Genomic DNA, 230686 nt, shown 5'->3' with positions numbered 1-230686 from the left:
TTTTAATTGTATACAGCAATTATTTGGTGCTTCTGAGCCTATCGACTTATTAACAATCACCGAAAAGTTAAAGCAACTTGGTGAATTGGAATTGGCCGGTGGTGTTGTTTATTTATCATCACTGACCCAACGTATTGGTTCTGTGGCGCACATTGAGGCCCACGCCCGTATCATTATTCAAAAATACATTCAACGTCAGGTTATTAAAATGAGTAACAACTTGTTAAAGAACTCATTTGACGAAACCAAAGACGTTTTTGAATTGTTAGGAAATGCCCAAGAAGAGTTGTTTGCCATTACGCAAAACAACATGAAAAAAGGGTATCACACCATGCAGACTTCTATGATGGAAGCCATGGCAGAAATTGAAAGAGCTACTAAAATTCAGGATGGTGTATCTGGTATACCTACTGGATTTAAAGATTTGGATAAAATCACTGCAGGTTGGCAGCGTTCGGATATGATTGTAATTGCTGCTCGTCCTGCGATGGGGAAAACGGCCTTCGTACTTTCCATGGCCAGAAACACTGCTGTAGATTACAACCAAGGTGTAGCGGTATTCTCGCTGGAGATGTCTAACGTACAGTTGGTAAAACGTTTGATTTCATCTGAAACACGTATCCCGGCAGAAAAATTAAGAAAAGGTAACTTGGCCGATCATGAGATGCAACAGTTGCACTCACGTATAACACGATTGACCAATGCCCCAATTTTCATCGATGATACACCAGGTATCTCTATTTTCGAATTGAGAGCCAAGTGTAGACGATTGAAAGATAAATACGACATCAACATGGTAATCATCGATTACTTGCAGTTGATGACTGCGGGATCTAACAACAAAGGTGTTGGATCTCGTGAACAGGAGATATCTCAAATCTCTCGTTCGATTAAAGAAATTGCACGTGAATTGAACATCCCGGTAATTGCACTTTCACAGCTTTCGCGTTCGGTAGAACAAAGGGGTGGTGATAAGCGACCTGTACTTTCTGACCTTAGGGAATCTGGAGCGATTGAGCAGGATGCCGATATCGTTTCCTTTATCTATCGTCCGGAATACTACGGAATTACAGAGGATGATTACGGTCCGACACAAGGTGTAGGTGATATTATCATTGCAAAACACCGTAACGGTGCTACAGATACTGTTCGTTTGAAGTTTATTGGAAAATACGCTCGTTTCGAAAACAGAGATGCTGCATTTGATGAACATGAAGAGGTTATGCCAAGCGCTATGAATCCTTCTGCAGGTTTTGAAGACCAGCCGAATACCATGACGGTTCGTAGTAAAATGGATGAAATAGAAGACGATTTTAACTTTTCGAGCAATGACTTCGACGATACTCCGTTTTAATTCATAATTTAGGAGAAATCACAAGGTCAAAGCCATGCAAAAAATCTTATTCTTTCTTTTTCTAGTTCTTGGTTTACAAGCCAAAGCAACGCAGATTATCGTCCCAATGGATGCAGGACAAAGCAATCATTTGAAAGCTTACGGTGCCGCTTTTTATGTGTTGGAAAATGAAGTAGTGATTGAATGGTTATTGAACTACAGAGGAGGTGCTTTTCTCATGCCTCATCTAAGCACGATAGAAGACATGCTCATCATCCGTGGCGTGAGTTATGAGATCTTGGCAGATGGTCAAGTTGAATCCATAAAAAGAGAAATTTCCAATCCTGAAGTCAACCAAGAAGTTGTACAATTAGAAAAAGCGCCAAAGATTGCCGTTTACACGCCTGGAGGAAAACAACCTTGGGATGATGCGGTTACACTTGTGATGGAATACGCGGAAATTCCTTATGACAAGGTTTACGACAGTACAGTAATAGCCGGTGGATTGGTCGAATACGATTGGCTGCATTTACACCATGAAGATTTTACAGGACAATACGGAAAATTCTATGCTAGTTTTAAAAACGCTCCTTGGTACAGACAGCAAGTTGCAGAATTAGAACAAAGTGCCAGAAAATTGGGCTTCGATAAAGTTTCTGATATGAAATTAGCCGTTGCCCAAAACATCAAAAGCTTTGTGTTTGGTGGTGGATTTTTATTTACCATGTGCAGTGGAACAGATAGTTATGATATTGCCTTAGCTGCGCATGAAACGGATATTTGTGAAGACATGTATGACGGTGATCCAGCTGATCCAAACTGTCAAGAAAAACTCGACTACAGCAACTCCTTCGCCTTTGAAAATTACCAGTTGGAGCAAAACCCTTTGGTCTATGAATACAGTGAAATTGATGGTACAACAGACCATAGAACGGTAAATGAAAAAAATGACTATTTCACGCTTTTTGATTTCTCGGCTAAATGGGATGTAGTTCCTACCATGTTGACTCAATGTCACACAGATATTATCCCTGGTTTTTATGGTCAAACTACTGATTTCAGAAAAGAATACATCAAGTCTAATGTGACGATAATGGGAGAGTCTCAAAACCTTGGAACCGTGCGTTACATACATGGAGAACACGGAATGGGTACTTGGACATTTTACGGTGGGCACGACCCAGAAGATTACCAACACAGAGTTGGAGATCCTCCCACGGATTTAAATCTACACCCTAATTCACCTGGTTATAGATTAATCTTAAACAATATTCTTTTCCCTGCGGCGAAAAAGAAAAAACGAAAAACATAATGATACAGTTACTTCGTAACAAAGCCTTGACAGGAATCCTCCTTTTTCTAACAGCTACAGGCCTTTTGTTTTATTACAGAGAAGAACTTTCAGAACGCTTTATTTCTAGAATTGTAGGCTACAACTTTGAGTACTACCTCTCTCCTTTCATGCCTTTGATTTTATTGTTATTAATTGCTGTCAACTTAGGATTGATCGTTGCATTAATGAAGAATGAAAACCTTGAAACTATCGAAAAAGTAAAGGTGGCAGGCAAACATTTGTTAACCTTTTTTGTCTTTGGAATCATAGGTTGGGGAATTCATTTCTATTCCATTATTGACCTCTTGAAAAGTCAAGGTTCTATGGCTGTTTTAGAAGGAAACATATTGCTTTATCACATTTCAGACATCGCCTTAGTTCTAGGTTTTGGACTTGGAGCAGTACTCTACATGCGCAAAGCTATTCATCACGGAAAAATTGATTTTTAGTCATGAAGCTAAAACGCATAAACGCATTGCCTAAGGGGAAAGAAATACAACTTCCTGCAAGTAAAAGTATAGCCAATAGAGCATTAATTATCCAAGCTTTGAGTAAGGAAGATATTGTGATTTCTAATCTTTCTAACGCCAGAGACACGCAAACCATGTTGCAGTTGTTGCAAGATGAGGGACAAGTGAAAGATGTAAAAGATGCGGGTACAACCATGCGTTTTCTCACTGCTTTTTACGCTTTGCAAAATGACAGCTTCATCCTACAAGGAACAGAGCGCATGCATCAACGTCCTATTGGAATTTTAGTTGATGCCTTACGTAGCTTAGGAGCCCAAATAAATTACTTAGGTGAGGAAGCTTATCCTCCTCTAGAAATTCACCCTTTTCAACCGATTAATGCTTGTCAAGAATTGGTGATAGACAGCAGTATAAGCAGTCAGTACATCTCTGCTTTGTTGATGGTAGCCCCCCTTTTACCCAATGGTTTATTTTTCAAACTCCAGGGTAAAACTGCTTCAAAACCTTATATCAATATGACCTTGGAATTGATGCAGCAATTCGGCATTACTCTGCGTCATTATGAAAATAAGATTCGTGTAAATCCAGGAAGGTATTCAGGAGGAGAATTAAAGGTTGAAAACGATTGGTCGGCAGCCAGCTACTGGTACAGCTTTTTAATTTTATCTGATTTAGAAGAACTTTACTTACCCGGACTTCAAGAAAACTCCTTACAAGGAGATGCTGTGATTGCCGCTATTGCAACCGTTTTTGGAATAGAAACGAGTTTTGATGTTAAAGGTGCTATCCTAAAGAAAGAAGCGAAAGAATTTCCTACGGAACTGAAGTTAAACGTTCAAAACTGTCCGGACTTAGCCCAAACTTTGGCTGTTTTATGCGGTGTAACAGGCGTAGAATTACATTTAGATGGCATACACAGTTTACGCATCAAGGAAACGGATAGAGTAAAAGCTTTACAATCTGAATTGGCGCGTTTAGACATAGCAGTGGAAGATTTGGGTGAAAGCATTAAGGTGCATGGAAAAACACTTCAAACACTTCCTAAAAACTTGAGCATAGCCACCTATGAAGACCATAGAATGGCGATGTCTTTTGCTCCCTTGGTTCATTTAGGAGAATTAGAAATACAGAACCAGGAAGTGGTGGCCAAATCCTACCCTAATTTCTGGGAGGAACTTCAAAAAATGATTTAAATTCAGTACTTTAACCTCATCAAACCGTGCTTTATGCAAAAACTAGCATTTTTACTTATCGTTGGCGCTTCTTTTTTTATGAGTTGCAAGAAAACTGTATTTCTCACACCTACCCGAGATATCACAGACACTGTTAAAGTAAATACAGATTACGTCTACAATTTTATGGTCAACAGCGCCGAAGATGAAGTGGAAATGATTACTGCTCCTTTGCACGCCGATACCAGCGAGTTCTTTTCTGATTCAACAGAACTCTACCCTTATTCTTATTTCTATTCTACAGAATTCAATTACACAGGCGAAGACTATATAGAGTTCAACATCAAACGCCAATCTTCTGCTGATAATTTTGATTTACCAAAAGAAGAGAGAGTGAGGATTACTTTGATTATAGAGTAGAATTCTTCACGAATCAACCACCAACTTTACCATTAGCCACTCCGTTGTTATCAACAACAGGTAATAGTAACTCCTCCTAAATGAATTTAAAGCACCTAATACTATTCTTTATCTTTTCCACAGCTAGTTTATGGACAATAGCTCAAAACCTAGTTCCGAACCCTAGTTTTGAGAATACGGTTTCACTACCTTGTGTTGGAGGTGTAGCTGTAAATCAATTTAATAGCTATTTTCAAGATTGGAATTTACCTACTCTGGCAACTTCAGATTTCTTTAGCCTTAATGTACCAAATACTTGTTCTATTTATTGCTTAAACTCACCATGGAATCATTTACCAAAATCAGGTAATAATATGGTAGGCGCATATTGTTCGAGTATTTACAATGATTCTAATTCGAGAGAATATATACAAACTCAATTGCTGCAAACTCTAACACCTGGTCAGCATTATTATGCAGAGTTTCATGTTTCCTTAGCTGCAAAAAGTAGATTTGCATCAAATAATCTTGGAATGTATTTTTCTGATACACTTATTAACTCGTTTCAATCTGATGTATTAAATTTTACTCCTCAAATTATTGAACAAAAAATTATTGCGGATTCGGTAAACTGGGTTAAAATTTCAGGAACTTTCACAGCGTCAAGTCCCTCTCAATATATAATCCTTGGTTGTTTTAGTAACGGTCAAAACACTTCATTAACACCTACAAATCATAACGACATTGTATTCAACGAATATTCTTATTATTTCTTTGATGACATCTTAGTTAAAGAAACTTGTTTAACACATTCATCTGACACTACTATTTGTCAGAATACCTCTGCTACCCTGACCGTAAACTCTAATAGCTTTATTGGATGGGCAGAAAGTACAAATCCAAGTACAATACTCTCGACTAATAACAATTTTACGGTAAGTCCTCAACAATCTACGAACTATCTTATCTATTCCCAATGTGATACTTTTGATGTTTGGGTTTATGTACAAGAACCTTTCTCGCTTAACCTTGGGAATGATTCCACCTTATGTCCAGACGAAACTTTAACACTTTCATCGCAATACAAAGGCGACTCCTATTTATGGTCTAATGGATCAACTGACTCAACCATTACTGTAAATAGCCCTGGTTTTTACACTCTTGAAATCACGAAAAACGGTTGCTCTAGCTCAGACAATATAATGATAGACTACTTCCCCGAACAAATCTTTTCATTCGATCATGACACTGCAATCTTTTGCCCAGGTGACACCTTGAATTTCTCCTTTAATCTTTCCAATGCAAATTACCTATGGTCGGATAATTCTACTTCAAATTCCACAACCATTACTCAAACCCAAAACCTTAGTTTAGCGGTAGAGCAAAATGGGTGTACGTATGAAGACAGCATTTTGATCTACACACCTCCAGCTCCTCAAATCAATTTAGGAACAGACACCACCTTATGTGATGATGCATCCCTTGCTTTACATGCGTATCACCCCTACTCAACTTATCTATGGCAGGATGGATCTACACAAGCTGAACTTATCGTAAATGAACCAGGAACTTATTGGGTAAGTGTTGAAAATTGTTTTGAAACAAGCGATACCCTATTAATTGAAACAGAAAATTGTGATTGCGTACTTTTTCTACCCAATACTTTTACACCCAACCAAAATGGTGTAAATGATGAAATATCACCTGTAACTAGTTGTCCATTAGATCAATTCGAATTCATCATCTACAACAGGTGGGGAAAGGTGGTTTTCCATTCTAATGACATCCAAGACTTCTGGAATGGGACGGTTAAAAACCAACTTACCAATACCGCTTGTTTTAGCTATAGATTACAGTATTCTTTTGCTGATGATGCTTTTGTGCATACTAAGTTTGGACATATTAATATGTTGTATTAACAAAAAAGGACCGTCTCAACAGACAGTCCTTCTTTTAAATATTATCGTTCTCTTAGCAACAAGAAGCTGCTGCACTATCCTCTCCTCCAACACTGAAAGGCATAGCTCCTCCGCATCCTTCAAAGATACCGTAGTGCGTACTCCAATCTCCGTAGAATTCGAAATCCTCTTTAAAACGGGTATCGTGTAACATCTTGTAAGTATTTCCACAAACGGGCATTACTTTACCTGCCGGAAAATTGTGGTGATCATCTAAATCAAAAGAAGCTTTTTCTTCAGCTATCGTTCCTTTGTATTTAACGGCCTGACCATAATCTTCACAATCAGATTCTAAACCATCAATTTTAAACAGACGGTAGGTCACACTAAAGCAATTGATGTCGCCCAACTTCTCTTCTAGTTCAGGATTCTCAACAGTTATCACTTTGTTTTCCACTGCTCTAGGATCAGTAAAACCTACCCTTTTAGCGATGTTTAAGAAATCATTCCAATACAAAGCCCCAGAAATACATTCTCCCCAAAGTACTGGGTCTTTTTGCAATTCAACGGGGAATCTTCTATCGGCATAAACATCAGAAAAATACATTTCACCGCCTGATTTCAACAAAGCAAAGGCATCACGTAAAACTTTTTCTTTGTTCTCTGCTAAGTTTATCACACAGTTAGAGATGATTAAATCAAAACTACCTGGCTCTAAATCCAATTCGTCTAATGCTTCTATATTCCCTTTCAAAAAACGAACATTTGAAGTCGCATATCCAAATTGCTCTCTATGATATTCTATGTGCTTGTTGGCCACGGCTAACTGTTCGTCTGTCATATCCACACCAACTACTTCACCATGTTCTCCTACCAATTTTGCGGCGATGTAACAATCTCTACCAGACCCTGAACCTAGGTCCAAAATTTTAAGTCCTTCCACTTTAGAAGGAATGGTTAAACCACAACCATAATATTTGGCTTGTACCTCATCATGAACCTCTCTTAAAGCCTCCATGATGTGTTTGGGTGGAGCTGTTAAAGTGCAACACGCATTGGTTTTTAAATCTTCTGATTTCTCGAGTTCCTTCCCGTAATATTCTTGTACTGAAGTATGTATTTCACTCATATTTGTCGTCTATGATTAATGTCTATTTTACATAGGTACGTTAACACATTTCCTATGGATTTAGTTTCGTCGTATAAAACTAAAATTTCTTACAGATTGATTGTGTAACAAATGGACATAAAAAAAGCGAACAACATTAATTGTCCGCTTTTCTCTTATAATTTGTTGCGTTTAGTTGGCCATTTCTGACATAAACTTAATACGCATAAGTCTTAATTCTTCTTCGCTGTAATCCCCATCAAACTCTTCGTAAGCTTCTTTAAGGTCATCTGTTTCAGCGTCTGAGAAATATTCGTAAATCTCTTCTTGCTCTCCATCATCCAACATATCATCTATGTAGTAGTTGATGTTCACACGCGTACCTGATTGTACGATCATTTCAATTTCATCCAATACTTCATTTAAGCTTTTCCCTTGAGAAGAACCTATATCTTCAAGAGGTAATTTTCTATCGATGTTTTGAATCAAACGTACTTTCATTCCACTTTTATTCACCAATTGCTTCACAACCAGATCTTGCGGTCTTTCGATATCGTTCTCTTCAACGTATTGTTTAATCAATGCTAAGAAAGGTGCCCCGTAACGTTTTGCCTTTCCTTGTCCAACTCCTTGAATATTGGTTAGTTCTTCTACCGTAATTGGGTATTGGAAACTCATATCCTTAAGTGAAGACTCTTGGAAAATCACAAAGGGAGGAATTCCTTTTTCTTTAGAGATTTGCTTACGTAAATCTAACATAGATTGGTACAACACCTCATCAAATGCTCCTTTTGCATTGTTGTTGATGTTCACCTCGTCGGAAGCACTACTAAAGTCATTCTCCTTAATCAACATGAAATGCTTAGGCTCTTTGATGAAATCATGACCTTCTTCCGTCATTTTTATCACCCCGTAAGATTCAATATCTTTCGCCACTAATTTAGCTACTAAACATTGGCGCATTACAGCATTCCAAAACGCCTCATCTCTTTCCTTACCTTTTCCGTAGAGCGGCAATTTATCGTGTTTATAAGTGCTAATTTCAGCCGTATCTTTTCCAGCTAAGAAAGCACAAATGTGTTTGGCCTTCTGCATTTCCTTCAATTCTACTACGGCTTGTAACAAGAGCTGAACATACTCTTTACCCTCCATGGTTTCTTTCGGGTGCTTACAGTTATCACACATGCTGTTACAGTTCTTCTCATCGAACTCTTCTCCGAAATAGTGTAACAAATATTTTCTTCTACAAATAGAAGACTCAGCATAAGAAACAATCTCAAACAATAATTGTCTACCAATTTCTTGTTCCGCAACTGGTTTTCCTTGTAAGAATTTCTCTAATTTCTCTATATCCTTGTAAGAATAGAAAGTCAACAACTCTCCTTCTCCACCATCTCTACCGGCTCTACCTGTTTCTTGGTAATAGCTTTCCAACGATTTAGGAATATCATGGTGAATCACAAAACGCACATCCGGTTTATCGATTCCCATTCCAAAGGCAATGGTTGCAACAATCACATCTACTTCTTCCATCAAGAAAGCATCTTGATGCTTGGCTCTTGTAGAAGCATCCATACCTGCGTGGTAGGCCAAAGCATTGATACCATTTACGCGCAAAACTTCAGCCAGTTGCTCAACTTTTTTACGACTTAAACAGTAAATAATACCAGATTTACCTTGCTTAGAACGGATGTATTTGATAATCTCTTTTTCGACCTCTTTCTTAGGTCTAACCTCGTAGTAAAGGTTATCTCTATTGAATGAATCTTTGAACACGGTTGCATCCAACATGTTCAAATTCTTTTGAATATCGTGTTGAACTTTAGGTGTTGCCGTAGCCGTTAATGCGATGATAGGAACGTTAGAAATTTGCTCAAAAATCTCTCTTAGTCTTCTGTACTCTGGTCTAAAGTCATGCCCCCATTCAGAAATACAGTGGGCCTCATCAATGGCAAAAAAGGAAATGTTCACTTGATTGAAGAAATCAACATTTTCTTTTTTCGTTAATGATTCTGGAGCAACGTACAAAAGTTTGGTTTTCCCATCCCTAATGTCTTGCTTCACTTTGTTGGCTTCAGTTTTCGATAAAGAACTGTTTAAGACATGTGCAACACTATCATCCTCGCTCACATTTCTAATCGCATCTACTTGGTTCTTCATCAGGGCAATCAAAGGAGAAACCACGATAGATACACCCTCTGATAATAAGGCCGGCAATTGGTAGCACATAGATTTCCCACCACCTGTTGGCATTATTACGAAGGTATTTTGTCCTTCTAAGATGTTTCTAATGATTTTTTCTTGGTCACCGCGGAATTTATCGTACCCAAAATACTTGCGTAGAGCACCCGTTAAATCACTCACATTCATATATCCAAATTAATTAAGTCTAAGATACAAAAACCGACACGAAAAAAACAAACTTTTTTCGCGCACAACTAAAAGATTAACAACTAACGACTTAGCCGTAAATTTTCAGCGGTTTTCTCTTTAATTTAATACTGGTATTTTATACTGCATCTTCAGCAACAACTTCCTTCACTTCAGGTAAATGTTGCTTCAATAAATTTTCAATTCCACCTTTTAAAGTAGCTGTTGAAGATGGACATCCGGCGCAAGAACCTTTCAATAAAACAGTAACTATACCGTCTTCAAAGTTTCTGAATTCTATCGCTCCACCATCTCCTTCTACTGCCGGACGAACGTATTCATCTAACAAAGCAACAATAGCGTCATCGTATTCTGAAGGTGCGTAAGTTTTGGTTGGGTTTTCTTTTTCCACAGGCTTCGCCTTCGGTTGTGGCATCATAATTAACACCTCTTTCCCATCTTGTAAGTACTCTCTGATGAATTCACGCAATTCCATTACAACAAAATCCCAAGACAAGGCTTCGTTCTTGGTAATTGTAATGAAGTTACTGGCCATAAAAACACCTGTTACAAACGGAAAGTTAAAAAGCTCCTCGGCTAAAGGAGAGTATCCTTTTGCTTCTGCTTGACTAGTAAATTCAACCGATTCGCCCGTAATCAATAAATATTTATTCGCAACAAATTTCATTGTGCTTGGGTTAGGTGTCATTTCAGCGTAAACAGTAATTGGAACTTTTTGAGTCATGTTAATTTATCTTTACCTGCAAAAGTAGTAATCCATTTGTAAAGCACACAGTAAAAAATGACTTTTGAAATACAAGAATGACAATAATTACCATTTGTAGAAATCCAATTTGTAGCTATCTTTGTTAACACATGCAAAAGTTTAAAAACATAGCACTTATCGCTTTCGTAAGCTTTCTATTTTTAGGAGTTTGTGGAATCTCGATTTCCGAGCATTTATGTACGGTTACTGAGAAGGTTTGTGACATGCATGAGGATCACGAGCAAGCAGTAATGGTAAAACATGATTGCTGTGAGGTTCCCAACAAAACCAATGAAGGAGATTGCTGTAAGGAAGAAACCAAAGTTTTCCAAACGGCCTTGAATCACTACCACGATGTATTGGTGAAATTATCCGTACCTTATTTGGTAACCCTTCCAACGATTGACAATTACCTTGCATCTAATACAGAAGCGCGAGAAATTGTTCAATATTACCCCAATCCTCCCCCCTTAGCACGCGGTCATCAAAGAGCCCGTTTGCAAGTTTACATCTTATGATTTTTGTGCGATAACTCTAGTAGTATTGAATTATCACACAAAATCAAATCATGAAAAATTTAATTTTAAGCATATTATTGAGCCTTTTTACCTTTGGCACATTTGCTCAAGTAAAAGGTACTGTGTACGGTTCCACAGAAAACAAAAAAGAACCCCTGTTTGGTGTTAAGGTATTTTTTAAAGACAGTGAAATAGGTACCATTACAGATGAAAAAGGTGCCTTTACCTTAGATTATTTACCCACACTTCCAGACACGCTCATCTTTAGAGCTCAAGGATACTATCCGGATACATTAGTCATTACTAAAAAAGACAGATTCTTAAGTGTAAATGTTACGCTATACTCTTCGAGTTATTTACCCGAAGTTGTAATTTCTTACCAACGAGAAAATTCTACAATAGAGCGACTCAATCCTTTATTTACAGAAACTCTTTCTTCAGGAGAACTAAGAAAAGCGGCATGTTGTAACCTATCAGAATCTTTTGAAACCAATGCCAGTGTAGATGTAAACCTTACAGACGCTGTTTCAGGAGCCAAGAAGATTCAAATGATGGGATTGGCTGGTACCTATACACAAATACAATTCGAGAATATACCCATGTTAAAGAACTTAGGTTCTGCCTACGGATTGAATATGATTCCAGGTACATGGATTAACTCTATTCAAATCACAAAAGGATCTGGAACGGTTGTAAATGGGTACGAGTCTATGGCGGGGTTAATTAACCTTGAGTTCTACCAACCCGGTGTGAACATGGATAAATTCTACTTCAACGCCTACACAAATATTCAGGGTAGAAATGAAGTGAATTTCCACAATAGCATAAAGCTTTCAGACAAATGGTCTACAGGTATATTTGGTCATGCTTCTCTAGGAAGTGTTGAATTGGATAGAAACAAAGACGGTTTTAAAGACATACCACTGAGTGAAAACTTCACGGTTATGAACCGCTGGAATTACGAAGGTGAAAACTTCGAAAGTAAATTTGGAGTTAGAGCTTCGGTAACGAGTAAAACTGGTGGACAAATTGGTTTCAAACGCAACAACAACCCGAATAATTTATACGGAGTTTCTATCGACAACCAACACGCTGAAGCTTTTGCTAAGACAGGGTTTTACTTCAAGAAAAGTGTGAATTCATCTTTGGGAATTGTTTACCAAGCAAAGTATCACGGTTTACAAGCGCAGTTTGGAACAAGAAGTGTTGATGCTGAGGAGAGACGTGGTTACGTAAATGCCATTTTCAACACCATACTTGGTAACACTTCAAACACCTTAAAAACAGGTTTAAGTTTTGTGTATGATGATTTACGTCAAACCCACTATAATTTGGGAATGCAAGATGATCAAACCACATTAAACAGAACAGAAGTTGTTCCGGGTGCTTTTGCAGAATATACCAAGAAAACTATCCGTCACGACCTAGTTTTAGGAGCGAGGGGAGATTACCACAATTTATTCGGTTTCCAATTCTCGCCACGTGCTCACTACAAATTTAAGGTTACAGAGAAAGTTGATTTAAGGTTAACAGCAGGTAGAGGATTTAGAGTTCCTAACTACGTTGTAGACAACCTTTCATTAATGGCAAACAACAAACCTTGGATTTTGAATGAGAGTTTAAAACCAGAAGTTTCTTGGAACTTTGGAGGAAGTTTAGTGTACGAATTAAGACTCTTTAAGCGTGCAGCAAGATGGTCGGTAGATGCCTACCACACCCTTTTCACCAACCAAGTAATCGTAGATAGAGACCAAGATGCACAAACCATTTACTTCAGAAACTTGGAGGGGCAATCTTACTCGAATGCTATCCAAACCGATTTCAGCTTCAAACCTCTTAAGAATTTGGAAGTTAAAATGGCTTACAAATACTTAGATGTGAAAGCTACCTTTGGAGGAAGTCTACAAGAAAAAATCATGGTTCCAACCCACAGAGGATTTATCAACTTTGGCTACATCACTAGAAACAAACGTTGGGAATATGATTTAACCGCTTCAGTTTTTGGAACGAAACGTCTTCCAAGATTAGCTTTGAATGATGCAGGAACTGTTTTTACAGCAGACGAAAGAAGTAAAGCTTATGGCATGGTAAATGCACAAATTACACATGTATACAAAAGATGGGATTTTTACTTAGGTGGAGAGAATTTATTGAACTACACACAAAAAAATCCTATTATTGATGCACAAAACCCATTTAGCTCAACTTTTGATGCCACAAGAATTTGGGCACCAGTTATCGGTATAAATGTTTATGCCGGAGTTAGATTTAGTATAGAACATAAAAAATAATAAACTATGAAATTTTTAATCGCATTAATGGCTATAGTAGCTTTAACATTTAACACAAACGCTAACACAGAAGATGGAGGTAAAAAAGAAGCCCGCATCCAAACCAATGCTCAGTGTGGAGAATGTAAAGAAAGAATAGAAAACAAATTGAATTATACCAAAGGAATCAAATTCGCTGAGATGGACTTAACAACAAAAATTGTTACAGTTAGCTACAACGAAAAGAAAATTACTTTGGATGAAATTAAAAAAGTGATTTCTGAAATAGGATACAGTGCAGATGATGTGGAACCTGTGAAAACAGCACAAGAAGCACTTCCTAAATGTTGCCAACCGGGTGGACATTAATCAATAAAAATGATTACAAAAGGTAGCTGACCATCAGCTACCTTTTTTTGTTTTCTTAAATTCGCTCTAGCATGAGAAATCAAATCTTTAGTGTGGGTGATATACTTCCGGGTATTTTTTGGTTAATAATCCTAGCGATTATTAGTCACTACATTAAATTCTACAGAGCAAAGAAAGAACACGAACATCAATACTACCTGCTCAACTTCTACTTCAAAATCTTTTTCGTGATTGCTTTTAGTGGGGTCTATGCCATCATGTACAATGGCGGTGATACTTTTGCCTACTACCAAGGTTCTGAAGTACTCAACAATCTATTTTTTGACAATCCTTTGAATTATTTAGATGAAATAAGCAAAGGAAAAGAAATTTACTACGGTAATTTCAATGCACAAACGGGCTATCCTCCAGGATGGATTTATAGGGAAAATGAAAGTTATTTCGTTTCTAAAATCATCTCTATTTTGATGTTTATTAGCTTCCGTAGCTATTGGGCCATGAGTTTTATTTTGGCCTTCATCATGGCCAATGTGAATTACAAACTATACGTTTACGTGGCCGAACTTAAATTTATGCCCGGTAAACTGGCAGCCTTTGCTCTTCTTTTTATACCCTCCGTCTCCTTTTGGTGCACAGGGATTTCAAAAGATACTGTGGTATTAATTGCCATATTGATGGGAATAGTAGCCGCGTTTAAACTGGTCCATAAAAAAGCGAGCATTTTCGGATTTGAAGGTCTTTTCCTCCTCCTCTCCTTTTACTTATTACTCGAAATAAGATCTTTCCTACTCTTGGCCATGCTCATCCCCTTGTTCTTTGCCGTTTCTACGCATTGGATCAATCAATTGGGAGAAAAACCAGTGTTAAAAATGAGTTTGCGTCTATTCATCTTGTTGATAGGATTAGGAGGGGTAAGCGTCTACATATTCAACAGTTCTAATTTTGGTGATTTAGCCCCAGAGAAAATTTTACAGGAGGCCGCAACCATACAACGTGATTTTGCACAAAACTCCACTTACGGTTCAGACAGGTACCAATTAAACATCAATGATTACAGTCTATTTGGAATGCTTAAAGTAGCACCTGAGGCCATCGTTGCTGGAATTTACAGACCCTTTGTGTGGGACAGCAGAAACGTTGCACTCGTTATTAACATACTCGAAGGAATACTCCTTCTTATACTCACTCTACAGTTCTTTTTCAAAAGGGAGTTAAAAGCTAGAATTCAATTTATTCGCAGCAATGAAATTTTGGTCTTCTCCTTTTTCTTTGTCCTCATCATGGCTTTTATGACGGGCTTTAGTTCGAGTCTTTATGGAGTATTAGTAAGGTTGAGAGCACCACTTTTACCCTTTGCTTTTTTACTTTTGCTGGCAGGAATTTATGGATACTACAAAAACGATAAAAATGGAATTGATCTTCTCAACGCAGAATCAGAATAAAGCCAATGAAATTCAAAAATTGGTACCGGAAGGAATTACAATTAAAACTTTAAAGGACATCAATTGCGCAGATGATATTCCTGAAACGCAAGACACCTTACAAGGTAATGCTTTGCAAAAAGCACGCTATGTGCACGAAAAATTTGGTGTTAACTGTTTTGCAGACGATACAGGTTTGGAAATTGAAGCCTTGAACATGGAGCCTGGAGTTTACTCCGCTCGCTATGCTGGTCCAGAAAGATCGGATGACAACAACATGCAAAAAGTATTGGACTTGTTAGCCGATAAAAGCAATAGAAACGCACGTTTTAGAACCGCTGTTGCATTGATCATCAATGGTGAAGAACACCTTTTTGAAGGCATCGTTAACGGAGAAATTCGTACAGCAAAATCAGGAGACCAAGGTTTTGGCTACGACCCTATCTTTGAACCTGAAAACGCAGGAAAGACCTTTGCTGAAATGTCTACCGAAGAGAAAAACAGCATGAGTCACAGAGCCCGCGCCTTTGCTAAAATGACAGATTTCTTGGCTAAATATCAAAGCAAATAGCCGCCATCATTTGCATTCCAACTTCTAATGCATGGGGATCTATATCGAATTTTGAGGTATGCACCCCATGTATTATTCCTTTTTCCTCATTGCGCACTCCTAAACGGTAAAAAGATGTAGGTACCTCTTGCGAGTAAAACGCAAAATCCTCTGAGGTCATGCGCAAGGGCAAATCTTCCACATTTGCATCGCCCAATAATTTTCTAGCTTTCACTTTTAATTCTTCCGTAAGGCCTTCATCATTCTTTAAGAAAGGATAACCGTGAGAAATAAACACGTCAGCTGTTGCACCATGGGTTTGTGCTATATTTTCTATCTGAAATTTAATCATCTCCAAAGCCTTTGCTCTCCATGTTTCATCCATGGTTCTAAAGGTTCCTTTGATTTTTACTTCAGCAGGAATGATGTTGGTAGCACCCATTGCTTCGAAATGACCAAAAGTCAACACACAAGGCATAGTAGGATCACAACTACGCGAAACAATTTTTTGCAAGGAAGTAACGATTTCTGCACCTACTAAAATACTATCTACAGTCTTATGGGGTTGCGCTCCATGCCCACCTTGCCCACTTATAGTTACATGTATCTCATCACTCGAAGCCATGTACAAACCACCTCTAAAACCTAGTTTGCCCACTTCCATTTCTGGAAAAACATGGAGTCCGTACATGCGTTCCACCTTAGGATTATCTAATACTCCCGCCTTGATCATCAAGCTTGCTCCTCCAGGGTTTTGTTCTTCACCGGGTTGAAAAACCAACTTTATGGGTTGTTTCAATTCATTTCTTAGGGATTGAATAATCTTAGCAGCTCCCAATAAAATTGAAGTATGTACATCATGACCACATGCATGCATCACCCCTTCGTTCTTCGAACAATAGCTCACCTCATTCTTTTCAAAAATCGGCAAAGCATCTAAGTCTGCCCTTAAAGCGATACACGCTTCCTCACCTGTATGATGATCCGCTTTGATTAACCCAACAACCCCCGTATCTGCTACACCTTTTGTATGTGCTATGCCAAACTTGGTCAATTGTTCTGAAACAAAAGCCATGGTTTCATGCTCTTGGTAAGACAATTCTGGATGTTGGTGCAAGTGTTCTCTTATTGCTTTTACTTCTGCAAAAAACTCACTTGCTCGGGCTTGTATTTTATCCTTAAGACTCATTGCTATACATGTTAAATGCGGAAAATTCAATTCTCATGAACTTGAAAACTTCCTTAGCGACTCCATTTAAAATTGTAGTACAGGATATATTTTGTTATTTCCCGTCAATTCATACGAAGCAATACGAATTTAAGAATATCTATTTGTTGAAGTGTATTAACTTTGCCCGAATTAAAAAAAGGAGACCGAGTTTGATAAATTTCAACAGCTATGATCGGTCAGAGTTATTTTTAAAACAGCGTTTATGAAAGTTCAAAAGTTCACCTTTAACCCTTTTCAAGAAAACACCTTTGTGGTGTATGACAACAACAATAAAGGAGTTGTGATAGACCCGGGAATGTACTTCAAAGAAGAGGAAGAACTCTTTAAAAACTTCATCGCTGAAGAAGGTATAGAACTGCTTGCTATTTTAAATACGCATGCGCATTTAGATCATGTTGCGGGAAATAGCTTTGTGAAAAACACCTACAACATTCCACTTTATTTGCACCCAAAAGATCTTCCTACTTTACAAATGTCGGAAAGAAGTGCCGCTGTATACGGCTTAGATGCTTTTACACCTTCTCCCCTTCCTGATATGGAAATTGAAGAAAATACTACCCTTAGTTTTGGTGAATTAGACTTTGAAGTATTGTTCACGCCCGGACACGCACCTGGCCATGTAGTTTTCTACAATGCAGCCAACAAAATTGTATTCAACGGTGATGTTTTATTCCAAGGAAGTTTTGGAAGAACAGACTTACCGGGTGGAGATATGGCAACCTTAAAAAAGAGTATTACAGAGGTGATGTTCAATTTACCGGGAGACACCATAGTTTGTACGGGTCATGGAGGTGAAACCAAGATAGAAATTGAAAAACAAAACAACCCTATTTTAAATTATTAAGTTCTTACTTTTGCACTATGGAAGAAGGAAATGAAATGTCGTTTTTAGAACACCTCGAGGAATTACGTTGGCGCTTGGTACGTTCAGTAATTGCTATTGTGGTGTTGGCCATTGGCTTATTTGTTTGCCTAGAATGGATCATGGATAACATCTTTTTATCTATGAACTCTGAAAACTTCATTAGTTATAGAGTGATGTGTGAATACGTAAATCTTTGTGTAGAGGTAACTCCCGTTAAAGCACAAGGTTTGAAAATGACCTCACAATTTAGCTATGCTTTATTGATTTCCTTTTTAGGAGGATTCATCATTGCTTTCCCTTATGTATTCTACCAACTGTGGAGCTTTGTTAAACCCGGTTTACGTCAAAATGAAAGAAAAACATTCTCTGGAATTGTTTTTTACGTGAGCCTTTTGTTCTTCTTCGGAGTGTTATTTGGTTACTTCGTAGTAGCTCCTATGTGTGTGCAATTCTTTGGAGAATTCAGAATAAGTCCAGACATAGAAACCAACCCAGGAATAGATTCTTATGTGAGTTTAATTACTTCTACGGTATTCTATACAGGACTTTTATTCTTATTACCCGTAGTTATCTTCTTACTTTCGAAGATAGGAATTGTTACTCCTGCCTTCTTGAAAAAATACAGAAAGCATGCTATTGTTGGAGTTTTGGTTTTGAGTGCCATCATCACTCCTCCAGATTTCATATCTCAAATTATTGTTTCTATTCCCATCCTAATTCTTTATGAGATAGGTATTATCCTCTCTAAAAGAGTAGAGAAAGAACAATTAATCAAGCAATCCTAAAGAATAATAAAGCAGTACAACTTTTGGTGAATTATTAACAGGCGCCTTATTCAATTTTTGGTTGAAAGCATTAACTTTAGACCTATAAATGAAAGCGCTAATTATCCTCATTAATTGTTGTATAGCCCTCTTCACTTTTTCGCAAACCACCAAAGTTAAAGGAAGGGTTTTCGATGGTGACACGAAAGAGGCTATTCCACTGGCAAAAGTATTTTTCCAGGATACCAAAACAGGTACAACTACTGATTTTGATGGAAACTTTTCCATCGAGAGTTACTATGTATCCGATTCTTTAATCATACGAGCATCGGGTTATCAAACCTATTCACTCTATATAGATACAGACATCAAGGACGAGCAGGTTTTCGAAATCGCTTTATCTCCTCTAATTTTAGAGATGGAGGAAGTCAACATTCTGCCTCCAGATGAATCACCCTCTACTTTACTTCACAAAAAAATTGTTCGCAACAAAAAGATCAACAACAAAGAGAAATTAGAGGCTTATGAGTTTGAATCTTACAATAAAATTCAACTCGATTTAAACAACTTAAGCGAAGAGTTTGAGCAAAGAAAAGTAGTCCAAAAACTCGATGTTTTAGCAGATTACCTAGACAGTGATACCACGGGAATGATACTGCCCATGATCATGTCAGAATCCTTCTCTAACTTTTATTACCGCACCAATCCCAACCGTAAAAAGGAGGTCATGATCGCCTCGAGAGTTACGGGGGTTGACAATTTAGAATTGAGTCAGTTTACCGGTGAAATGTACCAAGACATAAATGTGTATGACAATTACATCACCATTTTTGATAAATCTTTCATTAGTCCCATAGCCGGTTTTGCCCGCAGCTTTTACTATTTCGTTTTAGAAGACAGTGCTACCATAGAGGGTAACTGGTGCTACAAGATGAGTTTCAGGCCTAAAACCAGAGGAGATTTAAGCTTTGTGGGAGAAATGTGGGTGCATGATACTACTTACGCTGTAAAATCATGGAAAGCGACTGTTGCTGAAAAGGCCAACATTAACTTCATAAAAGACTTCTACATAGAGCAGGAATTTGACCAAGTAGAAAAAGAAGTTTGGATGCTTACCCGAGATAAATTGGTGATAGATTTTAACGTCGCGAAAAAATCTCAAGTGGTAGGATTTTATGGAAGGAAACTAACTACGCGTAAGAAGTTTGTCATCAATCAACCACACGAACTTGATTTTTACAAATCCAACGATAATGTTGAAGTAGCCGAAGACGCTACCCAGAAATCAGAAGAATTCTGGCAAGAGAACAGGCATGAGCCGTTAAGTGCAACTGAAGAAGGTATTCAAGAAATGGTAGATTCTCTCAACAACACCCGTTTCTTTAATGCCGTAAAAAACACCACCTACATGTTAACCACAGGTTATTATCCTTGGGGGAAAATTGAGCTAGGGAATTACCAAAGTTTAATCGGTTACAACCCTGTAGAAGGCATCAGAAACCAACTACAATTAAGAACATCAAACGACTTTAGTAAACGTATAGAGTTTAGTGGAAATTTAGCCTATGGATTTAGAGACGAGCGCTTCAAATACGGTGGAAAAGTAAGGTATAACATCACCCCTAAAAAACGTGGGATACTCTCGCTGTATTACAATTACGACATAGAACAAATTGGTTTAGCACCCAGTGCCGCAGATGTTGGTGCTACCTTCGGTGCCTTGTTGCGTACAGCACCTTTGGACAAGCTTACCTTTGTGGAACGCGCTGGACTTAAGTTAGAGAAAGACGTTAAGAAAGATCTTATTTTAACCTTTGGTACAGAATGGAAGGAATTTACTCCACTTGGGAATGCCATTTACCAAAGAAATACACCTTCTGGAATAGAAACCATTAATAGACTTCAAACCACTGAATTTACCGTAAAAGTAAGGTATGGTAAAAACGAAGAGTTCCTTTCGGGTTCTTTTGACAGAACTTCTATGGGATCTAAATGGCCCATATTCTCTTTTCAAACTGTGGTTGGGGTAAAAGGAATTTTAGGCGCTGATTACAACTATCAAAAATTCGAAGGACAAATACTTCATACCCCTAAAATAGGATTGCTTGGTAAATTGAATTACAACATTTACGCAGGTATTATTGAAGGAAATGCGGCTTATCCTTTCTTAAAAGTACACGAAGGGAGTCAATCTTTATGGTTGCAGACAGAAGCTTACAATAAAATGGATTTCTTCGAGTTTATCTCCGATAAGTATGTGGGCATGCATTTAGAGCACCATTGGGATGGATTTATCTTGGATAGAGTTCCATTAATCAACACCTTTAAATGGCGATTGGTTACCAGTGCCAGAGGTGTTTACGGAAGCATTAGTGATAGGCACATTAAAGAAATGATCCTACCTCCAAATACAAAGATGTTTGGCAACATTCCTTACGTAGAAACGGGAATAGGTATAGAAAACATACTTAAGTTTGGTAGAATTGATGCCATATGGAGATTAACCCACCTTACAGATGGAAGGTCGCCCTTTACGATAAGAGCAAAATTTGTTTTCAGTTTTTAAACGAGAAAATTAAATTTGTGAGGAAGAGCAATACGCAACAAATAGCTGATGAAGTTAAGAACTGAGGAGATCAAAAAAAGCTACAAAGGAAGAAAGGTAGTGAAAGGGGTAAGTATAGAAGTAAACCAAGGAGAAATTGTTGGTTTATTGGGCCCTAACGGTGCGGGAAAAACAACTTCATTTTACATGATTGTAGGATTGGTGAAACCCGATGAAGGTAAGGTATACTTAGACACTGAAGAAATCACCAAAATGCCCATGTACAAGAGATCTCAACTAGGTATAGGATACTTGCCACAAGAAGTTTCTGTTTTTAGAAAATTGAGTGTGGAAGACAACATCATGGCTATTTTAGAAATGACGGATTTGAACAAAGCTGAGCGCCATGAAAAACTAGAACAATTAATTTCTGAATTCAGTTTAGGTCACGTTAGAAAAAACCTAGGCTCTCGCTTATCAGGAGGTGAAAAACGAAGAACTGAAATTGCTAGAGCTTTGGCTACAGACCCTAAGTTCGTTTTATTGGATGAACCTTTTGCAGGTGTTGACCCCATAGCTGTAGAAGATATACAAAGCATAGTTGCCGACTTAAAAAATAGAAATATTGGTATTTTGATTACCGATCACAACGTACAGGAAACGCTTTCCATTACAGATAGAGCCTACTTACTTTTCGAAGGACAAATATTAAAATCTGGAACAGCTGAAGAATTAGCTGAAGATGAAAAGGTTAGAAAAGTGTATCTTGGTCAAAACTTTGAATTAAGAAAAAAGGTTTAAAATGAAATCACTACTTCGCTTCATACCACTACTGCTCTTGCTTCTAACGGCATGTTCTAAAACTTGCGATTTACCGGCAAACGAAAATACTGGACTCATTGTACAGGATGTGCTCATCAATTCTACCTATCTAAAATCGCATTTAGACGATGGAGAAGGAATAATTATCAGAACCCAAGACATGAATGAGGAATACGGTACTTGTACAGTTAGTTTTGACGGAGGTGATACCTTTGAAGCCATCAATTTTGATCAGTATTCTTTGATTGGGACACGCACCAGTACCTTGTGTTCTACCACTTTTTTAAGAGATGTACAGCGCGATGATGTAGGAAAATTTGTGAACTATTCCATCACCATTAATGAATGTGAAGAAGGCTGTGATTTCTACGTTAATACAATGAACTGGGCTTTGATACCCGCTGTAGATAACTCGTACGAAATAGAGGTATTTCTCTTTTAAAAAATTCTACAGCTAAAGATGGCTGTATCATCTACATAATCCTTCTTGCCTCTCCACTCATCCAATTTAGAAAACAAAAGATTATTCAAATCTTCCATGTTCAAAGGATAGTAATTACGAATGAGTTTTTTCAACCTTTCCATTTCAAAAAACTCTCCCTCTTCATTCTCAAGTTCTACTACCCCATCTGTATATAACACCAGTGTTGAATTGCTTGTAATTTCCACCTCATCTTGTTCTAAGAAAGGAATTTCCTCAAGCATTCCCAGTCCTATACAACCCTTATCTAAAGATCGCGACACCTTCCCATTAGTGATAAAAGGATGATTATGCCCAGCGTTGATATAGGTAAACTTGCGTGTCTTGGAGTTATAACGACCAATGAAGAAAGTAATAAACTTCTCTCCCTTAGCTCCCTGCATCACCTTTTCATTTAAGGCATGTATGAGGTATTTCAAATCTAATTTACCCAGTGAAATAAGTGTTCTTAAGGTAGCTTGGAAACTTGCCATAAGCATGGCTGCACCTATTCCTTTTCCAGATACATCGCCTATACATACTATGAATTCATCATCGGAAATACGTATAAAATCGTAGTAATCTCCTCCTACTTCATGGCGTGATTTATAGGTCGCTGCCAAGTCTATGCGCTTATCAGAAGGCAAGTGAGAAGGAAACAACAAACGCTGCATCTCTCTGGCTACTTCCAAATCTTTACGTATGCGTTCTTGCTTTAACTCTTCCTTGGCCAAACGCTTGTTTTCTATGGCTACGGCAATGATATTGGTCAAGGTTTGAATAAAAGACAAGTTCGCAAGTGTAGAACTCGGTTTTAAGGTATGGTCTTCGAAACCGGCTATGAGCAGAAAAGCCAAAGCATGCTCTCCCTGTATAATGGGCACAATGAAATCAAAATCATTCAATACCCTTATGTGGCTGGATTCTATAACCGTGATTTCTTTGAAGCGCAAAAGATCTTCTTCTACGTTCACATCCTTTACTCTTCCTTTGTATCCTTCCTTTATTAAACACTTCCAATGTTCATCCTTATGAAACATCACAAAGCGTTGAAAGCCGAGTTGTTCTTTGAGGATAAAGGTGTAGATGCTCACCAAGTTTTCAACCGACATATTATCGTTGATACTCTTGGTTATTTCCAACAGGGAGTTGAGCTTAATATCTTTCAATAAAAGCTCATCCTCTAAACGATGGAATATGGCATCTTCTATCATAAATTTTCTATGATTTCAGGCAAACGTCTAACCGCAGCCATTTCTCTGTAGGCCACCCTCAATTCTTGACAAGGAGAACCAAAGTAAGACTTACCACCTTCTAAACTTTTAGAAATACCAGATTGGGCCATGATAATCGCTCCTTCACCTACCGTAACATCACTGGTACAACCCACTTGTCCCCAAATGGTAACCCTATCTTCTATGTTCACACATCCTGCAATTCCAACATTAGCAGCGAATAAACAGTGTTTACCTATTTCTGTGTCATGACCAATGTGCACTTGATTATCAAGCTTAGAACCTTCTCCAATGATGGTTAAAGAAGTTACTCCGGCATCTATAGTACACATAGCTCCCAACTCCACATTATCTTGTAACCAAACCCCACCACACGTGTGCATTCTATCGTATTCTACACCTTTCTTCTTGTAATAAAAAGCAGAATGTCCAACCACAGAATTCGGACCTACAATTACATGCTTATCTATGCGCGTATTGTCCATAATTACCGCCCCAGGATAAATAATAGAACCTTCGCCTATTTGCACATTTTTACCCACAAAAACATTGGGATAAAGAACCACACTCTCATGGATATCACTTCCTGAAGAAATTTCTCCTGTTTGAGCTTGAAAGGGTCTAAAATGTTTGGTCAAACGGTTAAAATCATCAAAAGGAGCATCAGACACTAACAATGCTTTTCCTTCTGGGAAATCAACTTCCTGATCTATCAAAATAGTGGTTGCCGCACTGTTTAGAGCTTTTTTATAATACTTCGGGTGATCCACAAAAACGATATCTCCCTCCACAACCCTGTGAATTTCGTTCAGTCCCTCCACCACGTGATTAGGATCTCCTATGAATTTACAATCTAGTATTGCTGCGATTTCTTGTAGGCTGTATTGGCGTTCTAATTTCATAACCCGAGTTTGCTCCAAAATGGAATTTCAAGTATAAAGTTAAGTCCTATTAAAGGCCATTTATCAACAATACAAAAAGGTTTTACGCTGCTATTTGTTAATATCTACAATTGAACCTTTTTGAAAGCCTGTTGTACAGTTTGCAAACTCAAAAACATGAAAACAAAAATTATTATCATTAGCAGTTTGCTCTCCTTCTTTTCGGTGGGACAAACCGCACGAATTAACCTAGAAAAACATCATTTAACCCAACGCGACATTCGCTCCTCTCAAGACCACAACTTTGGCATACCCGTGGATTACAAGCCCATTAGTAGTTACGACACACTAGAGTATTGGGGCGAAGGTTGCATTCTTGCGCACAAAAGGTTTAACATAAACCAAGCAGATGTAGACACCCTGTGCAACTTGGAGTTTGTAAAAAATTATGAAGCAACAACAGATGAAATTAATCAGCGTATGTTTGGCGGACATGTCATGATTAACTTCGACACCTACGAGAAAGAAAGAAAATCGAAATCCATGAAAACAAAGAAAAGTGGAATTCCATGGTACTACAGCCTATTCTTGCTCGCCTTCCTTCCTTTTATCCAAATTAAAAAGCATGAAGCTTAAACTATTCGTAGGACTTTTTTTATTCCTCAATTTTATAGTTCTTCCCTTCCCTTATTGGACTTTCAATTTACGGGAAGGGTTGTTTTATCCCGTAATTGCTCCCTTGCTTCAATTCCTAGCAAACAGCTTCAACATAGCATACAACCCACAATTTCTATCGGATGGAAAGTTGCAATACCTATCTCTAAGTTTAGTTTTTGTATTCAGCATTATCATAGGTTTACTTCTCCTAAAATCAAAGCTACACAAAGAGAAAATCATTGGCTTTCTCTACAAAGCAAACCTACTTGTGCTCTCCTTTTTCATGATTAAATATGGCTTAGACAAAATCATAGGAGGACAATTTGACATTGTAGAAGGCAACTTGCTGCACAAAGAATTGAAAGACTTTTCCAAAGATCTATTATTGTGGTCTACCCTTCAAAGTTCTGCTTTATTCAATCACGTTACAGGTGCAATTGAACTACTCGGTGGATTATTTTTATTGAATAAAGATCTACGCAAACTGGGCATCCTACTATCTCTACTTTCCATGAGTTTTGTGGTCTTACTCAACTTCAGTTTCGACATTAATGTAAAATTACTCTCACTCTATTTGCTCGCTCAAAGTATTTATGCTCTGAGTCCTTATTTCAATCACCTTAAAAAAGTATTGCTCCCCACCGCAGAAATTGTCTTCATCTACAAAGAAGAAGCACCCCATCAACTCAACAAATGGTTGGTTTCCTTTTTTATGATTTTTGTGATATCAGAAGGTGCGGTTCAACACTTTGTAAATGATAACACCCCAAAATCATGGGCGAAAAGCTATGTTATAAAAGGAGATAAAAATCACTTCATTCACCTCCATTCAGATGCATTTTTAATTGAAGAAAAAGATGGTGATTTCACCAGCAGGTCTTTTCATATATTAAGCATAGATGCCTCGTATATAAATTTTAGAACAGAAGAAACATATCACAAGATTCTTAAAAGAGATCAAAATAGTTTTTGGATAAAAGAGGATGATACACTAAAACTTGAAAAAATTGATTTTAGTTCGTCTCCTTATTTGCAGGATGATTTTCATTGGTTTACTGAGGAGAGTCTGGGAGTTAAGTAGTTTGATGGTTAAAAAAATAAGTGATAAGAGAAAAGTGACAAGTCAAAAGTAAAAGTGCCGAGAAATAAAAATCAAACTCAGAATCAATCTGTCGGCCTTCGAGACTTCCCCTGCGTCGAACCTCAGTCCTCAAATTTTTCAAATCTTTGAATCTTTGAATTCTTAAATCTTTGAATCAAAAAAGGCCATCCCTTGCGAGACAGCCTTTTCAAATTTATGTTCTAGCTAAAGTTTAGTACTTCAACAATTTTGTTAATTCTACCCCTACTTTTTCAGCGTTTGGTAATAAAGTCGCTTCTAAAGTTGAGTTCAATGGAATCGCTGGTGTATCGATAGATCCACAAAGTCCAACCGGTGCATCCAAGTGTTCGAAACACTCTCTTTGGATTCTTCCTGCTAAACCTAAGGTGAAACTCGCTTCTACAGATTCTTCTGTAACCAACATCATCTTGTTGTGACGTTTTGCTGCAGCGTAAATTGTATCCATATCTAACGGACTCAAGGTTCTCAAGTCGATAATCTCTACTCTACCTTCGTATTGCTTCGCAGCTTCTAAAGTCCAGTAAACACCTCTACCGTAAGTAACTACCGCACAAGATTCTCCATTGGCAATAGCTTCTTCTGTAGCTTCCGTAACGATACGCGCTTTTCCGAAAGGAATTACGTAATCTTCATCTGGCTCTATAGACATTGCACCTTCTGTTCCAGGAATCTTAGACCAGTACAATCCTTTGTGCTCTAACAATACCACTGGATTTGGATCGTAGAAAGCAGCTTTCATCAATCCTTTTAAATCGGCTCCTGTAGAAGGGTAAGCGATTTTAATACCACGGATGTTTGTTAATACAGACTCCACACTTGAAGAGTGGTAAGGTCCACCAGAACCGTAAGCACCAATAGGTACTCTAATGATAGAGCTTACAGGCCATTTTCCACCACTTAAGTAGCAAGATCTAGAAAGCTCTGTAAACAACTGGTTTAAACCTGGCCAAATGTAATCGGCAAACTGTACCTCAACGATAGGCTTTAAACCTACAGCCGACATACCTACTGTTGAACCAATAATGAAAGCCTCTTGGATAGGTGTATTGAATACTCTATCGTCTCCAAAAGTTTGGGCCAAAGTAGCTGCTTCTCTAAACACACCACCTAAACGTCCCCCAACATCTTGTCCGTATAATAAACTCTCAGGGTGTTTCTCCATTAATTCTCTAACGGCAAACAAAGCACTATCTACCATGATAGTTTTCTTTTTCCCTTTCGGTTCTCTTTCTCCTTTTTCTTCTGTAATTGGCGTTGGCGCAAAGTAATGATCTGTAACGGATTCTGGTGATGGATCTTCTGCCATGGCAGCTTTTTCGTACACCTCATCTACCAATGCTCTAACATCAGCCTCAGTATTGATAATATCTGCTTCGCTTAAACCTGCTTCTCTTGCCAATTCTTTGATCTTTGGATATGGATCACGCGTTGCAGCTTCTTCTAAATCATCTCTGTACCATTCTTTACGTACACCAGAAGTGTGGTGACCTAATAATGGAACCTTCGCGTGAATGATAAATGGTCTTCTTTCCTTACGGATGATAGCAATTACCTCTTCTACTGTTTGGTAACACTCCTCGAAGTCTGTACCATCAATTGTTCTAACCTCTATACCTTTGAAACCTTTGGCATAGTGCGTAATATCTTGTGCTCTTGTTTCTTTAGAATTTGCAGAAATATCCCACTCGTTATCTTGTACCAAGTATATGATGGGGAACTGCTTTAATGCCGCCATTTGGAAAGCTTCAGAAACTTCACCTTCTGTACAAGAAGCATCTCCTAAAGAACAAACTACTACAGGATTTTCTCCGTTGTAGTCTTCTGCCAAGCCTTGCTTTTCTTTGTATTGAACCCCCATTGCAACCCCTGTCATAGGAATGGCTTGCATACCTGTTGCAGAAGATTGGTGAGGAATTTTAGGCATATCATCTCTATTTAAAGATGGATGCGAGTAATAAGTTCTACCTCCAGAAAATGGCTCATCTTTCTTAGCGAAAATGTGTAACATTAATTCGTAAGGTGTGATACCAATTCCTAAAAGAATACTGTCGTCTCTGTAATATGGAGCTACCCAGTCTTGAGGTTTTAGCTGCATACCCATCGCTAATTGTATAGCTTCATGACCACGAGATGTAGCGTGAACGTATTTAGATGTAACCTCTTTATTTGCTTCGTATTTCTCTGCTAATGTTTTAGCAGTACACATCAATTCAAACCCTTTTGCAATGTTTTCTTTTGATGTTTTTATCTTTTTCTTTGAAGTTTTTGTTGACTTTGTTTGTGCCATTTGAATAATTCTTCTTTGAGGTCGCTAAAATACTAATTTCAGCCGAGCTAAGCGGTCCTTTTAAAGATAGAATCTCATTTAACTAGATGCCTTTTCCCCAACCTATCTGAAGCTTAAGGTGAAGAGCATTGCCCAATAAAGCTTGTTTTTTATCGATTTTGTAGTCAAAGACTCTATCGTCTGAATTGTAAGCATTGAGGGCGAACATATAATTCACCTCGAAGTTAAACTGTAGATAAGCTCCTCGGATAAAGCTGGGGTGATAATAACGCGTTAAACTTAAAGCAGGTCCCAAATAACTGGTACTTTGAAGTTCTGGAACTGTGTAGATATCTCCAGTATTGTTGTACTCTTCAAATTTAAACACTCCTGTGCGTATACCTCCTCGCAATCCGAAATGCAAATCATTTTCAGAGAATTGCACCAAACGATATCCCAAGGTATATTCAAAAGCGGGAGCAAAGGCACCTCTCAGAACTTTATCAGGTTTTTTAACCATTACAAAATTCATCAAACCTCCCACGCGCAGCTTTTTAAAATCAAGGGTTAAGCTTACACCTATGTTGCTACACAAACTCTTCTTGTTGTTCTGATTGATATATACGCTCGACTCCAAACCAAAACATCCTTTGCGCTCCATCACACCTTGCGTATTACCGACCAAAGCGAGCAAAGAAAAAGTGAGTAGTAGCGCAAGTGATTTCATACTAAAGTTTTACAAATTTCCTTTGAATCAATTCTTTCTCACTTTGAACCAACTTAAGGATGTACATTCCTTTAGCCAGATCTGCCACCTTAAGTTCTTGTTGTAAATCTTGCGGGTTAACTTCCACAACTTGTAACAACTTACCTTCTAAACTATAGATGTTAAAAGAAGCATCTTCTAGAGTTGCACCCAGTTTTACCGTTAAGTTTTCAGCTGTAGGATTAGGATAAATCTGCAAAAAGTCCTTCACGGGATTGTTTACACTATTGGTATAATTTACATTGACTCTAAAATCATCGAAATAGAACCCATCTCCTGTTGTAAAATTGTCTGATCTTAAAATGAATCTCAACATAATTTGCTGACCGAAATAATCGGAAAGATCTATGTATTCCTCAACCCATTCACTTTGAGTTCCATCATACAAGGGCAAACCTATGGGTTGAATCGATCCATTATCAGCTCCAGGTACTGTATACAAACCACATTGTCCTAGCCAAGTTAAACCGAAATCTGTACTCACTTGGAATTGAACATAATCATAGGCCTTTTCTATGTCCCACTTCGCAAAGAAACTTACACTCGCCAACTCAACATCTGTTAAATCTATGGTATCGTTTAAGACCAACTCATTGAAAACATTATCCGAGTAATTATCGTTTGGTGAATCTGTCATGGAATAATTAGCAGAAACAAACGCTTCTTGCGTAGCCCCCCAGATACCTAACCAATTACTATTTTGAATGGAGGAAATGTTATCTTGAAAAACAGTATTCTGGACGCCATAAAACTTTTGTTTTCTAATTTTCTTAACGTAGCCTCCAAAATCCAGATGATATTCATATACAATTAGATCTCCAAGCTGTAAATTGGCATCCAATTGATAACTTATTGTTCCTTGTTCAGGGGTGTTGAATGCTATATCATGACTATTCCCATTGCCCACACTTTGGATACCTTGTATAGGATGAATAGTGACGTCTATTGCTCCATTTTCTAACCCTAGACGCTGAAATTCATAAGAAAAATCACCCGTTGTTGCCGATATAAACAGTGGGGTTTGATCTTCAATAGTTCCATATTTGTGGGTTAAAAGTCCTGTAGTCAAATTCGGATGCAACATTTCCTTACACATCCCTTCAATTGCACTTACGGGTGGCCAAAATCCATTTCCTATTTCAGGTGTAATGGCATAAACACCATGGTCTTTGTACATATAATCATCAGAATCTCCTGAGGCCGGGTAAAGTCCAGAACTCTTCATGGCCTGATACCCATTAAACTCAGCCATATGATGGGTGTAGTTGTGAAAGTAATCGTGATCTACTGCTAACTCCGCCACGGTTGCACCTACAGGATACAACAACAAATCTCCATGTGTATGTGCATTAGAAGCAAACAATATGTTATGGTTTTCTATGAACCATTTTACGATTTGTGTTTCGTTCTCCGAAAAAGCTCCTGTACCTGGATAAACATCAGAGTTTTGGTTGGACAAATCAACTCCTGTTGTTCCCCACTGATAAGAGTAGTTTCTATTTAAATCTACTCCCTTGTTAAACGTCCCTACATTACGCCTATTCTTTCTATGCATTCCTCCACCAAAAGGATTGGTTGTTTCATTATAAACATATCCATCAGGATTAATCATAGGTATGAAATACAATTCTGTATTGTCCAATAAATAAGTAACGGCAGGATCACTACCATAATTTTCTAACAAATACCACATGAAGTAAATATTCTGAATTAAAGACCCCGGTTCTCGGGCATGGTGAATGGAAGTATATAAAACTTCAGGTTCAGCTTCATCCAGATTAGGGTTATCTGAGATCTTCACTAGATAAAGCGGTCTACCCTCGAGGGTGGTATCTACCGGACTTGCGGCTATGGCTGCCTTTTGAGAAATTAAATTCGGATAAGCAGCATACATTTCATCGAGCTCTGTAAGAAACTCATTGTAGGTATAGTACCCCGCATAGGTTCCGTTATGAAAATTCGTTGGGTTTGTAAGTGTATCTAAAACAGAAAGGGCACATCCTGTATTTTTCACCAAAGGGGAAGTACTATTTTGAACGTAGTACTCTACAACATCCTCAATTAAAATATCTACTTGAAAGCCTGCGTTTTGAACTGCGCTTATTTGTTGGGTTGAGAAATCTCCTATTATAAAGGTGTTCTTTTTGTACTGAACATCATCCAGTGCTAAGCCTAACGCATTCAATTCTTGTAACTGATCTGTAGTAGACCATATTTTTACTCGCGAATATTCTTGAGCAATCGAAAAAAAACAAAGAAATGATAAGCAGACAAGTAATAACAACCTCATAATGTAGTATTTAGAATTAAAAATAAGGATTTATAATGATAAATCAACTTATTGATTTCTTATACTACATACGTCTAAAATTAAGAAGGGTGGTTTTAGATTTAAAATTTAGTTGATTCCAACATCTTTAAAATATCTTCCTCAACGAATTCAAGTACAGGTTTTATAGAATCATAAGCGGGTACAGCATTAAACATTACATAACCACTCATAAAAATATCTGTAGAATCAGTTAAATAAAACTGTATAGGTTTAGCCACATCTCCACCTAAGAAAAAATAGGTTCCGTAGACCCCGTGCTCAGGATAAAGCAAGGTAGTATCTTCAATAAAAGAAGCTTTTATTTTGTGCTCATCAACCTTAGAAAGAGAATAGTCGATATAGCGATACAATTCCGTTTCCATTGGAATGTAGCTTAAAAACAAGGTTCCGTTAAAGCCTTTGAAGTTTATATCTCTGTTACAAGGGTTTCTTTCATCCTTTTTTTCTACCACTTCAAAATAAGAAGGAATGGTAAAACTAAACCCGCAAGTATCTTGGTAATTATCGTAAACCCTTTCCGGGAAATTCAATTTAAAATAAGTAGAAGGTTTGGGTATGTAATTTTCATCATCACACCCCATTAAAAGTATACTTAAAACAATGAATACACTACTTACTTTCCACATCATTCAATACAATTACTTTAACCATTTTCACCCTACGCTTATCTGAAGACTCTACCACAAATTTGTAGTGGTTAAAAATGATGTATTCGTTATTCTTTAAAATCTTTCCGGCTTGTTCTATAATGAAACCTGCAATAGAATCAGACTCACCCTTGGCTTCTTCGAAGTTCTTACCATCTATATCCAAGACTTTGTACAAATCTACTAAAGGAGTTTTTCCTTCAAAGACATAGGTGCTATCATCTACTTTGGTGTACACTAAATCATCGTCGTCAAACTCATCGGTTATATCACCTACGATTTCCTCCAAAACATCTTCCAAGGTTACAATTCCAGAAGCACCGCCGTATTCATCAACTACAACAGCCATGTGCATTTTCATATCTTGGAATTCTTTCAGAAGGTCGTCTATCTTTTTATTCTCCGGAACAAAGAAAGGCGTTCTTAAAAGAGACTGCCAGTTAAAATCTTCCGCCTCATTTAAATGCGGCAATAAATCCTTAATGTAAACGATTCCTATTACGTCATCGAAATTCTCTTTATAGACAGGTATTCTAGAAAAACCAGCATCTAAAATCACATCCATCAATTCTTTGTAACTCGCATTTTCTTCAATGGCCGTTACATCCAATCGCGAACGCATGATTTGACGAACATCTGTATTTCCAAATTTTACTATTCCTTCTAAAATTCTGTGATCATCCTCAGTATCATTTTCCTCACGGGTTAACTCCAAGGCGTTTTCCAAATCATCAGTAGACACATCCAAAGATCTTTTCTTTGCTGCCTTATTGATGAAATCTGTACCGCGCACTAAACCTAACTTCATCCAAGAAATTGGAGGAATTCTACCTATAGAATAGATAGGTTTAGACATGAATAAAGAAAGTTTCAAAGGATTTCTATTGGCGTAGACCTTTGGTATAACTTCACCTATTAATAAGATGATAAAGGTAATACCAGCAACCTCTATTAAGGTTCGCACCCAAGGAATACCATAATCTTCTGGGTAAATTTGTCCGAATACGTAGCTCGACAAAATAACGATACCCACATTAATAAAGTTATTTGCAATCAATATGGTTGCCAACAACTCTTTGGGATCATTAATTAAAGCAATTGTAGTTTCTGCGGACTTACTCTTGCCTGTTTTCAGTTCTTCTTTTTCGGTTGGACCTAAAGAGAAAAAGGCCACTTCCGATCCTGAGACCATGGCCGATAAAAGCAATAAAACAGCAAGGATAACAAAACTTATCCCAAGCTCAATATCAACGTTTAATATCGCAAGAAAACAACTGGCGGGTTCAATATCCATAGATTCTAGAATGGTAAATCGTCGTCCTGATCGTCAATTAAATCATTAGCCAACCTTTCTGTTGGTTGTTGTGGTGTACCTGCGTTATTATAAGGTGCAGGTGAAGGAGCGTTTTGTTGCATAGATTGTGCTTCTGCTCTAGAAGTCAACATGGTCATATTATCAGCAACTATCTCTGTAGCGTAACGCGTTTGGTTATTTTCATCTTGCCAGTTTCTAGTTCTAAGTTTACCCTCTATGTATACCTTATTTCCTTTTTTCAAGTACTTTTCAGCAACATCGGCCAAACCTCTCCAAACTACTACATTGTGCCACTCTGTATTATCTCTTCTTTCTCCTGTATTTCTATCTGTATAAGATTCAGAAGTTGCGATAGAGAACCTACACAATTTCACATTATTATCTAACATTCTTACTTCGGGATCTCTTCCTAGATTCCCTATCAAAATAACTTTATTTACGCTTCCAGCCATAATAACAAATGTAAAACAAAGATAGTATAAAGTAAATAGCAGGAGGCAAAAATATAACAGCCCCTATCTCTATACACTTTAGACCTTCTCCATCATCTCTTCTAAAAACCTATCTATCACTCTAGGTATGGCGTGGTCTTCTAAATGATCTACCTGTATATATTTTTCCAAAACGGCTTCATCTGCCTTTGCCTTCCAAAACTTAACGTGTAGTTTTTGGTGACTCAATATGTGTTTAGTTTCATAAAGCGGTGAACCTAAAATCTCAAAACCTTCCTTCTTTGCCAAAACACTTATATCCTCTTCTTCTTTTTGCGACTCAATTAAAGGAAACTCAAACATATTTCGCCATATCCCTTTATCATCTCTTTGCTGGAGGTAATACCCATTAGCATCAACTACTATATAATGTAAAAATCTATCCTGTACTTTTACTTTTTTAGCCTTGATGGGAAGCTCCAATTGCGAACCCTCTTTTAAAGCACTACAAGAATTTTGTAAAGGACAGGTTTCACAGCTTGGATTTTTTGGTGTACAAACGATGGCTCCCATTTCCATCATGGCCTGATTAAAATCAGCGATTTCATCTGTTAGCATTAATTCATCCGCATAGGCTTGAAATTGCTTTTTACCTTGAGTAGTATCTATAGGCGTATCATCATTAAAATAGCGCGATAATAACCTATACACATTTCCATCTACAACAGGATGGGGTAAATGAAAGGCGAAGGAGGCAATGGCCGCAGCTGTATAATCACCTACTCCCTTTAAACTTTTGATGCTTTTATAGTCGCGAGGAAAAACTCCACCAAAATCTTCCACTACTTGTTTGGCGGCAAAATGTAAATTTCTTGCTCTACTATAATAGCCCAAGCCCTGCCAAAGTTTCAAAACTTCCTGTTCGGAAGCATTCGCCAAATCTTCTACCTGCGGAAATTCCTTAACAAATCGTTCATAGTAACTCAAACCTTGTGCTACTCGGGTTTGTTGCAGTATAATTTCTGAAAGCCAAATACGGTAAGGCTCTTGCGTTGAACGCCAAGGTAATACACGTTTATTTTCTTTGTACCAATCGATAATTTGACGACCGAAATCTGACATAGATTAATTTTTTTTTAATTTTTTTTGAGAAAAAGCAAAGGTAAACCATTAAAGCTAATTACTTTTGCGCCTGAAAATCACATTGTTGTTATAAATAATAAAAATTACAAAAATGACTAAAGCAGACATTATTGCTGAAATTTCTGAGGAAACAGGATTAGAGAGAGTTGAAGCACAAAAGGCAGTAGAGGCTTTTATGGCATCTATCAAATCGTCTTTAACTAAGGGAGAGAACGTATATTTAAGAGGTTTCGGTAGCTTTGTTGTGAAAGAAAGAGCTGAGAAAACGGGTAGAAACATTTCTAAGAACACAACAATCATAATTCCTGCGCACAACATACCTTCATTTAAGCCTGCAAAGACTTTCGTTGAAGAAGTAAAAACTAAAGTTGCTGTAAAATAATCCCTTATTCGGATATTTTACTAAATATTTTATACCTTTGCACTCCCGTTTGGAAGAACGGGAGTTTTTTCGCCCCGTGCGGAAGATGATTTTTTAATAAGAATACTAACATTTAATACATAGAGTTATGCCAAGTGGTAAGAAAAGAAAAAGACATAAGATGTCTACTCACAAGAGAAAGAAAAGACTTAGAAAAAACCGTCACAAGAAGAAAAAATAATCTTCTGACATTTTAGAGTTATTAGCAAATTGACTTAGTGATTTCGTATCGCTAAGTCATTTGTATTTATTCACATTTTAAAACGGCTTCCGTGAATTACGAATTAGTAATCGACTCCAGACCAAATGGAGTTTGGATTGCTTTGTTAAAGGATGGAAAGCTGATTGAGTTGCATGAAGAACAAGGGCAAACTGAATTTTCTGTAGGTGATATCTACCTGGGGAAAGTTAGAAAGGTTGTTCCGAGTTTGAATGCCTGTTTTGTTGATGTTGGGTACGAAAAAGATGCGTTTTTGCACTATTTAGACCTGGGTCCACAATTTAGATCACTCGATAAGTTTACACGACAAACCTTGCAAAGCAAGCAGAACGTGGCCGACCTTCTTTATTTTAAGTCAGAAGAAGACATTCCTAAAGACGGGAAGATTACAGACATAGTTTCTTCTACTCAACCTATATTGGTACAAGTAGCAAAAGAGCCTATTTCAAGTAAAGGACCGCGTCTTAGCGCCGAGGTAACTTTGGCGGGAAGATTTTTGGTTTTAGTACCCTTTTCTGAAAAAGTGAGCATCTCACAAAAGATCAAAGATCACAAAGAACGCGATCGATTGAGAGACATAATGCGCGATATTAAACCGAAAAATTTCGGGGTTATTATCAGAACTGTAGCAGAAAATAAAAAGGTCGAGCAACTAGATAATGACTTAAAAAATCTCTTAGAGAAGTGGAAAATAATGCACCAGAATTTGCAACAATCCACACCACCCAAACGCGTTTTAGGTGAAATTGGAAAAGCATCTGGTTTATTAAGAGACCTTCTCAACAGTAGTTTTACAAACATACATGTAAACGACGAACAGCTTCTTGAAGAAATGAGCGATTACATAGAAAGTATAGCTCCTGGAAGAGAGAAAATTTTAAAGCATTACAACGGAAAATTAGAAATTTTCGAAAAGTTTGGCATTAACCGCCAAATTAAAGCTTTGTTTGGTAAGAAGGTTCCATTACCTAGTGGTGGATACTTAATTATTGAACACACAGAAGCTATGCACGTTGTTGACGTGAATAGTGGTAACAGAAAGGGCGCAGACAATCAGGAAAGCAATGCTTTAGCTACCAACATTGAGGCGGCTGAAGAATTAGCAAGAGTATTGCAATTGCGTGACATGGGTGGTATCGTAGCTGTTGATTTTATAGACATGCACGAGAAGGAAAACAACAGAGCGTTGTACGAGAAAATGAAGGAATTCATGAAACCGGACCGCGCAAAACACAACATCCTTCCTCCATCGCGTTTTGGGGTTATTGAGATAACAAGACAACGCACAAGACCGGAAACTGACATCAATACCAATGAAACTTGTCCGGCATGTAACGGTACAGGAGAGGTTACAGCAAGTATACTCTTCACCGAAGAAATTGAAACGAATTTGGATTTCTTAATCCAAGACAAAAAAGAAACTGATATTACGTTATTAGTTCACCCTTATATAGAAGCTTACTTCAAGCGTGGACTAATCAGTAAGCAATTGAAATGGTTCTTCAAATATAAAAAGTGGATTCCTGTAAGAGGAATTACAGCCAACCATTTTATGCAGTACTCTTTTGTCAACAAAAAAAATGAGGAAATTGCACTCTGACATGAAGTCGGAGTGCAAATACTCGCTTTTAGAGGCTAAGCAAAAAATCGAAGCCTACTGCGCCTATCAAGACCGCTGCCATTCTGAGGTTGAAAACAAATTATTTTCTTGGGGATTAGATGAGGAAGACAGAAATGTGCTCATCGCTGACTTAATAAGCAATCGTTTTTTAGACGAAGAACGTTTTGCCGAAAGTTTTGTTTCAGGTAAATTCAACATCAAAAAATGGGGGCGCAACAAAATCAAGCAACACCTTAAACAAAAACGCGTTTCTGAATATACCATAAAAAAAGGAATGGCCATCATAGAACCCGAAGTTTACTTTTCTACACTTGTTCAATTAGCTGAACGCAAAAAAGCCAGCCTCAAAAGCTCTGAAAATCAATGGCAACAACGCGCAAAAGTGATGCGTTACCTGCACAGTAAGGGCTACGAGCAAAACTTAATTTACGAAGTAATCAACGACCTTTTCTCAGGAGAAGAAAATTAATTCCTTGCCTCCACCTCTCCTCCCTATTTACCGCACCTTCGTTAATAAATCACAAAGCAAATACACAGGTTTTCTTTCTTCAATAATTCCATTATATTAGCAACACTAAAAAAATAATGCAGTGTCAGACAGCGTAGTAATCATCCCCACATATAACGAAATCGAGAACATAGAGAAAATGGTACGTAAAGTTTTCTCTTTAGAAAAAGAATTTCACCTGTTAATTATCGACGATAATTCACCCGATGGGACGGCAAAACGCGTTAAAGAACTGCAAAAAGAATTCCCCACTCAACTCCACCTTGAACAAAGGGAAGGAAAACTGGGATTGGGAACAGCTTACATCCATGGCTTTAAATGGTCTTTACAAAGAAACTACGACTACATTTTTGAAATGGACTGTGACTTCTCTCACAACCCAGATGATTTGATTCGCCTTTACACGGCATGTAAGGAGAAGAACGCTGGATTAGCCATAGGATCTCGTTACTGCAAAGGAGGAAAAGTAAGCAACTGGCCTTGGGACAGAGTTTTAATGTCTTATTTCGCTTCTATTTATGTAAGGATGATTTTGTGGATAGGAATAAAAGACACCACTGCAGGATTTAAATGTTACGCCAAAGAAGCTTTGCAAGCCGTAAACTTCGATGCTATTACCTTTAGAGGATACGCTTTTCAAATCTGTATGAAGTATGCGGTGAAAAGACACAAATTTAAAATCGTAGAAGTTCCTATCACTTTTGTGGATAGACTTTACGGAGAATCTAAAATGAGTTCTGGTATTTTCAAAGAAGCACTTTTTGGTGTTTGGAAAATGCGTGGATTAAAATTATAAGTTCATTTCTGGGATATCCTTGGTTTGAGACTTACCTTTGCCGAGGTAAACAAGGTTGAACACCTTTCTATACCACTATACATACAAAAGAAGTACATATGAAAACAGTTATCAAAGGAGGTTTAGTAATAAACGAAGGAAAAAAGGAACATTTAGACATACTTATAGAGGACGGTAGAATTACCAAAATCGCGGCAAACATTTCTGAAGCCAATGCAGAAGAAATTAATGCTGATGGAAAATATGTACTTCCAGGATGTATAGATGATCAAGTTCACTTTAGAGAGCCAGGTTTAACGCACAAAGCCAACATAGGTACAGAGAGTAGAGCTGCTGTTGCAGGTGGTATTACTACCTTCATGGAAATGCCAAATACGGTTCCTAATGCTTTAACGCAGCAATTGTTGCAAGACAAATACGACATTGCAGCTAATACAAGTATTGCTAACTACAGCTTCTTTATGGGAGCTTCTAACGACAACATAGAACATGTTTTACAAACAGATCCTCACAACGTATGTGGTGTAAAAGTTTTCATGGGGTCGAGTACAGGTAATATGTTGGTAGATGAAACAGCAACCTTGGAAAAAATCTTCTCTGAAGTTCCTATGTTAATTGCTACGCACTGTGAAGACGAAGCAACTATACGTAGAAACACAGAAATTTACCGTGAAAAATACGGTGAAGACATGCCAATTAAATACCACCCAGAAATTAGAAGTGAAGAAGCTTGTTACTTATCTTCTAGTAAAGCGGTAGAATTGGCTAAAAAATTCGATACACGTTTACACATTTTACATATTTCTACAGGAAAAGAAACTGAATTATTCAGAAATGATATTCCTTTAAAAGAGAAAAGAATTACAGCTGAAGCTTGTGTACACCACTTGTGGTTTACAGATGAATTCTACGACGAAAAAGGTACTTTCATTAAGTGGAACCCAGCGGTAAAAACTGCGGTTGATAGAGACCAGATTTGGAAAGCTTTGTTAGACAACAGAATTGACATTGTTGCTACAGATCACGCTCCTCATACTTTGGAAGAAAAAGCAAACACTTACTTTAACGCACCTTCTGGTGGTCCGTTAGTACAGCACGCTTTATTGGCCATGTTGGAGAAATCTAAAGAAGGAATTATTCCTTTAGAAAGAGTGGTTGAGAAAATGGCTCACGCGCCTGCAGATTGTTTCCAAGTAAAAGAAAGAGGATACTTAAGAGAAGGTTACTTTGCCGATATCGTAATCGTAGATCCTAAGCAAGACCAAACCGTTACTAGAGAAAGCTTATTGTACAAGTGTGGATGGTCTCCTTTCGAAGGAACTAAATTCTCTCACGTAATTGATAGAACTATTGTAAACGGAAAAACAGTTTACCACAACAACGCTATTGTTGAAGTTGGTAATGGTCAACGTATTACTTTCGATAGATAGACATGAAAAAATTAGGGCTATTTCTTATAGGGTTTTCTTTCATTTTTACGGCTTGCCAAAACAATTTGGAAGAAAACCCTAGGCCTTATGATTTAATACCGCAAGACACTTTTCAGTATGTTTTGCAAGACCTTCTCGTGTTAGAAGGTTATGTACAAAACAAGTACAGAAGTTTACCCAACTACTACAAAATTTTAAAGCGCGAAGGTCAGGACATATTTGCCAAGTACAACCTAGACAGCGCACGTTTCAACACCTCTTTTACCTACTACAGTAGAGAGCAAGAGGTATTGAATGATATCTACACCAAAATTTCTGATTCATTGAACATGCGCTCATTTTCAATTGAAAACAACACGACACAGAAAGAAGATACTTTGGTAACCACCAAATAAAATTCCCTTAGCGATTGTAAGGATACCCTGCAGGGAGGAAACTTTGAAAAGCCAATGCTTTTGGGGCGACCAAAGAAGCCACAGAAAGCACCCAGCTTTTTTAGTTGACTACCGAAGCGTAGGATGAAAAGCGCGACCCTCCCCAAATTGTTTGGGGATAAGGAAAGGGCCTAGAAATCATTAAAAAGTAAAAGATAAACCTAAGTCGAGACTAAAATTAAGGGTCTCCCCTTCACTTACCTTCCTACTCAAAGGTAGAAACTCAGTCTCCCCTTGCTCAACTCCAAAAAGATAAGCCCTAGCGTTCAGACCTGTGAACAAATTTATATGATCTCCAAGTTTATAATTTAAAGCACACTGAAGGTTAACACCTGTACTGTGAAGTAAAATGTCTTCCCCTAAAAAATAATTGTTCGTAGTAGGTGTTAACACCTCTTCTTCGGCATATCTATACAACAATCCCATTCCGTAATCTATACTAAAGTGTTCATTTAATACTTTGGTTTTACCCAAATTCATCGCAGTGGTAAGGTGAAGCCTGTTGATAATTGGTCGTTCTGACTTTAACCTTTCAATATAACTCCATTCGTTTAAATATTGTACAGAACCAGACCACCAGTACCCTTTGGAACTATAATTTTTATAGGACACACCTATGGAATTGTTCAGTAAACCATTGAACACGCCATTACCTGGATAAAGTGATTTTGTATTAAACGGAAGGGTTCCATCAGCATAGTTCTGTATGATTCCTGTAAATAGACTTACACTGTGTTTGTTTGTATTCTGACTAAAAACTGCAGTGCAAACAAAGAGTGTTAAAAGCATTAATGATTTTTTCATGATGGTTTATTTTAGACTTCCAAATTAAAGAATATAGCCAGTATATATCTAAGAAAAACATTCAAAAAAAAGTTCATTCTATACATATCTGAACTCGCTTTTCACCCTCCTACCTCCCATTCTTAGTCACCCATTAAACATTCCCCACTTTATCCTTTACATCTTAAAGTATTAGCCTTATTTTTGCGGGACGTAAAGAATAGCTATGGCAATTACAAGAGACAAGGTATTAGAGGCCTTGGGCAATGTTTTAGAACCTGATTTAAAGAAGGATATCGTTTCTCAGAACTTAGTAGAAGACTTAGTAATAGAGGGAAACACAATTTCACTTACCGTTAATGTTACCAACCCTGCTCTACACGCTAGAAAGCGTATGGAAGAAGCAGTTGAGTTTGCATTGGAAAGAGTATTAGGAAAAAATATAGAGGTAGAATGTACTGTAAAAGGTATGAGTACTGCTGAAACTGCAACGCGCAGAAGAATCTTACCTGAAGTGAAAAACATTGTAGCCGTTGCCTCTGGTAAAGGTGGAGTAGGAAAATCTACAGTTACAGCTAACCTTGCAGGTGGATTAACCAAGGCAGGTTACAAAGTTGGTATTGTGGATGCTGACATCTACGGTCCATCTATGCCAACCATGTTTGACGTAGTTGGAGAAAGACCTACCATGATAGAAGTGGAGGGTGAAAAGAAGATGGTTCCTGTAATGAGCTACGGTATACAAATTATGTCTATCGGTTTCTTTACTGAGCAAGACAATGCGGTAGTTTGGAGAGGTCCTATGGCTTCTAAAGCATTAACGCAATTGTTTACAGATACTTACTGGGGAGAATTGGATTACTTGTTAATCGACTTACCTCCAGGAACAGGAGACATTCACTTATCATTGGTACAAACTGTTCCATTGGATGGAGCTGTAATTGTTTCAACTCCACAAGAAGTGGCTTTGGCAGATGCGCGTAAGGGAGTGAACATGTTTAAACTAGACGGAATCAAAGTTCCTGTTGTTGGTTTAATTGAAAACATGGCATGGTTTACACCTGCAGAATTACCTGAGAACAAATACTACATTTTCGGTAGAGATGGAGCGAAGAATTTGGCAGAAGGAATGAACGAAACTTTCTTGGGTCACATTCCATTAGTACAGAGTGTAAGAGAATCTGGAGACGTGGGTAGACCGGCAGTATTCCAAGAAAACACACCGACTGCAAATGCCTTTGACGAATTAGTTCGTAAATTTGTGGTAGAAGTTGAAACTAAAAAAGCAGCTAAGGTTGCTGAAAAAGCATAATTATGGCCTTGAATAAAGAAGAAATTACCAAAAAAATTAATGCTGCATTAGAAGATCTAAGACCTTTCTTAGAAGCTGATGGTGGAGACATGGAATTGGTAAACATTACTGATGAAGGTGTAGCTCAAGTTAAATTGTTGGGTGCATGTTCTGAATGCTCTATGAGTCCTATGACTTTGAAAGCAGGTTTAGAAGAAGCCGTAAAGAAAGTAGCTCCAGAAATCATTCGCGTAGAAGCGGTGGATATGGCTACGGCATAGTTAGACATTTAGATTTTTAGACGCTTAGTCTCTCGATTCCGATCGAGAACCTCCTATAATAAAGGGGATATAAACTGTTAAAAGCATTGATATTGAAAAGGGATGAACATTTATTGTTTGTCCCTTTTTTTATTTAGATGGCTAGATAACTAGATTTCTAGATAGCTAGAATGGGTTTATAGACGGTGAGACGGTAAGACTTTTGGATATTTAGATTCTTTGACAACAATGTCTGAGAACTTTGATTATGGCCTGTATTGTGGTATTTATAGTCGACGTCAGAACGAGAAGTCTCGAAGGCCGACTCCAGGGATTCAACAATTCAACAATTCAAAGATTCAACAATTCAAAGATTTGAGGGATTTGATGATTTAACATAAGGAGACTTTATTCAACCATACTCCAGTTCTCCATCCAAACAAAAACCTTACTCCGTGTCCTTTGTGCTTATAATTAAGTCTAAACACCTTGCTCATTACTCTTGCTCAAAACTGTTTTGAGGTTCGAGGAAGGAGAAATCTCGAAAACCGACATCCAGGGATTCAATGATTCAATGATTCAAAAATTCAACAATTCAATGATTTAACATGAGGAGACTTTATTAAACCATACTCCCGTTCTCCATCCAAACAAAATCCTTACTCCGTGTCCTTTGTGCAAACCTCCGCTTACTTTGTGGTTATAATCAAGTCTAAACATCTTGCTCATTACTCTTGCTCAAAACTGTTTTCAGGTTCGAGGAAGGAGAGGTCTCGAAAACCGACAAAGTGATAACGTATACTTTGAACATAAAAAAGGTCGAGTTACCCCGACCTTTTCTTCAACAAATAATTCTACTATTTCTTTATAAACTTTTGGGTAGATAACCCGTCAGCGGTTTGAATTTGTACCATGTACACTCCAGCTTCTAAAGTGCTTACATCAATTTTCTGGTTAATAGTTAAATCACTTAACACAACCTTCCCCTGAAGATCAACGATAGCAATAGATTCCGTTTCAACCTCCTCTTTCAAAGAAATTTGTAAGAAATCTTGCGATGGGTTTGGAGCAATTTTAAAGGCCAAACCTTTTTCATTTACATCAGTAACAGAAGCGTCTGATCTTGAAAAAGTATAAACCGTACCATCGTCTATTGTACCGTTTAAATACTCAATAACATCTCCTGTACTCATAACTTCCATAGTAGGTGATGCAGGATCTCCCGAAAGGTAAAAACCATCTTCCGAAATAACTTCTGAATCAAATTCCATAAGAGGAACAAAAGCTATGGCTGTTCCTGTTTCGCCTTCATAACTATTCATAGGTTGAGAAACCGAAGTCGGTCCAAAATGAATGGCAAAAGTTCCATCTGCCTCATGAAGCCATAACTGAAAATTTGTGTAATCTGCATAGGGACCGCTGTAAAACCCAACATTTTTCCATTGGATTTTGGTTATTCTGTTTCCAACAGCACCCTCTACCTTATAAGAAATTTCAGATTCAGAACTTCCTGTAAAATCTCCTCTATCTATAATATCCGTTCCATAAGGAAGAAATACTGCAACGTCTCCCATGGGGTTCACGCCATCATCAGCCTTATCGAGCAACATTCCTCCCAAACCAAAATCAGATAGATATAGGGTATCTAGCGTTCTCGAAAAAAAATCAAAATCAAAACCTATGGGAATGGTATCAAAGGGGTCGTCCCAAACCTGTCCATGCGTTAAACTTATTTCACCGGTTAAATCTGTATAATTCTGTGAACTTACACTCAAATTGTAATCCTGAGCAGTGGCAGTTAATGAGAAGCTCACAGCTCCGAATAGCAGTAAATTTTTAATCATAATAAATGGTTATTTAGTTAAGCCTCAACACTATGCTGGTGGCTACATCAAATGTAAGTCAGAAATCCTTAACTTCTACAAAAGATATTCTATCAATTGTTAAATATTGCTTGAATCAAGGCAAGCAAAGAAACTCCTCCCTTCGTTAACTTACTATTAACCTAACTCTCACCTTAATTTTCTACTTAACTCCAATCAAGAATTACGTAGATACAGCACTCAAAAATCTATTTTCTTAGAATTGACTTAACATACTTTATAGACATTTAATAAAGCTATAAACCTGGCTTGAAATTATTTCAGGATCATATAAAGACCTTTGCCCAAACATTATTCTTAAAAAACCAAATAATGAAAAAGACTTTACTCTTAGCGGCCTTAGGTTTGAATGCATACGCAGCAAGCGCGCAGTTCAACTTTGACCCAGAAATTGACCCAAGTTTCACAAATACAACCGTGGTAATGCCCGCATCTCCTTTAAGCTCTCAGGTGATCTTTATTGGAGGTTATGATTCTGTAGCAACAACAGCTACGTACGGAAATGCGGCAGGCATGGCTTTGTCTAAATCTTGGAATGACTTTATAGGATTTACTCCTGATCCAACTGGAAACTACTTAGGATGGTTATCTGTTAACCACGAAAGAATTGAAAGTGATGACAAATTAGGTGACGGTGGAGGAATGACTGTTTTTGCCATTAGAAGAGATGCAAATACAGACAGTATTCAGGTAGTTAACCAAACTTTGTCTGACGGAAGAAGTGGTAAATTCTTCAATGTTGACTTCGTAAACTACACAGGAGAAACAGGTATGAACTGTGGTGGTATTTCATCTATCGTTGACGGTAGAATTTGGACAGCTGAAGAATGGTGGCAAAGTTCAAATGAAGGTATTGCAAACAGAGACACCTCTGATTTCACGATTGGAACTGGTACTGCCAACGGTCAAATTTCAGACGCAGGATTTCCTGGATACAATGGTCAAACCATTAAAAAATACCAGAACTTAAACTACATGACGGAGATAGATCCGCGTGAGGCTAGAGCTATTCGTAAGCAATACAACTGGGGTAGACAACCTTTTGAAGGTGGTACAGTAATGCCAGACAATAAAACAGTTTACTTGGCTCAAGATGCTACACCGGCTTTCTTTACAAAGTTCGTTGCTGATGTTGCGGGTGACTTCACATCAGGTAACACTTATGTTTTTAAAGAAGATGCAGCTAACCCATGGATAGAGATAGACAACTCTAACCTTGACAACATGTTAAACTTAAGCGATTTAGCGATTGCTGCAGGTGCAACAATGTACAACCGTTTGGAGTGGGTAGCACAAGACCCTAACACAGGTTTGGTATACATCACAGAAACAGGTAGAGATAACCCAGCAGGAGCTTGGTCAGGAGCACACAATGCAGGTGGTACATTTGCTGCTCACCACGTAAACAGAGCTACAAATGGACAAGGTACTACACCAGATGCGCCAGATTACTGGGATTACTACGGTAGAGTATTACAATTCGATCCAACAAACAACGAAATGTCAGTTTTCATTGAAGCTGGACCTTACTTTGCTAACTCTCCAGATCAATCAGCTTACCCAAGCGTACACTTATCTAACCCTGATGGATTAAACTTCTTACATGTAAATGGTAAATCTTACATGTTAATTTGTGAGGACTTAAACGGTACATCTCACGGTAGAGTACCAAATGGAATTTCTAACAGAACATGTGAATTATACTTATTCGATATGGAAGATACTACACCAGATGTAAGTGATTTGATCCGTATCTCTGTTGTTCCAGAAGGAGCTGAAATTACAGGAGCTGTTGCGTCTAAAGATGGTAAAACGATCTTTGTTAACTCTCAGCACCCAGCAACTACGAACCCTTTCCCTTACAACCACTCGTTAACTTACGCTATCACAGGATGGGATCAGTTAACTGCTAGCTTAGAGGAAATGGAAGAGAACAAAGCGAAGTTTGATGTTTACCCAAATCCAGTTTCTCAAACTTTAAACTTTAAGGTAGCGGGTGACTTTGCATTGTACAACGCTCAAGGTCAGAGAATGCGTGTATACAGAAACGTACAACAAATTGATGTTAGCGAATTACCTGCAGGTATTTACTACGTACAAAACGACGCAGGAACTACGCAAAAAATTATAGTAACGAAGTAAGCAAACACTTCAACATCTCTCATGGCAAAGGAGCATTTAGGTCTCCTTTGCCATTTTTCAATTTAATACAACATGAACAAAACGCTTTTTTTTCTCTTAACCGCTGTCATCCTCAGCTTGGCCTTTTACGATAAAAAACAGAGTGTCCATCCTGTACAAGTAAACTTCGTGCATACGATGAGTCAACTCAATACAGAAATGAATTCTTTGCAAACACAGTTAAAAGACCTTACGAAAGAAGAGTTAATTCAACAGTATTTCGTAGTTCGAAAACTGTTTAAAGAAGCAGAATACCTCATAGCCTACGTTGATGCAGAACTCTACGAAACACGCATCAATGAATCTCCTTTATTGAAACCATTAAAAGGCGTTGCCCAAAAAGAAATACACGCTCCCGGTGGTTTTCAAGTGCTGGATGAAAGCCTTTTCTCAGACACCATCAACAAAGAAGAAATCAGTGAAATCATACTGAAATTAGGAAGAGAACTCTCCTTCTTTCAGAAAAGATTACAATCCATAAAGTTGAGCGAGGCGCAAATGCTCGTGGCTTTAAAACTGGAAATGATTCGGTCATTCACCATGGGTATAACAGGTTTTGACACTCCTGGTAGTATGCATGCCATTACTGATTTAAAAAGTGTCAATACTTCATTAATTACCGCCTTTAATCAAATCAACATCCGTTACCAAAGTGAACATTTAAAAGAGCTTGTTGCCCACTTAGAAAACACGGAGTATAGTTCTTTTGATGAATTCAACAGATTTGCCTACTACAAAGAAGTTTTGCTTCCAGCCTTCGGGAAGATGGAAGCTTTTAGAATAGAAAATAACATAGAGAGTGAAGAAGAAATGCACATGAATCCGCTGGCCTATAACAGCAAATTCACCAACATCTTCTCACCTCAATTTTTAAATAAAAGCTACTTTTTACATGTAGCACCCTCCGCGTTAGAACAAGATAAAATTGACTTGGGAAAACAATTGTTCAACGATAAGTTACTTTCTCAAAACGGTGATCTTTCCTGTGCTTCTTGCCACAACAAAGACAAGGCCTTTACAGATCAAGTGGCCAAAAGTTTGAATTTCATGAAAGATACCTTGAAAAGAAATAGTCCTTCATTGAACTACTCTATATACGCCACACAGTATTTCCACGACATGCGCGCGCAGGAATTAAAAAATCAGATGGAACATGTCTTTACGAGTCCACTTGAGTTTAATTCAACGCCCTTAGAGATTACAGAAAAATTAGTCAATCACCCCACTTACCCAAGCTTGTTTAAGCAGTGTTTCCCAGAAGAAGATCATCCGGTTTCTATAACTACCTTGTACACGGTGATCAAAAGCTATTTAGCATCCTTACCAACATTCGATTCTGAGTTTGACAGAGCCATCTCTGATCCTGAAGTCACAATAAGCCAAGATGTAATCAATGGTTTTAACTTATTCATGGGAAAAGCTCAATGTGCTACCTGTCACTTCCCGCCTACTTTTTCGGGTTTAGTTCCGCCCTATTTCAAAGATTCAGAATCAGAAGTATTGGGTGTATTAAAGGATGAGAATTTTGAAAACCCCGTTTTAGATGAAGATGCAGGAAGAGCCGCCAATGGGATATTAAAAGAAGGCTACGAGTTTTACGCCAATTCCTTTAAAACTCCAACAATTAGAAATGTTAGCATCAGTTTTCCTTACATGCACAACGGTTCAATTACCAGTTTAGAAAAGGTGGTTGACTTCTACAATGAAGGTGGAGGAGCAGGGTTAGGATTAGATATTCCTCACCAAACACTACCCACAGACAAATTGAATTTAACCCAGAAAGAGAAAGCAGATTTGGTAAAGTTCATGGAAGCTTTGACGGATTCTGTGTATGTGCAATAAGTCGCGAAAAACAATTTTATAAGGAATTAAATTTTGAATTCTCCTATTTGACTTCTCAATTTTAAAAATCCCTTTATTTTTGTAGCAAAACAGATAAAGATGCCAACAAATTTTATTAAAGATGAATTAGAATGGAGAGGTATGGTACAGGATATCATGCCCGGAACCCAAGAACAACTAGAGAAAGAAATGACTACTGGTTATGTGGGGTTTGATCCGACAGCTGATTCTTTACACGTTGGTAATTTGTTACCCATTACTTTATTAATGCACTTACAAAGAGCTGGGCACAGACCTATCGCTTTAGTAGGTGGAGCTACTGGTATGGTTGGAGATCCATCTGGGAAATCGGATGAGCGTAACTTATTGGACGAAGCAACTTTGGCAAAAAATATTGCAGGTCAAACTGCACAGCTGAAGAAGTTTTTGGATTTCGATACGAACGCAGAAAACGCGGCCCTTTTGGTGAACAACTACGATTGGATGAAGGAGTTTTCTTTCATTGAATTCATTAGAGATGTAGGTAAACACATTACCATCAATTACATGAGCTCGAAAGACTCTGTAAAGAAACGTGTAGAAACTGGTTTGTCGTTTACAGAATTCTCCTATCAGTTGATCCAAGGTCATGACTTTGTACACTTAAACAAGACATACAACTGTATGTTGCAAATGGGTGGTTCTGATCAGTGGGGAAATATCACTACTGGAACAGAATTAATGCGTAGAATGTTAGGTAAATCTGCTTTTGCCTTTACTTGTCCGTTACTTACAAAAGCAGACGGAGGAAAGTTTGGTAAAACAGAAAGTGGTACAATTTGGTTAGATCCAGAAAAAACGACGCCTTACCAATTCTACCAATTCTGGTTAAATGCTACAGACGAAGACGCCAAGAAATTGATTCGTTTCTACACCTTCAAAACAAGAGAAGAAATAGAAGCATTGGAAGCAGCGCACAACGAAGCTCCACACAAGCGTATTTTACAAAATGCCATTGCAGACGAGTTAACAACACGCGTACACAGTGCAGAAGATTTGGTTGTAGCCAAAGCAGCGACTAAAATTTTATTCGGAAAATCATCTGAAGAAGATTTGAGAAGCTTGGATGAAAAAGCATTTTTGGCCGTATTTGATGGAATTCCATCGGCTACAGTTTCTCGTGATATCGTAAAAGAAGGTTTGAGTATCGTGAACGCATTAGGGAGCGAAACCAACTTCTTGAAATCAAACGGAGAAGCACGTAGAGAATTGAAAGGAAACGCCATTGCTGTAAACAAAGCGAAAGTGCAAGAAGACTTCGTAATTACAGAAGAGCAATTGATCAACGACAAGTACGTATTGCTTGGAAAAGGAAAGAAGAATAACTACTTGTTAATAGTGGAATAGACTTTTAGACGGTTAGATATTTAGTCTCTCGACACTTCGGCTACGCTCAGTGCGGCGCTCGAGCTCGAGAACCTAAAAGTTAGAAATATTGAAAGGGATGAACTTTAGGGTTTGTCCCTTTTTTGGTTCGATAAATAGATGCCTAGATTTCTGAAGGGGTAGACGTTGTTAGCGATACTTTAAATCTTCATCTATTTGCTTTCCATAGTCAATAGATTTAGCAGGCAAGTATTGAATTGAACTATCGGAAATTGGGAATTCTTCAAGGTTTAAGTTGATTTGGAATTCATTTTTAAAGTATTTCTTTTCCTTCCCTTTTAATTTCTTTTGATTTTTTAAACCATATAAAAACTTCCAACGCGTTCCACTTTTCTCGTATTTCAACGAGAACATATCATCTCCTTGTGTAATCTCCACATGTATAGAATAAAGTTGTAAGGAAAATGAATCCAAATGGATGTTAAACCTTTCGTTTGTGGACCTATCCTTACCTCTAACGGAATAAATGAAAGTGCTGTCATTTTGATAAATCATTGACGATGAGAAAACAACTAATCTTTCCCTACTTTTTCTATTTACAAAACTTTTACCTCCATACATTTGTCTCCAAATAGAATCATTATATCGGATGTAAATATTAGAATCTATTTTCTCACCACAATAACACCTTTGAGCATGATTAAACACTAAAATGGTATCTCCGGTCTCATTGAAATAAACTTTACCACTATCTGAAACCGCACCCAAAGGTTGCAAACTTATCGGATCCCAATTTTCATAATATTGACCAAAACAGTGATTCTGAACTAGATAAAAAAGGACTAAATAGATAAGTGTTTTTGACATATCACCATAAATAAAGAATTAACTTTCGTTACTCTTTTTAGATTTTGTATTTATGGATTGAACATAGAATCAACAAAATATGATTAATAAACTTATTTCCTTTGCGGTCGCAACTGTTTTTTCCTTGTCAACATTGAGTTTTCTTTCACAGACCAAACCTAGCATGTACAACACAGCTCAACTAATAGAAATCAATGACACTATTATTATTCAAAATTATCGAAAAACACTTTCAACAGACCTTTTTACAAAGGATGTATATGACGAATTATTGAGTATTTCCAAAAGAATTCAAACGACAAATCTTGACAGTATTAAGTATAAACTTCTCGCGGGATTTATAACAGATTACGATTGCTTTGGAAATCCAATTTCAACATCATCGGTCTCCCCTCTGTACTTTATTTATAAAGATTTTTACAAGATTCCGGTAGACAGCAATGAAATAAAAAGAATGAGATCAGATTCCTTTCAAAAAACAAAAAATAATCAAGTCGAATTTTTAACCTATCACATAGGCTCTCCAAATGATAATGACCTATTTCATCGGCCTTCACCTAAAAACTTGGGGCTTGATAATTTAGATGAATATAACATCGACAAAAATGGAACCTACATTATTAATTACTTCCCAAAGTATAATGACTCAACCTCATCTTGGGAAGATCGTCCATTTGCCATATTCAATATACAAAACTCAATTCTAGAGGGGAATGCAATCTGGTTTACACCAAATGGGGACACTTTAGCTTATGGAAGCTACACAAAGAACAAGAAAGAAGATCTATGGATATTTTATGAAGCATATTATGAGAATAGTAAACCCATTAAAAGACTGAAATTTCAAACTACATTTAAAGAAGGAGTTCCTAAGGGTCAATTTAAAGTCTATTTGGATGAAAATTTATTCCTTGAAACCGTCATTAATAAAGGGAGACCTTCTGAATATTACAGACAGTATAATGAAAATGGACAAATTAAATACGATTTTCTTTTAAAAGACACAGTCACAGGTTTTACTCCTTGCTACAATTGGATTGATTACGATGCCTTCAGAATAAATCAAAAAGGCATTATGAATTTCTACATTCCATTTTGGATAAAATTTGAAGATAGATATGGTGAAAAGGAACTACTATTTATAGAAGATGAATATTTCCCAATTCTACAATACATGGAGGGCAAGAACTCTTCATTCTATGACAATGGCAAAATTAAAACCAGCTTTACATTCGAAAATGGTGAAATTGTCTCGGGAAACAAATCATATTATTCCAACGGAAAAGTATTGAGAGAATGGGATATGACAACTAGAACTATCACTCAGTATAATGAAAATGGCGAAGAACATACTGTAAATAAATATGATAACGAGTGTGATTAATTCTATAAAAATCATTGTACAGTGAACAAGTTAAAAATAATAGAGTAGATTTTTAGTATTTTGGTTGGACCAAACAATCTACAATTTGAACGAAAAAAAGCTTATATCAATAATCACAGAACTCGAAACAGAATATGCTGAAAGCAATGCTCTCTTTGGGATATATGAAGATGGAGGCATACTACCGGACACACATATTAGGGCCAATAAGGAAGGACTGATCCACTATGCAATACACCTACTAAAAGCTGCTGAAAATTATGGTTTAAGATTAGAAAAGGAAGATCTTGAACGCTGCTACCTAATAAATGATAAAATCGATTGGATAGACGATCACAGTGACGTTTTTATACAATCCATTGAACCTATTCAATTTATAGAATATGAAACCCAAAGTAGATCACGTATTGATAAAATTAAAGATACGACTGTTGCTTTTGGTTGCTTGTTGACCATATTCTTGATTGCGATTTCTGTATTCGTAGGTTTGGGAACTTTACTTAATTGGATGATTTAATACAACTTTGAAAACTGCCCTAATTCAAAAGAATTTTAGTTCTATTTTACTTCGGCATATAAAAACTCTTCAATAATGAAACTACCACAAAAAATAAATGAAATTACTATAGACTCGAATATCGGAACTGGAGTTTATCCTCCTAATGGGTTTTTAATGTTTGAGGAAGCAAACTTAGGGAATGGAGATTGTTTCGGATTGTATTGGGAATTTGGAAAAGAAGATCAGGAGCCCATCATTTGCGAAATGGAACATGACGAGGCTATTATTGTACCTCGATTTTCTAATCTTGATAAATTTTTCGAATGGTATAAATTAAATGATTATGACTGGGGAAATGAGGAAGTAAAGGATGAGAACTTTACAGTAAGTTTGTTAGAGAAAGGAAAAATAGCCTTACAACAAAACAACCCTCAAAAAGCACTCGAATATTTTAAAAGAAGTACTGAAAATTTCGGAGAACTCAGTGAAAACTGGTACAGACTCGCAACTGAATATAAAAGAATAAGCAATGAATTAGAATTTCAAAAATGCATAATCAATTCCATTCTTTCTAATTGGGCAATACAATATCCTTCCCAAAATGCTATTAGTAAGTTAAAGTCATTACAACCCCTTGAAGAATTAGAAAATCATCCGTTGATTAAATATCGTGATCAGTTAACATTCGATTTTGGAGGTAAAAAAGAAAATGATGATTACAAAATCATCAAAAAGATAATCGTAGAATTAGAAGAAATTGGAGAGCAACACAGGGCTTTAATAATGGATCAGAACTATGCTTCTATGATGTATTGGGAAACCTCTTCATTTCAAGAAAGACATAATTTCAACGTCAATGATTGGAGAAGAGACTTCATCCTGAAAACAAAAGGAAGAACCGTAAATTTAGATAACCTTAATAAAGTTGAAGAAAGAGTTAAACACGCAAAACCTTTACCTGCTCATAAATCTAGCTTTTGGGGAAAAATTAAGAAGTTATGGACGTAAAATGGTATTACTCATACCACAAAACGAGCCAAATGACTTACTTCTTAATTTTTAATATCTCATCAATATCCTCTTTTCTAAATCTCCTCAAATGCGTTCGGGTACAGTCATTTGTATTGTATATTCCCTGGAGCTCTTCTTCAGACCTTCCTAATTTTTCTTCTGTATAAACTACTGAGGATTCACTGTAGGCATAAATCAAATAGCTTTCTCCAATTTCGAATTCTACTCCACAATCTCCCCCTCCCAATCCTGTGCGAATTATAAGTTTTGATGCTTGATGGATTGTATCTTGCTTAAATAGCGTGTCTACTTCCACACTGTAATCAATCATTCTTATGCTAAAATGCCTTTCCTTAAACTCACGATAAGTCATTGATTTCTGTGAATCATTGTACAGACTTCTTGCAAAAAGAGTATCCGACCAAATGTGTATAATCTGAGAATCAACTACAGTGGCTAAGACTACTAAATCTGCACTGTTATAGGCTACAGAAACCTTCGATCTTCCATCGCAAGAACATGCTAAAGACCAATAAGTGATCATAAGTAAAAGAATAGTAAAAAGATGTTTTCTCATAATGTTTTTTCTTAGGATGAAAAGAAAGCCAACATTCCATATTTTTATTGACTTTCAGACCTTTCTTACTCTAAACAATTCTCTAAGAAAAGTACGGTATTGCCCACTGCCGAAATCAACTCAGGATTTTTCACCCAACACTTTGTAACTTCGTCTAAATACAAATATTCTGCTCGTTGTTGTTTACCGCCTTTCCGTCTAATGTCTTCTCGTACTAGTCTATTAAATTCTGCATTTGCTATCTTTTTTACTACGGAATGGTCGCTTACAATCAACATTGAGGTCCTTGTCAAAATAAAACCTTCACCGCTATCATTTTCAACTCCAAACAATATTTCTAAGTCCGTAGTTTCGCCTATTCTTCTCAACAACTTAGAATCTTTCGATCTAAAATTTTCACCAGCATACTCCAAAAAGTTATTCCTTTTCAACCGAGCAGCTAATATGTTATCAAAGTTGATCATGTACTATTAATGCAAATCTTATAGCGGAGCTGAGGAATGAATTCATTAAATTCTTAAATTTTTGAATCCTTGAATTTAAATCCCCTACCCCTTCTTCGCTTTCTTTTTCTCCGCCTTGGCGTGTAATTGATGTATGATTCCATCGGAAAGTCCAATCTTGGGGACGAACATTTCTGTAGATTTAAGGCAAGTCATGGCGTACAAGTAGATTTCACACGCCGGAACAATTACATCGGCTCTATCTGGCTTTAATTGGTATTTCTCGGCTCGTTGGTCTACATCTAAGGCTGCCAGTTTATCGTGTAACTCATCCAACTCTCTGTACTTAATGGGTTCCATGTGTTGTTTCCCCAACAACTTGTGTACTTTGTTGATGTTACCTCCTGTTGCAAACACTTTGTGTTGTACAGATGCATCTACGTGGTCTGCTATCCACTTTTTCATCGATTTCCATATCTGCCTGCTTTCTTTGTGCTTCATCAAACGTATGGTACCTACACGGAAAGATTTCCCTGCTACTTTTTGTCCGTCCTCGAATACAGATATTTCTGTAGAACCTCCACCAACATCTATTACAATGAAAGGAGAATCTTTGTCTATGTTCAATAAAAAGAAAGTAGAGAAAATAATATCGGCTTCTTCTTTCCCACCGATGATTTCTATTTTGAGTCCAACCTCATTCTCTATATGATCCTTGATTTCTCTTCCGTTTTTCGCCTCACGCATAGCAGAGGTTGCACAGGCTCTCAAGCCATCAACATTAAAAACTTCGGCAATGAGCTTAAAGGCTTGCATGGTTTTTACAAACTCCTTTTCCTTTTTAGGAGAGATAATACCATCTTCGAAAACTTCTAACCCCAAACGCAAGGGAATACGCGTATAGCTGATCTTCTTTACGTAAGAATGACCGTTAATTTTGGTTACCTGACCAATGAGTAGTCGGGCAGCGTTTGTTCCTATATCTATGGCTCCGTAAATCAAGTGTTGCTTTTGGGTATTAAACTAAGATATTTTTTCGGCAATACCTCAAAAACTAACATGAAAATTTTACGCAAAAAAGTAGAATTATACTTCCTTATCCCTTTCTAATTTATTTTGATAATACGCATAGATTTCTGATTGTGATCGGTGTAATTCACCTTCTACAACTCTATACTTATTGGCTTGGGTTTTATCCAATATTCTCGCTTTCTGATTGTCGCGCCATTGAATTTCAAAAATATCAGCTACTTCTTGCTGTATGCTTTTATCCAAGATAGGAGCTGTTACCTCTATACGCTTGTCTAAGTTTCGTGTCATCCAATCTGCAGAAGAAAGGTAATGTTCTGGATGGTTATTGTTACAGAAAGAAAAATAACGCACGTGTTCCAAGTAGCGATCAACAATACTAATTGCCTCTATGTTTTCACTCTTCCCTTTTACACCAGGTACTATACAGCAAATTCCACGGATAATGAGTCGCACCTTTACTCCTGCCTGACTCGCATCATAAAGCTTTTGTATCAACTTTTTATCAACAAGGTTGTTCAATTTAATATTGATGTATGCAGGTAATCCACGCTTGGCATTTTTCACCTCTCTGTTAATGAGATTGATGAATTTACGACGCGTATTAAAAGGCGAAACAAAGAGCTTACGGTACAAACCTCTTTCTATGTTGTTTTCCAAAAGGTTAAATACTTTCTCTACCTCATTGGTGATTAAAGGATTTGCGGTAAGTAAGCCATAATCTCCATAAATCTTTGCAGTTCCACCATGGAAGTTCCCTGTACCAACATGGGCCACCAATTGCTTTTTACGCCCAACCATACGGGTAATTTGTATGAGCTTAGAGTGAACTTTAAGTCCAGGCACACCATAGATAATACGTGCACCATGCTCTCTTAATTTGTTGGCCCAATACATGTTGTTTTCTTCATCAAAACGTGCTTGAAGCTCCACCACAACGGTAATACTTTTTCCATTCTGTATGGCCACACGCAAGGCATTAATCACCTGAGATCTCGGTGCCACCCTGTAGATGTTGATTTTTATACTCAACACTTTCGGATCAATGGCACTTTCTCGCAACAGGTCTACCAAATAATCAAACTTCTGGTAAGGATAATGCAACAAAACATCTTGCTTCATTACCGTTTTAATAACAGATCTTGAATCTCTTAACACAGGATGTTCTAAAGGTGGCAAAGGCTCATAGGTAAATTCCTTGATACCAAAATCAGGGAATTTCATGAAGTCTTTAAAATTGTGGTAACGACTCCCAGAATCTTGATGGTCGTACTTTTCTATACCTAAGGATTTCAACAAAAACTTAAGTAAGTCACCCGGCATATTTTGATCATACACAAAACGTATGGGCGATCCCTTTTTACGTTGCTTGATGCTCTCCTCCATTTTCTCCATCATGGAAATAGAGATATCATCATCCAAAGTAATTTCAGCATCACGGGTAAACTTAAAGGTATAAGCTTTGATCTCATCGAATTTAAAGATGGAGAAGATGTTGCTTAGGTGCAAACGAATTACATCATCCAACAATATTACATTTTGCTTTCCTTCTGTGGTAGGTAAAGTAATAAATCGCGGGTGCGAAGAAGGAATTTGTATCAAGGCATAGTGTTGCTTTTCTTTGTCGTTCTGACAAAACTTCACCGCCAAATAAATTCCATCATCCTTTAAGCGAGGAAACTTCTTTTTTGTTCCTAAAATGATGGGAACTATATCTCTTTTGAGCTCATTGCGGTAATACTCATGCAAGAATTCTTTGTTCTCTTCGCTTACCGTATTTTCATTAACCTGTGTAAAGCCTTGTTCTCCCAACTCTTTTAAAATGCGGGCGTAAGACAATTCGAAAACACGTCGTTGTCTTTTTACGGTAGTTTGAATTTCATCCAAGAGTGCAGATGGAGACCCCTCATAGCCTTCCACTTTACGGTTACGCAAAGCAATCATTCTGTGTATGGTAGCTACACGCACACGGAAAAACTCATCCATGTTGTTGGAGTAAATTCCTAAAAAGCGTATACGCTCCACCAAGGGAACCGATTTATCTAAACTTTCCTGCAACACACGTTGGTTAAATGACAACCAACTTAATTCTCTATTGATTAAATCCATAGTCTACCTGTAAAGCCGCAAAGATTGAAAACTTATGCTTTCACTTGTCGGACTTTTTCTAAAGTTAATTTAAAAGTTACTTTTTGGTAACAATGCCCTAATAAAACTTGAAAATTTTCCATAAAAAAAGTCCCCAACACATTGGGGACTTCTCTATCTTTTAAAGCGGCTTATACTTTCATACCTCTCACCACTCTATCTTTTCTTTTCTCTTTTTTCCATTTTTGAAGCTTCACTACTAAGTAAGCTCTGGCACTTGCTGCTGTAGCTTCGTATTCCTCATTACCGTATTCAACCAAGCCTTTACCATTTTTCCATACGGCTACAAAGTAATACTTATCTAGGGTAGTATTTTCCTTCATGGCAAACCTTAGCACCCTACCTGCTCCGGGTTCGAAACGAATAATGATTTCTCCGTTTTCTCCGTAACCATCAAAAACACATTTGGTTCTTGCAGGAATAATAATACGATCAGAAGTTGTGTTTTCACTTTTCACCAAAGAACCATCAGACTCTGTGGTTTTCACACCTTCACTTTTCTGGCGAACAAGCTCTATATAATCGGAAGTATAAAACTGCACCCCCTTCATTTTAGAGGCATCTGTTAAATTCCATTCATCTCTAATTGCATTTGTGTAAGCTTCTCTAGTGGCACATGAACTTAAGACCAGCACCAACATCATTATACCTAATACCCTTTTCATTCTATGTTATTTTTCGTTTTGTAATCAATTATTGCACCAAAAGGTTACAACCTCTAATATCACTATTTTCAAATCTACCTAAGATTTTAAAACCACCTTCTACGCGCTTCCCTAAATCTTGTGTAGCAATGAAACTACAGCTGTGCAAATTAGCTAAATCTATCACATTTACACCGCCTGTTTTACCCTTTTTATTAAACGATAGTGCATCACTCACCGCTCTAATTCTAACATCCATCCAGGGTGGCGACTTAAATATTTGCTCTTCAACGCTATAGGCCTGTGAGAGCAACTCTGTCATTCCATACTCCGAAGAAATGACAGGAATATTAAATGCTTTGCTCAATACATCGTGTAATTCTTCCTTGAGCATCTCCTTTCGGCGACCTTTCATACCCCCCGTTTCTATTACCACACAACCTTCTAAATTAGGTTTTAGATCTGCAAAATCTAGCAAAGCATAACTCACCCCAAAGAGTACTACCCTTTTCTTGGGTTGTTCTGTTCTAATTTTTGATATATGATTTTCTAAGTGTGCTATATCGTCTAAGAAATACCCAGAAGATTCATTCCCACTGGCCTGTATGAGATGATCTACCATATACAACAAAGAAGACTCTCCTTGCGCAACATAACTCGGCAATAAGGCAATTACCACATGATCTTTAACGTCCCCTAAAAAAGAGGTATAGGCCTTCATAAATGAAGTTTCGTACAAACTTAAATCGTGAACATGATGTTCCGAACGCACCATACCCGTGGTACCTGAACTTTTAAAAACCTTTTGTGTTTGTACATAATCACATACTACCCTTTCCGTTTTAAAAAAAGAAATGGGTAAAAACGGAATTTCTTCTATGTTTTTAGGATGCGTTCTACCCAATAAATCACAAAACTTTCGGTACACCTTATTGTGCTGGTATTGATGTTTAAATACCTCCAAGGCACAAGTTTCAAATTCTGCTGGGGTTTGAATAGAAAATATGCGTTCAGCAATATCTTGCATGATGTGTTTTTGAATTAAAACAAAGATAATAGAGTCTTAAAAAACAAGGCACAAAAAAAACGAGAGCTATCGGACGGGCGTCCAAAGCTCTCGTTACACTAATCAACCTAACCTACTACTACTGCCACAAAGATATACAAGATTTGTAGATGTAAAAGGAAAAAATTAAAAATAATTACCTAGGTAAAATGGTAGCATTCAAAGAGTGTTTAACACGGTAAATCCACTTACACCTACGGATATTGTAGTATGCTTGCATATAATCATCCAAAGCTAACAGTTTAACATTCCATTTATCAACAGCACTTTATTCATCATCAATTTTAGATTCCAATAATGGAGCTTAACTTATTATTAGATTTGTATTAAATTAGCAAAAAGGATGAGCATGAAGAAGGTACTTATAATAGATGACGAGGAAGATATCAGAGAATTGATACAATACAATTTGATCAAAGAAGGATTTGAAGTAAGTACTGCCGAAAATGGAAAAGTAGGTTTGGAAAAACTCAAAGAAAGCAAACCCGACCTCATCCTTTTGGATGTAATGATGCCAGAAATGGACGGAATGGAAGTTTGTGAAATCATCCGAAAAAACAATGCGTACAACGATGTGGTAATTTGTTTCTTAACCGCAAGAAACGAAGACTATAGTCAAATTGCTGGTTTAGACATGGGGGGTGATGACTACATCTCAAAACCTGTTAAACCTAAAGTACTCATCTCTCGCATCAATGCCCTTTTGCGACGTGGTGGAATGACGCCTACGGAGGAAGAAAACACAGAAATCAACGAAGATTTAATCATAGACAGAGAACAATACTTGGTAATCTTAAAAGGGAAAAAGCTTCACCTTCCAAAAAAAGAATTCGAATTGCTCTCACTCTTGGCTTCAAAACCACAGAAAGTATTTGGAAGAGAAATTATTTTAGATACTGTTTGGGGAAATGAAATAGTGGTAGGAGACAGAACCATAGATGTGCACGTAAGAAAATTACGCGAAAAGATTGGGGCTGACTACATACAAACCGTTAAAGGTGTTGGCTACAAATTCATCGCCTAGTTTATCTTATTGTTAAGTCTTTACAGAACAGTAGCAACGCATTTAAGGGCAAACTATTTTTGCCGCCCATGAAAAGTATTAAACCATATCAACTGATTTTTATAGGAAGTGTATTAGTAGGACTAATCGGCTTTCTTGCCATGTACTTGTTTTTAGCTCCAAAAGCACAATTGGAGCTGGAGTTAATGATAGTCATAGCCTTTGGTATAGGTCTACTCTGCTTTTTCATTTTTCAAATTTTGATTACCAAGTTCATTTCGAACAAAATCAAAATACTGTACAGAACCATACGTAAAGGAAAACTCCACCACGACGACCCCAACATTACCATTTACGGTGACATTTTGGACCAAGCGGCGAAGGATACCAACGAATGGGCACTGGAGCGCAACAAGGAAATCAGTAAACTTAAAGAGCAAGCAGCTTTTAGAAAAGAATTTTTAGGAAACTTGGCCCACGAGTTAAAGACTCCCATCTTCAGTATACAAGGTTATATCTTAACGCTTTTAGAAGGAGGTTTAGAGGATGAAAACGTGAACCGAAAATTCTTAGAACGCGCTTCAAAAGCAACAGATAGAATAGCTAGTATTTTGGATGATTTGGACTCTATTACCAAAATGGAGGTGGACCGCGTTGAGTTTAACTTTAAAAACTTTGACATTGTTGATTTGGCAGAAGAAGTAATGGAATCTTTAGAAATTCCTTCTCAAGAGAAAAACATACGCATTGCTTTCAATAAAAAATACGACCCTATTTACGTAAACGCAGATAGAAACAAGATTGCTCAAGTATTGACCAACTTAATTAGCAACTCTATTTTCTACGGAAATGAAAACGGCAAAACCATCATACGTTTCTTCCCTTTAGAAGATGCCATTATGTGTGAGGTAGCTGATGACGGTCCAGGTATAGAAGAAGAAAAACTACCGCGTATTTTTGAAAGATTCTACCGTGTTGAACAAAGTAGAAACAGAAATGAAGGCGGGTCTGGTTTAGGACTTTCTATTGTGAAACACATTATAGAATCTCACAATCAATCGATCAATGTTCGCTCTACAAAAGGATTGGGTTCTACTTTTTCTTTCACTTTAGCCAGAGCTAGAAATCAAAGAGGATAATTTTTAAACTCTTCTTCGGTAACAAAGGTAAATTGTTTGCGCTGGGCATTGTGCTTGGCCAAATATTCTTGCTCGCTTTGTCCTTTCGTGGGTATTAATATAGCCTTACGCTTTAGTCGAATTAAATCCATCAGTGTAGAATATCCACTTCTAGAAATCACAATTTCCGCTTCTCCAAACAAACGCTCCATCCATTCTTGGTTGGGTTGATAGTACACGTCCACATTATCTTTGGTCGCCTCATAATCGAAAGCATCCAAACCGGCTATAACAGCATGCTTGCCTTCACAAACAGACAAACGTTCACTCATTTCCAGCAAGAAATCTTTGGCATAAGGCATAGGTCCACTTACAATCACCAAGTATTTATATTTCACCGCTTGGGTCTCTACCTCGTGCTGAAAGCGACTCAAAATACCTATACGTTTGTGCGCGAGTTTGGAAACAGACAAGTCACCACTCAAATTCAACTCGTCGTCAGGTACCCAAACCTCATCAAACTTCTTTAAAAACCTTTTATTGATCCACTGTCCTAGAAAAGCATACTTGGGTAAATTCAAACGCAACTGGTGAGAGATAATCACACTCTTCACTTTTCGGTGGCGAAAACCAAAGCGCTGATCGCTAATGATGATATCAGGCGTAAACACTTTAACAAGCGCCTTCACCTCTTCCAATTCAACATCCAACCTGTGCTTTAATTGAAAGTAATTCACAAACACATCCTTCATAAAAGACCCCTTGCCTTCAAACTTAAAAGGATATCCCTTATGACTAACATACCAAAGTTCAGGAAAGTAAGCTCGGTAGAAATCTTCTTGGTCTAAATTACAGCATACGATAATCTCATTTCCCTGTTCTATGAGTTGCTTAAGCAGTGGAACACTACGAGAAACATGACCCAATCCCCAGTTTAAAGGACTAAATAATACTGTTTGATGTGTGATAGTTGAAATACTTTCGTTCAAATCCTTGGAAGATTTCTATTTTTGCAGCTCCAAAATAGGAAAAAATGGCAAAGAACAAGTTACGTCGCTTTAATGAAATGAAGGAAATGGCAAATGTATTCGAACCCTCTATGCACGAGGTCAAAGAAAATGCATTTGAATTGAAAGGAAAGTGGAGAGAGAAATATTTCAAAAACGACAACCCTATCATTTTAGAATTAGGTTGTGGTAAAGGAGAATACTCCGTAGGATTAGCGCGTAAATATGCCGATAAAAACTTTATTGGACTTGACATTAAAGGAGCCCGTATGTGGGTGGGAGCCAAAGAATGTGTAGCTGAAGGTTTAACAAACGTTGCTTTTTTGCGTACCAAAATTGATTTCATTACTTCTTTCTTTGCCGAAAATGAAGTTGATGAGATTTGGTTGACTTTTAGCGACCCTCAACCTAACAAGCCAAACAAAAGGTTGACTTCTAAATTCTTCATCGATAGATATAGACAAATCTTAAAACCAGGAGGAATTGTTCACCTAAAAACAGATAGTGATGTGTTGTTTGAATCTACGGAGGAAGAAATAAAAGAACACGGTTACAAACAACTTTTCTTAACTTGGGATTTATACGGAGACGTAGATCAATTGCCAGAAGAAGTGCACGATATCATGCACATTAAAACACACTACGAACAATTATTTACAGAAAGAGGTCACCAGATCAAATACTGTAAATTCTTAATTCACGATGAGCAAAACGATAAAGCTTAGCGAAAAAAACGCCGATTTTTTTGATCGGGTGTACCAAGTGGTAGAACTCGTCCCTTATGGGCGGGTTACCAGCTATGGTGCCATTGCTAAGTATTTAGGAGCTGCACGCTCAAGCCGTATGGTAGGCTGGGCAATGAACAACGCACACGGAATGCCCCACATACCAGCACACAGAGTGGTAAATAGAAACGGAATGCTTACAGGGAAAATGCATTTCGAAACACCCACGGCCATGGAAGATAAATTACAGGCAGAGGGAGTTGCGGTGAAAAATGACACCGTGCAAGAATTCAAAACACTCTTTTGGGACCCCGCTCTCGAACTTAAACTTTAATTTTCCGAAACGTATTCCAGTTCTTCTAGAAACAATCGTTTGTTGCCCGACATTTCCGCACATATTGCGATGTCTCTGTCCACCTCGCGCATCAATGCTTCCATTTCTAAAATTTGCCGTTCTTGTTTAGCCATGAGCTCTACAGATTTCATGTGGGCTCTCGCCTTTTCCATCTGGCGGTCATATTCTGATTGGCAGGAGTAGGTAGAAGCCAATAGGAGACCTATGATCAATAGTTTAGTTTGCATAATTTAAATTTAAGGCCTTTTTTTCAACTAAAAAAAGAAAGTCTTTTAACGGCCATCTTTTTTAGACGAATACACGAAATCTTCCAACAAACTCTTTCGCTTACAACGCAATCTTTAGGAGTTTTCCTTAATTTTACCGCATGATTTTAGTCACAGGCGCCAGCGGTTTAATAGGGAGTCACCTCCTTTACAAATTATCTACAAGTACCAACACGAGCATACGTGCTCTGTATAGAGATGCGTCTAAAATCAGCCGCGTTAAAGCCCTGTTTAACTTCTACAACCCACAAGAAGGCGATGCGCTTTTTGAAAAAATTTCATGGGTAGAATGTAATGTTTTAGATCTACCAGAACTCGAAGAACAAATTCAAGATGTTGACTACATCTACCATTGTGCCGCCAAAGTTTCTTATCAGAAAAAGGACTTCAGGAGCATGGTAGAAATTAACCGTGGTGGAACAGCAAATTTGGTTAACATGGCTTTAAAGCACGGCATTAAAAAAATGTGTCATGTAAGCTCCACTGCAGCCGTGGGTAAACCCGTTAAAGAAAGCACCATCCCTATAGATGAAACTTCAAAATGGAATCCAGATATACCCGTAAGTGGTTATTCCATGACCAAACATCTTTCCGAAAAGGAAGTATGGCGCGGCATAGAAGAAGGTTTAAATGCAGTGATTGTTAACCCTAGTGTGGTATATGGCCCAGGTGACTGGAACGAAAGCTCTTTAACCATACTCAAAACTTTACAAAAAGGCATGAAGTTTTACCCTCCTGGAAGCAATGCCTTTGTAGACGCTAGAGATGTGGCCAACATCATGGTCCAATTAATGGAAAGCAACATCACTGCCGAGCGCTATTTGTGCGTGGGAGCAAATACCAGCTTCAAAGAAATGATGAAAACTGCGGCCAAACACCTCGGTACAAAAGCACCTAGCATTGCCCTCCCTAGAACTTTGGCAAACATAGCCTGGCGAGCAGCAAAACTTTTAAGCTTCTTCACTTTTACCCCTCCCGTCCTCACCAAAGATTCCATTGCCAATACCTACGCAACAGCAGTATTCAGCAACGAGAAAATTAAGCAAGCGATAGACTATAAGTTTTACACCCTAGATGAAATGCTAGAAAACGCCGTAAAAGGAAAACTATAAGTACTTTGATGCTTTGCTTCCTTAAATAAGGAGCTTATCCAATGAAGCGTTGTGGTGCGTTGTGCTGAGCGATGTCGAAGTAAGCAAAGTCGAACCATCAAGGGGCGAATCTTTAAATGGTTAAATTCTTAAATCTTTAAATTGTCCTCTTTAGGCCAACGGCCGGGCCATCCTTTATATAAAGCAAAAAAGAGCTAAAAACGCACTACGTTAAATTTAGCTTCTGGTAGTCGCTAAGCTTTAACCAAGTGCCTTTAAAGCCCTTTATCACTTCATGCCAATACTGTCCCTGTTGGGAGCACTGACCTTTAATTTATTTTTTACTTTCCGCGTATAACACGTTAATCTGATCGATGTAGTTCAAGATTTTTTCTCTACCAAACTTAGAAGTAGAACTACTTGTAAATACAGGTGGTAACTCCTCCCATACTTTTAACATTTCCTTGCGGTAAACAGCCAAGTTCTTTTGCAAAGCAGTGCTCGACAACTTATCAATTTTCGTAAAAACCATGGAGAATGAAATTCCATTATGTCCACACCAGTTCATAAATTCCAAATCTATCTTCTGAGGTGGTAAACGCGCATCCAATAAAACAAAAGTATTCAACAAGTTTTCTCTGTTCATCAAATAATCTTGAATAAACTGTGTCCACTTAAACCTACTCTCTTTCGATGCTTTAGCAAAACCATACCCTGGTAAATCAACCAAATACCACTCGTCGTTAATCAAGAAGTGATTGATCAATTGCGTCTTCCCTGGTCGCCCAGAAGTTTTGGCCAATTTCCCATTGTTGGTCAGCATGTTAATCAAAGATGATTTCCCCACATTCGACCTTCCAATAAACGCATACTCAGCCTTATCCGGCGTTGGGCACTTATCTAGGTCTGTATTACTGATCACAAATTTCGCATCCTTGATTATCATAGAATTTTTTCTGCAAAAGTATTAAAATTTTCGTCGTGCACCTCCCTCCTTCTCCTCCCATTTTCTCCCACATATTTTTCAACATTGACATTTTACTACCACTTTCTACCACCAACCTATATTTTCACTAAAACCCAAGAAAAACAGGACTTTTTAAATATTAATTGAAACTTTATTTTGTCATCTACCGTATCAAGTTATCAACAATGGTAGAAAAGTGGTAAAATGTGGTATTTTTTCCAGTATTTTTACCCATTATAAACTGTCATGGCAGGATTAGTAGGAGAATATGAAGTAAAAATGGACGCCAAAGGTCGTTTCATGTTTCCATCAGATTTGAGGAAGCAACTTTCTCCTGCTGCCCAAGAAAATTTCATGTTAAACAAAGGTTTTGAGGAGTGCCTTACACTTTTTCCGATGAACGAATGGGAGAAATTAAGCGCTAAACTGAGCAAGCTAAACTTGTTCAAACCGCAAAACAGAATGTTTTACAGACTCTTTCACCAAGGAGCAAAGCAAATCAACTTAGACAAAGCAGGGAGAATATTAATTCCTGTGGCGCAAATGGAAAAAGTTGGATTGAAAAAGGAATTGGTGTTAATCGCTTACAACGATAGAGTGGAAATTTGGGACAAAGCTAAGTACTTCAGCATGATTGAAGACAACATGGCAGATTTTGCTGATTTGGCAAATGAAGTAATGGGTGAATTTGGAGATGACACAGAATAAAGACTATACATACCACAATCCTGTAATGTTACAAGAATGTTTGGACGGGTTAAACATCAACCCTGAAGGAACATACATTGACGTTACTTTCGGTGGCGGAGGGCATTCAAGAGCTATCTTCGAAAAATTAACTACAGGTCGTTTAATTTCTTTCGACCAAGATCCAGACGCAAAGAAAAATGCTTGGGACGCGAAAAACTTTGATTTCGTAGCCAGCAACTTTGCCTTCATCAAAAATCACTTACGCCTTTTAGGCATCAAGCAAGTAGACGGTATTTTGGCCGACCTAGGTGTTTCTTCTCACCAATTCGATGAAGGAAGCAGAGGTTTTAGCATCCGAGGAGATTATCCTTTAGATATGCGAATGAACCAATCTAGCGACATAGACGCCAAGCACATTGTGAATACCTACGAAGAGGACGAATTGATTTCCATCCTTAGAAAATATGGCGAAGTAAAATCACCAGGTAAAGTAGCAGGTACAATTTGTAGAGCACGCTCTAGAAAAGAAATAGAAACTACAGGAGAATTAAATGAAATACTCCTACCTATCGCTCCTGCTAGAAAAGAAAACAAATTCTTAGCACAGATTTACCAAGCCATAAGAATAGAAGTAAACAACGAAATGGATGTGTTGGAGAAATTCTTAGCACAAACAACAGAAGTTTTAAAACCACAAGGAAGACTTGTTATTATGTCTTACCACTCTTTAGAAGATAGATTGGTAAAAAACTTCATGAAGCGCGGAAGCTTTGACGGCAAAATAGAAAAAGACTTTTATGGGAACATCTTAAAACCCTTTACAGAGGTAACAAGAAAACCCATCACACCAACAGAAGAGGAATTAGAGTTAAACAATCGCTCGCGTAGCGCCAAACTAAGAATAGCAGAACGCAACGATGATTAACGAATACCAAAATAAAGAAGAGGTTCAAAAAGAAGACCCGAAGAAAAAGAAGAAGAGCAGCAGAAAGCCCTTAGGTGAAAGCTCCAAAACTTTCATGCAAATCATCAACGGGGACTTCTTAACGAAAGACTTTGTACTGAATAATCTGACGTACATCGTGTTCATCGTAATGCTCCTCATACTTATAGTAGGTAAAGGATATTATGTAAACCAACTGGCAAAGGAAACCAGCAACATGGAAAAAGAGCTCAATCAAATGACCTCTGACTATGTAGAAAATAAAGCCAAGTTAGAAGAAGAAACAAGAAGACAGGTTTTAGTAGACAAACTAACACCACTAGGATTAAAAGAAACAAGAAAACCTACCAAGGTTGTAAGAATAAAAAAGGAAGAGAGAGAATAAATGGACAAGAACAACAAACATATAGTTTTAAGAACCTATCTGATTTACTTCGGGTTTGTAGCTATCATGTTGACAGTTATTGTTAAATCTTTCATGATCTACAAAGACGGTAGAACCAACCTTTTTGTATCCTCTTCAGAAAAAATCGAATTCAAAACTGCTGAAATCATCCCGAGAAGAGGTGAGATTTTGGACGCTAACTTAAGTCCACTTGTTACTTCTGTTTCGTTCTACGACATCTACATGGATACCAAAGTCATCAAGGAAGATGTTTGGAGAGAAGGCATAGAAGGACTTTCAAAAGGATTAGCTGAGTTATTCCCTGAAAAATCAGCTCGAGAATGGAGAGAATACCTTTCTAGAGAACGCGCAAGAAAAAACCAGTATTGCCGTATTCAAAGAAGGGTAACCAATGACACACGTAAAAAATTGCGTGCACTCCCTATTTTCAAACTAGGTAAATACAAGGGGGGAATCATAGACCAAGAGGAAATCATTATTCGTCAAAAGCCTCACGAAGACCTATTAAAAAGAACTTTGGGTTACGTGCGCTACAGAGAAGACGACACCCTAGAGGTGGGAATTGAAGGTGCATTTAATGAGTATTTGCAAGGTCAAAATGGAGAAATCATCCAACAAAAGATTTCAAATTCTTGGAAAACCACAGGTCCTATCACCAAAGAAACACAAGATGGTGCAGATGTAGTTACCACCATAGACAAAGACATACAAGAAGTGGCCCACACAGAATTGTTGCGCCAACTTCAAACCAAAGGAGGTAAATACGGTTGTGCCATAGTAATGGATGTGAAAACAGGATTCATCAAAGCCATGGTGAACTTGGAAGAAAACAGAGATGGCGGATATTCTGAATCCTACAACCACGCAATAGGAACGATAGAAGTACCGGGTTCAACTTTCAAACTTGCATCACTAATGGCGGCTTTGGAAGATGATAAAATTAAATTGACGGATACAGTTAACGCAGTGGGTAGATACCAGTACTACGATAGAGCTTTGAACGATGACAACAAATGGGGCTACGGTAAAATCACGATTCAACGTGCCTTTGAGAAGTCGTCTAACGTTATCTCAAAAATCATATTCGACAATTACAGAAATGAACCTGAGCAATTCCTATCGCGCTTAGACCAATTTGGTTTAACAGAACCCTTAGGCATAGATATCGCCGGTGAAAAAGCACCTATGATTAACAGACCTGGAACACCACAATGGTGGGGTGGTTCTATTGCATGGATGTCTATAGGTTACGAGGTACAGCAAACACCACTTCAAACTTTGGCTTTTTATAATGCGGTGGCTAACAACGGGAAATTCATGAAACCTCAATTTGTTTCTGAAATTCGTCAAGGTAACGAAGTAATTAAGAGATATGAACCTATTGTTTTAAGAGAGAAAATTTGCAGTCAACCGACAATAGACGCTTTGCAAAAATGCCTATCAGGTGTAGTAGAACACGGTACAGGTAGAGCCTTGCGCAAATCCTTCTTTAAACTAGCTGGAAAAACAGGTACAGCTCAAATTGCAAACAGAAACAAAGGGTACGGAGAAATAGGCGACCAAAAATACATTGCCTCTTTCTGTGGCTACTTCCCGGCAGAAAACCCAGTTTACTCATGTATAGTTGTAGTAAGTGCACCAACAAATGACATCTATGGAGCTTCAGTATCCGGAACCGTGTTTGCCGAGATTGCCGATAAAGTTTACAGTACAAGTTTACAATACCAAGATGCCATCAACCAAGGCAGTGGAAAGTTTGATACTCCTGTCACAAAAAGTGGAAATGGGTATGAATTAAAACACGTATTAGACGAATTACACATCCGCACAGAAGGAAGCACTTCTCAAGAATGGGTTAGAACTTTCCAACAAACAAACGGAGTTGAATTCAGAACGGCTGAAATACAAAAAAGCCTTGTCCCAAAAGTAATAGGAATGGGACTTAAAGATGCTGTCATCCTTCTTGAACAAGCAGGATTAAAAGTAAGATCAAAAGGTGTAGGACGAGTAATTACTCAAAGCCTTGCCCCTGGTAGCGCCGCAGTAGTAGGTGGAATCATAGAAATAGAATTAAAGTAATGCAACAGTTAAGAGACATATTATACGGTGTAAACCTCATCCAAGTGATAGGTAGCACAGATGTGGCGATTGAAGCTATCGTTTTCGATTCCAGAAAAGCGACAGCCAATACTGTTTTTGTTGCCATCAAAGGATTTACAGTTGACGGACACAATTACATCTCTAAAGCAATAGAATTAGGCTGTACTTCTATCATCTGTGAGGCAATTCCAACAGAAACATCTGAAGGCGTAAACTACATACAGGTAAAAGACTCTCATCAAGCCTTGGCTTTAATGGCCAACAATTTCTACGATGAACCGAGTAAAAAACTCACCTTGGTTGGTATTACAGGAACAAACGGTAAAACAACGTGCACTACCCTACTTCACAAGTTATTTACCCAGCTTGGATATAAAGTAGGACTCCTTTCAACTGTTGTAAATAAAATAGGAGACAAAGAAATTCCTTCTACACACACTACCCCAGACGCTGTAGGTTTGAACGCCCTTTTAGCACAAATGGTAGAAGAAGGATGCACGCACTGTTTTATGGAAGTAAGCTCGCATGCCATCCACCAGCACAGAACAACAGGTTTAGACTTTAAAGTAGGTGGTTTTACAAATATCACACACGATCATTTGGATTACCACAAAACCTTTAAGGAATACATCAACGTTAAAAAGAGCTTTTTTGATCACTTAAGCAAAGAGGCATTTGCCATCACTAACCTCGACGATAAAAACGGGGCTGTAATGCTACAAAACACGAAAGCTAAGAAATTAAGCTACAGTTTAAAGTCTGTATCTGACTTCAAAGCTAAAGTGTTGGAAAACCAATTTACAGGACTGGTTTTAAACATGAACGGTACGGAATTATGGTCGAGATTAATTGGTGACTTCAATGCTTACAACTTGCTTTTAGTATATGCAATTGCAATTACTTTGGAAGAAGACGAGCTGGAAGTATTGACACAATTAAGCACGCTAGAAAGTGTAGACGGAAGGTTCCAATACACCAAAAGTGAAAGTGGAATTATTGCCATTGTAGACTACGCGCATACGCCAGATGCCTTGGCCAATGTCTTGGGAACAATCAACAACATCAGAACGAAAAACGAAACGGTTTTTACGGTAGTAGGATGCGGTGGAGATAGAGACAAAACAAAGCGTCCTTTAATGGCAGGTATTGCTTGTGAGAACAGTGATAAAGTTGTGATTACTTCAGACAATCCGAGAACGGAAAATCCAGAGACCATCATTGAAGAAATGATGACGGGAGTGGAAGGTCAGCACTACAAAAAGACCCTCTCCATTACCAACCGTAAAGAAGCGATTAAGACAGCAATCAGCATGGCACAACCCAACGACATCATTTTGATAGCTGGGAAAGGTCATGAAACCTACCAAGAAATCAATGGCGTTAAACATGATTTTGACGACATGGCAATTACGAAAGAATTATTTAAAAAACTTGACAAGTAATGTTATACTATTTATTTCAATACCTCAACGAAATTGACTTCCCTGGAGCCGGTGTATTCGACTACATCTCCTTTAGAGCAGCCGCTGCATTAATCACGAGTTTGATCATTTCTATGATCTTCGGAAAACGCATCATTAATGCATTGAGAAAGCAACAAATTGGAGAATCTGTAAGAGACTTAGGTTTAGAGGGACAAAAAGAAAAAGAAGGAACTCCAACAATGGGTGGACTTATCATTTTAAGCGCCATCTTAATCCCTACTTTATTATTTGCGAAACTTCACAACATCTACGTCATCACCATGTTGATTGCAACGGTTTGGTTAGGGTTGATAGGTTTCTTAGATGACTACATCAAAGTTTTCAAAAAGAACAAAGAAGGTTTAGCAGGAAAATTCAAAATCATAGGTCAAATCGGTGTAGGAGTTATTGTAGGATCTATTCTTTACTTCCACCCTGATGTTAAGGCACACGAGAAAGTAGACAGTCAGTACGTTCTTGCTGCAAACGAAGTGGACGTTACCGACAAACACGCAGAGTTTAACAAAGGAACAGACAACAAGTGGATCATGACAACAGACAAGACCACAACCATTCCTTTCGTAAAGAACAACGAGGTTAACTACTCGCTTTTAAGTGATAATGTTTGGATAGGATTTGGGCTTTTCACCCTATTGGTCATCTTCATCGTTGTAGCTATTTCTAACGGAGCCAACATGACAGACGGATTAGACGGACTAGCAACAGGAAGTTCAGCCATCATAGGATTGGCACTAGCTGTATTGGCCTATGTAAGTTCTAACTTAAAGTTCGCAGATTACTTAGATGTGATGTACATCCCTTTTGCAGAAGAAATGGTAATCTTCATCTCTGCCTTTGTAGGAGCTTGTATAGGATTTTTATGGTTCAACTCTTACCCAGCACAAGTTTTCATGGGAGACACAGGAAGCTTAGCCCTAGGAGGTATCATCGCAGTATTTGCCATTTCTATCCGTAAAGAATTATTAATCCCTGTATTATGTGGAATTTTTATCATAGAGAACGCTTCAGTAATACTACAGGTTAGCTACTTCAAATACACCAAAAAGAAATTCGGTGAAGGTCGACGCATTTTACGCATGGCCCCACTTCACCACCACTACCAGAAGAAAGGAATACACGAAGCTAAAATAGTTTCGCGCTTCTGGATCGTAGGGATACTCTTAGCAGTAATTACGATAGTAACCTTGAAATTGAGATAAACCGTGAACGGAACAAACAAACATATCAGCATTTTGGGCGCAGGCGAAAGCGGAGTGGGCGCTGCACTTTTAGCACAAGCTAAGGGGTGGAATGTTTTTGTTTCAGATTTCGGTAAAATCAAGGATAAATTCCAACAAGAACTAACAAACAACAACATACAATTTGAGCAAGAACAACATTCAGAAGATATCATCTTAACGAGTGATGTAATTGTGAAATCTCCAGGTATTCCACACAAAGCACCTATCATTCAAAAGGCGGTAGCAAAAGGAATTAAAATCATATCTGAAATTGAATTTGCAGGTTATTACACACAAGCAAAAATGATATGCATTACCGGTAGCAATGGAAAAACTACCACTACCCTTTTAACGCATCACCTTTTAAGAAAGGCAGGACTTAATGTAGGATTAGCTGGAAACATCGGTCAAAGTTTGGCCAAACAAGTCATAGCTGACGAATTCGAGTACTACGTGTTAGAATTGAGCAGTTTCCAATTGGATGACATGTACGACTTCAAAGCGGACATTGCCATACTATTAAATATCACACCAGATCACTTAGACAGGTATGATTACAAAATGGAAAACTACACGGCATCGAAGTTTAGAATTCTACAAAACATGACAGCAAACGATTGGTTCATCTACAATGCAGATGATCCTATCATCACTGAGCACTTGGCACTAACAAACACCAAAGCTCAGCTCGCTCCTTTCTCTTTAAAAGAAGAACAAACGCAAGGAGCACACGCAAACGAACAACAAATAACAATAACAATAAAAAACCAATTCACTATGTCTATTCACGATTTAGCATTGAAAGGCAAGCACAATACTCAAAACAGCTTGGCCTCAGGGATCGCAGGAAGAATCCTCGACATTAGAAAAGAAACAATTAGAGAGAGTTTATCTGATTTCAAAAACGTTGAACACCGTTTGGAGTTCGTAGCCAAAGTTCACGGTATTGAATTCATCAATGACTCAAAAGCAACCAACGTAAACTCTACTTGGTACGCCTTAGAAAGCATGGAAAAACCAACTGTTTGGATCGTTGGTGGTGTAGACAAAGGAAACAACTACGAAGAGTTAGCAGAACTTGTTCAAGACAAAGTGAAAGCTATTATTTGCTTGGGAGTTGACAACTCAAAAATCATTGAGGCTTTCCAAGGAAAAATTGAAACGATAGTAGAAGCAAAATCTGCTATGGAAGCAGTTGGTTTTGGATACCAATTAGCAAAGAAAGATGAAATCGTATTGTTATCTCCAGCTTGTGCAAGTTTCGATTTATTCGAAAGCTACGAAGACAGAGGTAACCAATTTAAAGATGCCGTGAGAGCATTATAAAAACACATTAAAACGTAACGTCATGCAAAAACTAGATAAAAAGACCTTGCAGGATAGTTTACTTTCTGCACGTCAGAACGCATTAAAGGAAGCTAACAAGCATTTAACACAACACGAAGATTTTAGAGGTATGAAAATATACTCTTGGTCGGGTGCCAATTTAAATGAATGTTTTGAAGCCTTAAAACAATTAGACAATCCTGTAATCTGGATCATGAGTAGTGATCTAGAACACGATTTTAACGAAGAAAGACCGTGGTTAAGCCAAGAGGTAGAAGCGATTATTTCTTTCGGACAAGCCAATAAAAAGTTTAGATACGATTTAGAAGCACAAGTTACCTTCTTCACACGTAAAAACGACATTTTAGAAGCTTGTGAAATGTTAACTAAAGTAGCCCACGAAGGAAATACCGTATTCTTTGCTCCTGGATTAGGGAAACAGGCAAAGGAAATGGAAACAACTTTCTTGAACTATTTAAAAGACAACCAATAATTGAAGTCAGTATTAAAATATTTAGGAGGTGACAAGGGGATATGGATTATCGTCTTTTTGCTCATGCTCATCTCTTTGGTTTGTGTATTCTCTTTTGTTCCCATCTTGGTAAAAACAGAAGGAGGATCACCCTTCAAATACCTCTTTAAACACGTTATTTATATCGTGATAGGTATTGCTGTGATGTACTATTTACATCGCTTAGACCCTAAATATTTTTCTAAACTTTCGAAGTTCGGACTCATCATGGCCGTCTTCCTGCTCATCTTTACCTTCTTTTTCGGGGTAACGATTAACAACGCAAGTAGATGGATAAAAATCCCTATAGTAGGGTTAACTTTCCAAACTTCAGACTTTGCCAAATTGGCTTTAATACTTTACATCTCCAAGCAACTTGCTGTTAAGAAAGACAACTTTTTAGATTGGAAAACAGGCTTCGTACCTATCGCTTCTGCCATAGTAGTAATCTGTGGTTTAATATTTAAAGACAACTTCTCAACAGCCGTATTATTGGCTACGATTGCCTTCCTTTTGTTATTTGTAGGAAAGTATCCTTTAAAGAGAATAGGTGTGCTAGTCGCCGGTGGTTTAGGATTGGTATCCATCGCCGTACTACTGCACTTTGCCCTCAAACCAGACATAGAATTAATTCCACGACTGGACACTTGGGTATCTCGTTACACCAAAGCTTTTGGAGAAGAAACCAGTATTATAGAAAATGCCCAGGCCATTAATGCCGAACTTGCCATACACGTTGGTGGTTTGTTTGGAGAAGGTGTGGGTAAAGGTCGACTCAAAGAATATTTACCCGAAGCATACGCCGATTTTTTCTTCTCTTCATTTGTAGAAGAATTCGGAATTTTCGGGGCCGTAATATTAATCTTACTCTATATGAGTTTGATGTACCGCATATTTAGAATTGGACTCAAAGCCGATAAACTCTTCCATACCTATGTGTGTATTGGAATTGGTTCCTTGTTAATGTTACAGGCTTCCATAAATATGTTGGTATGCACGCGCATCATACCTGTTACCGGACAGAACATTCCTTTTTTAGCCATGGGAGGTTCTGCTATGGTAACAGCGTGCGCTGCCGTTGGTATAGTTCAATCTATTGCCAACCAACAAAACAAAGGAAAAGTAGTATCCTCTCCTACACTTAAAAACAGCATAGCAGAATGATACAAAAAGCAATTATATCAGGAGGAGGAACGGGTGGACATATATTCCCTGCCGTTGCCATCGCTAATGGTTTAAAGGAACAAAACCCCAACATAGAAATTCTCTTTGTGGGTGCCGAAGGCAAAATGGAAATGGAAAAGGTTCCAGCTGCCGGTTACAAAATCATTGGTTTACCCATTCGTGGTTTACAGCGCAAACTTACCTTAAGTAATCTTGCTTTGCCCTTTAAGATTTTAAAGTCTTACTTCATGGCTAAAAAGATTATTAAAGATTTCAAACCCGATGTGGTTGTAGGTGTAGGTGGTTATGCATCTGCTCCAACCTTGATTGCCGCAACTCGTTTGGGAGTACCAAGTGTTGTACAAGAGCAAAATTCTTTTCCTGGAAAAACAAACATCTACCTTTCAAAGAAGGTCAATAAAATATGCGTTGCCCACAAAGGGTTAGAACGCTTTTTCCCTGCTAACAAAATCGTTTTTACGGGTAACCCAGTAAGAACTGAAGTAGCAGCTATAGAAGGTAAAAGAGAACTCGCCTTGAAAAGCTTCAACCTTTCTACGGATAAACAAACGATATTAGTTTTGGGCGGAAGTTTAGGCGCACTCACCTTAAACAATAGTGTTCAAAAACATTTAGACAGCCTACACAAAGCCGATGTACAAGTCATCTGGCAATGTGGTAAATTCTACAAAGAAAGACTAAGCAAAGAAGTTGACACCAACAAATACAGCAATATCGTTTTAACCGATTTTATACCGGAAATGCAATTGGCCTATGCCGCAGCAGATGTTATTATCTCTCGCGCAGGTGCCTTGTCGGTTTCGGAAATAGCTCTGGTTGGTAAACCTAGCATCTTGGTACCTTCTCCTAATGTGGCAGAAGACCACCAAACCCACAATGCAAATTCTTTGGTAAATGAAGGTGCTGCATTATTGGTAAAAGACAACACAGCCGTTGAAGAATTGATACCCTTGAGCTTACAACTACTCAACAACCCAGCCTTCCAAAATAAATTAAAAGGAAACTTAAAAGCGTTGGCACGACCAAACGCAACACAAGATATCGTTCAAGTATTGATGGATTTGAAAGCATGAGAATAGAAGATTTTAAACATATCTACTTTTTAGGAATAGGTGGCATAGGTATGTCGGCACTAGCCCGTTATTTTCATGTCAATAAATTTGTGGTAAGTGGTTACGACAAAACGGAGAGTGAACTCACCCAAACCCTGAGTCAAGAAGGCATAGCAATTCACTACCACGACAAGGGAGAAGCTTTACTGGAAGAACTTAACAAAGCAGAAACACTGGTAATTTTCACCCCAGCGGTGAACAAGCATTTAGGTGAATTAATCGCCTTAGAGCAAGCAGGCTTTACTATAATTAAGCGATCTAAAGCACTGGGCTTGTTAACGCAAAGCAGCAAAGGTTTAGGTGTAGCAGGTACTCATGGAAAAACGACAACTTCCACCCTACTTGCTCATGTTTTACAACAATCACATTTAGGATGTAATGCCTTTCTAGGTGGAATCAGCTCCAACTACAACAGCAATTTAATACTTCATCCTACTAGCGAATACACTGTAGTAGAAGCCGATGAATTCGACCGTTCATTTTTACAGTTAAAACCCTTTGCTTCTATCATCACCTCTACTGATGCCGATCATTTAGACATCTATGGGGACGCCGAAACCTTGAAGGAAAATTTTCAAGCTTACTGCGATTTAACTAGTCCGGCCGGCTTGTTGATCCAACAAGTTGACACGGAAGTTTCAGGACCAGGCAAAACACTCACCTATGCCGTAAACCAAAAGGCTAAAGTATATAGTGACAAGTTAAGGTACGTTAAGGGTAAATTCCTTTTCGATTACCACTTCCAAAACAAAACTTGGGAAAATATAGAATTGGGAATTCCAGGTATTCATAACGCAGAAAACGCAACAGCAATTATCGCTCTTTGTCAATTCTTAGGCTTAAGTGAAACGGAAATAAGAAATGGACTCTCGAGTTTCAAAGGGGTTAAGAGAAGATTTGAATACCACATTAAAACAGATAATAGGATATATATAGATGATTACGCGCATCATCCAACGGAGGTAAAGGCTCTATTGAAATCCATAGAGCTCCTTTACCCCGAAAAAAAGATCATTGGGATTTTTCAACCTCATTTATTTTCACGCACACAAGACTTCATGGAGGAATTTGCGCAAGAATTGAGTCGTTTAGATGAATTGATTTTACTACCAATTTATCCTGCAAGAGAAGAACCTATACCAGGTATAACGAGTGAAGTTTTGCTCCAAAAAACCACAAATACAACCAAGCGGCTTCTAGCTAAAGAAGATCTTCTTGATGCCTTAGCGATAGAAGACAACGCCGTGTACTTAACCATAGGTGCTGGAGATATAGACAGATTGATACAACCTTTAAAAGCGAAACTATCATGAAGCCTTGGTTAAGAACAACACTATGGAGCATATTTGCAGCTGCTGTGCTTGTACTTTTAGTTGCGAGTCAATACAGCGTAAGTAAAAAGAAAACCAGCACTCCAAAAATGCACATACACGAACATCCGGGTATGTCCTTTTTAACAGAAGAAGAATTACTCACACAGTTAAAAAGAGCAGGATTATGGAATGAAAACACCACAGTTGATAGCTTAAAAATTAAAAACATAGAAGCTTACATACAGAAATTAAATGTGGTTGACAGTGTAAATGTTTACACCAATTTAGGTGGAAATTGGGAGATAGATGTTCAAATAAGAAGACCCATTGTAAGGGTGTTACCAGAGGGCAATTCTGGCTTCTATATAGACGACAAAGGAGAAGCTATGCAGCTTTCAGATTTCCCAGCTCATGTATTGATAGCCACGGGGTTAGACGAATTAACCATGGAGAATGCGAGTTATAAACGCTTAATTAACAACGACAGTTTAATAACTATAAGCAAGCTCGATGATTTGTACCGTATTTCAAAGTATGTTTGTAATAGTACCTTTTTCAATGCTTTGTTTACCCAATTGCACTATGATAACAACAAGGGTTTCAAACTCATACCACGCGTAGGAAATCAGGAAATAGTTTTTGGTTTAGCGCAAAGTGACGAAGAAGTTGATAAAAAGTTTAACAAACTCAAGATATTTTACGATGAAATCATCCCTTACGAAGGATGGGAAAAATACGAAAGCATAGACTTGAGGTTTGAGGAACAAATTGTAGGAAAGAAAAAATAAAGAATATGTCTGAAATTGTAGTTGGTTTAGATATTGGAACAACAAAGATTGCATGCTTTGTAGGCCAAAAAAATGAACACGGGAAGATAGAAATTTTATCTATGGGTAAAACGGAATCTTTGGGTGTTACGCGCGGTGTTGTTACCAACATTGAGAAGACTATTCAATCTATTAAATCAGCTGTTCAAGAAGCTCAAGACAGAGTGGAAGGAGAGTTGACTATTGGTGTAGTGAATGTAGGAATTGCTGGACAACACATCAACAGCATACAACACAGAGGTATACACACACGTACCGCTACTGATGATGAAATCTCACAATTGGACATAGACGCGTTGATCGAAGATATGTACAAATTGGTGATGGAACCAGGTGAAGAAATCATCCACGTATTGCCGCAAGAGTACATCATAGACAACGAGCAAGGAATTAAAGATCCTATCGGTATGTCAGGTGTGCGTTTAGAGGCAAACTTCCACATCATTACCGGAAGAATTGCCGCTGCTAAAAACATCCAGAAATGTGTTACAAAGTCTGGATTAGAAGTACAAGAAACAATTTTAGAACCCCTTGCGAGTGCCGCAGCTGTACTTTCGGATGAAGAAAGAGAAGCGGGTATCGTATTGGTGGATATAGGAGGTGGTACAACTGACATTGCTATCTTCCACGAAGGAATCATCAGACACACGGCTGTTATTCCATTTGGAGGTAACATTTTGTCTGAAGACATCAAAGAGGGATGTACCATCTTAAAGCGCCAAGCAGAACTCTTAAAAGTGAAGTTTGGTAGTGCCTTGGCATCAGAATCTCAGGAAAACGAAATCGTTTGTATCCCAGGATTGAGAGGAAGAGAGCCAAAAGAAATTTCTATCAAGAATTTGGCGAGTATCATTCAAGCCAGAATGGAAGAAATTATCGAGCACGTTTACTACGAAATTAAAAACTCTGGTTACGAGAAAAAGTTAATCGGTGGTATCGTAGTAACAGGTGGTGGTGCTCAATTGAAGCACATCACACAATTGTTTGAATACATTACAGGAATGGATACGCGTATCGGTTACCCGAACGAGCATTTAGGACAATCTCCAATTGCTGAAACGATAACATCACCTATGTATGCAACAGGTATAGGATTAGTTTTGAAAGGGTTTGAAAGCAGCGAACGCCAAAACAGAGCAAAGCGTGCTTCTGCCATCAAAACGCATTCTAAGAAAACAAAAGGATCTTTCTTCGACACCATCATCAATAAAAGCAAGAGCTGGTTTGATGAGGACGAATAGAGCCCCGAAACAAATTAAGAACAAACAACAACACTCTTGTGAAAACAAGAAACAAAACTAAATAGTATGGAATTCGATTTACCAAAAGGACAATCTTCTATCATTAAGGTGATAGGAGTTGGTGGTGGAGGTAGCAATGCCGTAAACCACATGTATAACCAAGGAATCAAAGGTGTTGATTTCATCGTTTGCAATACAGATAGACAAGCATTAGATATTTCTCCAGTGCCATACAAACTTCAATTAGGACCCTCTTTAACTGAAGGTCGTGGAGCAGGTTCTATTCCTGAAATTGGAATGAACGCAGCTGTGGAGAACATAGATGAAATTAGAGAATTCTTATCGAAAGAAACGAAGATGGTATTCGTTACTGCCGGTATGGGTGGTGGTACTGGTACAGGTGCTGCTCCTGTAATCGCTCAAGTCGCAAAAGAGTTGGGTATATTAACGGTTGGTATTGTAACAGTTCCTTTTAGTTTTGAAGGTAGAAAAAGAAGACAACAAGCAGAAGACGGTTTAGAAAACATGCGTGAAAACGTGGATACACTTTTGGTGATCAACAATGAGCGTTTACGTGAGATTTCTGGAAACCTTACTCTAGGAAATGCCTTTGCCCAAGCAGATAACGTTTTAACAACTGCTGCTAAAGGTATTGCAGAAGTTATCTCTGTTACGGGTGCAATTAACGTTGACTTTAATGACGTTAACACGGTAATGAAAGATAGCGGTGTTGCAATTATGGGTTCTGCAATTTCTGAGGGTGAAAATAGAGCGATACAAGCGGTACAAGAAGCCTTAACTTCTCCGTTGTTGAACGACAACGACATCGCAGGTGCTCAATACGTGTTGTTGAATATTACTTACGGAAACAAAGAAGTCTTAATGGACGAGATTTCGGATATAACTGACTACATCCAAGATGAAGCTGGAAGTACAGCAGACGTTATTTGGGGTCACGGTTATGACGAGAGCTTAGGAGATGGTTTAGGGGTAACCTTAATCGCTACCGGCTTCAACTCTTCTCCAATTACAGGGTTTGAAAAAGCCCCTGAAAAAAAAAGACGTTCATTAGAGGATGAAGTAAAGAAGGAAATCACAACTCCCTTAACACAAGCAACTTCACGTCAAGTTGAAGCAAAAGTTGAGGAAGAAAAAGTAGAAGAGCCTTACTTAAAAGTAGAAGAAACTCCGGTACAGGAAGAACAGCCACAAGTTGAAGAAAAGAAAAGCTACAACTGGGAAGTAAAACCTGCAACGCAGTTTGAAGTTCGTACAGAGGTTCAAGAAGAAGAGGCTCCTGTTGCTCCTCAAGCGCAAGAAACTCCTGCTCCTCAAGAGGAAAAAGAAGTAAAGCGTTACTTTTTGGATGAAGTAGAAGAAGAGGAAACTCCAGAAGCTACTGCTGCACCTGTACAAAATACAGTACGTAACGAACAGCCTGAGAGCTTTACGGCACGTCCTACTTTGAGTCCGGAAGAACAACAAAGAAAACACCAAGAGCGCATGGAGCGTATCCAACGTTACACGGATAAAATCAAATCTGCAGACGGGATTACAGAAATTGAAAATGTACCTGCTTTTAAGAGAAGACAAATCCGTTTAGAGGATGCACCGCACTCTACAGAGAACCCAGTTTCTCGTTTCAATGTTTCTGAAGGAAATAACGATGATATTACACTAAGAGGTAACAACTCTTTTTTACACGATAACGTAGACTAACAAATGAGTTTAACAGAACAAATTAATACGGATATCAAAAATGCAATGAAAGCTCGCGAAAAAGAGAAGCTGAATGCATTGAGAGATATTAAGGCTAAATTGTTGTTGGAAGCAACAGCAAGCGGAGCACAGGAAGAAGTTTCTGAGGCACAAGAGAACAAAATTATCTTGAAGTTACACAAGCAACGTATGGAATCATACGCTTTGTACATTGAACAAGGGAGAGAAGATTTAGCAGCTGACGAAAAATTCCAAGCTGATATCATTGAGGCTTACTTGCCAAAAATGATGAGCGAAGAAGAAGTTAAAGCTGAAGTTGCACAAGCCATTACAGACTTAGGAGCTCAAGGTCCACAAGACATGGGTAAAGTAATGGGAGCTTTAAGCAAGAAATTAGCCGGACAAGCTGATGGGAAAATGATTTCTACATTGGTGAAAGAAGGTTTAAACAATCTTTAAAATGCTTTATTCTCCTTTGTCATACTATTAAGACATTGGAAATTTATTATCCCGAATACCCTTGGTGTTCGGGATATTTTGTAAAAACACACTTTATGAAATCATTTCTTTTCATCGTACTCTTCATAAGTACTATTAGCTACGGACAAATCATATCTAATGAAGAAGGTCATGCCCTAGGCGAGCAAACTTCTTTCAATCCAGAATACATAAAAAAGAACAATATCAAGCGTATATCTGGAGAGTTTATGACCAAAAGAACGGGACAAAACATGCGCACCAATGGTTTAGAACGCGTGTATGAGTTCGATAGAGAAGGAAGGATGATTAAATCTTACGAAACCATACGTGAGAATGGCAAATTAGATACCGTTGTAACCATGTTTGAATACAACAATGATGGTCAACTTACCAGTGAACGTTTTAGCGATAAACACGGTTTCTCTGCCTACATCTACACCTACGATTCTATAGGAAGACCAACCAGTACAGAGTTCTACCGTTTGAAAAACAAAAACGGCAGAAAGATAGATTTCGAAGTTGGTGAAAAATACTTGGTCTCTAAAGAAAGTTACACCTACAAAAAGGTAAGTGGAAAAGAAAGACAGGTGGTTTACAACAACTTAAACCTGCCTTACAAATACAAAACTGAAACTACAGACAGTATAGGTTTTAAAGTGGAAGAGTATGAAAAGTATGATAAATCTACCCATTTAAAACGCACCAAATATTTCTACAATTACGAGGCACGTATAGACAGCGTTTCTATAGAGGTTAAAGACCCAAGAAGATCTATGACCATCATTACCTATAGATACGACGAGCACGGCAACGTAGACACGCGTAATGAATACAAAGACGGTAAGTACCTCTACAAAACAGAAGTAATTTACGACAAAGCAACTTATCGCATTGATTACATCATGCGCAGAGATGTAATCACCCACGAGTTTACCATTTTAAAGTTGTTGAATTACGAGCTCTTTGATTAGATAGATTGAAGACTGTTAGACTTTTAGACCTTTAGACTTTTAGATTGGCCCATCGGTTCAGCTATTGAACATCTATTTAGCCTTGCTCAATACTCCCTACTCTTGCTCACTACTGCTCTTGCGCCGGATAGCAGTGGCAGCTCCGCTAAACAAAGGTTTAGAAGGACTTAACACGGCAAATACGACCGCAGGAAGTGTTGGCGGTGTTTAGTGCTACTTAACTTTTGGTTGGGGGACTAAAAAGGATAGCCGGGTGAAGCCCTAACAATTAGAAATTTGAAATTGGAAATTTGAAATTGCTACAGCTTTTCCCACTAAATTTAAAAATCAAAGTTCAAAAAAAAGCATAAAACTGAACTCTTAATTTACAACAGTTTTAATGCGTCACTTACAAAACAAAGGGAAGAAGGTTTACCTTATCACCTGTACAAAACCTTCGAATTTCTTTTCTTCCCCTTGTTTGTTTTTAGCAGTTATGCGATAGAAATACGTACCTGAGGTTACCATTTTCTGAGAATCCTGATCTGTACCATCCCACAATTCTATTTCTTGCAAAGGTTCGTCTACCTCACCCAATTTCATTGTATTTCCCCAACGGTTATAAACCTCATAATTTAAGGAATGAACACCGGTTTGTTGAATACTGAAAAAATCATTTTTGCCATCATTATTGGGTGTAAACACATTGGGAATATTTAAGATTAAACTATCGTAAACCCTTATTACCAAAGTTGCCGTGTCTGAACATATAGTATCTTGATTATAAGCTATTAAATCGATATAATGATCGCCGCTTTGAGTAATCGTTATATTCTCATCCACATTATAACTTTCAAAATCTCCATTGATATACCACTGATAATTTGTTGCATTCTCTGATGTATTGGTTAAGTTCACATTTAATGGTTTTGCACCATCTAAAATGCTGCTTTCAAAATTGGCAAGCACGTCTATTTTAAAGGGAACGTCCACTAGCATTTCTTGAACACATCCAAAATAATCTCTGGCCTGAACCACATATTCACCTGCCGCTAAACCGTTAAAAAAACGAGAATTTTGATACCCATTCCCTATATTAAACTCGAAAGCTACATTTTGTGTAGTATAAACGGTTAATGAGCCATTACTTTCGCCACAACTGGCGGTATCAATTATAACTTCTTTCAATTTGGGGGAAGGGTGTATTTTCACAGAAACATTTTCTGTTCTAGAACAACCCGGAACATTCTCAATTTGTACGGTATAATAAGAAATCTTTTGGGGTTTCGCCCACACAGAAGCCCCTAAACTGTCACTTAAACTTTGATGATTTATCCATTTGTACTGACTGCCTCCTATAGCAGTTAAGAGAAGACTATCCCCCAGACATATACTTGTATCTGCAGTTATTGCCGTTGAAAAGGTATCGCAAGGTGTACTAAAGGCATGGGAAAATAAAAGTTTGTGGTTGACTTTATTTGGATTCGTATTCGGATGTGTTACATGCTTCTCTTCTAGGTTATAGTCATTATAAGGAGACACAAGCGTGTTAAGATCTATCAAGGCATCGCTACCCCCTAAAAAAGCATCTGGTGTATCATCATACAAACCCTGTATTTGATTATTTTGAAAATAGTAGGTCCCGTGAGCTCCTGCACAAAAATAATTATAACTAACACTATCCTCTGAATCCAAGATTCCACAATTCACACCATTAATTTTAAATTGACTACCGTTTAAGCTTCCACCACATACTCTATCCAGAAATAAACTCAAAGCAAAAGGGGAATTTGACACTCTTGAATTAAACCCAGAAAAACTATAAAAATCGTTGGAGGTTTCTTCTTTACTATTTGCAAACAGTGAAGTAGAAATTATGGGTAAAGTGGACTTTTCATATTCAATATAAATCATAGGCATGAAATAACCCCAATTCGCTCTAAACCCCGGACCTTGAGGAATGTCACTTGGTGGGTTATAAATATAAAATTCTCCTGTTAATAATTCCTGAGAGGTTAAATACCGCGTTAAATCTATTTTATAAACAAATATGGTATCAACTCCTTGAACTGAAATCTTTACTTTACTAACAGGACTATGAGAAGTTGAGTCTAAAACTATCGAATTCCCATTCACCTTAATCACCTTATCATTACAAAAGCCTCTACGATAATAGTATAAATTTGCATTTCGAATTGAACTCCCTGGTTCTACAAACAACTCCAAAGTATCGGTATAAAAATTTTCAAACATTCCCTTCGAAACAGCACCTGCTGTTACCCCACCATGAAAGATGTCTTGGTGAATGAGTTGTTGGGCACAGGTCCATGTGCAACTCAGGAAAATACAGATTAAGTAAATATTTTTCATAGCGGTGGGTATCACTTTAAAGTGATAGGAATAAATATAACATCAAAAGTTAACTTCTGAAGTTCCTTCGTCAATTGATTTATGATAACCTATACATCTCTAAACCAAAAAATCAGACAAATTAAAGACTTAAATTTAGCCTAAAACTCTCGACGCCGCTGTTTGACTATAGATTCCCCAATGGTTCGACTTCGTTCACCACAACGTTAGCCTGGGAACCTTTTACCCTCCTATTTTCAATACTCCTTACTCTTGCTCAATACTGCCCTTGCGCCGGATAGCAGTGGTAGCGCCACGAAATAAAAGTTTAGAATGACTTGACACGGCAAATACGACCGCAGGAAGTGTTGGCTGGGTTTAGTGCTACTTAACTTTTGGTTGGGGGACTAAAACGGATAGCCGGATGAAGCCCTAACAATTAGAAATTTGATATTGGAGATTTGAAATTGCTACTACAGTTTCCACTAAATTCAAAAAGAGAATCACTTCTTATTTCACAAAGGGGTAATTCTGAACTCTTAATTCTGAATTCTTAATTTAGGATAGTTTTCCTTTAAGGTTTTTCATGAACTTAGAAGCGTACACGAAATCGATAATTTCTGGGTTATTGGTAGTTAGGATTTCTTTGTTATCGCCTTCCCACCATACTTTACCTTCATTGATAAAAATGATCTTATCCCCTATCTCCATTACAGAGTTCATATCGTGGGTAATAACTACGGTAGTCATATTATACTCGTAGGTAATTTCTTTGATCAGATTATCGATCAATATACTCGTTCTTGGATCTAAACCAGAGTTGGGTTCATCACAGAATAAATACTTTGGATTCATAGAAATGGCGCGGGCTATGGCGATACGTTTCTGCATACCTCCAGAACATTCTGCAGGGAACAAGTGGTTGGTATTCTCCAAATTCACTCGTTTTAAACAGAAATTGGCTCTATCTATTTTCTCCTCCTTGGTCATGCTAGTATACATATCCAAAGGGAACATAATATTCTGTTCAACGGTCATAGAATCGAACAAAGCCGAACCTTGGAAAAGCATACCAATCTCCTTACGAATTTCGCGGCGTTCTCTTCTATTCATAGCCGAAAAATCACGTCCATCGAAATGTATACTTCCGGTATCAACTTCCATTAAACCAACGATACATTTGGTAAGAACAGATTTCCCTTGTCCGGATTGACCAATAATAAGGTTTACTTTACCCGGATGAAACTCTGCATTGATATCGTGCAACACGTGTTTCTCTCCAAAAGATTTATTTACGCCTTTTACTTCAATCATTACAAGAGGATTAATTGCGTTAATATAAAGTTGGCAATAAGAATGGTAATTGTACTCCAAACCACCCCCTGCGTTGAAGATTTACCTACATCTAATGCACCACCTTTGGTATAATAACCATAGAAGGCAGATACAGATACGATTATAAAGGCAAAACACATGGTTTTAACCAAGGCATAGGTTATGTTACTTGGTTCAAAAAAGGCACGAATTCCGTATACAAACTCTTCGTGAGAACAAAGGTTAGAAAGCGTTACTGCGTAATATCCTCCCATGATACTCAAGGCCATAGAAAAGATAATTAAGAAAGGAAGGATGGTAACGGCGGCTACTAATTTAGGTAGAATTAAATAGCTTGCACTGTTAATCCCCATGATGTCTAAAGCATCTATCTGTTCGGTAACGCGCATGGTACCAATTTCTGAGGCGATATTTGACCCTACTTTACCTGCTAAAATAAGCGAGATAATGGTAGGTGAAAATTCTAGAATAGTAGAAGACCTGGTAATATACCCTATGGTATACTTTGGCAATAAGGGACTATCCATATTTGAGGCTGTCTGCAACGCAATTACCGCCCCCATAAAAACAGATAAAATACCGACGATACCCATAGAGTTCAACCCTATCGTTTCCCACTCGTTAGCTACGCGTTTCGTATATACACGAAAGCGCTCTGGCTGCGTTAGCACCTGCTTTAATAGGATGAAATATTTCCCTATGTTCTGAATATTATTCATAACTCCGTGCTAAATTAATAGCTTATTCTAAAGTATCCTTATTTTAGAGCGATTTTATACCCACATGTAATTGTTTACACTTTACAGGACATAGGGATATTGCTAGAAATTGCATGACCAAACGAGAACAAATAGAAAAAAAATTAGAGAAGTTTATTCCGGCAGCCTTTACGGGCTATATAGCCGATTTGCTTTTTTCGTCTAAAGTAGCTTTTAAGGTCAGCAAACCTCGTAAAACCAAACTGGGAGATTACCGACCGCCTTTCCAAAGTGAATTTCACAGAATAACGGTAAACGGGGACTTAAACCCTTACCAATTTTTGATTACAACTTTGCATGAATTCGCACATATGCAAACTTATATAGATCATGGTTGGAAGGTAAAAGCGCATGGAGCAGAATGGCAAATGAAGTTCAGTCAACTTTTGGCACCCCTATTAGAAGCGGAAGAAATCCCTAGAGATATAAAACTTGCCTTGCGCAACAGTGTAAACAAACCCAAAGCAAGTTCTTGTACGGATGTAGCACTAAGTAGAGTGCTAAAGCGTTATGATAAACAAACGGACAGCGTACTTACGGTAGAGGAGCTCAGAGAGAACGAATGTTTTATACTCAACAACAAAAGCTTTAAACGTGGAAAATTGCGCAGAAAGCGGTACATGTGCGAAGAATTAGGTACGGGTAAGTTATATTTGGTACACTGCCTTGCCGAAGTAAAACGAATAGAAGATTAAAAATGGATACAAATAATTACGCAGTAATCATGGCGGGAGGAGTAGGTTCAAGATTTTGGCCTATGTCAACCCCTGCACGCCCTAAACAATTCTTAGATGTATTGGGTATAGGAAAATCGCTTTTGCGTTTAACCTATGAACGATTACTCAACATCATACCCAACGAGAACATTTACATCGTTACCAACGCGGAATACTACGCCATGGTAAAGGAACATTTGCCCGAATTAGATAATAAGCAAATACTTACAGAGCCCGAACGCAAAAACACAGCACCTTGTATTGCTTACGCTGCCGCAAAAATTTATGCCCTAAATAAAGAAGCCAACTTAATTGTTGCACCCTCGGATCATTTGATTCTACAACAACACAAATTCGAGCGTATCATTAACATTGCCTTAAAAAACGCAAAAGACAACAAGCGCATTACTACGCTTGGAATTAAACCAACTCGTCCTGACACAGGATACGGATACATACAGTTCTTTGAAGAAGGAGATGTAGTGGGTGGTGATGTAAAAAAAGTGAAGCAGTTTACAGAAAAGCCCAATAAAGAACTGGCAAAAATCTTTTTAACGAGTGGTGACTATTGTTGGAATTCAGGAATTTTTGTTTGGACGGCCGAGGTAATACTAAATGCTTTGAAGCGATTCAAGCCAGAATTACATGAGTTATTCTGCAAAGATTTTTCGGTTTACTTCACAGAAAAGGAGCAGCAATATGTAGATGCAGCATTTCATGCAGCTGAAAATATTTCAATTGACTTTGCTGTGATGGAAAATGCAAGAAACGTGAGTGTTGTATTGGCAGACTTTGATTGGTCTGACCTGGGAACTTGGGGTAGTTTGTATGAACACTTGGAAAAAGACCACCACGGTAATGCCACAGATAATCCAGACATACGCATGATAGATGCACATGATTGCTTGGTGAAATTACCCACAAAAAAGAAGGCCATCATACAAGGATTAGATGATTACATCGTTGTAGAGACAGAAGAAAAATTGTTGATCCTGAAAAAATCAGACGAACAAAATTTAAAGACTTATCTAAAACTTATTGAGCAAGAAAATGGCTAAAATCCCTAAAGACTTTTACTCTGACGTAGACCACAAACCTTTTACGCATTGTAAAGTTTGCGACTGCAGACTCGACGATGCACAAATGCCCTATGTGGTAGAAAAGGCCTACAAACGCACCGAACAAGGAGAAGATTTAACCTTGTTTGAAATGGCAATTTGCATCATGTGCGCGCAAGAACAGGTGGCAAAAATGAGTACAGAATCTAGAGCTTTTTTGCAACGCTCATTAATGGGAGAAGAATTAATGAAACGAAGAGCTGCATTAACTGAAAACGATTGGGAAAACAATTGGAAAACAGAGTGTTTGTTAACGAATAAAACTCCAAAAATCAACGACGAATACCACATTGTTGGTCAGTTTTTAGGAGATGAATTATTAGAAGATCAATCTCCCTATTTAATTGGAGCCAACATTATAGAACACATACAAGAAAATCTTTCTGTGGAGACTAAGGAAGAATGGGATAATTTCGGAAGGCAATTTTACGGTCCAGAAGACCCTCAACTCAAAGCTTTACTGGAAGATCATCAGTTTGTATTTGTATAAGGAGAATAAAAACAAAGGGCCGATTTCAATTGAAACCGGCCCTTTTATCTACCCAAAAGCTTTGTTGCTATCCCTTCTCATTTTGAGTAGATTAATTTTCTATGGTTGTCATGATCTTCCATCTTCTATACAAATCTGAGTAACTCTTCGTATTCATTACGATTACTCCACCATTTGTATCCCCGTATTTCGCTGGTATTGCTGAAGTATACACCGTTACACCACCTATTGCAGACCCTGGTATACTTAGTGCATCTCTTAGCTTAACGCCGTCAATGAAATAGGCCATATCTCCAGGTCTTGCACCTCTAATCATCATTTGACCGCTTTCATTTTTCTTGATATCTGAATTCTTACCTACGATCAAACTCACTGGGTCCTGTCTATCCGGACTATTTTTGATATCTAACGCAGAAATTGAAGTCTCTCCCGCACTACCAAACTTAATCAAGGGCTCCCCTCCTCTAATAGTAACAACATCAAAATCCTTCACATTACTTATAACGTTTACTCTTCCCAGATTAAGTATACCATTTGCAGCAACTTCACACGTGATTGTGTCTGTTAAAGTATCTCCATTATATTGGGCTTGTAACAGGTACAATCCTGGAGGAATCGCAGAAATCCTAAACTTTCCGTCTGCATCTGTGGTAGCACCAATTTTCGCTCCATTATCCTCTACCCAAACTTTGGCAAATAATGCTTTAGATTCAGATTGATCGTTTTCATATAAGTAACCTACAATTTCTCCGTAAGAGTTTTGAGCAATTGCCGTCCATCCAAGAAGGCAAAAAGCGAATATCATTGTTAATCTCATGGTATATTTTTTAATGTTCGATATTTAGATGAGGAGGAGGTGGAGATTCCATAAAATATTTTTTGTTTTTTTTGAATTAAGGGGAATAATGGTGAGTAAAAAACCCTGATTAGTCGCATGTTTTCCAAACACTTATCAACTATTCTTTTCGATTATTTCGTTTGTTTTTCGTAAATTACAGATCAACCTAATTCTAAATATCATGGACCTAACTGAATTTATCCGAAACTTCGGTACTGAAAAAAAGTGTATTCACTTTCTAAAAAAACAAAGAGAAAGACAAGGCGTAACCTGTCCGCATTGCCAGAGAAATGTAACCAACTGGAAACCTAGACACAGATATTGGCGTTATTCATGCGGTAGGAAAATATCCTTAAAAAGTGGAACTCTCATGGAATCCTCCAAGTTACCATTCGCTTTATGGTTCAAGGCTATTTACCTAATGACTGACGTCAAAAAATCATACTCAATTCTCGAATTATCCAGACTACTTGGCGTGAAACGTTACCGAACAGTTTGGTACTTAAGTATGAAGTTAAGAATGGCTATGGGAAACAATCTATTGGCCAAGGAATACTTCCTATATTTCACATTAATTTCCAAAGATAAAAGTGCCTATTGTGGACTAAAAGCTATTCAAAACTACTCCATTACCGCAATCTCTAGGGGCGGAAGTCACAAAACAGATGAAATTAACTTAATCGCGCCAATTCGACTTCTAAAAAAAGTATCTGCCGAAGAGAAAAGACTATCAGCAAAGGGCTACAGATGTTTAAAATTATTTAATACACACAAAAAAATTGAACTCAAAAAAAGCTATTACCCCGTTAAGACACATGAAAAAAACTGGCTGAATTACCTCATGGCGAACGAAAATAGAATTCTAAATGGAACTCATCACGGCGTAAGTTATTTACATCTTCAAAAGTACATGTTCGAGTACTCTTTTAATTACAACCTTAGGTTTTGTAATAAGTTTAAAATTCTCGTGGAATCGATATTGACGTGAACATTGGCAAGCATGCGACCAATCAAGATAATATACACAAAAAAAAACACCATCAATACCAAAACGTCATATCCTCCGGATCCAAAAAATTCATGCTTATCCGCACCGTACTCCGCGCTTTGATTTGATTACCATCCGATGCCACATAATATAAACCAAGTCTAAACCTCTGTTTCTTTAACTTGAACACTCGCTCAATACCAGCAAACATTTCATAATGGGTCCATTTGTGCTCAGGCACATATAAATACCCTCCACCTGCTACAGAAGTTACTCGTAAACGTTTCATAAATGGCACCTTGTTTAATAATGCTCCATTGAAATGGTGAATGAAATGGGATTCAAAGTACCAATTAAGCGTTGGTAGCGAGGTATCCAAATCTTGATACCCCGTTAAAGGATTGGTGAGGTAAATTGGGTCTGACCTCCTGTGATACTTGTAGTCTATCTCACGAAGCACTTTGGTGTTTAAAAATCTTCCGGATTTCACATGGTAAGAGGAGGTTCCAAACGTGGAAATTTTAAAACTCTGACGTAAACCAAAAAGTAAATAATCATGATTCACATCACTCCCGAATAAAGTAGGAATTCCCTTTTCCCAATACATATAAACAGTAGGCCAACGAGATCCTAATATCACTTTCCTATTTGGTTCTCTCATATACTTTTGAAAAGGTGTATACGAAAGATGTATCTTACTCATAAAAGCCTGGTAGGTGTCAAAAGAAGCTGGTGGTTTATTGTCTAAAACTTCATCAAAATCTTCGATAAACTTAGTGCCCTCCGCAACAGATCTACGCTCCGTAAAATTCAACTCTACATTGAACATCATACCATTTATCAATTCGTAGTTATGGTACACAGATAAGGTAGTTTTCTCTATAAAGTTTTCCCTTAAGATCATATTTGTAACACCATCGTTGGAACGAATCACACCATAATCATGACTAACTGCAGCGCCTATTCTTACAGTTTTAAACGGATCATACAAATACCTAGCTGACACTCTACCTTTGATGTCTTGATTCAAAAATCCGTAATGCAAATGGGTATAGGTGTCGAGTCGTTTCTCATTTTCCCATTTTTTATCCCACCACAACATCTCACCTACTCTAGGACCTGCTATATAAACAGGTTGTATAGCCGCTGCCAAAGAACCTAAAACCCACTGCCTGCCCTTATCTCTATTTATAAAGTCGATTCCATTGAGCAATACATCTACATAGGTGATACGATTCGCTATTGAATCTATAGAATCTAAATAGCCTTCTGAATGTACCAAAGTATAAATACTATCCCTTTTACGCACATATTCTAATTCCTCAGGAGTTAAAGGTTCTGGTCGTGCTGCGTTCCAGTATGTAGTATCCCTTTCATAAGCCTCTTGTGTAGTAATCGCAACTTCATTACCAAAATACTTTGGGGGAAAGTTCACGTTAAAATTATAATTGGAATACTTTACTATGGTTCTACATTGATGGATAGACTCTTTATGACTCACACCGTAATTCATGGTTTGTTGCATTAACACACAAACTGTATCACGCGATAAATCAAAATCTTGCTCAATCGTAAAATAATCATACATGTATAAGTTACCACCACTGAGTGTAAGCTGAAGTTTTTCAACCATCCAAGTTTGATCCTGAACGTAAATAAAACCAGATAAGGTAGAAGTTGCAGAAGACCTTGCTTTGATCTCTATTTTAAAAGTTTTGATACTATCCTTTTCAATAACCTCAACCAGTTTATACTTGTAAGATAAAACACCCACAGTTGAAATGGGAGAAGGTATAGGAGATTCATTGAGATCATCTAAAAACAAGGTGTTTTTAAAAAAATTGAAATTAGATTTAGCAGTTGTCGTGAAATACAAATAATTTCGTCTAGCCCCCCTTTGTTCAAAGGCATTCCTTACTTCCCTAACCTTATTGTATGGTGCATAACTTCGCTCCAAGCCCACCTCTATCATATTGAAATTACGGAGAAGTTCTAAGCTTTTATCTTTTGTAACACTGTCCTTAGGTTCCTCCTCTTGCTTTTTCTTTCGAAAGCTTCTTTCTTTAGGTTCTTGCTCTAACCTTTGGATTTTCTCGGTGGCTTTGATATAAACGTCACACTGATGCGCATATTGGTTAAAATCCAGACTATCCTTCCTTCGAACTACTTTGAGAATAATTTCTCTCCCTGGGTTCTTTTTACTACCTGAAATTTCAACACCATCTATATCCTGAATTCGCATGGGAAAGAGCTGAACATTCTGAATGTTCTCACCTTTTTTAACGGTTAGGAAAACTTCTTTTTTCTCATAACCTGTAGCTGCATAGATTACCCTATACGAACCATTTTCTAAATTCAAGATATAATCCCCATTTGCATCAGATCGTACACGGTATTGATTGTCCTGACCTCTGAGAAAGATATCTACAAAGGGGATGGGTTGAAAGTTTTCATCAACTACTTTACCTTTTAACACATCTTGTCCAACGGCAGCAAGATTGCTACAAAAAATAAAAAGTATGAGAAGTAGTTGTTTCATTTCTATAGTTTAAGACAACAAAAGGCGTTAAAAAGTTACAGAACTTAACCTATTGCTTAACTAATAAATGACAAACGGTTTAAAAGTAACAAGTCTTATTTATTCTTTGCTTGCTCCTCTAAGTACTGCTGGTGTTTTAACATGCGTTTCATCATCCATCTTCTTATCATCCAGAAACAAAAAGCAAACACAGGGAGAAGATAAAAACTCAACCATGTTTCAAATCCTTCTGTTATCCCCATATAGGTGATATAAATGAAAGATAAAACTACTAGAGCAAGCCAAAACACTTGCATTATCTTGTTATACGTATGCATATTTTATTTATTAACTCTCGCCTTTACATTATATACAAAGGCTGTGTCAAAATTACGATTTGTTTTCGCACCTTGACCATACAAAATCATATTCGGGTAGGTAATGGTAACTGCTTTTTCCGTGTAAACAGAATCTCCCTTCTTATCCCAAATCAATTCCTCAGATCGCAAGACTTTATTCTGTTCTACATTTTTAAGTTCCACGCTGTCCCTTACAAACATATCGCCTGTCTTTTTATCTATCTCACCGTACAATGCTGTCAAAATTGAAACTACCTCACCATTATCATTAAAAAACTTCACTTTGAGTCCGTCCTTTAATTTGGTTTTTTGAGTTTCATTGTACGACTCAGAAATTGTTGCCGTCAACTCTAATTTCGCATAACCAGAATCGGTGTAAATTACATTCAAATCTCGAGTTGCTTCATCAGGAGCATGCTCAATGGATGAAACCTCCTTAATTTTTTCCAAATCGTTTACACAAGAAAAAAAGATACCTGTCACTCCAAGAATGACAGGTATCATAAATATGTTGATGCCTAAGGCTCTCATTAGAATTTCTGAATTGTTACGGTTCTATTCCCCCAACACTCCAAAGTAATTTGCTCTCCAACTTGCTTACTCGCATTAAAGATATCTTCTCCAGATGGACAAGCTGCTTGGTAACGTGAAGCACTGAATCCATATTTGTTTGCAATCTCTACAGCGTAGTAGTTGTTTGCTTTTCTCTCGAAGGTTGTGTTTCCACAGTCGTTAATGCTCGCCATAACAGAGTTTGCTGCGATTTTCGCACCTTCAACTGAGTTCTTTCCACTTACAGCTAAACCTGCATTGTGTGCTGCTTGGTAATTTCTAGCTCTGTAATAAGCTGCAGCAATTGCCAATTCCGCCTCAGAAATTAAGTCTGCATCTTGCGTTAACTCTATAACTTCTTTGTAAGCTGAAACTGCAGAAGATGTTCTTCCTTTTACATCTAACAATTTCGCTTTTTGCAACTTCGCATCTACTGAAGTAGGATCTATAGCAACCAATGTATCAATTAACATTTCGTACTCTTTGCTATCTGTACAAGATTTTGTTTCCAATAACTTAATGAAGTTATTTACATTAGATTTCTTCAAATCTTTCTCTTGTGGCAAATTCGTCATGAAATTGTTTATCTCCGGTAACAAAGATTCACAGTCTCTTGCAACGTAATCCAAGTAAGAAGTTAAAACTTCTAAAGTTCTAGGCGTTAATCCTTTTTCAGATACGATGTTGTTCAACTTAAAGTATTCTCCAATTATCCTTTTTGTATAATCAGACTTAACATCACCTTCTGCTTTAGACCAAAGCGTGTAAATGTTTGCATAGTACTGCTGAACCGTATAATCTGTAGCTTCTTCAGCGTGATTGTAGATAATGTAACTAAATGCAGAATCCGCGTCTTCTAACTTTGTAGCTCGGCTAGAAAGCAATAAGTACTTTCCTTCTTTCTTTTTGTAAGATACATTAGTACCGTATTGTCTTTGAACATTTTCATACGTCGATAATAATGAATCGATGTAAGCCGCTTGCTCTGCACCTTCTGTTTCTTTCACCATACGTTCCAAAGAATAAATCATTGGACTGTAGAAGGCGTTTTCCAAACCTCCACATTCTCTTTCTGCCTGTAAATAAGCTGTAGCTGCCTTTTTGTAATTCTTTGCTCCATAAGCAACATTAGCTACTTTTTTATACCTATTACATTCATTCCTATCGTCCTCACCTTGTGCGTTCGCTGTAAACGTTGCTAACAATGCAGCTCCAAGTATAAGTTTTCCTAACTTCATCTTTGTTTTTTTTATTAATCGTATTTGTACTTTCTAAACCATCGGTCATAACCGGGCGACAAATTTACACCAAAATTAATTCCCCAAAAGTTTTCTTGTATTGTGTTAATGTTACCATTTCCTCTTTGTCCATATGTAACCCCTAAGTTTATTGAGGAAACAGCCCTATTTAACACAACTGGTAAACCTAAACCAAAACTTGTGCCAAATTCAGATAATTGAGTTCCATTAACCGCCATTGGAAGTGTACTACTGTAAATTCCTACTCGGTAACTCATTCTCTCAAAATAATTTGCTACTGTTTTTCTTTCCGCAGCTATTCTGTGCGGTCTATACTGAAAACCTACACGATAAGATGATGCATCAAACAAGGTGTTAACATCCGCTACACCACCTAAAGTTCTCGAATATTCGCTCCAGCTATCCGCATTGTATTCAGCTGTCAACAAAAACTCTGGTTTTAACCTTCTAGATTTGGTTGAATCTAATTCAGGCGTAAAACTATATGTAAAACCCAGTTTATAACTAGACGCAAGAGTTGTTGTTCCCTCAACATCTGGGTTCCCATACAATGTGTCGTACGTCCCTGTATTGTTGTAACTTGTAAAGAAAACATCATATCTATTCTGAGCAACACTTATTTGTTGACTCGGCGTGTACGTTGCTCCTATCGTTATCTTGTGTTTAGAATTTGGTTTAAAACTGTAATTCAAACCTAAATCGTAAGTATAACCTCTATAGTTCAATCTATCATCTATGTAAGAACCTATTTCTGATGTCGACACTACCCTATACGCACGACTGTAGTTTTGAGTATATCCAAATAAAAAATTACCATTAACACCTACACCTAAGACATGTTTTTTGGTAGCGATTAGGTTAGCACTTAAACCTCCGAATACTTGCTGTATTCCACCAGACCCTTTGTACTCATAAAAAATAGAGTCTCCATTTACTACTTCCGCATCATTTACATCATAGCCCACTCTACTGAAAGGACGAATACCAAATCCTAACCCAAAGCGATCAGCAAACGGAATTACCAATGAAAAATGGGTGATATTCCCGTAAGATAAATTCCCTTCATTTACTCCATCAGTTAAAGTTGTACTTCTGTAGTCCACACCCATAGAAAATAAAGGGAGACCTTTGGCGATACTCGCGTAAGAAGAAGGATTGTAAAAATTGGTTTGAGAGCTATCAATGATGGCCACCGATGCCCCGCCTAAGGATTGAAAATAACTACCTCCAAAAAAGCTAGTTTCTCCAACTCCCAAAGATGAATAAGGTGATGATGCGTTTGTTTGTGCCCTTAAGAAAGGAGCTAAACACACCGCAATGAGTACTAATATATTATTTCGCATTATGCTCGAGAATTATATTTAAGCCTTGCAGCGTTAAATTTTCGTTGACAAAGATGTAATTTTTTGCTTCTATATCAAACAATTTAGCATCTCCTCCTGTCATAAAAGTTGTTAATCCAGCATATTGCTCCTCGTATTGCGCGATCATCCCTTGAATTTCTGCATGCATTCCATTCATAACACCCGACCACATACTTTTTAAGGTAGTATTTCCTATTAATTCTGTTTTGCCGGTGTCATTTAGTAAAGGTAAACGGCCAGTAAACGTGTGCATGGATTTATATCTCATTTGAAGTCCAGGAGAGATTGAACCTCCCAAATACTCCCCCTTTTCATTTACAAAATCAAATTTCACACATGTACCTAAATCAACTACAAGAACAGGTGTCTTCCTTTTTTCTACCTCACTGAAAGCAAAGGCAGCATTTGCTGCTCTATCCGCTCCCAGGGTTTCACTCCTATATTTATTAAGAAAAGGTAGTTCTGTTTTTGAACTTAACACATGATAAGGTCTAAAAAGCTCCACTAATCGCTTTGTATCCGATGTTGAAAGTACACTGGAAAGCAATGATTTTTGATAAACTCCAAGCTTTTTTTCTAAAAAGTTAGAATCTAATGCTTCCAATTCGACCACTGCAACAACTCGCACCTCATCTCCTTGGATTTCAACTACTTTAACACGAGTATTCCCCGCGTCTATTATAAGATTAGTTTCTTCTTTTTCCATTGCTCGACAAAGATAAGCGAAGAATTTTAAAAAAAATTGTCGCTAGAGAGCTCCAGAATAAATAATGTTTATATATTTGCACCCACCAAACAGAAGGTGATGTAGCTCAGTTGGTAGAGCAAAGGACTGAAAATCCTTGTGTCGGCGGTTCGATTCCGTCCATCACCACTGAAAATTAAGACTGTCAATTTAGACGGTCTTTTTTTTTGAATCAACTTAAAGAAAGTATAAACAAAAAGTAAAGAGAAAGGATGTACTCTGGAATAAGTTTATATATTTGCACCCACCAAAGGAAGGTGATGTAGCTCAGTTGGTAGAGCAAAGGACTGAAAATCCTTGTGTCGGCGGTTCGATTCCGTCCATCACCACCAAAAGAAAGACCGTCAATTGTGACGGTCTTTTTTTTGAAAAAACACTCAACGTTGAGTATTGTAATCAGTTCCATCATCCTCTAATTTTGTTAGAAAAATTAGAAATGAAAAAACTCGCTTTAACCTTATTACTTTCATTCATTTATGTTATCTCAACCTACGGTGCTCAAATCACTGTGGATAATAACATCAATGCTCCAAACGGCGTATTTACCACCCTTGTTTCTGCTGTAAACGTAGCATCACCCGGAGATACAATTCTAATTAAAGGATCGCCAACGGCCTACGCAGATACCTATGTATACAAAAAGCTTCACTTTATAGGAGACGGATATTTACCCAATAAGGAAAATCCTCATCCCACGACAATCAACTACCTATACCTAAACAACACCCTTGCTGGAAATGCCTCAGGCAGCACTGTGGAAGGAATTAAAACATTTGGCGCGATTACTTTAAATAATGATCTAAACACACCTTTAGACAGCATAACTGTTAGACGCTGCCAAACTAACATTACCTTCTCCGGAATTGGTAATGCAATTTTTCAAAACCTTGTATTTTATAACAATTGGGAACTTTCTCTAAGTGGTAACTCTACATACATTTTTAACAACATCATTCTTTCTAATAATTTGCTAGGAATCATTTCCCTCGTTGATAACCCTTTAAGCTCTTTCTTAATCTCTAACAACCTCATAACAAATACATCTCCGAATAACAACCCAGACAACTGCGTTTATTCCAACAATATATGGTATTACACATTAGCTAATTTAAGCGCCGACTACAATAGTTATTACAACAATATCTCTATTTCAGGTAATACAGGTCAAACGGTATTTAACACAACTGGAACAAATTCCGGAGCTTTCAACCAAGAAAACGTTGACCCCTTATTTGAATCAGAAACAAACCAAACCATAGAGCTTCAAGATGACTTAAATTTAAGCGCAAATTCTCCTGGGAAAAATGCAGGATCTGACGGTACAGATATAGGAATTTATGGAGGTGCTTATCCTTGGCCAGAAGGAGGAGCGAGCGGTTCGGGTTATATGTATAGTCAAGAAGCCGACATCCCCCAAGTCAACCAAATGCAATTACAAAATGCCATTGTACCACAAAATGGAACTTTAAACGTTAATGTTATCGGCATCACCAACCATTAACTCTATTCATAAAAAAGAGGGAGAAACCAACGTCTCTCCCTCCTCTTTTTATTTAGATTCTAAAACTAAAACAATTGCTTACCCTTTAATTATTCTATAGATTTTCTGCACTCCCGAGCTTACCGTAAAATGGGATGATGGCTTACTTGTAAACAAAAGGTATCTGAACATAAACTATCAGTTATTATAACTTCTCCAGGATTAGCCCCAAGGGCAATGGTGAAATTAGCTTGACAAGTTTGCCCTTGTATCTGAAATCCTAAGAAAAGGAACAGAAGAAAGAAAATTGACTTTTTCATAATTTATGTGGTTTAAAGATTCTATACTATATACCACTATAAAAATTGAAGGGTTGTCTGAAATAAAAAAAAATGCAGATTTATTCAAAAAGTGTTTTTCATACTTAATTCCTCACACCTCTAAAGATTTCAGTACTTTTGCAAAAAATTTAGGAGAACATGTCAGGTTTTAGTGAGAAGGACAAACAAAAATTAGAGCAATTAGAAATCGCCGTAAAAGGTGCCAGAGATTCTTTCTTGGGGTACCCCGTTTCTAAAGATTTCGATTACTCTGAAATCCTTAACTTTTTACAATACCCTATCAACAACCTTGGCGATCCTTTTGAGGATTGTACCTATAAAGTGCAAACCCACGAATTAGAACGTGAGGTTGTCGCTTTTTTTGCGAAATTATTCAGAGCTAACCCTAAAGATTACTGGGGATATGTTACCAATGGTGGTTCGGAGAGTAATTTATACGGACTATATCTAGCCCGTGAAATGTACCCGAAGGGAATGGTATACTACTCAGAGTCTACCCACTACTCCGTAAAGAAAAACTTACACTTATTAAACATACCAAGCATCGTGATTCGTTCAACTGAGAATGGAGAAATGGATTACGAAGATTTTGAAAACACTGTAAAAATGAACCGCCACAAACCGGTTATTGTGCTTTCAACTTTTGGTACAACCATGAAAGAAGCTAAAGACGATGTAGGCAGAATTAAATCTATCTTAAAGAATTTGGCTATTCACGATCATTACATCCATGTAGACGGAGCGCTTTCTGGAAGTTATGGTGCCTTCATGAACCCAAAACCTGCTTTCGATTTCAAAGATGGTATAGATAGTATTTCTATCTCTGGTCACAAATTCATTGGTTCACCTATGCCTTGTGGAGTTATCGTTGCCAAAAAATCCATTCGAGATAGAATCTCAAATGGCATTGCCTACATTGGTTCTTTAGACACAACGATTACGGGGTCGCGTAATGGTCACGGACCACTATTCTTGTGGTATGCCATTAAGAAAATGGGGGTAGATGGACTCAAAGCACGTTACGAGAAAAGTTTAGAAACTGCGCGTTACTGCGAGCAACGACTACAAGAAATAGGTGTAAATGCTTGGAGAAATCCGAACAGTATTACAGTGGTTATGCCCAAAACACCAAATTCTGTAAAAAACAAATGGCAATTGGCTACTGAGGGAGATATTTCTCATATCATTTGTATGCCTAACGTAAGTAAAGCGCAAATCGATGAATTCATAGAAGATTTAACGATGGCCGATCAAAACGAAGAAGAAGAATACGCTTTTGATTTTTAATTCAGAGAAGCAAAGACTTTTAGACGGTTAGATATTTAGAGAAGGATGAGCATTATGTTCATCCTTTTTTTGTGAGATCAATTTCAAATAATTAAACACCAAATTCAAAACTTATCTTGTCAATACTCCATACTTTTTCTAGAACTCCTGAAATATCTACTCGAATAAATCCGTTATCCATTTCAAGACGTAAATCTTGTAACCAAAGAATTTAATCGCGTTTCATACTAAAATCTAAACCATGAAAAAACTAGGCATCATACTCCTCTTCCTCGTACTCGGATTAATCATTACCCAATGTGCAAGTTCTAAAAAATGTGACGGACGTAAAGGTCAGTCAACACCTATGGGGAAAATATAAGATAGATATCTAGACTGCTAGAGTTCTAGATTCCTAGACAATTAGAAAGTAATTACACTCTCTTCTTCGATTTTAAGGCCACAAAATCTTTCAAGTAAAACGGTTCGAAATAAGCCACGTCTTCGAATTGCTCGGTTTGGAATTTTTCAAAGGCTTTTTGTACATGTCCTTTTGCAGAAGATTTAATATTCACATCAAATTCCAAGTTCCTATCCTTCCAGATTTCTTGCAATTTTTCAGCACCATCTCCACAAATGAGTAGATTTTCAAATTCAGCATAGGTTCCCTCTTCAATTACATCTGCAGATATAGCCTTCAACTCGGCCATCTTCGTATCATAAATCGCAGAAAAAACTTCCATTCTACGCGCATCTATTAAAGCACAAATGTTTTTTGTGGGATGAAGCTCTTTTGCTTGGTAAGCAATCGCCTCAAGAGCATTCACAGCTATCAAGGGAATATTTAAGGCATAACACAATCCTTTGGCGGTAGAAACACCTATCCTTAAACCTGTGTAAGAACCTGGTCCGCTCGTTACCGACACCGCTGCCAAATTTTTTGGGGTCAACTTTGCATTACTTAAAACTTGCTCCACAAAAACCGTCAGATTTTCGGCGTGCGTGTATCCGTCTTCTTCCGTTTCTATTACCTCTATAAGCTTTCCGTTGTAGGATAAAGCCACAGAACAAACCTTAGTTGCCGTCTCTAAATGAAGAATGTATGCCATGGCACAAAAATAAATTTTCTTCAGTGAAAATTACGCGAAATTCTTTTCTATCCTGAACATTTATTATTTTAGCGCTTCTATTTAAAAATTAATAACAGGAAATGCCATATTTGTTTACATCAGAATCAGTTTCTGAAGGGCACCCAGACAAAGTTGCCGATCAAATTTCAGACGCACTTATCGATCATTTTTTAGCATTTGATCCTAATTCAAAAGTGGCTTGTGAAACACTAGTAACAACTGGTCTAGTAACATTGGCTGGAGAAGTAAAATCTGACAGTTACTTAGATGTGCAGCAAATTGCACGTGACGTAATTGCTAAAATAGGATATACAAAAAGTGAATACCAATTCGACGCAAAATCTTGTGCTGTAATTTCGGCGATTCACGAGCAATCTGAAGACATTAACCGTGGAGTTGACAGAGATAACCCAGAAGAGCAGGGTGCTGGAGACCAAGGTATGATGTTCGGATATGCAACAGACGAAACTGAAAACTTTATGCCGTTAGCTTTAGATCTTTCGCACAAGATTTTGATAGAGTTAGCTTCATTGAGAAGAGAAATGAAAGATATTACGTACTTGCGTCCGGATGCAAAAGCACAGGTAACGATAGAGTACAGTGATGATAACGTTCCACAAAGAATTGAGGCCATCGTTGTTTCTACACAGCACGATGACTTTGATGCAGACGAAGAAAAAATGTTAGCGCAGATTAAGTCTGACATCATCAACATTTTAATTCCTCGTGTTAAAGCTCAATTGAAGCCAGAGATTCAAAAATTGTTTAACGACGATATTAAATACCACATCAACCCAACAGGTAAATTCGTCATCGGTGGTCCACACGGAGATACAGGATTGACAGGTAGAAAAATTATTGTAGATACTTACGGTGGAAAAGGTGCTCACGGTGGTGGTGCATTCTCAGGAAAAGATCCAAGTAAAGTAGATAGATCAGCGGCTTACGCTACACGTCACATTGCCAAAAACTTAGTTGCTGCAGGATTATGTTCTGAAGTATTGGTACAAGTTTCTTACGCAATTGGTGTGGTTGAACCTATGGGAGTTTACGTAAATACTTACAATACTTCTAAAGTGGATATGAATGATGGAGAAATTGCTCAGAAAGTTTCTGAGATCTTCGACCTTCGTCCGGCTGCAATTGAAAGAAGATTAAAATTAAGAGAACCAATTTATAGTGAAACAGCTGCATACGGTCACATGGGAAGAACTTCTGAAATTAAAACAGTTACTTTCAACTCTGGAAGCAAAACTGTTTCTAAAGAAGTTGAAACTTTCACATGGGAGAAATTGGATTTCGTAGATAGAATTAAAGAAGTTTTCGGATGTTAACTTGTTAATAATATCGAAAATGTAAAGGCCTCCGAATTGGGGGCCTTTTTTTATGGCTTATTTTTTGTAATTTGAGTGACCAAACATAAAAATCTGAATCATGAGAAAATTAGTATTCTTATCACTTGCCTTCATCACAAGCTTAACCTTCACGAGTTGTAAAAAAGGAGAAAACGACCCAGCTATTTCCCTAAAATCTAGAGACGCCAGAATAACAGGAGAATGGAAACTTACCAACCTTAGTGGTGACTTTATAGACCGTTACGAAAATTCTGATGGAACCGTGAGTTCTTACAAACAAACCCTTAGTTATACAGACGGAAAAGTAACTGTAACCGACCAAGATGGAGAAAGTCAAACTTTTGAATTCTTACTCGACTTAAACTTGGAGAAAGACCAAAACATGACCATTTATCATTACTTGAATGGCGATGGAAGTTTTGAAGAATATACCCATAAAGACCAATGGTATTGGTTGGATGGAGTTAAGAAAAAAACGCAAATCTACCTACCTGGGTTTAATGAAATCACCTACTTAGGTTATGACGACGCTCTAATTGTAGAACGATTAAGCGATAAAGAATTGCACCTACGCATCAATACCTCTTCTGCTATGGATGATAGCTACTTTGGTGAGGAAAGTCAAGAATACTTTATATTAATGGAATTCGAAAAGGAATAAAAAAAACTTAACTACAAAAGGCCTTCAGAATATGTTGAAGGCCTTTTTTTAGGTCTAAACTTTAATTGCCTTCCCTCAACCAAACTGGGAAATGATAGTAAAGAGTGTGAGTAGGGAATAATGATTTTTAAAGCATTGAAATTGGAGATTATTTCAACAAAAAAAGGATGAACTATACGCTCATCCTTCACTATATTTTTTTTAAAAATTTAATCTTTTACCTTAAGCAGTAACCCAATACTTCATCCAAAAACTCTTTCGGAGCTTCAGCATGTATCCAGTGACCGGCTTTTTCTATGGTCTTAATTTCGCAATCTGGAAAGGCTTCGCGTATGCTGTCGTAATCTTCTTCTACGATGTAGCCCGACAACCCGCCGCGCATAAATAAAGTTGGTACAAAACACTCCCCTTCTGGTAACGGCACCAAAATCTCAGGCATCTTTGCTTCCAAAACTGGAATATTGATACGCCAACCCAATTGACCTTTTTCTTTCCAGTATAAATTCTTCAGCAAGAACATGCGTGTAGCTTCGTTATCTACATACTTTGCCATTTCTTTTGAGGCTGCACCTCTGGTTTTGATAACATTTAAATCCAGGGCGTTCAAACCTTCTAAGATAGGTCCATGGTGAGAAGGATATCCCTTAATTCCCATGTCCACAACAATCAATTTCTCGATAAGCTCCGGGTATTTCTGTGCGAAAAACATGGCCGTTTTCCCACCCATGCTGTGACCTAAAAGGTAAACATCACTCAAACCTTCGTCATCGATCAATTCCTTTAAATCCTCAGCCAATAAATCATAGTTGAAATCCTCGCTCCAATCAGAATGACCGTGATTGCGTTGATCTACCAAATAAACTTCAAAATATTCTGACAGGCGCTTGGCGTGAGTTTGCCAATTATCTGACGAACCAAAGAGTCCGTGCAAAATAATAAAAGGTGCACCCTCTCCCATTTTCCTGTAATGCAATTTCATATCTGTGTTCTTTTTTTGTGCTTAATCTAGCAAGCGTTTGTACATGTGAACTGTATTCTCCAAACCGTAGTAAAGGGCATCTGAAATTAACGCATGACCAATTGAAACTTCATCCAACTGAACCAAACTTTGTTTAAAGAATTTTAAATTCTCCAAACTTAAATCGTGTCCGGCATTAATTCCCAAACCTAAATCGTGTGCTCTTTGGGCAGCTTTTACGTAGGGAGCAACTGCTTCAATTTTATTGGCTGCATATTCCTCCGCGTACGGCCCTGTATACAACTCTATTCTATCAACACCTGTAGTTGCAGCATGTTCAATCAATTCTACATCTGTTTCAATAAAAATAGAAGTTCTAATTCCCCACGACTTCAACTTGGCAATTACCTCTTTCAAGAAATCTTGTTGTTTGATGGTATCCCAACCAGCGTTAGAAGTCAATACATGCGGTGGATCTGGCACCAAGGTAGCTTGTTCGGGCAAGGTTTCCTTACAGAGCTGCAAGAACCTTTCATCCGGGTAACCTTCAATGTTATATTCGGTGGTTACAACTTTCTTTAAATCGTAAACATCTTGGGTGGTAATGTGTCTTTCATCGGGTCTTGGGTGTATGGTAATTCCATCTGCACCAAAAGTCTCGCAGTCTTTCGCAACCTGCACAACATTAGGAACGTCTCCTCCTCGAGCGTTACGCAAAGTTGCTATTTTATTGACATTTACACTTAATTTCGTCGCCATAGGTACTAATTTTGTGTTTCCAAAGTTATATACATTGAACCAAATTAACTACATTGGCACAAGACAATGATTGCATTAGAATTAATAACAGAAGAGATTCCACCACTAAAACACTCTGATTCAGGAGAAACAGCGTTAAGATGGATGGAAGAATTCAAAGTTGAGCACTTGCCAGTTTTGAAAGGGAATAACTTTGTGGGATTAGTTTCTGAAGAAAACATACTCGACAGGAATGATATTGAACAAAGTTTGGACAAACTCTTCGATCATTTACCCCGTCCTTACGTAAAACAACACGTTCACATCTACGAAATATTGGCCAAAATTTCTGACGAAAAAATTACAGCCGTACCCGTATTAGACGATCATGAAAATTATGTAGGAGTGATAGACATCAAACGCTTGATGCAGCACATCGCCGATACAGGAAGCATGAAGGAAGTGGGTGGGATAATTGTATTAGAAATTGCACAGCATGATTATTCTTTGGCACACATTGCACAAATCGTTGAATCTGATAACGCTAAAATTTTAAGTGCTTATGTTTCCTCTCTACCAAGTTCTACAAAGTTGGAGGTAACCCTTAAAATTAACCAAACAGAATTGGGTAGAATCATCCGTTCTTTGGAGCGTTACGACTACATTGTGAAAGCTTCTTACCAGAAGAACACCTACCACGAAGATTTGAAAAACAGATACGACGAGTTGATCAATTACCTCAATATTTAAGTATGAAAGTTGCCGTTTATTGCCGTAAGTTAATCAAACAACACATTCCCCAATACGCTAAGTTTTTCAATATTTTAAATGATTTTGGATGGCAACCCGTTGTGCATTCAGACTTCAAACAACAGCTGATTAAAAAAGTTGGAATGGGACATCACTTTGATGAATTCGATTCTCATTTTGATTTAGCGACAGGTATAGATTTGGCCGTTTCCATTGGAGGTGATGGAACCTTTTTAAGAACCGTTAGTTATGTTCGCGCAAGTGGCGCTCCAATTTTAGGGATCAACATGGGGCGTTTAGGTTTCTTAGCCAATGTTAATGAAGAAAGTTTGGATGAGGCCATGCAAAAGGTGAAAGAAAAGAAATACGTTCACCAAAGCAGGTCTTTATTACGTGTAGAAACAGCCGACAATATTTTTGGTGAAGACAATTTGGCCATGAATGAGCTCACACTTCACAAAAAGGACACTTCATCCATGATAACCGTTCACGCAAGTTTGGAAGGTAAATACTTAAACTCATACTGGGCTGATGGATTGATTGTAGGTACACCTACAGGTTCTACAGCTTATTCTTTGAGTTGTGGAGGTCCAATTATTACTCCCGGTTGTCAGGTACACATACTTACACCTATTGCTCCGCACAATTTAAATGTAAGACCCGTTGTGGTTCCCGATCACATGCCGATTAAACTGCAAGTTGAAGGAAGAGACAGATCTTACCTCATGTCCTTAGACTCCATTTCGAAACCCATAAAAAATGGTACAGAAGTAACAGTCAAAAAGGCTGAATTCATGATCAACGTGGTGAAGTTTGAAGAGAACAACTTCCTAGACACCATACGTGCAAAAATGATGTGGGGAGTGGATAAAAGAAATTAGGTTAGATAGCTAGACAACTAGAGTTTAAATTTCTGGAAAGTTAGACTGTAGAAATAATAGATATTGAAAGGATGAACATTGCGTTTGTCCTTTTTTTATGGATAGATTTTTTTATGAGGATAAAACCAACTAACTTTGTATCCAACTAGATACAACCTATCTAGTGTACTTTATTGAAAAAACTGTAGAATTTGACAAATGGCTCAGAAAACTTAAAGACCTCAGGGCTAAGGCCAAAATTTTGTTTAGAATTCAAAAACTTGAACGCGATGAACATTTTGGAGAATGCAAGCAGCTCGGAGATGGATTACATGAACTGAAAATAAACTATGCAAAAGGTTATAGAATTTACTTTAAAGAAGTAGATGGAAAAATCATTCTTCTACTAATGGGTGGAGACAAGTCCACACAACAAAAGGACATAAAAAAGGCTCGAGAGATTTGGGCAAAATTAAACGCTTAATAATGGAAACTTCTAGATTTGATATAGCAGACTACTTAGATAGCAAAGAAATGATAGCTGAATACCTTAACACTGTGATAGAAAGTGGTGAGGACAAGGACATCATTATGGCTATAGGACATATTGCCAAAGCTATAGGTATGAGTAAAATTGCTGAACAAACGGGTATGAGCAGACCGAGCTTGTATAAAGCCCTATCAGAAGGTGCAAAACCACAATTCTCAACAATTATGAAAGTATTAAAAGCTATCGGTGGGCAAATACAAATTCTACCCACTCCCTCTTTTGAAAAATAATTTTCATCAATACAATTTTTGATAAGACAAATATTGAAAAAAGGATGAACATGGCGTTTGTCCTTTTTTATTTACGGTGCACGCCTTTATACATTTTTTGTCACTTTTTAGAGTTGAATAATAAAACGAATTGTAGTACGTTTGTGCTTTAGAATTATGAATCAAGTATTTCGCATCATCACGTTTCTTTTACTTTTAGTGGTTGTTCCATTAAAAAACTATGCCCAGCACGATCATTTTTGGTCGAAATCTGAGTTAGGCTTTACGGTAGGTGGAAGTTACTACATCGGTGATTTGAATAGATTCGGTCATTTTAACAACTCCAACCTTTCGGGTGGTTTAATTTTTAGACACAATTATAATTCTCGTGTTGCCTTACGCGTTTCCTTAACCTATGGAAAAGTAGAAGCCTATGATTCTTTGGCCAACAACGATTATCAACTCAATAGAAATTTAAGCTTTGAAAGCACCATATTCGAAGGTGCCGTAGGATTTGAATTCAATTACTTCAATTACAAAATTGGAAACAAAAAATACTATGCTACTCCTTTCATGTTTGCGCAAGTAGGTATGGCACGCATCAACCCAAAAGCCGAACTCAACGGTGAACTACACGAACTCCAACCACTAGGAACAGAGGGTCAGGGAACGGAATTGAATGGGAATGACTATTACAGTCGCATGCAATTGGTGGTACCTATGGGCTTTGGTTTTAAAATCAATTTGGGTGAAAAAGCTGCAGTTAACATTCAATATGGCATACGTAAAACCTTTACAGATTACCTGGATGATGTTGGAGATTTTTATGTTGACAATATTGCATTGGGTTCTCGTAACGGTGATTTATCTGCAGCCTTTGCTGATAGAAGTGCAACGTTAAATCCAGCAGGAAGCAAACGTGGAAACCCAAACACTAAAGATTGGTACAGTACTTTCGGCATAGGTTTATCTTTTAAACTGGGTAGTCCGAGAACCTGTTCTTTTAGAACCGAACAACGCAATCGCCACATCATCTGGTGGAAAAATTTGTAAAGGTCCGTTTCGAGTTTGAGAAAATTCAGTAAAGCTTGTGAGTATCTAGCAAGAGATATAATATGTGGTATCAACCCCAAAGGCCACAAAGCTTTTCACAGCATTCACTCAAAATAAAAAAAACCTCAAATCTTCAAATCATTGAATTGTTGAATCATTGAATCGTTAAATCATTGAATTGTTGAATTCAAAAAACTGTAACCCAATTTCCCTCTCCTTAAATAATTCATCTTTCTTAATTCTCCATTCTGAATTAAATTTATCTTTGCCTCCAGTATATGTTATCGGTTAAAGAAATAAAAGCTCCTATTGCAAGCGAATTAGACGAATTTGAGATTCGTTTCAAGCAAACCATGCAATCCAAAGTTCCGCTTTTAGATAAAATCACTACTTATATCATCAAAAGAAAAGGGAAGCAAATGCGACCTATGTTTCTTTTTCTAACGGCAAAAATGTTGGGAGAAATTAGTGATGACACCTATAACTCTGCTTCCTTAATTGAACTCCTCCATACCGCAACGCTGGTTCATGATGACGTTGTAGATGATGCCAATGAAAGACGTGGTTTCTTCTCTGTAAACGCCTTGTGGAAAAACAAAATTGCCGTTTTAGTAGGAGATTACATGCTATCTCGCGTCTTGTTACTTTCCATAGAAAACAAGAAGTTTAGATCCTTGGAAATCGTTGCCCGTGCTGTGCGTGAAATGAGTGAAGGAGAATTGCTGCAGATAGAAAAAGCGAGTAAGCTAGATATTACCGAAGAGGTTTATTTTGAAGTCATTCGTCAGAAAACAGCGAGTTTAATTTCTTCGTGTTGTGAAGCTGGAGCTGTTTCTGTTCAACGTGAAGATCAAGCCGAAAACATGCGTAAGTTTGGAGAGCTTATTGGATTGGCTTTTCAAATTAAAGATGACATCTTCGATTATGGAACTCCAGGTAAAATTGGAAAACCAACGGGTATAGATATCAGGGAACGTAAAATGACTTTACCGCTTATATATGTGGTTAATACAGCTCCCAAAGAAGTAAGAAATGAATTACTCAATATTGTTCGTCGTCACAACGAAAAACCAAAAAAAGTACAACGTGCCGTTCAATTGGTTATAGAACATGGAGGTATAGATTACGCCTATCAGCGTATGCTCAAATTAAAAGACGAGGCTTTGGAGTATTTAAAAGATGTTCCTTCTTCTCCGGCCAAGGACTCAATACTTGGTTTAGTAGAGTACACAATCACCCGTGAAAAGTAGGATACCCTCCCAACTCTTCTTCTTTTTTCTTAAGTTTGATTTTTACTAATTGTATTCAAAATAATACGCATGAAGCATCTTAAATTTTTAACTGCAGTTTTACTATCAACTACCTTAGTTGCTTGTGGAAGCTCCGATGAAAAAAAGGAGAACAAGACAGAAGAACAAAGCATAGATTTGGCAAGTCTTCCTTTAAAAGATACTACAGATAATAACATTTATCAGGAGTGGTATGAGGGACATAAACAAATTAAAATTAAAGGTGGTTTAGATAAGGATGGAAAACGTCACGGCGTTTGGAAATTCTATGACGTAGATGGAAAGGATAGAAGTATTACTACCTACAAAAACGGTTTACGTCACGGACACACTGTTGTTTATTACCCAAATGGAATGTTGAATTACAAAGGTGAATACGACAACGACAGTACCGTTGGTGAATGGAAATTTTACATGCCAGACGGTTCAATTAGTAAAATAGTAAACTACGACGAAGAAAAATAAATGGCTAGAATCCCCCAACATATCATAGATGAGATCATGGAAACCTCGCGCATCGAGGAGGTGATCGGGGAATTTGTGAACTTGAAAAGAGCAGGTTCGTCTTTGAAAGGATTGAGTCCCTTCACGGATGAAAAAACGCCCTCTTTCATTGTTTCACCGGCCAAACAAATCTTCAAATGTTTCTCTACAGGTAAAGGAGGTACGGTTGTTACTTTCTTAATGGAAAAGGAACACTTTTCTTATCCTGAGGCGTTAAGATGGCTCGCGGATAAATATCACATAGAACTTCCTGAAGAAAAACCCTTAACGCCCGAAGAGCAAGAACAACTTACAGAGCGTGAGAGTTTACACATCGTGAATGATTTTGCAAAGGATTTCTTTGTGGAACACATGCACGAAAGTGACGAAGGAAAAGCTATTGCCCTCTCCTACTTTAGGGAAAGAGGTTTGCGCGATGATATCATTAAAAAATTCCAATTAGGATTTTGTCCGCAAAACAGTAAGTCGCTCACAGAAGTTGCACTTGAAAAAGGTTACCAACTCAAGTATTTAAAACAAGTTGGTTTAACCAAAGAGAAAGAGGGAAGAACCTTTGATTTCTTTAGAGGAAGGGTAATGTTCCCCATACATTCTGTTTCCGGTAAAACACTTGGTTTCGGTGGTAGAACACTCAAGAGCGATAAGAAAATTGCCAAATACTTCAATTCTCCCGAAAGTATTATCTACAACAAAAGTGAAGTGTTGTATGGACTATACTTTGCCAAGGGAGATATGATTAAATATGACAACTGTTATCTGGTAGAAGGATATACAGATGTTATTTCTATGCACCAAGCGGGTATAGAGAATGTTGTTGCCTCTTCTGGTACCAGTTTAACAACGGGTCAAATTCGATTAATCAAGCGTTACACCAACAATATTACTATACTTTATGATGGTGACGCGGCGGGTATTAAAGCCAGTTTTAGAGGGATAGACCTTATTTTGGAGGAAGGACTCAACGTAAAAGTTGTACTCTTCCCAGATGGAGATGACCCTGATTCTTACTCGAAAAAAGTAAGTTCTACTGAACTTCAAGAATATATAGACGAACACAAACAAGATTTTGTATCGTTTAAAACAGATTTGCTTTTAGGTGAAGGTGGAGATGATCCACTAAAAAGAGCAACCTTGATCAAAGACATTGTTGCTTCTATTGCGCTTATCCCCGACTCTATTACCCGTCAGGTATACTTGCAAAACACAGCAACGCGCTTTGAAATGCCGGAGCAAACTTTGTTGATAGAGCTCAACAAGCTCAGAGGTCAGCATCAACAGCAAGCGGCAAAAGCGGCACAACGTGCACAGCAACGTCCGCCACAACAGCAAACCCAAACAACACCTACACAAAAGGCTCCTCAAAAGGCACAAATACCAGAGGACATGCCCCCGGATGATTTCTTTGACGCACCTTTCCCAGACATGCCCGATGAGGCCATGATGGCGCAAGGAGGTGGTGCAATGGTATCTACACCGCAACCTGTAGTTAAGGAAGAAAAATATTACGCCAATGAGTTAGACCTCATCCGTATTCTCTTAAAATATGGAACAAGAGCCATAGAAAGTGAACACAAAGATGAATTGGGTCAAACAGAAATCGTTGAAAGCTCTGTTATTGAATTGGTCGTTTACGAAGTAGAACGCGATGAATTGGGCTTTACTTCTCCGGTATTGGCTAAAATTTACAAGGTCTTTAAAGAAGGAGTGAATGAAAACATTCTTTACGGAGTGAAGCATTTCTTAAGAAGTGATGACCAAGATATAGTGCGAGTAGTCAGCGAAATAGAATCCAGTCCTTTTGAATTAAGTAGACATTGGATGGAGAAGCACAACATAGACATCAACCAAGAAATACATCGTTTAAACCAAGCCGTTTTGGGTGCCCTTTATTCTTTTAAGATTTGTAAAATCAACGAAAGAATAGACGAAATAAGAGATATCTTTAAAAATGACACCAACCTTGACGATGAAAAAATGATGGATTTATTGGCAGAACAAATGGCTTTGGAAAAAGTAAAAGGTAAATTTGCTACAAAACTGGGAAGAATAATTTTATGAGTTTGTTATCCATTTTCGATTGGTCATTTCCTCTAGGTGCCTATAGAGCAAACCTAGAGATGGTCTTGTTATGGCTGCTCATCTTTGGAGTAGGTTTTATCATAGATAAAATCATTAAAAAGTACGTTAAGCGCTTTATTAAAAGATCCAACTTAGGGATAGAAAACAAGAAGGTAACCATCCTTCGTATCTTAAGTCAAATTCTCTTTCTGATCACTTTTGTTATCGCTTTTCAAGTCTTTAGAGTTGGTGATTTAAATGAAGGAAAGAACATTTCTCTAAGTGCTTTTATGGAGTACAACCTCATTGAGGTAAAGCAAATTAAGATCAGTATAGTTGATGTATTTTTAATTATCATCACCTTGGTACTTGCCCGCTTGGCGGTGAACATCATCAAGCTCCTTTTATCCAGAAGGTTTAAAAACAACCCTGATTTCGATGAAGGAACCGAGTATGTATATGTTCAATTAACCAAGTACATCATTTACATTTTTGCGGGAATTATTTCCCTGCAAATGATAGGCTTAAACTTAGATATATTGATAGGTGGGGGGGCCGCCTTATTGGTTGGTTTAGGACTTGGTTTGCAAGATGTGTTTAGAGACTTCTTCTCTGGTCTAATCCTTTTGTTTGAGGGAACCATCAAAGTTGGAGATATTGTTGAGATACAAGACAATGCCAGCTCTAAACCCATTATAGCAAGAGTGCTGAATATTAACGTAAGAACTTCTAAAATTCAAACCCGAGAAGGAACAACCCTTATTATTCCTAACTCTAAACTTACGCAAGAAAATGTGGATAACTGGAGTTTAGGAAGTGAATTAACGCGTTTCTCTATTCCAGTGGGTGTTGCATACGGAAGTAACACTGAACAAGTAAGAGACCTTTTAAAACAAGCTGCTCTTTCTCATCCAAAAGTTAAGAAAACCCACCCTGTATTTGTGCGTTTGTTGAACTTTGGAGATAATGCTTTGGAAATGGATTTGGTATTCTGGGCCGATCAAAGTTGGGAGATAGAAAAATTTAAATCTGATATCCGTTTTGAGATAGACCGATTATTTAGAGAATATAACATTACTATACCTTTCCCTCAGCGCACGGTACATTATGCTTCAGACAGAGGGGTAGAGCCTTTATCAAGTAACAATGTGGTTCATGATCCGGATGAAATCATAGATCCCAACGAACCTTTTAGAAAAGGAGATTACAGATAAAAAAAACCCTCCCCAAAACAGTTTTTGGGGAGGGATTTTTTATTCCTATACTATCGTTTACGAATTCGCACAAGCCGTTTCCAACTTTGGCAAACTCGTTTGTTTGATTGCTCCATAACCTCCGGCTACATCAATCAAATTCTCTGCTTCGTATCCATTTCTCAACAAAATAGAAATTGCAATTACACTGCGGTAACCACCGGCACAGTGAATGTGGTAGGTAGCATCTTTATCCAATGCATCCAATTGCTCGTTGATGTAATCCAATGGATAGTGGTCTGCCATTTCCAAGTGAGAAGATTCCCACTCTCCTGGTTTACGAACATCAACCACATTGTATAGATCTATATTTGCCGCTAATTCTTCTGCAGAAATACTTGTAATGGTTTCAATTTCTAAACCACCTTCACGTGCAGTTTCTACTCCACCTTTTAAGTATCCTATTGTGTTGTCGTAACCAACTCTTGCCAAACGCAAAACAGTTTCTTCTTCCATTCCCTCTGGCGTAATCAATACGATAGGCTGGTTGATGTCTTCTATCAAAGCTCCAACCCACATTGCAAAGGCTCCATTGATTCCAATAAACATAGATCCTTTGATGAATCCTTTGATGAAATCAAACTGTGTTCTTACGTCTAAAATCAACGCTCCTTTTTCAACTTCAGTTTTGAATTCTTCTAAGGTCAATGCTTTTGTACCTGAAGTCAACACCTCATCTATGCTCGTATATCCTTCTTTGTTCATACGTGCATTTTTAGGGAAGTATTGAGGTGGAGGTAAAATACCTGTAGTTACTTCTTGTATGAATTCTTCTTTGGTCATATCCGCTCTCAAGGCATAGTTGGTAGCTTTCTGCTCACCCAATGTACCTACCGTTTCAGAACTCATGTTTTTACCACATGAAGATCCCGCTCCGTGACCCGGGTAAACGATTACATCATCCCCTAAAGGCATAATTCTATTGCGCAAAGAATCGAATAACATTCCAGCCAGGTCTTCTTGCGTTAAATCTCCCTTGATTGCTAAATCTGGTCGACCAACATCTCCTAAGAACAACGTATCCCCGGAGAAGATGGCGTGTTCTTTTCCATTTTCATCTATCAATAAAAAAGTAGATGATTCTGGTGTATGTCCGGGCGTATGTAAAACCTTAATTTTCACATCCCCTATCTCAAATATTTGATTGTCTTCTGCCACTACAACATCGTAATTGGTTGTAGCTGTTGGACCATAAACGATAGCTGCTCCTGTTTTCTTTGCCAAATCTATGTGACCCGATACAAAATCTGCATGGAAGTGGGTTTCAAAGATGTATTTGATCTTTGCTCCGTTTTCCGTGGCCATATCTATATAAGGTTGTGTCTCTCTTAAAGGATCTATAATTGCTGCTTCTCCATTACTCTCGATGTAATATGCCGCTTCAGCCATGCATTTCGTATAGATTTGTTCAATTTTCATGTGTGTCCATTTTCTGTGGTTTACAAAATTTGCGTTTTTTCTTCACAATGGAAAGAAGATTTCGATAATTTTAGGGCAATATTGACAAAAAACAATTTATATGACATTCAGAATAATTGCTGTAGCACTTATCTCATTATTAATCACTTCTTGTGTAAGTACAAAAATCCCCAACTTTAAGTTAGAAGAGGGAATTTACGCCGAAATAGAAACCAACAGAGGAGTAATGCTTTTGAACTTGGAATACAAAAAAGCTCCCTTAACGGTTGCCAATTTTGTGGGACTCGCTGAAGGGAATTTAACGGTTTTCGACACGGTAACATTTGACCAACCATATTACGATGGATTAATCTTTCACCGTGTGATTCAAAACTTCATGATACAAACCGGAGACCCGAAGGCAAATGGTACAGGCGGACCAGGGTACCGTTTCTTTGATGAAACAGACAATGGGTTAACCCACCACGATGCTGGCGTTTTGTCTATGGCCAATGCCGGACCAAACACCAATGGGAGTCAATTTTTTATTACCCACAGAAGTACTGCCCATTTGAATGGTATTCACACGGTGTTCGGGCACATCGTTGTGGGGCAAGATATCGTAGACCAAACCAAACAAGGTGATACGATTAAGGAATTAAAAATCATTCGCGTAGGTAAAGAGGCTAGAAAATTTGATGCAACAAAAACCTTCAAAATAGAATACGAAAAGCGTAAATACTTGTTTGAAGAAGAGCAAAAAAGAAAAGCAGAATTGCAAAAACAAAACATGGCCCGCATGCAGAAATGTAAAACCATGAACATTTCTGAATACAAAGAGTATTTTAAATCTATCGTATTAGAAAAAGATAGCACGGCTGTACAAACTGCTTCTGGTTTAATGTATGCCGTTTTAGAAGAAGGGGAAGGTAAAAACCCAGAACGTGGTGACAAATTACAAGTGCACTACATCGGAACCCACTTCTACGGAGATAAATTCGATTCATCTTACGATAGAAACCAACCTTTATCAATCAACTATCAAATCCAAGGTATGATACCTGGGTTTGACGAGGCTTTAGCTTTGTCTAAAAAAGGAAGTAAAATCGTAGCATATATTCCTTACTACCTCGCTTATGGCGCACAAGGTAGACCGGGAATTGGTCCTTACGCCGATTTAATATTCAGTGTAAGTTTGGTTGATATTCAATAAGAAATTAAATTCTTAAATTTTTGAATACTTGAATTTTAAGGGCTTGCTTTTTCGCAGGCCCTTTCTTATGTCCATTCTTAACATAGCCTCACCTAATTCGTCATGTATTTCACACATAAAGTGTCATGCAAACAACCAAGCTCAGCCAATTCGGTTAACAACATTACACTTACCAATTTGTAGCGAAATTTAGAATGATTATTTGAAGGCTTTGTTTGATATTTGCCCCCAATGAATGTAGCAGACAACATAAATATTATTCGTCATTTAACGATCAACAGGTTTTGGAACTTGATAAAGCTTGGCCTTTCTTATCAACGCGCTAAGCTCTTTAAAAAGTTTGATGCTACTGCACTTCCTTTTGCAGCAAGTATAGAACCTACAACAGCCTGTAATTTAAGTTGTCCGGAGTGCCCTAGCGGACTCAAACAATTCACGCGCTCTACCGGGAAATTGGGTGTAGAAGAAAACAAACAAATGCTTCGCAACATAGGAAAGCAGCTGTTTTATGTTAACTATTACTTTCAAGGAGAACCTTTTTTAAATCCTAATTTCTTACAGCTCATTAAGGATGCTAAACGTCAACGTATTTATACGGCAACTTCTACAAATGCCCATTTCATTACAGAAGGTAATGCTAGAGATATTGTAAGTTCAGGTTTAGACAGACTCATTATTTCCATAGACGGCTTAACCCAAGAAACCTATGAGCAGTATAGAAAGAATGGTAAACTCGATAAAGTAATTGCCGGTACAAAAGCTTTGGTAGAAGCCAAACGAAAACTCAACTCTAGTACCCCTCATTTAATCTTTCAATTTTTGGCTGTAAAACCAAACGAACATGAAATTCCAAAGGTGTTTGAATTGGCCAAAGAGATGGAAATTGATGAGGTAAGAATTAAAAGTGCACAACTCTACGACTATAAAAATGGGAACGTATTGATACCCGAAAACCCAAAGTATAGCAGGTATGTAAAGGGGAGAAATGGTCAATATAAACCCAAGTACAAATTAGCCAATAAATGTTGGCGTATGTGGAGCTCTACTGTACTTACCTGGGATGGAAAAGTTGTTCCTTGCTGCTTCGATAAAGACGCGAAACATGTATTGGGATGTGCCACCTCTACTCCTTTCAGAAGAATTTGGCATTCTCCGGCTTATCAGAATTTCAGAAAATCTGTTTTTACGGGAAGAAATCAAGTGGAGATTTGTAAGAATTGCTCAGAGGGCGCAAAGGTTTGGGTATAAGAAAGTAACTTTTGGTGCGTTAAATTGTTACATTTAATAAAAAATGCACCATGAAAATCTTGAACACATTAATAAGCCTTTCCCTTCTTTCACTTTCATTTGCTCAAGAGAAAACCTTAGAGCTTACAAGCGCTATAAGTGATGTAAAACTCTACCTAACAGCGGGAGAAATTACACGCAACGCAAAATTAGAACTTGCCCAAGGAAGGAACAAAATCATTTTTAAAGGCATCTCTGCTTATGCCGACCCTGCCAGTTTACAGTTTTCGGGCGACAAAGATTTCACCATCGTTTCTACCAGTACGGAAATGGATTTTTTCACAGTAGAAAATCTAAACGACCGTTTGAATGAATTAAAAGATTCCCTTCAGTATTTCCAACGTGCAAACGACAAAATCAACAACAAGCAACAAGGTATTCACGCAGAAATTGAAGTCCTTAAAAAGAATAACTATTTCGGAAATTCTACGGAGAGAATTAGTATAGAAGACTTGGCAAAAACAGCCGATTTCTATAAAGAAAGATTGGAAAAGGCAAACAATGCATTGAGTGATCTCAACTACCAAAGAACGGCAAACACATTAGAAATCAATCGTATTCGAAGAGAATTAACCGACATTACTTTTAAAGAAAATGAAAGATCTAATCAAGTAATCATTTTGGTTGATGTAGCTCAAAAAACGAGTTTAAATGCAACGCTGCGCTATATGGTTTCTGACTGTGGTTGGGCAGCAACTTATGATTTAATTGCCCAAGATGTAAATCAACCCATAGACTTTTTATACAAAGCCCAAGTATATAACAATACGGGTAACGACTGGGAAAATGTGAACCTCATCCTCACTACAAACGACCCGAATTTAGACGCTTCCTTACCTGTTTTAAAAACTTGGCAGGTAAATCAGAGTTTAGTTCAGCGCCAAAACATCGATTATCGCTTCGGCTATGTTGCACCGTCAAGCTCTGGTATGTTTGAAAACAGAAGCAAAGCAAAGATGAATGTTTCGAACATGAACCAACGTGCATACGACACCTACGTCTTAGGAAATCAAGAAGCAGCAAACCAAGGAATGGTTCTGAATGGAAGTTATGATTACAGTAATAATGCGGGAGCTGGAACTGGATTTGGAAGTGACCAAATTCGTCAAAAAACCAAGGAAAATGTTCCTATGCAATCTATACAAATCTCTCAAATTGCAGTCGACTTCCCTATTGCCTATCCTTTCTCAGTGCCTTCAGACATGAAACCTTATACTGTTCTCATCAAGAAGCACGCATTAAACGCTAACTTCTCTCACATGGCCGTACCTAAAATGGCCAAGGAAGCTTACTTACTCGCCAACATAGCGGGATGGCAAAAATTAGATTTAATACCCGGTAGCACGGAAATTTACTTTGGTGGAAATTACATAGGATCTTCTTACTTAAGTACAGAAATTACTTCAGATACTCTAAAACTTTCTTTTGGTAGAGATGCCCAAGTTATGGCACACAGAAAATTGATTTCTAAGACTTCTCAAAAACAGATGATAGGTGGTAATAAAAAGGATACTTATGTCTATGAAGTCACCTTGAAAAACAACCGTTCTACAGCAGTTAAGCTAAATATATTGGATCAAATCCCTGTAAGTGCCTCAAGTGAAATAACTGTTGAAGCATTGGAATACGCTGGAGCTACTTACAATACAGACAATGGTGAATTGGAATGGACAGAAACACTTGAACCAGGAGCAAGTAAAATCCTTCGCATATCTTTCGCGGTGAAATATCCAGAAAAATTCGAATTCAGAGTTCAACAATACAGAACTATAGCTGCACCAAGATTTTTATAAAAAACAACCACCCTAAAGCGGCCTACAGACGGGGTTTTTAGGGTGGTTTTGCTGTTAAAAAAAGTTAAGCACAATTTTAACATTTAATCTTATTTTACCTTCGAAACAAATCTCAAGCTTGAAAAAACTCAGTTTACGAAATATTGCCCTGCTTATTAGTCTGGCCATCTTGGTTTTAGTAGGTTTACAGCTGTACCAATCCGTACAATTGTACCATCAGAAATCAGATGCCTACAGTAAGCGTATAGAGAATACTTTATCGAGTTTGGTCATTAAGCATGAGAAAGCTTCAGATTTTAGGAACTACGCGCCCATTTTTGGTCAGGAATTTAGAACCCAATACAAAAGTGCTTTAATTGAAGAATTTCAAAACCTCTTTCCCGTAGAAGAAAGTGTATCCATTACAGACACTATAATTGTAGAGCAAGGAGAAGCTCAAAACTACTATTACATCTTTGGAAAATCTTTTGATTCGCTTTCGGGTGTAACTGCCACACACAGTGTTTTGGTTAAAGACATGAATGATGGTAACGCCATGAAATATGCCTCTTCTACCAAAGATTCTTTAGACATAGCAGCACAATTAGATAGAAGAGTAAAAACACAACTCTTTAGCAAATCAAAGTTTGTGAATCAAAAGATGATAGACATTTTCCGCAACATCTCTTCTCAAACACCACAGCAACGTATTGATTTGGCCTTTTTAGATACGGTGATACAAAATGTACTACGTCAAGCCAACATCAATTCAGATTACACCTATGCCATTACCGATAAGAATGGCGAAATAATTCCCTTTCCGGCCTACACGGATAAATACGATCTCAAGTTAGCACAAAAACACACCTACATCGCCCGTTTGTTCCCCGGAAATGTTTTCGATGCCGACCTCTTTTTAAACATACATTTCAATGAGATGAATGTGGAGCTTTTCTCGGAAATGTGGTTAACGCTTTTGGTTAGTATTCTATTAATTTCCTTGGTGATTACTTCTTTCATTGTTCTATTTAAAACCATCTTAAAACAAAAGAGATTATCAGAGGTAAAGAATGATTTCATCAACAATATGACCCACGAATTTAAAACGCCTATAAGTACAATTTCTTTGGCTTGTGAAGCGTTAACCGACAAAGACATGATGGCTAGTAACCCAGATGCCGTACTTCCTTTTGTTGGGATGATCAGCGATGAGAACAAGCGATTGGGTAATTTGGTGGAAAGAATTTTACAGAGTGCAGTAATCGATAAGGGAGAAATTAAATTAAAACGAGAAGCGCTTGATTTAAATGAAATTGTAAGCAAGGTGGTTGGAAAAGCCAAACTTAGGTTAGATGCTAAACACGGAGAGTTCAAACTCCATTTAGCACCGGGAAGCATACCTTTTACGGGCGACCACGTTCATACAACAAACATCATTTCTAATTTGGTAGACAATGCGATAAAATATTCGAAAGACCAAGCATCGATTACCATTACAACAGAAAAAACAGATAACTATATACGCGTGAGTGTAGCAGATACAGGAATAGGAATTAAAGCCGAACATTTGGATAAAGTCTTTGATAAACTCTACCGTGTACCTACCGGAAACCTGCATGATGTGAAGGGTTTTGGATTAGGATTAAGCTACGTAAAAGCCATAGCCGATTTAGAAGGATGGCAGGTAAACGCAGAAAGTACCTTTGGAAAAGGGTCAACATTTACGATAACGATCAATAAATAACGCCATGAAAAACTTAAAAATCTTATTAGCCGAAGACGACGAAAATTTAGGAACACTACTCAACACCTTTTTAAAAGCAAAAGGATTTGATGTAGAATTAGCCCGCAATGGAAAATTGGCGCTGCAGAAATTCACCGAGGCTGAATTCGACTTCCTCATCTTCGACGTAATGATGCCAGAAATGGATGGATTTACCTTGGCCAAAGAAATAAGAGAATTAGATAAAAAAACTCCCATACTTTTCCTTACCGCTAAAAGCATGAAGGAAGACAAACTGGAAGGCTTTAAAATTGGTGCGGACGATTATTTGACCAAGCCCTTTAGCATGGAAGAACTATTGGCGCGTATAGAAGCTATTTTAAGAAGAACGGCTCAACCGCAGGAAGAAGAAGCAAGTACTTACCAAATCGGGACCATCGCTTTCGATCCTGAAATGCGCATGTTGCATTTAAAAGAACCCAAGAAACTTACCACCAAAGAAAACCAATTGTTGAAACTCTTGGCCAAAAACAAAAATGATGTTTTGGACAGAAACGCAGCCCTCAGAGCCATTTGGGGAGATGATAATTACTTCAATGGGCGTAGCATGGATGTTTACATTGCCAAGTTGCGTAAACTATTAAAAGAAGATCCAGCCATAGAAATCATGAACGTCCACGGAAAAGGATTTAAGTTGATCGATAAAGCCTAAGGCTTATATATTAATACATAAAAACTGCTTTCATTTCGGGAGCAGTTTTTTTTAGATAGCTAGAGGTCTAGATTTCTAGAATAGTGCTTTACTCAAAAAAAAGCAGTAATCCTTCAAATTTTCAAATCCATCAAATCTTTGAATTGTTGAATCCTTGAATCTTTGAATCATTAAATCTTTGAATCTTTGAATTCACCCCCCTCTAACTCAAACACATTAACCACTCAAACACATTTGACAACCAGTCACCCACTCCCTTAACCACTCCCCTCCTTGTGGCATCAAATTTGGATTTCCACCTTCATAATTTTAAAAACTTATAATTATGATCGCGAAAAAAAATCCTAAGTTCAACTTAGAAAAAAACAGAATGGCCTATCTACAACTCGGCCTTTTCATCGGAGCTTCGATGATACTCACCGCCTTTACTTGGAAAACACCAACGAGCAATGCCGAAAAGCAGCGTGCCATGCAACTGGCCGATATACCAGTAGAGGTTATTCCTAAAATGGAAAAGATGGAAGAGCAACCCGAGGAGGAAGTATTCCAACCGCAAGAGGATCCCACTCCACCTCAAGACAATCAGGCGCAACAAAATGCATTGGATTTAAACCAAGACTTACAAACTCAACAAAACAAAGACAAAGATGTAGATCCAAGTATTAATCCAGACATAGTTGACCACATCAAAATTGGAGACAGTGATTTACCGGAATTAGGAGAACCACCCGTATTAGATGCACCGGTTGAGTACCCCGATGAAGATGCTATTTTTCCAGGAGGACCCCATGAAATGAAAAAGTTCATTCTCAACCAAGCCGAGTATCCTGCTTACGACCTTCAAATGGGGAATAAGGGAAAAATATATGTCCTCTTCATCATTGAAAAGGATGGAAGCGTCAGCAACGTGAAAACACTAAACTCAATTTCTAAAGGTTTAGATCGCGAAGCGATACGTATAGTTAAAAGTATGCCGAAATGGACACCAGCGGTGAAAGACGGTGAAAAGGTTAGAACCTTTGTCCGTATCCCTATTAATTTCGAAACCTTTTAAACGTATCAGCCTCAATGTGTCCAGCTTACTTTGGTAGGCTGGATTTTTTATTTCCTATTTTTAGGAAGCTCTTAAATGTTCACTAACTTTATCCAAAATAAATGATCAATCCCATATGAAGTTAATTTTAACCACACTATTAATCACTTTGAGTTTTGGTATTTTCTCTCAACACGATTACCTCGATTTTTGGAATACCTTAACCCCTTACGAAAGTAATTCAACTCATCCTAAACTCAGAGAATTCAACAATTTCCATTTCGTGGGTTGCAACAATGATGGAGACCAAAGTCCAACAAAACTTCAAGATTCTTACGGTGGATATGATGCGTGGATTATTAAATCGAACCAGATCTATAACAATATCACCAACATTACAATTGGAGCAAGTGAAGATGAAGAATTTGTAGATCTTATCTATTCCACCAATACCAATCATGTATTTGTTGCTCTCAATGTTAAAAACACCAGCATAGGTGGAAACTTAACCAGCACCCGCAAAGGTGAATGGTGTGGTGTGTTAGTAAAATTAGATACGAATTTGAACATAATAGATCAATATGTTTACGGAGGAAGTGGTGTGGATAAAATTCATGCCTTGAAAGAATTTCCAAATGGAGACCTTCTTCTTGTTCTTATCTCTGACTCTCCAGCAAACGCTCAAAAATCAGAAGATTCTGAATTCTCAGATATATGGGCATTGAGAGTGAATTATCTCGGTGGAATCATTTGGGAAAATACACTCAAAGCCGATCAATACGAAAGTTTAGCAGAGGCCGAACTTGTCGGTGAAAGTGTTTACATCATCTCAGGCACAGACTCCGGAGTAGGGTTTGATAAAACAGAGCCTAGTTTAGGATACAGAAATGCTTGGGTAACTAAGCTTGATAAAGATGGGAATCTGCTATGGGATAAAAATTTAGGAGGATCTGTTTTAGAAGACGATTTTAAAATACTCGGATTCAACAATAAAATTCATGTGGCTATGACCACCACCTCTCCAAGTAATGCCTTAAAATCAGAAGATATAAGTGGGCCTAATGACATGTGGTATGTTCAGTTAGACACCAACGGAAACCTGCTACTGGAAAATTCAATTGGATCAGATGGACCAGACGGACTATTAAATTTAGAGGTTATTCACAACAAGGTAGTACTCGCATGTCATACCAATGGTCCAGCAAGTGGAGACAGAACCATACACACGAACTATAACAATATTTGGATGGCCTTTTTAGATACGTTAGGAGACCTTTCCTACCAAAGTCTTTGCCTCATCAACTCGGTTCATAGTCCCCCGCACTTATTGGTAACGGGAAATAATACGTACACCTATGCATATATTGTAAAAAATAACCCCTGGTATGGATACATGAGGTTTAACGATTACAATAATATTTTATCCGTACAAGAACAAATGTCCACAAGTGGAATTTACATCTACCCCAACCCAACGGAAAACTTTGTAAACATTAGCCTAGAAAACCAAGAGGTAATTCAAGACATTCAAGTCATGGATATACAGGGCAAAGAAGTTTTAAAAACTACTCAAAGCACCATAAATATGGAAACTTTAAACCAAGGAATCTATCTGATAAAAGTTAGCACCAAATCGGGGAGTACTTATACAGAACGCATTTTCAAGAAATAGTCTAGCAATCTAGAACTCTAGATATCTAGACCTCTAAAAAAAAGCCGTTACCCAATTAAGGATAACGGCTTTTTAGTATTTCAAACTATAGATGAAACTATAGTGATCCAATCATTTTAGAAGGAACCACCCACTCATCGTATTCTTCTGGAGTTACATACCCTAAACGTACTGCTTCTTCTTTCAAAGTCGTACCGTTTTGGTGAGCTGTGTTTGCAATCTCAGCTGCTTTGTAGTAACCAATTTTAGTATTCAAAGCTGTAACCAACATCAATGAGTTGTTTACCAACTCGTCGATACGCTTGTGGTTAGGCTCAATTCCATCTGCACAGTGCTCAGCAAAAGAAACACATGCATCTCCAATTAAACGTGCCGATTGCAACAAGTTCGCTGCCATCATTGGTTTGAATACGTTTAATTCGTAGTGACCTTGAGTACCACCAACAGTTACAGCCACATCGTTACCCATAACTTGTGCACACACCATGGTCATTGCCTCACATTGCGTAGGGTTAACTTTACCTGGCATGATAGAAGATCCTGGCTCGTTTGCTGGGATAATGATTTCTCCAATTCCAGAACGTGGTCCTGAAGCCATCATACGGATATCGTTAGCAATCTTGTTTAAAGAAACTGCCAATTGCTTCAATGCTCCATGAGATTCTACTATCGCATCGTGTGCCGCCAAAGCTTCGAATTTGTTCTCAGCAGTGATGAAAGGTAAACCTGTAAATTCAGCAATGTACTTCGCCACTAAAACGTCGTAACCTTGAGGTGTGTTGATACCTGTACCAACTGCAGTACCTCCTAATGCTAATTCAGAAAGGTGAGCCAAGGTGTTTTTCAATGCTTTTAAACCGTGGTCTAATTGAGAAACGTAACCAGAAAACTCTTGTCCTAAAGTTAAAGGAGTCGCATCCATCAAGTGCGTTCTACCAATTTTTACCACATCTTTAAATGCTTTTGCTTTTGCATCCAAAGTATTTCTTAATCTTTCTACACCAGGAATTGTTGTTTCTACAATCATTTTGTAAGAAGCAATGTGCATTCCTGTTGGGAAAGTATCGTTAGAAGATTGAGATTTGTTTACGTCATCATTTGGTGCCAATAAACGCTCTCCTTCTCCTAATTTGTTACCAGCTAAAACATGACCTCTGTTGGCGATTACCTCGTTAGTGTTCATGTTAGACTGTGTTCCAGAACCTGTTTGCCAGATTACCAATGGAAACTGATCGTTTAACTGGTTGTCTAAAATTTCGTCACATACTTTAGAAATCAAGTCTCTTTTCTCTGCTGCCAAAACACCCAATTCACAGTTCGCGTGCGCTGCTGCTTTTTTCAAGTAAGCAAATCCGTGAACTACCTCTAAAGGCATAGAAGCTTCTGGACCAATTTTAAAGTTGTTTCTAGAACGCTCTGTTTGCGCTCCCCAATACTTATCGGCAGGTACTTTTACCTCCCCCATAGTATCTTTTTCTATTCTATATTCCATAATTCTATTGTATGAACGATTTATTTATTTAATTTTACCGCAAGTAAATTATTGATCACAAAAATAAGATTAAGATGAGTATTTTCGGAATAGTTTTGTTTCTTTTAATCGCTGGAATGGCATTTTGGTTAATTACCTTCTTATTAGGTTTCGCTGTACCATTCTGGATTACTTTAGGTGCATTTGAGCAACTAAAGCCAAAAAGAGTTTTTGAAGAAGAAGACAAATAGGTTAACACTCGTTTAATCTATTAATGATAAAACATTTTCAGGTGGTCGTCCAACGACCGCCTTTTTGTTTTTAATAACAATTGGTCTTTCGATTAATTTAGGATATTCAACCATCGCTGCTATCCACTCTTCTTCACTCAACGACTTCCCTTTGAAGTTTTCTTTAAAATCTGCCTCTCCTTTACGCAAAAGGTCTTCGGCCTTCATTCCTAGCATTCCAAGAACTTCTTTTAACTCCTCGGTTGTTGGGGTATCTTTTAAATATTCTATGATTTCTGGTTCCACTTGGTTATCGCGCAACAACTGTAAAGCTTGGCGACTCTTAGAACACCTTGGATTGTGATATATTTTCATTGTATATACTTTTCTATCACAAAGATAAAAGGATGCTCAAGCAATCAAAAGTTAGGCAAGGGAATAAGAAGATGCTGTCTTAAAAATTTCGAAAGATTAAGCGTTTACCGTAAAATGAAAACTGAATTGATTTCCATTCAAATGTTGAATAACCGCATTCAATTGTTTTTGCATCATTTTAATCAACTTCAACCCTAGAGAGTTTGTTTCCTGGTTCAAATCATACCCCGGACCATTATCACTGTAAGTCAAGAAATACTCCCCATCCTCTTCGTAAAACTTAATATTGATTACACCCTGTTCCACATCCTTAAAGGCATGTTTCACACTATTGGTAAATAACTCATTGACCACCAAGCCAAGAGGTAAGGCATAATCCATATTTAGTGAAATATTTTCCACTTCTAAGTTCAATTGAATCTCCGAATTCGATGTACGCAACAAATGATTACACAAACTTTGTAAATACTCTCTAATATCCACATTCTCCAAAAAAGATTCGTTGTACAACATGTTGTGTATTTCTGCTATAGAAAATACACGGTTGGCACTTTTCTGCAACTGTTCTCTGAGCTCTTCATTATTGGCCGATTTCAATTGTAAATGAAACAAACCATTCATGGTATTGAGGTTGTTTTTAATCCTGTGGTGTACCTCTCTTAACATGGTTTCTCTACTCACCAATGCCTTTTCTGCCACCTCTTTTCGTTCTTGGGTTAAGGCTACTATCTTTTGTTGGAATTTATAACGAACAAAAAGGATGATACTCAAAGCCACAATTAAAGTGGTTACGGCAATAACTATCCATAAAGTAATACGTTGCCCATCCCTAATTTGCTCATTTTCTAAAAGTTCAATTTTACTAAATTCTAATTCCTTTTGTTTTTCATAGATATCGTATAACAAGGCATACTGCTTCAATTCCTTACGCTTATTTTCATTGTACTTTTCTTCACTCAACAACAAATACTGATTCAAAAAATCTTCCGCTCTTTCATGTTCCCCTTTACGGTTCATGATGCGATAATGTGTAAAGTATTTTTGCAGCAAGATTTTACTGTCTATCACAGGTAATTTAACCTCTTTATCCAAGGAATCTAAAATAGCTTGTGCCCTGTCGTATTTATGCATCTGAACGTAGACATTGGCTAAATCAACAAAGCTTTTAACGTAGTGATAATAGTCTATGTACTCACACCCTTTCATGTAATGATACAACAAAGGAACAGCCTCGTCTTCCCTACCTTTGGCCATATAAATCATCGCCAGATTAGCGTCTAACAAGGCATTGAAGTGATTGGTATTTTTATCATCTACTGCATTCCAATACGAACGGGCCAGATCATTGTACTTTACCACAGAGTCATACTCTTTCACCTCCAAATAACATAGGGCAATATTGTTACACAAGAAGCCCAGGAAATGTTTGTTGGGTGTTTTAACGTGTTTTAAATGATCTCTTAAACTTTCTTTGTACTTAGATGCTGCTGTTTCATATTCTTTAGCATCGAAATAAAACTCTGCAGAAAGCATGTATTCTGTATAGGGCTGCCCCGATATTTTTTCACTTTCTTCTATGAGTTGATAGTAGTATTCTTGGGCTTGCTGACCTTTGTCTAACATCCCCATTTTAAAATAAGCAGTAGTTAAACACTGGGCTAACATTTTTTTAAGCCATAAAGGAAGCGTGTCATCTTTTAACTTTCTGTGGGCATAGCTCGCACATTCTGTATAAGATTCAACAGCGATGTATTCTTTCAGTCGTAAACAAATAGAGTACACCTGAAACTCTTTATTAGTAATACCTCCAGAGGCATATACTTCTTGCAACTCTTTTTTTAAGTCACTCCTGTAAAACAAAAATGCTTGGGGTGAGATGTAATGTATATCGTTGAGAATGCCTTCCCCTGTAATCTTGGGTTTTGTTTGAGCTTGCCCCGACAAAGTGATGAGCGAACACACAAGGGTAAGTAGTAGTATTTTAATTGTATTCATATGCACAGTATTCCTAATTTCATCAACACTTCTAAAGGCAAACCTTGTTAACAAAAATACTGAAAAAAAGAAGAGTTCTTCCCCGTAGAAAAGAACTCTTAATATGTCTTGGTTCAATTGTAAAAGGTAGGTAGATTTTACATTACTTTCGGAAGTGCCACGGTCTTTTTGAACGCGCTAAACCAATGACACTACTTCAGCTAAAACTTGACGTTTTAAAATTACCTTCAATAATTAACAACTGAGAATAAATGTGATTAACAACCTTTATGCGTGACGAATGAATAGGAACCGTACTCTAGGCGACATCTAGGGCCTGTCGTACCATATCTTTGTACGATCTAGAGACTGGTATCTTAACACCAGACAGTACGATACTACTGGCCGAAACCTTTTCTATATATTCCTTATTTACCACGTAAGATCTATGTGTTTTTAAGAAATGTTCTTCAGGTAAAAGCTCTTCCACTTCTTTCAAAGTTTTACGGATTAACTTTCGCCCCATCTTTTCATGAACTTCTATATAATTCCCCAAAGATTTGATAAACAAAATTTGTTTATATGGGGTACGTATTAGCGTATTGCTATTTTTTAGAACTAAACAAGCTTCTTTTGGTTCTTCCACTGTTGCACTTTGCTTTTGCAAGGCTAAACTAATGGCCACCTTTAAGCGTTCAGAATCTATAGGTTTTAAAACAAAATCTACATAAGCAGTTTGTGCCGCTTCTTTCAACGTAAATTTGTCGCTATTTGCCGTTAAGTAAATAAATGGTACATCTATTTTACTTGCGATGTCTATACCATTTAATTTTGCAGACCTTAGATTAATATCAAGAACAACTAAATCAGGACGTTTTAATTCTATTGCACTTAAAGCCACTTGAGGATCACCTGTAACCCCAACAACTTCGTAACCAAATTCTTCGATAAAATCTTTAAGAACTTCTTGTGCAATTACATCATCTTCAACTATGAATATCCTTTCCTTCTTCATTCAAAAATAAATTCAACCTTATTTCTAGCTGCAACCAAATAGTTGATATCCGCCTTCAATTGCTTGGCCATTATTTCAATTAATGTTAATCCTAATCCACCGTCAGCACTTCTGGTTTCGGTGTATCCAACACCGTTATCTGCGTAGTAGAGTACAATTTTACCACTTTTCTTGTAAAATCTAACATCAATCACAGGGGAAATACCCCCTTTAAATGCATATTTTACACTATTGGTGATTAATTCATTTAAAATTAGACCAACAGGAACGGTTTTATCGTTTTCTAAAAGTATATCTTCTATCTCACAATTGAACTGTATCTCCTCAGAATAAATCTCTTGTATACGAGAGATTACCTTATTTAAATAACTTTTGGCATTTACCCCTTCTTCATAACCATCTTCAAAAACCAAGTTATGAATTTCGGTTATGGTATTTACTCGCGCCACACCATTCTTTAAATTCTCTATGGTCTCGGCATTATTGGTATTGCGCATCTGCATGCGAAACAAACCGCTAACCGTTTGTAAATTGTTCTTGATACGATGATGCATTTCTCGCATCATAACATCTTTAATTTCAATTTGCTTTTTGATACTTTCTTGCCTTTCCTTGGCACTGGCTATCTTTCTATTCTTCAATTGTGTGATTAACACAAGGGTTACAATTAACAGAACACCTATAAACATGAAGGAAACTACCCAACCAACTAGACGTTTGTTTCGTGCTTTCACCTCCTCTTGCTCCAAGATTTGTATCTCTTGTTCTTTGAGTAAATTCTCTTTGGAAACGATATCAAACAACACTGCTATTTGCTCACGTTCGGCCTTATCTTTTTTCTTTTTATCGCTGAATTTTAGATCATAATAAGCCTCGTGCACTTCTAACGCTTCCTTAAAATCACCCTCGGCTTTTAAAACTTCAAATTTGGCTTCTAAGAAAAATGAATACAAAATCTCTGGCTCTTCTATGCTGTCCAATTCTTGCGTAAGGGCATCTAAGGTTTGTCGCGCTTCCTTAACCTCCCCTAACTTCACTTGAAGCTCTATGAGTTGACAACGCGAATGTAGGTGATTCCAATAATCCTTTTCCTTGCTACCGACTACATCATGTAATATTAACTCCTTCGCCCTTTGGTAATTCCCTCTTAAATTTTCTATTGTAGCCAAGTTACCATCTAACAAGCCCATGAGGTATGCCCTATCTTCTTTTACATCTGGAGATTCTTTCGACCAATACTCCCTCGATTTTTCTAAATAAAACTCAGCAGAATCTAGCTTGCGTAAATTGGTATACGTAATGGCAATATTGTTTAGGATGTTCCCTTTGTAGTGATCATAAACCCTGTCATCGTGTTCAATTTCAGCAAAATTCTTTTTAAACGCTACAAGAGCTTTTTCATAGTTCCCGCTACGATAATAGTAAAGTCCGGGTTGTATATAATCAAGGTGTATTTTCCCCTCACTATTCACAACATTCTCATTAAGCTCTCTGTAAACCTCAGTCCATTTATTAGCTTCATCAAAAAGGTTTACGTTGTAATAAGACAAGGCCAGACCTTTTGAATATTCGCGCAACAACCATTCTTGGTTTTCATATTCACTTACAAAGCCTTCTACTAAATTGATGTATTGAGAATACTCTTCCTTGGCCAATAAAATTTTAGAGGATAATAAATCACGATAAATACCTACACTATCTTTTGCAGTACTCGGAGCGGAAGCCACACTGTCTAGCGTCACTTTTAATTCCCACTCTTTACTTAAAAGATAATTAAGGTCTTTTTGTTCAATTTTCTTGAACGCAGTAGCAGTAGTTATAGCGTCTTGTCCTAAAACACAAGTAAACATCCCCACCATAAATATGAAGACGTAAATTTTTCTTAGCATGCGTAAAATTTAAATGCCGTACAACATGATACCTATCATAAAATAGATAAACAGTCCTAAGACATCATTAACTGTAGTAATAAAAGGTCCTGTAGCTAACGCAGGATCAATTTTATATTTATCGAGTACCAAAGGTACTAGCGTTCCAAACATGGCCGCAAACATAATTACGGTAAACAAAGATATACTCACGGTTAACCCAAGCGTAACATCTTCTAAAACAAAGGTAATCAAGAAAATCAGAACAGAACAAATGAACCCATTCAGTAAGCCCACCAATGCTTCTTTTCCAACTTTGGACAAAATACTACCAAATTGTGAAGTTCCATTGGCAATAGACTGAACAACAATTGCAGAAGATTGTACTCCTACATTTCCTCCCATGGCAGCAATTAAGGGGATAAAAAAGGCCAAGGCTGGAACTGCCCCTATGGTTGTCTCAAAAGAACCAATTACTTGCGCTCCTAAAATACCACCCAATAATCCGATTAGCAACCAAGGTAAACGCGCCCTGCTGGTTCTCCATACACTGGCGTTTGATTCAACTTTCTCGGAGATACCCGAAGCCATCTGGAAATCCTTATCCGCCTCTTCCTTGATTACATCTACAACGTCATCTATGGTAATTCTACCCACCAACTTTTTTTGTAAACTAACAACAGGAACAGATACCAAATTGTATTTTTCCATCACTTTGGCTACCTCTTCACTGTCCATGCCTGTAGGAACTGAAATTACATTCTTGCGAATACAAATGTCTCCTATGGCTGTTTTTGGACTGGCAAAAAGTAAACTTTTTAAAGAGAGAAAGCCTACCAACCTGTCCATAGCATCCACCACGTAGATGGTATATACTTTATCGACTTCTTCGGCTTGTCTGCGCAGCTCGATAACCGCCCTATTCACGGGCCAATTCTCACGAGCTTGTATGTATTCGGTTTGCATCAAACCACCAGCTGTATCTTCGTCGTAATTCAACAAATCTACCAGCTCGGCAGCGTCATCGTCTTCCATTTCGGCAATTACCTCAACTTGTTCACGTTGCGATAATTCACCTAAAATATCAACGGCATCATCCGAATCTAAATTTTCTAATTGTTCAGCAATTTGGGTTGGAGTTAAGGATTTGATAAAACGCTCGCGCACTTCCTCTTCTAACTCCATTAATACATCGGCTTGCAATTCTTCGCTTAATCGGTAATACACAACTTTTGCCTGTGCATTATTCAATTCATCGAGAATATCAGCGATGTCTGCCTCATGCAAATCAAGTATCCGTTCATCTACAGTTGCAAAATCATTTACATCTATAGCCAAACGGATTTCATCCAAAAATTCTTTTGTTAACTCAAATTGCATGGGGCAAATATACTTTTATCTGTAATTTGCAGAAAGAGAATAACTTTATTTATTCTGCCATCACATTTTTTATTACTAGTCGTGCAGTTTGTCTTGTTTTCTGTTCCAACAAGATTTCCTTACCAACGGTTAATCTATCTATGGTTTCAGCATCGTAGTGTCGTATAGTTACCAACTCCAAACCTTCATTAATCTTCACTTCAAACTCCCCAGATAACTTCTCTTGTAAACAACTCAAGTTTGTTTTACCATCAACACAGAAAGAAAAGCTCAACGCAGAGTTTTGCATGATGTTAATTTTGGCATTACACTCCGAAAGCACCGCGAAAATTCTACTTAAATTCTCTTCTACAATGAAAGAAAAATCTTTAGGGGTTACAGATATCAATACCTGCTCCATTTTAAAGATAAAACTCGGCACTAAATCATCGTTCTCCATAGAACTCTGAATAACCGTACCCTCTGCTTCTGGATTTAAGAAAGATTTCACAAACAAAGGAATTTGCTTGTTCTGCAAAGGTTTTATCGTTTTTGGGTGAATAACAGAAGCTCCGTAATAGGCCAATTCTATAGCTTCTCTAAATGAAATAGAATCTAATTTCACAGTATTGTCAAACCATTTTGGATCTGCATTCAACATTCCAGGCACGTCTTTCCATATGGTTACGTCTACCGCGTTTAAACAGTAAGCAAAAATACCCGCTGTAAAATCAGAACCTTCTCTTCCGAGTGTGGTTGTAAAGCCTTCATCTGTGTGACCTAAGAAACCTTGAGTCACAAATATTTTCTTGTCCGCCAAAGCATCTATAGCTGAAGTAATTAAACGCTCTGTTTTTGTCCAATCTACTTCTGCCTCTCTGTAAGCGTGGTTGGTTCTTACCAACTTTCTCGCATCTAACCAAGCAGAGTTGTGGTACAAACTTTCTATATAAGCCTGAACTATTTTCGTAGAAACCACCTCTCCCAAGGAAACAATTTGATCGTACTCAAAGTTGTAATTCTCAGCACTAGGAACATTCACTCTATTCCCTAAGTCATTAAAAATAGTTTTAACCTGCGTAAAAATCGGGTGATTTTTCTCTTGAAATAACGCATCAACTATCTGAAGGTGGAAACGTTTTCGTTCTGCAACAAGGTTTCTAAATTCGTCGTAGTTCTTCTCATACAAATGATGAGCAATTTCTTCCATGGCGTTGGTTGTTTTCCCCATAGCTGAAACCACAACTAAAATTTTATCCTCGGGAAATAGTCTTAAAATCTCCCCAACATTTCTTACCGCATCCGCATCCTTAACCGATGCTCCTCCAAATTTAAATACGCGCATTTTTTTTGACTAAAATTTATTTGCGCTACGAAAATACAGCATATAGCCCTATATTTATTGGTGAATACATAAATTTCCTAAAGATTGAACGAAATAGAATTAAAAAAGCAATTTTCTAACACCCAATACTTTGAACAACTTCGCAATCAAGTAGAAAAAGATTTTGCCTTGGTGGGACTAAAAGTTGATTATTCTCTGTGCCATGATTTAGAAAAACTCGAGAAACATCTCCGAGAAGACTTACGCTTTTTCAGCATCAACCAACCCCGTGCTTTGATGCAAATTTTCTATTCTATAGACCTTAACGAACAGCGTTTAGCGCAATTGTTAGAGGGGAAGCAAGATCAATACTACAGTGAGTTAAGTAAATCTATCTTATTGCGTGAAGCCCAAAAAGTAATCTTGCGCATTCACTATTCCTCCCATTAAATCTTCCACAAAAAAGAAGAAGGAATCACAGTTTTCTCTCTGACTACGAGCATATTTCACAGAAATAACCTAAGCTTAAAATCAGCTTTATAACAAATTGTAATCCTATGCTATAAATAGCTTGAAATTTTTTAGGAAATAAAGATCTAAAAAGCATAAAAGTCTTAGCTTTGTCCTTCCATAATTGTACAAAAGAAATGGATAAGGTATCATATGTAGGGAATGCTGATGTAAATGCGATAGATCATTTATATCAATCATACAAGAAAGACCCTGAAAGTGTAGAGCCAGGATGGCAAAAGTTTTTCGAGGGTTTCGAATTTGCACAAACTGACTACGAGAACGACGGTGAAATTCCAGAAAATTTTCAAAAAGAATTCAAAGTACTAAACCTCATCAACGGTTACCGTACGAGAGGACACTTATTTACGCTAACCAACCCAGTTAGAGAGAGAAGAAAATATGCTCCAACGTTAGACATCGAGAACTTCGGTTTAACAGAGGCAGATTTAGATTTATCTTTCCAAGCAGGAAGCGAAATTGGAATAGGTACAGCTACTTTACGTGAAATCATTGATCACTTAAAAGAATCTTACTGCCAAAGTATAGGAATTGAATACGCCTACATGCGTGATCCAGAGCGTAAAGCTTGGTTCATGAATCGTGTAGAGTTAAAAAATAGACCACACTTTTCTGCAGAGCAAAAGAAGGCAATGTTCTTGAAATTAAATCAAGCAACCATCTTTGAACAATTCTTACAGAAAAAATACGTGGGTCAAAAGCGTTTCTCTGTTGAAGGTGGAGAGGCTTTGATTTCTGGTTTAGATCACTTAGTTACTAAGGGAGCTTTAGACGGTATTGAAGAGTTCGTAGTAGGTATGGCGCACAGAGGGCGTTTGAATACTTTAGTGAACATTTTCGACAAAGACTTTGAACAATTATTTAGAGAATTTGACGGTAAAGAATTCGAAGAAGACGAGAGCTTCGACGGAGACGTTAAATACCACATGGGAGAATCTGGTGTTAAAAACATCAACGGTAAAGATGTTCGTTTAACATTGGCACCTAACCCTTCTCACTTAGAAGCGGTAGATCCTGTGGTTGAAGGTATCGTTAGAGCTAAAATTGATGACTACATCCAATCAGAAGATAAAATAGTTCCTGTATTGATACACGGAGATGGTGCCATTGCTGGTCAAGGTATTGTTTACGAGGTAATCCAAATGGCGCAGCTAGATGGGTACAGAACTGGAGGTACAATTCACATTGTTGTAAACAACCAAGTAGGATTTACAACGAATTACTTAGATGCTCGTTCTTCTACTTACTGTACAGATGTTGCCAAAACAACGTTGAGTCCAGTATTCCACGTAAATGGAGACGACATCGAGGCGGTTTCTCAGGTAATGGAAATTGCTTTAGATTACAGACAGAAATTCAATCAAGATATTTTCATCGACTTATTGTGTTACAGAAAGTATGGACACAACGAAGGTGATGAGCCGAAGTTTACGCAACCTACTTTATACAAAGCGATTGCAAAACACCCAAATCCAAGAGAGATTTACTTGAATCAGTTGATCTCGGAAGGTGTTATGACAGCTGAAGAAGGTAAGGAAATTGAAGTAAACTTCACAAAAGAATTGCAAGAGAAGTTTGACAACTCTAAGAAAGAGGAGAAAGCTGCAATTAAAAACTTTATCGATCACAGAAACGAAGATGGGTTCATCACAGCTACAACAGCTCATTTTGAACAAAGTCCAGACACAAGTTTTGATAAAGACAAGTTATACGAATTAGGAGAAAAAATCACTACACTTCCTGAAGGGAAAAAGTACTTCAGAAAAGTTGAAAAATTATTCAACGATAGAGTGAAGATGATTGCCAACAATGAACTAGACTGGGGTACGGCAGAAATGTTGGCTTACGGAAGTTTATTATCAGAAGGTCACCCCGTTCGTATTTCAGGACAAGATGTTGAGCGTGGTACGTTCTCTCACCGTCATGCTGTTGTAAAAACAGAAGACAACGAGGAAGAAATCATGACTTTAAACTTGTTATCTGAAGACCAAGCGAAATTCACGATTTACAACTCATTACTTTCTGAGTACGGAGTTTTAGGTTTTGATTACGGTTACTCTTTAGCACAACAAAACGGATTAACGATTTGGGAAGCACAGTTTGGTGACTTCATGAATGGAGCTCAAATTATGATAGACCAATTCATTTACCCTGCAGAGGATAAGTGGAAAGTACAATCTGGATTGGTAATGTTGTTACCTCACGGTTACGAAGGTCAAGGAGCTGAGCACTCTTCTGCACGTTTAGAGCGTTTCTTACAAAACTGTGGAGACTTAAACGTACAGGTAGTTAACTCTACAACTCCAGCCAACCACTTCCACGCATTGCGTAGACAGTTGAAGCGTGAGTTTAGAAAGCCATTGGTTGTGATGTCGCCAAAAATGTTGTTGCGTTACCCGAAAGCGGTATCAACAATGGATGAATTAGCGAACGGAAGATTCCAAGAGGTAATTGACGATCCAAGAAACATTCACGACACAGCAAATGCGGTTGTATTATGTTCTGGAAAAGTATACTACGAATTCATCGAAGAGGCTGAAAAGAGAAACGTTACAGACGTTGCCTTTGTAAGAGTTGAACAATTATACCCTTTCCCAAAAACTCAAATTGATGCAGTATTGGCTCAATACAAAAACGCGGATAAAGTAATTTGGGGTCAGGAAGAACCTGAAAACATGGGAGCTTGGACACACGTTGCAATGGAATTAAGAGGTAGAGATATAGATGTAGTGGCAAGACCAAGATCATCTGCTCCAGCTTGTGGTTCTAAAGTAACGCACGCAAGAAGATTAAAGAATTTATTTGATAACTTATTTGTTAAAGCTGGAGTTACAGCCTAAGTACAAATAGAAAACAAAACAAAATGTCAGTTTTAGAAATGAAAGTACCGAGTCCGGGAGAATCTATCTCAGAAGTAGAGATAGCGGAATGGTTGGTATCTGACGGAGACTATGTTGAAAAAGATCAGGCTATCGCAGAGGTAGATTCTGACAAAGCAACATTAGAGTTACCTGCAGAAGAAGCGGGAATCATAACATTGAAAGCTGAGGAAGGTGACACTGTAGCTGTTGGACAAGTTGTTTGTTTAATAGACACAAGTGCTGAACCACCAGCTGGAGCGCCGAAAAAAGAAGCGGCTCCTGCACCAGCGAAAGAGGAAGCGAAAGCACCTGCAGCAGCACCAGCGAAAGCAGAGGCAGCACCTTCTCCAAACCCTGTGAAGAAAGAAAGCTACGCTACAGGAACTCCTTCTGTTGCAGCAGCGAAAAAGATGGCCGAGAACAACATCTCTGCAAATCAAGTAAACGGAACAGGTAAAGACGGAAGAATTACAAAGCAAGACGTTGTTGCAGCTATGGCAGCAGGTTTCCCTACAGAAGCAGCAGCTGGATGGGGTGGAACTCGTGATACAGAGCGCCAAAAAATGTCTATGATGCGTAGAAAGATTGCTGAGCGTTTAGTATCGGTTAAAAATGATACTGCTATGCTTACTACTTTCAACGAAGTAGATATGAAGCCTATCATGGACTTGCGTAATAAGTACAAGAAACAATTCGCTGAGTTCCACGAAGTGAACTTAGGGTTTATGTCTTTCTTTACAAAAGCAGTTACAGAAGCATTAAACTTATTCCCTGCCGTTAATGCACAAATCGACGGTAAGGATATGGTATTGCACAACTACGCAGACATAGGTATCGCAGTATCATCTCCAAAAGGATTATTGGTACCTGTAGTACGTAATGCGGAGCAAATGTCATTGGCTGAAATCGAAAAAGAAATTAAGCGTTTGGCAATTAAGGCCAGAGATGGGAAAATTACTCCAGATGAAATGACAGGTGGAACATTTACAATTACCAATGGTGGTGTATTTGGTTCTATGATGTCTACACCTATTATCAACCCTCCTCAATCTGCAATTTTGGGTATGCACAACATCGTTGAGCGTCCGGTAGCAATTGATGGAAAAGTTGAGATTAGACCAATGATGTACTTAGCGCTTTCTTATGACCACAGAATTATTGATGGTAAAGAATCTGTAAGCTTCTTGGTGAAAGTGAAAGAAATGTTAGAGAACCCAGAAAGAATGATCTTCGGAGCGAAAGATCCGTACGAAGTTCTTTTAGGTTTATAAGCAGTTATAGATTTAAAGAAAAGGTGGAGTAGTATTACTTCACCTTTTTTTGTGTCGTAAGTATTTTGATCTCGAGAGCTACTCACTCCATCAACATCAGCACAATAAACAATCCTCTCTTTTTAAAATTTAGTATTCCTTAAAATTGAATACAATACTTATTTTTGGTGCTATGAAAAAAGTATGCTTAATATTTAGTTTGGCCCTAGCGGTGGTTGCTTGTAAAAATGAAACTAAAGTTGAAGAGGAAGTATTCGTTTACACGGAGGATACTACCGAAGTGAGTTTAGAAGACAATTTAAAATCTTTGGTGAGCGAACTAGAGAAAAACCCTAACAACGTTGAGAAGCTTATAGATATAGCTAACTTTTACAAAGATGCTATGATCTACCAGGAAGTATTACCCAATGCAGCCAAAGCTTTTCGTTTAGATAGCACCAACTTGGAGGCGCGCAAACTTTACGCCTGGTCTTTGATTAACCAATACGAACCAAAGGTGGAAGACATACTCTTGGCCAGAGAACAGTTTGAATACATACTTTCCAAAGAGCCAAGAAACCCGGAGACCTACGTGAACATTGCTACAACTTACACCTTGATGGGGGACTACAAAAGCTCTTTCAATTATTTGGATGAAGCCATTAAAATAGATCAACAATACAGGGATGCGTACATACTTAAAGGTACAAACTATAGAGCCGTTGGTAATGAAGAACTCGCCATCTCTAGCTATGAAACAGCGTTACAAATAGACCAGGAATACGCCGAAGGATTTTTAAATGTTGCCGATTACTATGTTGAAATTGGAAATCCTATTGCTTTGGAGTATTACCAAACTGCCTACGATTTAAATCCATCTTTAAAAAACCTAAAGGTACGTGCCTTATACGGTATAGCGAAAACACAACAAGACTTAGGTCAGTTCAAGGAGGCTTTGGCCAGCTATAGAAAACTTGCCGTTCTCGCACCTTCCTTTGAACCTGCCTACTTTAACCCCGCTTACATCAAACAGTTTAAGCAAAAAGAAATTGACAGTGCAGTTTACTACTACAACTTATGTGTAGATGTGAACCCAAAATACATAGATGCTTGGCACAACTTAGGTTTGGCCTACGCAGAACAAGGTAGAAAGTCTGATGCAGCTAGAGCCTTTTCAACGGCTTTAAGTATAAATCCAGACTACACTATGTCTAAAGAAGCTGCAGAAAAGCTTTTAAAGTAATGCAAGCTAAGCAAAAAATAATATTGAGTTTGGGGGATGTTCTTATCCCCCTTTTCGGTTTCTATTACCTCGATTGGTCTTTGTACTTCATTGCCCTTTATTTACTTTTAGACCTGATCGGAAGTTTTATTTTTTACCACGTCAAAGCACGTAAACGCATACAATACTCTCAAAACGCCGCGGACAGAAAAGCCTATAAAAAAGGAACATTGGTCTTATTCCTACTCATCACTTTTGTGGTATTTGCCACCCACCTCTTTGCACTTATAACCCAGCCGGGTATTAATTTCAGTAAAGCCTTTGTTGCTTTCTTAATGTATGTAGAAGAACCTATTCCCCTCCCTCAATTTTGGTTTTTACTTCCACTCCTTTTACTCCCACCCTACCAACAGTACAAAATGGAATTCATTATGCAACAGCAATTCCGTACGAAAACGGTTCAAACCCTAACAAGTACTTTTCAAAACGATTTACTTATTCTTTTGCCCTTACTTGGAATTGCATTAGCCACTGCATTTTTCGTAAGCTTACCTCAATACATTTGGCTCTTTCTGTTCATTGTTTTAAAATTGAGTTACGACCTTTATTTTAAGCCACGCATTTTGGTCCAGAAATAACGAATATCATCTCCTTCACTTTTTGGTCAAATTTCAGATGAAATGATTTGTTTCTCCCTGAATTAAATCTATATTTAACACTTATAGAATATTACTGTTAAATATAAAACAAAGATGAAACAAATTTTAATTCTCGGTGCTGGACTTTCTTCCTCATCACTCATACGTTATCTACTCAACAACGCCGAGAAAAACAACTGGTTCTTAAATATTTGCGATCAAAACATTAAAGCCGTAGAAAAGAAAATCAACGGCAGTTCACGCGGAAAAGCCCTTTCCTTTAATGCCTTAGATCCTGAAGAAAGAAAGCCTTGGATACAGCAAGCGGACATCGTGATAAGCATGTTACCGGCACGTTTTCATGTAGACATAGCAAAAGATTGTATTACTTACACAACAGATTTGATTACCCCCTCTTACGTTTCACCAGAGATGGAAGCCCTTTCTGAACAAGCCAAGGAGGCTGGTATCATTATCATGAATGAAATAGGGGTTGACCCAGGTATAGACCACATGAGTGCTATGCGTATACTCGATCAAATTCATGCTAGAGGTGGAAAGATGCACATTTTCGAATCTTTTTGTGGAGGTTTAGTTGCTCCAGAAAGTGATGACAACCCTTGGAACTATAAATTTACGTGGAACCCAAGAAATGTTGTACTGGCCGGACAAGGTGGTGCTGCAAAATTCATTCAAGAGAACAAATACAAGTACATCCCCTACCACAAACTGTTTAGAAGAACTGAAATCATTAACATAGATGGTTACGGACTCTTTGAAGGTTATGCCAACAGAGATTCTTTATCGTATAGAGATGTATATGGTTTACATGATATCCCTACTATTTATCGCGGCACCTTACGTCGTAAAGGATTCTCTAGAGCTTGGGATGTTTTCGTTCAATTAGGAGCTACTGATGATTCTTACATTTTAGAAGGGAGTGAAAACATGACCAACAGAGATTTCATCAACTCGTTTTTACCCTATAATGAAAACGACAGCGTTGAATTGAAACTACGTCATTACCTTAAAATTGATTTGGATGACACCCTTTGGGACAAGTTGGTTTGGCTAGATATTTTTGATTGCAAAAAGAAAATTGGACTTAAAAATGCCACACCTGCACAAATCCTTCAACATATACTAGAGGAGAAATGGACCTTAAAAGACCATGATAAAGACATGATAGTTATGTACCACAAGTTTGTGTATGTACTCAATAATGAATTCCATGAAGAAACCTCAGAAATGGTTAACATAGGTGAGAACCAAACCTACACTTCTATGAGTAATACGGTTGGACTCCCTGTAGGAATTTGCACGAAACTCATGCTCAACAACAGTATAACCAGAAAAGGTGTGCTACGTCCGATTTACAAAGAAATCTACGATCCTATTTTAGACGAACTAGAAGAACACGACATCAAATTCATAGAAAAGAAAATTACACCACCGCGACTATACTCTAACGACCAGCCCTGGAGCTAGGTCAGCATACAGTGTGAGTATTGAGCAAGAAACACTTAAAAAACGGAGTTGGTTTTCACCGCCTCCGTTTTTTACTTCTATGACGAATGAGCGGAGCTCAGCTACAAATCAAGAGTAATCATCAAATCAATCAAATTTGAATCCTTGAATTCTTGAATCTTTGAATCACCTCCACCACAACCAAACCATTCTTAACACAAATAATACAACATTCGTTTTCAGGTTTAAAACATTAGCTCTATCTTTGCGGCTTTGAAATTCAATTACTATGTCAGTAGGAGTTAAAATATTTGCAGGAAGAGCTTCAGAACATTTGGCGAATCAAATCGCTGAGTCTTACGGAGTTTCATTAGGTAACGTAAAAGTTTTAGAATTCAGTGATGGTGAATTCCAACCTTCATTTGAAGAAACAGTACGTGGACAAGATGTGTTCATTGTACAATCTACTATGCCACCGGCAGATAACTTATTTGAGTTATTGTTGATGGTAGATGCTGCAAAAAGAGCTTCTGCGCGTAAAATCATTACAGTAATTCCTTACTTTGGATTTGCTCGTCAGGATAGAAAAGACAAGCCAAGAGTTGCTATAGGAGCTAAATTAGTTGCTAACATGTTAATGGCTGCAGGTGTGGACCGTTTAATTACAATGGACTTACACGCGGATCAAATTCAAGGTTTCTTTGAATTCCCAGTAGACCACTTATTTGCTTCTACTATTTTCTACCCAGAAATTGAGAAGTTAAACACAGGAAACTTGATCATGGCTGCTCCAGATGCTGGAGGTGCTAAGCGAGCAAACTCTTACGCGAAGAAATTAGACGTAGGTTTAGCGCTTTGTCACAAACAAAGACAAAAAGCTAACGAAGTTGCTACGATGACCGTAATCGGTGATGTTACAGGTAAGGATGTTGTTTTAGTAGACGACATGTGTGATACGGCAGGAACTTTAACAAAAGCCGCTGACTTATTCATGGAAAAAGGAGCGAAAAGCGTACGTGCTTTCTGTACACACGCAGTACTTTCTGGACCAGCTTACGACAGAATTAAAGAATCAAAAATTACAGAATTGATCGTTACTGATACAATTCCATTGAAACAACAAAGTGATAAAATTAGAGTAGTATCTGTTGCAGATTTATTCTCTGATGTTATCCGAAGATTGGTAAACAACCAATCAATTAGTTCGCATTTTATAATCTCATAATAAAATAAAAATGAAAACAGTACAATTGAGCGGTTCGCTTAGAGCGAACGTAGGGAAAAAGGACGCGAAAGCAGTTCGTAATGCTGGAAACGTACCTTGTGTACTTTACGGAACAGGTGAGCAAACTTCATTTGCAGTTAAGCACACTGACATTGAGAAAATTATTTTCTCTCCAGACGTATTCCAAATCGAATTAGACATCGATGGAACAACAAAAAGAGGTATCATTCAGGAAGTGCAAATGCACCCTGTAACTGATAAAGTTCAACACGTTGATTTCTTAGAATTAGTAGACGACAAGCCAGTTAAAGTTGGTATTCCAGTTTCATTAGTTGGTCGTTCTAGAGGTGTATTAAACGGTGGACGTTTACAACAAGTATTTAGAAGAGTTAAAGTTGAAGGTTTACCAAAAGATCTTCCTGCAACTGTAGAATTAGATATTACTCCATTAAGAATTGGACAAGCAATTAGAATTGGACAAATTGAAATTCCAGGATGTAAAGTATTAGATCCTGCTTCAGCTGTTGCTGTATCTGTTAAAATGGCTAGAGGTGCCGTTGCAGATGCTGACGATGATGAAGAAGAAGCAGAAGCTTAATTCAATTCACGAGATTACAAAAGCGCATTCGAAAGGATGCGCTTTTTTTGTTGCCTTTAGTTTTCAATAAAGGTGCTTGGCTTAGCGATAGAAATGGCACCCTGCAAGGAAAAAGTATAGGTCTACCCAACTTTTAATGGCGACCTAAGAAGCCAATTGAAAAGATGCTGGTAGCCTTCACTTTTTACTGAAGCGTAGAATGGATAGCGCGACCCTCGATAATAAATCGGGGGAAAGCCCCAATAAATCTTATTTTTAAGGCATGAGATTTTTGCTATCCCTTTTGATTGTATCGGCTGTGTTTGCTCTCAAAGCACAAAACATGATATTGCCTCAGCCTAAATTCATTACTGTTGATACGACACACTATGTAAATTTTGGCAAAGCTTTATTTACCTATAACGATGCTGCTACTCACCGATTGATTGAAAGTCTGAACACAAACAGCCACGGACTAGAAGTTCATCGTTTTCGCAATTCACCTAGCTCGGGAATTAGAATAAATGCCAACCTCTTTTTACATCCTAAATACGATAAAAAAGAACTGGATTATGACAATTACACCTTAGACATTCAAGCGGAAGCCATACATATTTATTACACCAATGAAGCATCGGCCTACATGGCTTTTCAAAGTTTATTGCAACTTTTAAAAACGAATGCGCAAAAGGACATCCTCCTCCCGCTTACCCACATCAATGATTACCCAGATTTTGAATGGAGAGGTTTGCACTTAGATTGTAGTCGTCACTTCTTTAGCACACAAGAAATAAAGCGCTTTCTAAACACCATGGCCTACTACAAATTCAATAAATTTCATTGGCATTTAACCGATGATCAAGGGTGGAGAATTGAGCTAAAGAAATACCCTGAGCTTACTTCAGTTGGAGCCTACAGAGACAGTACTAAAATTGGTCATTTCAACGAATTTGAAAAGGGCTATGAAAAGCAACGTTACGGTGGATATTACACCCAAAAACAAGTACAGGAAATTGTTGCGTACGCTGCAAAGCTCCACATAGAAGTAATTCCAGAAATTGAAATGCCCGGTCACGCCAGAGCCGCCCTTGCCGCTTTTCCAGAATTAGGATGTTCCCAAGAACAATTACCGGTAGCTTCAACATGGGGTATTTTCAATGAAGTTTTCTGTTCTAAAAAACAAAGTCTTAACTTTTTAAAGGATGTAATAGAAGAAGTGGCTCCATTGTTCCCTTCCAACTACTTTCACATTGGTGGTGACGAAGCTCCGAGCATACAAAGAGAGCACTGCAAACATTGTCAGAAAACCATAAAAAAGCACCACCTCCACAACGAACATGAAGTTCAGGGCTATATACTTAAGGAAATGAATGCTCACCTTAAAAAACACAACAAAACGCTAATTGGGTGGGATGAAATTATAGAAAGTGGCTTGCCAGATAATTGCGCCGTAATGAGCTGGAGAGGCATGCAAGGAGGGAAACAAGCGGCGGAACAAAAACATCCCGTTGTGATGTCGCCCACCACCTATTGCTATTTTGATTATTACCAATCTGACAACCCCAACGAACCTTTGGCTATAGGTGGGTATTTACCTTTAGAGAAAGTTTATCAATTCACCCCAATTCCACAAGACTTAGACACGCAATACCACGCATATATTTTGGGTGGACAAGCCAATTTGTGGACAGAATATATTGCTGATTTTGATCATTTAATGTACATGACCTACCCCAGAGCTTTGGCCTTAGCAGAAAAAGTATGGAACAAGAACGCGCCAAGTTATGAGGATTTCCTGCACAAGGTACTCTTCTATCAACTGCCTTATTTAGATACCCAAAACATCAACTACTCCAAAGCTATTGCAGATGCCAACTTTGTGCTTTCTTCTGATTCCATGGGAACAGTAGCTGTGCATGTAGAAAATCAAAATCCACTCTTACCAACCATTACAAATTTCAGAAACATTAGTACCAGTTCTAAAACAGACTTTCAACTTCATTTGCCCGAGCACAAAGTACAAGACACCATATACTTATCCTCTTTTGCAGAAGGAATGGAAGATAGGAAGAAAGAAATAACCCTTTATTTGAGTCAGAGTACAGGATGTAAAATCGACAGCCTCACTCCACCCCACCCTAAATTTAACAATGGAGGAAGCTTTACCTTGGTGAATGGCGTTTATGGTCGTAGACCTTGGAACGGTTCTGACTGGCTAGGCTTTAGTGGAGATACCATTACCGTAATTTTCGATTTACTAGAACAACGAGAACTTACGCAACTTGAGTTGAGTTGTTTAAAAGCAGAAGGCAGTTGGATTTACCTACCTGAACATATCTCTGTTTTTGGGGCGAATGATAAAAACGCATTTGAGGAAGTAGAATCTAGAGCAATACACAAAGAAATCAGCGAAATTCCTTTAGCAAACAACTACAGATATATTAAACTTGTAATTGCACCCAAAGACAAAATACCACAGGGAAATGAGGGAGCAGGTCAAAACCCTTGGACTTTCATTGACGAAATAATAATCACATGGAATTAGAATTATGCGCAGCCAGTTATAGCTCAGCTTTAAAAAGCAATCATCATCCTTTTAAAAGGGTTGAATTGTGTGCCAACTTAGAGCAAGGAGGCACTACGCCCTCCCCAGGTACGATTGCCGCTACCGTTGAAAACGTAGATGCTGAATGTCATGTTTTAATACGACCTAGAGTGGGTAATTTTAACTACAGTTCTGAAGAGATTCAAGTTATGCAGCAAGACATATTGCTCGCCAAAAGTTTGGGTGCAAAAGGCGTTGTTTTTGGCGTAATGAATTCACAGGACAGATTTGATCTAAACAAAAACCTACTCTTGTTAGAAGCAGCGGAAGGAATGCAGAGTACCTTTCACAGAGCAGTTGATAGTAGTAGCGCCTACATGAAAGACATTCAATCCATTATCAATTGTGGATTTCAAAGAGTTTTAACTTCTGGTGGAGGCACAAATGTAGAGGCGGGAAAAGAACAACTCAAGGAACTCATGCTATCGAATCCGGATATTGAAGTCATGATAGGCGGTGGAATTAACACCACAAACGTGAAGCAACTATACGACTACATACAACCACATGCCATCCACTTTAGTGCAACGGATTGGGTAAAAGATGAAAGTAAAAACATGTACACCACCAATTACCTGGAGACTTCCCTTTCAAAAATGAAGGAAATTCTCGCTCAACTTTAAGCAACAGAAACTTAAACACATGTATCCTCTCTTCAACCAATACTTAGAAGCACATAAAAAAGGAATAATTGACCGGCAAGCTTTTTCAGTTCAACTGCAACAGATGGGCAAAGATGAGGAAAGCAGGCTCTTACTTCTGGATCAATTTGAATTTGACGCAAACAAGTTCTCTACTTTCGATAAAGAAACGACTAAAGCTAAAAGACTTCTTTGGCTATTAAGTATTGTATTTTTTCTACTTGTGAGTATAACACTTCTCATCGCTAGGTTTAACTTTATCCCTAATCAACCCATGATGGCCATCGCTTTTTCTATAGCTGCGCCAATTTACGGTATTTCACGTGCGCTTTACAGCTTGCGATTAATAAAGAAAAGTAAAGTGCGCATCCTTCAAAAATGGAAAAGCCTCGAATAAATGTATACGCTTACAACATAGTCTTGCAAACATTTTTAAAATTTCAACACCGTATTAAGGTTTTTAATCACTTTTGTAAAGAAACAAACTGAAATAGGGGGAAATACCTAAAGTAAAAAGAAGCTCATTGGTGTATATTCCCCCTATAAACCAGAAACACACTATGGATTTAGATATACAAACAAAGCTCCTGAATTGCGTAAAGGACAAACTTGGTAAAAAAGACACTGTACCCAACGCACTCTCTGACCTGCTCTGTATAAGTATGGATGCTGCATACAGAAGAAATAGAAATGAAACACCCTTCACCATCCATGAGGTGCAAAAAATTTGCAACCATTATGGCATCTCCCTAGATGCCCTTTTAGGGATGGGAGAAACAAATGTAATGTTTAACTACAACCCAACACATCTCTATGACTTTAGTTTAGAGCAATATCTGGAGGGAATGTTAACAGCGCTAAAAACACTCAAACAATGCACGAATCCTTCCTTTATACTCACCACGAACAATTTGGCCATCTTTCAACTTCTCAACTTCCCAAGGTTGAGTAGATTTCGATTGTATTTTTGGGCCAAAACTCATTTGCATATAGAGGAGTATAGAGAGGCTTTGCACACGGATGAACGCGTAACAGAAACAGCATTTAATTTAGGTGCAGAGATCTTAGATTTGTACGTGAATATCCCAACGAAAGAGTGTTACGATACCGAATTCCTCAAAGGTTTCATTCGTCAAATTCAGTACTATTCTAATGCGCGTTTATTTGAAGACCCTCATTACGCACTCAAGCTCATGGACGATGTGAAAAATATGGCTGACCATATTAAGGCGCAAAGTCAACTCGGTTATAAAATGAAATTTAGAGATGATTCCAAAAATATAGGTGCGAAATATGATGTTTACTTAAACGACACCATCAATTCGGATAACTCATTTTATTATTCAGCTGATGAAATTGAAGGGATATATTTATCGCACAACCAGATGAATTTCCTACACACCAACGACGCTGTTTATGTGAACGAGACGAAATCCATCCTGGAAAAACAATTGGCAAACTCCAGTTTCATTAGTGAAAGTAACGAAAAAGAGAGAAATATTTTCTTTCATAGAATAGACCAAACCATTATGTCTGTTCGACAAAAAATTGAACTCGATATAATGTCATCTTAACTTTTTTGAAAACTTCCCTAATCACCTAAATCATTTACTAGAAAATTCGCAAAAGAACATTTTTCGAAATTATTTTCTACGAAAACCCCCAATCCCCTCCTCAGTTTATATAGAATCAAAATAGATTTGTGATAATCGCAAATCCCTCAACAGCACTGGCTAAAACCCGTTTTCCTCTAGCTCAACCTCAACATAACTTTGCAGTATACCAATAAACAAAGTTATGAAAGTGTTAGTTACAGGTGGAGACGGTTTACTAGGTAGTAACCTCCTCCGAATGTTGTTAAAAGCAGATCATGAAGTTTCTGTTTTGCTCTTAGATACAGGTTCCTTATCTCCAACTATTAAGGATTTAAACATAGAAATCATCTACGGAAACATCCTCGACCTAAATAGCCTTGACAGTGCAATCACTGGAAAAGAAGTTGTAATACACGCTGCTGCCTCTACCATGGTTATACCCGCCAAGAGCTCCTCTATAATTGAAGTCAATGTAAAGGGTACCAAAAATGTTATAGAAGCTAGTTTAAAACATAAAATCAAACGATTTATACATGTAGGAAGTGCCAACTCCTTCTGCCCTGGTACTTTCAAAAATCCAGGAACAGAGATAAACCCCTACACAGGTTGGAAATATGGATTAGATTATATGGATTCTAAAAAGGCGGCACAAGACCTTGTGCTAAATGCCGTAAAAACACATAAACTTCCTGCACTTGTCGTAAACCCAACCTTCATGTTGGGAGCGTATGACGCCAAACCGAGTTCTGGAGCAATGATTATTGCCCTATACAATCAAAAACTACCTGGATACACCGGTGGTTCCAAAACATACATTTCTGTAAAAGATGCTTCTCAAGCCATAGTTAACGCTATTACCCTGGGGAGAATTGGCGAATGTTACATACTTGGTAATCACAACTTAAATTATGCCGACGCATTTAAATTAATGGCCGAAGAATTAAAGGTAACGCCCCCTCACTTTAAACTGCCCGACAACATTGTAAAAATATACGGTAGAATTTGTTCCTTGATTTGCAAGGCAACACGTAAAACACCTACAATCACGAAGGAATTAGCTCTTCTCAGTTGCGAAAATCATATTTACTCAGGAGAAAAAGCACGCAGAGAACTTAACATGCCTAACACGCCTTTAAACATTGCTATACGCGAAAGTTATGAATGGTTCATCCTTAACGGATATATAAGCTAAATATCATGTTCAGAAATAAAGTCATAGTTATAACAGGGTCTACCCAAGGCATAGGATATAAAACGGCTGAAATGTTAACCCATCGAGGTGCCAAGGTTGTTATCAATTCACGAAGAGAACAAAAGGTTAAAGCCGCTGTAAAAAACATTTCAGACCAAGGAGGAATAGCCTTTGGAGTAACGGGAGATGTTACCGATTACGTGTTTTGTAAATCTCTACGCTCAGAAGTCATCAAAAAATTTGGACGGATAGACTATTTAATCAACAATGCTGGTGTGGCGAGCAAAGGAAATCTGTTAGATTCAAGCAAGACTGTTATTGACAGCGTTATTGATATCAATATAAAAGGAAGTCTCTACCCAACCCATGCTTTGCTTGCCGATATTATTGAGCAAAAAGGAGGAATCCTATTTATTTCCTCCTTAGCAGGCATCGCCGGCTTACCAAGTTACTTTGCCTATTCCGGTACTAAAAGTATGATTATCACCTTGGCAGAAAGTATTAAAAATGAATTAGTGGATAAAGGGGTATTCATTGGTGTAAATTACCCCGGTTTTACAGAAAATGACAGTCAAAAACAAATAATCAAACCTGATGGTAAAACTTCTGTATTAAAAAAACGTGAAAATGTAAAAGCACTACCCCTAACGATCACGGCTTCACAAATTATAAAGCAATTAGAAATGAGAAAATTCAGAGCCTTTTCGTCGCTACAAGGTAAACTCATTTACTACACCTACAGGTTATCACCCAAACTCTATCTCTATGTTTTAAAAGTGAATAGAAAAAAAATAATGCTCATGGATTAAAACAAGATCAACTCCTAATTGCTACTACCAAACATTTTTTGCTCTAAAATCAACATCTTATGAAATTCTTTATTTTAAGTCTAGTATGCCTCTTTTGGATTAATGGTTTTACACAATCGTATATAACAACGAAGCCTGTGGGGAAATTACATACCAACATTTCGGCTATGTACGCAAAACGCTATTCAAATCCACCCAGGAATCAAAAACACACAAATCTATATTCTTTCGATTCCACCGAATTCTCAAGACGTTATTTCTTCACTTCCAATGCCCTTCCCTTTGAAAGAGGAGCTCACTTTGCGAGCTTGAATATTTTAGGTCCAGATATACAAATTGGACTCGGAAGACAGTTCCAAATAGGTATCACAACTTCATGGTTAGCATTTCCCGCCCTAATTAACCTTCAAAAATCTTGGCAACTGAATGTAAAAACACACCTGGCCATAGGCACAACCGCAGGTACGGGCACTTACTTTAGACCAAAAACGAAAGGCATATTGCCTTTCGCTACCCTAACTTTAGGTGATCATTCTAATAACTTATCCATCACTGGAGGCTATACAATATATTACAAATTCGATATTTTTGACAATTCAGAACAAAAAGAAACTGGTCCTTCAATTTCTGTATCCGGAAGCATTAAACTATTCAACAATACAAATGTAGTTTTTGACTCTTATATCTTTCCACCTAGAAAAGAAGTTATAGATTCAAGCTTTTACACGGGAACCTATTACCAAAATGATCCTGAGGGATATAAAGATGCCATTACGGACGAAAATTATGGATTCACTTCCCTTTATATTGGTCTTCGTCATAAGCTCTTGAATCAAAAATCATTACAACTTGGAATTTCACTATTAATACTTCATGATGGTGTCGTCATCATTCCATATCCCTTGATTCAATGGATAGCACCACTTTAACTAGCTTATATGCCGTTGTATCGCGCCTTAAACGCGGTACTCCTCACTCACTCTCAAAATTATCAGCTAATGCGCGATTGCATCGCGCCATACACTCAATACTCCATACTCAAACTCAATACTGATTTTTCGTTGCCATATCGCTATACTTTTTATTTTTGTCTTTCTATAATTACAAGAAGAATGAAACGTACGAAAATCGCAACATTGTTGAGCGCTCCAGAGGTGAACGCTGAGGTATTGATCAAGGGATGGGTAAGAGCATTTAGAAGTAATCGCTTTATCCAAGTGAATGATGGATCAACAATCAATAATATTCAAGCTGTTGTAGATTTCGAAAATTTCGACGAAGCCATCTTAAAGCGTGTAACTACAGGTGCTTCTGTAGCGATTACAGGTACTTTGGTAGAATCTCAAGGAGCTGGACAAGCCGTTGAAATTCAAGTAAAAGAAGTAGAAGTTTTAGGAGAAGCGAACCCAGATGAAGTTCAAAAAACAGTAATGCAACCTAAAAAGCACTCTTTAGAATTCTTAAGAGAGCAAGCGCACTTACGTTTTAGAACCAACACTTTTGGTGCAGTATTCAGAATCCGTCATGCGGTTTCTTTTGCCATTCACCAATATTTCAATAACGAAGGATTTTACTATTTACATACTCCTATCATCACAGGATCAGATGCCGAAGGTGCAGGTGAGATGTTTAAGGTGACAACTTTCGAACCGAACAATGCTCCTGTAAATGAAGCAGGTGAGGTTGATTACACAGAAGATTTCTTTGGAAAACCAGTAAACTTAACAGTATCTGGTCAGTTAGAAGCAGAATTAGGAGCTACCGCTTTAGGTCAAGTCTATACTTTCGGACCAACCTTTAGAGCAGAAAACTCTAATACCTCTCGTCACTTAGCAGAATTCTGGATGGTAGAACCAGAGGTTGCGTTTAATGATTTGAACGACAACATGGACCTTACAGAAGACTTCTTAAAGCACATTTGTAACTACGTGTTAACGAACTGTGCAGACGATTTAGATTTCTTAGCAAAACGTGAGGCGGAAGCTGACAAAGCAAAACCTGCTGCAGAAAGAAATGAACTAGGATTAAAAGAGCGTTTAGAATTTGTTGCCAACAACGATTTCGAGCGCATCACATATACAAGAGCCATAGAGATTTTACGCAATTCTAAGCCCTACAAAAAGAAGAAATTCAAGTACGAGGTGGAATGGGGAACTGATTTACAATCAGAGCACGAGCGTTTCTTAGTGGAGAAAGAATTTAAAAAGCCAGTAATCATTACAGATTACCCTGCATATTTCAAAGCCTTCTACATGCGTAACAACGACGGATGTGAAGAAGGAAAACAAACGGTTGCTGCTATGGACGTGTTGTTCCCAGGAATTGGTGAAATCGTAGGTGGATCTCAACGTGAAGAAAGATTGGATGTATTAAAGCAAAAATGTGCTGATTTCAACATACCTGAAGAGCACGTTTGGTGGTACTTAGATACGAGAAAATTTGGAACGGTTCCACACGCAGGTTTTGGCCTAGGATTTGAGAGGATGGTGATGTTCGTAACAGGTATGAGCAACATCAGAGACGTAATTCCTTTCCCAAGAACTCCGCAAAACGCAGAATTTTAGTAGAGAAACAAGAATTATTTCGAAGAAAAAACGTAAATTTTACTTCAGAATATTTTAGCGCATGGCATTAAAACAATCCTTATCACAAAAGCTTGAACAGCGTTTATCGCCGCAGCAAATTCAATTGATGAAATTGTTGCAAGTTCCCACTATGGAACTTGACGCAAGAATTAAGCAAGAAATTGAGGAAAATCCAGCGTTGGAAGAAGGTAAAGACGAAGTAGAAGACGATTTTTCTAACGAACAAGATACAGATTTTGACGAGGGTGGTGACGACAATGACTTCGACATTAACGACTACATCTCAGATGATGAGCCCGCGTACAAAACGAAAACTTCAAACAAGGGAAAAGATGACGATGAAACATCTATTCCCTTGTCTTCTGGGTCTTCCTTCCAAGAGCGACTCAAAGAACAATTACACCTTCGTGATTTAAGTGAAGACGACTACATGATCGCCGAAACTTTAATTGGAAATTTGGATGATGCAGGATATTTAGAAAGAGACCTAGAGGCTATTGTTGATGACTTGGCCTTTTCTCAAAATATCATGACAACTGAAGAAGAGTTGGAGAAGCTTTTGGAAATTATTCAAGATTTAGACCCAGCAGGTGTAGGTGCCAGAAATTTACAAGAATGTTTGTTGCTACAAATCAACAGACGTCAAAATGGTGATATTACGCGGTACACAGCCAAGAAAATCTTGGAAGATCATTTCGAAGAGTTCACCAAAAAGCACTACAACAAAATTCTAAAGAAATTAGAAATCAGTGATGATGACTTGAAGGCAGCAATAGATGAAATCATTCGTCTGAACCCCAAGCCAGGAGGTTCTTTAAAAAGCTCCTCTAAATCTTTAGAACAAGTTACCCCCGATTTCATCATTACAGAATTGGATGGGAAATTGGAATTGGCTTTACACGGAAGAAATGCTCCCGATTTAAAAGTAAGCAGAAGCTATGAGAAAATGTTGCGCAACATTTCGGAAGGAGCTAAACTTACAAAATCAGACAAGGAAGCCGTTACCTTTGTAAAGCAAAAATTAGATTCTGCCAAGTGGTTTATCGATGCGATTAAGCAAAGACAAAACACCCTTTATTCTACGATGCACGCCATCATGAATTACCAATATCAATACTTTTTAACCGGTGATGAAACGGAGTTAAAACCTATGATATTGAAAGACATTGCAGAAATTGTGAACCTAGATATATCAACAATATCAAGAGTTGCCAACTCTAAATACGTTCAAACGCCTTACGGTGTGAAGTTGTTAAAATACTTCTTCTCAGAAAGTTTGTCTACAGATTCAGGTGAAGAGGTATCGACAAGAGAGGTGAAAAGTATTTTATCTGACGCAGTTAAAAACGAAGAAAAGCGCAAACCACTTACGGATGAAAAGCTGGCAAAACTCCTCAAGGAAAAGGGATACAATATCGCACGAAGAACCGTTGCTAAATACAGAGAGCAATTAAACATTCCTGTTGCACGTTTAAGAAAAGAACTCTAGTGAATTTTTTAGCCAAAGTAGCCTCCATAGTTTTCCTTCCGCTATTCATGCCTTTGTATGGATTGTTGCTCACGCTTTACATACCGAGCATTCCAGAAAACTTTTACGCGCGCTATTCACTTTTCTATTTAAACCCCGAGTTTAAAACAAGCTTCTTAAGCCTGTTTTCAATTTTTACCATACTTGCTCCCGGACTCTCACTTTTAATGCTTCGCTTAAACAAAACGGTGAGTTCATTGGGATTAGAAAACAAGGAAGAGAGAAAGTACCCCATTGCCATTACGGCCTTCTACTTCTTTCTGATGTTCGGGTTTTTGATGTATCAACAACAAGGCAACATTCCCGAGGTACTGATCGCCACGAGCTTTGGTGGCTTTTTAAGTGCTGTAATGTGCTTGGTGATTACCCGATGGACAAAAATCAGCTTACACGCTATGGGAGTCGGTTCGCTCTTAGGTTTTATCATTGCCTACTTCCAAACTCAGTCTTATTTTGAGATGAATGTTGTTTACTTGGTTATCCTTATGGGAATAATAACAACTACATCACGACTAATACTCAACAAACACACACTAAAACAAATTGGACTAGGATATGGACTAGGATTTTTTGTACAGCTACTTACTATTTTTATATATTCACAAGTATAAAATATTCAACTATGAAGCGTTTCTTAAAAAATACGATAGCCATTTCAACAGTGGCCTTAACCCTATCTGCTTGTGGAACGAGTGGAGGAGGAATTAACTTATTCACGGTAGACCAAGACAAAGAATTAGGCGCACAAGTAGCCGCAGAAATAGATGGAAACCCTGCCGAATACCCTGTTTTAGACAGTGCTTCTAATCCAAAACCTTATCAGTACCTCTACAAAATGAGAGATAAAATTTTAAACTCTGGAGCTGTAACACATAAAAATGAGTTTGGTTGGAGATTGCGCATCATTCATGATGACAATACTTTAAATGCCTTTTGTACACCGGGTGGTTACATCTACGTTTACACGGGATTGATGAAGTATTTAGATTCTGAAGATCAATTGGCAGGAGTTATGGGACATGAAATTGGACATGCCGATTTACGTCACTCTACACGACAAATGACCAAATTACATGGTATTGATTTCTTACTTAATGTAATTGCTGGTGACAGACAAGCCATCAAACAAGTAACAGCAGGTTTAATTGGGTTAAAATTCTCTCGTTCTCACGAAACGGAAGCAGACGAAGCCTCAGTAAAATACCTATGTCCAACAGACTACAATGCCGCTGGAGGAGCTTCTTTCTTTGAGAAATTGCAAGCTGAAGGGGCTGGAGGTACACCTGAATTCTTGAGTACTCACCCATCACCTACGAATCGTATAGAAGATTTCTACAATACTAAAACTACTTTAGGTTGTAGCGGTGAAAAAACGTACGAAACAGAATACAAACGCATGTTAAGCACTTTGCCTTAAACATCATAACACTTTTATAAAATCCCGTTGTATTTGTTACATCGGGATTTTTTTTGGAAATCCCCTACTTCCAACCCCTATTCAATACTTCCCTCCATCAAATGCCCAATCCTTGAATCTTTGAATCCTTGAATCTTTGAATCCTTGAATCCTTGAATCCTTGAATCCTTGAATCTTTGAATCTTTGAATCTTTGAATCCTTGAATTATTGAATTATTGAATCCTTGAATTGTTGAATTCTCAAATCTTGACTATCTTGCCCGCCTAAACTATAAAACACATGCGCGTTACCCTTGAAAATGGTAAAACAATTGATCTTTCCAAAGGTCATGATATATCTATAACTCTTACAAATAGCGAGAACAACCCTAGAGCTTGGTATGTAAACCCTCCTCGCTTCGAACCTGTAATGGAAAACGGATGGGTAGGTGAAGTTGCTCAAGGGGGAGCTGTTAATTTTAGAGATATCTTTTTCAACCCACACGGCCATGGCACGCATACAGAATGTTTAGGTCATATCACAAAGGAAATCTATTCTGTAAATGAAAGGTTAAAAGAATTCTTCTTCAACGCCAAAGTAATTTCTATTACACCTGAAGAGGTTCAAAATGGAGAAGAAACCGATCATATAGTACAATACGAAGCAGTCAAAGCTGCTTTAGGTTCAACTCCGGTGGATGCAGTTGTTTTAAGAACACTTCCCAATACTGAAGCGAAAAAACACTATAATTATTCGAGTACCAATCCTCCTTATTTAGATGAAAGGATAGTCGAAATCTTTGATGAACTAGGCGTTAAACACTTCCTTTTGGATTTACCAAGTGTTGACAGGGAAAGTGATGGAGGCGAATTGGCCTTTCACCATAAATTTTGGAATGTACCAGAAAATCCAAATCATGAGCGCACTATTACTGAGATGATATTTGTAGACAATCACATTGAGGATGGTGAATACCTTCTCAACCTACAAGTAGCTCCCTTTGATAATGATGCTTCTCCAAGTAGACCTGTTTTATATGCCTTTGAATAAGGCTTATAAGTAGAGCACTACTTAAAAAAAGAAATCTGAAACTCAATAAGTTATTGCGTTTAAAATAAAATGACTATATTTGCATAAGTTTTATTGAAAATTTGTAGAACGAGGGGACGAAAGTCCCCTCTTTTTGTATCGATATGATTAGTGAAAAGATTGTAAGAGAACTCGCCGAAGAGCGTATTGCTGAACTAGATAACGGGTTGTTTATTGTGGACATAAAGATTAGTTCTGCTAATCAAATCAATGTTTTGATAGACAGTGCTGAAGGAAGTGTAGCAATAAACGATTGCATTTCTGTTTCGCGTAACATTGAGCACAACTTAGACAGAGAAGAGCAGGATTTTGAATTGAGCGTTTCTTCACCAGGGTTAGATCAACCTTTGCGAATGGTTCCTCAATACATCAAAAATATTGGTCGAGAAGTTAAAGTAAAACTCAACGATGAAAACGGTAAATTAGAGGGTATATTAAAAGCCGCTGATGATAACGGAATAGTTGTAGAAACTACGCGCAAAGAACGCATAGAAGGGAAAAAGAAAAAAGAAACGATTGTAGAGGATCATGCTTTACAATACGCGGATATAAAGGAAACAAAAATTGTAATTTCATTTAAATAGAAGCAAAATGGATAGCTTAAATTTGATTGAATCATTTTCTGAATTCAAAGAATTCAAGAATATAGATAGACAAACAATGATGCACGTTCTTGAGGACGTGTTTAGAACGATGTTGAAGAAAAAATTCGGTACAGACGAGCACTGTGACGTAATTATCAACATTGATAAAGGTGACTTCGAAATCTGGGTAAACAAAGAGATAGTACCAGACGGAGAGGTTGAAGATGAGAACATCGAGATTGCTTACTCTGAAGCGGTTAAGATAGAGCCTGATTTTGAAGTAGGTGAAGAAGTTTCTGAGGAAATGAAATTCATGGATTTCGGAAGAAGAAACATCTTGTCTTTACGTCAAAACTTAATTTCTAGAATTTTAGAATTAGAGAAAGATCACTTATACAAGGTTTACAAAGACAGAATCGGTGAAATCGTTACTGGTGAAGTTTACCAAGTATGGAAGAAAGAGATCTTGGTATTAGATGATGAAGGAAACGAGTTATTGTTACCGAAATCAGAGCAAATTCCTTCAGATTACTTCAAGAAAGGAGAAACTTTAAGAGCTGTTGTTGCCAAAGTTGATATGCGTAACTCAAGCCCTGTAATTATACTTTCTAGAACAGCGCCAGAATTCTTAGAGCGTTTGTTCGAGTTAGAAGTTCCTGAAGTATTCGACGGATTGATTACAATTAAGAACATTGAGCGTGCTCCAGGAGAAAGAGCGAAAGTTGCTGTTGAGTCTTACGACGACAGAATTGATCCTGTAGGAGCTTGTGTGGGTATGAAAGGTTCTCGTATTCACGGTATCGTTAGAGAGTTAAGAAACGAAAATATTGACGTTATTAACTACACGTCTAACCCTCAATTATACATTCAAAGAGCATTGTCTCCAGCAAAAATTTCTAACATCGAATTGAACGAAGAAGAAATGAGAGCTGACGTATACTTGAAGCCAGACCAAGTTTCATTGGCTATCGGTAGAGGTGGACACAACATTAAATTAGCAGGTCGCTTAACTGGATACGAAATTGACGTATACAGAGAAGGAGCTGAAGATATAGAAGATGTAGACTTAGAAGAGTTTGCAGATGAAATCGACTCTTGGATCATCGATGAATTGAAAGAAATTGGTTGTGATAGCGCCAAATCAGTTCTAGAGCTAAGTGTTGAAGAATTAGTGAGTCGTACAGATTTAGAAGAAGAAACTATCAAAGAAGTTTTCAAAATATTGGAAGCAGAGTTTGAATAGATAGGAAACACTTCTAACTTTGTCATCAGAAAAATGGGTAAACCGTAACAAAAACGGGAATTAATTCGTAGTTTATCTACGTAATAAAAAAAATACAAGAAGGACTTTTTATATGGCCGGTAAAGTAAAAAGATTAAGTAAAGTAGCAAGAGAGTTAAACGTTGGGATTTCTACCATTGTAGATTTCTTGGGTACTCAAGGTGTGGAGATAGATTCTAACCCCAACACCAAAATTAGCCCTGAGCATTTCGATAAGCTGAGTGAGCAATTTGCTGCGGACCAATCATTGAAAGAAGCAGCGAATAAAACTGCTTTAAAGCGCGAAAAGCGTGAAACAATAACGCTTGCTTCAAATACAAAACCTGAAGCAAAAGAGCAAAAAGAAGTAGAGGACGACATTGACGTTCACGAAACTATTGCTAAGGTGAAATCTGAAGATCAGAAAACTCCTGAAACTCCTAAAGTGGAAGAAACTCCTGCTCCGGCCGAAAAGGAAGTTGCGAAAGCTGAAGAAGTTAAAGAGGTTAAGAAAGAAGAGGAGCCTGTTAAAGAAGAAGTGAAAAAAGAGGAAGATAAAAGTCCTCAAATCACCAAAGAAGATTCGAAAACTTTAGGTGGTGGAGATTTAAAGGTGCAAGTTTTGGGTAAAATAGACTTAGGTTCTATTAATACTAAAACAAGACCGGATAAGAAAAAGAAAGGGGATAAAAAACCTGCTCAAAAGAAAGAAGAAACTCCAGTTTCTAACGCTCCTAAAAAGGATACTCCAAAGCCAACTCCAGTGGTAACTCCACCAGTGGCAAAAGAAGAAAAACCAAAAGAGGAAGTGAAAGAAACAAAACCTAGAGAAGAGGTTGAAACCATTAAGGTTGAACGTAAGAAGTTAACAGGACCTACAGTAGTTGGTAAAATCGAATTACCTGTAGAGAAGAAGAAAACTTCTAGTGCAGACAACAAACGTAAGCGTAAGCGTATTAAGAAGGTTGACGTTAATAAACAAGCTTCTAAAAACCCTAACGACAAGCGTAAGCCAGGTACTCAAGGAGCTGGTAAACCAAATCAAAAAGGAAGAGGTAAGAAAAAGGTTGAAAAACCTCAAGTTACTGAAAAAGATATCCAGAAAGAAATCAAGGAAACACTTGCACGTCTTTCAGGAGGTGGTAAATCTAAAGGTGCTAAAAACCGTCGTGCTAAAAGAGACTCTATCGCTCAGAAGAGAGAGATGGAAGAAATGGCAGCAGAAATGGAAAAAGGTATCTTGAAGTTAACAGAATTCGTAACGGTTTCTGAATTAGCTTCTATGATGGATGTACAATCTACACAAGTAATTTCAGCTTGTATGTCTTTAGGTATCTTCGCTTCTATTAACCAACGTTTGGATGCTGAAACAATTTCTATTGTTGCTTCTGAATTCGGATTCGAAGTAGAATTCGTTTCTGCAGAAGTTCAAGATGCTATTCCAACTGTTGAGGATAAAGAAGAAGACTTAAAAGATCGTCCGCCAATCATTACGGTTATGGGTCACGTTGACCACGGTAAAACATCTTTACTGGATTACATCCGTAACGCTACAGTAGTAGACGGTGAGGCCGGAGGAATTACACAGCACATTGGTGCTTACTCTGTAACAAGAGAAGATGGTAAAAAACTTACTTTCTTAGATACTCCTGGTCACGAAGCCTTTACAGCGATGCGTGCCCGTGGTGCTCAAGTAACAGACGTTGCTATTATTATTGTAGCAGCTGATGATGATGTGATGCCACAAACAAAAGAGGCAATCTCTCACGCACAGGCAGCTGGTGTACCTATGGTATTTGCGATTAACAAAATCGATAAGCCAGGTGCAAACCCAGACAGAATTCGTGAGCAATTATCTCAAATGAATATCTTGGTAGAAGATTGGGGTGGTAAATACCAAGCTCAAGAAATTTCTGCGAAGAAAGGATTGAACATTGACGAATTACTTGAAAAAGTAATTTTAGAGGCTGACCTTTTAGAATTAAAAGCGAACCCAAATAAAAATGCAGTTGGTACTGTTGTAGAATCTTCTTTGGATAAAGGAAAAGGATACATTACTAACATGCTGGTTGAAGCAGGTACATTACGTATTGGAGATGTGATCTTAGCGGGGCGTCACTCTGGTAGAGTAAGAGCGATGCACAACGAACACGGTAAAGAATTAAAAGAGGCAGGACCATCAACTCCAGTATCTATCTTAGGTATTAACGGTGCGCCATCAGCGGGAGACAAATTCCACGTGATGGATGATGAAAGAGAAGCACGTTCTATTGCTACGAAGCGTGAGCAGTTGTACAGAGAACAAGGACTTAGAACTCAGAAACACCTTACACTTGAAGAAATTGGTAGACGTCTTGCATTGGGTGACTTTAAAGAACTTAACGTTATCGTTAAAGGTGACGTGGATGGATCTATCGAAGCACTTTCTGACTCTTTATTGAAGTTATCTACAGAAGAAATACAGGTAAACATCGTTCACAAAGCGGTAGGTGCCATTACTGAAGCCGACGTTAACTTAGCTAGTGCATCAGATGCCATCATTATTGGTTTCCAAGTTCGTCCGCAAGCATCAGCTCGTAAATTGGCTGAAACAGAACAAATCGACATCAGATTATATTCTGTTATCTACAAAGCTATCGATGAATTGAAACAAGCGATGGAAGGTATGTTATCACCAGACATCAAAGAAGAGATTATCGGTTCTGCTGAAGTTAGAGAAACTTTCAAAATCACGAAAGTGGGTACAATTGCAGGATGTTACGTATTGGATGGAGTTATTAAACGTAACTCAAACATCCGTATCATTAGAGATGGTATCGTAATTTACACAGGTGCTCTTGGATCATTGAAGCGTTTCAAAGACGATGTAAAAGAAGTGAAACACAACTACGAGTGTGGTTTGAACATAGACAAGTACAACGATATTAAAGTTGGTGACATTGTTGAAGCTTACGAAGAAGTTGAGGTAGCGAGAAAGCTATAATAACACCAGAATAATTAAAAGGGATTGTAGACATACAATCCCTTTTTTTATACCTTTAATCAACGGCTTTTACAGTATAGACTTCTACCAACTCCAAAACAATTTAGAAGATTAACTTCGTTAAAAACTATAAGAATGAAACAAATATTTTTTGCCGTCCTTACCCTAGGAATCACCTTAGTTTCTTGTAAAGATCAGGAAATAGAAAAACACCTTTCTACCCTAGATGAACTAGAAACATCAGTAGATGAAATATCAGCTCGTATGGATGCGATTAAAGACGATTCCAATGGGATAATGATAGCTATTGTAAGAAATGATCTTACGAACATTCAAAAGCACTACACGGGTCCTGATACAACCAATATTGCCTTGGGCACTATGCTTACCAATTACAAATCAGTGCGAAAAATTATTGCTGGCGCTGCTAAAAACAAACAAAAAATAGATAAAGCTATACCAGAGGAACGTGAACAACTCAGTAAATTACGCCACGACATAGCCGAAGGAGTGAACGATAGAGAAGCCTACGGTCAATTTGTTTTGACAGAAAAAACAAATGTTGCGCAATTAGATACAATGTCTTTACTTTACGAACGTTCTATTAACAAGAGTAGAAACTTATACTACACCCTTAAACCAAAAGTTGATTCATTAATTTCAACACTAGAATTTTAAACATGAAATACACGCTAATCTTATTCTCTTTACTCTTTTGCCTCAACCTATACGGGCAAGAAAATGATTATAAATTAGCTGAATTCTATTATAATAAGGGAGAGCTCGAAAAGGCTCTCCCCTACCTTCAAAAGGTTTATCAAGAAGACCACAGAAGTTTCATTTTTGATAAACTTCTAATTTGTACCCAAGAAATAGAAGGACAAAAAGCCGGTATTAAACTCCTGAAAGAGCAGATTGATTTTTATCCTAATGACATCAATTACAGTGTTCAATTGGGAAAACTCTATGAAGAAACTGGTGATCAAAAATCTGCGGATAAAATCTATAACGACCTGATCGAAAACAATCCTCAACGCAGCACCAACATCATCAATTTAGCCACTGCTTTTAGAGGAATGAACAAACCCCTTTTAGCCCTCGAAGTTTTAGAACAAGGGAGGAAAAACCTTGGAAATACCTATCCTCTACACTTTCAATTTGCACAAGTATATAGCGACTTGGACAGAAAGGAAGACATGGTAAACGAGTACATCACCCTACTCGATTACAACGAACGTATGCTCAATACAGTCACCAACGTTCTACCACGATACATTGATTTTGAAAACCCTAAAAGCGAAGATGTTTTGCTCTTAAAACGTCTCTTGCTCGAAAACATACAAAGAAGTCCAAATACTACATCATATACTGATTTGTTGATTTGGACATTCATACAAACTAAAGAATTTAACGCCGCTTACATACAAGCTAAAGCGCTCGACAAAAGAACGCGTAGTGAAGGTGAAAAGCTCATAGAAATGGGAACCATAGCCCTAAATAACAAAGCTTATACAGAGGCCAGAAAAGCCTTTGCTTATGTTATGGAACTTGGTCCCAATTCACCCTACTATTACCAAAGTGAATACTATTACCTTCAAACCTCATTTCTAGAGATTACTGAAAATAAAATCTACGACAAAGCACAACTTGCTCAAACCATTGAAGCCTACCAAGCATCCATAGAACGCATAGGCTATAACAATGAAGTAGTTCCCATTGCCTTAGGTTTGGCGCATATACAAACTTATTATTCTCAAGAAATAACTGCTGCCAAAACACTTTTGGAACGCGTTTTACAAATAGAAGGACTTTACGGAAAAGATCTCGCTGAGACCAAAATGGCCCTTGCAGATGTCTTGGTAATACAAAATGATATTTGGGAAGCATCCTTACTTTACATGCAAGTTGAAAGTCAGTTTAAATTTGAAACCATAGGAGCTGAGGCTAAATTTAAAAATGCACAAGTATTTTATTACGCAGGGGATTTTGAATGGGCGCAATCTCAACTCAAAGTGCTTAAACAGTCTACTTCAAAATTGATTGCCAACGATGCACTGGAACTCTCACTTTTAATCACAGATAACCTTGGGTTAGACAGTAATTACAATGCCATGCGTCAATTTGCAAACGCAGACCTATTGTTGGAACAACACAAATACGAAGAAGCCTTCGCAAAATATGACTCCATTTTAAAATTCCTTCCCTTCCATGGATTAGCAGACGAAGTATTGTTGCGCAAAGCACAGGCTTACGAGGAACTTCAAGAGTGGGACAAAGCAATTGAAGCACTTGAACTCATCACCACTAAATATGCCAGTGATATTTTAATGGACAACGCGTTAATGGAACTCGGTATAATTTACGAAGTGCATAAGGGAGATAAAACCAAAGCTATGGAATACTACCTGCGTTTAATGAAAGAACACAGAGGAAGTTTATTCGTTACCGAAGCCAGAAAAAGGTATAGAAATTTACAAGCCGAAACAACGAGTTAACTACAACGCGGCTAACACCGCAGCGCTTAACTGTTGCAGTTCTTGTTCACTTTTCCAAAGAAAAACACCATTATTTCTCCCCTGATGTTGATGCACAAGTTGGTTCTCGTAGAAATAATTCTTTTCAACATTCATGAGTATACTTGCATCCTGACAATTTTCACCTTCGAAAACATCTTGTCGTAAGTAAAGCAATTTCTGATCTACAAAAAGTAATTCTATTTGTTCCACTGAATTTGGGCCCATCGTAAAACACCCTACCACACGAGCGATGGATTTGTCTGTTAACTGTTCTACATCAAAACTTCTATTTTCTACTTCTATTTTTGTTAAGACAGGGTTTTGGGTAAACAATAAAGCAACAGAGGTGTTAACCTCTTGATTGAGCTCATCTTTGGTGGGTAAAATCATTTCATCCAAACTGTAAGTTTCCTCGTAAATATCCGTCGAAGATGTAGGGCCAGAACAGCCAAACAACGAAACGCAACAAAGGAAAATAAACTTATTGGTCATGAACATAATTTTGAGCCATTAAAAATAACAATAAGATGATGATGAAACCTGTAATTCAAAAGATTTTGACGACCCTCCCTTTGATTACTTTTGGGTTTATAATTGCCTGCAGTAATCAAGTACCGAACAATACGATAGTCCAAGCCCCGGAAACAAACTTTACGACGAGTTCCAATACCTCATTAGACAGTTTACAGGTTGCCTACTTTGCGAGTGGCTGCTTTTGGTGTGTAGAAGCAGTCTTTCAAGCTGTAAAAGGAGTTGAGGAGGCCGTTTCTGGATATGCGGGTGGATCAGCAACTACGGCAACGTATCCACAAGTTAGCTCTGGAAAAACAAAACATGCAGAAAGTGTAAAGGTGTATTACGATTCCACAAAAATTTCCTACACAACTTTACTCACCGTTTTCTTTGACTCTCATGATCCGAGCACGCTCAATCAGCAAGGTCCAGACAAAGGAAGACAGTACAGAAGTGAAATATTCTACACCTATCCTTATCAACAAGAAAAAGCGCAAGCCTTTATAGATAGTTTAATTGAACAAAAGGTTCATACACAAATCACCACCTTAGTAGAGCCATTAGAGGCTTTTTATCCAGCTGAGGATTATCATCAAGAATATGAACGTAAACATCCCGAAAATCCGTACGTACGGTCGGTTTCTATACCTCGTTTAAACAAATTCAAGGCAAAACATCCTGAATTGTTAAAGGAGACATCACATTAAAACAAAAAAGTCCGAGCATTACACTCGGACTTTTCTATATCTGTATCTTCTCTTAAGCTTTCAATTTCTCAATCAAAGCTGTTGTAGAATATCCTTCTTCTAGTTCTATGGTAGCAACTTCACCACCATTTGCTCTTACTTCTTTAGAACCTACGATGTAAGTTTTCGCGTTTTCGTCCGTTTCATTTGCATCGTAATCTGCTCCCTTCACTAAAATATGAGGGTTCAATTCGTTAATCAAATTGATAGGAGTATCTTCATCAAATAAAATCACCAAATCAACAAAACCTAAAGCCGCTAATACCGCCGCTCTATCCATTTCAGCGTTAACCGGTCTATCCTCTCCTTTACCTTGTGCCTTAACACTTGCATCCGAATTTAAACCAATTACCAAACGGTTTCCTAAGCTTGCCGCTTTCGCTAAATAACTAATGTGTCCTTTGTGTAATATATCAAAACACCCATTTGTAAAAACAATCTGCCTTGGAGTTAGTCTCCAAATTTCCAATCTTCTTTTTGCTTCGTCTACACTTACAATTTTATGCATTAAGGCTGCATACCTATCTTTCATTTCTAGCATCTTGTTCTACTTTTTTAAATTTTCTGGGTATTATAATGAAGGAAATTAATCCTAGGATGATCATCATTAAGGTCTGCGAACTCCAAATCAACATACCTAAAGCCTCCCCAACACCTTTGGCACTATCACCGAGTTGTTGACCTAAATAAAAATTCACTACTATTCCGACTAACAATGGATATGCTCCAATTCCACCATTTGTAAAAGCTATCCCAACAGTACCTGCAATAAAACCTATAAGCAATCCACTCATAGGAAAGTTACTGGTTTCTGGCAAAGCATAAAAACAGATAGCAAAGAATACAATGTAATTGATCCAAATCAGTAAAGTGTGCAAGATGAAAGCACCCGGGTTCTTCGATTTAAAGATTCCAAAAACACCAGTGATTACTTCCTTTACAAAGTTCACAAACTTGTTTTTAAACTTCTCATTCTTAAACCACAAGACAACAAATACGAGTAATCCAAGTAGCGCAGCACCACCCAATACCATCATCCATGGAAAGCCTTTTTCTCCTTCAGCCACCGGTGGGTTAACGATACTGTTTTTAATGATCATTAACTCATCTCCACTAATACTGAGGGTAATTAACACTACGATACCCAACATTACTAAATCAAATACACGTTCAGCTATGATGGCCCCAAAGGTTTTGGAAAAGGGTACGTTTTCACTGGAATACAAAGCTCCAGCTCTAGCCGCCTCACCCGCCCTTGGGATGAGTAGATTAATCAGATACCCTATCATCATGGAATGGTACCTGTTTGAAAACTTCGTTGTATATCCTATAGGCTCTAGCAAATATTTCTGTCTCCAGGCTCTAGATAAGTGACTGGCTATCCCAAAAAAGAGGGAAAGTATAATCCAGAAATAATCGGCTTCTTCTATTACGCGATAAAACTGTGCTTTTGCTTGCTCGTCCATCGCATCATAGAAATACCACATCAGGTAAATACCTATAAGCAAGGGAAGAACTACTTTAATAATTTGGGTTATAGATTTTTTCAAATGGTTGAAGTTTTAGTCTAGCATATTGGTTTCTTCATTGGGGAAACAAAGTTGTGGTTTAAAGCTTTTTGCATCCTCAAAATCCATGTATGCGTAACCAATAATAATCACTAAATCTCCAGGAGCTACTCTACGTGCCGCTGGTCCATTTAAACAAATTACACCAGATTTTCTATCTCCTTTGATTACATAAGTCTCGATGCGTTCACCATTGTTAATGTTTACAATTTGAACTTTCTCTCCCTCTATAAGGTTAGATGCATCCATTAAGTCCTCATCTATAGTAATACTTCCGATGTAATTTAAATCGGCTTGTGTAACTTTAACTCTGTGAATTTTAGACTTAACTACTTGAACTTTCATTTCCATTTCTCTATCAACTTAATCACTTATAACCAAGTGAAAGTTCTTCGGCCATGTTTATTGAAATGCCGAGAACCTAATTTTATTTCCTCAATAAATCAGGTGCAAATTTAATGATACTTATTTATATATCAGGTTAGGATGTTTGTCAGATTCTAGAACTAGTGATAAACTTTCTGAAAATGCACGCTTACATTACCCGAATTAACCCATAAAATAGAGAATTAACATGTATGCTAGACAGGTAAAAACTAGTAAAAGTCCGAATACCAAGGTACGCAATAAATTTTTCTGCTTGCTCACGTTGAGAACTACGGGTTGTTCTGTAGTTGATTTACGGAAGCAATCACAATTTTTTATAAAGGTGATTACTTCATAAGAAATAAAGATGAAGCTTACTCCGCCGAGTAGCATAACACTACATACACCCCAGAAATTATTTCCTTCTGCAGTTTCTGTAATTTGCACTAAATTTTCACCAGCTTGTAAATTAGACGGATTTATCCCATCCATAATTGGTAGTATATACCGAGTAGTAGACATAAAAGTATTCTTATTTAGCGCATGATCTTTTTCTCAAAGTATTCATGGCTAAAGGCATTATTAGGACACAAATATATAGAGTTTGAAAGAGGTAGAAAATTTTATTGACTAATTACCCTATTCATTGGATAAACAACCGTTTAAATAACACATTTAGGGAGCTCAGAAACAATTTTAACAACGAAACACTTCGTTAATCGTCGTTCTTTATAAGCCCTCGATAAGACAATCCTTACGCTTTGTTGTCACTTTTTAAATTCAAAGAAGAAGAATCCCTATTTTTGCAGCATGATTTTATACAATGTAACGGTAAGCATAGATGCCAGCATAGAAGAAAACTGGTTAAACTGGATGCGTCAGAAACACATCAACGATGTTTTGAACACGGGATGTTTTAAAGAGGCACGTTTATCTCGCGTAAATGGCGAAGAAGAAGGTGGAGTTACTTATGCCATCACTTACTTTGCACCAACGGTTGATCTTTACGAAGAATATCAAAAAGAACATGCAATCGTTCTTCAACAAGAACACACAGAATTGTTCGGTGGTAAATTTGCCGCGTTTAGAACTATCTTAAACGTAATTGAAGAATTTAAGCGCTAGTATATATGTCAGTTAAAGCAAAAAAACATCTCGGACAACACTTTTTAACGGATAAGAACATCTGTAGAAAAATTTCTGACCAATACCAGAAACACCAAGCATGCACACGCGTCTTGGAAATTGGTCCGGGTATGGGGGCTTTAACAGAATTCCTCTTACAACGTGGAGATTTAGAAGTACACGTAATGGATATAGATTTAGAGTCTATCCGTTACTTGGAAGAAAACTTTGCGGCCCTTGGAGAGAGAATTTACGACAAAGACTTTCTTAAAACAGATTTGAAAGAGGTGATGGGCGACCAACCTTTTGGTGTAGTAGGAAATTTCCCGTACAACATCTCCTCTCAAATTCTTTTCAAATGTTTAGAGTACAGGAACCAAATCCCAGAAATCATGGGAATGTTCCAAAAAGAAGTAGCGGTTAGAGTTGCAGAGAAGCCTGGTAGCAAAGCTTATGGTATTCTTTCTGTGCTCTTGCAAGCGTATTATGATATAGACTATTGCTTTACAGTAGACGAACATGTGTTTAACCCACCACCGAAAGTAAAATCTGGTGTTATTCGTTGTGTAAGAAATGAACGCCAATCACTGGAATGTGATGAAAATTTATTCTTCCAAATTGTAAAAGCTACCTTTAACCAAAGAAGGAAAACCATACGCAATGGTGTAAAACAATGGATTAAAGGCAAAGATGTTGACCACGAATTGCTCACCAAACGTCCGGAACAATTAAGTGTTGATGAGTTTATTGAGTTGACTAAGTTTGTTGAATCTACGCTATAACAGTATTGAGCAAGAGAATCATGCTGTGGTTTTAACCACAAAGCGCACAAAGATTTTCGCAGAGCCCGCGGAGTAATTCTAAATTCAACAAACAATAGATAACAGCTTCTCGAGCCCCGAGAAAAATCCCTCAAATTTTCAAATCTTTCAAATCATTGAATTCTTGAATCGTTGAATCATTGAATTCTTAAATCCTTGAATTTTTAAATCACTCCACCCTACCCTTGAGCAAGTATCTTATCTGCCAAAACATCGCTCAATTTAAAGTAGCTTTCGTGTGTCCAACCTCCAACATGTGGTGAGAGCAAAACTTTATCACTATTCAATAAAAACTTAAAATCATCTGGCATTTCACCCGAGAAAATATTCTCAAAGGATGCCTTTTCATATTCCAACACATCCAAACAAGCGCCAAGAATTTTACCTTCATTGAGTGCTTTTCTAAGGCCAGAGGTTTTTACTATCTTACCACGAGAAAGATTAATCAAATAAAAAGCTTTTTGGAAGGCATTAAAAAAAGGTGTATCCATCCAAAACTTGGTTTCCTCATTTTGAGGAATGTGCAAACTCAATACATCGGCCTTCTGTTGTATCTCCGCCAATGAACTTACTTTTACGAAGGCATCTCCAAATCCTGTTTTGTATTTGTCATAGGCCAAAACCTCTACATCAAAACCTCTTAATTTCTTGGCAAATGCAGCTCCATTATTTCCATAACCTATAATCCCAACTGTTTTTCCGTCCAATTCTACTCCTCGGTTGCCTTCTCTATCCCAAACCCCAGCGCGAATTTCTGAATCTCCTTTCTTCAAATTATTGAACAAGGCCAAAAGCATCCCTAAAGCATGCTCGGCAACAGCATTTCTATTGCCTTCAGGTGCATTGTGCAATACTATTCCTCTCTTTTCACAATAAGGAATATCTATGTTCTCCATACCTGCTCCAGATCGGGCAATGAATTTCAAGGTTTTAGCATGACTCAAAAATTCTTCGTCCATAGGGAAACGAGAACGAATTACAAGTCCGGTTGCATCGGTAACCTGTGCGACACATTCTTCTTTTTTCAAATTTGTTGCATCCACACAAGTGTAACCAGCCTCGCTTAACCTCTCCCATAAAACGGGATGAACCGTATCTATAAAAACAACTTTTTTTGTCATAATGAATCAAGAAATAATAACGAAGAAACAAACCACCTGTTTCTGCAAACAAAGTTAGAAAAAGCCAGCAGCTTTTTACCGCACTCCTGTCATCAACAATTCGTCTCCTTGCTTATTTTTTCATTTTTAATTTCTCTTTTTTTGTTTAACTTAGACCCTAAACACATCTCGTTTAACGACTTACAAAACGGAAACAAACCAGATGTATAAGAAGATGTATGAAGAAAAGTAAAAAATTTCTCCTCGCATTTATCCTTACCTTGGGTGTGATAAATGTTCTGCTACTAAGTTTAAAATTGAACGTTGAGTTAAAGTATTTCATCCTTTTTTCCATTTCTGTTTTCCTTTTGGTAGTACTGTTTTACCTATTCATTTTTAGATTTAATACCCGTAGAAAAAAACAGATTCAAATTTCAAAAGGTCAACAATAAAAGGACATATCGTTCAGATTCATGAAATATGGAAGGCTTGATTTCTTTCGGTTTAGCTTTATTTATTTACCTTTGTTCGTTTTAAATTTTGAATTTGGATGTGGTTTAAACTTTCTCAATTAATCTTAAGAAATCGTTTCTTAATCTTGTCAATATTGTTCGTAATCACCGCCGTGATGGGTTATTTTGCGACTACGAGCTTAAAATTGGACAACAAGTACGGAAACATGCTCCCGAAAGAGAGTCCTGCACAAAGCACTTACTTAAAGTTTAAAGAAATGTTTGGTGAAGACGGTGGAACACTGGTCGTTGCCATTAAAACCGATAGTCTTTATACAGAAAAGAACTTCAAACTCTGGAAACAATTAGGAGATAAAATTGCCGCTGTTGATGGAATAGAATCTGTTCTATCTGAGGCAAGTTTGTTTACCCTTGAGAACAATACAGAGGCTCAAAAATTCGAAGCCCACAAAATTTTTACAGATACCACCTACCAAGAAAAATCCATAGAAGAAATCAAAGAAGAAATTCGCAGCAACCCTTTGTACGATGACTTGTTGTACACCAAAGATGGTCATGTTTCTTTAATGATGATAGGAGTTAGCGAAGCCTTTTTAGCGAATCCGAAAAAGAGTGATGTTGTTGTACACGTCGAAGAAATGGCCGAAGAACTTACACCTGTTTTCGGTAAAATTCACTTCGCCGGTTTACCGCACATTCGTGTAATTATTGCCAAAAGGGTAATGAGTGAAATGTACATCTTTATTGGCTTAGCCATCGCTGTTACCTCTTTATTACTCTTCATTTTCTTTAAGTCATTTAGAGTAGTAATGTTCTGTAACTTGGTGGTATTTACCGCTGTAATTTGGTCTTTAGGTCTTATAGGAATGTTAGGATTTAAGCTTTCTATCATGATGGCCTTGATACCACCATTGATGATAGTAATTGGAATTCCCAACTGTATTTTCCTGCTTACCAAGTTCCATAGAGAAGTTTCTCTTCACGGAAATAAAACCAAGGCATTATCGCGTGTTATTCAAAAAATTGGTAACGCTACCTTCTTAACTAACCTTACCACAGCTTTAGGTTTCTCTACTTTCATCTTCACCAACAGTGAGAAATTAATAGAGTTCGGTACTATAGCATCGGTAAACATCTTATTGGTATTCGTATTATCTATTACCATTATTCCTATCGTTTTCTCTTTGGCTAAAATGCCGAAGAACAGACACCTTTCTCACTTAGATAGAGATTTCACCAAAGGGTTGATGACCAAATTGGCTCACATTGTTTCTTCTCGTAGAACGAAAGCTTACTGGGTAACCGGTATTGTTGTTGCTCTTTGTGTTTTTGGTATGACGCGTATAGAAGCTACGGGTAACTTAACGGGAGACTTACCAAGTAATGACCCTATTTTATTAGACGTAAACTTCTTACAAAACAGCTTTGGTGGTGCCATTCCTTTTGAGGTTATGGTAGACTATAAAAACGAAGGAAGATTATTGAAATCTTCTACGATGAAAAAGGTAGAGGAAGTTCAAGAAGTATTTGCAAAGGATAGCTTGTTCTCTAAGTCACTTTCTTACATAGATGCGATTAAAGTGATTAACATGGCTTACTATGGTAATAATCCGAGTCAATATAAAATCATTAACAGTAGAGATAAACGTAGATTAAAATCTTACATGGATTCTATGAATCTCTCTCAATCTGCCAATTCTAATATTTCATTGAGCGAGTTAGTAGATACGAGTCGCACAACCTTGAGAATTCGTATGCAAGTAAGAGACTTAGGTTCTTACGAAATTGCTGACAAGGTAGATAGTATTCGCAAAAAGGTTGACCTTATTTTAAATCCAGAGCGAGCGGAATTTGAACGACTATACGCTGCCTACGAAACAGGAAATACAGCTGTATTAGATACGCTAATCTTAGAAAACTCTGCAATTTACAACGGGGTAACCGCTAACCTTTCAAAGGGGAATGATGAGTTACAATATGCCTTTGACATGAACCCGGAAAAGGTAAAAGAGTACTATGATAAAGTGGAAATGAAAACTGCGCTTAGGGCGGCTATAGATGAAGAGTACTTTGATATAGATTTCACAGGAACTTCGGTAGTTGCAGCAGAAGGAACGCAATACTTGGTAAAGAACCTACTTACAAGTTTATTGATTGCCATTTTGATTATTGCCGTATTAATGTCGCTTTTGTTTAGATCTTGGAAAATGGTAGTTATTTCATTAGTCCCTAACTTCATTCCCCTATTAACAACAGCAGGAATTATGGGCTTCTTCCAAATACCAGTTAAGCCATCAACGATATTAGTATTTAGTATAGCCTTTGGTATTTCTGTAGATGATACGATTCACTTCTTAGCCAAATACAGAATGGAATTGAAAACCAACAAATGGGATTTAAAGCTTTGTGTAATGAACGCCTTAAAAGAAACGGGTGTAAGTATGTTCTATACTTCTATCGTGTTGTTCTTTGGTTTCTCTATGTTCGCTTTATCTCAATTTGGAGGAACACAAGCCTTAGGTTTATTGGTTTCATTGACATTATTAATTGCAATGATTACGAACCTTACCGTTCTACCATCACTTTTATTAACCTTAGAAAAACGCGTTTCTACAAAAGCATTTGAAGAACCATATATACAAATTTACGACGAAGAAACAGACATAGACTTAGATGAGTTGGAGGTAGATAGAACCACAGCCATCGACTATGATCCTTCGAAGGAGTTAGACAGAACTTAAACCGCAAAACTATGAAGGGAATTATTTTAGCAGGAGGATCAGGTACTCGACTGCATCCTTTAACATTAGCTGTTAGTAAACAGTTAATGCCTATCTATGATAAACCCATGATTTACTACCCACTTTCCATTTTAATGAGTGCGGGTATTAAAGATATATTGATTATTTCTACACCTCACGACATGCCCAATTTCCAAAAGTTATTAGGAGATGGGAGTCAGTTAGGATGTAATTTCCAGTACACCATACAAGAAGAACCCAATGGTTTAGCTCAAGCATTTGTGTTGGGAGAAGAATTTATTGGAGATGATAAAGTCGCTCTAATTTTGGGCGACAACATTTTCTACGGTGTAGGAATGGATGAACTTTTAAAAGAGAACAATTCACCCGATGGAGGTGTTGTTTATGCCTACCACGTTTCAGACCCAAGAAGATATGGAGTGGTTGAATTTGATCAGGAGATGAATGCGGTATCTATAGAAGAAAAGCCCGAAAATCCGAAATCAAATTATGCCGTACCAGGTTTGTATTTCTACGATAATGATGTCATAGAAATTGCCAAAAACTTGGAACCTTCGGCACGTGGGGAATACGAAATCACAGATGTAAATGCGGAGTATTTACGTCGTGGGAAACTAAAAGTAGCCGTATTAAACCGTGGAACAGCATGGTTAGACACAGGTACTTTTCCTTCTTTAATGCAAGCTGGTCAATTTGTTCAAGTAATTGAAGAAAGACAAGGTTTGAAAGTCGGATGTATAGAAGAAGTAGCCTACAGAAATGGCTTTATAGATAGAACACAATTGGAAAAGTTAGCCCAGCCCTTAATTAAAAGTGGTTATGGTGATTATTTAATGCGCTTAAAAGATTAGATGAATACAATTTTAGAATACCAGGGAATTTTAGAGAATGAGATTCAAAAAATTTCCTTTCCTAAAGAACCCGCCAACTTATATGATCCTTTAACGTACTTCCTTACCTTAGGAGGAAAGCGAACACGACCAACTTTGGCGATGTTAGGTGCCAACCTTTTTGGTGAACCTGGTATCAAAGCATTAAATGCGGCAATTGCCGTGGAGTTGTTCCACAATTTCACCCTTATTCATGACGATATCATGGACGATGCTCCTTTGCGTAGAGGGATGCAGACGGTGCATGAAAAATGGGATACCAACGTAGGTATCTTATCTGGAGACGCTCTCTTTGTAGTCGCATACCAATACTTGGCAAAACACGATGTGGATGTACTCCCACGTTTATTAGAGATCTTCTCTAAAACAGCTTTGGAGGTTTGTGAAGGACAACAAATGGATATGGACTTCGAAACACGCGATGACGTGAGCATAGATGAGTACATAGAAATGATACGTTTAAAAACCTCTGTTCTTTTAGGTGCTGCCCTAGAAATGGGTGCAACCATCGCAAAGGCAAGTAAAGAAGACGCACAACACATCTATGACTTCGGGATGAACATTGGCTTGGCCTTTCAAATCCAAGACGATATTTTAGATCTGTACGCAGATCCAGAAAAGTTTGGAAAACAAGTGGGAGGAGATGTTATCGCTAACAAAAAAACCTACTTACAACTATCTGCCTACCAACATGCGTCTGAAACTACTCACGGTACTTTAAAGACATTAGAAACAGAAACAGATTTAGCTGAAAAGGTGAGTCAAGTACGTTCTATTTTCGATGAAATTGGAGTGCGTGAAATGGCAGAACAAAAGAAAGAAGAGTTCTACCAAAATGCCTTAACAGCTATGGAAAAAATTAATGTTCCTGCAGCCAACAAAGAAAACCTACTCGGCCTAGCCAAAATGCTAATGAGCAGAGAAGTTTAAACGCACATACATATTAAAATAAAAGCCATTCTACATTAGAGTGGCTTTTTTTATTCAAGGATTCAAGTTGTTTAAGGTTTGAATTTATCTCCTTTGTAGGAAGACTTTTTCAAATAATTTATAAACAAACCGAGCTGCTGGGAAATTAAAACACTTTTCTTTATTAGTCCATCAAATTGATCCTGAGAAAAAACATCAAGGTCTAGCGCTCGGTACACCTGTGATCGAAATTCTCCAGAACTTCCTTTTGCTATATACAAAAACTGTAAAAGCTCCTTATTACCACCTCTTTCAAATCCTTCAGCAATATTATCCATAATACTTCCTGCTGTTTTGTATAGATGATTTATGAGATATCCAGAATTGGGAACCTCCTTCTTTTGACAAGCAAGGTGCAAAGCGTAACAAAGCTCACGACTCATTTTCCACACTTCCAAATCTTCAAATTTCTTATAGGTCGACATAATTATTTAGGTTTTGATTAGTCTTTACAAGTTAAACTATTACCTTCTAATTTGAAAATCAAATATTCTTTCCCCAACAATCCTTGAATTGTTGAATCTTTGAATTCTTGAATTTCAAAAAGGCTTATAATTCACCCTCACCTTTGCCCTCAACTGATTCAATAAAGAATACAGTCCAAAGAAAGTACGCATGATATATATGGCATCCCTACTTCCTCTGGCGTTATTCATTTTCCTTAATTCCTTGTCTTGCGACAAATCCTCTCCCATTCCGTATATCTTTTTAAAGAAAGCATCGTTTCCAAAATCGAATTCATCTCCATGAAAGGGTTGTGCGAGTAAGGCTATACTTTGAGTAATCATGGCCTTTAACTTCATTTTCTGTTCGGGCGTATCCTCGGGTCTATAAAAGTTCATGTTCTCGAAAATCGCTTTCAATTCTTCTTCTTTTTCCAGTATATCTGGACGTAACAATTGAAAGTAATTCGCGGCAAAATCTTCTGGAATTTCCTTTACACATCCAAAATCGAGTATGCACAAATTGTTGTCTTTATCCACCAAAAAATTACCGGGATGTGGATCTGCATGTACCATACGCAGTTCTTTCATTTGATACATGAAAAAGTCCCACATACTCTGACCCACCTGATTCCTAACTTCTTGCGACGGATTGCTTTTGATGAAGTCAGGAAACTTCACGCCATCCAACCAATCCATGGTCAACACCCTTTTTGCGCTGAACTCCTTATAGTATTTAGGAAAACGAACATGTTCTATAAAGGCACATTTTTCAGAAATAAATTGCGAACGCTCCAATTCCAATTCGTAATCCGTCTCCTCTATCATTTTAGACTCTACCTCTTCCATGTACATTTCCATGTCGGCCGCCTTCATATTCAACAGTTTTTTGGCCAAAGGTTTGATCATTTTCAAATCCGAACTTATGGCATCACCCACGCCTGGATATTGAATTTTCACCGCCAATTCCTTTCCATCTTTTGTGGCTTTGTGCACTTGACCAATACTGGCTGCATTCACAGCATCTTTGGTAAAAGAATCGAACAAATCATTGGGTTTTGCACCTAACTGTTTTACAAAGGTCTTGGATATTAGAGGAAAGGATAGAGCCGGTGCACTGTATTGCGATAAGGCAAATTTCTCTTGATAAGCCGAGGGCAACATTTGATTGTCCATACTCATCATTTGCGCCACCTTTAAAGCACTTCCTTTTAACTCACTTAAAGACGCGTAAATATCCTCTGCATTATCTTGGTGCAACTCATCTTTGGTTAACTCTCTATTGATAGATTTCTTGGCGTAATACTTAATATAATTACCCCCTACCTTCGCACTGGCTCCCATAATTTTTGCAGCGCGTTTCACCTTAGATACGGGAATCTTACCTTGGCCACTTTCGTCTTTACTCATCTTAAAATACTTTTGTTTTTAGGGCAAACTTTCCAAAATCAAGCATGGCATCTAGCGGACCTTTGCCCAATAAATCAAAAGCCAAGTTGACCGATTTCTCAATAGCCGCATCTGTCGTTTCAAAATCGTCAGACTCATCGTTCAACCAAACCTTATAAACGTAGGTAAATAATAAGTAGAACCCTTTTGCGTAATGATCGGAGATATAAGGTCTATTCACCACCTCTTCTTCATTTCTCGCCTCCATGAGTATTTGTTCTACCCTGGCGTTGAGTTGTAAAAAGAAATCCTTCCAATCGTCTTTAAACTCCCTCAAAACCCTTGGATCGCTGGAATTGTATTTGTGCAATAAATAGCTGCGTTCTAATTTCAGATGTTCAAATAAAGTAAAGTACAAGGCCAGAAGCTTTTCACGCGCACTAAATGAAGCGTAATTCTCATCCTCGTTCAAGGCTTTTAACGTGTTATCTACTAACTGACGTAAAAACACTTTTTTCAATTGTTGTAAACTCGAAAAATGCGTGTAAAATTCACTTTCCTCTACCTCCAATTCTTCGGTAAATTCAAAAACAGAATACGGAGATCTTCCTTTGGTGAGCTCAAACTTTTTATACGCTTTTAGTAGTACTGCTTTTTCCATGACTTTTCTTTTTAAAACAAACGCTTTCATGGAATTGTTTAGTATTTAAAAATCAGCTTTTAACATATAGTAACAATTCAAGGATTCAAGGATTCAAGGATTCAAGGATTCAAGGATTCAAGGATTCAAGGATTCAAGGATTCAAGGATTCAAGTTGTTTAAGGTTTGAATTTATTTCCTTTGTAGGACGACTTCTTCAAATAATTTATAAACAAACCGAACTGCTGGGAAATTAATTCGAAGATTGAACCACCAAATCATCCAATCTATCAAATCCCTCAAATTTTCAAATTGTTGAATTGTTCAATCGCCCTGCCTAGATTTTTCTTTGGTTCGTTTCTTGCGCCGTGCTGAGCGGAGCCGAAGTAAGGGCAATGCAAAAGAAATGAACTAAATACTAGTACGAAGTCCAATCAATACCTTTCCCTACCATCTACACGTCTAACGGTCTAACAATCTAACCCTCTCTAAAAGCAAATAATCAATCCACAACAAGTAATGACCTAATTCGTCCCTAATATCCCTACTAATCTCTATTTTTAAAGCATGAAAAAACATGTGCTCTACCTTTCTTATGATGGAATGACAGATCCTTTGGGACAATCTCAAGTTTTGTCTTACCTCAAAGAATTAACGCAGTACGACTTTGTTTTTCATCTCATCAGTTTTGAGAAAAAAGACAGATGGGAGGCGCATGGTACATTTATACAAGATTTTTGTGACGAAGCAAAGATTCATTGGTACCCTCAGAGTTATAGGAAAAACCCACCTGTGATTTCAAGCTTTTTAGATATCAAAAAAATGGAAAAGATTGCCCTTTCTATTTGCAACAGATACCCTATTGCTTTTGTACATTGTAGAAGTTACATGTCGGCATTGGCGGCGGTTACCTTGCGTAAAAAGAAAGGTTTAGACTTTCTCTTTGACATGCGTGGTTTCTGGGCCGACGAACGCGTGGATGGTAAAATCTGGAATTTAAAACATCCCCTTTACAAATCCATTTACAAGTTTTTCAAAAAGAAGGAAATCGAATTCTTAAATACTGCCAAGCATACTGTATCGCTTACTCACAACGCAAAAACCGAAATCCTGCAATGGGAAAATGTGAAGCTAAAAGAAAACGACATCAGCGTTATTCCATGTTGTGTAAATACAGACTTGTTCAATCCTCTTGAAATCGTAGAAAAGGAAATTATTGCCACCAAAGAAAAATTGGAAATAGCATCCTCTGATTTTATTTTAGGTTATGTGGGTTCTTTGGGTACTTGGTACATGCTTCCAGAAATGATGGCCTTGTATGCCAATTTGAGACGAAGTAAACAAAAGCCTGTCTTTCTATTTGTGAGCAAAGAAGACCCTGAATATATTTTAAGTGAGGCCAAGAAATTGAATATTCCAATAGAGGAAATAATAGTTACCTCATGCCTTCATCATGAAGTTCCGCTGTACATGTCAATCTTTGACCTTTCAGTTTTTTTCATTCTTCCAGCATATTCTAAAAAAGCTTCTTCTCCTGTTAAACAAGGAGAATTGATGGCCATGGGTATTCCCTTAATTTGTAATGCCGGAGTTGGAGACACAGATAAAATCATCACCGAAGCCGGAGCCGGTTTAGTGTTAAAAGGCACCCAAGCAGAACATTTAAAAAACTTACACCTACCAGAAATTAACCGACAAGAGATGATGCAATACGCCAAAGAGAAGTTCTCCCTAAAAAATGGCGGTTTGAAATACCTGTTGGCCTACAAGAAAATGATGAATTAGATTACTAGATACCTAGACTTCTAGAGAGCTAGATTAGTTCTAACCTTAATCAATCAAATCCCTCAAATTTTCAAATCTTTCAAATCCTTGAATTGTTGAATCCTTGAATCCTTGAATTATTGAATCTTTCAATCGATTACTCCTCCTCTACGATACCCACCAAAATCAAGCGCATGGGTTTGTCCGCACCTTTGGTATATACATAAACAGATTGTACCAAGCGACCTTTGTAATTTTTAGTATCCAGTACAACTGGGATTTCTAAGCGCTCACCGGGTAGAATAATGCTATCGTTTAAGGTAGCGCTTATACAGTGACAAGGTAATTGTAAACTATCTATGTACAAAGGGGCATTCCCCGTATTTTCTAGCACAAATGTTTGGTGAATGATTTCACCTTCTGTAATCGTATCGAACTGATATATGGGTTCCTTCACCTCCAATTGCGCTTCTTTTTTCAAAGTATCTAAAAACACACTCTGCACTTCTATTTTACGCTCTATGGCTGCTGCTCTAGAATAGATAGAATTCTTCTTATCGTTTGGGTTATCACTGGTTAAAGTATTGGCCGTATATTCTCCAAAAGGAACTTCCTCTATGGTTAAATTCCCAGCTTCGAAATGCTTTTTGAATTCACCATTTCCATACTCTTCTAGGTAATTTTTAAGCGAGGCGATTCTACGCTTAGTAAGGTTAACGTTATAATCAGATTTAGCTAAAGGACTTGCGAAACCTTTTACCGTAAGCTTGATTTTACGTCCCTTATTCAACTCCTCTAACAACAGATCCCTAAAAATCTCCAAATCTTTCACGCCTTGTTCCACATATTCCACAAAGAAATCTTCTATATCGTCTTTGGCATCTTGAGCCGCTTCACCACTTAACCCCGCGCTGTACTCTTTTTTGTAACGATCCAACATCGCCATATAATCATTATAACTATCGATGTAATTCACTTGGGATGTAGTGTCTATAGACCTTGGGTCGGGAATGTCATTGTGGAAATAAAGGGTAATGGGTAAACGTTTGTTTAGTTCTTCCAAAGATTCTTGAGGTGTCAATTCTTCCTCTTCTTGGGGCAATCTATAGGCTACGAAAACATCAGAACAACAGGTTGGGTTTTTACTGTACAAAACGCCCAATCGATTCGAACTCACAAAAGCACTATCGCCCGCTTGGAAATAGTAGAGATCATTCGCCGGACTGTTAATAGGTGCACCTAAATTTACCGCTTCTCCCCAACCATTGTTATACTCCGAATAAAAAACATCGTATCCACCAAAACCTTCATCCCATGAGTTACTGAAGTATAAACGTTGATTAACTCCATCCCAATACGGACTCAAATCATTTTCTGCGGTGTTAATACTTCTTGCATTTCTAGGTTTTTTGTATTGATTACCATCTTCTATAAAACTATACCAGATGTCCAATCCACCCTTGCCTTTTTCTCTATCACTCACAAAGAACAACACCTCTTCTCCTTCCCATTCTCCGATGTAGGGCATGGTTGTGTTTGCATAGGCCTCATTTATTATCTCTCCCAAGGTATCTATATCAGAGAAGCGACCATTTTGTGTGTAAGCCACCAAGATTTTACATTGGTAATTTCCTCCATAAGGTTTGCAAGCCGAGAAGTAAAAGCGCTTTCCGTCCAAACTAAAACTACCGTTTCCTGTATTGAAAGCATCCAACGCCAAATCTTTAATTCGTTCAACATCACCATCCCCGATCAAATTCCTCCTGTAAATTTGAGTAGAGTAACTATCTGCATAAACCTCCTCATTCGCTGAAATTGAATCTGCTCTTAAGGAACTAAAATACAATTGCTGATTGTGCACCCTGTGCCCAAATTCTGCATTCTTCGTATTTACTCCTACCGGCAAAGCCTCGAAAACTAAAGTGGAAGTATCCCTTATTGCATTTTTTGCCCATAAACACGATTTGAACTCTTGTCGCGCCTTGGCATATATATCCTTATTTTTAGAACTTCTGTATTTCTTTTTAGCCAACTTGAAGGTCTCCAAAGCTTCAGCATATTTACCATTTTGCTTTTGCATCAACCCTAAGTAAAGTAGACTCTCCTCATAGATTTGCGTTTCTTCTCGCTCGTATACTTTAGCATAGTAGTACTCCGCCTTTCTGTAATCCTTAAAAGCACGCAAGGCTTGGGCATATTTCCAATAAATATCTACGCTGGTAGAATCTATTTTCATGGCCTTCTGATAGTAATTTAATGCATAAACATAATCTCCCTCCGCCACTTTTTGATCGGCAAATTCAACGTTTTTTTGATACTCTTTTTGTCCGAAACTCAAAAAAGAAAATACGCTAATCAGTAAAACTATATGAAGTCTGGACATACTCTGTGTTTAATATTTTTAGGTTTAAATCGGGTTAGAATGTAACGGAAACTCAATTCCAAACCTCCGCGGGCATTACTTGCGGGTATCAATTGTGAAACGTTAATATCATAGCTTATTCCCGCCCAGATGTTTTGCCAATCCATCCCTAATAATAGATACAAGGCATCTCTGTTTCTAAGGTACAAACCGCCGTACAAGGCTTTGTAGTTCCCATTCCTGTTCTCTAAATAATACTTTGCTTGAGCTCCAAAGATGAGTTCTTTATATTTCCCTTGTACATTAAACTGTAAGGAGGGTAGAATATCCCAATCGGGATCTAATTTGCGCTGATAACGCGCCATGAGGTTGAAACGCATATCACGCTGTACTTTCGGACCTATAAATCCTTGATTGGGTCTGTTGATATTGAAAAGACCTGTTCCTGCTGTGATTTTATTTCTTTCATCCATGTAAAATTCATAAACGAAACCTGCGCCTATCGTTACATTGGTTTTGGATAAATTACCCAAATTTTCTCCGGTTGGCAAACTCGGATCGAAGAAGATTCCATTGAATTGGTTGTCGAAATAAAACTGATCGAATTGTAAACTCCTACTATTAATTCCTATTTGAAAACCTGGTCGTAGTGTATGAGTAGAATCGGGGGTCAATTTCAATAAATAAGAAACACTCGGAACAAACTCAACAGTTCTCAAACTTCCATCTCCTACAACATCGTGGAACAAATAGACTCCAAAGGCCAGGCCATCTACTTTTTTAATGCGTGTTTCTACGGAAAGACTTGTGGTTTGAAAAGGAACAGTCACCCGACGCCATTGATCTTTGTAATTGACATGAAAACGAAGGTCTCCAGTAAATTGTCCAACGTTACCTGGGTTTTGAAAAACGGGGTTGTAATCAAACTGAGAAAAATGCACATCTTGGGCTTGGCTCCAGAAATTTACCATTCCCAGAAGCACAACAAGTACAGATTTCAACCCTTTCAGCCTCATAAAAGTCTAACGAATTAAAGTTATGTTTCCTTTAATAATTTCCTGACTCCCATCTATACAATAGGCTTCCAAATAATAATCATAGGTATCGGGATCTAATAATTTGCCTTTGAATGTTCCATCCCAACCTCTGGTAATATCATTGCTTTCGAACACCAATTCTCCCCATCTATCAAAGACCTTAAAGGTCAATTTACTCACGATGTTAGAACGTACAAAAAGTACATCATTCTCTCCATCTCCATCGGGTGAAAAAGCATTGGGTACGAACACAAAAGGTTCGCCACACACATAAGTAAAGGCCTTTAATACCACATCATCCGTTCGTGTACAAATGCCATCTGTTACGCTTACTGTGTAGGTAATATCCTCAAAAACTTCAACCGTAAGATTTTGTTGGTTAGGATCTGTAATACCTGTAGTTGGCGACCATGAATAATTGTAATTCCCACTCGGTAGGGCAGTAAGATTTACAGCAGTTCCTGAAGGAACGATGGTATCTGAGGCTATAGCCAACACATCACTGGCCGAAATAAAACTTACGTTCACCCAAATGGAATCGTAGAGGTGACAGCCGTTAGAAACATCAACCTCAACATACATGTATTGACTTGTTGTGAATTGCGCTTGGATTTGATCCGTTCCCTGGCCTGAAACAAGCACAGAATCTGGCGACCAATTAAAATTGGATAAACTCAGGTTGGGATTTAAACTTTGAACGGTAAAACTCCCTACCTCATCCCTACACAGGTTGATATCTCCTGAAAGCTCCATAGCTGCACTGGTAAACATAACTTGCACCGAATCTACGGTATTACATGCTCCATCACCCACCGATAAATAATAGGTTTGGTCTGTTGTTGGGTTCACAATTAAAACAGAATCAGTTAAATCGTCGTTAATGGTATCTGTAAAGTTCACGTCAGTGGACCAAACAAACTGATTGGCTGTACCAAAGCTATTGGGTGTAAACGTCAATTCCTCTGGCGAACATAAAGCCACATCTGCTGGCATATCTAACTGAATGGGTTCATCAACAGTAATGGTAACTTTTGCTGTGTCCGTAATCAAACAAACGGTATCCGTTACATAAAGAAAAACATCATAGGTCCCCGGAGTATCGTACAAAATACTCGGTTCAAAGGTGGTTGAATCTAGGTTGCCATTTCCGAAATCCCAGATAAAATTGTCATCGGAGGTAGAGAAATTACTGAAATCCACTGTAAACGGCGCGCACCCCAATTCCATATCTACAAAAAACTCAGCCTTTGGGATGAGCTCAAAATCGAATTTAAAAACCAGGTTATTACAGTTGTTGGCCAAGTTCTGACTACTCCAAGCATCTGGAGTTGTTGGGAAATCACTCACTCCTCCACAACCTGCACATACAGATTGATATACCACACCATTCTTATCAAAACGACTCGTACCACCATCTACGTGTTCGTTGGCTTGAAAACCTCCAATGTATGTCCCATAAAGCAAACCTTCTAAATCCCTTTCAAAAACTACCAAGTAAAAATCGAAACCATTGGGCGCTGAAGCCTGAAAAGCATTGGAGGTCGTAGGCATGTTTCCAATGGGAGAAGTCTGTAAAATATTCGCTCCCCAACCCGATACATAGATGTTTCCACACACATCCACCAAAAAAGCAGAGGGCGAGATGTCTATGTTAGCACTCCCTGTTCCGAATACAGTTGAGCGTTCTAAAGCTGTTAGATCATTATTTAATTTGGCTACGAATTGAGAACTTCCGGCATTGCTGTAAGATTGAGGATGAACAAAAAAGTTTCCCCCTGCACTTTGACCCACTGTATATACTTTATCATTCTCGTCTAGCTCCACAAAAAAAGCCTGATCATATAGATTTTCTCCGATGTAGGTCGTTTGCATAAGGGTTTGACCATTACTCGAAATTTTGGCCAAAAACCCATCACTCTCCCCACCGTTATATGTAGGACTATATCCTCCTGACGTAGTTGAAAGATTATTACTTGAAGTTCCTCCAGCGATGAAAACATTGCCGTTTCCATCCAGCTTAACACTGTTACAGGCATCATTCTTTGTTCCTCCAAAATAACTCGACCATAACAACTGGGTAAAATCATTTTTCAATTTAAACACTACCCCATCCTGCTGACCTGCAAGAGAACTTTGAAAAGGAGTTTGGGTTGGAAAGTCCGTTGATCGTGTACACGAAGCGATGAGTATATTGTTGTTATCATCTAAAAAAATCTCTCCTCGAAACTGGTCTCCATAATTCGTCGTTAAGGAATCGTAGTGAACAGGCGAAGTATAATTTCCTGAACTCGGTAAATAATTCACTCCATCATTTGCACTTCCTCCTACGTAGGTTGACCCCAATAAATTATGTCCATTCGCACTTAATTTGGCCACGTAAATATCTGTACCTACCGTTCCGAAATTACATCCATTGTTTGCAATATTTAAGGCACTCCCTCCTCCATGTGTACTTTGGAGCCCACTAACTATAGGGAAATCTGTACTCGATGTGACCCCGAATAAATAGATATTATCTTGCAAGTCACACACCAAAGAATGGACAGTTTCTGTACCTTGAGTGTTGTTTCCCCCTCCTAAGAAACTGGTCCACAACATGGTTTCGCCATCCGCAGCATATTTACTGATAAAAGCATCTGTTGTGATGGAATTATTGACGTTCTGAACCGTGAAATTTGAAGTAGTATTGTAGGCATTGGGATCTGGTGTTGGATAGGCATTTCCATAGATAGTCCCACCACTGTAAGCACTTCCGTCATGACCATAGGTTGCCGTCATCCCAAAATTATCTGTGGTAGACCCACAATAGGTTGCAAAGACCAAAACAGGATCTATTACCAACGGTGCATGTTTGGAATAACTACCTAAATCAAACACGACTACACTATCATTGAGCAACTTAAAGGAACATTCAACCTCTTTAATTTTCCCGTTAATAATTTGATACGCGTAGGGTTTTTCCTCTTTGATTTCACCTAAAAAAGTTTCTATTCTCAAGGCTCCATCTCGACCAACTTGAAGTCCTTTTTGATTGCTATATTGAAGTTGAATAGAGGAAGGATCTACACCTTGCTCCACTTTAAATTGATATTTAAAACTCCCTTCAATTTCTATTAATTCAAGGTCTATTCCTGGATAAAATTCGTGCAGCTTTACTTCATTGTAAGTTTTCACCCCATGTGTCCACTTCGATTCATCCTGACCGTAAAAGAAATTGTAATAGTGTTGAGAAGCTCCAATTTTTTCTACTTGTTTAACTTCCTGACTCCCAAGAAAATTAAGATGAATTATATCCTGATTAAAAGTGGTTACACCTTTTTTAGCTTGTTTGAGTTGACCGTGAACTTTTTCTAATTCCGAATAATCTTGGAGGTGATACATGAACTTCCCCTGCTCTACCCATAAGTTTCCATAGGCCAAATTCATTTGGAAAAGAACATCTTCTTCCCATTGTCCTTTGTTCTCCATAAAACCGTGATACAAACTATGTTCATGCTCAATTTCTTGGGCCAAACTCGCCACGGAAAACAAGACGATAGAACAGATGAAAAACAGTTTTTTAAGCATGGAAGACTAATATAAGTTTTGTTTACTTAATAAACGAATTTTAAGGACTTGAGGTTGTCAAGACAGTATGGAGTGTGAGCAATAACAGTAATGAGTGTGAGTATCGAGCAAGAGGAGGGAGTACAAACGTGTAATATTGCTTCCCCCTTAAAACCGTCAAATTTACATCGTTTTATCTTAATGCTAATCTAATAACGGAGTCGAGGAGCCGAAGTCTACTACATCAAATTGAGCAAAAGAATAATACGGGGTTTTAACCACAAAGTCACCAAAGATTTTCACAAAGTTCACAAAGTAAATCTAAAGTAATTATAGAAGCTATACACCTAGATTTCTAGAAATCTAATTTCGTTCGAATCTCAATCTTTCAAATCCATCAAATCCATCAAATTTTCAAATTCTTGAATTATTGAATTGTTGAATCCTTAAATCGCTCCAGCCTAGATTTTTCTTTGGTTCGTTTCTTGCGCCGTACTGAGCGGAGCCGAAGTATTATCAATGAAAAAGAAATGAACAAACCCAAGCTTCGAAGTAAGAATTATCCCCCGTCCCCGTCTAAACTCAAAACTACTAGTATGAAAGCCCTCCTCACATCTCTAATACTCTTCATTACTTTTGCGAGCAGTGCTCAAGGTCTTGTCGATGGATTTTTTAAAGGCAAAGGAAGAACAGATATGGCTTTGGGCTTCGCCTACGAAAAAGCAAAGCTATACTACGCTCAAAACACTATAGAATACGGAAGAGAACTTTTTATTTTCAACACCTTCGCTGAATATGGCATCACGAACAAATGGGATGTCATCGCCTCTGCCCCCATCATTAATGGCAAACCTCAAGACGCCTCTTTTTTCACGAAATACGAAGTGCTAAAATGGAAAGGATTGAGTGTAATTCCTGCGGTAGGCATTTCATTTCCTATGTCGAATTACAATACAGAAACGAGTCAGTCTATTGGTCAAAGAGCCACCAATTTACAACCAAAGTTGGTACTCCAATACAAGCCCAACACCCCGTGGTTCATACAAACACAAGCTACTTATCAAAATACATTGGTCCCCGTTCCTCACGCCTGGAATTGGTCGGCAAAAATAGGTTACGGAGCCGGCAAATGGTATGGAGATTTATGGTTTGAGAACCAAACCAGCTTAGGCGATGCTATTTTCTTGGGTCCTATCCCTTATAACGATTTCAGAGAACTCGGTGTAAGCTACCAACGTTTCGGCGGAGTAATCTACTACCAACTCAAAGAAAGATTTGGAATATCCGTCTCCGCCTCCAAAGTGTTAAACGGGAGAAATATTGGGAGTGCAGGAATAGTTGGGGTAAGTGGAGTTTGGAAGTTTAGGGTGGAGTGAGGCTACAATGTGTCCAATATCTTCGCTAATTTTTTGGTTTGGTATTCTCGAGAATAAAAATAGGCTTCCTTCGTGTTACGCTCAAGTTGAATGCTTTCACCTCTTTTCTTTTTCGCTATTAATTCTTCTAATATTGCCTTACATTCATCAACAGAATTGGCAATGTACCCTGAATTCGTTTTACGAATAAACTCTTCCATCACATCATCGTCGGATGGGCACAGAAGGATGGGTTTTCCGGTTTGGAAATTGGTAAACATTTTCACAGGTAAATAACCCTTGATATTTGAAAAACCAGTTATGAATAATAAGTCTGCATTACAATAATCATCGTGAATTAGTTTAGCTGACTTCCTCGATTCAATCACAACATCAACATTGTACTTCTTAGATAACATGAGCACCCTATCTTTTTCCCTTGCATTTATTTCTATTCCAATAAATTTTAATTGAATATCACTTCTAAAATTCCCAACGGCCTCTATTAGTATTTCAACATTTTGTTCTGCATACAAAGTGCCAGCGTATAAAATACAGAGTTGATTCGATTTCCTTTCTGCTGAAATGTCCTCATCGTTTTGAAGCAATTCTTTGGAATAGGAGTAAAAATTTGAAAAGGGTAAAGCGGATATAAAAAAATTAGACAAAATCATCTCTTTCAAGGTAAGTAGCCGACGAAGCAAAGGGTATTTTCCCGATTGATCTAATTTATCCCTTAAGCTTTCCTTATAAGGCAAACGATGAACCTCGTATCCCTCATGTTTTTCAACGACAAGTTCATTTTTGTTTTGTTTCTCTGTTAGGGTCGTTTGGTTCTCATTCCATTGTCGCGTTATTACAATGGGATAATAACCATATTTGTGTAAATTTTCCGCCCAATAGGCCGTACGCTGTGCACCTACGAAATTCGCAGGTGGAAAAAAGTAAGATATGAGGAGGAGTTTTTTCAATTTTTTAATACTCTGTTTTTAACAAAACTCTTTGCTGCCAAATTGATTTGCTGTAGGGAAGATAAAAGAAACCAATTATAAATCAGCAAAGGAAAAATACGAAAAGCTAAACCAATATTTTTTGCCCTTCTAATTTCCCTAAATGAAAACACGGTTAGGTTAAATCTCCTTAGTACGTATGCAATGGTTTCATAAAATGCATTCCCCTCTCCTATCAGTTTATGATTTACTCTGCCCTCTGTTTTTACCCTTTTATAAAACAACGATTCTTCCGAATACTCCTTATAATTCCCTTGTGCCAAATAAAAACATAATGTTGGGTAAATATTGTTATACGGCGTTTTTCTATTCGGCCACCACCAAACAGGGAATGATACTTTTTGAGCTACTTCGGTACGAAGTAATCCATAACCGAAACCATCGTCAGCATCCCTAATAAATTCTTTTAACCGTACGAATGATGATGCGTTACTGTATGCTGGTTTAGAGATTGTTCTTAACTTTTTCTTTGCTTCAGTAATCGTATCATATTTCGAAAAAGCAACTACAGCATCTTTATTTAATTCGAGTAAAGACACGCATTTTTCTAAAAACTCCTTATGCCAAATATCATCATCTCCAGCCCACATGAAATACTCTGTATCTGATTCTCGAGCTAAAAACTCCATGTTTCTTGAAATTCCTAAATTTTTTGGTTGACGGATATACTCTATTCGGTCATCGATTTCTGCATACTTCAAACAAATATCACTGCTACCATCGGTAGAGCCATCATCAGATAGAATTAGCTTAAAATTTTCATAAGATTGATTCAGTAAACTCTCAATTGACTCTTCAATAAATTCTATATCATTAAAGACGGGCATTCCTATGGTAACTCTAGGTACTGTCATATTTTGCTAAATTAACCTTTTAACAAAATCAATCGTTCCCCATTTTAAATCTCCCATGTTTTTAGGGAAATACGCAAACGAATTCCAGACAAATAAGGTATAGTGTTTTAGAAGACTTGAAAAAGGTATTTTGCTAACCCCATAGGTGTATATACACAAATGCAGAAAGGATTTAAATTTAGCTGTAGGAAATGAAGCATCAATATCCTTTAACCAAGGTAGCATATTCAAATCCGTTTCAAGTTCTTTATAATCAATTCTCGAGGATAAACCGAAACCTGAAAAACGATAAACACACATATTCTCCTTGAAGTATTTAATTTTACCAAAAATTGCAACCATAGGAAAAAGCGCTCTTTCATTAGAGGAAATATCGGATGGAATCCCTCCTGTTTTATCCCAAATACTTTTTCGAAACACGAATGAAGAGGTATGAAATTTACGATGCGTAATCATATCATTCAATACATAATCTTTCGATTCCAACGCTCCAAACAATTCATTAATTTCAGGTCTATCATCATAGATTTTAAAGGATTGATGCCCCGAACCAGCATATGTTTCATTTTTATCTAAAAAGTCTATTTGAAGATTCAATTTGTTATCATTCGTCCAAAAATCATCACTATCTAATAAGGCAACATATTCACCCGAACAACTATTAATGGTTGCAATACAATTTGGAGTTAACCCTTGATTTCTTTCAGGCCTAAGCACTTTAATAATATCTGGATATTTTTCTTGATAAGTAAGTGCAATTAGCAAAGTGTTATCTGTACTACAATCCTCACCAATAACAAGTTCTACTCTAAAATCCACCCTCTGATTTAAAACACTTTCAATAGCCTCCTCAATGTACTTTTCTACATTGTAAGCTATCATGGCGACACTTACCTTTACAGGTGAATCAATATCATATTTTAAATCTTTTAACTTGTTCATTATTCCAAACTCTCGCTTAAAAATCATTAGTTCCTATTCACGAACCTTTTAATTTTATTCAAAAATCGAATCCTAAAATTATTTTTAATAAAAATATAGGTATGAAGTTTTGAATGTCTAAATCCAGTCTGCTGTCCCGCTCCATAAAACACAACTGCTGATTTCCCAAAAGAACTTGCCAAAGTAGCTGTTCCTGATGTTAGACAATATAATTTTTTAGATGAGAAAATTAAATCACAAAAATCAAACAAAGTTGGTGTTTCGATAATACTTTCATTTCCTTTCAACACATACATTCTTTTTTCTGATCTAATCTTCATAATTGCCTCAAATTCGATACCCATATTCTTAAAAAAATACATAGCCTCTTGATCTGAAACTTTCCCTATCCATGATAGATAATTTGGATCGTATACAACTTTATGAAACTCTGGAATAAATTTAGGTTCGTAATAAACTTCCGGCTCATTCCATCTTCTACCATTATCGAATCCAAAAGCAAACATAACCTCATCTAACAAATTTGTAGAAGAATTAGGTCCAACTTTTTTCACCAGTGAATCTAAATCACAACTTTTCCCCTCTTCATCGACAAAACCATCAACGAAAGGATTTAACTCCCAGACCAGTTGTTTATTATCAGGATGTCTAAACAAGGATTTACTTGAAATATAAACTTTATCATACCCCCCAATTTCCTTGGCTACTCTTGGTAAATGGCTATGAAATAAATGATCTCCCAAACCACCGTATGGAATTTCTAAAACTAGTTTTTCTCCTTGTAAATTCATTAAATTTATTTTCTATCCAATTTCAGGAGTTGGTTACCTTCACCTCTTGTTCGTTTAAACTCGAAAGGAAGAGTAAAGTACTTCGGTGCATTCCTCAAATAACTAGAATTAACCAGAAAAAATGACTCTTTCATTGGCTTAGTCATCTTCCAAATAAAACAAATATTAGTTAGCATGTTAAGAACCATCAAAATATGAAAAACCGCATAACCAATAATCCCCCTTGTTTTATAAAACAATAAAGCATTTGATAGTAAGTTTTGTCGTGTTGACCAAGTTTGATTAGAACTACTAGCTCCGTGTTCATGGATAGCGAATGCCTTACTGGTATAATTTATAGAATACCCTGCTGATACGATTCTTTTACAAAGCTCCATTTCCTCGGCATACATAAAAAAATCTGGATCAAAATCTCCTACCTCTTGTATAATTTTAGATGGTATCAACATAAATGCTCCCATTACAGCTTTAAGTATAGACGGTTCCTTATACATCAGATGACTAAATAAAATATTATTTTTGAGAACTCCCTGAAAATCATCTACATGAAAATATTGTGATTTTTGTATTGAACCATCGGGATTTAGAAGTTTACACCCCAGCGCCCCACAGTCCTCAATCGTTTCAATTTCAGCCAAACACGACCCCAAAGTATCTTTATTTACCTGAACGTCTGAATTTAAAAGAAGAATATACTCACCCTTTGCCTGTTGAATCCCAATATTATTAGCTCTCCCAAAACCTTCATTGCTTTCGTTATATATCCACTTCACATTTGGATACAGCTCCTTAATTTCTACACCTGCACCATCATTAGAAGCATTATCAACGACTATGATTTCGAAATCTTGAAACTCACTTTGATAGACACTCTCAATGCATTTAGTGGTTAACTCTTTGGTTTTATAGTGGACTATGACAATTGATAAGGCTAAATTCGTTCTCTGCTCCATGAAATGTTTTGCTTAATTAATTTAGCTGAGTTTCCTCCTACAATAGTATTAGCTTCAATATCTTTTGTAATAAGTGAATTTGCAGCAACAATGGAGTTTTCATTTATGGTTACATTTTTTAGAATTATAGCATTCATGCCTATCCAGCTATGGTCCTTAATTGTGACATTACCAGAGTAATTTAATCTCTGAGATGTAGCTAAGTCTAAAACGGAGTGGGAGTCACCATTTCTAATTACTATACCGTGTGAAAACATACAATCATCTCCAATGGTAATTGTATTCTTGTCTTCGATTTGGCAAATTTTAATTTGCTCAAATGTTGTATCCTTCCCTATGATTAATTGATTGGAATCTCCATCAATATGAAATTTACCATTTTTACATTTAACCCTTTCGTGAATTATTATATGGTTGTTATCTCCTTTTATTTCAATTGTCAATCGATCAATAATTGATTTATCACCAATTTCTATTATATTATTTGTTCCTTGAATAACTAACTTAATAAATGAGTAATCAGAATTATCGGTCATACCATTTTTAGTCCGATATAGTCTAATCTTTGTATAAAGCTTATTTATCTTGTTTAAAATTCTATTCAACATTGCTTTTCTGTGAATTTATAAATTTTTGATATTCACTTTCTATAAAGTCTTTATGGTTTATACTAATTGAGATTTCTTTGAGTAAACCTAATTTAGTTGCTTCTTATAAACTATCCGCTTAGGTTATCATCACTTAGTATCACAAAACAAACACTCAAAAAGTCAATCCAGTTCAATTGTAACAAATCTGAACTCAATTGAAAATTTTATTTTTCAATTTAAGCAAAAGTGATTTGACTAAAACAAAATAAGGGACTTTCGAAAAATCATTTTGAAGCTTTTCTTTATTGAAGACAGTGAACTGATCATTCATTCGTTCTTTAATAATATCTGCAAACGGAGTCCGCATAGCATACTTCCAAAAATCATAAGCGAAGGGAACATAAAACTGATTACTCCATGGTTTATAACCAGTTGCAAAATGGATAATACCTGGTTTTTTTTCAACTTCACTATAAATGTTCGACATTTCTGCATCTAAATTTTCAGCGAGCGGGTACTTGATGAAATTCCATTCATTTGGAATAAAGTAACACTTTTCTTGGCAAACAATATTAAGAACATCTTGATCATAACATGGATACTCTTCTTTTTCTGTTTCTGAAAGAAGTTGATCAAAGCTTATTTCATTGCGAAATCTAGATGTGTTTATAAGCATTACTCCTGAATTGAAATAATTTTTGGGATTCTCAAGCTTCAATAAAGTATCCCAATAGTGATTTTCCGTACTATTGTACCACCCAATTTCCGCGAGACCTCTTACTGCTCCTATCAAATGGTCTCCAATATCAAAATTAAAAAGATCAGCTACGTCCCGATTACAAATCAAATCACAGTCCAGATACAACACTTTTTCATCATTATTAAAGTAATAAGGAATGTAAAGCCTATAATACGCTTCTATACTAATCCCTGCTGTATATGGGGCAAATTTTAAAAAATGGCTACGAACATCAATAAATTCGATGGAAAAATTCGACCTGTTTTTAACTTGATCAAATAAAAGCTCCTGAAATTCATCGCTTATTTCCTTATGAAAAATATGTATCCTATACTGGTGATTGCAACCAGCATTTTCCATAATGCTCTCTATAGCTGTGGACATATATGGCACATAACCATTGTTTGAAGATAAAACTATAGGTATCACCATTTAAAATATTTTTTTATTCGATTATATAGGTCCAATTTAATTCTGATTCCATAAAGAAAAACTCGAAGTGAACTTTTTCCAGTAATTAAAGGATTCAATGAACAATCATGTGAATTATATAACCTTCTTTCTTACATCGTAAATTATAAGAAGTTGTAATTTATAACAAAGAAATAAGTCCATTGCTCATAGTTAAAATAAACATTTTGTAACACTCTCATCCTCGGTTAATGGTAAGTATGACATTATCTTGTCCCATTATTCAATCAGAGGAAAACAAAAATTATTAACTTGATTAAAAGTTTACAATTTTACCCAAAATAATTTAAAAATGTTGATTCCTTGTTGAGAAAACGGGCCTTTTTAAAAACTCTATACCCCAAAAACTCCATGAATTTAGAATCAAATTTTATATAAAGCCACCATAAATTCAATTCAAGGTTGGACATTACCTTTAATTCTTTAACCGCAAACCATTGTGTTTTCGCTAATTTTAACTCCGCGTGCTTTATTAATTCTTTGGTATTTCTAAACAATAACTTTGAATATTCAAATCTAAACTCTTCCTCTAAATTTTGAATCGATTCAAAGAGATCAAACATTAACATTATTTTACTCATCACATACTTTTTACTCACCCCGGTTTTGGAGATGGATGAGTTTTTTTGATCCCTTCGATAATATGCTTCAACTAAACCTCCAGTATCTTTTACATAGGTTATACCATTAATCAACATTCTTATATGAAACTCCCAATCTTGGAAGCTAAGTGCTTCTTCATTAAATTTTAACAACTGATTTTTTCTCCAAACTGGTCCCATAATTGACCAAGGCATATCAATTTGAAAAAACCGTATTAAATCAGGTTTTTCATTAAGAATATTATTCCACAGTACTTTCTTATCGCCTATTCGTATATCAAATACTCCTGTTTGAAATATCCATCCATCATATTGATTTTTGGAATACACAAAACTCATACGGTGCTCCAAACAGTTTGAAGTTAAAAGATCATCACTATCTAAAAACATTACATATTCTCCGAGTGCATTATCAACACCTATATTCCGGCAAGCTGAAGCACCTTTTGGTCCCCTATGCCTTTCAATAACTTTTATTCTTGCATCACGATCCCCATACTTTTGAATTTCGCTTAGAGTGTTATCTGTCGAACCGTCATCCACAAGAATTAACTCCCAATTTTCGAATGTCTGGTTAACAACAGAATCAATAGTCTCTATTATCAAATTCTCTCTATTAAACACTGGAACTACAATGGATATTTCAGGAGAAAAGCTTTCCATATTTATAGTGTTGTAAGAAAAGAATAATGGTTTGAAGCAATTACTATTTGATGCTTACCTCCTTTATAGACTCCGACTTGATATTTTACATCATTTTCATTTAAACAATTTAAAAGTTCATCAACTGTTTCCACCTCTCCAGGTCTGTTGTAATCATCTATTAAGATTATAAACTCTTTATCTTTTAAAAACCCTTTTACAATTTGAACAATGTCAAATCGGGAATATCTATTAGAACCAAAGGGACCATCCACAATAAACAAACTATATTCAGACAAATCCTTATCTGTTAGACCGTCAAAAGAATTATATTTTTCGTCGTTAACAAACTTCTCTTTCAAAGGAAAAATTTCAACTTTGGAATTTGGATTCAACTCATTTTGCACCAAAAATCGATTTCGCCAAATATCATCATGTTCAACTATGGTATGAACTGAGCTCTTTTTGTAACTCTTTAAGCAAGTTGTTACAAATTTCGAAGATTCCCCTAAACCTAATTCTAAAATGGCTTTATGTTCCGTTTCTTTTAAAATTCGATGCAGCACATAAAAAAATGAGTAATTTCCAGCCCACCTGCCAATATTTAATGGGAGCTTTTCTAACAATTCATTTCCTCTAATACTATCATGATATACATGCGCCCACTCGAGTTCTTCAAGTTTTGAAATTTGAATCTGTTGGTAGTTTCTAAATTCAGCTATTAAAGACTTAATTTTTTTTATCATTTTAACCTATAATTAAACAGTATGTTTCCCTGATTTTCAGGAAAAGATCTACCAACACCAAAGTAATCACTGTTAATTACTTCAAATTGAAATTGATTTTGTATCCAATCAACTAATTCGTTTTTTTCCTGGAAAAAGAAATTACAATTATAAACCCCCGGTGAAAGATTAAAATTATCTATTTCAAAATCAAACAAAGTTTTACTTTCTGGTTTAGCCTTGAGCATGTCAGTACTCAACCAAGCTACTCGATCTCCTCTAGAATTATTAATTCCAACATCAATTCTTGACATATTTAAATCCACCTCATCGCTCATTTTTACTCGTAAAATTATGTTCCTAAGTGATTTAATTTTATTAACAGTACTAGCTCCCTCTCCATGCCATTCTGCCGATAAAAATTGTTTTTTTTGATTCCCCTTACGATTTATTACACTCCCTAAGTCAAGATGAAAACTTTCACTACCTAAATTAATATATTGATCTATTACACTTTTGGTAGCCCCTTCACCAATAACATGACCACCTTTTAAAAGAAATCCTTTCGTACACAACCCTTCTAAAGCCGCCATATTATGACTCACAAACAAAACCGTCCTCCCTTCTCCGGCGACATCTTTCATTTTGCCGAGGCATTTCTTTTGGAATTCGGCGTCTCCTACCGCAAGGACTTCATCTATGATAAGAATTTCAGGTTCTAAGTGAGCTGCAACGGCAAAGGCTAGTCGCACATACATACCCGAACTATAGTGTTTTACTGGAGTATCTATAAACTTTTCTACACCAGAGAAAGCCACAATTTCATCGAACTTTGATTCAACCTCTTTTCGGGTCATACCCAAAATAGTTCCGTTAAGGTAAACATTTTCTCTACCTGTTAATTCTGGGTGAAAGCCTGTGCCTACTTCCAACAAAGAAGCTACTCTTCCGTTAATTTCTATTCTTCCTTCTGTTGGCTTTGTAATTTGAGAAAGTATTTTCAACAAGGTTGATTTTCCGGCTCCATTTTTACCAATAATACCTATTACCTCCCCTTTTTTCACTTCGAAATTAACATCCTTCAACGCCCAGAACTCATCTTTTTGAGCTGCACTAGATTTGAATAAAGAAGACAGGGTACCTCTTAGACTTCCGTCTTTTGCTTTACCAATTTCATAACGCTTACTCAATCCGCTAACGCGTATAGCAACCTCTTCCTTCATACCTTTAAACATAATCTGCTATGTCGTCTTCTATTTTCCTAAAATACAAAAGACCCGTAATGAATAAAAATACAACCATTCCAAAAGAAAGGTACATCATACTACTTGGAGCACTTCCTCCAAAAAGTGACCAGCGAAAACCGTCTACAATACCAGCCATTGGATTGAGATAATACAGGGTCATAACCCAATGTGGCAATTTGTCGGCTGCCTCGGAAACAGGATAAGCCACAGGCGTAATATACAAGCCCAATTGGACCATAAAAGGAACAACATGTTGAAAGTCTCTATACCTCACCGTCAAAGCACTCAACCAAATTCCTACAGCCAACGCTGACAGCATTCCCATGATTATAAATAACGGAGCTGCCCAAATGTTAATAGAGGGCATTACCCCATAGTATATCATCAATGTTATGAGTACTACGATCGTTATTCCTAGATCTATTAACCCCACAACTGCTTTAGACAAAGGAACCACCAACCTAGGAAAGTATATCTTTTTAATCATACCCTGACTCTGAATGATGGAACTGCCTGAATTCGTCATTACAAAAGAAAAATAGGTCCAAATACTCAAACCAGCTATGGTGAACAAGATATGAGGAGTTTCTCCAGTGTCCACTTCGGCAAATCTTCCAAATACAAGATTTAATATTATCAGGGTTACTAAGGGTTGTATTAATGCCCATAAAAAACCTATGGTCGTTTGTGCATACCTTACCCTAAAATCTCTCCAAGCCAATGTTCTAAATAAATCTTTATAACGTAGCAGCTCTTTAAAATCAGGAAATCTGGATTTCTTATTCGCGTCTATTACTGTCTTCAACGTCTAGTAGTTCTTTCTCCCAAAGTTAAAAGAATATCGCGCGCCCATTGCGTTTTTGCATGGTATTTTATGTCAGCGTCACCCTTTGTTCGATAAACGGCAAAAGTCAACACAGCAACAATCACTTGTATATTTATCCCCCTTCGCCATCAAACACTACACACAATACTTTTCACAAAATAAACCCTTGAATTCTTGAATCCTTAAATTACATCAACCCTCTCTACTCACACTCAACACTACCTCCCCTTCCCTCTACTTTAAAGTATGGATAAAGTATAGATAGAGTATGGATAAAGTATGACCAACACCATATTTACGCAAGTCAAACTAAGCCCCTACAAGTCCGAGCAATCTAATATAAATAGCTATATTTATCAGCTAAATTTAAAGGAGAACAACATGGATATATTAATGAAAGCAGCGCAGTTAATTCTATCGCTTTCTATATTAATCGTTTTACACGAATTTGGTCACTTTATACCTGCTCGACTATTTAAAATCAGAGTAGAAAAATTCTACCTTTTCTTTGATGCATGGTTCTCATTATTCAAAAAGAAAATTGGAGATACTGAATGGGGAATTGGTTGGTTACCACTGGGTGGTTATGTTAAAATCGCCGGAATGGTGGACGAATCTATGGACAAAGAACAATTGGCCAAACCACCTCAACCTGATGAATTTAGAGCTAAACCAGCATGGCAAAGACTTATCGTTATGGTAGGTGGTGTTACCGTAAACGTTATTGTTGGATTCTTCATTTACATCCTTATCATTTTTGGTTACGGTGAAAACAAAATAACCAACGAAGGACTTCCTCACGGCTTAAGCATACACCCCGCACTTGCTGAACTTAATTTGAATTTTAGAGACGGTGATAAAATAGTAAGTGTAGAAGGCGAAGCATTCGATGGAGTCAACTCTCTACTTCCTCAAATATGGTTAAGAGGTTATAGAAATATTGAAGTATTACACGAAGATGGGACTACAGAAACTGTTGTTCTACCCAATCAAGTGAACGGTGTAGATTTAGACAGATGGATGTTCCAGAACGACGCTGTTCGTTTATTCTCTCCACGTGTTTTAACTATAATCGATACCTTAGCTCCAGAAGGAAACGCGTTGAAGGCTGACCTTAGAAAAGGAGATAGACTTATTGCCATCAATGGAGTAGAATACGGTTACTACAATGAATTTGCTCAAACTTTACGCAGTTTTAAAGACACCCTTGTTGAACTTTCATTAATTAGAAATGGAGACACGTTAACCAAAACAGTGGCTACTGATACGAATGGAACCATAGGTTTTTACAACGACTTAGCGAATCAAGTTAAGGTTGAAACGAAGACCTACAGTTTTGGAGAATCCATTTCAAAAGGTATTGCCAAAGGAGGTTGGACGATGCACGATTACTTCGTTCAATTGAAATTTATCTTCACTAAAAAAGGTGCTTCTAGTATGGGAGGATTTGGAACCATAGGTAACCTTTTCCCAACAACTTGGGACTGGCAAGTATTCTGGGGGAATACGGCTTTTATTTCCTTCGTTTTAGCGATAATGAATATCTTACCTATTCCCGCTCTTGACGGAGGTCATGTTACCTTCCTAATCTACGAAATCATTACAGGTAGAGAAGCCCCTCAAAAGGTCTTAGAATATGCGCAACTTGTTGGATTCGTTCTTATCTTATCCCTTTTAATATACGCCAACGGTAACGATATTTATAATTACATCATAAAATAGAACTTTTAATATTTTGAATAATAAGAGGGATGGTCACTGGATCATCCCTTTTTTATTTCCCCAATAAGCTCCTTGAAAAGACAACTATTTCCATTCTAATTCGTATTTTTCAAAAAAAATTCAATCATGAAAACTGTAAAATCACTTGTTTTATTGGCGTTAATCGGAGCCAGTGTGGTAGCGTGTAAAAAGGGAGAAGATGATCCGTTTTTATCTTTAAGAACTAGAGATGCTAGAATTTCTGGAGAATGGAAATTAGAGTCTTACTCCTCAAAAGATATTCAGATATTAACGTACAACTTGCAAGCGGACACTATTTATTACGAATCTTTCGACTTTGATGGAGATAATGAAATTTACTACTACGTAGATACAGCTTCTTCTGATTACGAGTCTATTGAAGTAGATTATACAATGACCATAGAGAAAGATGGAAGTTACACTCAAACGACGGATTACTTATACGGTCAATCTGTAACTTCAGGAAACTGGTGGTGGTCTAACGACGGTAAAAACAAAACTAAAATCTCTTTCGACGACAGCGATCATGCGTATGAAGTAAGAGAATTAAGAAATGACAAGCTTGTAATTACGCGCAACTACTCGAATGAAATTACAGTAGATTCATTACAATCTAATTTACTTCGCTCTTACACAGAGAAAAGATCATACTCGAAAGTAAAATAATTACTCTTAATTAATAATATTCAATGGTCAGCTGAAAAGTTGACCATTTTTTTATGCCCAATAACAGCCCTACTTCTAATAGTATGAGCTCTCTTTTATCTTCTCTAGGCTTCTTAATCAGTCTTTTCAACAGCACCTCCACATAGCGTTTGAACACAAAAAAAAAGGGACTCTATTGAGCCCCTTACATTTTGGTTTTATTTTCCCTCGCTTATTTAACGATAAGCTTTTTGGTTTGCTGACTACCATCAGCTAAACTAACTCTAACAAGGTAAGTACCTGCTGCTAGTTTATCTTCTAATCTTAAGCTGTTTTGACCAACTACGGTATTCACAGCCGTTTGAGAAATTACTTTCCCTAAAATATTTACTACGCTTATTGACGCTTGTGTAGCCTCTGCTGTGGTGAAATTAACATTCACTACCCCCGCACTTGGGTTTGGATACACAACAAAGTTTTCAATAACACTCTCTTCTGTGATAGATAGAATTTCATCAGACGGTCCACCGTTGTAAAGGTTAATATCATCGATGAATAAGTTGTTTCCTCCACCACTTTCGAAAGTAAACTTCACTCTAAAGTTCTCTGTCCAGAATTGACTCGTTAAATTTGTTAAGTGAACCACTTTCCAATCACTTTGACTTTGAGGAGTCCAAGCTGTAGTGCTAATTTCACTTCCTAATTGTGAACCGAATAAAATCTTTCTTTGTGACCAAGTTTCTCCACAATCACTTGAGAAATATATTCTCAACACTTCGTAATCAGTAGCAGAACGCTTACGGTATGCATATCTGAATGACATGGTAACACCTACGTTTGGATCTACTCCTGATAAATCAAAAGACTGAGAAGTAAACTCATCTTCAGAACCATCTGGTTGACTGTAGTTAAACAACATAGCACAACTGTTATCTGTATATCCTGCAGAAGTTGTTTTTTGCCATTGAGCTGTTCCACTAATATTGTTTCTAGACCAGTAATCTGATGGAATTGCGTTGTTCACAAAAGACTCTAAAAATGGTAAGTTCGTTACTTGAGGTAATACTGTTATGTATCCCGACTTAGTTTCCGTATCCGTTACAGATCCATCCGTCGCCGTTAAGCTAACCTCGTAAGTACCCGGAGTACTGTACACTACTACTGGGTTTTGAGCCGTAGAAGTAGATGGTGTTGCCCCTGGGAAATTCCATGTCCAAGACGTTGGAGCATCAAAAGACAAATCTTGGAATGTTACAGCTGTACCCGCACAAACCTCATTAGAAACCGTTTGGAAATTTGCTTTACAGAACTGATCTGGATTGTTTACTCCTGTTGCTACTAAATTAGAAGCACTCCAAATGTTATTTCGACCTCCAACACTAGAGTTTAAAGCTGCGTGCATTCTAGCTTTTTGTCCTACTGTAAACATTCTAGAACAGTAAGAGTACTCCATGTAATTCTGAACATTATCCAAGTTGTTATCACAAGTTGTTCCTTGTAAATTACAACTTGTCCAACCTAAAGTTGAAGGCGTATCAGCCACTCCATCATCAATACTACAGTTGCTTGCTAATCCAGGATTGTTAGAACCTCCCCAAAGGTGGTCTAAGTTTAACCAGTGACCAACCTCATGTGTTAATGCTCTACTCAAAGACGTAGAACCTGTTCCTATAGAACCCACATAGTGCGATAAGATATGAATACCATTATTCATCGTAGTTCCAGTGAATCCAGAGTTACTTGGTTTGTACGTATATCCTGCCGCTCCACCAATTTGTGCAGCTATGTAAATGTTTAAATATTCATCACCAGGCCAGTAACCATGCTCATTAACAACAGCTTGAATTCTATCATTCCCTGATGCGTTGGCATCTGATGTAACAGAAGAAACTGTTCTTGTAATACCATTTGTACAATTTCCACTAGGGTCTATGTTGGCCAATTTGAACTCAACTTCTATATCAGCCACCAAATTTTTAAAGGGCGTAACCACTACAGAGGTATCTGAATTCAACATTTGATAATCTCTATTTAAGATGTCTAATGCATCCAATATTTGAGCATCAGAAATATTCTCTGATCCACCATTATGAATAACATGGAAAACTACAGGTATCGTGTAAGAAATTGTACGATTTTCGTTGGTAGCAGTAACTAGGTTATTCTGAATATACTGTTGTGTAAAGCTTTCTAGCTCTTGTCTTGATTGATTGTAACGCATTACATCGGTCGGACTAGCATTTTGTAGCATCTCTTCTGTTTCATGCACATGACTACATGGAACATTTCCTAAAGGATCTAACACTTCTTGCGATTGCCCCCAAGAAGCAATACAAATTAATGGCAACAAGTACCTTAATTTATTAATTATCATGATTTTATTTTTTTTAGCAACAGAGCGAATATACGAATGTTAAAATAATATTACCCAATGATAAACGACATTAAGTTGGATTCCTAGTCCTATGCATATCATTTTAAATACATTTAATCCTTGATTACATGTAGTATATTGGAAATTAAATGAAAAAGGGAAGATTTTCATCTTCCCTTTATTTTATACTTTATTTATATCTATAAATCGCTGAACATGCTTTTCTGTACCAAAGACGACCAACGTATCTCTTGATTCTATAACTGTATCGGAATTTGGAACCCCAACAACGTGCTTCTCTACACAGTAGTCCCCATCCTTCTTCACGTCATATTCTCTCTTTAAGGTAACCAAGGTTAATTTATACTTGTTTCTGAAGTCAATATCATCAATGGTTCTCCCCACAGTCCCTTTAGGTGGTTTGATTTCCGCAATCTCATAATCATCTGGTAACTGCAAGAAAGAAAGTATACTAGGGTTCAACAATTGCTCACGCACAACAAAGGCTACCTCATCTTCTGGAGTAAGTATTTCTGTAATACCAATTTTTTCCAAAATTAAAGTTTGGTGTGCACCACTCGCTCTGGCAATGATACGTTTCACCCCCAAGTCCATTAAGTGAACACACGTCAAAACCGTAGCTTCAAAATTTTCACCTATGGCTACAACGGCTGCATCCATCTCAACGATGTTCTGAGAAGCCAATGCTTTTTGATCTGTAGTATCTAAAGACACCGCAAAAGCCACTTCGTCTTTAATCGCCTCTATCTTCTCTTCATCATTATCAAAACAAAATACTTGCGCACCTTTTTCGGCCAAACGTTTGGCAATGTTTGCTCCGTATCTTCCTACACCTATTACGGCAAATTTACTGAATACCATATTCTAATTTTTCTTCTATCTTATCACTTAAGCCAACGCTTGTTCTATATCTGCAATTAAATCTTCGGCATCTTCTATACCTACGCTTAAACGTATTAAAGAATCTACTATACCTGCCTTCTCTCTTTCAACCTTTGGAATAGCTGCATGCGTCATTGTTGCCGGATGACCACACAAAGACTCTACACCACCTAATGATTCAGCTAAAGCAAAGACCTTCATTTTGGCCAATACCGCATGTGCATCCTCTAACTTATTTCCCTTTAACGAAAAAGATATCATTCCCCCAAAACCTCTCATTTGCGCTTTGGCAATAGCATGGTTAGGGTGACTTTCAAATCCTGGCCAATATACCTTGTCCACTTTTGGATGTTGCGCTAAAAATTCCGCAATTGCTTCCCCGTTATTACAATGGGCTTCCATTCTTAAATGTAAGGTTTTAATTCCTCGTAATACCAAGAAAGAATCCATAGGCGCCGTTACAGCTCCAGATGAATTTTGTATGCGGTACATTTCTTTAGCTATCGCTTCATCATCTGTTACCAAAGCTCCCATCACTACATCCGAATGACCTCCTAAATATTTTGTTGCCGAATGCATAACCACATCTGCTCCTAGGTCAATCGGATTTTGTAAATAAGGTGTCGCAAACGTATTGTCTACCCCCAACATACAATTGGCTTTTTTCGCTACAGCAGCCATGGCCTTAATATCTATGATATTCATCATAGGATTGGTTGGCGTCTCTACCCAAATCAACTTAGTATTTGCATTTACATGTGCTTCTACTTCTTGCGTATCACTCATGTCTACAAAGTGAAATTTGATACCGTACTGCGCAAAAATGCTCGTAAACAAACGGTATGAACCTCCGTAAAGATCATTGGTAGAAATCACCTCATCGCCCGGTTTCAACATTTTGATCAAACAATCAATAGCTGCAACACCCGATCCAAAACAAGCGCCAAATCTAGCATTCTCCAGTGCCGCTATGTTTTGTTCCAAGGCATGACGCGTTGGGTTTTGAGAACGTGAATAAGCATAGCCTTTGTGCTTCCCAACGGCTTCTTGAACATAGGTACTGGTTTGATAAATAGGAGTCATTATTGCCCCTGTTGCTTCATCAGGCTCCAGTCCTGCGTGTATTGCTTTGGTTCCGAATTTCATATCTCTACTTCCAGTTCTTTTAAGTCTTTACAGACATGTTGACTGTATATGCGTACAAATGTAATTCAATGCCCAGAGATTATCAACGGAAGGGAGACAAATTCGAGGAAAGGTTAATGGATTCTACAATTTGATAATTTGAAGGATTTGAAGGATTTGAGGGATTTGAGGGATTTGAGGGATTTGAGGGATTTAATCATTTAAGTACCGACTTGCGTCGGGTATTTAAAAATTTAAGGAATAAAAAGGTTTTAATTTCAAATATCCAATCTCTAATTTCAAATCTATTCGGGGGGGGATAGAATTGCGGGTAGTCAATAAACAGCATAAAAAAATCCGATACTTTACAGCACCGGATTCCTGTATTTTTAAAACCTTTCTTATTTCTTCGGATTGGCGAATGTCGCTATATCTTCTGCAGAAATTTCATCACCACAAAGAATGATCAAACGCTCCGTAATATTGCGCAACTCTCTAATATTTCCTGTCCAATTCACTTCTTGCAATGCTTTTAAAGCTGCATCAGAAAATTTCTTTCTTGGAATTCCGTGCTCGGCACAGACCATGGTCATAAAGTGCTCGGCTAATAATGGAATATCATCTTTACGCTCATTTAAAGAAGGCACATGCATCAAAATCACACTTAACCTATGGTATAAATCTTCTCTAAAGTTACCGGCTTCTATCTCCTTTCTCAAATCTTTATTGGTAGCGGCCAATACTCTACAATTCACCTTGATGTTTTTCTCGCCACCTACGCGCTGAATTGTATTTTCTTGTAAAGCACGCAACACCTTAGCCTGAGCAGAAGCACTCATATCCCCAATTTCATCTAAAAATAAAGTTCCTTTTGATGCAAGTTCAAATTTTCCTTTCTTCTGTTTAACCGCAGAAGTAAAAGATCCTTTTTCGTGACCAAACAACTCGCTCTCTATTAATTCAGCAGGTATCGCCGCACAGTTTACCTCTATAAAAGTCTCTTCTTTTCGCGGACTGTTATCATGTAGTGAACGAGCTACAAGTTCTTTCCCTGTACCATTCTCTCCTGTAATCAAAACACGTGCTTCAGAAGGCCCCACCTTTTCTATCATTTCCTTGATGGTCAAAATCTCTGGCGTTTCTCCTATAATAGATGATCCTTTGAATTTACGTACCGTTTTCTTCAATACTTCCTTTTCTTCGACCAAAGAACTCTTGTCTTTAGCGTTTCTGATCGTTACCAAAATACGGTTCAAGTCCAAAGGTTTTTCAATGAAATCAAAGGCGCCATTCTTAATTGCTTCTACAGCCGTTTCTATATTACCATGACCCGAAATCATAATCACAGGACTCAACACTTTTTCCTTGCGAAAAGCCTCCAAAACTTCCATTCCATCCATCAAAGGCATTTTGATATCACAGAAAATAATGTCGTAGTACTGTTGCGTCGCCAACTTCACCCCTTCTTTTCCATTTTCGGCTTCATCCACCTCAAAATCTTCAAATTCTAGAATTTCGCGGAGCGCGCGTCTTATGCTTTTTTCGTCGTCTATGATCAGTATTTTACTCATGTTTTTTCTTTTGTAGAATCTTGGGACACCTAAAATAATAAAATCTCCTTAGGGCACGGGAAGGCTTAAGCGATTGGACTGTTAAATATTTCTTAAAGGTTTTATTTTAGGGCAAACAGACGGGCTATTCGCTATAGTCACCTTTCTTAATATTAAACACTTGTAGTGTTTCAGGTACACTTCCGGCGGTCGTATACCTTCAACAACAATTGCTAAATATCCGCAAGCCAAGCTGCCGCTTCTATCCCTGTTTGATTTAACCATTTAACACTGGCTAAAGTCCGTTATTGAATAAATTAAAAAGTGAAGGGAATTACCTTTTGGTTCTGTTCTTTTTTTTTAATTTTTAAATCATTCACGTAAGTGAATTCTTAAATCTTTAAATGCTAAAAACTATAGTCTATAGCTCAGGCTCCAACCCCTTGCACTAAGAACTGTGTGTTGCGTTAGGAGTTCTCGAGAGTCTAAATGTGCTGTCTTTTTTACATCTACGCAAAGCGTATTATCTGCGGTTTGCTCCAAGTATTCGGCCAATTGAATATTCCCATCGTACTTGTACGCCTCTAAATAAGTCATCAACTTGCGCAAGGTTTCTACCCCGGTATTGGTACTCAATTTCATATCCTTTGCAGCAAAGGATCTAAAACAAGTAATCCGTTCTTGAGCCCTTGTCATTAGAACGTTCAATCGTTTTTCGCCACCTACTTTATTTAATGGACCAAAACGCATGGCAAATTCCCCGTCTTTATTTGGCGCATAGGTTGTGGAAATTATCAAATGTCGACATTCATCGCCCTGCACCTTTTCCAAGGTTTTTATAAAGCAATTGTTTGCCTCATCTTCCAAATAAATAAGCTGTTCTGGAGTAAAAGTCTTGTACAATAGCTTTAATTGCTTCTCATTGAAACATACAATACCCAAGTCTTTTTGTCCAGCAGCTATAAGTTTCCCAACATACTCAGCCAGCGCTTGAGCTTCAATTTTATTTCCTTTCTCCATCATTGCACCCACAAGATCCACTACCTCAATTGCTGGTACTTTAGTTGCTGGACTTGGAAATACCTGCAACTCATTGGCATAAAAATGTCGGTTAGAAAAAGTTATTAACTCGCTATGTTTAGACCTGTAATGATGTTTTAAATGCAAGCTTTTCAACTGAAAACTGGCATGGTGTAAAATATCCCCCTCTTCTGTATCCCTCTCAAAATACATACTCGGCGACATCTGCTGGGAATCTCCCGTAATCAAACAACGCTTAGCTCTAAAAACACTACCTAAAGCATGTGTAAAAGGTATTTGTGATGCCTCATCTAGAACAAGTAGGTCCAAAAGGTTTTGTTCCAAAGGCAAAGTATCTGCCACCTGAAAGGTGTTGAGCAAAAAGATGGGTTGTATGGCCTTCATCCAATGTCTGGCTTCACTGGTCATAAGTTCTAACAAACTTTTATGACGACGCGTTTTTCCAAACTCATTGATCAATATTTTCTTTCCAATTCGGAGTTCCCTTTTCAGGACTTTTTCTTCTTCGCTAAGTTTTGCCGCCGGAGTGGAAAGTAAGTTATTAAACGCTTCGAACTTTGCTTTTTGCTTGTCTTTCAAGACTTCTGTAAACGTGTGTTGTTCTTCTGCTATGTGTTCCGTAATTCTTTGTAAACTCTGGTTTAAATCCTCTCCATCAAACTGGGCTAAGTCGGGGTTAAGATGCTTAAATTTCAACCAAGCTGTCTTGACTACCCGCAATTCTATCCCTTCTAGATTTTCATAGTGTTTATAGGCATATTTAGCGGCTTTATCTAAACGCTGAATTCGGGGTAAAACTGTAAAACAAAAAGGGAGTGTTTGCAACAATTCATCACAATGAGCAATACAATTCTTGTCGTTCTCCACAACTTGGAAATAATTCCTAAAAAACTGTCTCAAATCACGGTACTCTCCAGATTTTTTATGCAAGTCAATACGCTCATCATCTGTTAAAGCTATAATGGATTTTAAAACATTGTCGTCTGTACTTTTACTTCTATCTACTGTATTCTTTAAACTTCTAAGGTGATTGATTTCTTCGGGAAGATTTTGCTTTCTCAGTTTAGCTTTTAACTCTACGAGTTTGGCTTCAACTTCCTCTAAACGTTTTAGGTTTTGGAGTCCACCTGGGATTGCCTCATAATGTAAATGCGTCAGTTTTTTCAACTTGTTCTTTACTCTAAAATGAGAAAATCGCAATCCTTTTTCACTTTCAACAAAATCAATAAAAGCATGTATTTCACTCAAACTAATATTCTTCTTCCAATTGTCTCTTTCTTTCAGCAACAAGGCTTGTTCATCTACTAATTTAGAATAGGAATTATAAGTTCTATAAAAGGCTTTTTGTTGTGCACTCTCTTTAACTAAAAGTTCCTTTGGAATTAATTGTTCATCGTAAAAAAAGAGGTGAATAAAATCACTGTAACGGATTTGATCTTGAACTTCCTTTATGCTCAGCTCTTTGCCGAACAACAGCTCAAGTTTCGTCTTCGTTTTTTCTAAATTTTGGATAAAGTCATTGAGTTGAGCCTCACCTTCAAAAACCAGTAAAGGTAAATCAGCCCAAGATTTATGGACTTTAAAAAATTCATCCTGTAAGAAAAAGTTGATTTCCTCTTTACAAGCCATCCAATCTTTTAAGTCAGGCAATTTATCGTCGGCTTCCACTTCATCGAGGGATCTATCTCCTAGTAATTCTTTAAAATTCCACCAACTCATTCCACCTATTGCTGTTGGACTATTGAGTCGTGCTAAACGATTATCTAATTGTTGAATTTCAAGCTCACTTATTTGTAAGCAGGACACTTTGGTTTCCACATGATTTTCTAGGAATAACCAAGCCTCTTTCAACTGTTGAACAAAGACTTTTTTATGTTGTTTTCCTTTATAAAAACACAAAAAATGATGTAAATCGGCCGCCTTGAACTTTTCATAAATCACCGTTAAAGCCACAGATTTTTCCGATGATAATAACGCAGAACAACCTTGACCTAAAGCCTTTGCCAATACATTTGTAATGGTTTGCGATTTCCCTGTTCCTGGAGGGCCTTGCAAGACCACGTCTTCATTTTCTAGAGTTTTAAAAACTTTGATTTGATCTGCATCTGCATTTGTAAGTAAGGCTTCTTGAAAAGCAAATTCCTTCGCCTCATTTTTATCATGCCCCATAATTTGAGACAATGCAGAAGGATTAATCTCCATCTCCGCCATTGCTTGTAACTCGCGTAAAATATTAATGCGGTAGGGATGGACGTTGGCTAGTTCACTTGTCTCATGAATCTCGAATGCAATCCCTTCCCTATTAAAAGCACTTTTTACATCTTCCAAAGTATCTTCCTCTTGCAATCGAAATATACTTTGCAAAAAAGGATTGATAAAATTACTTTCAGGTTGGGGTGTGAAGACGATGCAATTGCCCAATTCAACTTTTTTATAGCTCACATGGGTCAAAAAGATAGGAGTCAAAATCTCCTCTCCTTTCCAGTGCCATTTTACAAGATGTTCTACAAAACATAGTGTCTCTACACCACTGTTCTTACGAAAATCCTCGGCCTCTAAAAAGAGTTTTCTAGCAACACTTTTAAATTCAAACTTTAGCTCTGATTTTAAATTTAAGCTGTTCTTTACACAGGCGAAATTCACCAAAGGATCTTTGGTAGACTGGGTTATTTTTTGTTGCGCCCAATTTTGAATTTCGTTCTGAAGTGTCATTAAGACGAAAATAAGGTTTATCCTTTATAAGAATGGGCTATTCAACCAAAAAAGCCAAACCCATCATGGATTTGGCTTTTAGAAATGAATATTTACTTGAGCTTACTTCTCTACGATGTAATATTGCTTGATGGTGCCTTGTTCTTTTACAAACTGGACATTTACAGATTTAAGTAAATCAAGAATTTCTTCAGCACTTAAACCATAAAACTCCATTGAAGACATCTTATTGATAGATACATAAGTATTCTTGAAATTTCCTTTCGTTTGATAGTATTCACCTGTCTTGCTCTCCAAAATCCAAACTAAAAAATCTACTGTTAAATACATTTTTTCCGTCCCTTCTGCAATATCACTTTTTTTGTACACTGTCAAGGAGTCCAAATTCATAAAATTGACAAGAGTATCCATTTTTGAAGATTCTATTTTAATGTTTAAATCCGCACTAATACTTTTATTGATGTGATTAAACATATTCTTTCTACTTTTTCTTTTTAAGATATAATCATAACTACCCTTATACTGGGTTTTATTAGCTACGTATACCTCACTTCCCAAATTCATTGTAACTGAAAAAATCTCTGTTAAATCATGTCCAATAAAAGTTCCTTGTTGATCTTTCGTAAGAAAATTATGTGAAAAGCTGTAGTAAGACATTGAGTCTGGAAAAATGGATTCTCTAAACACTTCTTGTCTAAATGTATTAGGACTTGATGAAGATCCTGAATTTTCAAGTTTTGAAACAGATATGAAAACAGGATCAATTCCAGGATTAGCGTATCCAAACTGGAAGCTTGAAGTTTGTGGTATTGACGAAGGCACTTGTTTTTTGTATTCCCCCTTCATTATTTGATCCATAGCGGTCTCATTAAAAAAATTACCGTAATTAGAAAACACAATTTTTCCAAAAGGATCAATCACAATAACAGTCGGTATCGCAGCAACACCATACGCTTCATTAATTGTACTACTATTACTTATACCAACCATAAAATCTTGAGGTTTCGCTGATAAAAAATTACTTACTTTGACTTCCTTCTCCTTGGTAAGTGCAATAAAAACCACCTCCTGATTTTTATATTGGTTGTAGAGCTTGTTCATTTTTGGAAAAGATGCAACGCACGGTGAACACCAGGTAGCCCAAAAGTCAAGCACAACATATTTGCCCTTCAAAGATTCCAGTGTCGGAATTTCTCCATTCTCCGAATTATAGATTTTTGAAATATTCAATTCTGGTGCAATATCACCGATTTCGAGTGTTTTAGGTGTTTGAGCATTTAAAAGGAATACAGTAAGAATACTGAATAGGATTAATGTGGTTTTCATAATATTGATTTTGGGGCGAAAATAATATTAAGTCAATGAATTAAATCCATTTTAACAAAAATTTATAAATCAAACTTAAGCTATATTTTTTTCACTTCTACTGACTACCCGCAATGCTATCCCAAATAAATTCGAAATTCGAAATTGGAGATTTGAGATTCGAGATTACAGCAGTAACAGTATTAGTTCTGAATAAGTAATTCTTTAAATTTTAAATAACCGACGCTAGTCGGTGCTTAAATCTTTAAATATTCAGATTCCTTGACTACCCGCAATGCTATCCCAGACTTTCTTTGTGGGCTGCGATGAGTTCATCCATCACCGTAACTAACTTTTGGGTAAGGGCCTTGCGTTCGTAGTCTTTAGGATCTGAGGTGTACTTAAGTGCACTGAAATCTTGATTGAAGAAAGCATCGAAGTTTTGGTCTTCGAAGTCAAATACCTCTCCGTAGTTTTGGTCAATAATTTTTGCGGCGTCTCCAGCTTTTGGACCTATCATTAAAATGGGTCGTTCTGCGGCCATGTACTCAAACATTTTACCTGTTAAAATACCCAAAGCATTCGGTGTATTGTTTACCACCAAAAGAAGGACTTTACTTCTTTTTTGTTCAGCAACCACTTCACTGTGGGCCAAATACTCTATTTTGTTGAGGTAGGCATTTAACCCTTCTTTTTCTAAAGACTCTAAAACGGCGATATCCACTTTACCAATCAGACGGACTTCAAGTTTATTTGCAAAATCTGCATCAGCTTTCACACGTTTACCAAGGTACTTCCACAAGTTCTCAGGGTTTCTATCCTTGTTCATAGACCCTATGTGCACGATACTGATTTTCTCATCCACCTTCACAGGATCTGTTACAAAATCATCCTGATCGTATCCATTGGTAATGACCTTAACATCTTTGGCTCCAAGTTCTTCTAACTCTCGGGCTAAGGTTGGTCCTACAGTAATAACCTTGTCAGATTTCGTCAAAACACCTTTTTCCAAACGTTTGTGCTTTTTATCCGCCCAATTGCTCAACTTTAGGTCTTTGTAGAAATCTATATTGGTCCATGGATCTCTAAAATCTGCTATCCACGGAATTTCGAGTTTGTGCTTTAATTCTTGCGCAATTAAGTGCATACTGTGGGGCGGACCACTAGAAATTACCAAATCAACAGGTCTGCTTCTAAGGTAATTCATCAAGTATTTAATCGAAGGTTTGATCCAGAATTTTCGGGCATCTGGAATGAACAAATTCCCTCTTAACCAAACGGCAATATCTTGAAGTTTACTTGATTTTTTGTTCTCGGATATGAATCCGGCATTTACCTTTTCTTCCTTTTTTTGACCTATGAACTTTTTGTACAAATCATAAGGCTCCCAAATTGGAGTTTTGATGATTTCTAGTCCTTCCGGAACATCTTTAAAAAGTCCGTAGTCTTCAGAAGGGTACTCCCCATCCTCTACAGTGTAGACAACAGGATCGTACCCTAAATCTGGTAAATGTTTTACGAATTTCAACCATCGCTGTACCCCGGCTCCTCCGCTGGGTGGCCAATAATATGTCAATATTAGTACGCGTGGTCTTCTCTTCATAATCTTATGCTAATTTTTCTTTGATCAATGCAATGGCGTCATCTAAACCAGCTGGGTTTTTACCACCTGCTGTAGCAAAGGCAGCTTGTCCACCTCCACCCCCTTGGATGAATTTAGAAGCTTCTCTTACTAACTGACCTGCATTTAGATCTTTTGCCTTCGCCAAATCATCGTTGATGATGATAGACAAAGTACATTTTCCATCTTCTTCTCCACCAATTACAGCGAATAAGTTTTCTACCTCACTCTTTAATTGGAACAAGATATCTTTGATAGAACCTCCATCTAAACCTGCTTTTGTACCAATGAAGTTGAATCCATCCATCGCCTCTACTTTCGATTTGATTTCTGTTTTCATCAAGGCAGCTTTTTCTTTTTGGAAGGCTTCAATTTGTTTGGTTAACTGCTTGTTCTTTTCGATCAAGTCTTCTACTGATTTCGCCAAGTTCTTTGGGTTTTTCAATAGTCCAGCAACCTCAGCAACTGTATTTGCTTTTTCTTTGTAGAAGTTTTCTGCTTCTGCATTTGTAATGGCTTCAATTCTTCTCACACCCGCAGCAACAGCACCTTCAGAAGTCACTTTAAACAAGCCAATTTCACCTGTGTTTCCAACATGCGTACCACCACAAAGTTCTACTGAGTCACCAAACTTGATAACCCTAACTTTATCTCCGTACTTCTCACCAAACAAGGCCATTGCTCCCATGTCTTGAGCGACTTCCATAGCTACGGCACGCTTTTCATCTAAAGCAATGTTTGCTCTAATTTGTTGCGTCACCAAAGCTTCAATTTTCTCCATTTCCTCGTCTGTTACTTTCGAGAAGTGAGAGAAGTCAAAACGCAGGTACTTATCATTTACCAAAGATCCTTTTTGCTCAACGTGATCTCCCAAAACTTCTCTTAATGCGTGGTGCAATAAGTGAGTCGCTGAGTGATTACTTGCAGATAAGTTTCTTTTGTTTTCGTTGACTACAGCCTTGAAAGTTGCTTCCACATCTTTCGGTAATTCTGTACTCAAATGAACGATAAGATTGTTTTCTTTTTTCGTATCGAAAATTGCCACTTTACCGTCGCCATTTTCTATGTATCCTTTATCACCAACTTGTCCACCACCTTCTGCATAGAAAGGAGTTTTGTTGAACACCAATTGGTAGAAGGTCTTTTTCTTTTGCGTTACCTTACGGTATTTTGTGATTTTAACGTCTGCAATTAAATTATCGTAACCGATGAATTCAACATCATCACCACCTCCAACTGTAATCCAGTCTTCCGTTTCAACAGATGTTGCTGCTCTAGATCTTTCTTTTTGTTCGTTCAAACAAGCTTCGAATCCTTTTTCGTCTACCGTTAACTTGTTTTCTTTCGCAATCAACAAAGTAAGGTCAACAGGGAATCCGAACGTATCGTACAATTCAAAGGCTGCTTCACCATTTACTACCTCAGAACCTTCAGCTCTTGTAGCATCCATGATCGCATCCATACGCTTGATACCTTGTTCCAAAGTTCTAAAGAAACTGTTTTCTTCTTCTCTAATAACTTTTTCAACCAGTACTTTTTGACCTTCTAACTGTGGGAAAGCCTCACCCATTTCTTGTACCAATACTTGACTCAAATCTGCCATGAAAGACTCATTCAAGTTCAATACAGAGTAACCGTATCTCACCGCTCTTCTTAAGATACGACGGATAACGTACCCTGCACCTGTGTTAGAAGGTAACTGTCCGTCACAAATAGAGAAAGCAATTGCACGAACGTGGTCTGCAATTACACGCAATGCGATATCTGTTTCTTCTTTTACCCCATAATCCACCTTCGCCACTTTAGCTATATGTTGAATAAGACTTTGGAATAAATCTGTATCGTAGTTCGATTGTTTACCTTGAAGAACCATGGCCAAACGCTCTAACCCCATTCCTGTATCGATGTGAGTTTCTGGCAATTTCTCCAAGCTTCCGTTTGCTTTTCTTTGGTATTGAATGAATACTAAGTTCCACACCTCAATAACATGCGGGTGATCCATATTCACCAAAGATTTACCATCCACCTTTGCTCTTTCTTCTTCTGAACGTATGTCAACGTGAATTTCAGAAGCTGGACCACACGGACCAACATCTCCCATCTCCCAGAAGTTATCTTTCTTGTTGGATAAAATAATTCTGTCTTCAGCAACGTGTTGTTTCCATAATTCAAAAGCTTCGTTATCCACTTCTAAACCATCTTCTTCGTCACCTTCAAAAACAGTAACGTACAAACGAGATTTATCAATTTTGTAAACTTCTGTCAATAATTCCCACGCCCAATCAATCGCTTCTTTTTTGAAGTAATCTCCGAAAGACCAGTTTCCTAACATTTCGAACATGGTGTGGTGGTAAGTATCAACTCCAACTTCTTCCAAGTCGTTGTGCTTACCTGAAACGCGTAAACATTTTTGTGTATCACATACTCTTCTATCGGCGGGTACGCTATGACCTAAGAAATAATCTTTAAATTGGTTCATACCGGCATTGGTAAACATCAATGTTGGATCATTTTTAATTACCATGGGTGCCGATTCCACAATTTTGTGGTTTTTAGACTCAAAAAATGCTAAAAATTGACTTCTAATCTCTTGTATTGTCATTGCTAAATAACTTATTTTCAATAAATAAACCCGTGTTAAGGTATGTTAACACATGGGCAAAGTTAGATTATTTGTATAATTTTGTATCGTTTTTTAAAGAAATTTAATGGGAAAAACAAAGTATAAATACAATCCTAAAACCCTCGCTTACGAGGAAGTACAGATTAGTTTTGGTCAAAAACTTCTCAAAGGGTTAATCATAGTTGCACCGAGTGTAATTATAGGATTGGGACTAGCATTTGTTTTTGAGACGAGTGTTGAAACACCCAAAGAAAAAGAACTGCGTGCTGAGCTTGAAAAAATGGAGTATGCCTTGAGTAAGCTTCATGCTAATGCGAAGGCCAATGCTCGTGTGTTACAAGACATAGAAGAAAAAGAAAAGAAGCTCTACAGAGTTGCTTTGTATGCCGAAGAATTCCCAGAAGATTTGAGAAGAATGGGGATAGGTGGTTCCAATAAATACAAGGAATATGAAAACATGTCGAGCGCTAAGTTGTTGATAGAAACAGCTAAAACGATAGACAGCGTTAAAAGTAAATTGTATGCACAAAGTCTTTCTTTTAAGGAATTGTTGCAATTAGCCAAGGAGAGAGAAAACAGACTTTCTTCTTTACCTGCCATTCAACCTGTAAGTAACGATGACTTGAAAAGAACGGCTTCCGGTTTTGGTTGGAGAATAGACCCCGTTTACAAAACACGTAAAATGCACTGGGGAATGGACTTTACAGCCGACATCGGTGCTGAAGTTTATTCTACAGGTGATGGAGTGGTTGTTGAAGTAGTTACCAATTCTTGGGGATACGGGAAAGAAATCGTTATTGACCATGGATTTGGATATAGAACACGTTATGCTCACTTGAGTAAATTTGAAGTAAAGCGCGGTGATAAAGTAAAACGTGGAGATTTAATTGGTTTGGTTGGATCTACCGGAAAGAGTACAGGACCACACCTACACTATGAAGTAGAAAAGGATGGACATAAAGTAAACCCGGTGAACTTCTACCATTCAGATTTAACACCAGAAGAATACGAAAAATTGATAGAACTGAGTCAGAACTATTACCAATCGTTTGACTAATTCTTAAATAGAACGGATAGAAGGATGTAAGCAATTGCATCCTTTTTTTTTGCCTTATAACTTCATAAAAAAAGCGTTCCATACTTCTACAGAACGCTTAAACCATGAAATGTAATTACTGACAATGTTATTAACTTTTGCCTATTGTTGCTTTTGCGATGAAAGTTAAAACAATTAATTGGGATGAACAAAACAATTTCACCAATTAGACGTGTAAACTTTTACCAAATATTATGCAGGTATATGTACACCCATTATTGATGAAAATAAATTTTATCGTGCTTTCTAAACAAATACCTACTCGGTAAGTATGAAGCAATTACCCCTAAAAATAGAGCTGATACTACTATCATAAGTCCATCCATCCATTTTAAAGCAATGGGGAAAAACTCACCGTTAGAATTCGGCATTTTTACAAAGCCATAATTGATTTGAAGTACACAGATGGTATAACCGAGAAGTATACCTAGAAGAATACCTCTGAAGCTAATGAGAAGTCCTTCGTAAAAGAAAACTTTAAACATCGCTTCTTTATCTATACCCATGCTGTAAAGGGTTTTAATGTTGTCCCTTTTTTCTACATACAACATCGTTATGGAAGCAATAAGGTTAAAGCTCGAGAGTATGAAAATGAAAATCAATATAAAAATAACAATGATGCGTTCTGACTTAGAAGTTTTGAAAATGAGTTCATTCTTCTCAAAATTCGTTTTAACCACAAAACCTTTCGGCAATACTTTGTAGAGAGCTTCTTTTATGTCTTCATTATCGTAAGCCGGATCAACACTCAAATAAACAGCCGAGATATCCCCCCTGTAATTCAACAATTCATTTGCCAGTTCAAAGGGTACAACAACTTGTTCGTCATTCACCTCTTTGTTAAAGTTCATGCTTCCGCCTATATAAATGTGTTTTGTACTCAGAGGATTTTTACCAGGTCGAAACTTACCTTCACGCAAGGGAACGTTGAATAAAACACTATTTTCATTTGCAAAACGAGGTACGTAAGTGTCTAATTTTTGGAGTAAACCAACTCCGAATAATGCTACGGGCAGACCTTCAAAATTAAAACTCGGATCACCTTCATACAAATGGTTTTCCATGTGAGACATACGCAGAAAACTGCTATCTACACCTGTCATCTGGGCTTTTACCCACTTATTACCTTTTCTTAAGATTACAATTTCTTCAAGTGCTCTGGAGAGTCCGTCCACACCTTCGAAATTTCGTAGGGTATCAAGATCGAGGAAGGATTGATTAAAGGTTTTTCCTTTTTCGCTTCTAATGGTTAGGTCTGTATCAAAATCAGTGTAAAGGCCAACTACAATTTTTTCTATACCATTAAAGGCAGAAAGCACCACAATGAGCGCCATCGTTGAAACCATAATACCTACTACACTTATCTTAGAAATAAGGTTGATAATATTCGTTGATTTCTTCGATTTAAAATAACGGCGCGCTATGTGAAATGATATGTTCAAATAAAAGGGGAGATTATTGCTTCAACAATTCGTCTATCTTCATTGCGTAATCTAACGAATCATCAATATCAAAAATTAAGTCGGGCATTTTCTTCATATTCTTCAAACGCTTACCTAATTCGGCTTTAATCTTTCCTTTATTCTCTCTGATGCTTTCTAAGACTTCTTCTTTTGAAGGTCCAGCAAATATACTCAAGTATACTCTTGCCAAAGACAAATCTGGAGTTACTCTAACCACCGTTACACTTGCCATTGCACCTAAACAATATTCTCTAGCATTTCTTTGAAAAACACCAGATAACTCTTGTTGTATTACTTGCTCTATTCTATTTTGACGTACAGTTCCCATACCGCAAAATTAAGAATTGTTTGTATAGTGTTCACCTAGAAAAACAAAAACCTATCTTTGCAAGAGATTATGAAGCAGTTATTCAAAATATACAAGGCCACATTTAAGTATAAAGCCCTTGCATTAATCACGATATTTTCCAACTTATTATACGTTATTTTCAACTTAGTTTCTTTGGTTCTTTTTGTACCTTTTTTACAACTTATTTTCCCCAAAGGAGATGAGGAAATTACACGCGTAAGTGAACCCGTTTTAGAAGCAACCAACCCTATTGCATTTGTAGAATATGTAAAAGACGCTTACAAGTTTTTTATGCAAAGTATGGTAGATAGAGGTCCGAAGGAAGCTCTATTTTTTGTTTGTTGCTCTGTGTTAGCTGCCTTTTTCTTAAAGAACCTATTTCGTTATATCGCCATTTACAACCAGTCTCAATTGCGTATGGCCGTAGTTAGAGATTATAGAGATGCACTGTTCAATAAATCTATGCGCCTACCGATGTCCTTTTTCACCGAAGAGAAAAAAGGAGATTTAATGGCAAGAATGAACGCCGACGTTAATGAAATTGAAATTGCGGTTGTTGCCATGTTGGAGTTGTTGTTTAGAGATCCGATTTCGATAATCATCACCGTTTCTGTTTTAATTTACTGGAGTCCCGGACTTACACTCTTCTCTTTTATTCTACTTCCACTTTCTGCTTTGGTCATTTCAAGAATTGCCAAAAGTTTAAAACGTACCGCTAAACAAGGTCAAGAACAAATGGGAGTTCTATTTTCTTTCCTGGATGAATATTTGGGAGGAATTAGAATCGTGAAAGGATTTAACGCCACTGGAAAAGCCGTAGAAAAATTTGCGGCAATTAACTTGCGCCATCAAAAATTGATCACCAAAACCTTTAGAAAGAAAGACTTGAGTTCTCCTTTAAATGAATTTTTAGGAGCCGCTGTAATGATAGGTATAGTTTGGTTCGGTGGAAACATGATTTTGGATGGAACAGGACAGGATGGGTTTACCGGTGAAGAATTTATGGGATTCATCATCGTCTTCTCTCAATTATTGGTGCCTATACAAGCTGTAGCTAAGAACATAGGTAATATGAATAAAGCAAAGGCCTCCCAAGATAGAATTGATGAAACGCTGAACACCAATGAAAAAATTATGGATCCGACCTCTCCAAAGAAGATGGAAGGATTGAATGATAAAATTCGATTTGATAATATTTCCTTTGCTTACAAGGATGAAGAAGTAATCAAGCAGGTCTCTTTTGATATACAAAAAGGTAAAACTGTTGCCTTGGTTGGAGAATCTGGAAGTGGAAAATCTACGTTAGCGGATTTGCTTCCCCGCTTTTACGATGTTAAGTCTGGCCAAATACTTTTCGACCAAACCGATATCAGAGAATTTACTTTAGAAGATTTAAGAGCTCAAATTGGTATTGTGAGTCAGGAATCTATACTGTTCAACGATACCGTGGCTAGCAACATTGCCTTTGGTATGCCAAATGCAACCCGTGAAGAGATAATTGAAGCTGCTAAAATTGCCAATGCACACAATTTCATCATGGAGTTAGAAGATGGTTACGACACCAACATTGGAGAACGCGGTAATAAACTTTCTGGAGGACAAAAACAACGTGTAAGTATAGCTCGAGCAGTATTAAAGAATCCACCTATCATGATTTTGGATGAGGCAACTTCTGCTTTGGATACAGAAAGTGAAAAACAAGTTCAGGATGCATTAAACAAATTAATGCAAAATAGAACTTCATTGGTCATTGCTCACCGCCTAAGTACCATTAAAAATGCGGATGTAATTTTGGTGTTGAATAAAGGTGAAATTGTAGAGCGTGGTACGCATGAAGAGTTGTTGCAAAAAGAAGGGTTTTACCATAGATTGACAAGTTTACAGGGAATTAACTAAGGAGAATAATGCGTGATTATTGAATTGAGTTTTGGATTTTTTTGAATTTCAAACCTTGATTAGTCGCATGTTTGCCAAAAGCTAAAACAGCTGAAATTACTAAATCTCCAGCCAATCTTTCACAATAAAACTTTATTGAAATTTTAGATATTCTTAAAACTAATACATGAATTAGTCACTACCCCTCTCATGATTCGATAGAAAACCCCTTATTTTAAAGGGATGTTCTACCTGGCAATTATGCGACCAATCAAGAAAAAATAGTTCTTTTTACAATTCTTTGATTCCTTCACAAAAAATCATCTTGTAAACCACGTGTCTTAAGCTTTCTCTTTTTACTTCTTATATTTGAGGCCCAATCGTTTTACAAGCATTACGGGGAAACCCAAATTTATTTTTAAGATGGATATCAAGACCTTTAAAGAGCACTTTACAAATTCTCCTCAACTACAAACTACTGCAGACAAATTACAATATGTAGGCAGTAGAATACATTGGAAAGGATTGATAGGCTCTTCAAAGTCAATCTTGGCAGGAGCGATGGCAAGTCAGGTTCCAGGACACCACCTATTCATCTTAGAAGACAAAGAAAAAGCTGCTTACTTTTTAAACGATTTACAGGGATTATATCCAGATGCAACCCATATTTTGTTCTACCCCGCTTCTTACAGAACACCGTACCAATTGGAGTCTACCGACAATGCCAACGTTGTAGCTAGAGCTGAAGTTTTGGACAAGGTAAACAAGGGGACGAACACTTGGATCATCACCTATCCCAAAGCATTAGTTGAAAAAATCCCTACGAAAAAAAGATTATCAGAGAATACCTTCAAAATTGAAAAAGGAAAAGAGTATTCTATAGATTTTTTAACAGAAGTACTTCATGAATATGGATTTGAAATCGTTGATTTCGTTTATGAGCCCGGGCAATTTTCTGTAAGAGGAGGAATCGTTGATATCTATTCTTTTTCTAATGACTATCCTTTCCGAGTTGAGTTTTTCGGCGATGAAGTAGACACCATTAGAACCTTTGACCCCGTGTCTCAACTTTCCATACACGCTCATGAGTTTTTCTCCATCATTCCAAATGTCCAGGGCAGCTTAATGGAGGAAATGAATGGAAGTATTTTAGAATACGTTGGCGAACACTCCACTCTATGGTTGGCGTCCAATAAAATGGTGGAAAGCACACTCAAAGCAGAGCATGACAAAGCGACTAAAATCTACACAGAATTAGCTGATTCACCTGTAAAAAGAGGAAAACCAAGTGAACTATTCTTACACAAAGCTGAATGGACCAAACAACTTGAAAACTTCTCATCCATAGAATTTGGACCTGATTATCATTTTCAAGCAGATGACAGTGTTGATTTCAAATTCCAACCTCACCCTGCCTTCAATAAAAACTTTGAATTACTACGTGAAGATTTAATAGCGAGAAAGAAAGTCAACTTTACGAATTTGATTTTCTCTAACCAGCCTAAACAAATTGAGCGTTTACATGATATTTTTAAGGATATAGGTGGTGAAGTTGAATTCTCATCGATGAATTTTGCATTGCATGAAGGATTCATTTCTCCTGATTTAAAACTCACCTGTTATACAGACCACCAAATCTTTGAGCGTTTCCATAGATTTAGATTAAAAGAAGGTTTTAGACAGGCCAAACAAGCGTTAACGCTTAAAGAAGTGTACAACCTTCAGAAGGGAGATTATGTAACACACATCGACCATGGTGTTGGTCAATTCTCGGGTTTGCAAACCATAGATGTTAATGGAAAGCCTCAAGAAGCTATTCGTTTGGTTTATAAAGACAATGATGTGTTGTACGTAAGTATTCACTCCTTACACCGTATTTCTAAGTTTACCGGTAAGGATGGAACGGTTCCTAAAATGAATAAATTAGGAACGCAAGCTTGGGCCAATTTAAAGAAGAAAACCAAGAAGAAGATCAAGGAAATTGCCTTCGATTTGATTCAATTATACGCGAAAAGAAAATCACAAGTTGGATTTGCATACTCACCCGACACTTATTTACAAAATGAGTTAGAGGCCTCCTTTATTTATGAAGATACTCCCGATCAATTAAAAGCGACTGAAGCTGTAAAAGAAGATATGGAGAAAGAAACTCCAATGGATAGATTGGTCTGTGGAGATGTTGGATTTGGTAAAACAGAAATTGCCATTCGTGCAGCGTTCAAAGCGGCAACAGATGGTAAGCAAGTGGCTGTTTTGGTACCCACTACAATTCTGTCTTTACAACACTACAGAAGTTTTAGAGATCGATTAAAAGATTTTCCAGTTACGGTAGATTATATCAACAGATTTAAATCTACCAAACAGAACAACGAGACCTTAAAGAATCTTGCTGAGGGTAAAGTAGACATTTTAGTAGGAACCCATAAAATCGTCGGAAAAAGTGTGAAGTTTAAGGATCTCGGACTAATGATTATTGATGAGGAGCAAAAGTTTGGTGTGGCTGTTAAAGACAAATTAAAAACTTTAAAAGCTACAGTAGATACGTTAACACTAACAGCTACACCTATTCCAAGAACCCTTCAATTCTCTTTAATGGGAGCGCGAGATTTAAGTATTATCAATACACCTCCCCCAAACCGTCAACCGGTATTAACGGAAGTGATTCAGTTCAACGAAGAACAAATCAGAGATGCTATTGCTTATGAGGTGAGTCGTGGTGGACAAGTATATTTCGTACACAACCGATTGGCCAACATCAAAGAAATCTCTGGAATGATTCAACGACTTTGTCCAGGTGTACGCGTCGCCATTGGTCACGGACAAATGGAAGGAAAAGAGTTGGAAAAAATCATGATGGATTTCATAGAAGGAGAATACGACGTCTTGCTTGCAACAACCATCATTGAATCAGGAATTGATATTTCAAATGCCAATACCATAATTATCAACAATGCCAATAACTTTGGATTGAGTGACCTTCACCAATTAAGAGGTCGTGTAGGTCGATCGAATAAAAAAGGATTCTGTTATTTGATAGCACCGAGGTTTGACATGATGACTTCCGAAGCTAGAAAACGATTGGAAGCTTTGGTACAGTTCTCAGATTTAGGTTCAGGTTTCAACATTGCCATGAAAGATTTAGACATACGTGGGGCAGGAAATCTACTGGGTGGAGAGCAGAGTGGATTCATTTCAGATATAGGATTCGATATGTATCAGAAGATCTTGAATGAAGCCATAGAAGAATTAAGAGAAAGTGAATTCAAACAACTTTTTGAGGAAAGAAATACGGATGATTTCAATCAGTTTGTGAAAGAAACCCAATTAGAAACGGACATGGAAATCCGTATCCCAGACGATTATGTAAACAACGTTGCAGAGCGTTTGGCCTTGTATCAAGAGCTCGATAACTTGGAGAATCAGCAAAGTTTAGATGCATTTAAAGAGAGATTAAAAGATAGGTTTGGCCCTATCCCTTCTGAAGTAGAAGAATTGATGCAATCCATGAAATTAAGGTGGACGGCTAAAGAAATTGGTTTTGAAAAATTGGTCTTGAAATCAGGTAAAATGATAGGCTATTTCATTTCCAATCCACAAAGCATGTATTTCCAAAGTGCACACTTTACACGTATTTTGAACTACATCCAAAAAGCTCCTAAAGGAGTTAAAATGAGTGAGAAGAACGACAAACTCAGACTGATCTACACCGATATTACAAGCATAGATCAAGCGCTGAGTAGTTTGGAGGAAATATGATTAAAAGAAGAGCAGAAAAGAGATAATTATTAACCCTGAGGCGAGTATGGGGAAAACAAAAAATAGTATCATGCTTGCCCATGCTTTTCTTCTTCCCTCTCGAGTGTTATAAGTTGAAACTAACGAGCAAATGGAAAAAATCAATCCTATAAACATGATGAGGAAGCCAAGTAAGGTTGTAAAAATACCAAAGAGTAATATTCCTCCAATTATTGTTAGTATTAAACCCGCTTTTGCCTTTTTCTCTGCCGATAATGCTGCAGAAACTTCCTCATCGGTCATTTCAACAAATAAACTATCATCATTATTTGCAACAATAATTTCAGGTTGAGGTTCCTCCTCTTCATATACATCTAAAGTGACTTCAGCAGGTTGATTATTTTCACTTAAGGCCGTGTTATAATTACTACTACCTCGGATTGTATATTCTTTATTCACGGTAGCCTCTTCTATCTCCTTCCCCCTTGAATATTGATATTCATAGATAGAATCTGTACTGAAGGCAGGTACTTTTTCAATATCCTTGATTGGGATGATTACTTTTTCTTTTTCGCCCTTATACTTTTTTAGGGTATGCGGTATACGAAATTTGCCCTTCGTATACCTTCTCTTATTAAAATCTGGTGTTGTAGCACAACTTATGATAAGCATAGTCGTAACCATTAAAGCTATAATATTAAGTAGTTTCATGACAGTTAGGTATTTAGCTGCAATTAAATCACAGCGTTGTGTTTCAAAAATTTAGTTGTTAATCGATATGAGAGCCTTACCCTGTTCGAGTATTCTTCAGTTAAAAAATAAAGAAGGCATCAATCCAAAGTAACTTTATAAGAAAGAAGGAAAAAACTAAGGTTAACAGGATAAAAGTGACTATACCAAAAAGAGCTCTATTTCTATCCTTCTTTGTATAATCTGTGGCCGTCAGTGTGAAAATTCCAAAAATGAATCCAACAAAACTGAAAAGAAAAAACAATGGATAAAAGAAGCCTGCCCAACTTAACAACCCGAACACCAAAGCTAAGTTTGCTCTTGATTCCGTTTTATTTTTTTGAGGTTCTTCTGAGTCATTCAATTCATTAATTAATTCGGAAATTACATCTTCTTTACTAGAAACTTTCTTTTTACTATCCTTTTCAAATTCTATTCTACGTGCTTCTCTTTTAGCATCAGTAACACCTTCAACAGTAAATTCGACCTCTCTCTTCCTTTGTTCTGTTTTATTGGGTATTGTCGTTTTTTTGGATGAATGAAGAATTTTCAAATCCTTAGAACCGTTTTCCTCTCTTTTGATTTCATGGATGATATTCAATTCGTCCTTTTCATCTGATTTTGCATTGTGCTTTTTCAAATTGTGTGGAATTCGAAATCTTCCTTTCGTATATTTTCTCTTGTTAAATTCTGGTGTGGTAGCACAACTCACCAACAAAATGGAAAAAATTAAGACGGTTACAATGTTTAGCGTTTTCATGGTTAGGTTTTTTATGATTTTGATTGGTATAAAGTTAAGGCGCCTTTATTGAATAAAAAATGTGGATTCTCGCAAGTAGCAAGATTTATGGATTAAAAAAACATAGAACCATTGACTACCCGCAATCCTATCCTAAGTCTAAATTTGATCTTGAAAATTGGATATTTAAAATTTCACTATTACATCTAAACACCAGAAAAACAAGGGTGTCATGAGTTTTAAATTTTTAATCTTTGAATTTTAAATTCATGGTGGGATAGAATTGCGGGTAGTCAATAAATAAAAATGTAAAAGCTTCTCAAACAGGGATAATAATGGCAGCTCACCAATGGCTAGTTTTTAGTAAGCAATGCACTACAATTACGACCAGGGGAAGTGATTGTGGGGCAAATTGCGACTTAAACTAGCTATTGGTGACTATAATGGTTAGCCCGGCCGTTTGCCAAGGAAGAAGCATAAAAAAAGTCCGACACTTACGTATCGGACTTTGCTTTATATCTTTTTAGAATTAAACCAATTCTATCGTTAATTGATCTTCCTCTTTTGTAACTTTCGTTAAACCATGTTTTGCCAAACCTTTCACTCCTTTATCCCACTGCTTGTTCGATAAACCAGTTTGTTCTTTCAACTCATTTAAATCCATTTTCTGAGCTTTAGCCAATAGATCAAAGATTAACTTTTCGTTCTCATTCAACTCTGGTCCCTTCTTTGCTCCAAAAACCTCAGGTCTCATTTGCGGGAAGAACAACACTTCTTGAATTGCCGGGTTATTGGTTAAGAACATAATCAACCTATCCATACCAATTCCTAATCCTGATGTTGGCGGCATACCATATTCTAGCGCTCTTAAGAAGTCTTGATCAATGAATTCTGTAGCTTCATCATCTCCTTTTTGCGCCAAACGTACTTGATCTTCAAAACGCTCTCTTTGGTCGATAGGGTCGTTCAATTCTGAATATGCATTCGCAATTTCTTTACCACACACCATCAACTCAAAACGCTCAGTAAGACTTGGATCTTCTCTGTGCTCTTTACACAGTGGAGACATTTCTTTTGGGTAATCTGTAATGAACGTTGGTTGGATGTAGTTTCCTTCACATTTCTCTCCGAAAATCTCATCGATTAATTTACCAACACCCATTGTATCGTCAACGGCAATTCCCATTGATTTACATGCTTCTCTTAACTCATCTTCCGTTTTACCTTTGATGTCGAACCCTGTAAAATCGATAATAGATTGTCGCATAGTTACACGCTTATAAGGTGCTTTGAAATCTATCTTATGCTCTCCAAAAGTAGCTTCAGTAGTTCCGTTCACAGCAATTGCACAGTGTTCTAACAAACGCTCTGTGAAATCCATCATCCAGTTGTAATCTTTGTATGAAACATAGATTTCCATAGCCGTAAACTCAGGGTTATGCGTTCTATCCATCCCTTCATTTCTGAAGTTTTTAGAGAACTCGTAAACACCATCAAATCCACCACAAATTAAACGCTTCAAGTACAATTCGTTGGCGATACGCATGTACAATGGAATATCCAGTGCATTGTGGTGCGTAATAAACGGACGCGCTGCCGCTCCACCTGGTATTGACTGTAAAACAGGCGTTTCAACTTCCATGTATCCAGCATCATTAAAGAAGTTACGCATCGCTGTAAACAACTTTGTACGCTTCACGAAAATTTCTTTGACATGTGGATTTACTGTTAAATCAACATAGCGCTGGCGGTAACGCAATTCAGGATCT

At 37.5% G+C, this 230686-nt stretch carries 198 protein-coding genes and 2 tRNA genes (2 of these 200 cut by a window edge); 118 read left to right on the top strand and 82 right to left on the bottom strand.

Going from position 1 to position 230686, the window contains the following annotated elements; genetic code table 11:
* The 6 genes from dnaB to BM327_RS08975 all read left to right on the top strand — a co-directional run.
* On the top strand, positions 1-1354 hold the 3' portion of the coding sequence (gene dnaB, locus BM327_RS09000) for a replicative DNA helicase (RefSeq protein WP_090248573.1). The gene continues 212 nt to the left of window position 1, outside the view; the window shows 1354 of its 1566 coding nt (coding positions 213-1566); its start codon lies beyond the left edge, outside the window; the stop codon is at positions 1352-1354.
* A gap of 34 nt (positions 1355-1388) precedes the next feature.
* Entirely contained in the window at positions 1389-2645 is a 1257-nt protein-coding gene (locus BM327_RS08995; protein WP_090248570.1) for an asparagine synthetase B, read from the top strand.
* Positions 2645-3115: a hypothetical protein gene (locus BM327_RS08990; protein WP_090248567.1), complete on the top strand. Its 471-nt coding sequence runs from the start codon at positions 2645-2647 to the stop codon at positions 3113-3115. Before BM327_RS08995 ends, BM327_RS08990 begins: the two co-directional genes overlap by 1 nt.
* 2 nt (positions 3116-3117) lie before the next feature.
* On the top strand, positions 3118-4329 hold the full coding sequence (locus tag BM327_RS08985) for a 3-phosphoshikimate 1-carboxyvinyltransferase (protein ID WP_090248564.1): 1212 nt from the start codon (positions 3118-3120) through the stop codon (positions 4327-4329).
* Between the two features lie 33 nt (positions 4330-4362).
* The gene (locus BM327_RS08980) at positions 4363-4728 is read left to right on the top strand and encodes a hypothetical protein (RefSeq protein WP_090248561.1); all 366 of its coding nucleotides are present in this window, start codon (positions 4363-4365) and stop codon (positions 4726-4728) included.
* Between the two features lie 80 nt (positions 4729-4808).
* Positions 4809-6626, top strand: coding sequence for a T9SS type B sorting domain-containing protein (locus BM327_RS08975; protein WP_090248557.1), 1818 nt, complete (start codon positions 4809-4811; stop codon positions 6624-6626).
* Between the two features lie 52 nt (positions 6627-6678).
* On the opposite strand, the gene BM327_RS08970 is transcribed toward BM327_RS08975, so the two are convergent.
* The 3 genes from BM327_RS08970 to BM327_RS08960 all read right to left on the bottom strand — a co-directional run bounded on the left by BM327_RS08970 (position 6679) and on the right by BM327_RS08960 (position 10828).
* Positions 6679-7734: a methyltransferase domain-containing protein gene (locus BM327_RS08970; protein WP_211664723.1), complete on the bottom strand. Its 1056-nt coding sequence runs from the start codon at positions 7732-7734 to the stop codon at positions 6679-6681.
* 171 nt (positions 7735-7905) lie between these two features.
* Positions 7906-10083: a DNA helicase RecQ gene (gene recQ, locus BM327_RS08965; RefSeq protein WP_090248555.1), complete on the bottom strand. Its 2178-nt coding sequence runs from the start codon at positions 10081-10083 to the stop codon at positions 7906-7908.
* Positions 10084-10222: 139 nt separating this feature from the next.
* A complete protein-coding gene (locus tag BM327_RS08960; protein ID WP_211664722.1) occupies positions 10223-10828 on the bottom strand; it encodes a NifU family protein in 606 nt (201 codons plus the stop codon).
* A 131-nt stretch (positions 10829-10959) separates the two neighbouring features.
* On the opposite strand from BM327_RS08960, the gene BM327_RS08955 reads away from it, so the two are divergent.
* The 5 genes from BM327_RS08955 (at position 10960) to BM327_RS08935 (ending at position 15998) form a co-directional block, all read left to right on the top strand.
* Positions 10960-11367 (top strand): HYC_CC_PP family protein, encoded by a 408-nt coding sequence (locus BM327_RS08955; protein ID WP_090248552.1) that lies wholly within the window; start codon positions 10960-10962, stop codon positions 11365-11367.
* 50 nt (positions 11368-11417) lie between these two features.
* The gene (locus tag BM327_RS08950) at positions 11418-13658 is read left to right on the top strand and encodes a TonB-dependent receptor (protein WP_090248549.1); all 2241 of its coding nucleotides are present in this window, start codon (positions 11418-11420) and stop codon (positions 13656-13658) included.
* Between the two features lie 6 nt (positions 13659-13664).
* Positions 13665-14006, top strand: coding sequence for a heavy-metal-associated domain-containing protein (locus BM327_RS08945; RefSeq protein WP_090248546.1), 342 nt, complete (start codon positions 13665-13667; stop codon positions 14004-14006).
* Positions 14007-14077: 71 nt separating this feature from the next.
* Positions 14078-15448, top strand: a complete 1371-nt coding sequence (locus BM327_RS08940; protein ID WP_090248543.1) for a hypothetical protein — start codon at positions 14078-14080, stop codon at positions 15446-15448.
* Complete coding sequence (locus BM327_RS08935) at positions 15414-15998, top strand: non-canonical purine NTP diphosphatase (RefSeq protein ID WP_090248922.1); 585 nt, start codon at positions 15414-15416, stop codon at positions 15996-15998. The genes BM327_RS08940 and BM327_RS08935 overlap by 35 nt, the downstream gene beginning before the upstream one ends.
* On the opposite strand, the gene BM327_RS08930 is transcribed toward BM327_RS08935, so the two are convergent.
* Entirely contained in the window at positions 15979-17166 is a 1188-nt protein-coding gene (locus BM327_RS08930; protein WP_090248541.1) for a M20 metallopeptidase family protein, read from the bottom strand. The two genes, BM327_RS08935 and BM327_RS08930, sit on opposite strands and share 20 nt — an antisense overlap.
* Positions 17167-17410: 244 nt before the next feature.
* Here BM327_RS08930 and BM327_RS08925 point away from each other — a divergent pair, with 244 nt between their 5' ends.
* From BM327_RS08925 to BM327_RS08905, 5 genes are all read left to right on the top strand, one after another.
* Positions 17411-18052 carry an MBL fold metallo-hydrolase gene (locus BM327_RS08925; RefSeq protein ID WP_090248538.1) on the top strand — a complete coding sequence of 214 codons (642 nt, stop codon included), beginning with the start codon at positions 17411-17413 and terminating at the stop codon, positions 18050-18052.
* A 17-nt stretch (positions 18053-18069) separates the two neighbouring features.
* Positions 18070-18858, top strand: coding sequence for a twin-arginine translocase subunit TatC (gene tatC, locus BM327_RS08920; protein ID WP_090248536.1), 789 nt, complete (start codon positions 18070-18072; stop codon positions 18856-18858).
* A gap of 88 nt (positions 18859-18946) precedes the next feature.
* Positions 18947-21403, top strand: a complete 2457-nt coding sequence (locus tag BM327_RS08915; RefSeq protein ID WP_090248533.1) for a DUF5686 and carboxypeptidase-like regulatory domain-containing protein — start codon at positions 18947-18949, stop codon at positions 21401-21403.
* Positions 21404-21451: 48 nt separating this feature from the next.
* Entirely contained in the window at positions 21452-22183 is a 732-nt protein-coding gene (gene lptB, locus BM327_RS08910) for an LPS export ABC transporter ATP-binding protein (RefSeq protein WP_090248531.1), read from the top strand.
* A 1-nt stretch (position 22184) separates the two neighbouring features.
* Positions 22185-22646 carry a hypothetical protein gene (locus tag BM327_RS08905; RefSeq protein WP_090248526.1) on the top strand — a complete coding sequence of 154 codons (462 nt, stop codon included), beginning with the start codon at positions 22185-22187 and terminating at the stop codon, positions 22644-22646.
* Here BM327_RS08905 and BM327_RS08900 read toward each other — a convergent pair.
* Together BM327_RS08900 and BM327_RS08895 are read right to left on the bottom strand one after the other, a co-directional pair.
* Positions 22643-23878 carry a PP2C family protein-serine/threonine phosphatase gene (locus BM327_RS08900; protein WP_090248523.1) on the bottom strand — a complete coding sequence of 412 codons (1236 nt, stop codon included), beginning with the start codon at positions 23876-23878 and terminating at the stop codon, positions 22643-22645. The two genes, BM327_RS08905 and BM327_RS08900, sit on opposite strands and share 4 nt — an antisense overlap.
* Complete coding sequence (locus BM327_RS08895; RefSeq protein ID WP_090248520.1) at positions 23875-24801, bottom strand: UDP-3-O-(3-hydroxymyristoyl)glucosamine N-acyltransferase; 927 nt, start codon at positions 24799-24801, stop codon at positions 23875-23877. The genes BM327_RS08900 and BM327_RS08895 overlap by 4 nt, the downstream gene beginning before the upstream one ends.
* A 156-nt stretch (positions 24802-24957) precedes the next feature.
* Here BM327_RS08895 and BM327_RS08890 point away from each other — a divergent pair, with 156 nt between their 5' ends.
* Both BM327_RS08890 and BM327_RS08885 read left to right on the top strand, forming a co-directional pair.
* Positions 24958-25416 (top strand): hypothetical protein, encoded by a 459-nt coding sequence (locus tag BM327_RS08890; protein ID WP_090248518.1) that lies wholly within the window; start codon positions 24958-24960, stop codon positions 25414-25416.
* On the top strand, positions 25406-26518 hold the full coding sequence (locus BM327_RS08885; RefSeq protein ID WP_090248515.1) for a hypothetical protein: 1113 nt from the start codon (positions 25406-25408) through the stop codon (positions 26516-26518). The genes BM327_RS08890 and BM327_RS08885 overlap by 11 nt, the downstream gene beginning before the upstream one ends.
* Positions 26519-26750: 232 nt before the next feature.
* Here BM327_RS08885 and BM327_RS08880 read toward each other — a convergent pair whose 3' ends face one another.
* The 7 genes from BM327_RS08880 to mutY form a co-directional block, all read right to left on the bottom strand.
* On the bottom strand, positions 26751-28847 hold the full coding sequence (locus tag BM327_RS08880) for an alpha-ketoacid dehydrogenase subunit alpha/beta (protein ID WP_090248513.1): 2097 nt from the start codon (positions 28845-28847) through the stop codon (positions 26751-26753).
* 82 nt (positions 28848-28929) lie between these two features.
* Positions 28930-29553 carry a hypothetical protein gene (locus tag BM327_RS08875; RefSeq protein ID WP_090248511.1) on the bottom strand — a complete coding sequence of 208 codons (624 nt, stop codon included), beginning with the start codon at positions 29551-29553 and terminating at the stop codon, positions 28930-28932.
* Between the two features lies 1 nt (position 29554).
* Positions 29555-31882 (bottom strand): M14 family metallopeptidase, encoded by a 2328-nt coding sequence (locus BM327_RS08870; RefSeq protein ID WP_090248508.1) that lies wholly within the window; start codon positions 31880-31882, stop codon positions 29555-29557.
* Between the two features lie 101 nt (positions 31883-31983).
* On the bottom strand, positions 31984-32553 hold the full coding sequence (gene gldD, locus BM327_RS08865; RefSeq protein ID WP_090248505.1) for a gliding motility lipoprotein GldD: 570 nt from the start codon (positions 32551-32553) through the stop codon (positions 31984-31986).
* The gene (gene gldE, locus BM327_RS08860; RefSeq protein ID WP_090248503.1) at positions 32534-33865 is read right to left on the bottom strand and encodes a gliding motility-associated protein GldE; all 1332 of its coding nucleotides are present in this window, start codon (positions 33863-33865) and stop codon (positions 32534-32536) included. The genes gldD and gldE overlap by 20 nt, the downstream gene beginning before the upstream one ends.
* Before the next feature lie 5 nt (positions 33866-33870).
* Complete coding sequence (locus tag BM327_RS08855; RefSeq protein WP_090248500.1) at positions 33871-34338, bottom strand: single-stranded DNA-binding protein; 468 nt, start codon at positions 34336-34338, stop codon at positions 33871-33873.
* Between the two features lie 78 nt (positions 34339-34416).
* Positions 34417-35439 (bottom strand): A/G-specific adenine glycosylase, encoded by a 1023-nt coding sequence (gene mutY / locus BM327_RS08850; RefSeq protein ID WP_090248497.1) that lies wholly within the window; start codon positions 35437-35439, stop codon positions 34417-34419.
* Between the two features lie 112 nt (positions 35440-35551).
* Here mutY and BM327_RS08845 point away from each other — a divergent pair, with 112 nt between their 5' ends.
* The 6 genes from BM327_RS08845 (at position 35552) to BM327_RS08820 (ending at position 40851) form a co-directional block, all read left to right on the top strand.
* Positions 35552-35842, top strand: coding sequence for an HU family DNA-binding protein (locus BM327_RS08845; protein WP_090248495.1), 291 nt, complete (start codon positions 35552-35554; stop codon positions 35840-35842).
* 311 nt (positions 35843-36153) lie between these two features.
* Entirely contained in the window at positions 36154-37701 is a 1548-nt protein-coding gene (locus BM327_RS08840) for an Rne/Rng family ribonuclease (protein ID WP_090248492.1), read from the top strand.
* A complete protein-coding gene (locus BM327_RS08835) occupies positions 37682-38191 on the top strand; it encodes a regulatory protein RecX (protein WP_244526208.1) in 510 nt (169 codons plus the stop codon). The genes BM327_RS08840 and BM327_RS08835 overlap by 20 nt, the downstream gene beginning before the upstream one ends.
* Positions 38192-38312: 121 nt before the next feature.
* Positions 38313-39026, top strand: a complete 714-nt coding sequence (locus BM327_RS08830) for a polyprenol monophosphomannose synthase (RefSeq protein WP_090248487.1) — start codon at positions 38313-38315, stop codon at positions 39024-39026.
* 98 nt (positions 39027-39124) lie between these two features.
* On the top strand, positions 39125-40456 hold the full coding sequence (locus BM327_RS08825) for a dihydroorotase (RefSeq protein WP_090248485.1): 1332 nt from the start codon (positions 39125-39127) through the stop codon (positions 40454-40456).
* A 2-nt stretch (positions 40457-40458) separates the two neighbouring features.
* A complete protein-coding gene (locus BM327_RS08820) occupies positions 40459-40851 on the top strand; it encodes a DUF4296 domain-containing protein (RefSeq protein ID WP_090248482.1) in 393 nt (130 codons plus the stop codon).
* Positions 40852-41031: 180 nt separating this feature from the next.
* On the opposite strand, the gene BM327_RS08815 is transcribed toward BM327_RS08820, so the two are convergent.
* A complete protein-coding gene (locus BM327_RS08815; RefSeq protein WP_090248480.1) occupies positions 41032-41694 on the bottom strand; it encodes a hypothetical protein in 663 nt (220 codons plus the stop codon).
* 205 nt (positions 41695-41899) lie between these two features.
* Here BM327_RS08815 and BM327_RS08810 point away from each other — a divergent pair, with 205 nt between their 5' ends.
* Together BM327_RS08810 and BM327_RS08805 are read left to right on the top strand one after the other, a co-directional pair.
* Positions 41900-42985 (top strand): Mrp/NBP35 family ATP-binding protein, encoded by a 1086-nt coding sequence (locus BM327_RS08810; protein ID WP_244526207.1) that lies wholly within the window; start codon positions 41900-41902, stop codon positions 42983-42985.
* 2 nt (positions 42986-42987) lie between these two features.
* Positions 42988-43245 carry a NifU family protein gene (locus BM327_RS08805; protein ID WP_090248477.1) on the top strand — a complete coding sequence of 86 codons (258 nt, stop codon included), beginning with the start codon at positions 42988-42990 and terminating at the stop codon, positions 43243-43245.
* Between the two features lie 836 nt (positions 43246-44081).
* Here BM327_RS08805 and BM327_RS08800 read toward each other — a convergent pair.
* The gene (locus tag BM327_RS08800; protein ID WP_090248474.1) at positions 44082-45068 is read right to left on the bottom strand and encodes a T9SS type A sorting domain-containing protein; all 987 of its coding nucleotides are present in this window, start codon (positions 45066-45068) and stop codon (positions 44082-44084) included.
* A gap of 351 nt (positions 45069-45419) precedes the next feature.
* Between BM327_RS08800 and BM327_RS08795 the strand changes: the two genes are divergently transcribed.
* The 3 genes from BM327_RS08795 (at position 45420) to tyrS (ending at position 50516) form a co-directional block, all read left to right on the top strand.
* Positions 45420-47249 carry an alkaline phosphatase PhoX gene (locus BM327_RS08795; protein ID WP_090248472.1) on the top strand — a complete coding sequence of 610 codons (1830 nt, stop codon included), beginning with the start codon at positions 45420-45422 and terminating at the stop codon, positions 47247-47249.
* Between the two features lie 72 nt (positions 47250-47321).
* Positions 47322-49130, top strand: coding sequence for a cytochrome-c peroxidase (locus BM327_RS08790; protein ID WP_090248469.1), 1809 nt, complete (start codon positions 47322-47324; stop codon positions 49128-49130).
* A 99-nt stretch (positions 49131-49229) separates the two neighbouring features.
* On the top strand, positions 49230-50516 hold the full coding sequence (tyrS, locus tag BM327_RS08785) for a tyrosine--tRNA ligase (protein WP_090248466.1): 1287 nt from the start codon (positions 49230-49232) through the stop codon (positions 50514-50516).
* 168 nt (positions 50517-50684) lie between these two features.
* Here the strand turns inward: tyrS and BM327_RS08780 are convergent, their stop codons facing one another.
* Positions 50685-51362: a hypothetical protein gene (locus BM327_RS08780; protein ID WP_090248464.1), complete on the bottom strand. Its 678-nt coding sequence runs from the start codon at positions 51360-51362 to the stop codon at positions 50685-50687.
* A 163-nt stretch (positions 51363-51525) separates the two neighbouring features.
* Here BM327_RS08780 and BM327_RS08775 point away from each other — a divergent pair, with 163 nt between their 5' ends.
* The 3 genes from BM327_RS08775 to BM327_RS08765 all read left to right on the top strand — a co-directional run bounded on the left by BM327_RS08775 (position 51526) and on the right by BM327_RS08765 (position 54253).
* A complete protein-coding gene (locus BM327_RS08775; RefSeq protein ID WP_139230316.1) occupies positions 51526-52746 on the top strand; it encodes a toxin-antitoxin system YwqK family antitoxin in 1221 nt (406 codons plus the stop codon).
* An 85-nt stretch (positions 52747-52831) separates the two neighbouring features.
* Positions 52832-53263 carry a hypothetical protein gene (locus tag BM327_RS08770; RefSeq protein ID WP_090248457.1) on the top strand — a complete coding sequence of 144 codons (432 nt, stop codon included), beginning with the start codon at positions 52832-52834 and terminating at the stop codon, positions 53261-53263.
* 75 nt (positions 53264-53338) lie between these two features.
* Positions 53339-54253, top strand: coding sequence for a hypothetical protein (locus tag BM327_RS08765; RefSeq protein WP_090248456.1), 915 nt, complete (start codon positions 53339-53341; stop codon positions 54251-54253).
* Between the two features lie 37 nt (positions 54254-54290).
* On the opposite strand, the gene BM327_RS08760 is transcribed toward BM327_RS08765, so the two are convergent.
* The 6 genes from BM327_RS08760 to BM327_RS08735 form a co-directional block, all read right to left on the bottom strand.
* Positions 54291-54833, bottom strand: coding sequence for a hypothetical protein (locus BM327_RS08760; protein ID WP_139230315.1), 543 nt, complete (start codon positions 54831-54833; stop codon positions 54291-54293).
* Positions 54834-54898: 65 nt separating this feature from the next.
* Positions 54899-55297 (bottom strand): hypothetical protein, encoded by a 399-nt coding sequence (locus BM327_RS08755; RefSeq protein WP_090248448.1) that lies wholly within the window; start codon positions 55295-55297, stop codon positions 54899-54901.
* A gap of 84 nt (positions 55298-55381) precedes the next feature.
* Positions 55382-56278 (bottom strand): Ppx/GppA phosphatase family protein, encoded by an 897-nt coding sequence (locus tag BM327_RS08750; RefSeq protein ID WP_090248445.1) that lies wholly within the window; start codon positions 56276-56278, stop codon positions 55382-55384.
* Between the two features lie 84 nt (positions 56279-56362).
* A complete protein-coding gene (gene ppk1 / locus BM327_RS08745; RefSeq protein ID WP_090248443.1) occupies positions 56363-58414 on the bottom strand; it encodes a polyphosphate kinase 1 in 2052 nt (683 codons plus the stop codon).
* Positions 58415-58584: 170 nt separating this feature from the next.
* On the bottom strand, positions 58585-59118 hold the full coding sequence (locus BM327_RS08740) for a hypothetical protein (RefSeq protein ID WP_090248440.1): 534 nt from the start codon (positions 59116-59118) through the stop codon (positions 58585-58587).
* Between the two features lie 28 nt (positions 59119-59146).
* Positions 59147-60124, bottom strand: coding sequence for a LuxE/PaaK family acyltransferase (locus tag BM327_RS08735; protein ID WP_090248438.1), 978 nt, complete (start codon positions 60122-60124; stop codon positions 59147-59149).
* A gap of 388 nt (positions 60125-60512) precedes the next feature.
* Between BM327_RS08735 and BM327_RS08730 the strand changes: the two genes are divergently transcribed.
* Positions 60513-61187, top strand: a complete 675-nt coding sequence (locus BM327_RS08730; RefSeq protein WP_170853721.1) for a response regulator transcription factor — start codon at positions 60513-60515, stop codon at positions 61185-61187.
* Positions 61188-61255: 68 nt separating this feature from the next.
* Positions 61256-62305 carry a sensor histidine kinase gene (locus BM327_RS08725; RefSeq protein WP_090248432.1) on the top strand — a complete coding sequence of 350 codons (1050 nt, stop codon included), beginning with the start codon at positions 61256-61258 and terminating at the stop codon, positions 62303-62305.
* Here the strand turns inward: BM327_RS08725 and BM327_RS08720 are convergent.
* Entirely contained in the window at positions 62293-63273 is a 981-nt protein-coding gene (locus BM327_RS08720) for a glycosyltransferase (RefSeq protein WP_090248429.1), read from the bottom strand. The genes BM327_RS08725 and BM327_RS08720 overlap by 13 nt on opposite strands.
* 44 nt (positions 63274-63317) lie before the next feature.
* Here BM327_RS08720 and trmB point away from each other — a divergent pair, with 44 nt between their 5' ends.
* Entirely contained in the window at positions 63318-64016 is a 699-nt protein-coding gene (gene trmB, locus BM327_RS08715; protein ID WP_090248426.1) for a tRNA (guanosine(46)-N7)-methyltransferase TrmB, read from the top strand.
* The gene (locus BM327_RS08710; protein ID WP_090248423.1) at positions 63994-64350 is read left to right on the top strand and encodes an MGMT family protein; all 357 of its coding nucleotides are present in this window, start codon (positions 63994-63996) and stop codon (positions 64348-64350) included. The genes trmB and BM327_RS08710 overlap by 23 nt, the downstream gene beginning before the upstream one ends.
* Here the strand turns inward: BM327_RS08710 and BM327_RS15875 are convergent.
* Entirely contained in the window at positions 64347-64523 is a 177-nt protein-coding gene (locus BM327_RS15875; RefSeq protein ID WP_170853720.1) for a hypothetical protein, read from the bottom strand. The genes BM327_RS08710 and BM327_RS15875 overlap by 4 nt on opposite strands.
* A gap of 215 nt (positions 64524-64738) precedes the next feature.
* Between BM327_RS15875 and BM327_RS08700 the strand changes: the two genes are divergently transcribed.
* Positions 64739-65749, top strand: coding sequence for an NAD-dependent epimerase/dehydratase family protein (locus BM327_RS08700; RefSeq protein ID WP_090248417.1), 1011 nt, complete (start codon positions 64739-64741; stop codon positions 65747-65749).
* Positions 65750-66062: 313 nt separating this feature from the next.
* Here BM327_RS08700 and yihA read toward each other — a convergent pair whose 3' ends face one another.
* Positions 66063-66674: a ribosome biogenesis GTP-binding protein YihA/YsxC gene (yihA, locus tag BM327_RS08695; protein ID WP_090248414.1), complete on the bottom strand. Its 612-nt coding sequence runs from the start codon at positions 66672-66674 to the stop codon at positions 66063-66065.
* Between the two features lie 267 nt (positions 66675-66941).
* Between yihA and mraZ the strand changes: the two genes are divergently transcribed.
* From mraZ to BM327_RS08615, 16 genes are all read left to right on the top strand, one after another.
* Positions 66942-67403, top strand: a complete 462-nt coding sequence (gene mraZ, locus BM327_RS08690; RefSeq protein ID WP_090248411.1) for a division/cell wall cluster transcriptional repressor MraZ — start codon at positions 66942-66944, stop codon at positions 67401-67403.
* Positions 67390-68310: a 16S rRNA (cytosine(1402)-N(4))-methyltransferase RsmH gene (gene rsmH, locus BM327_RS08685; RefSeq protein WP_090248408.1), complete on the top strand. Its 921-nt coding sequence runs from the start codon at positions 67390-67392 to the stop codon at positions 68308-68310. The genes mraZ and rsmH overlap by 14 nt, the downstream gene beginning before the upstream one ends.
* Complete coding sequence (locus BM327_RS08680) at positions 68303-68713, top strand: FtsL-like putative cell division protein (RefSeq protein ID WP_090248406.1); 411 nt, start codon at positions 68303-68305, stop codon at positions 68711-68713. The genes rsmH and BM327_RS08680 overlap by 8 nt, the downstream gene beginning before the upstream one ends.
* Positions 68714-70813 (top strand): penicillin-binding protein, encoded by a 2100-nt coding sequence (locus tag BM327_RS08675; RefSeq protein ID WP_090248403.1) that lies wholly within the window; start codon positions 68714-68716, stop codon positions 70811-70813. It begins immediately after the preceding gene.
* Positions 70813-72276 carry a UDP-N-acetylmuramoyl-L-alanyl-D-glutamate--2,6-diaminopimelate ligase gene (locus BM327_RS08670; RefSeq protein WP_090248401.1) on the top strand — a complete coding sequence of 488 codons (1464 nt, stop codon included), beginning with the start codon at positions 70813-70815 and terminating at the stop codon, positions 72274-72276. The genes BM327_RS08675 and BM327_RS08670 overlap by 1 nt, the downstream gene beginning before the upstream one ends.
* Positions 72276-73517, top strand: coding sequence for a phospho-N-acetylmuramoyl-pentapeptide-transferase (gene mraY / locus BM327_RS08665; RefSeq protein WP_090248398.1), 1242 nt, complete (start codon positions 72276-72278; stop codon positions 73515-73517). The genes BM327_RS08670 and mraY overlap by 1 nt, the downstream gene beginning before the upstream one ends.
* A 3-nt stretch (positions 73518-73520) precedes the next feature.
* Positions 73521-74864, top strand: coding sequence for a UDP-N-acetylmuramoyl-L-alanine--D-glutamate ligase (gene murD / locus BM327_RS08660; RefSeq protein ID WP_090248395.1), 1344 nt, complete (start codon positions 73521-73523; stop codon positions 74862-74864).
* Between the two features lie 22 nt (positions 74865-74886).
* Complete coding sequence (locus BM327_RS08655) at positions 74887-75357, top strand: hypothetical protein (protein WP_090248392.1); 471 nt, start codon at positions 74887-74889, stop codon at positions 75355-75357.
* On the top strand, positions 75358-76539 hold the full coding sequence (locus tag BM327_RS08650; RefSeq protein ID WP_139230314.1) for an FtsW/RodA/SpoVE family cell cycle protein: 1182 nt from the start codon (positions 75358-75360) through the stop codon (positions 76537-76539).
* Positions 76536-77633 carry an undecaprenyldiphospho-muramoylpentapeptide beta-N-acetylglucosaminyltransferase gene (murG, locus tag BM327_RS08645; RefSeq protein WP_090248386.1) on the top strand — a complete coding sequence of 366 codons (1098 nt, stop codon included), beginning with the start codon at positions 76536-76538 and terminating at the stop codon, positions 77631-77633. Before BM327_RS08650 ends, murG begins: the two co-directional genes overlap by 4 nt.
* On the top strand, positions 77630-78985 hold the full coding sequence (murC, locus tag BM327_RS08640) for a UDP-N-acetylmuramate--L-alanine ligase (RefSeq protein WP_090248383.1): 1356 nt from the start codon (positions 77630-77632) through the stop codon (positions 78983-78985). Before murG ends, murC begins: the two co-directional genes overlap by 4 nt.
* Positions 78982-79773: a cell division protein FtsQ/DivIB gene (locus tag BM327_RS08635; RefSeq protein WP_090248380.1), complete on the top strand. Its 792-nt coding sequence runs from the start codon at positions 78982-78984 to the stop codon at positions 79771-79773. The genes murC and BM327_RS08635 overlap by 4 nt, the downstream gene beginning before the upstream one ends.
* 5 nt (positions 79774-79778) lie before the next feature.
* Entirely contained in the window at positions 79779-81053 is a 1275-nt protein-coding gene (gene ftsA, locus BM327_RS08630; protein WP_090248378.1) for a cell division protein FtsA, read from the top strand.
* Positions 81054-81119: 66 nt separating this feature from the next.
* Positions 81120-82772 carry a cell division protein FtsZ gene (ftsZ, locus tag BM327_RS08625; protein WP_090248375.1) on the top strand — a complete coding sequence of 551 codons (1653 nt, stop codon included), beginning with the start codon at positions 81120-81122 and terminating at the stop codon, positions 82770-82772.
* A 3-nt stretch (positions 82773-82775) separates the two neighbouring features.
* Positions 82776-83231, top strand: coding sequence for a GatB/YqeY domain-containing protein (locus BM327_RS08620; RefSeq protein WP_090248372.1), 456 nt, complete (start codon positions 82776-82778; stop codon positions 83229-83231).
* Positions 83232-83326: 95 nt separating this feature from the next.
* Complete coding sequence (locus tag BM327_RS08615) at positions 83327-84223, top strand: hypothetical protein (RefSeq protein ID WP_090248369.1); 897 nt, start codon at positions 83327-83329, stop codon at positions 84221-84223.
* A 411-nt stretch (positions 84224-84634) separates the two neighbouring features.
* On the opposite strand, the gene BM327_RS08610 is transcribed toward BM327_RS08615, so the two are convergent.
* The 3 genes from BM327_RS08610 to BM327_RS08600 form a co-directional block, all read right to left on the bottom strand.
* Positions 84635-86572, bottom strand: coding sequence for a T9SS type B sorting domain-containing protein (locus BM327_RS08610; protein WP_090248366.1), 1938 nt, complete (start codon positions 86570-86572; stop codon positions 84635-84637).
* A gap of 537 nt (positions 86573-87109) precedes the next feature.
* Positions 87110-87865: an ABC transporter ATP-binding protein gene (locus BM327_RS08605; RefSeq protein ID WP_090248364.1), complete on the bottom strand. Its 756-nt coding sequence runs from the start codon at positions 87863-87865 to the stop codon at positions 87110-87112.
* The gene (locus BM327_RS08600) at positions 87865-88605 is read right to left on the bottom strand and encodes an MlaE family ABC transporter permease (RefSeq protein WP_090248361.1); all 741 of its coding nucleotides are present in this window, start codon (positions 88603-88605) and stop codon (positions 87865-87867) included. Before BM327_RS08600 ends, BM327_RS08605 begins: the two co-directional genes overlap by 1 nt.
* 113 nt (positions 88606-88718) lie before the next feature.
* Here BM327_RS08600 and BM327_RS08595 point away from each other — a divergent pair, with 113 nt between their 5' ends.
* The 3 genes from BM327_RS08595 to BM327_RS08585 are packed head-to-tail and all read left to right on the top strand — an operon-like array spanning position 88719 to position 90968.
* Positions 88719-89339 (top strand): SprT-like domain-containing protein, encoded by a 621-nt coding sequence (locus tag BM327_RS08595; protein ID WP_211664721.1) that lies wholly within the window; start codon positions 88719-88721, stop codon positions 89337-89339.
* A 2-nt stretch (positions 89340-89341) separates the two neighbouring features.
* Complete coding sequence (locus BM327_RS08590) at positions 89342-90418, top strand: mannose-1-phosphate guanylyltransferase (protein ID WP_090248359.1); 1077 nt, start codon at positions 89342-89344, stop codon at positions 90416-90418.
* Positions 90411-90968: a hypothetical protein gene (locus tag BM327_RS08585; protein ID WP_139230313.1), complete on the top strand. Its 558-nt coding sequence runs from the start codon at positions 90411-90413 to the stop codon at positions 90966-90968. The genes BM327_RS08590 and BM327_RS08585 overlap by 8 nt, the downstream gene beginning before the upstream one ends.
* 91 nt (positions 90969-91059) lie before the next feature.
* On the opposite strand, the gene BM327_RS08580 is transcribed toward BM327_RS08585, so the two are convergent.
* Complete coding sequence (locus BM327_RS08580; RefSeq protein WP_090248354.1) at positions 91060-91785, bottom strand: carboxypeptidase-like regulatory domain-containing protein; 726 nt, start codon at positions 91783-91785, stop codon at positions 91060-91062.
* 496 nt (positions 91786-92281) lie between these two features.
* Between BM327_RS08580 and BM327_RS15870 the strand changes: the two genes are divergently transcribed.
* Complete coding sequence (locus tag BM327_RS15870) at positions 92282-92794, top strand: transposase (protein ID WP_170853719.1); 513 nt, start codon at positions 92282-92284, stop codon at positions 92792-92794.
* A 52-nt stretch (positions 92795-92846) separates the two neighbouring features.
* Here BM327_RS15870 and BM327_RS08570 read toward each other — a convergent pair whose 3' ends face one another.
* From BM327_RS08570 to BM327_RS08545, 6 genes are all read right to left on the bottom strand, one after another.
* Positions 92847-95333 carry a DUF5686 family protein gene (locus BM327_RS08570; RefSeq protein ID WP_090248348.1) on the bottom strand — a complete coding sequence of 829 codons (2487 nt, stop codon included), beginning with the start codon at positions 95331-95333 and terminating at the stop codon, positions 92847-92849.
* 95 nt (positions 95334-95428) lie between these two features.
* Entirely contained in the window at positions 95429-95650 is a 222-nt protein-coding gene (locus BM327_RS08565; protein ID WP_090248346.1) for a hypothetical protein, read from the bottom strand.
* Positions 95651-95653: 3 nt separating this feature from the next.
* On the bottom strand, positions 95654-96202 hold the full coding sequence (lptC, locus tag BM327_RS08560; RefSeq protein WP_090248344.1) for an LPS export ABC transporter periplasmic protein LptC: 549 nt from the start codon (positions 96200-96202) through the stop codon (positions 95654-95656).
* Complete coding sequence (locus BM327_RS08555; protein WP_090248342.1) at positions 96202-97461, bottom strand: hypothetical protein; 1260 nt, start codon at positions 97459-97461, stop codon at positions 96202-96204. The genes lptC and BM327_RS08555 overlap by 1 nt, the downstream gene beginning before the upstream one ends.
* Positions 97462-97475: 14 nt before the next feature.
* Positions 97476-98825 (bottom strand): BamG family beta-barrel-assembly machinery protein, encoded by a 1350-nt coding sequence (locus BM327_RS08550; RefSeq protein ID WP_090248339.1) that lies wholly within the window; start codon positions 98823-98825, stop codon positions 97476-97478.
* Entirely contained in the window at positions 98815-99552 is a 738-nt protein-coding gene (locus BM327_RS08545) for a type III pantothenate kinase (RefSeq protein WP_090248336.1), read from the bottom strand. Before BM327_RS08545 ends, BM327_RS08550 begins: the two co-directional genes overlap by 11 nt.
* 95 nt (positions 99553-99647) lie before the next feature.
* Between BM327_RS08545 and BM327_RS08540 the strand changes: the two genes are divergently transcribed.
* From BM327_RS08540 to BM327_RS08525, 4 genes are all read left to right on the top strand, one after another.
* Positions 99648-99720 (top strand) — tRNA-Phe (locus tag BM327_RS08540).
* Positions 99721-99847: 127 nt separating this feature from the next.
* Positions 99848-99923 (top strand) — tRNA-Phe (locus BM327_RS08535).
* Positions 99924-100027: 104 nt separating this feature from the next.
* Positions 100028-101092: a hypothetical protein gene (locus BM327_RS08530; protein WP_090248334.1), complete on the top strand. Its 1065-nt coding sequence runs from the start codon at positions 100028-100030 to the stop codon at positions 101090-101092.
* Positions 101093-101550: 458 nt separating this feature from the next.
* A complete protein-coding gene (locus BM327_RS08525; protein WP_090248330.1) occupies positions 101551-102699 on the top strand; it encodes a histidine decarboxylase in 1149 nt (382 codons plus the stop codon).
* 413 nt (positions 102700-103112) lie between these two features.
* Here BM327_RS08525 and tsaB read toward each other — a convergent pair whose 3' ends face one another.
* Complete coding sequence (gene tsaB / locus BM327_RS08520) at positions 103113-103787, bottom strand: tRNA (adenosine(37)-N6)-threonylcarbamoyltransferase complex dimerization subunit type 1 TsaB (protein WP_090248328.1); 675 nt, start codon at positions 103785-103787, stop codon at positions 103113-103115.
* 101 nt (positions 103788-103888) lie between these two features.
* On the opposite strand from tsaB, the gene metK reads away from it, so the two are divergent.
* Complete coding sequence (metK, locus tag BM327_RS08515; RefSeq protein WP_090248325.1) at positions 103889-105142, top strand: methionine adenosyltransferase; 1254 nt, start codon at positions 103889-103891, stop codon at positions 105140-105142.
* Positions 105143-105242: 100 nt separating this feature from the next.
* On the top strand, positions 105243-105824 hold the full coding sequence (locus BM327_RS08510; RefSeq protein WP_090248322.1) for a hypothetical protein: 582 nt from the start codon (positions 105243-105245) through the stop codon (positions 105822-105824).
* Positions 105825-106041: 217 nt separating this feature from the next.
* Here BM327_RS08510 and BM327_RS08505 read toward each other — a convergent pair whose 3' ends face one another.
* Both BM327_RS08505 and BM327_RS08500 read right to left on the bottom strand, forming a co-directional pair.
* Positions 106042-106803, bottom strand: coding sequence for an alpha/beta fold hydrolase (locus tag BM327_RS08505; RefSeq protein WP_090248319.1), 762 nt, complete (start codon positions 106801-106803; stop codon positions 106042-106044).
* 21 nt (positions 106804-106824) lie between these two features.
* Positions 106825-107541 carry a pyridoxine 5'-phosphate synthase gene (locus BM327_RS08500; RefSeq protein ID WP_090248316.1) on the bottom strand — a complete coding sequence of 239 codons (717 nt, stop codon included), beginning with the start codon at positions 107539-107541 and terminating at the stop codon, positions 106825-106827.
* A 66-nt stretch (positions 107542-107607) separates the two neighbouring features.
* Here BM327_RS08500 and BM327_RS08495 point away from each other — a divergent pair, with 66 nt between their 5' ends.
* From BM327_RS08495 to BM327_RS08455, 9 genes are all read left to right on the top strand, one after another.
* Positions 107608-108270, top strand: a complete 663-nt coding sequence (locus BM327_RS08495) for a CBS domain-containing protein (RefSeq protein ID WP_090248314.1) — start codon at positions 107608-107610, stop codon at positions 108268-108270.
* Positions 108271-108272: 2 nt separating this feature from the next.
* A complete protein-coding gene (locus tag BM327_RS08490; protein ID WP_090248312.1) occupies positions 108273-109151 on the top strand; it encodes an NAD kinase in 879 nt (292 codons plus the stop codon).
* 163 nt (positions 109152-109314) lie between these two features.
* Positions 109315-109614 (top strand): type II toxin-antitoxin system RelE/ParE family toxin, encoded by a 300-nt coding sequence (locus tag BM327_RS08485; protein WP_090248309.1) that lies wholly within the window; start codon positions 109315-109317, stop codon positions 109612-109614.
* A gap of 2 nt (positions 109615-109616) precedes the next feature.
* A complete protein-coding gene (locus BM327_RS08480) occupies positions 109617-109910 on the top strand; it encodes an addiction module antidote protein (RefSeq protein WP_090248306.1) in 294 nt (97 codons plus the stop codon).
* Positions 109911-110066: 156 nt separating this feature from the next.
* Positions 110067-110942: a type IX secretion system protein PorG gene (gene porG / locus BM327_RS08475; protein WP_090248303.1), complete on the top strand. Its 876-nt coding sequence runs from the start codon at positions 110067-110069 to the stop codon at positions 110940-110942.
* A gap of 278 nt (positions 110943-111220) precedes the next feature.
* Positions 111221-112192: a polyprenyl synthetase family protein gene (locus tag BM327_RS08470; RefSeq protein WP_090248300.1), complete on the top strand. Its 972-nt coding sequence runs from the start codon at positions 111221-111223 to the stop codon at positions 112190-112192.
* A gap of 69 nt (positions 112193-112261) precedes the next feature.
* Positions 112262-112696: a toxin-antitoxin system YwqK family antitoxin gene (locus tag BM327_RS08465; RefSeq protein WP_090248298.1), complete on the top strand. Its 435-nt coding sequence runs from the start codon at positions 112262-112264 to the stop codon at positions 112694-112696.
* Positions 112697-114793, top strand: a complete 2097-nt coding sequence (gene dnaG, locus BM327_RS08460; protein WP_090248295.1) for a DNA primase — start codon at positions 112697-112699, stop codon at positions 114791-114793.
* Positions 114790-116007: a mechanosensitive ion channel family protein gene (locus BM327_RS08455; protein WP_090248291.1), complete on the top strand. Its 1218-nt coding sequence runs from the start codon at positions 114790-114792 to the stop codon at positions 116005-116007. The genes dnaG and BM327_RS08455 overlap by 4 nt, the downstream gene beginning before the upstream one ends.
* A 57-nt stretch (positions 116008-116064) precedes the next feature.
* On the opposite strand, the gene BM327_RS08450 is transcribed toward BM327_RS08455, so the two are convergent.
* Positions 116065-117465, bottom strand: coding sequence for an MBL fold metallo-hydrolase (locus BM327_RS08450; RefSeq protein WP_090248287.1), 1401 nt, complete (start codon positions 117463-117465; stop codon positions 116065-116067).
* Positions 117466-117565: 100 nt separating this feature from the next.
* On the opposite strand from BM327_RS08450, the gene BM327_RS08445 reads away from it, so the two are divergent.
* From BM327_RS08445 to BM327_RS08415, 7 genes are all read left to right on the top strand, one after another.
* Positions 117566-118657 (top strand): peptidylprolyl isomerase, encoded by a 1092-nt coding sequence (locus tag BM327_RS08445; protein WP_244526206.1) that lies wholly within the window; start codon positions 117566-117568, stop codon positions 118655-118657.
* A 231-nt stretch (positions 118658-118888) separates the two neighbouring features.
* A complete protein-coding gene (locus tag BM327_RS08440; RefSeq protein WP_090248285.1) occupies positions 118889-119905 on the top strand; it encodes a radical SAM/SPASM domain-containing protein in 1017 nt (338 codons plus the stop codon).
* Positions 119906-119955: 50 nt separating this feature from the next.
* A complete protein-coding gene (locus tag BM327_RS08435) occupies positions 119956-121737 on the top strand; it encodes a DUF4139 domain-containing protein (RefSeq protein ID WP_090248282.1) in 1782 nt (593 codons plus the stop codon).
* A gap of 118 nt (positions 121738-121855) precedes the next feature.
* Complete coding sequence (locus BM327_RS08430) at positions 121856-123460, top strand: sensor histidine kinase (protein WP_090248279.1); 1605 nt, start codon at positions 121856-121858, stop codon at positions 123458-123460.
* A gap of 4 nt (positions 123461-123464) precedes the next feature.
* Complete coding sequence (locus BM327_RS08425; RefSeq protein WP_090248276.1) at positions 123465-124151, top strand: response regulator transcription factor; 687 nt, start codon at positions 123465-123467, stop codon at positions 124149-124151.
* A gap of 325 nt (positions 124152-124476) precedes the next feature.
* Positions 124477-125205 (top strand): energy transducer TonB, encoded by a 729-nt coding sequence (locus tag BM327_RS08420; protein ID WP_090248272.1) that lies wholly within the window; start codon positions 124477-124479, stop codon positions 125203-125205.
* Between the two features lie 115 nt (positions 125206-125320).
* Positions 125321-126856: a T9SS type A sorting domain-containing protein gene (locus tag BM327_RS08415; protein WP_090248270.1), complete on the top strand. Its 1536-nt coding sequence runs from the start codon at positions 125321-125323 to the stop codon at positions 126854-126856.
* Positions 126857-126953: 97 nt separating this feature from the next.
* Here BM327_RS08415 and fumC read toward each other — a convergent pair whose 3' ends face one another.
* Positions 126954-128348, bottom strand: a complete 1395-nt coding sequence (gene fumC / locus BM327_RS08410; RefSeq protein WP_090248268.1) for a class II fumarate hydratase — start codon at positions 128346-128348, stop codon at positions 126954-126956.
* Positions 128349-128422: 74 nt separating this feature from the next.
* Here fumC and BM327_RS15865 point away from each other — a divergent pair, with 74 nt between their 5' ends.
* The gene (locus BM327_RS15865) at positions 128423-128578 is read left to right on the top strand and encodes a hypothetical protein (protein WP_170853718.1); all 156 of its coding nucleotides are present in this window, start codon (positions 128423-128425) and stop codon (positions 128576-128578) included.
* A 12-nt stretch (positions 128579-128590) separates the two neighbouring features.
* Here the strand turns inward: BM327_RS15865 and arsC are convergent, their stop codons facing one another.
* From arsC to BM327_RS08380, 6 genes are all read right to left on the bottom strand, one after another.
* Positions 128591-128932 carry an arsenate reductase (glutaredoxin) gene (gene arsC, locus BM327_RS08405; protein ID WP_090248264.1) on the bottom strand — a complete coding sequence of 114 codons (342 nt, stop codon included), beginning with the start codon at positions 128930-128932 and terminating at the stop codon, positions 128591-128593.
* A gap of 96 nt (positions 128933-129028) precedes the next feature.
* A complete protein-coding gene (locus BM327_RS08400) occupies positions 129029-130927 on the bottom strand; it encodes a tetratricopeptide repeat-containing sensor histidine kinase (protein WP_139230312.1) in 1899 nt (632 codons plus the stop codon).
* Between the two features lie 298 nt (positions 130928-131225).
* Positions 131226-131921, bottom strand: a complete 696-nt coding sequence (locus BM327_RS08395) for a LytR/AlgR family response regulator transcription factor (protein WP_090248258.1) — start codon at positions 131919-131921, stop codon at positions 131226-131228.
* Complete coding sequence (locus BM327_RS08390; protein ID WP_090248255.1) at positions 131918-133810, bottom strand: histidine kinase dimerization/phosphoacceptor domain -containing protein; 1893 nt, start codon at positions 133808-133810, stop codon at positions 131918-131920. The genes BM327_RS08395 and BM327_RS08390 overlap by 4 nt, the downstream gene beginning before the upstream one ends.
* Positions 133811-133819: 9 nt before the next feature.
* Entirely contained in the window at positions 133820-135169 is a 1350-nt protein-coding gene (mgtE, locus tag BM327_RS08385) for a magnesium transporter (protein ID WP_090248252.1), read from the bottom strand.
* A gap of 49 nt (positions 135170-135218) precedes the next feature.
* Positions 135219-136493, bottom strand: a complete 1275-nt coding sequence (locus tag BM327_RS08380) for an aspartate kinase (RefSeq protein ID WP_090248250.1) — start codon at positions 136491-136493, stop codon at positions 135219-135221.
* A gap of 84 nt (positions 136494-136577) precedes the next feature.
* Between BM327_RS08380 and BM327_RS08375 the strand changes: the two genes are divergently transcribed.
* The 25 genes from BM327_RS08375 to BM327_RS08255 all read left to right on the top strand — a co-directional run bounded on the left by BM327_RS08375 (position 136578) and on the right by BM327_RS08255 (position 167007).
* Entirely contained in the window at positions 136578-136922 is a 345-nt protein-coding gene (locus tag BM327_RS08375) for a hypothetical protein (protein WP_090248248.1), read from the top strand.
* Positions 136923-137119: 197 nt separating this feature from the next.
* Positions 137120-139843: a 2-oxoglutarate dehydrogenase E1 component gene (locus BM327_RS08370; RefSeq protein WP_090248245.1), complete on the top strand. Its 2724-nt coding sequence runs from the start codon at positions 137120-137122 to the stop codon at positions 139841-139843.
* A 23-nt stretch (positions 139844-139866) separates the two neighbouring features.
* Positions 139867-141135 (top strand): 2-oxoglutarate dehydrogenase complex dihydrolipoyllysine-residue succinyltransferase, encoded by a 1269-nt coding sequence (gene odhB / locus BM327_RS08365; RefSeq protein WP_090248243.1) that lies wholly within the window; start codon positions 139867-139869, stop codon positions 141133-141135.
* Positions 141136-141307: 172 nt separating this feature from the next.
* Positions 141308-142357, top strand: a complete 1050-nt coding sequence (locus tag BM327_RS08360) for a tetratricopeptide repeat protein (protein ID WP_090248241.1) — start codon at positions 141308-141310, stop codon at positions 142355-142357.
* Positions 142357-142974: a hypothetical protein gene (locus BM327_RS08355; protein ID WP_090248238.1), complete on the top strand. Its 618-nt coding sequence runs from the start codon at positions 142357-142359 to the stop codon at positions 142972-142974. The genes BM327_RS08360 and BM327_RS08355 overlap by 1 nt, the downstream gene beginning before the upstream one ends.
* A gap of 114 nt (positions 142975-143088) precedes the next feature.
* Positions 143089-144462, top strand: coding sequence for a saccharopine dehydrogenase C-terminal domain-containing protein (locus BM327_RS08350; protein WP_090248235.1), 1374 nt, complete (start codon positions 143089-143091; stop codon positions 144460-144462).
* 268 nt (positions 144463-144730) lie between these two features.
* On the top strand, positions 144731-145666 hold the full coding sequence (locus BM327_RS08345) for a ribose-phosphate pyrophosphokinase (protein WP_090248232.1): 936 nt from the start codon (positions 144731-144733) through the stop codon (positions 145664-145666).
* A 10-nt stretch (positions 145667-145676) separates the two neighbouring features.
* Positions 145677-146264, top strand: coding sequence for a 50S ribosomal protein L25 (locus BM327_RS08340; RefSeq protein WP_090248230.1), 588 nt, complete (start codon positions 145677-145679; stop codon positions 146262-146264).
* A gap of 262 nt (positions 146265-146526) precedes the next feature.
* Complete coding sequence (locus BM327_RS08335; RefSeq protein ID WP_090248227.1) at positions 146527-148788, top strand: beta-N-acetylhexosaminidase; 2262 nt, start codon at positions 146527-146529, stop codon at positions 148786-148788.
* Positions 148779-149471: a copper homeostasis protein CutC gene (locus tag BM327_RS08330; RefSeq protein ID WP_090248225.1), complete on the top strand. Its 693-nt coding sequence runs from the start codon at positions 148779-148781 to the stop codon at positions 149469-149471. Before BM327_RS08335 ends, BM327_RS08330 begins: the two co-directional genes overlap by 10 nt.
* Positions 149472-149490: 19 nt before the next feature.
* The gene (locus BM327_RS08325) at positions 149491-149886 is read left to right on the top strand and encodes a hypothetical protein (protein WP_090248222.1); all 396 of its coding nucleotides are present in this window, start codon (positions 149491-149493) and stop codon (positions 149884-149886) included.
* 163 nt (positions 149887-150049) lie between these two features.
* Positions 150050-151063, top strand: coding sequence for a helix-turn-helix domain-containing protein (locus tag BM327_RS08320; RefSeq protein ID WP_090248219.1), 1014 nt, complete (start codon positions 150050-150052; stop codon positions 151061-151063).
* A gap of 223 nt (positions 151064-151286) precedes the next feature.
* The gene (locus BM327_RS08315) at positions 151287-152276 is read left to right on the top strand and encodes an NAD-dependent epimerase/dehydratase family protein (RefSeq protein WP_090248217.1); all 990 of its coding nucleotides are present in this window, start codon (positions 151287-151289) and stop codon (positions 152274-152276) included.
* Positions 152277-152281: 5 nt separating this feature from the next.
* On the top strand, positions 152282-153085 hold the full coding sequence (locus tag BM327_RS08310) for an SDR family NAD(P)-dependent oxidoreductase (protein ID WP_090248214.1): 804 nt from the start codon (positions 152282-152284) through the stop codon (positions 153083-153085).
* A 59-nt stretch (positions 153086-153144) separates the two neighbouring features.
* Positions 153145-154014, top strand: coding sequence for a hypothetical protein (locus BM327_RS08305; RefSeq protein WP_090248211.1), 870 nt, complete (start codon positions 153145-153147; stop codon positions 154012-154014).
* Between the two features lie 183 nt (positions 154015-154197).
* Complete coding sequence (asnS, locus tag BM327_RS08300; protein WP_090248208.1) at positions 154198-155649, top strand: asparagine--tRNA ligase; 1452 nt, start codon at positions 154198-154200, stop codon at positions 155647-155649.
* A gap of 61 nt (positions 155650-155710) precedes the next feature.
* On the top strand, positions 155711-157159 hold the full coding sequence (rpoN, locus tag BM327_RS08295; RefSeq protein WP_090248205.1) for an RNA polymerase factor sigma-54: 1449 nt from the start codon (positions 155711-155713) through the stop codon (positions 157157-157159).
* On the top strand, positions 157159-157809 hold the full coding sequence (locus tag BM327_RS08290; protein WP_139230311.1) for a hypothetical protein: 651 nt from the start codon (positions 157159-157161) through the stop codon (positions 157807-157809). The genes rpoN and BM327_RS08290 overlap by 1 nt, the downstream gene beginning before the upstream one ends.
* A gap of 11 nt (positions 157810-157820) precedes the next feature.
* A complete protein-coding gene (locus tag BM327_RS08285; protein WP_090248200.1) occupies positions 157821-158615 on the top strand; it encodes a M48 family metalloprotease in 795 nt (264 codons plus the stop codon).
* Positions 158616-158895: 280 nt separating this feature from the next.
* Positions 158896-159645: a cyclase family protein gene (locus BM327_RS08280; protein WP_090248197.1), complete on the top strand. Its 750-nt coding sequence runs from the start codon at positions 158896-158898 to the stop codon at positions 159643-159645.
* Between the two features lie 143 nt (positions 159646-159788).
* The gene (gene rimP / locus BM327_RS08275) at positions 159789-160268 is read left to right on the top strand and encodes a ribosome assembly cofactor RimP (protein WP_090248194.1); all 480 of its coding nucleotides are present in this window, start codon (positions 159789-159791) and stop codon (positions 160266-160268) included.
* A 7-nt stretch (positions 160269-160275) separates the two neighbouring features.
* On the top strand, positions 160276-161511 hold the full coding sequence (gene nusA, locus BM327_RS08270; RefSeq protein WP_090248191.1) for a transcription termination factor NusA: 1236 nt from the start codon (positions 160276-160278) through the stop codon (positions 161509-161511).
* Positions 161512-161623: 112 nt separating this feature from the next.
* Positions 161624-164512: a translation initiation factor IF-2 gene (gene infB, locus BM327_RS08265; protein WP_090248189.1), complete on the top strand. Its 2889-nt coding sequence runs from the start codon at positions 161624-161626 to the stop codon at positions 164510-164512.
* A gap of 135 nt (positions 164513-164647) precedes the next feature.
* Positions 164648-165190, top strand: coding sequence for a hypothetical protein (locus tag BM327_RS08260; RefSeq protein WP_090248186.1), 543 nt, complete (start codon positions 164648-164650; stop codon positions 165188-165190).
* A 2-nt stretch (positions 165191-165192) separates the two neighbouring features.
* Positions 165193-167007, top strand: coding sequence for a tetratricopeptide repeat protein (locus BM327_RS08255; RefSeq protein ID WP_090248182.1), 1815 nt, complete (start codon positions 165193-165195; stop codon positions 167005-167007).
* Here BM327_RS08255 and BM327_RS08250 read toward each other — a convergent pair whose 3' ends face one another.
* On the bottom strand, positions 167008-167520 hold the full coding sequence (locus BM327_RS08250) for a hypothetical protein (protein ID WP_090248180.1): 513 nt from the start codon (positions 167518-167520) through the stop codon (positions 167008-167010).
* A 35-nt stretch (positions 167521-167555) separates the two neighbouring features.
* On the opposite strand from BM327_RS08250, the gene msrA reads away from it, so the two are divergent.
* On the top strand, positions 167556-168248 hold the full coding sequence (gene msrA / locus BM327_RS08245) for a peptide-methionine (S)-S-oxide reductase MsrA (protein WP_244526205.1): 693 nt from the start codon (positions 167556-167558) through the stop codon (positions 168246-168248).
* A 52-nt stretch (positions 168249-168300) separates the two neighbouring features.
* On the opposite strand, the gene rfaE2 is transcribed toward msrA, so the two are convergent.
* From rfaE2 to BM327_RS08225, 4 genes are all read right to left on the bottom strand, one after another.
* Positions 168301-168828, bottom strand: coding sequence for a D-glycero-beta-D-manno-heptose 1-phosphate adenylyltransferase (rfaE2, locus tag BM327_RS08240; protein WP_244526204.1), 528 nt, complete (start codon positions 168826-168828; stop codon positions 168301-168303).
* A complete protein-coding gene (locus BM327_RS08235) occupies positions 168809-169837 on the bottom strand; it encodes a lysylphosphatidylglycerol synthase transmembrane domain-containing protein (RefSeq protein WP_139230310.1) in 1029 nt (342 codons plus the stop codon). The genes rfaE2 and BM327_RS08235 overlap by 20 nt, the downstream gene beginning before the upstream one ends.
* Positions 169838-169849: 12 nt before the next feature.
* On the bottom strand, positions 169850-170200 hold the full coding sequence (gene panD, locus BM327_RS08230; RefSeq protein ID WP_090248910.1) for an aspartate 1-decarboxylase: 351 nt from the start codon (positions 170198-170200) through the stop codon (positions 169850-169852).
* A gap of 204 nt (positions 170201-170404) precedes the next feature.
* Positions 170405-170743 carry a hypothetical protein gene (locus tag BM327_RS08225; protein ID WP_139230309.1) on the bottom strand — a complete coding sequence of 113 codons (339 nt, stop codon included), beginning with the start codon at positions 170741-170743 and terminating at the stop codon, positions 170405-170407.
* A 288-nt stretch (positions 170744-171031) separates the two neighbouring features.
* Between BM327_RS08225 and BM327_RS08220 the strand changes: the two genes are divergently transcribed.
* Positions 171032-171346 (top strand): DUF4286 family protein, encoded by a 315-nt coding sequence (locus BM327_RS08220; protein ID WP_090248172.1) that lies wholly within the window; start codon positions 171032-171034, stop codon positions 171344-171346.
* 5 nt (positions 171347-171351) lie between these two features.
* The gene (gene rsmA, locus BM327_RS08215; RefSeq protein ID WP_090248170.1) at positions 171352-172128 is read left to right on the top strand and encodes a 16S rRNA (adenine(1518)-N(6)/adenine(1519)-N(6))-dimethyltransferase RsmA; all 777 of its coding nucleotides are present in this window, start codon (positions 171352-171354) and stop codon (positions 172126-172128) included.
* Between the two features lie 218 nt (positions 172129-172346).
* On the opposite strand, the gene BM327_RS08210 is transcribed toward rsmA, so the two are convergent.
* Positions 172347-173288: a 2-hydroxyacid dehydrogenase gene (locus BM327_RS08210; RefSeq protein ID WP_090248167.1), complete on the bottom strand. Its 942-nt coding sequence runs from the start codon at positions 173286-173288 to the stop codon at positions 172347-172349.
* A gap of 529 nt (positions 173289-173817) precedes the next feature.
* Here BM327_RS08210 and BM327_RS15860 point away from each other — a divergent pair.
* Genes BM327_RS15860 through BM327_RS08195 form a run of 3 tightly spaced genes read left to right on the top strand, consistent with a single transcriptional unit; the run spans position 173818 to position 178322 of the window.
* Entirely contained in the window at positions 173818-176481 is a 2664-nt protein-coding gene (locus BM327_RS15860; protein WP_090248164.1) for an efflux RND transporter permease subunit, read from the top strand.
* An 11-nt stretch (positions 176482-176492) separates the two neighbouring features.
* Positions 176493-177353, top strand: a complete 861-nt coding sequence (rfbA, locus tag BM327_RS08200) for a glucose-1-phosphate thymidylyltransferase RfbA (RefSeq protein ID WP_090248161.1) — start codon at positions 176493-176495, stop codon at positions 177351-177353.
* Positions 177354-178322: a polyprenyl synthetase family protein gene (locus BM327_RS08195; RefSeq protein ID WP_090248158.1), complete on the top strand. Its 969-nt coding sequence runs from the start codon at positions 177354-177356 to the stop codon at positions 178320-178322.
* A gap of 71 nt (positions 178323-178393) precedes the next feature.
* Here BM327_RS08195 and BM327_RS08190 read toward each other — a convergent pair whose 3' ends face one another.
* From BM327_RS08190 to BM327_RS08180, 3 genes are all read right to left on the bottom strand, one after another.
* Positions 178394-178786, bottom strand: coding sequence for a four helix bundle protein (locus tag BM327_RS08190; RefSeq protein ID WP_090248155.1), 393 nt, complete (start codon positions 178784-178786; stop codon positions 178394-178396).
* Positions 178787-178900: 114 nt separating this feature from the next.
* Positions 178901-180214 (bottom strand): ABC1 kinase family protein, encoded by a 1314-nt coding sequence (locus BM327_RS08185; protein WP_090248152.1) that lies wholly within the window; start codon positions 180212-180214, stop codon positions 178901-178903.
* 1 nt (position 180215) lies between these two features.
* Positions 180216-180854, bottom strand: coding sequence for a TetR family transcriptional regulator C-terminal domain-containing protein (locus BM327_RS08180; RefSeq protein ID WP_139230308.1), 639 nt, complete (start codon positions 180852-180854; stop codon positions 180216-180218).
* A 546-nt stretch (positions 180855-181400) separates the two neighbouring features.
* Between BM327_RS08180 and BM327_RS08175 the strand changes: the two genes are divergently transcribed.
* Positions 181401-182618, top strand: a complete 1218-nt coding sequence (locus BM327_RS08175; protein ID WP_090248146.1) for a glycosyltransferase — start codon at positions 181401-181403, stop codon at positions 182616-182618.
* 136 nt (positions 182619-182754) lie between these two features.
* Here the strand turns inward: BM327_RS08175 and BM327_RS08170 are convergent, their stop codons facing one another.
* Genes BM327_RS08170 through BM327_RS08160 form a run of 3 tightly spaced genes read right to left on the bottom strand, consistent with a single transcriptional unit; the run spans position 182755 to position 189563 of the window.
* Positions 182755-184980, bottom strand: a complete 2226-nt coding sequence (locus BM327_RS08170) for a DUF1573 domain-containing protein (RefSeq protein ID WP_090248144.1) — start codon at positions 184978-184980, stop codon at positions 182755-182757.
* On the bottom strand, positions 184962-185975 hold the full coding sequence (locus tag BM327_RS08165) for a PorP/SprF family type IX secretion system membrane protein (protein WP_090248141.1): 1014 nt from the start codon (positions 185973-185975) through the stop codon (positions 184962-184964). Before BM327_RS08165 ends, BM327_RS08170 begins: the two co-directional genes overlap by 19 nt.
* A gap of 6 nt (positions 185976-185981) precedes the next feature.
* On the bottom strand, positions 185982-189563 hold the full coding sequence (locus BM327_RS08160) for a DUF7948 domain-containing protein (protein WP_090248137.1): 3582 nt from the start codon (positions 189561-189563) through the stop codon (positions 185982-185984).
* A gap of 575 nt (positions 189564-190138) precedes the next feature.
* Between BM327_RS08160 and BM327_RS08155 the strand changes: the two genes are divergently transcribed.
* The gene (locus tag BM327_RS08155; RefSeq protein WP_090248133.1) at positions 190139-190918 is read left to right on the top strand and encodes a hypothetical protein; all 780 of its coding nucleotides are present in this window, start codon (positions 190139-190141) and stop codon (positions 190916-190918) included.
* A gap of 2 nt (positions 190919-190920) precedes the next feature.
* Here the strand turns inward: BM327_RS08155 and BM327_RS08150 are convergent, their stop codons facing one another.
* The 11 genes from BM327_RS08150 to BM327_RS08100 form a co-directional block, all read right to left on the bottom strand.
* Positions 190921-191868, bottom strand: coding sequence for a glycosyltransferase family protein (locus BM327_RS08150; protein WP_090248130.1), 948 nt, complete (start codon positions 191866-191868; stop codon positions 190921-190923).
* Positions 191865-192761: a glycosyltransferase family 2 protein gene (locus tag BM327_RS08145; RefSeq protein WP_090248128.1), complete on the bottom strand. Its 897-nt coding sequence runs from the start codon at positions 192759-192761 to the stop codon at positions 191865-191867. Before BM327_RS08145 ends, BM327_RS08150 begins: the two co-directional genes overlap by 4 nt.
* Positions 192762-192767: 6 nt before the next feature.
* A complete protein-coding gene (locus BM327_RS08140) occupies positions 192768-193703 on the bottom strand; it encodes a glycosyltransferase family 2 protein (RefSeq protein ID WP_170853717.1) in 936 nt (311 codons plus the stop codon).
* Between the two features lie 26 nt (positions 193704-193729).
* The gene (locus BM327_RS08135) at positions 193730-194494 is read right to left on the bottom strand and encodes a hypothetical protein (RefSeq protein ID WP_090248123.1); all 765 of its coding nucleotides are present in this window, start codon (positions 194492-194494) and stop codon (positions 193730-193732) included.
* Between the two features lie 5 nt (positions 194495-194499).
* Positions 194500-195447 (bottom strand): glycosyltransferase family 2 protein, encoded by a 948-nt coding sequence (locus tag BM327_RS08130; RefSeq protein WP_090248120.1) that lies wholly within the window; start codon positions 195445-195447, stop codon positions 194500-194502.
* Entirely contained in the window at positions 195426-195983 is a 558-nt protein-coding gene (locus BM327_RS08125; protein ID WP_170853716.1) for an acyltransferase, read from the bottom strand. The genes BM327_RS08130 and BM327_RS08125 overlap by 22 nt, the downstream gene beginning before the upstream one ends.
* 265 nt (positions 195984-196248) lie before the next feature.
* Positions 196249-197208, bottom strand: a complete 960-nt coding sequence (locus BM327_RS08120) for a glycosyltransferase family 8 protein (protein ID WP_090248113.1) — start codon at positions 197206-197208, stop codon at positions 196249-196251.
* A 311-nt stretch (positions 197209-197519) separates the two neighbouring features.
* Positions 197520-198512, bottom strand: a complete 993-nt coding sequence (locus BM327_RS08115) for a glycosyltransferase family 2 protein (protein WP_090248110.1) — start codon at positions 198510-198512, stop codon at positions 197520-197522.
* Between the two features lie 2 nt (positions 198513-198514).
* On the bottom strand, positions 198515-199237 hold the full coding sequence (locus BM327_RS08110; protein WP_090248108.1) for a hypothetical protein: 723 nt from the start codon (positions 199235-199237) through the stop codon (positions 198515-198517).
* The gene (locus tag BM327_RS08105) at positions 199234-200439 is read right to left on the bottom strand and encodes an ABC transporter ATP-binding protein (RefSeq protein WP_090248908.1); all 1206 of its coding nucleotides are present in this window, start codon (positions 200437-200439) and stop codon (positions 199234-199236) included. Before BM327_RS08105 ends, BM327_RS08110 begins: the two co-directional genes overlap by 4 nt.
* A gap of 4 nt (positions 200440-200443) precedes the next feature.
* The gene (locus BM327_RS08100) at positions 200444-201268 is read right to left on the bottom strand and encodes an ABC transporter permease (protein ID WP_090248106.1); all 825 of its coding nucleotides are present in this window, start codon (positions 201266-201268) and stop codon (positions 200444-200446) included.
* Positions 201269-201670: 402 nt separating this feature from the next.
* On the opposite strand from BM327_RS08100, the gene rseP reads away from it, so the two are divergent.
* Entirely contained in the window at positions 201671-203011 is a 1341-nt protein-coding gene (gene rseP, locus BM327_RS08095; RefSeq protein WP_090248103.1) for an RIP metalloprotease RseP, read from the top strand.
* Positions 203012-203137: 126 nt separating this feature from the next.
* The gene (locus tag BM327_RS08090; protein WP_090248100.1) at positions 203138-203698 is read left to right on the top strand and encodes a hypothetical protein; all 561 of its coding nucleotides are present in this window, start codon (positions 203138-203140) and stop codon (positions 203696-203698) included.
* Positions 203699-203909: 211 nt separating this feature from the next.
* On the opposite strand, the gene BM327_RS08085 is transcribed toward BM327_RS08090, so the two are convergent.
* The 8 genes from BM327_RS08085 to alaS form a co-directional block, all read right to left on the bottom strand.
* Positions 203910-206051: a zinc-dependent metalloprotease gene (locus BM327_RS08085; protein ID WP_090248097.1), complete on the bottom strand. Its 2142-nt coding sequence runs from the start codon at positions 206049-206051 to the stop codon at positions 203910-203912.
* Between the two features lie 183 nt (positions 206052-206234).
* Positions 206235-206933 carry a potassium channel family protein gene (locus BM327_RS08080; protein WP_090248094.1) on the bottom strand — a complete coding sequence of 233 codons (699 nt, stop codon included), beginning with the start codon at positions 206931-206933 and terminating at the stop codon, positions 206235-206237.
* A 27-nt stretch (positions 206934-206960) separates the two neighbouring features.
* Positions 206961-208100, bottom strand: coding sequence for a cystathionine gamma-synthase (locus BM327_RS08075; protein WP_090248091.1), 1140 nt, complete (start codon positions 208098-208100; stop codon positions 206961-206963).
* Positions 208101-208480: 380 nt separating this feature from the next.
* Positions 208481-209650, bottom strand: coding sequence for a sigma-54-dependent transcriptional regulator (locus BM327_RS08070; protein ID WP_090248089.1), 1170 nt, complete (start codon positions 209648-209650; stop codon positions 208481-208483).
* A gap of 393 nt (positions 209651-210043) precedes the next feature.
* Positions 210044-213382, bottom strand: a complete 3339-nt coding sequence (locus BM327_RS08065; protein WP_090248086.1) for an AAA domain-containing protein — start codon at positions 213380-213382, stop codon at positions 210044-210046.
* Between the two features lie 102 nt (positions 213383-213484).
* On the bottom strand, positions 213485-214708 hold the full coding sequence (locus BM327_RS08060) for a TlpA family protein disulfide reductase (protein WP_090248083.1): 1224 nt from the start codon (positions 214706-214708) through the stop codon (positions 213485-213487).
* A 277-nt stretch (positions 214709-214985) separates the two neighbouring features.
* Positions 214986-216290, bottom strand: a complete 1305-nt coding sequence (locus BM327_RS08055; RefSeq protein ID WP_090248081.1) for a glycosyltransferase — start codon at positions 216288-216290, stop codon at positions 214986-214988.
* Positions 216291-216294: 4 nt separating this feature from the next.
* Positions 216295-218910, bottom strand: coding sequence for an alanine--tRNA ligase (alaS, locus tag BM327_RS08050; protein WP_090248078.1), 2616 nt, complete (start codon positions 218908-218910; stop codon positions 216295-216297).
* A 106-nt stretch (positions 218911-219016) separates the two neighbouring features.
* Between alaS and BM327_RS16000 the strand changes: the two genes are divergently transcribed.
* Positions 219017-219988 carry a M23 family metallopeptidase gene (locus tag BM327_RS16000; protein WP_090248075.1) on the top strand — a complete coding sequence of 324 codons (972 nt, stop codon included), beginning with the start codon at positions 219017-219019 and terminating at the stop codon, positions 219986-219988.
* A gap of 254 nt (positions 219989-220242) precedes the next feature.
* Here the strand turns inward: BM327_RS16000 and BM327_RS08040 are convergent, their stop codons facing one another.
* Positions 220243-221469: an FtsX-like permease family protein gene (locus tag BM327_RS08040; RefSeq protein ID WP_139230307.1), complete on the bottom strand. Its 1227-nt coding sequence runs from the start codon at positions 221467-221469 to the stop codon at positions 220243-220245.
* Between the two features lie 13 nt (positions 221470-221482).
* Positions 221483-221818 carry a 30S ribosome-binding factor RbfA gene (gene rbfA / locus BM327_RS08035; RefSeq protein ID WP_090248069.1) on the bottom strand — a complete coding sequence of 112 codons (336 nt, stop codon included), beginning with the start codon at positions 221816-221818 and terminating at the stop codon, positions 221483-221485.
* Between the two features lie 69 nt (positions 221819-221887).
* On the opposite strand from rbfA, the gene BM327_RS08030 reads away from it, so the two are divergent.
* On the top strand, positions 221888-223735 hold the full coding sequence (locus BM327_RS08030; protein ID WP_090248065.1) for an ABC transporter ATP-binding protein: 1848 nt from the start codon (positions 221888-221890) through the stop codon (positions 223733-223735).
* Between the two features lie 402 nt (positions 223736-224137).
* A complete protein-coding gene (gene mfd, locus BM327_RS08025) occupies positions 224138-227470 on the top strand; it encodes a transcription-repair coupling factor (RefSeq protein WP_090248063.1) in 3333 nt (1110 codons plus the stop codon).
* On the opposite strand, the gene BM327_RS08020 is transcribed toward mfd, so the two are convergent.
* The 3 genes from BM327_RS08020 to lysS all read right to left on the bottom strand — a co-directional run.
* Entirely contained in the window at positions 227471-228160 is a 690-nt protein-coding gene (locus BM327_RS08020; protein WP_090248060.1) for a DUF456 domain-containing protein, read from the bottom strand.
* 100 nt (positions 228161-228260) lie between these two features.
* A complete protein-coding gene (locus tag BM327_RS08015) occupies positions 228261-228938 on the bottom strand; it encodes a hypothetical protein (RefSeq protein ID WP_090248058.1) in 678 nt (225 codons plus the stop codon).
* Positions 228939-229446: 508 nt separating this feature from the next.
* On the bottom strand, positions 229447-230686 hold the 3' portion of the coding sequence (gene lysS / locus BM327_RS08010) for a lysine--tRNA ligase (protein ID WP_244526203.1). It continues 473 nt past the right edge of the window; only the last 1240 of its 1713 coding nucleotides appear in the window; the start codon falls outside the window, past its right edge; it ends in the stop codon at positions 229447-229449.

The sequence above is a fragment of the Lishizhenia tianjinensis genome, assembly GCF_900116425.1.
Classification (GTDB): Bacteria; Bacteroidota; Bacteroidia; order Flavobacteriales_D; family Crocinitomicaceae; genus Lishizhenia; species Lishizhenia tianjinensis.
This window is presented reverse-complemented; position numbering and strand designations above follow the sequence as displayed.

Excerpts from the sequence above, each read along its gene's own strand:
- BM327_RS08995 (WP_090248570.1), top strand. The coding sequence starts at position 1,389 with ATGCAAAAAATCTTATTCTTTCTTTTTCTAGTTCTTGGTTTACAAGCC.
- BM327_RS08990 (WP_090248567.1), top strand. The coding sequence starts at position 2,645 with ATGATACAGTTACTTCGTAACAAAGCCTTGACAGGAATCCTCCTTTTT.
- BM327_RS08985 (WP_090248564.1), top strand. The coding sequence starts at position 3,118 with ATGAAGCTAAAACGCATAAACGCATTGCCTAAGGGGAAAGAAATACAA.
- BM327_RS08980 (WP_090248561.1), top strand. The coding sequence starts at position 4,363 with ATGCAAAAACTAGCATTTTTACTTATCGTTGGCGCTTCTTTTTTTATG.
- BM327_RS08975 (WP_090248557.1), top strand. The coding sequence starts at position 4,809 with ATGAATTTAAAGCACCTAATACTATTCTTTATCTTTTCCACAGCTAGT.
- BM327_RS08970 (WP_211664723.1), bottom strand. The coding sequence starts at position 7,734 with ATGAGTGAAATACATACTTCAGTACAAGAATATTACGGGAAGGAACTC.
- recQ (WP_090248555.1), bottom strand. The coding sequence starts at position 10,083 with ATGAATGTGAGTGATTTAACGGGTGCTCTACGCAAGTATTTTGGGTAC.
- BM327_RS08960 (WP_211664722.1), bottom strand. The coding sequence starts at position 10,828 with ATGACTCAAAAAGTTCCAATTACTGTTTACGCTGAAATGACACCTAAC.
- BM327_RS08955 (WP_090248552.1), top strand. The coding sequence starts at position 10,960 with ATGCAAAAGTTTAAAAACATAGCACTTATCGCTTTCGTAAGCTTTCTA.
- BM327_RS08950 (WP_090248549.1), top strand. The coding sequence starts at position 11,418 with ATGAAAAATTTAATTTTAAGCATATTATTGAGCCTTTTTACCTTTGGC.
- BM327_RS08945 (WP_090248546.1), top strand. The coding sequence starts at position 13,665 with ATGAAATTTTTAATCGCATTAATGGCTATAGTAGCTTTAACATTTAAC.
- BM327_RS08940 (WP_090248543.1), top strand. The coding sequence starts at position 14,078 with ATGAGAAATCAAATCTTTAGTGTGGGTGATATACTTCCGGGTATTTTT.
- BM327_RS08935 (WP_090248922.1), top strand. The coding sequence starts at position 15,414 with ATGGAATTGATCTTCTCAACGCAGAATCAGAATAAAGCCAATGAAATT.
- BM327_RS08930 (WP_090248541.1), bottom strand. The coding sequence starts at position 17,166 with ATGAGTCTTAAGGATAAAATACAAGCCCGAGCAAGTGAGTTTTTTGCA.
- BM327_RS08925 (WP_090248538.1), top strand. The coding sequence starts at position 17,411 with ATGAAAGTTCAAAAGTTCACCTTTAACCCTTTTCAAGAAAACACCTTT.
- tatC (WP_090248536.1), top strand. The coding sequence starts at position 18,070 with ATGGAAGAAGGAAATGAAATGTCGTTTTTAGAACACCTCGAGGAATTA.
- BM327_RS08915 (WP_090248533.1), top strand. The coding sequence starts at position 18,947 with ATGAAAGCGCTAATTATCCTCATTAATTGTTGTATAGCCCTCTTCACT.
- lptB (WP_090248531.1), top strand. The coding sequence starts at position 21,452 with ATGAAGTTAAGAACTGAGGAGATCAAAAAAAGCTACAAAGGAAGAAAG.
- BM327_RS08905 (WP_090248526.1), top strand. The coding sequence starts at position 22,185 with ATGAAATCACTACTTCGCTTCATACCACTACTGCTCTTGCTTCTAACG.
- BM327_RS08900 (WP_090248523.1), bottom strand. The coding sequence starts at position 23,878 with ATGATAGAAGATGCCATATTCCATCGTTTAGAGGATGAGCTTTTATTG.
- BM327_RS08895 (WP_090248520.1), bottom strand. The coding sequence starts at position 24,801 with ATGAAATTAGAACGCCAATACAGCCTACAAGAAATCGCAGCAATACTA.
- BM327_RS08890 (WP_090248518.1), top strand. The coding sequence starts at position 24,958 with ATGAAAACAAAAATTATTATCATTAGCAGTTTGCTCTCCTTCTTTTCG.
- BM327_RS08885 (WP_090248515.1), top strand. The coding sequence starts at position 25,406 with ATGAAGCTTAAACTATTCGTAGGACTTTTTTTATTCCTCAATTTTATA.
- BM327_RS08880 (WP_090248513.1), bottom strand. The coding sequence starts at position 28,847 with ATGGCACAAACAAAGTCAACAAAAACTTCAAAGAAAAAGATAAAAACA.
- BM327_RS08875 (WP_090248511.1), bottom strand. The coding sequence starts at position 29,553 with ATGAAATCACTTGCGCTACTACTCACTTTTTCTTTGCTCGCTTTGGTC.
- BM327_RS08870 (WP_090248508.1), bottom strand. The coding sequence starts at position 31,882 with ATGAGGTTGTTATTACTTGTCTGCTTATCATTTCTTTGTTTTTTTTCG.
- gldD (WP_090248505.1), bottom strand. The coding sequence starts at position 32,553 with ATGATGTGGAAAGTAAGTAGTGTATTCATTGTTTTAAGTATACTTTTA.
- gldE (WP_090248503.1), bottom strand. The coding sequence starts at position 33,865 with ATGGATATTGAACCCGCCAGTTGTTTTCTTGCGATATTAAACGTTGAT.
- BM327_RS08855 (WP_090248500.1), bottom strand. The coding sequence starts at position 34,338 with ATGGCTGGAAGCGTAAATAAAGTTATTTTGATAGGGAATCTAGGAAGA.
- mutY (WP_090248497.1), bottom strand. The coding sequence starts at position 35,439 with ATGTCAGATTTCGGTCGTCAAATTATCGATTGGTACAAAGAAAATAAA.
- BM327_RS08845 (WP_090248495.1), top strand. The coding sequence starts at position 35,552 with ATGACTAAAGCAGACATTATTGCTGAAATTTCTGAGGAAACAGGATTA.
- BM327_RS08835 (WP_244526208.1), top strand. The coding sequence starts at position 37,682 with ATGAGGAAATTGCACTCTGACATGAAGTCGGAGTGCAAATACTCGCTT.
- BM327_RS08825 (WP_090248485.1), top strand. The coding sequence starts at position 39,125 with ATGAAAACAGTTATCAAAGGAGGTTTAGTAATAAACGAAGGAAAAAAG.
- BM327_RS08820 (WP_090248482.1), top strand. The coding sequence starts at position 40,459 with ATGAAAAAATTAGGGCTATTTCTTATAGGGTTTTCTTTCATTTTTACG.
- BM327_RS08815 (WP_090248480.1), bottom strand. The coding sequence starts at position 41,694 with ATGAAAAAATCATTAATGCTTTTAACACTCTTTGTTTGCACTGCAGTT.
- BM327_RS08810 (WP_244526207.1), top strand. The coding sequence starts at position 41,900 with ATGGCAATTACAAGAGACAAGGTATTAGAGGCCTTGGGCAATGTTTTA.
- BM327_RS08805 (WP_090248477.1), top strand. The coding sequence starts at position 42,988 with ATGGCCTTGAATAAAGAAGAAATTACCAAAAAAATTAATGCTGCATTA.
- BM327_RS08800 (WP_090248474.1), bottom strand. The coding sequence starts at position 45,068 with ATGATTAAAAATTTACTGCTATTCGGAGCTGTGAGCTTCTCATTAACT.
- BM327_RS08795 (WP_090248472.1), top strand. The coding sequence starts at position 45,420 with ATGAAAAAGACTTTACTCTTAGCGGCCTTAGGTTTGAATGCATACGCA.
- BM327_RS08790 (WP_090248469.1), top strand. The coding sequence starts at position 47,322 with ATGAACAAAACGCTTTTTTTTCTCTTAACCGCTGTCATCCTCAGCTTG.
- tyrS (WP_090248466.1), top strand. The coding sequence starts at position 49,230 with ATGCCAACAAATTTTATTAAAGATGAATTAGAATGGAGAGGTATGGTA.
- BM327_RS08780 (WP_090248464.1), bottom strand. The coding sequence starts at position 51,362 with ATGTCAAAAACACTTATCTATTTAGTCCTTTTTTATCTAGTTCAGAAT.
- BM327_RS08775 (WP_139230316.1), top strand. The coding sequence starts at position 51,526 with ATGTACAACACAGCTCAACTAATAGAAATCAATGACACTATTATTATT.
- BM327_RS08765 (WP_090248456.1), top strand. The coding sequence starts at position 53,339 with ATGAAACTACCACAAAAAATAAATGAAATTACTATAGACTCGAATATC.
- BM327_RS08760 (WP_139230315.1), bottom strand. The coding sequence starts at position 54,833 with ATGAGAAAACATCTTTTTACTATTCTTTTACTTATGATCACTTATTGG.
- BM327_RS08755 (WP_090248448.1), bottom strand. The coding sequence starts at position 55,297 with ATGATCAACTTTGATAACATATTAGCTGCTCGGTTGAAAAGGAATAAC.
- ppk1 (WP_090248443.1), bottom strand. The coding sequence starts at position 58,414 with ATGGATTTAATCAATAGAGAATTAAGTTGGTTGTCATTTAACCAACGT.
- BM327_RS08740 (WP_090248440.1), bottom strand. The coding sequence starts at position 59,118 with ATGAAAAGGGTATTAGGTATAATGATGTTGGTGCTGGTCTTAAGTTCA.
- BM327_RS08735 (WP_090248438.1), bottom strand. The coding sequence starts at position 60,124 with ATGCAAGATATTGCTGAACGCATATTTTCTATTCAAACCCCAGCAGAA.
- BM327_RS08730 (WP_170853721.1), top strand. The coding sequence starts at position 60,513 with ATGAAGAAGGTACTTATAATAGATGACGAGGAAGATATCAGAGAATTG.
- BM327_RS08725 (WP_090248432.1), top strand. The coding sequence starts at position 61,256 with ATGAAAAGTATTAAACCATATCAACTGATTTTTATAGGAAGTGTATTA.
- trmB (WP_090248426.1), top strand. The coding sequence starts at position 63,318 with ATGGCAAAGAACAAGTTACGTCGCTTTAATGAAATGAAGGAAATGGCA.
- BM327_RS08710 (WP_090248423.1), top strand. The coding sequence starts at position 63,994 with ATGAGCAAAACGATAAAGCTTAGCGAAAAAAACGCCGATTTTTTTGAT.
- BM327_RS15875 (WP_170853720.1), bottom strand. The coding sequence starts at position 64,523 with ATGGAAAAGGCGAGAGCCCACATGAAATCTGTAGAGCTCATGGCTAAA.
- BM327_RS08700 (WP_090248417.1), top strand. The coding sequence starts at position 64,739 with ATGATTTTAGTCACAGGCGCCAGCGGTTTAATAGGGAGTCACCTCCTT.
- yihA (WP_090248414.1), bottom strand. The coding sequence starts at position 66,674 with ATGATAATCAAGGATGCGAAATTTGTGATCAGTAATACAGACCTAGAT.
- mraZ (WP_090248411.1), top strand. The coding sequence starts at position 66,942 with ATGGCAGGATTAGTAGGAGAATATGAAGTAAAAATGGACGCCAAAGGT.
- rsmH (WP_090248408.1), top strand. The coding sequence starts at position 67,390 with ATGACACAGAATAAAGACTATACATACCACAATCCTGTAATGTTACAA.
- BM327_RS08680 (WP_090248406.1), top strand. The coding sequence starts at position 68,303 with ATGATTAACGAATACCAAAATAAAGAAGAGGTTCAAAAAGAAGACCCG.
- BM327_RS08675 (WP_090248403.1), top strand. The coding sequence starts at position 68,714 with ATGGACAAGAACAACAAACATATAGTTTTAAGAACCTATCTGATTTAC.
- BM327_RS08670 (WP_090248401.1), top strand. The coding sequence starts at position 70,813 with ATGCAACAGTTAAGAGACATATTATACGGTGTAAACCTCATCCAAGTG.
- mraY (WP_090248398.1), top strand. The coding sequence starts at position 72,276 with ATGTTATACTATTTATTTCAATACCTCAACGAAATTGACTTCCCTGGA.
- BM327_RS08655 (WP_090248392.1), top strand. The coding sequence starts at position 74,887 with ATGCAAAAACTAGATAAAAAGACCTTGCAGGATAGTTTACTTTCTGCA.
- murG (WP_090248386.1), top strand. The coding sequence starts at position 76,536 with ATGATACAAAAAGCAATTATATCAGGAGGAGGAACGGGTGGACATATA.
- murC (WP_090248383.1), top strand. The coding sequence starts at position 77,630 with ATGAGAATAGAAGATTTTAAACATATCTACTTTTTAGGAATAGGTGGC.
- BM327_RS08635 (WP_090248380.1), top strand. The coding sequence starts at position 78,982 with ATGAAGCCTTGGTTAAGAACAACACTATGGAGCATATTTGCAGCTGCT.
- ftsA (WP_090248378.1), top strand. The coding sequence starts at position 79,779 with ATGTCTGAAATTGTAGTTGGTTTAGATATTGGAACAACAAAGATTGCA.
- ftsZ (WP_090248375.1), top strand. The coding sequence starts at position 81,120 with ATGGAATTCGATTTACCAAAAGGACAATCTTCTATCATTAAGGTGATA.
- BM327_RS08620 (WP_090248372.1), top strand. The coding sequence starts at position 82,776 with ATGAGTTTAACAGAACAAATTAATACGGATATCAAAAATGCAATGAAA.
- BM327_RS08615 (WP_090248369.1), top strand. The coding sequence starts at position 83,327 with ATGAAATCATTTCTTTTCATCGTACTCTTCATAAGTACTATTAGCTAC.
- BM327_RS08610 (WP_090248366.1), bottom strand. The coding sequence starts at position 86,572 with ATGAAAAATATTTACTTAATCTGTATTTTCCTGAGTTGCACATGGACC.
- BM327_RS08605 (WP_090248364.1), bottom strand. The coding sequence starts at position 87,865 with ATGATTGAAGTAAAAGGCGTAAATAAATCTTTTGGAGAGAAACACGTG.
- BM327_RS08600 (WP_090248361.1), bottom strand. The coding sequence starts at position 88,605 with ATGAATAATATTCAGAACATAGGGAAATATTTCATCCTATTAAAGCAG.
- BM327_RS08595 (WP_211664721.1), top strand. The coding sequence starts at position 88,719 with ATGACCAAACGAGAACAAATAGAAAAAAAATTAGAGAAGTTTATTCCG.
- BM327_RS08590 (WP_090248359.1), top strand. The coding sequence starts at position 89,342 with ATGGATACAAATAATTACGCAGTAATCATGGCGGGAGGAGTAGGTTCA.
- BM327_RS08585 (WP_139230313.1), top strand. The coding sequence starts at position 90,411 with ATGGCTAAAATCCCTAAAGACTTTTACTCTGACGTAGACCACAAACCT.
- BM327_RS08580 (WP_090248354.1), bottom strand. The coding sequence starts at position 91,785 with ATGAGATTAACAATGATATTCGCTTTTTGCCTTCTTGGATGGACGGCA.
- BM327_RS08570 (WP_090248348.1), bottom strand. The coding sequence starts at position 95,333 with ATGAAACAACTACTTCTCATACTTTTTATTTTTTGTAGCAATCTTGCT.
- BM327_RS08565 (WP_090248346.1), bottom strand. The coding sequence starts at position 95,650 with ATGCATACGTATAACAAGATAATGCAAGTGTTTTGGCTTGCTCTAGTA.
- lptC (WP_090248344.1), bottom strand. The coding sequence starts at position 96,202 with ATGAGAGCCTTAGGCATCAACATATTTATGATACCTGTCATTCTTGGA.
- BM327_RS08555 (WP_090248342.1), bottom strand. The coding sequence starts at position 97,461 with ATGAAGTTAGGAAAACTTATACTTGGAGCTGCATTGTTAGCAACGTTT.
- BM327_RS08550 (WP_090248339.1), bottom strand. The coding sequence starts at position 98,825 with ATGCGAAATAATATATTAGTACTCATTGCGGTGTGTTTAGCTCCTTTC.
- BM327_RS08545 (WP_090248336.1), bottom strand. The coding sequence starts at position 99,552 with ATGGAAAAAGAAGAAACTAATCTTATAATAGACGCGGGGAATACTCGT.
- BM327_RS08530 (WP_090248334.1), top strand. The coding sequence starts at position 100,028 with ATGAAAAAACTCGCTTTAACCTTATTACTTTCATTCATTTATGTTATC.
- BM327_RS08525 (WP_090248330.1), top strand. The coding sequence starts at position 101,551 with ATGTCAGGTTTTAGTGAGAAGGACAAACAAAAATTAGAGCAATTAGAA.
- tsaB (WP_090248328.1), bottom strand. The coding sequence starts at position 103,787 with ATGGCATACATTCTTCATTTAGAGACGGCAACTAAGGTTTGTTCTGTG.
- metK (WP_090248325.1), top strand. The coding sequence starts at position 103,889 with ATGCCATATTTGTTTACATCAGAATCAGTTTCTGAAGGGCACCCAGAC.
- BM327_RS08510 (WP_090248322.1), top strand. The coding sequence starts at position 105,243 with ATGAGAAAATTAGTATTCTTATCACTTGCCTTCATCACAAGCTTAACC.
- BM327_RS08505 (WP_090248319.1), bottom strand. The coding sequence starts at position 106,803 with ATGAAATTGCATTACAGGAAAATGGGAGAGGGTGCACCTTTTATTATT.
- BM327_RS08500 (WP_090248316.1), bottom strand. The coding sequence starts at position 107,541 with ATGGCGACGAAATTAAGTGTAAATGTCAATAAAATAGCAACTTTGCGT.
- BM327_RS08495 (WP_090248314.1), top strand. The coding sequence starts at position 107,608 with ATGATTGCATTAGAATTAATAACAGAAGAGATTCCACCACTAAAACAC.
- BM327_RS08490 (WP_090248312.1), top strand. The coding sequence starts at position 108,273 with ATGAAAGTTGCCGTTTATTGCCGTAAGTTAATCAAACAACACATTCCC.
- BM327_RS08480 (WP_090248306.1), top strand. The coding sequence starts at position 109,617 with ATGGAAACTTCTAGATTTGATATAGCAGACTACTTAGATAGCAAAGAA.
- porG (WP_090248303.1), top strand. The coding sequence starts at position 110,067 with ATGAATCAAGTATTTCGCATCATCACGTTTCTTTTACTTTTAGTGGTT.
- BM327_RS08470 (WP_090248300.1), top strand. The coding sequence starts at position 111,221 with ATGTTATCGGTTAAAGAAATAAAAGCTCCTATTGCAAGCGAATTAGAC.
- BM327_RS08465 (WP_090248298.1), top strand. The coding sequence starts at position 112,262 with ATGAAGCATCTTAAATTTTTAACTGCAGTTTTACTATCAACTACCTTA.
- dnaG (WP_090248295.1), top strand. The coding sequence starts at position 112,697 with ATGGCTAGAATCCCCCAACATATCATAGATGAGATCATGGAAACCTCG.
- BM327_RS08455 (WP_090248291.1), top strand. The coding sequence starts at position 114,790 with ATGAGTTTGTTATCCATTTTCGATTGGTCATTTCCTCTAGGTGCCTAT.
- BM327_RS08450 (WP_090248287.1), bottom strand. The coding sequence starts at position 117,465 with ATGAAAATTGAACAAATCTATACGAAATGCATGGCTGAAGCGGCATAT.
- BM327_RS08445 (WP_244526206.1), top strand. The coding sequence starts at position 117,566 with ATGACATTCAGAATAATTGCTGTAGCACTTATCTCATTATTAATCACT.
- BM327_RS08440 (WP_090248285.1), top strand. The coding sequence starts at position 118,889 with ATGAATGTAGCAGACAACATAAATATTATTCGTCATTTAACGATCAAC.
- BM327_RS08435 (WP_090248282.1), top strand. The coding sequence starts at position 119,956 with ATGAAAATCTTGAACACATTAATAAGCCTTTCCCTTCTTTCACTTTCA.
- BM327_RS08425 (WP_090248276.1), top strand. The coding sequence starts at position 123,465 with ATGAAAAACTTAAAAATCTTATTAGCCGAAGACGACGAAAATTTAGGA.
- BM327_RS08420 (WP_090248272.1), top strand. The coding sequence starts at position 124,477 with ATGATCGCGAAAAAAAATCCTAAGTTCAACTTAGAAAAAAACAGAATG.
- BM327_RS08415 (WP_090248270.1), top strand. The coding sequence starts at position 125,321 with ATGAAGTTAATTTTAACCACACTATTAATCACTTTGAGTTTTGGTATT.
- fumC (WP_090248268.1), bottom strand. The coding sequence starts at position 128,348 with ATGGAATATAGAATAGAAAAAGATACTATGGGGGAGGTAAAAGTACCT.
- BM327_RS15865 (WP_170853718.1), top strand. The coding sequence starts at position 128,423 with ATGAGTATTTTCGGAATAGTTTTGTTTCTTTTAATCGCTGGAATGGCA.
- arsC (WP_090248264.1), bottom strand. The coding sequence starts at position 128,932 with ATGAAAATATATCACAATCCAAGGTGTTCTAAGAGTCGCCAAGCTTTA.
- BM327_RS08400 (WP_139230312.1), bottom strand. The coding sequence starts at position 130,927 with ATGAATACAATTAAAATACTACTACTTACCCTTGTGTGTTCGCTCATC.
- BM327_RS08395 (WP_090248258.1), bottom strand. The coding sequence starts at position 131,921 with ATGAAGAAGGAAAGGATATTCATAGTTGAAGATGATGTAATTGCACAA.
- BM327_RS08390 (WP_090248255.1), bottom strand. The coding sequence starts at position 133,810 with ATGCTAAGAAAAATTTACGTCTTCATATTTATGGTGGGGATGTTTACT.
- mgtE (WP_090248252.1), bottom strand. The coding sequence starts at position 135,169 with ATGCAATTTGAGTTAACAAAAGAATTTTTGGATGAAATCCGTTTGGCT.
- BM327_RS08380 (WP_090248250.1), bottom strand. The coding sequence starts at position 136,493 with ATGCGCGTATTTAAATTTGGAGGAGCATCGGTTAAGGATGCGGATGCG.
- BM327_RS08370 (WP_090248245.1), top strand. The coding sequence starts at position 137,120 with ATGGATAAGGTATCATATGTAGGGAATGCTGATGTAAATGCGATAGAT.
- odhB (WP_090248243.1), top strand. The coding sequence starts at position 139,867 with ATGTCAGTTTTAGAAATGAAAGTACCGAGTCCGGGAGAATCTATCTCA.
- BM327_RS08360 (WP_090248241.1), top strand. The coding sequence starts at position 141,308 with ATGAAAAAAGTATGCTTAATATTTAGTTTGGCCCTAGCGGTGGTTGCT.
- BM327_RS08355 (WP_090248238.1), top strand. The coding sequence starts at position 142,357 with ATGCAAGCTAAGCAAAAAATAATATTGAGTTTGGGGGATGTTCTTATC.
- BM327_RS08350 (WP_090248235.1), top strand. The coding sequence starts at position 143,089 with ATGAAACAAATTTTAATTCTCGGTGCTGGACTTTCTTCCTCATCACTC.
- BM327_RS08345 (WP_090248232.1), top strand. The coding sequence starts at position 144,731 with ATGTCAGTAGGAGTTAAAATATTTGCAGGAAGAGCTTCAGAACATTTG.
- BM327_RS08340 (WP_090248230.1), top strand. The coding sequence starts at position 145,677 with ATGAAAACAGTACAATTGAGCGGTTCGCTTAGAGCGAACGTAGGGAAA.
- BM327_RS08335 (WP_090248227.1), top strand. The coding sequence starts at position 146,527 with ATGAGATTTTTGCTATCCCTTTTGATTGTATCGGCTGTGTTTGCTCTC.
- BM327_RS08330 (WP_090248225.1), top strand. The coding sequence starts at position 148,779 with ATGGAATTAGAATTATGCGCAGCCAGTTATAGCTCAGCTTTAAAAAGC.
- BM327_RS08325 (WP_090248222.1), top strand. The coding sequence starts at position 149,491 with ATGTATCCTCTCTTCAACCAATACTTAGAAGCACATAAAAAAGGAATA.
- BM327_RS08320 (WP_090248219.1), top strand. The coding sequence starts at position 150,050 with ATGGATTTAGATATACAAACAAAGCTCCTGAATTGCGTAAAGGACAAA.
- BM327_RS08315 (WP_090248217.1), top strand. The coding sequence starts at position 151,287 with ATGAAAGTGTTAGTTACAGGTGGAGACGGTTTACTAGGTAGTAACCTC.
- BM327_RS08310 (WP_090248214.1), top strand. The coding sequence starts at position 152,282 with ATGTTCAGAAATAAAGTCATAGTTATAACAGGGTCTACCCAAGGCATA.
- BM327_RS08305 (WP_090248211.1), top strand. The coding sequence starts at position 153,145 with ATGAAATTCTTTATTTTAAGTCTAGTATGCCTCTTTTGGATTAATGGT.
- asnS (WP_090248208.1), top strand. The coding sequence starts at position 154,198 with ATGAAACGTACGAAAATCGCAACATTGTTGAGCGCTCCAGAGGTGAAC.
- rpoN (WP_090248205.1), top strand. The coding sequence starts at position 155,711 with ATGGCATTAAAACAATCCTTATCACAAAAGCTTGAACAGCGTTTATCG.
- BM327_RS08285 (WP_090248200.1), top strand. The coding sequence starts at position 157,821 with ATGAAGCGTTTCTTAAAAAATACGATAGCCATTTCAACAGTGGCCTTA.
- BM327_RS08280 (WP_090248197.1), top strand. The coding sequence starts at position 158,896 with ATGCGCGTTACCCTTGAAAATGGTAAAACAATTGATCTTTCCAAAGGT.
- rimP (WP_090248194.1), top strand. The coding sequence starts at position 159,789 with ATGATTAGTGAAAAGATTGTAAGAGAACTCGCCGAAGAGCGTATTGCT.
- nusA (WP_090248191.1), top strand. The coding sequence starts at position 160,276 with ATGGATAGCTTAAATTTGATTGAATCATTTTCTGAATTCAAAGAATTC.
- infB (WP_090248189.1), top strand. The coding sequence starts at position 161,624 with ATGGCCGGTAAAGTAAAAAGATTAAGTAAAGTAGCAAGAGAGTTAAAC.
- BM327_RS08260 (WP_090248186.1), top strand. The coding sequence starts at position 164,648 with ATGAAACAAATATTTTTTGCCGTCCTTACCCTAGGAATCACCTTAGTT.
- BM327_RS08255 (WP_090248182.1), top strand. The coding sequence starts at position 165,193 with ATGAAATACACGCTAATCTTATTCTCTTTACTCTTTTGCCTCAACCTA.
- BM327_RS08250 (WP_090248180.1), bottom strand. The coding sequence starts at position 167,520 with ATGACCAATAAGTTTATTTTCCTTTGTTGCGTTTCGTTGTTTGGCTGT.
- msrA (WP_244526205.1), top strand. The coding sequence starts at position 167,556 with ATGATGATGAAACCTGTAATTCAAAAGATTTTGACGACCCTCCCTTTG.
- rfaE2 (WP_244526204.1), bottom strand. The coding sequence starts at position 168,828 with ATGCTAGAAATGAAAGATAGGTATGCAGCCTTAATGCATAAAATTGTA.
- panD (WP_090248910.1), bottom strand. The coding sequence starts at position 170,200 with ATGAAAGTTCAAGTAGTTAAGTCTAAAATTCACAGAGTTAAAGTTACA.
- BM327_RS08225 (WP_139230309.1), bottom strand. The coding sequence starts at position 170,743 with ATGTCTACTACTCGGTATATACTACCAATTATGGATGGGATAAATCCG.
- BM327_RS08220 (WP_090248172.1), top strand. The coding sequence starts at position 171,032 with ATGATTTTATACAATGTAACGGTAAGCATAGATGCCAGCATAGAAGAA.
- rsmA (WP_090248170.1), top strand. The coding sequence starts at position 171,352 with ATGTCAGTTAAAGCAAAAAAACATCTCGGACAACACTTTTTAACGGAT.
- BM327_RS08210 (WP_090248167.1), bottom strand. The coding sequence starts at position 173,288 with ATGACAAAAAAAGTTGTTTTTATAGATACGGTTCATCCCGTTTTATGG.
- BM327_RS15860 (WP_090248164.1), top strand. The coding sequence starts at position 173,818 with ATGTGGTTTAAACTTTCTCAATTAATCTTAAGAAATCGTTTCTTAATC.
- rfbA (WP_090248161.1), top strand. The coding sequence starts at position 176,493 with ATGAAGGGAATTATTTTAGCAGGAGGATCAGGTACTCGACTGCATCCT.
- BM327_RS08195 (WP_090248158.1), top strand. The coding sequence starts at position 177,354 with ATGAATACAATTTTAGAATACCAGGGAATTTTAGAGAATGAGATTCAA.
- BM327_RS08190 (WP_090248155.1), bottom strand. The coding sequence starts at position 178,786 with ATGTCGACCTATAAGAAATTTGAAGATTTGGAAGTGTGGAAAATGAGT.
- BM327_RS08185 (WP_090248152.1), bottom strand. The coding sequence starts at position 180,214 with ATGAGTAAAGACGAAAGTGGCCAAGGTAAGATTCCCGTATCTAAGGTG.
- BM327_RS08180 (WP_139230308.1), bottom strand. The coding sequence starts at position 180,854 with ATGGAAAAAGCAGTACTACTAAAAGCGTATAAAAAGTTTGAGCTCACC.
- BM327_RS08175 (WP_090248146.1), top strand. The coding sequence starts at position 181,401 with ATGAAAAAACATGTGCTCTACCTTTCTTATGATGGAATGACAGATCCT.
- BM327_RS08170 (WP_090248144.1), bottom strand. The coding sequence starts at position 184,980 with ATGTCCAGACTTCATATAGTTTTACTGATTAGCGTATTTTCTTTTTTG.
- BM327_RS08165 (WP_090248141.1), bottom strand. The coding sequence starts at position 185,975 with ATGAGGCTGAAAGGGTTGAAATCTGTACTTGTTGTGCTTCTGGGAATG.
- BM327_RS08160 (WP_090248137.1), bottom strand. The coding sequence starts at position 189,563 with ATGCTTAAAAAACTGTTTTTCATCTGTTCTATCGTCTTGTTTTCCGTG.
- BM327_RS08155 (WP_090248133.1), top strand. The coding sequence starts at position 190,139 with ATGAAAGCCCTCCTCACATCTCTAATACTCTTCATTACTTTTGCGAGC.
- BM327_RS08145 (WP_090248128.1), bottom strand. The coding sequence starts at position 192,761 with ATGACAGTACCTAGAGTTACCATAGGAATGCCCGTCTTTAATGATATA.
- BM327_RS08140 (WP_170853717.1), bottom strand. The coding sequence starts at position 193,703 with ATGAACAAGTTAAAAGATTTAAAATATGATATTGATTCACCTGTAAAG.
- BM327_RS08135 (WP_090248123.1), bottom strand. The coding sequence starts at position 194,494 with ATGAATTTACAAGGAGAAAAACTAGTTTTAGAAATTCCATACGGTGGT.
- BM327_RS08130 (WP_090248120.1), bottom strand. The coding sequence starts at position 195,447 with ATGGAGCAGAGAACGAATTTAGCCTTATCAATTGTCATAGTCCACTAT.
- BM327_RS08125 (WP_170853716.1), bottom strand. The coding sequence starts at position 195,983 with ATGACCGATAATTCTGATTACTCATTTATTAAGTTAGTTATTCAAGGA.
- BM327_RS08120 (WP_090248113.1), bottom strand. The coding sequence starts at position 197,208 with ATGGTGATACCTATAGTTTTATCTTCAAACAATGGTTATGTGCCATAT.
- BM327_RS08115 (WP_090248110.1), bottom strand. The coding sequence starts at position 198,512 with ATGGAAAGCTTTTCTCCTGAAATATCCATTGTAGTTCCAGTGTTTAAT.
- BM327_RS08110 (WP_090248108.1), bottom strand. The coding sequence starts at position 199,237 with ATGATAAAAAAAATTAAGTCTTTAATAGCTGAATTTAGAAACTACCAA.
- BM327_RS08105 (WP_090248908.1), bottom strand. The coding sequence starts at position 200,439 with ATGAAGGAAGAGGTTGCTATACGCGTTAGCGGATTGAGTAAGCGTTAT.
- rseP (WP_090248103.1), top strand. The coding sequence starts at position 201,671 with ATGGATATATTAATGAAAGCAGCGCAGTTAATTCTATCGCTTTCTATA.
- BM327_RS08090 (WP_090248100.1), top strand. The coding sequence starts at position 203,138 with ATGAAAACTGTAAAATCACTTGTTTTATTGGCGTTAATCGGAGCCAGT.
- BM327_RS08085 (WP_090248097.1), bottom strand. The coding sequence starts at position 206,051 with ATGATAATTAATAAATTAAGGTACTTGTTGCCATTAATTTGTATTGCT.
- BM327_RS08080 (WP_090248094.1), bottom strand. The coding sequence starts at position 206,933 with ATGGTATTCAGTAAATTTGCCGTAATAGGTGTAGGAAGATACGGAGCA.
- BM327_RS08075 (WP_090248091.1), bottom strand. The coding sequence starts at position 208,100 with ATGAAATTCGGAACCAAAGCAATACACGCAGGACTGGAGCCTGATGAA.
- BM327_RS08070 (WP_090248089.1), bottom strand. The coding sequence starts at position 209,650 with ATGAGTAAAATACTGATCATAGACGACGAAAAAAGCATAAGACGCGCG.
- BM327_RS08065 (WP_090248086.1), bottom strand. The coding sequence starts at position 213,382 with ATGACACTTCAGAACGAAATTCAAAATTGGGCGCAACAAAAAATAACC.
- BM327_RS08060 (WP_090248083.1), bottom strand. The coding sequence starts at position 214,708 with ATGAAAACCACATTAATCCTATTCAGTATTCTTACTGTATTCCTTTTA.
- BM327_RS08055 (WP_090248081.1), bottom strand. The coding sequence starts at position 216,290 with ATGAAGAGAAGACCACGCGTACTAATATTGACATATTATTGGCCACCC.
- alaS (WP_090248078.1), bottom strand. The coding sequence starts at position 218,910 with ATGACAATACAAGAGATTAGAAGTCAATTTTTAGCATTTTTTGAGTCT.
- BM327_RS16000 (WP_090248075.1), top strand. The coding sequence starts at position 219,017 with ATGGGAAAAACAAAGTATAAATACAATCCTAAAACCCTCGCTTACGAG.
- rbfA (WP_090248069.1), bottom strand. The coding sequence starts at position 221,818 with ATGGGAACTGTACGTCAAAATAGAATAGAGCAAGTAATACAACAAGAG.
- BM327_RS08030 (WP_090248065.1), top strand. The coding sequence starts at position 221,888 with ATGAAGCAGTTATTCAAAATATACAAGGCCACATTTAAGTATAAAGCC.
- mfd (WP_090248063.1), top strand. The coding sequence starts at position 224,138 with ATGGATATCAAGACCTTTAAAGAGCACTTTACAAATTCTCCTCAACTA.
- BM327_RS08020 (WP_090248060.1), bottom strand. The coding sequence starts at position 228,160 with ATGAAACTACTTAATATTATAGCTTTAATGGTTACGACTATGCTTATC.
- BM327_RS08015 (WP_090248058.1), bottom strand. The coding sequence starts at position 228,938 with ATGAAAACGCTAAACATTGTAACCGTCTTAATTTTTTCCATTTTGTTG.